General features: G+C 36.8%; 201 protein-coding genes, 1 tRNA gene and 1 other RNA gene (2 of these 203 only partly in view). 77 read left to right on the forward strand and 126 right to left on the reverse strand.

Annotated features, from left to right (window positions below):
- The 3 genes from OZX61_RS08055 to OZX61_RS08065 all read right to left on the reverse strand — a co-directional run.
- Nucleotides 1-1,019, reverse strand: the 5' portion of a protein-coding gene (locus OZX61_RS08055) for a cation:proton antiporter (RefSeq protein ID WP_277094482.1). Its footprint begins 481 nt before the window's first position; the window shows 1,019 of its 1,500 coding nt (coding positions 1-1,019); the start codon lies at nucleotides 1,017-1,019; its stop codon lies off the left edge, out of view.
- A gap of 91 nt (nucleotides 1,020-1,110) precedes the next feature.
- Nucleotides 1,111-2,013, reverse strand: a complete 903-nt coding sequence (locus tag OZX61_RS08060) for a neutral zinc metallopeptidase (RefSeq protein WP_195772202.1) — start codon at nucleotides 2,011-2,013, stop codon at nucleotides 1,111-1,113.
- A 22-nt stretch (nucleotides 2,014-2,035) separates the two neighbouring features.
- On the reverse strand, nucleotides 2,036-2,947 hold the full coding sequence (locus OZX61_RS08065; protein WP_195772203.1) for a DUF808 domain-containing protein: 912 nt from the start codon (nucleotides 2,945-2,947) through the stop codon (nucleotides 2,036-2,038).
- Between the two features lie 188 nt (nucleotides 2,948-3,135).
- On the opposite strand from OZX61_RS08065, the gene trpS reads away from it, so the two are divergent.
- On the forward strand, nucleotides 3,136-4,149 hold the full coding sequence (gene trpS, locus OZX61_RS08070; RefSeq protein WP_195772204.1) for a tryptophan--tRNA ligase: 1,014 nt from the start codon (nucleotides 3,136-3,138) through the stop codon (nucleotides 4,147-4,149).
- A 241-nt stretch (nucleotides 4,150-4,390) separates the two neighbouring features.
- Here the strand turns inward: trpS and lpdA are convergent, their stop codons facing one another.
- From lpdA to sdhC, 7 genes are all read right to left on the reverse strand, one after another.
- On the reverse strand, nucleotides 4,391-5,824 hold the full coding sequence (gene lpdA / locus OZX61_RS08075) for a dihydrolipoyl dehydrogenase (protein WP_277094483.1): 1,434 nt from the start codon (nucleotides 5,822-5,824) through the stop codon (nucleotides 4,391-4,393).
- Nucleotides 5,825-5,892: 68 nt separating this feature from the next.
- The gene (gene odhB, locus OZX61_RS08080; RefSeq protein ID WP_277094484.1) at nucleotides 5,893-7,116 is read right to left on the reverse strand and encodes a 2-oxoglutarate dehydrogenase complex dihydrolipoyllysine-residue succinyltransferase; all 1,224 of its coding nucleotides are present in this window, start codon (nucleotides 7,114-7,116) and stop codon (nucleotides 5,893-5,895) included.
- A gap of 18 nt (nucleotides 7,117-7,134) precedes the next feature.
- On the reverse strand, nucleotides 7,135-9,957 hold the full coding sequence (locus OZX61_RS08085) for a 2-oxoglutarate dehydrogenase E1 component (protein ID WP_277094485.1): 2,823 nt from the start codon (nucleotides 9,955-9,957) through the stop codon (nucleotides 7,135-7,137).
- Nucleotides 9,958-10,510: 553 nt separating this feature from the next.
- Nucleotides 10,511-11,224: a succinate dehydrogenase iron-sulfur subunit gene (locus tag OZX61_RS08090; RefSeq protein WP_277094486.1), complete on the reverse strand. Its 714-nt coding sequence runs from the start codon at nucleotides 11,222-11,224 to the stop codon at nucleotides 10,511-10,513.
- A gap of 13 nt (nucleotides 11,225-11,237) precedes the next feature.
- Complete coding sequence (locus OZX61_RS08095; protein ID WP_277094487.1) at nucleotides 11,238-13,133, reverse strand: FAD-dependent oxidoreductase; 1,896 nt, start codon at nucleotides 13,131-13,133, stop codon at nucleotides 11,238-11,240.
- Between the two features lie 16 nt (nucleotides 13,134-13,149).
- Complete coding sequence (sdhD, locus tag OZX61_RS08100) at nucleotides 13,150-13,518, reverse strand: succinate dehydrogenase, hydrophobic membrane anchor protein (RefSeq protein WP_195772210.1); 369 nt, start codon at nucleotides 13,516-13,518, stop codon at nucleotides 13,150-13,152.
- Complete coding sequence (gene sdhC / locus OZX61_RS08105) at nucleotides 13,518-13,919, reverse strand: succinate dehydrogenase, cytochrome b556 subunit (RefSeq protein ID WP_195772211.1); 402 nt, start codon at nucleotides 13,917-13,919, stop codon at nucleotides 13,518-13,520. Before sdhC ends, sdhD begins: the two co-directional genes overlap by 1 nt.
- Before the next feature lie 794 nt (nucleotides 13,920-14,713).
- Between sdhC and gltA the strand changes: the two genes are divergently transcribed.
- Complete coding sequence (gene gltA, locus OZX61_RS08110) at nucleotides 14,714-15,988, forward strand: citrate synthase (protein ID WP_277094488.1); 1,275 nt, start codon at nucleotides 14,714-14,716, stop codon at nucleotides 15,986-15,988.
- A 52-nt stretch (nucleotides 15,989-16,040) separates the two neighbouring features.
- Here the strand turns inward: gltA and bfr are convergent, their stop codons facing one another.
- From bfr to smc, 4 genes are all read right to left on the reverse strand, one after another.
- Nucleotides 16,041-16,505, reverse strand: a complete 465-nt coding sequence (gene bfr / locus OZX61_RS08115) for a bacterioferritin (RefSeq protein ID WP_195772213.1) — start codon at nucleotides 16,503-16,505, stop codon at nucleotides 16,041-16,043.
- A gap of 224 nt (nucleotides 16,506-16,729) precedes the next feature.
- A complete protein-coding gene (gene ligA / locus OZX61_RS08120) occupies nucleotides 16,730-18,778 on the reverse strand; it encodes an NAD-dependent DNA ligase LigA (RefSeq protein WP_277095643.1) in 2,049 nt (682 codons plus the stop codon).
- 61 nt (nucleotides 18,779-18,839) lie between these two features.
- Nucleotides 18,840-19,880 carry a cell division protein ZipA C-terminal FtsZ-binding domain-containing protein gene (locus tag OZX61_RS08125; protein ID WP_277094489.1) on the reverse strand — a complete coding sequence of 347 codons (1,041 nt, stop codon included), beginning with the start codon at nucleotides 19,878-19,880 and terminating at the stop codon, nucleotides 18,840-18,842.
- Between the two features lies 1 nt (nucleotide 19,881).
- Nucleotides 19,882-23,337 (reverse strand): chromosome segregation protein SMC, encoded by a 3,456-nt coding sequence (smc, locus tag OZX61_RS08130; RefSeq protein WP_277094490.1) that lies wholly within the window; start codon nucleotides 23,335-23,337, stop codon nucleotides 19,882-19,884.
- Between the two features lie 158 nt (nucleotides 23,338-23,495).
- Between smc and OZX61_RS08135 the strand changes: the two genes are divergently transcribed.
- Nucleotides 23,496-23,849 (forward strand): alpha/beta hydrolase, encoded by a 354-nt coding sequence (locus tag OZX61_RS08135; protein WP_277094491.1) that lies wholly within the window; start codon nucleotides 23,496-23,498, stop codon nucleotides 23,847-23,849.
- Between the two features lie 9 nt (nucleotides 23,850-23,858).
- Nucleotides 23,859-24,101, forward strand: a complete 243-nt coding sequence (locus OZX61_RS08140; protein ID WP_277094492.1) for an alpha/beta hydrolase — start codon at nucleotides 23,859-23,861, stop codon at nucleotides 24,099-24,101.
- On the opposite strand, the gene OZX61_RS08145 is transcribed toward OZX61_RS08140, so the two are convergent.
- From OZX61_RS08145 to OZX61_RS08160, 4 genes are all read right to left on the reverse strand, one after another.
- Nucleotides 24,098-25,129, reverse strand: a complete 1,032-nt coding sequence (locus OZX61_RS08145; RefSeq protein WP_195772217.1) for an omptin family outer membrane protease — start codon at nucleotides 25,127-25,129, stop codon at nucleotides 24,098-24,100. The genes OZX61_RS08140 and OZX61_RS08145 overlap by 4 nt on opposite strands.
- A gap of 170 nt (nucleotides 25,130-25,299) precedes the next feature.
- On the reverse strand, nucleotides 25,300-25,791 hold the full coding sequence (locus OZX61_RS08150; protein ID WP_277094493.1) for a BLUF domain-containing protein: 492 nt from the start codon (nucleotides 25,789-25,791) through the stop codon (nucleotides 25,300-25,302).
- 149 nt (nucleotides 25,792-25,940) lie between these two features.
- The gene (locus tag OZX61_RS08155) at nucleotides 25,941-26,468 is read right to left on the reverse strand and encodes a YecA family protein (protein WP_195772219.1); all 528 of its coding nucleotides are present in this window, start codon (nucleotides 26,466-26,468) and stop codon (nucleotides 25,941-25,943) included.
- Nucleotides 26,469-26,537: 69 nt separating this feature from the next.
- Nucleotides 26,538-26,741, reverse strand: coding sequence for a hypothetical protein (locus OZX61_RS08160; protein WP_195772220.1), 204 nt, complete (start codon nucleotides 26,739-26,741; stop codon nucleotides 26,538-26,540).
- Between the two features lie 328 nt (nucleotides 26,742-27,069).
- Between OZX61_RS08160 and rpoD the strand changes: the two genes are divergently transcribed.
- From rpoD to OZX61_RS08190, 6 genes are all read left to right on the forward strand, one after another.
- Nucleotides 27,070-28,971: an RNA polymerase sigma factor RpoD gene (gene rpoD, locus OZX61_RS08165; protein WP_196337639.1), complete on the forward strand. Its 1,902-nt coding sequence runs from the start codon at nucleotides 27,070-27,072 to the stop codon at nucleotides 28,969-28,971.
- A 101-nt stretch (nucleotides 28,972-29,072) separates the two neighbouring features.
- Nucleotides 29,073-29,360: a DUF493 domain-containing protein gene (locus OZX61_RS08170; RefSeq protein WP_195772222.1), complete on the forward strand. Its 288-nt coding sequence runs from the start codon at nucleotides 29,073-29,075 to the stop codon at nucleotides 29,358-29,360.
- Nucleotides 29,361-29,427: 67 nt separating this feature from the next.
- Nucleotides 29,428-30,096, forward strand: a complete 669-nt coding sequence (gene lipB, locus OZX61_RS08175) for a lipoyl(octanoyl) transferase LipB (protein WP_277094494.1) — start codon at nucleotides 29,428-29,430, stop codon at nucleotides 30,094-30,096.
- Nucleotides 30,097-30,105: 9 nt separating this feature from the next.
- Nucleotides 30,106-30,630, forward strand: a complete 525-nt coding sequence (locus tag OZX61_RS08180; RefSeq protein ID WP_195772224.1) for a hypothetical protein — start codon at nucleotides 30,106-30,108, stop codon at nucleotides 30,628-30,630.
- Between the two features lie 4 nt (nucleotides 30,631-30,634).
- A complete protein-coding gene (locus tag OZX61_RS08185) occupies nucleotides 30,635-31,819 on the forward strand; it encodes an iron-containing alcohol dehydrogenase (RefSeq protein ID WP_277094495.1) in 1,185 nt (394 codons plus the stop codon).
- 247 nt (nucleotides 31,820-32,066) lie between these two features.
- Nucleotides 32,067-33,458, forward strand: a complete 1,392-nt coding sequence (locus tag OZX61_RS08190; protein ID WP_277094496.1) for an APC family permease — start codon at nucleotides 32,067-32,069, stop codon at nucleotides 33,456-33,458.
- Between the two features lie 45 nt (nucleotides 33,459-33,503).
- Here the strand turns inward: OZX61_RS08190 and OZX61_RS08195 are convergent, their stop codons facing one another.
- Nucleotides 33,504-34,061 (reverse strand): flavodoxin family protein, encoded by a 558-nt coding sequence (locus OZX61_RS08195; RefSeq protein WP_277094497.1) that lies wholly within the window; start codon nucleotides 34,059-34,061, stop codon nucleotides 33,504-33,506.
- Nucleotides 34,062-34,149: 88 nt separating this feature from the next.
- On the opposite strand from OZX61_RS08195, the gene OZX61_RS08200 reads away from it, so the two are divergent.
- Nucleotides 34,150-34,518: a helix-turn-helix domain-containing protein gene (locus tag OZX61_RS08200; protein WP_195772228.1), complete on the forward strand. Its 369-nt coding sequence runs from the start codon at nucleotides 34,150-34,152 to the stop codon at nucleotides 34,516-34,518.
- On the opposite strand, the gene trmL is transcribed toward OZX61_RS08200, so the two are convergent.
- From trmL to lolA, 5 genes are all read right to left on the reverse strand, one after another.
- Complete coding sequence (trmL, locus tag OZX61_RS08205) at nucleotides 34,515-34,988, reverse strand: tRNA (uridine(34)/cytosine(34)/5-carboxymethylaminomethyluridine(34)-2'-O)-methyltransferase TrmL (RefSeq protein ID WP_277094498.1); 474 nt, start codon at nucleotides 34,986-34,988, stop codon at nucleotides 34,515-34,517. The genes OZX61_RS08200 and trmL overlap by 4 nt on opposite strands.
- A gap of 31 nt (nucleotides 34,989-35,019) precedes the next feature.
- Nucleotides 35,020-36,393, reverse strand: coding sequence for a siroheme synthase CysG (gene cysG, locus OZX61_RS08210; RefSeq protein ID WP_277094499.1), 1,374 nt, complete (start codon nucleotides 36,391-36,393; stop codon nucleotides 35,020-35,022).
- Between the two features lie 55 nt (nucleotides 36,394-36,448).
- Complete coding sequence (serS, locus tag OZX61_RS08215; RefSeq protein ID WP_195772231.1) at nucleotides 36,449-37,720, reverse strand: serine--tRNA ligase; 1,272 nt, start codon at nucleotides 37,718-37,720, stop codon at nucleotides 36,449-36,451.
- 122 nt (nucleotides 37,721-37,842) lie between these two features.
- On the reverse strand, nucleotides 37,843-38,631 hold the full coding sequence (locus OZX61_RS08220; protein WP_277094500.1) for an RsiV family protein: 789 nt from the start codon (nucleotides 38,629-38,631) through the stop codon (nucleotides 37,843-37,845).
- A 116-nt stretch (nucleotides 38,632-38,747) separates the two neighbouring features.
- Nucleotides 38,748-39,443, reverse strand: coding sequence for an outer membrane lipoprotein chaperone LolA (gene lolA / locus OZX61_RS08225; RefSeq protein WP_277094501.1), 696 nt, complete (start codon nucleotides 39,441-39,443; stop codon nucleotides 38,748-38,750).
- Nucleotides 39,444-39,753: 310 nt separating this feature from the next.
- Between lolA and pstS the strand changes: the two genes are divergently transcribed.
- Nucleotides 39,754-40,788, forward strand: a complete 1,035-nt coding sequence (gene pstS, locus OZX61_RS08230; protein WP_277094502.1) for a phosphate ABC transporter substrate-binding protein PstS — start codon at nucleotides 39,754-39,756, stop codon at nucleotides 40,786-40,788.
- Between the two features lie 51 nt (nucleotides 40,789-40,839).
- Here the strand turns inward: pstS and rpmA are convergent, their stop codons facing one another.
- A complete protein-coding gene (gene rpmA, locus OZX61_RS08235) occupies nucleotides 40,840-41,097 on the reverse strand; it encodes a 50S ribosomal protein L27 (protein ID WP_195772782.1) in 258 nt (85 codons plus the stop codon).
- 18 nt (nucleotides 41,098-41,115) lie between these two features.
- Entirely contained in the window at nucleotides 41,116-41,427 is a 312-nt protein-coding gene (gene rplU / locus OZX61_RS08240) for a 50S ribosomal protein L21 (protein ID WP_023272536.1), read from the reverse strand.
- 340 nt (nucleotides 41,428-41,767) lie between these two features.
- On the opposite strand from rplU, the gene sdsA reads away from it, so the two are divergent.
- The 5 genes from sdsA (at nucleotide 41,768) to adeC (ending at nucleotide 51,355) form a co-directional block, all read left to right on the forward strand.
- Nucleotides 41,768-42,745, forward strand: a complete 978-nt coding sequence (gene sdsA, locus OZX61_RS08245) for an All-trans-nonaprenyl-diphosphate synthase (protein ID WP_277094503.1) — start codon at nucleotides 41,768-41,770, stop codon at nucleotides 42,743-42,745.
- Between the two features lie 14 nt (nucleotides 42,746-42,759).
- Complete coding sequence (locus OZX61_RS08250; RefSeq protein ID WP_277094504.1) at nucleotides 42,760-44,817, forward strand: recombinase; 2,058 nt, start codon at nucleotides 42,760-42,762, stop codon at nucleotides 44,815-44,817.
- A 662-nt stretch (nucleotides 44,818-45,479) separates the two neighbouring features.
- Entirely contained in the window at nucleotides 45,480-46,706 is a 1,227-nt protein-coding gene (locus tag OZX61_RS08255) for an efflux RND transporter periplasmic adaptor subunit (RefSeq protein ID WP_195772779.1), read from the forward strand.
- A 6-nt stretch (nucleotides 46,707-46,712) separates the two neighbouring features.
- A complete protein-coding gene (locus OZX61_RS08260) occupies nucleotides 46,713-49,889 on the forward strand; it encodes an efflux RND transporter permease subunit (protein ID WP_277094505.1) in 3,177 nt (1,058 codons plus the stop codon).
- On the forward strand, nucleotides 49,889-51,355 hold the full coding sequence (adeC, locus tag OZX61_RS08265; protein WP_277095644.1) for an AdeC/AdeK/OprM family multidrug efflux complex outer membrane factor: 1,467 nt from the start codon (nucleotides 49,889-49,891) through the stop codon (nucleotides 51,353-51,355). Before OZX61_RS08260 ends, adeC begins: the two co-directional genes overlap by 1 nt.
- 41 nt (nucleotides 51,356-51,396) lie before the next feature.
- On the opposite strand, the gene OZX61_RS08270 is transcribed toward adeC, so the two are convergent.
- Nucleotides 51,397-52,080, reverse strand: a complete 684-nt coding sequence (locus OZX61_RS08270; RefSeq protein WP_195772777.1) for a hypothetical protein — start codon at nucleotides 52,078-52,080, stop codon at nucleotides 51,397-51,399.
- A 146-nt stretch (nucleotides 52,081-52,226) separates the two neighbouring features.
- Between OZX61_RS08270 and OZX61_RS08275 the strand changes: the two genes are divergently transcribed.
- Together OZX61_RS08275 and OZX61_RS08280 are read left to right on the forward strand one after the other, a co-directional pair.
- Entirely contained in the window at nucleotides 52,227-55,130 is a 2,904-nt protein-coding gene (locus OZX61_RS08275) for a valine--tRNA ligase (protein WP_277094506.1), read from the forward strand.
- Between the two features lie 194 nt (nucleotides 55,131-55,324).
- Nucleotides 55,325-56,107 carry a hypothetical protein gene (locus OZX61_RS08280; RefSeq protein WP_277094507.1) on the forward strand — a complete coding sequence of 261 codons (783 nt, stop codon included), beginning with the start codon at nucleotides 55,325-55,327 and terminating at the stop codon, nucleotides 56,105-56,107.
- Here OZX61_RS08280 and OZX61_RS08285 read toward each other — a convergent pair.
- The 4 genes from OZX61_RS08285 to OZX61_RS08300 form a co-directional block, all read right to left on the reverse strand.
- Nucleotides 56,104-57,441, reverse strand: coding sequence for an ATP-binding protein (locus tag OZX61_RS08285; RefSeq protein WP_195772774.1), 1,338 nt, complete (start codon nucleotides 57,439-57,441; stop codon nucleotides 56,104-56,106). The two genes, OZX61_RS08280 and OZX61_RS08285, sit on opposite strands and share 4 nt — an antisense overlap.
- A 5-nt stretch (nucleotides 57,442-57,446) precedes the next feature.
- A complete protein-coding gene (locus OZX61_RS08290) occupies nucleotides 57,447-58,124 on the reverse strand; it encodes a response regulator transcription factor (RefSeq protein WP_195772773.1) in 678 nt (225 codons plus the stop codon).
- Between the two features lie 17 nt (nucleotides 58,125-58,141).
- Nucleotides 58,142-59,788, reverse strand: a complete 1,647-nt coding sequence (locus tag OZX61_RS08295; protein WP_277094508.1) for a phosphoethanolamine--lipid A transferase — start codon at nucleotides 59,786-59,788, stop codon at nucleotides 58,142-58,144.
- Nucleotides 59,789-59,970: 182 nt separating this feature from the next.
- Nucleotides 59,971-61,386: a DcaP family trimeric outer membrane transporter gene (locus tag OZX61_RS08300; RefSeq protein ID WP_277094509.1), complete on the reverse strand. Its 1,416-nt coding sequence runs from the start codon at nucleotides 61,384-61,386 to the stop codon at nucleotides 59,971-59,973.
- Between the two features lie 978 nt (nucleotides 61,387-62,364).
- Between OZX61_RS08300 and OZX61_RS08305 the strand changes: the two genes are divergently transcribed.
- The 3 genes from OZX61_RS08305 to OZX61_RS08315 all read left to right on the forward strand — a co-directional run bounded on the left by OZX61_RS08305 (nucleotide 62,365) and on the right by OZX61_RS08315 (nucleotide 64,706).
- Nucleotides 62,365-63,276: a patatin-like phospholipase family protein gene (locus tag OZX61_RS08305; protein ID WP_277094510.1), complete on the forward strand. Its 912-nt coding sequence runs from the start codon at nucleotides 62,365-62,367 to the stop codon at nucleotides 63,274-63,276.
- 86 nt (nucleotides 63,277-63,362) lie between these two features.
- Nucleotides 63,363-63,845 carry an NfeD family protein gene (locus OZX61_RS08310; protein ID WP_195772641.1) on the forward strand — a complete coding sequence of 161 codons (483 nt, stop codon included), beginning with the start codon at nucleotides 63,363-63,365 and terminating at the stop codon, nucleotides 63,843-63,845.
- Between the two features lie 9 nt (nucleotides 63,846-63,854).
- Complete coding sequence (locus OZX61_RS08315; protein WP_195772640.1) at nucleotides 63,855-64,706, forward strand: SPFH domain-containing protein; 852 nt, start codon at nucleotides 63,855-63,857, stop codon at nucleotides 64,704-64,706.
- Here the strand turns inward: OZX61_RS08315 and OZX61_RS08320 are convergent.
- Nucleotides 64,703-65,617 carry a polyprenyl synthetase family protein gene (locus OZX61_RS08320; RefSeq protein WP_195772639.1) on the reverse strand — a complete coding sequence of 305 codons (915 nt, stop codon included), beginning with the start codon at nucleotides 65,615-65,617 and terminating at the stop codon, nucleotides 64,703-64,705. The two genes, OZX61_RS08315 and OZX61_RS08320, sit on opposite strands and share 4 nt — an antisense overlap.
- 21 nt (nucleotides 65,618-65,638) lie before the next feature.
- Entirely contained in the window at nucleotides 65,639-65,983 is a 345-nt protein-coding gene (locus OZX61_RS08325) for a zinc ribbon domain-containing protein YjdM (RefSeq protein ID WP_195772638.1), read from the reverse strand.
- Nucleotides 65,984-66,215: 232 nt separating this feature from the next.
- On the opposite strand from OZX61_RS08325, the gene OZX61_RS08330 reads away from it, so the two are divergent.
- Nucleotides 66,216-67,574 (forward strand): amino acid permease, encoded by a 1,359-nt coding sequence (locus tag OZX61_RS08330; RefSeq protein WP_195772637.1) that lies wholly within the window; start codon nucleotides 66,216-66,218, stop codon nucleotides 67,572-67,574.
- Nucleotides 67,575-67,609: 35 nt separating this feature from the next.
- A complete protein-coding gene (locus OZX61_RS08335; protein WP_277094511.1) occupies nucleotides 67,610-68,965 on the forward strand; it encodes an amino acid permease in 1,356 nt (451 codons plus the stop codon).
- A gap of 90 nt (nucleotides 68,966-69,055) precedes the next feature.
- Here OZX61_RS08335 and OZX61_RS08340 read toward each other — a convergent pair whose 3' ends face one another.
- Together OZX61_RS08340 and OZX61_RS08345 are read right to left on the reverse strand one after the other, a co-directional pair.
- On the reverse strand, nucleotides 69,056-70,240 hold the full coding sequence (locus OZX61_RS08340; RefSeq protein ID WP_277094512.1) for a sugar transporter: 1,185 nt from the start codon (nucleotides 70,238-70,240) through the stop codon (nucleotides 69,056-69,058).
- A gap of 141 nt (nucleotides 70,241-70,381) precedes the next feature.
- Nucleotides 70,382-70,879, reverse strand: a complete 498-nt coding sequence (locus OZX61_RS08345; RefSeq protein WP_277094513.1) for a GNAT family N-acetyltransferase — start codon at nucleotides 70,877-70,879, stop codon at nucleotides 70,382-70,384.
- A gap of 215 nt (nucleotides 70,880-71,094) precedes the next feature.
- On the opposite strand from OZX61_RS08345, the gene OZX61_RS08350 reads away from it, so the two are divergent.
- Nucleotides 71,095-71,826, forward strand: coding sequence for a phosphoadenylyl-sulfate reductase (locus OZX61_RS08350; protein ID WP_277094514.1), 732 nt, complete (start codon nucleotides 71,095-71,097; stop codon nucleotides 71,824-71,826).
- Between the two features lie 136 nt (nucleotides 71,827-71,962).
- On the forward strand, nucleotides 71,963-73,318 hold the full coding sequence (locus tag OZX61_RS08355; RefSeq protein WP_195772632.1) for a wax ester/triacylglycerol synthase family O-acyltransferase: 1,356 nt from the start codon (nucleotides 71,963-71,965) through the stop codon (nucleotides 73,316-73,318).
- Nucleotides 73,319-73,385: 67 nt separating this feature from the next.
- Here OZX61_RS08355 and OZX61_RS08360 read toward each other — a convergent pair whose 3' ends face one another.
- The 6 genes from OZX61_RS08360 to OZX61_RS08385 form a co-directional block, all read right to left on the reverse strand.
- A complete protein-coding gene (locus tag OZX61_RS08360; RefSeq protein WP_195772631.1) occupies nucleotides 73,386-73,562 on the reverse strand; it encodes a PA1571 family protein in 177 nt (58 codons plus the stop codon).
- A gap of 129 nt (nucleotides 73,563-73,691) precedes the next feature.
- Complete coding sequence (gene rng / locus OZX61_RS08365) at nucleotides 73,692-75,146, reverse strand: ribonuclease G (RefSeq protein WP_195772630.1); 1,455 nt, start codon at nucleotides 75,144-75,146, stop codon at nucleotides 73,692-73,694.
- 37 nt (nucleotides 75,147-75,183) lie between these two features.
- Nucleotides 75,184-75,750: a Maf family nucleotide pyrophosphatase gene (locus tag OZX61_RS08370; RefSeq protein WP_277094515.1), complete on the reverse strand. Its 567-nt coding sequence runs from the start codon at nucleotides 75,748-75,750 to the stop codon at nucleotides 75,184-75,186.
- Nucleotides 75,738-76,229, reverse strand: a complete 492-nt coding sequence (mreD, locus tag OZX61_RS08375) for a rod shape-determining protein MreD (RefSeq protein WP_195772628.1) — start codon at nucleotides 76,227-76,229, stop codon at nucleotides 75,738-75,740. Before mreD ends, OZX61_RS08370 begins: the two co-directional genes overlap by 13 nt.
- On the reverse strand, nucleotides 76,216-77,073 hold the full coding sequence (gene mreC / locus OZX61_RS08380; protein ID WP_195772627.1) for a rod shape-determining protein MreC: 858 nt from the start codon (nucleotides 77,071-77,073) through the stop codon (nucleotides 76,216-76,218). The genes mreD and mreC overlap by 14 nt, the downstream gene beginning before the upstream one ends.
- 22 nt (nucleotides 77,074-77,095) lie before the next feature.
- Nucleotides 77,096-78,142 (reverse strand): rod shape-determining protein, encoded by a 1,047-nt coding sequence (locus OZX61_RS08385; RefSeq protein ID WP_195772626.1) that lies wholly within the window; start codon nucleotides 78,140-78,142, stop codon nucleotides 77,096-77,098.
- A gap of 131 nt (nucleotides 78,143-78,273) precedes the next feature.
- On the opposite strand from OZX61_RS08385, the gene gatC reads away from it, so the two are divergent.
- The 5 genes from gatC (at nucleotide 78,274) to OZX61_RS08410 (ending at nucleotide 83,571) form a co-directional block, all read left to right on the forward strand.
- Nucleotides 78,274-78,585 (forward strand): Asp-tRNA(Asn)/Glu-tRNA(Gln) amidotransferase subunit GatC, encoded by a 312-nt coding sequence (gene gatC / locus OZX61_RS08390; RefSeq protein WP_277094516.1) that lies wholly within the window; start codon nucleotides 78,274-78,276, stop codon nucleotides 78,583-78,585.
- Between the two features lie 35 nt (nucleotides 78,586-78,620).
- Nucleotides 78,621-80,099, forward strand: a complete 1,479-nt coding sequence (gene gatA / locus OZX61_RS08395) for an Asp-tRNA(Asn)/Glu-tRNA(Gln) amidotransferase subunit GatA (RefSeq protein ID WP_277094517.1) — start codon at nucleotides 78,621-78,623, stop codon at nucleotides 80,097-80,099.
- Nucleotides 80,099-81,553 (forward strand): Asp-tRNA(Asn)/Glu-tRNA(Gln) amidotransferase subunit GatB, encoded by a 1,455-nt coding sequence (gatB, locus tag OZX61_RS08400; protein ID WP_277094518.1) that lies wholly within the window; start codon nucleotides 80,099-80,101, stop codon nucleotides 81,551-81,553. The genes gatA and gatB overlap by 1 nt, the downstream gene beginning before the upstream one ends.
- A gap of 589 nt (nucleotides 81,554-82,142) precedes the next feature.
- On the forward strand, nucleotides 82,143-82,640 hold the full coding sequence (locus OZX61_RS08405) for a DUF4334 domain-containing protein (protein ID WP_277094519.1): 498 nt from the start codon (nucleotides 82,143-82,145) through the stop codon (nucleotides 82,638-82,640).
- Between the two features lie 574 nt (nucleotides 82,641-83,214).
- Nucleotides 83,215-83,571 carry a roadblock/LC7 domain-containing protein gene (locus OZX61_RS08410; protein WP_277094520.1) on the forward strand — a complete coding sequence of 119 codons (357 nt, stop codon included), beginning with the start codon at nucleotides 83,215-83,217 and terminating at the stop codon, nucleotides 83,569-83,571.
- Nucleotides 83,572-83,643: 72 nt separating this feature from the next.
- On the opposite strand, the gene OZX61_RS08415 is transcribed toward OZX61_RS08410, so the two are convergent.
- Nucleotides 83,644-83,793, reverse strand: a complete 150-nt coding sequence (locus OZX61_RS08415; protein WP_277094521.1) for a hypothetical protein — start codon at nucleotides 83,791-83,793, stop codon at nucleotides 83,644-83,646.
- 163 nt (nucleotides 83,794-83,956) lie between these two features.
- Between OZX61_RS08415 and OZX61_RS08420 the strand changes: the two genes are divergently transcribed.
- The gene (locus OZX61_RS08420; RefSeq protein WP_277094522.1) at nucleotides 83,957-85,372 is read left to right on the forward strand and encodes a PLP-dependent aminotransferase family protein; all 1,416 of its coding nucleotides are present in this window, start codon (nucleotides 83,957-83,959) and stop codon (nucleotides 85,370-85,372) included.
- A 9-nt stretch (nucleotides 85,373-85,381) separates the two neighbouring features.
- On the opposite strand, the gene sbmA is transcribed toward OZX61_RS08420, so the two are convergent.
- Together sbmA and OZX61_RS08430 are read right to left on the reverse strand one after the other, a co-directional pair.
- Entirely contained in the window at nucleotides 85,382-86,575 is a 1,194-nt protein-coding gene (gene sbmA / locus OZX61_RS08425; protein WP_277094523.1) for a peptide antibiotic transporter SbmA, read from the reverse strand.
- Nucleotides 86,576-86,733: 158 nt separating this feature from the next.
- Nucleotides 86,734-87,522: a DUF3050 domain-containing protein gene (locus OZX61_RS08430; protein ID WP_277094524.1), complete on the reverse strand. Its 789-nt coding sequence runs from the start codon at nucleotides 87,520-87,522 to the stop codon at nucleotides 86,734-86,736.
- A 448-nt stretch (nucleotides 87,523-87,970) separates the two neighbouring features.
- On the opposite strand from OZX61_RS08430, the gene lpxO reads away from it, so the two are divergent.
- The 5 genes from lpxO (at nucleotide 87,971) to OZX61_RS08455 (ending at nucleotide 92,366) form a co-directional block, all read left to right on the forward strand.
- Complete coding sequence (gene lpxO, locus OZX61_RS08435) at nucleotides 87,971-88,876, forward strand: lipid A hydroxylase LpxO (RefSeq protein WP_277094525.1); 906 nt, start codon at nucleotides 87,971-87,973, stop codon at nucleotides 88,874-88,876.
- A 196-nt stretch (nucleotides 88,877-89,072) separates the two neighbouring features.
- The gene (argG, locus tag OZX61_RS08440) at nucleotides 89,073-90,431 is read left to right on the forward strand and encodes an argininosuccinate synthase (RefSeq protein ID WP_195771517.1); all 1,359 of its coding nucleotides are present in this window, start codon (nucleotides 89,073-89,075) and stop codon (nucleotides 90,429-90,431) included.
- A 158-nt stretch (nucleotides 90,432-90,589) separates the two neighbouring features.
- A complete protein-coding gene (gene pyrC / locus OZX61_RS08445; RefSeq protein ID WP_195771509.1) occupies nucleotides 90,590-91,624 on the forward strand; it encodes a dihydroorotase in 1,035 nt (344 codons plus the stop codon).
- Nucleotides 91,609-92,271 (forward strand): ribonuclease T, encoded by a 663-nt coding sequence (gene rnt, locus OZX61_RS08450; RefSeq protein ID WP_195771508.1) that lies wholly within the window; start codon nucleotides 91,609-91,611, stop codon nucleotides 92,269-92,271. The genes pyrC and rnt overlap by 16 nt, the downstream gene beginning before the upstream one ends.
- Before the next feature lie 19 nt (nucleotides 92,272-92,290).
- Nucleotides 92,291-92,366, forward strand: a tRNA-Glu gene (locus OZX61_RS08455).
- A gap of 91 nt (nucleotides 92,367-92,457) precedes the next feature.
- On the opposite strand, the gene OZX61_RS08460 is transcribed toward OZX61_RS08455, so the two are convergent.
- Entirely contained in the window at nucleotides 92,458-95,400 is a 2,943-nt protein-coding gene (locus OZX61_RS08460; RefSeq protein ID WP_277094526.1) for a LysM peptidoglycan-binding domain-containing protein, read from the reverse strand.
- 200 nt (nucleotides 95,401-95,600) lie between these two features.
- Here OZX61_RS08460 and dnaQ point away from each other — a divergent pair, with 200 nt between their 5' ends.
- The 3 genes from dnaQ (at nucleotide 95,601) to nudC (ending at nucleotide 99,437) form a co-directional block, all read left to right on the forward strand.
- Nucleotides 95,601-96,911: a DNA polymerase III subunit epsilon gene (gene dnaQ, locus OZX61_RS08465; protein WP_277094527.1), complete on the forward strand. Its 1,311-nt coding sequence runs from the start codon at nucleotides 95,601-95,603 to the stop codon at nucleotides 96,909-96,911.
- A 145-nt stretch (nucleotides 96,912-97,056) separates the two neighbouring features.
- Nucleotides 97,057-98,685, forward strand: a complete 1,629-nt coding sequence (locus OZX61_RS08470; protein WP_277094528.1) for a chemotaxis protein — start codon at nucleotides 97,057-97,059, stop codon at nucleotides 98,683-98,685.
- 2 nt (nucleotides 98,686-98,687) lie between these two features.
- Nucleotides 98,688-99,437 (forward strand): NAD(+) diphosphatase, encoded by a 750-nt coding sequence (gene nudC / locus OZX61_RS08475; RefSeq protein WP_277094529.1) that lies wholly within the window; start codon nucleotides 98,688-98,690, stop codon nucleotides 99,435-99,437.
- A 25-nt stretch (nucleotides 99,438-99,462) separates the two neighbouring features.
- Here nudC and OZX61_RS08480 read toward each other — a convergent pair whose 3' ends face one another.
- From OZX61_RS08480 to OZX61_RS08490, 3 genes are read right to left on the reverse strand one after another with little or no spacing between them, the layout of a single operon-like run.
- On the reverse strand, nucleotides 99,463-100,311 hold the full coding sequence (locus tag OZX61_RS08480; RefSeq protein WP_277094530.1) for an alpha/beta hydrolase: 849 nt from the start codon (nucleotides 100,309-100,311) through the stop codon (nucleotides 99,463-99,465).
- 40 nt (nucleotides 100,312-100,351) lie between these two features.
- Nucleotides 100,352-101,026 (reverse strand): BON domain-containing protein, encoded by a 675-nt coding sequence (locus OZX61_RS08485; RefSeq protein ID WP_195771502.1) that lies wholly within the window; start codon nucleotides 101,024-101,026, stop codon nucleotides 100,352-100,354.
- Nucleotides 101,027-101,083: 57 nt separating this feature from the next.
- Entirely contained in the window at nucleotides 101,084-101,494 is a 411-nt protein-coding gene (locus OZX61_RS08490) for a YraN family protein (protein WP_277094531.1), read from the reverse strand.
- A 106-nt stretch (nucleotides 101,495-101,600) separates the two neighbouring features.
- On the opposite strand from OZX61_RS08490, the gene rsmI reads away from it, so the two are divergent.
- Both rsmI and OZX61_RS08500 read left to right on the forward strand, forming a co-directional pair.
- Nucleotides 101,601-102,434, forward strand: a complete 834-nt coding sequence (gene rsmI, locus OZX61_RS08495) for a 16S rRNA (cytidine(1402)-2'-O)-methyltransferase (protein ID WP_277095645.1) — start codon at nucleotides 101,601-101,603, stop codon at nucleotides 102,432-102,434.
- 109 nt (nucleotides 102,435-102,543) lie between these two features.
- Nucleotides 102,544-103,065 carry a GspH/FimT family pseudopilin gene (locus OZX61_RS08500; RefSeq protein ID WP_277094532.1) on the forward strand — a complete coding sequence of 174 codons (522 nt, stop codon included), beginning with the start codon at nucleotides 102,544-102,546 and terminating at the stop codon, nucleotides 103,063-103,065.
- Here OZX61_RS08500 and apbC read toward each other — a convergent pair whose 3' ends face one another.
- Both apbC and OZX61_RS08510 read right to left on the reverse strand, forming a co-directional pair.
- Complete coding sequence (gene apbC / locus OZX61_RS08505; protein ID WP_277094533.1) at nucleotides 103,066-104,217, reverse strand: iron-sulfur cluster carrier protein ApbC; 1,152 nt, start codon at nucleotides 104,215-104,217, stop codon at nucleotides 103,066-103,068.
- Between the two features lie 110 nt (nucleotides 104,218-104,327).
- Nucleotides 104,328-104,660: a hypothetical protein gene (locus OZX61_RS08510; RefSeq protein ID WP_277094534.1), complete on the reverse strand. Its 333-nt coding sequence runs from the start codon at nucleotides 104,658-104,660 to the stop codon at nucleotides 104,328-104,330.
- 412 nt (nucleotides 104,661-105,072) lie between these two features.
- Between OZX61_RS08510 and metG the strand changes: the two genes are divergently transcribed.
- The 3 genes from metG (at nucleotide 105,073) to OZX61_RS08525 (ending at nucleotide 111,958) form a co-directional block, all read left to right on the forward strand.
- Nucleotides 105,073-107,118 (forward strand): methionine--tRNA ligase, encoded by a 2,046-nt coding sequence (gene metG, locus OZX61_RS08515; RefSeq protein ID WP_277094535.1) that lies wholly within the window; start codon nucleotides 105,073-105,075, stop codon nucleotides 107,116-107,118.
- A 455-nt stretch (nucleotides 107,119-107,573) separates the two neighbouring features.
- A complete protein-coding gene (locus OZX61_RS08520) occupies nucleotides 107,574-110,384 on the forward strand; it encodes a ribonucleoside-diphosphate reductase subunit alpha (RefSeq protein ID WP_195771496.1) in 2,811 nt (936 codons plus the stop codon).
- A 293-nt stretch (nucleotides 110,385-110,677) separates the two neighbouring features.
- Nucleotides 110,678-111,958, forward strand: a complete 1,281-nt coding sequence (locus OZX61_RS08525) for a ribonucleotide-diphosphate reductase subunit beta (protein ID WP_277094536.1) — start codon at nucleotides 110,678-110,680, stop codon at nucleotides 111,956-111,958.
- 45 nt (nucleotides 111,959-112,003) lie between these two features.
- Here OZX61_RS08525 and OZX61_RS08530 read toward each other — a convergent pair whose 3' ends face one another.
- The 5 genes from OZX61_RS08530 to OZX61_RS08550 form a co-directional block, all read right to left on the reverse strand.
- Nucleotides 112,004-112,660: a M15 family metallopeptidase gene (locus OZX61_RS08530; RefSeq protein WP_277094537.1), complete on the reverse strand. Its 657-nt coding sequence runs from the start codon at nucleotides 112,658-112,660 to the stop codon at nucleotides 112,004-112,006.
- A 171-nt stretch (nucleotides 112,661-112,831) separates the two neighbouring features.
- Nucleotides 112,832-113,323, reverse strand: a complete 492-nt coding sequence (locus OZX61_RS08535) for a DUF934 domain-containing protein (protein WP_277094538.1) — start codon at nucleotides 113,321-113,323, stop codon at nucleotides 112,832-112,834.
- Entirely contained in the window at nucleotides 113,316-114,959 is a 1,644-nt protein-coding gene (locus OZX61_RS08540; RefSeq protein WP_196337845.1) for a nitrite/sulfite reductase, read from the reverse strand. Before OZX61_RS08540 ends, OZX61_RS08535 begins: the two co-directional genes overlap by 8 nt.
- Before the next feature lie 161 nt (nucleotides 114,960-115,120).
- Nucleotides 115,121-117,529 (reverse strand): glucose/quinate/shikimate family membrane-bound PQQ-dependent dehydrogenase, encoded by a 2,409-nt coding sequence (locus OZX61_RS08545; RefSeq protein ID WP_277094539.1) that lies wholly within the window; start codon nucleotides 117,527-117,529, stop codon nucleotides 115,121-115,123.
- A 180-nt stretch (nucleotides 117,530-117,709) separates the two neighbouring features.
- A complete protein-coding gene (locus OZX61_RS08550) occupies nucleotides 117,710-118,915 on the reverse strand; it encodes a carbohydrate porin (protein WP_277095646.1) in 1,206 nt (401 codons plus the stop codon).
- A gap of 425 nt (nucleotides 118,916-119,340) precedes the next feature.
- Here OZX61_RS08550 and OZX61_RS08555 point away from each other — a divergent pair, with 425 nt between their 5' ends.
- From OZX61_RS08555 to OZX61_RS08565, 3 genes are all read left to right on the forward strand, one after another.
- Nucleotides 119,341-120,351, forward strand: a complete 1,011-nt coding sequence (locus OZX61_RS08555) for an AraC family transcriptional regulator (RefSeq protein WP_277095647.1) — start codon at nucleotides 119,341-119,343, stop codon at nucleotides 120,349-120,351.
- Nucleotides 120,352-120,546: 195 nt separating this feature from the next.
- Nucleotides 120,547-122,361 (forward strand): alpha-glucosidase, encoded by a 1,815-nt coding sequence (locus OZX61_RS08560; RefSeq protein ID WP_277094540.1) that lies wholly within the window; start codon nucleotides 120,547-120,549, stop codon nucleotides 122,359-122,361.
- A 202-nt stretch (nucleotides 122,362-122,563) separates the two neighbouring features.
- Nucleotides 122,564-124,246, forward strand: a complete 1,683-nt coding sequence (locus OZX61_RS08565) for an alpha-glucosidase (RefSeq protein WP_277094541.1) — start codon at nucleotides 122,564-122,566, stop codon at nucleotides 124,244-124,246.
- Nucleotides 124,247-124,285: 39 nt separating this feature from the next.
- Here the strand turns inward: OZX61_RS08565 and OZX61_RS08570 are convergent, their stop codons facing one another.
- Nucleotides 124,286-125,506, reverse strand: a complete 1,221-nt coding sequence (locus OZX61_RS08570; protein ID WP_277094542.1) for an SAM-dependent methyltransferase — start codon at nucleotides 125,504-125,506, stop codon at nucleotides 124,286-124,288.
- 100 nt (nucleotides 125,507-125,606) lie between these two features.
- Between OZX61_RS08570 and OZX61_RS08575 the strand changes: the two genes are divergently transcribed.
- The gene (locus OZX61_RS08575; protein ID WP_195771475.1) at nucleotides 125,607-126,260 is read left to right on the forward strand and encodes a hemolysin III family protein; all 654 of its coding nucleotides are present in this window, start codon (nucleotides 125,607-125,609) and stop codon (nucleotides 126,258-126,260) included.
- A gap of 45 nt (nucleotides 126,261-126,305) precedes the next feature.
- On the opposite strand, the gene OZX61_RS08580 is transcribed toward OZX61_RS08575, so the two are convergent.
- From OZX61_RS08580 to ppx, 5 genes are read right to left on the reverse strand one after another with little or no spacing between them, the layout of a single operon-like run.
- The gene (locus OZX61_RS08580) at nucleotides 126,306-126,875 is read right to left on the reverse strand and encodes a YggT family protein (protein WP_277094543.1); all 570 of its coding nucleotides are present in this window, start codon (nucleotides 126,873-126,875) and stop codon (nucleotides 126,306-126,308) included.
- A gap of 12 nt (nucleotides 126,876-126,887) precedes the next feature.
- The gene (gene proC, locus OZX61_RS08585) at nucleotides 126,888-127,727 is read right to left on the reverse strand and encodes a pyrroline-5-carboxylate reductase (RefSeq protein ID WP_277095648.1); all 840 of its coding nucleotides are present in this window, start codon (nucleotides 127,725-127,727) and stop codon (nucleotides 126,888-126,890) included.
- A gap of 22 nt (nucleotides 127,728-127,749) precedes the next feature.
- Nucleotides 127,750-129,105, reverse strand: a complete 1,356-nt coding sequence (tilS, locus tag OZX61_RS08590) for a tRNA lysidine(34) synthetase TilS (protein WP_277094544.1) — start codon at nucleotides 129,103-129,105, stop codon at nucleotides 127,750-127,752.
- Nucleotides 129,042-129,866, reverse strand: a complete 825-nt coding sequence (locus OZX61_RS08595) for an acetyl-CoA carboxylase carboxyltransferase subunit alpha (RefSeq protein WP_195771472.1) — start codon at nucleotides 129,864-129,866, stop codon at nucleotides 129,042-129,044. The genes tilS and OZX61_RS08595 overlap by 64 nt, the downstream gene beginning before the upstream one ends.
- 35 nt (nucleotides 129,867-129,901) lie before the next feature.
- The gene (gene ppx, locus OZX61_RS08600) at nucleotides 129,902-131,422 is read right to left on the reverse strand and encodes an exopolyphosphatase (RefSeq protein WP_277094545.1); all 1,521 of its coding nucleotides are present in this window, start codon (nucleotides 131,420-131,422) and stop codon (nucleotides 129,902-129,904) included.
- Nucleotides 131,423-131,674: 252 nt separating this feature from the next.
- Here ppx and trxA point away from each other — a divergent pair, with 252 nt between their 5' ends.
- The 4 genes from trxA (at nucleotide 131,675) to OZX61_RS08620 (ending at nucleotide 134,994) form a co-directional block, all read left to right on the forward strand.
- On the forward strand, nucleotides 131,675-131,998 hold the full coding sequence (gene trxA / locus OZX61_RS08605) for a thioredoxin (protein WP_277094546.1): 324 nt from the start codon (nucleotides 131,675-131,677) through the stop codon (nucleotides 131,996-131,998).
- 312 nt (nucleotides 131,999-132,310) lie between these two features.
- Nucleotides 132,311-133,573 carry a transcription termination factor Rho gene (rho, locus tag OZX61_RS08610; protein WP_195771469.1) on the forward strand — a complete coding sequence of 421 codons (1,263 nt, stop codon included), beginning with the start codon at nucleotides 132,311-132,313 and terminating at the stop codon, nucleotides 133,571-133,573.
- Between the two features lie 491 nt (nucleotides 133,574-134,064).
- Nucleotides 134,065-134,334: a hypothetical protein gene (locus OZX61_RS08615; protein WP_195771468.1), complete on the forward strand. Its 270-nt coding sequence runs from the start codon at nucleotides 134,065-134,067 to the stop codon at nucleotides 134,332-134,334.
- A gap of 69 nt (nucleotides 134,335-134,403) precedes the next feature.
- Nucleotides 134,404-134,994 carry an HAD-IB family hydrolase gene (locus OZX61_RS08620; protein WP_277094547.1) on the forward strand — a complete coding sequence of 197 codons (591 nt, stop codon included), beginning with the start codon at nucleotides 134,404-134,406 and terminating at the stop codon, nucleotides 134,992-134,994.
- A 34-nt stretch (nucleotides 134,995-135,028) separates the two neighbouring features.
- On the opposite strand, the gene OZX61_RS08625 is transcribed toward OZX61_RS08620, so the two are convergent.
- Genes OZX61_RS08625 through pheS form a run of 3 tightly spaced genes read right to left on the reverse strand, consistent with a single transcriptional unit; the run spans nucleotide 135,029 to nucleotide 138,731 of the window.
- Nucleotides 135,029-135,322 (reverse strand): integration host factor subunit alpha, encoded by a 294-nt coding sequence (locus tag OZX61_RS08625; RefSeq protein WP_195771466.1) that lies wholly within the window; start codon nucleotides 135,320-135,322, stop codon nucleotides 135,029-135,031.
- Nucleotides 135,319-137,700, reverse strand: coding sequence for a phenylalanine--tRNA ligase subunit beta (pheT, locus tag OZX61_RS08630; protein WP_277094548.1), 2,382 nt, complete (start codon nucleotides 137,698-137,700; stop codon nucleotides 135,319-135,321). The genes OZX61_RS08625 and pheT overlap by 4 nt, the downstream gene beginning before the upstream one ends.
- Before the next feature lie 50 nt (nucleotides 137,701-137,750).
- Nucleotides 137,751-138,731 carry a phenylalanine--tRNA ligase subunit alpha gene (gene pheS / locus OZX61_RS08635; protein ID WP_195771464.1) on the reverse strand — a complete coding sequence of 327 codons (981 nt, stop codon included), beginning with the start codon at nucleotides 138,729-138,731 and terminating at the stop codon, nucleotides 137,751-137,753.
- Nucleotides 138,732-138,937: 206 nt separating this feature from the next.
- On the opposite strand from pheS, the gene OZX61_RS08640 reads away from it, so the two are divergent.
- Entirely contained in the window at nucleotides 138,938-139,885 is a 948-nt protein-coding gene (locus OZX61_RS08640; RefSeq protein ID WP_277094549.1) for a hypothetical protein, read from the forward strand.
- A gap of 44 nt (nucleotides 139,886-139,929) precedes the next feature.
- Here OZX61_RS08640 and rplT read toward each other — a convergent pair whose 3' ends face one another.
- The 4 genes from rplT to OZX61_RS08660 form a co-directional block, all read right to left on the reverse strand.
- Nucleotides 139,930-140,289 carry a 50S ribosomal protein L20 gene (gene rplT, locus OZX61_RS08645; protein ID WP_195771462.1) on the reverse strand — a complete coding sequence of 120 codons (360 nt, stop codon included), beginning with the start codon at nucleotides 140,287-140,289 and terminating at the stop codon, nucleotides 139,930-139,932.
- A gap of 11 nt (nucleotides 140,290-140,300) precedes the next feature.
- Nucleotides 140,301-140,495 carry a 50S ribosomal protein L35 gene (gene rpmI, locus OZX61_RS08650; protein ID WP_001096359.1) on the reverse strand — a complete coding sequence of 65 codons (195 nt, stop codon included), beginning with the start codon at nucleotides 140,493-140,495 and terminating at the stop codon, nucleotides 140,301-140,303.
- Nucleotides 140,496-140,624: 129 nt separating this feature from the next.
- Entirely contained in the window at nucleotides 140,625-141,410 is a 786-nt protein-coding gene (locus OZX61_RS08655) for an SDR family NAD(P)-dependent oxidoreductase (RefSeq protein WP_277094550.1), read from the reverse strand.
- Between the two features lie 9 nt (nucleotides 141,411-141,419).
- The gene (locus tag OZX61_RS08660; RefSeq protein WP_277094551.1) at nucleotides 141,420-142,208 is read right to left on the reverse strand and encodes a TSUP family transporter; all 789 of its coding nucleotides are present in this window, start codon (nucleotides 142,206-142,208) and stop codon (nucleotides 141,420-141,422) included.
- Nucleotides 142,209-142,317: 109 nt separating this feature from the next.
- On the opposite strand from OZX61_RS08660, the gene OZX61_RS08665 reads away from it, so the two are divergent.
- Nucleotides 142,318-143,700, forward strand: a complete 1,383-nt coding sequence (locus tag OZX61_RS08665) for a PLP-dependent aminotransferase family protein (protein WP_277094552.1) — start codon at nucleotides 142,318-142,320, stop codon at nucleotides 143,698-143,700.
- A gap of 105 nt (nucleotides 143,701-143,805) precedes the next feature.
- On the forward strand, nucleotides 143,806-144,753 hold the full coding sequence (locus OZX61_RS08670; protein WP_277094553.1) for an SMP-30/gluconolactonase/LRE family protein: 948 nt from the start codon (nucleotides 143,806-143,808) through the stop codon (nucleotides 144,751-144,753).
- 73 nt (nucleotides 144,754-144,826) lie between these two features.
- Here OZX61_RS08670 and OZX61_RS08675 read toward each other — a convergent pair whose 3' ends face one another.
- From OZX61_RS08675 to OZX61_RS08800, 26 genes are all read right to left on the reverse strand, one after another.
- The gene (locus tag OZX61_RS08675; RefSeq protein ID WP_277094554.1) at nucleotides 144,827-145,741 is read right to left on the reverse strand and encodes a TPM domain-containing protein; all 915 of its coding nucleotides are present in this window, start codon (nucleotides 145,739-145,741) and stop codon (nucleotides 144,827-144,829) included.
- A 74-nt stretch (nucleotides 145,742-145,815) separates the two neighbouring features.
- Nucleotides 145,816-146,418, reverse strand: a complete 603-nt coding sequence (locus OZX61_RS08680; protein WP_195771513.1) for a LemA family protein — start codon at nucleotides 146,416-146,418, stop codon at nucleotides 145,816-145,818.
- Nucleotides 146,419-146,593: 175 nt separating this feature from the next.
- Nucleotides 146,594-147,283 carry a response regulator transcription factor gene (locus OZX61_RS08685; protein ID WP_277095649.1) on the reverse strand — a complete coding sequence of 230 codons (690 nt, stop codon included), beginning with the start codon at nucleotides 147,281-147,283 and terminating at the stop codon, nucleotides 146,594-146,596.
- A gap of 5 nt (nucleotides 147,284-147,288) precedes the next feature.
- Nucleotides 147,289-149,925, reverse strand: coding sequence for a sensor histidine kinase KdpD (locus OZX61_RS08690; protein ID WP_277094555.1), 2,637 nt, complete (start codon nucleotides 149,923-149,925; stop codon nucleotides 147,289-147,291).
- 23 nt (nucleotides 149,926-149,948) lie between these two features.
- On the reverse strand, nucleotides 149,949-150,560 hold the full coding sequence (kdpC, locus tag OZX61_RS08695) for a potassium-transporting ATPase subunit KdpC (RefSeq protein WP_277094556.1): 612 nt from the start codon (nucleotides 150,558-150,560) through the stop codon (nucleotides 149,949-149,951).
- Nucleotides 150,561-150,575: 15 nt separating this feature from the next.
- Entirely contained in the window at nucleotides 150,576-152,585 is a 2,010-nt protein-coding gene (gene kdpB, locus OZX61_RS08700; RefSeq protein WP_277094557.1) for a potassium-transporting ATPase subunit KdpB, read from the reverse strand.
- A gap of 11 nt (nucleotides 152,586-152,596) precedes the next feature.
- Nucleotides 152,597-154,276, reverse strand: coding sequence for a potassium-transporting ATPase subunit KdpA (kdpA, locus tag OZX61_RS08705; RefSeq protein WP_277094558.1), 1,680 nt, complete (start codon nucleotides 154,274-154,276; stop codon nucleotides 152,597-152,599).
- Nucleotides 154,277-154,556: 280 nt separating this feature from the next.
- Nucleotides 154,557-155,561, reverse strand: coding sequence for a cytochrome d ubiquinol oxidase subunit II (gene cydB, locus OZX61_RS08710; protein WP_277094559.1), 1,005 nt, complete (start codon nucleotides 155,559-155,561; stop codon nucleotides 154,557-154,559).
- A gap of 2 nt (nucleotides 155,562-155,563) precedes the next feature.
- A complete protein-coding gene (locus OZX61_RS08715; RefSeq protein WP_277094560.1) occupies nucleotides 155,564-156,994 on the reverse strand; it encodes a cytochrome ubiquinol oxidase subunit I in 1,431 nt (476 codons plus the stop codon).
- 217 nt (nucleotides 156,995-157,211) lie between these two features.
- Nucleotides 157,212-157,772 carry an NAD(P)H-dependent oxidoreductase gene (locus tag OZX61_RS08720; RefSeq protein ID WP_277094561.1) on the reverse strand — a complete coding sequence of 187 codons (561 nt, stop codon included), beginning with the start codon at nucleotides 157,770-157,772 and terminating at the stop codon, nucleotides 157,212-157,214.
- Between the two features lie 186 nt (nucleotides 157,773-157,958).
- Entirely contained in the window at nucleotides 157,959-158,195 is a 237-nt protein-coding gene (locus tag OZX61_RS08725) for a DUF2171 domain-containing protein (RefSeq protein ID WP_195774030.1), read from the reverse strand.
- Nucleotides 158,196-158,453: 258 nt separating this feature from the next.
- Nucleotides 158,454-158,666 (reverse strand): cold-shock protein, encoded by a 213-nt coding sequence (locus OZX61_RS08730; RefSeq protein ID WP_195771170.1) that lies wholly within the window; start codon nucleotides 158,664-158,666, stop codon nucleotides 158,454-158,456.
- A 149-nt stretch (nucleotides 158,667-158,815) separates the two neighbouring features.
- Nucleotides 158,816-159,046 (reverse strand): transposase, encoded by a 231-nt coding sequence (locus tag OZX61_RS08735; RefSeq protein WP_195771169.1) that lies wholly within the window; start codon nucleotides 159,044-159,046, stop codon nucleotides 158,816-158,818.
- Between the two features lie 241 nt (nucleotides 159,047-159,287).
- Nucleotides 159,288-161,714 carry a glucose/quinate/shikimate family membrane-bound PQQ-dependent dehydrogenase gene (locus tag OZX61_RS08740; protein WP_277094562.1) on the reverse strand — a complete coding sequence of 809 codons (2,427 nt, stop codon included), beginning with the start codon at nucleotides 161,712-161,714 and terminating at the stop codon, nucleotides 159,288-159,290.
- A gap of 80 nt (nucleotides 161,715-161,794) precedes the next feature.
- Entirely contained in the window at nucleotides 161,795-163,102 is a 1,308-nt protein-coding gene (locus OZX61_RS08745; RefSeq protein WP_277094563.1) for a carbohydrate porin, read from the reverse strand.
- 49 nt (nucleotides 163,103-163,151) lie between these two features.
- Nucleotides 163,152-164,606 carry a right-handed parallel beta-helix repeat-containing protein gene (locus tag OZX61_RS08750; protein WP_277094564.1) on the reverse strand — a complete coding sequence of 485 codons (1,455 nt, stop codon included), beginning with the start codon at nucleotides 164,604-164,606 and terminating at the stop codon, nucleotides 163,152-163,154.
- Nucleotides 164,607-164,628: 22 nt separating this feature from the next.
- A complete protein-coding gene (gene aroD / locus OZX61_RS08755) occupies nucleotides 164,629-165,495 on the reverse strand; it encodes a type I 3-dehydroquinate dehydratase (protein ID WP_277094565.1) in 867 nt (288 codons plus the stop codon).
- Between the two features lie 66 nt (nucleotides 165,496-165,561).
- Nucleotides 165,562-166,191 carry a protocatechuate 3,4-dioxygenase subunit alpha gene (gene pcaG, locus OZX61_RS08760; protein ID WP_277094566.1) on the reverse strand — a complete coding sequence of 210 codons (630 nt, stop codon included), beginning with the start codon at nucleotides 166,189-166,191 and terminating at the stop codon, nucleotides 165,562-165,564.
- An 18-nt stretch (nucleotides 166,192-166,209) separates the two neighbouring features.
- The gene (pcaH, locus tag OZX61_RS08765) at nucleotides 166,210-166,935 is read right to left on the reverse strand and encodes a protocatechuate 3,4-dioxygenase subunit beta (RefSeq protein ID WP_277094567.1); all 726 of its coding nucleotides are present in this window, start codon (nucleotides 166,933-166,935) and stop codon (nucleotides 166,210-166,212) included.
- Nucleotides 166,936-166,948: 13 nt separating this feature from the next.
- A complete protein-coding gene (gene pcaC / locus OZX61_RS08770) occupies nucleotides 166,949-167,356 on the reverse strand; it encodes a 4-carboxymuconolactone decarboxylase (RefSeq protein ID WP_277094568.1) in 408 nt (135 codons plus the stop codon).
- 15 nt (nucleotides 167,357-167,371) lie between these two features.
- Nucleotides 167,372-168,724 carry an MFS transporter gene (locus tag OZX61_RS08775; RefSeq protein WP_195771161.1) on the reverse strand — a complete coding sequence of 451 codons (1,353 nt, stop codon included), beginning with the start codon at nucleotides 168,722-168,724 and terminating at the stop codon, nucleotides 167,372-167,374.
- 39 nt (nucleotides 168,725-168,763) lie between these two features.
- Nucleotides 168,764-169,567, reverse strand: coding sequence for an alpha/beta fold hydrolase (locus tag OZX61_RS08780; RefSeq protein ID WP_277094569.1), 804 nt, complete (start codon nucleotides 169,565-169,567; stop codon nucleotides 168,764-168,766).
- Nucleotide 169,568: 1 nt separating this feature from the next.
- The gene (gene pcaB / locus OZX61_RS08785) at nucleotides 169,569-170,918 is read right to left on the reverse strand and encodes a 3-carboxy-cis,cis-muconate cycloisomerase (protein ID WP_277094570.1); all 1,350 of its coding nucleotides are present in this window, start codon (nucleotides 170,916-170,918) and stop codon (nucleotides 169,569-169,571) included.
- Nucleotides 170,919-170,934: 16 nt separating this feature from the next.
- Nucleotides 170,935-172,146, reverse strand: a complete 1,212-nt coding sequence (gene pcaF, locus OZX61_RS08790) for a 3-oxoadipyl-CoA thiolase (RefSeq protein ID WP_277094571.1) — start codon at nucleotides 172,144-172,146, stop codon at nucleotides 170,935-170,937.
- Nucleotides 172,143-172,811 carry a 3-oxoacid CoA-transferase subunit B gene (locus OZX61_RS08795; protein WP_277094572.1) on the reverse strand — a complete coding sequence of 223 codons (669 nt, stop codon included), beginning with the start codon at nucleotides 172,809-172,811 and terminating at the stop codon, nucleotides 172,143-172,145. Before OZX61_RS08795 ends, pcaF begins: the two co-directional genes overlap by 4 nt.
- A 17-nt stretch (nucleotides 172,812-172,828) precedes the next feature.
- Nucleotides 172,829-173,488 (reverse strand): 3-oxoacid CoA-transferase subunit A, encoded by a 660-nt coding sequence (locus tag OZX61_RS08800; RefSeq protein WP_277094573.1) that lies wholly within the window; start codon nucleotides 173,486-173,488, stop codon nucleotides 172,829-172,831.
- 288 nt (nucleotides 173,489-173,776) lie between these two features.
- On the opposite strand from OZX61_RS08800, the gene pcaU reads away from it, so the two are divergent.
- The 3 genes from pcaU (at nucleotide 173,777) to OZX61_RS08815 (ending at nucleotide 177,538) form a co-directional block, all read left to right on the forward strand.
- Entirely contained in the window at nucleotides 173,777-174,601 is an 825-nt protein-coding gene (pcaU, locus tag OZX61_RS08805) for an IclR family transcriptional regulator PcaU (RefSeq protein ID WP_277094574.1), read from the forward strand.
- A gap of 1,173 nt (nucleotides 174,602-175,774) precedes the next feature.
- The gene (locus tag OZX61_RS08810) at nucleotides 175,775-176,506 is read left to right on the forward strand and encodes a Fic family protein (protein WP_277094575.1); all 732 of its coding nucleotides are present in this window, start codon (nucleotides 175,775-175,777) and stop codon (nucleotides 176,504-176,506) included.
- A 195-nt stretch (nucleotides 176,507-176,701) separates the two neighbouring features.
- Nucleotides 176,702-177,538, forward strand: coding sequence for a TIGR02391 family protein (locus tag OZX61_RS08815; RefSeq protein ID WP_277094576.1), 837 nt, complete (start codon nucleotides 176,702-176,704; stop codon nucleotides 177,536-177,538).
- A 194-nt stretch (nucleotides 177,539-177,732) separates the two neighbouring features.
- Here OZX61_RS08815 and OZX61_RS08820 read toward each other — a convergent pair whose 3' ends face one another.
- The 4 genes from OZX61_RS08820 to OZX61_RS08835 form a co-directional block, all read right to left on the reverse strand.
- Entirely contained in the window at nucleotides 177,733-178,728 is a 996-nt protein-coding gene (locus OZX61_RS08820; protein ID WP_277094577.1) for a Fic family protein, read from the reverse strand.
- Between the two features lie 22 nt (nucleotides 178,729-178,750).
- Entirely contained in the window at nucleotides 178,751-181,936 is a 3,186-nt protein-coding gene (locus tag OZX61_RS08825; protein WP_277094578.1) for an HsdR family type I site-specific deoxyribonuclease, read from the reverse strand.
- 77 nt (nucleotides 181,937-182,013) lie between these two features.
- The gene (locus OZX61_RS08830) at nucleotides 182,014-183,276 is read right to left on the reverse strand and encodes a restriction endonuclease subunit S (protein ID WP_277094579.1); all 1,263 of its coding nucleotides are present in this window, start codon (nucleotides 183,274-183,276) and stop codon (nucleotides 182,014-182,016) included.
- A gap of 1 nt (nucleotide 183,277) precedes the next feature.
- Nucleotides 183,278-186,034: a type I restriction-modification system subunit M gene (locus tag OZX61_RS08835; protein ID WP_277094580.1), complete on the reverse strand. Its 2,757-nt coding sequence runs from the start codon at nucleotides 186,032-186,034 to the stop codon at nucleotides 183,278-183,280.
- A 276-nt stretch (nucleotides 186,035-186,310) separates the two neighbouring features.
- Between OZX61_RS08835 and OZX61_RS08840 the strand changes: the two genes are divergently transcribed.
- Nucleotides 186,311-187,318: a hypothetical protein gene (locus OZX61_RS08840; RefSeq protein ID WP_277094581.1), complete on the forward strand. Its 1,008-nt coding sequence runs from the start codon at nucleotides 186,311-186,313 to the stop codon at nucleotides 187,316-187,318.
- Nucleotides 187,319-187,950: 632 nt separating this feature from the next.
- Here the strand turns inward: OZX61_RS08840 and OZX61_RS08845 are convergent.
- From OZX61_RS08845 to OZX61_RS08865, 5 genes are all read right to left on the reverse strand, one after another.
- Nucleotides 187,951-188,178: an AlpA family phage regulatory protein gene (locus OZX61_RS08845; protein ID WP_277094582.1), complete on the reverse strand. Its 228-nt coding sequence runs from the start codon at nucleotides 188,176-188,178 to the stop codon at nucleotides 187,951-187,953.
- A gap of 94 nt (nucleotides 188,179-188,272) precedes the next feature.
- Nucleotides 188,273-189,148 carry a hydrolase or metal-binding protein gene (locus tag OZX61_RS08850; protein WP_277094583.1) on the reverse strand — a complete coding sequence of 292 codons (876 nt, stop codon included), beginning with the start codon at nucleotides 189,146-189,148 and terminating at the stop codon, nucleotides 188,273-188,275.
- Between the two features lie 140 nt (nucleotides 189,149-189,288).
- On the reverse strand, nucleotides 189,289-190,329 hold the full coding sequence (locus OZX61_RS08855; protein ID WP_277094584.1) for a lambda-exonuclease family protein: 1,041 nt from the start codon (nucleotides 190,327-190,329) through the stop codon (nucleotides 189,289-189,291).
- A gap of 94 nt (nucleotides 190,330-190,423) precedes the next feature.
- Nucleotides 190,424-191,458: a DUF932 domain-containing protein gene (locus tag OZX61_RS08860; RefSeq protein WP_277094585.1), complete on the reverse strand. Its 1,035-nt coding sequence runs from the start codon at nucleotides 191,456-191,458 to the stop codon at nucleotides 190,424-190,426.
- Between the two features lie 12 nt (nucleotides 191,459-191,470).
- Complete coding sequence (locus tag OZX61_RS08865; protein WP_277094586.1) at nucleotides 191,471-191,761, reverse strand: hypothetical protein; 291 nt, start codon at nucleotides 191,759-191,761, stop codon at nucleotides 191,471-191,473.
- Nucleotides 191,762-192,314: 553 nt separating this feature from the next.
- Here OZX61_RS08865 and OZX61_RS08870 point away from each other — a divergent pair.
- Together OZX61_RS08870 and OZX61_RS08875 are read left to right on the forward strand one after the other, a co-directional pair.
- Nucleotides 192,315-192,686 carry a hypothetical protein gene (locus OZX61_RS08870; protein ID WP_196337760.1) on the forward strand — a complete coding sequence of 124 codons (372 nt, stop codon included), beginning with the start codon at nucleotides 192,315-192,317 and terminating at the stop codon, nucleotides 192,684-192,686.
- 22 nt (nucleotides 192,687-192,708) lie between these two features.
- Nucleotides 192,709-193,326, forward strand: coding sequence for a DUF805 domain-containing protein (locus OZX61_RS08875; RefSeq protein ID WP_277094587.1), 618 nt, complete (start codon nucleotides 192,709-192,711; stop codon nucleotides 193,324-193,326).
- A 62-nt stretch (nucleotides 193,327-193,388) separates the two neighbouring features.
- Here the strand turns inward: OZX61_RS08875 and OZX61_RS08880 are convergent, their stop codons facing one another.
- Nucleotides 193,389-194,261: an inovirus-type Gp2 protein gene (locus OZX61_RS08880; RefSeq protein ID WP_277094588.1), complete on the reverse strand. Its 873-nt coding sequence runs from the start codon at nucleotides 194,259-194,261 to the stop codon at nucleotides 193,389-193,391.
- 465 nt (nucleotides 194,262-194,726) lie between these two features.
- On the opposite strand from OZX61_RS08880, the gene OZX61_RS08885 reads away from it, so the two are divergent.
- Nucleotides 194,727-195,626 (forward strand): hypothetical protein, encoded by a 900-nt coding sequence (locus tag OZX61_RS08885; protein WP_277094589.1) that lies wholly within the window; start codon nucleotides 194,727-194,729, stop codon nucleotides 195,624-195,626.
- A 9-nt stretch (nucleotides 195,627-195,635) separates the two neighbouring features.
- Here the strand turns inward: OZX61_RS08885 and OZX61_RS08890 are convergent, their stop codons facing one another.
- From OZX61_RS08890 to OZX61_RS08905, 4 genes are all read right to left on the reverse strand, one after another.
- A complete protein-coding gene (locus OZX61_RS08890; RefSeq protein ID WP_277094590.1) occupies nucleotides 195,636-196,781 on the reverse strand; it encodes a tyrosine-type recombinase/integrase in 1,146 nt (381 codons plus the stop codon).
- Between the two features lie 173 nt (nucleotides 196,782-196,954).
- Nucleotides 196,955-197,314, reverse strand: a transfer-messenger RNA (tmRNA) gene (ssrA, locus tag OZX61_RS08895).
- 54 nt (nucleotides 197,315-197,368) lie between these two features.
- A complete protein-coding gene (locus tag OZX61_RS08900) occupies nucleotides 197,369-198,892 on the reverse strand; it encodes a DHA2 family efflux MFS transporter permease subunit (protein WP_195771119.1) in 1,524 nt (507 codons plus the stop codon).
- A 6-nt stretch (nucleotides 198,893-198,898) separates the two neighbouring features.
- Nucleotides 198,899-200,047, reverse strand: a complete 1,149-nt coding sequence (locus OZX61_RS08905) for an HlyD family efflux transporter periplasmic adaptor subunit (protein WP_195771118.1) — start codon at nucleotides 200,045-200,047, stop codon at nucleotides 198,899-198,901.
- A 460-nt stretch (nucleotides 200,048-200,507) separates the two neighbouring features.
- Here OZX61_RS08905 and hemB point away from each other — a divergent pair, with 460 nt between their 5' ends.
- On the forward strand, nucleotides 200,508-201,521 hold the full coding sequence (hemB, locus tag OZX61_RS08910) for a porphobilinogen synthase (protein WP_277095650.1): 1,014 nt from the start codon (nucleotides 200,508-200,510) through the stop codon (nucleotides 201,519-201,521).
- Between the two features lie 9 nt (nucleotides 201,522-201,530).
- Entirely contained in the window at nucleotides 201,531-202,649 is a 1,119-nt protein-coding gene (gene thiO, locus OZX61_RS08915) for a glycine oxidase ThiO (RefSeq protein ID WP_277094591.1), read from the forward strand.
- On the opposite strand, the gene OZX61_RS08920 is transcribed toward thiO, so the two are convergent.
- Nucleotides 202,623-203,027, reverse strand: a complete 405-nt coding sequence (locus tag OZX61_RS08920; RefSeq protein WP_277094592.1) for an ABZJ_00895 family protein — start codon at nucleotides 203,025-203,027, stop codon at nucleotides 202,623-202,625. The two genes, thiO and OZX61_RS08920, sit on opposite strands and share 27 nt — an antisense overlap.
- A 558-nt stretch (nucleotides 203,028-203,585) precedes the next feature.
- Here OZX61_RS08920 and OZX61_RS08925 point away from each other — a divergent pair.
- The gene (locus OZX61_RS08925) at nucleotides 203,586-203,765 is read left to right on the forward strand and encodes a hypothetical protein (RefSeq protein WP_195771115.1); all 180 of its coding nucleotides are present in this window, start codon (nucleotides 203,586-203,588) and stop codon (nucleotides 203,763-203,765) included.
- A gap of 140 nt (nucleotides 203,766-203,905) precedes the next feature.
- On the opposite strand, the gene OZX61_RS08930 is transcribed toward OZX61_RS08925, so the two are convergent.
- On the reverse strand, nucleotides 203,906-204,379 hold the full coding sequence (locus OZX61_RS08930) for an OsmC family protein (RefSeq protein ID WP_277094593.1): 474 nt from the start codon (nucleotides 204,377-204,379) through the stop codon (nucleotides 203,906-203,908).
- A gap of 120 nt (nucleotides 204,380-204,499) precedes the next feature.
- Here OZX61_RS08930 and sbcD point away from each other — a divergent pair, with 120 nt between their 5' ends.
- Nucleotides 204,500-205,765, forward strand: coding sequence for an exonuclease subunit SbcD (gene sbcD, locus OZX61_RS08935; protein WP_277094594.1), 1,266 nt, complete (start codon nucleotides 204,500-204,502; stop codon nucleotides 205,763-205,765).
- Between the two features lie 3 nt (nucleotides 205,766-205,768).
- The gene (locus OZX61_RS08940; protein WP_277094595.1) at nucleotides 205,769-209,362 is read left to right on the forward strand and encodes an AAA family ATPase; all 3,594 of its coding nucleotides are present in this window, start codon (nucleotides 205,769-205,771) and stop codon (nucleotides 209,360-209,362) included.
- On the opposite strand, the gene OZX61_RS08945 is transcribed toward OZX61_RS08940, so the two are convergent.
- A complete protein-coding gene (locus OZX61_RS08945) occupies nucleotides 209,359-210,756 on the reverse strand; it encodes a DHA2 family efflux MFS transporter permease subunit (protein WP_277094596.1) in 1,398 nt (465 codons plus the stop codon). The two genes, OZX61_RS08940 and OZX61_RS08945, sit on opposite strands and share 4 nt — an antisense overlap.
- A 13-nt stretch (nucleotides 210,757-210,769) precedes the next feature.
- Nucleotides 210,770-211,453, reverse strand: a complete 684-nt coding sequence (locus OZX61_RS08950) for a YggS family pyridoxal phosphate-dependent enzyme (protein ID WP_277094597.1) — start codon at nucleotides 211,451-211,453, stop codon at nucleotides 210,770-210,772.
- A gap of 105 nt (nucleotides 211,454-211,558) precedes the next feature.
- Between OZX61_RS08950 and OZX61_RS08955 the strand changes: the two genes are divergently transcribed.
- Nucleotides 211,559-212,596: a type IV pilus twitching motility protein PilT gene (locus OZX61_RS08955; RefSeq protein WP_277094598.1), complete on the forward strand. Its 1,038-nt coding sequence runs from the start codon at nucleotides 211,559-211,561 to the stop codon at nucleotides 212,594-212,596.
- 25 nt (nucleotides 212,597-212,621) lie between these two features.
- Entirely contained in the window at nucleotides 212,622-213,734 is a 1,113-nt protein-coding gene (locus tag OZX61_RS08960) for a PilT/PilU family type 4a pilus ATPase (protein WP_277095651.1), read from the forward strand.
- Between the two features lie 61 nt (nucleotides 213,735-213,795).
- Here the strand turns inward: OZX61_RS08960 and fur are convergent, their stop codons facing one another.
- On the reverse strand, nucleotides 213,796-214,233 hold the full coding sequence (fur, locus tag OZX61_RS08965) for a ferric iron uptake transcriptional regulator (RefSeq protein WP_195771109.1): 438 nt from the start codon (nucleotides 214,231-214,233) through the stop codon (nucleotides 213,796-213,798).
- Between the two features lie 108 nt (nucleotides 214,234-214,341).
- Here fur and OZX61_RS08970 point away from each other — a divergent pair, with 108 nt between their 5' ends.
- Nucleotides 214,342-214,725: an outer membrane protein assembly factor BamE gene (locus tag OZX61_RS08970; RefSeq protein ID WP_195771108.1), complete on the forward strand. Its 384-nt coding sequence runs from the start codon at nucleotides 214,342-214,344 to the stop codon at nucleotides 214,723-214,725.
- A gap of 63 nt (nucleotides 214,726-214,788) precedes the next feature.
- Here the strand turns inward: OZX61_RS08970 and OZX61_RS08975 are convergent, their stop codons facing one another.
- From OZX61_RS08975 to OZX61_RS09015, 9 genes are all read right to left on the reverse strand, one after another.
- Nucleotides 214,789-215,103 carry an RnfH family protein gene (locus tag OZX61_RS08975; protein ID WP_195771107.1) on the reverse strand — a complete coding sequence of 105 codons (315 nt, stop codon included), beginning with the start codon at nucleotides 215,101-215,103 and terminating at the stop codon, nucleotides 214,789-214,791.
- Nucleotides 215,104-216,186: a hypothetical protein gene (locus OZX61_RS08980; RefSeq protein WP_277095652.1), complete on the reverse strand. Its 1,083-nt coding sequence runs from the start codon at nucleotides 216,184-216,186 to the stop codon at nucleotides 215,104-215,106.
- Nucleotides 216,187-216,304: 118 nt separating this feature from the next.
- On the reverse strand, nucleotides 216,305-216,760 hold the full coding sequence (locus OZX61_RS08985) for a bacteriohemerythrin (RefSeq protein WP_195771106.1): 456 nt from the start codon (nucleotides 216,758-216,760) through the stop codon (nucleotides 216,305-216,307).
- 192 nt (nucleotides 216,761-216,952) lie between these two features.
- Nucleotides 216,953-217,801 carry a class II glutamine amidotransferase gene (locus OZX61_RS08990; RefSeq protein ID WP_195771105.1) on the reverse strand — a complete coding sequence of 283 codons (849 nt, stop codon included), beginning with the start codon at nucleotides 217,799-217,801 and terminating at the stop codon, nucleotides 216,953-216,955.
- A 194-nt stretch (nucleotides 217,802-217,995) separates the two neighbouring features.
- Nucleotides 217,996-218,895 carry an acetylglutamate kinase gene (argB, locus tag OZX61_RS08995; RefSeq protein ID WP_195771104.1) on the reverse strand — a complete coding sequence of 300 codons (900 nt, stop codon included), beginning with the start codon at nucleotides 218,893-218,895 and terminating at the stop codon, nucleotides 217,996-217,998.
- A 39-nt stretch (nucleotides 218,896-218,934) separates the two neighbouring features.
- Entirely contained in the window at nucleotides 218,935-220,377 is a 1,443-nt protein-coding gene (locus tag OZX61_RS09000) for a phosphomannomutase/phosphoglucomutase (protein ID WP_195771103.1), read from the reverse strand.
- Nucleotides 220,378-220,510: 133 nt separating this feature from the next.
- Nucleotides 220,511-220,963 carry a dUTP diphosphatase gene (gene dut / locus OZX61_RS09005; RefSeq protein WP_196337750.1) on the reverse strand — a complete coding sequence of 151 codons (453 nt, stop codon included), beginning with the start codon at nucleotides 220,961-220,963 and terminating at the stop codon, nucleotides 220,511-220,513.
- A gap of 18 nt (nucleotides 220,964-220,981) precedes the next feature.
- A complete protein-coding gene (locus OZX61_RS09010) occupies nucleotides 220,982-223,027 on the reverse strand; it encodes a UvrD-helicase domain-containing protein (protein ID WP_277094599.1) in 2,046 nt (681 codons plus the stop codon).
- Between the two features lie 157 nt (nucleotides 223,028-223,184).
- Nucleotides 223,185-223,847, reverse strand: coding sequence for an OmpA family protein (locus OZX61_RS09015; RefSeq protein WP_195771100.1), 663 nt, complete (start codon nucleotides 223,845-223,847; stop codon nucleotides 223,185-223,187).
- A gap of 242 nt (nucleotides 223,848-224,089) precedes the next feature.
- Between OZX61_RS09015 and OZX61_RS09020 the strand changes: the two genes are divergently transcribed.
- The 6 genes from OZX61_RS09020 (at nucleotide 224,090) to OZX61_RS09045 (ending at nucleotide 228,385) form a co-directional block, all read left to right on the forward strand.
- Nucleotides 224,090-225,016, forward strand: a complete 927-nt coding sequence (locus tag OZX61_RS09020; RefSeq protein ID WP_195771099.1) for an acyltransferase — start codon at nucleotides 224,090-224,092, stop codon at nucleotides 225,014-225,016.
- Nucleotides 225,017-225,035: 19 nt separating this feature from the next.
- Nucleotides 225,036-226,082, forward strand: coding sequence for a preprotein translocase subunit SecA (locus OZX61_RS09025; protein ID WP_277094600.1), 1,047 nt, complete (start codon nucleotides 225,036-225,038; stop codon nucleotides 226,080-226,082).
- A 54-nt stretch (nucleotides 226,083-226,136) separates the two neighbouring features.
- Entirely contained in the window at nucleotides 226,137-226,850 is a 714-nt protein-coding gene (gene minC, locus OZX61_RS09030) for a septum site-determining protein MinC (RefSeq protein WP_195771097.1), read from the forward strand.
- A 78-nt stretch (nucleotides 226,851-226,928) separates the two neighbouring features.
- Complete coding sequence (gene minD / locus OZX61_RS09035; RefSeq protein ID WP_195771096.1) at nucleotides 226,929-227,741, forward strand: septum site-determining protein MinD; 813 nt, start codon at nucleotides 226,929-226,931, stop codon at nucleotides 227,739-227,741.
- Between the two features lie 2 nt (nucleotides 227,742-227,743).
- Nucleotides 227,744-228,016, forward strand: coding sequence for a cell division topological specificity factor MinE (gene minE, locus OZX61_RS09040; protein WP_195771095.1), 273 nt, complete (start codon nucleotides 227,744-227,746; stop codon nucleotides 228,014-228,016).
- An 81-nt stretch (nucleotides 228,017-228,097) separates the two neighbouring features.
- Nucleotides 228,098-228,385 (forward strand): PA4642 family protein, encoded by a 288-nt coding sequence (locus OZX61_RS09045; protein ID WP_277094601.1) that lies wholly within the window; start codon nucleotides 228,098-228,100, stop codon nucleotides 228,383-228,385.
- Nucleotides 228,386-228,419: 34 nt separating this feature from the next.
- Here the strand turns inward: OZX61_RS09045 and OZX61_RS09050 are convergent, their stop codons facing one another.
- The 4 genes from OZX61_RS09050 to OZX61_RS09065 all read right to left on the reverse strand — a co-directional run.
- Entirely contained in the window at nucleotides 228,420-229,046 is a 627-nt protein-coding gene (locus OZX61_RS09050) for a hypothetical protein (RefSeq protein ID WP_277094602.1), read from the reverse strand.
- Between the two features lie 10 nt (nucleotides 229,047-229,056).
- Nucleotides 229,057-229,575, reverse strand: a complete 519-nt coding sequence (locus tag OZX61_RS09055) for a hypothetical protein (RefSeq protein WP_277094603.1) — start codon at nucleotides 229,573-229,575, stop codon at nucleotides 229,057-229,059.
- Nucleotides 229,576-229,857: 282 nt separating this feature from the next.
- A complete protein-coding gene (locus OZX61_RS09060) occupies nucleotides 229,858-230,484 on the reverse strand; it encodes a hypothetical protein (protein WP_277094604.1) in 627 nt (208 codons plus the stop codon).
- 11 nt (nucleotides 230,485-230,495) lie between these two features.
- On the reverse strand, nucleotides 230,496-230,686 hold the end of the coding sequence (locus OZX61_RS09065; RefSeq protein WP_277094605.1) for a hypothetical protein. The gene runs 310 nt beyond the window's last position; only the last 191 of its 501 coding nucleotides appear in the window; its start codon lies off the right edge, out of view; it ends in the stop codon at nucleotides 230,496-230,498.

Raw genomic sequence — 230,686 nt, forward strand, 5'->3', positions numbered from 1 at the left:
GCAAATCGAGAGATATGTAGAATAATAAATGCAACCATTCCGCCTAAAATCATATCTGCATTTAAGTCTAAAATGAAAAGCTCTAAGCCAATGAGCGTAAATAGAAATGAGTTAATAATACCTTCAACTGTATGCCAAAAGTGATTAATCTCAGTCGTTTCCCGCTCGCCTAAAATTTCTTCCCATTTATTACCTACAATTAAACCACCAATCACACAAGCAATAGGCGCTGAAGCATGTGCAAACAATGCAACTAAGTAAGAACCACAAGCCAATAATGCCGTCGTTAAAATTAATGATTCGTGCTCATGCTTACCACGTAAAAGTCTTAAAATTCCTGTACCAAATGCCCAACCAATTAAGACAGCAACAACAATTTCGTACAGTAGTGTTTCTAATGTGCCCGCCAGCGTAAAATGATTACCCTGAATTACATTTAACAATGTCATAAATACGGCAATACACATTGCATCATTAAATAATGATTCACCTTCTAATTTAACAATAAGATGGTGTGGTGCTCTTACAGAACTTAGAACACCTTTTACCCCAATTGGATCTGTTGCACCAAGTGCCGAGCCTAAAAGTAACAACACCAATAAAGGGACAGGACTACCAATTAAAAATTGAAATCCGTATAACATACCACCAAATAATACTGCACAAAGCACTAAAGAAATGGTTGCTAAAATACCAATAGGCTTCCAATGATTTCTTAAATCAGATATTTTAAATTTCAATGCAGAAGATGTTAAAATAAAACAGATCACACCATTAATTAAAAAATCATAAAAATCAATATGCCTGACTGCATTTTCAATATTATGAATATTAATAGTAATAAATTGATTTCCGCTGAGTAAACTTGCACCCCACTGCAAAATAAAAACCAATAGTGCAGAAACAATCGGAACACCAATCGCTTGAGGAAAACCCAAAATACGCTTATTAAATATCGTCGTTGCAATAGATAAGGCAAAAATTACAGTAAACACCTGTAATATAAAATAACTTCCCATACGTACACGTACCTTTTACTTACAACTTACATCATCATCAAAATATATTCAGCTGAATATAGAAAGGGATATATTAAATATCCCTTTAAGCTTAAATCGTTGTATTAAATGTATCACAATCTTGGATACTGCCAGATTTAAATCCTCGATCGAACCAATGCATTCGCTGTTCACTGGTTCCATGAGTAAAGCTATCTGGCACAACTTGACCTGTCGCACGTTTTTGCAAGTAGTCATCACCAATTTTTTCAGCAGCATCCATTGCTTGATGAATATCACCTTCATCAAGAAATTTTACGCGATCATTTGTACGTTTTGCCCATACACCAGCAAAACAATCTGCTTGTAATTCTTGCTTTACTGAAAGCTGATTCCCTACTTTTTCACTTGATTGACGGCGCAAATTATACACTTGATCAGAAACACCCAATAAATTTTGGACATGATGACCCACTTCATGCGCAATCACATAAGCCAAGGCAAAATCACCCGCCTGATCCTTTCTTGAAAATTCAGTTTGGTTACTACTTGCTGTAATTCCCATTTTATTTTTCATTTCTTGGAAAAATGAAGTGTCTAAATAAACTTTCTGATCTGTTGGGCAATAAAATGGTCCCATTGCAGCACGTCCCGCACCACAAGCAGTCGTTGTTGAACCACTATATAAAACTAATTTTGGATCGGTATAACGTTTTCCATTTTCCTGAAAAATCTGTGTCCATGTTTTTTCAGTATCTGCCAATACCGTTGCAGAAAATTGTTTTGCTTCAGCCTGATCTACAGTTTGATGTTCTAAAGGTTTACTTTCACTTTGTCCCTGTTGCTGCGTCACTTGTTTAGTTACCTGATACGCCTGCTGAGGATTTACACCAAAAAACTTCCATGCCACAAATGCAACGACTAAGCCAATAATACTAATGCCACCTGCTTTTAAACCACCACCACCTCGACGGTCTTCAACGTTGGTACTCTCTTCTCGGTCTTTCCAGCGCATTTTATTCCCTTTCTTTAAAATATTAAGATTTGTTAAATACTTTTTTTGCTGTTCCCACGACAATAAATACTATAAGTCCGGCAACCAGTCCAAGCGCCAAATTAATAAACATAGGCGTCGTACTGCTTAATATTGTGCCCACATTTGGAATAGAACCCACATAATCTGCAGAGTCTTCTGTAAAATGATGTGCAGCAGGAATAGCATGGCTAATGATTCCACCACCTACCAAGAACATTGCAATAGTTCCTACAATAGAAAGCAATTTCATTAATTTTGGTGCAAAGCTGAGTAATAGGCCACCTACTGTTTTTTGCCATGCTTGTGTTTTATTTTTTAAATACAAACCAAAATCGTCAATTTTTACGATTAAAGCGACAAAACCATAGACACCAATCGTCATTGCAATAGAAATTAAACTCATGACAATAACTTTATCTAATAATGTCGCTTCTGCTACAGTGCCTAAGGTAATTACAATAATCTCGGCTGATAAAATAAAATCCGTTTTAATCGCACCTTTTATTTTGTCTTTTTCGTAAGCCTCTGCATTTTTTTCCGAAAGCTCAGCCTCTGTATCATCATGCGCGTGCCCTTTCTTTTTCTGAAAAGCATGTATGACTTTCTCTATCCCTTCATAACAAAGGAATAAACCACCCACTACAAGTAGAGGATTAATTAACCATGGGGCAAAAACACTAATTAAAAGGGCAAGAGGAACTAAAATACATTTATTAAGGAAGGAGCCTTTTGCAACGCCCCATACCACTGACAATTCTCTGTCGGCTTTTACGCCTGTGACTTGCTGAGCATTGAGTGCTAAATCATCGCCCAATACACCTGCTGTTTTTTTTGCTGCGACTTTGCTCATTACAGCAACATCGTCTAGCGTAGATGCAATATCATCTAGCAAAAGAAGTAAGCTACCAGCCATTTTCATCTCTTTTTTGGTTTTTATACTTTATTTTAATCTGTTTTCTTGCTATTTAAATAGTAAATATCGCAATATCAATACAAAGCCTGTATATCAACACATAACCGTTATATCTATGATACAGCGGGTCAATTTATGACGTACAATATCGTAACTTAAAATTTAAATCGCTCATTTAGGATTATAGTATGACAGTAGAAAATCAACGTCCAATTATTTTAACTGGGGATCGTCCAACAGGACAGTTACATTTAGGACACTTTGTTGGTTCTTTACGCTCACGTGTAGGTTTACAAGATTCTCACCATCAACACATCTTACTTGCTGATGCCCAAGCACTCACAGACAATGCTGATAATTTTGAAAAAGTAAGAAAAAATATTATAGAAGTTGCAACAGATTACCTAGCTGTCGGCATTGATCCAACGAAAACAACGATCTGTGTACAGTCACACTTGTCTGCTTTAAATGAATTGACCATGCTTTATTTAAACTTCGTGACTGTTGCTCGTCTAGAACGCAATCCAACCATTAAATCAGAAATACAGATGCGTGGTTTTGAGCGTGATATTCCTGCTGGCTTTCTTTGCTACCCTGTAGCACAAGCGGCAGACATTACTGCATTTAAAGCCACTGTTGTACCTGTTGGTGAAGATCAGATACCAATGATTGAACAAACCAATGAAATTATACGTCGTGTTAATAGACAAATAGGCAATGATATTCTGCCAGAGTGTAAAGCACTATTATCAAACGTCGGGCGTCTTCCAGGCTTCGATGGTAAAGCAAAAATGTCTAAATCTTTAGGCAATACGATTGTGTTAAACGCAACTGATAAAGACATTAAAAAAGCAGTGAATGCCATGTATACAGACCCAAATCATCTTCGTATTGAAGATCCCGGTCAAGTTGAAGGCAATGTTGTATTTACATATTTAGATGCTTTTGATCCAAATAAAGAAGAGTTAGAAGACTTAAAAGCGCACTACCGTCGTGGTGGCTTAGGCGATGGCACTGTTAAAAAGCGTTTGGAAGGTATTTTAAAAGAACTTATTACACCAATTCGCGAACGCAGAAATGAGCTTTCAAAAGATCCTGACTACATTATGGATGTTCTACAAGAAGGTACAAAGAAGTGTCAGATCTTAACTCAAAGCACTCTAGATGAAATTAAATCAGGTTTAGGGATGTTTAAGTTTTAATAGTACAAGTGAGAAACGTGGGGACGTCATGTCTCGCATTTTTACTCATGAAACTACATACGCTGACATTTTATCACAAACAGTGACTTAACTATTTGCATAAATTTTATATAATCATTTATGCAAAGAACATAAAGTTTCGTTGTTATACGCAATGTGTCCCCAACCATTGCGTATTTTTTTGTCTGTAGATTCATAAAAAAAGCGGCCTCTTTAAGACCGCTTTGAGGTTCTAATAACTTTACTTACGCTTACGCTGAATGGCATGAATCGCACGACCATCTACAGCCAATGCAGCTTCATGAACGACTTCTGAAAACGTCGGGTGACCAAAAGTCATCAATTGCAAATCTTCTACCGAAGAAACAAACTCAAGTGCAATCATACCTTGGTGAACAATATCAGATGCTGCTGGACCAACAACATGCATACCCAATAAACGATCTGTTTTTGCATCTGCCACAAATTTGACAAAACCAGCACTTTCGCCTGCTGCAAGTGCACGACCATTTACAGCAAATGGGAATTGCCCTGCTTTCACTTCGTAGCCTTGTTCTTTCGCTGCTTCTTCAGATAAACCCACCCAAGCAGCTTCAGGATGCGTATAGATCACACTGATAATGGTATCATAATTCACTTGAGCCGCATGACCATGCATACGCTCAACAGCCATTACGCCTTCTTCCATCGCTTTATGTGCAAGCATTGGTCCGCGTACAAGATCACCAATCGCATAGACACCATCTACAGATGTTGCACAGTGATCATTCACTTCTACGAAACCACGTTCTGTGATTTTAACGCCCGAGTCTTCAGCAAGAAGACCAGCTGCATAAGGTTTACGTCCGACACAAACAATAAGCTTATCAAAAGTTTCTGTTTGTTCCTGACCATTTTGCGTATATTTAACCAATACTTCGTTATTATTAACTTCTGTACCTGCCACCTTAGCGCCAATACGAATATCTAGACCCTGTTTTTTCAGAATTTTTTGATATTCTTTTGCAAGTGCTTTGTCAGCCATTGGTAAGAATGTATCCATCGCTTCAAACACAACGACTTCTGCACCCAAACGACGCCATACAGAACCAAGCTCTAAGCCAATAACACCCGCACCAATAACCCCTAAGCGTTTTGGTACTTCAGGAAAGCTTAATGCGCCTGTCGAGTCGACAATAAGCTCTTGATCTACAGGTGCAACAGGAATGTTTACAGGCACAGAACCTGATGCCAGAATTACATACTTCGGTGATAAAACTTGTGTTTCACCTTCATGCGGTACAAATTCTACTTTTTTACCTGCAAGGAGTTTCCCCGTACCTTGCAACCACTCAATATCATTGCCTTTAAGAAGTTGAGCGACACCACCTGTCAGTTGCTCTACAACTTTATCTTTTCTAGCAAGTAATTTTGCAAGATCAACAGATACTTCACCTGTTGTAATACCATGATCTGCAAGCTCATGTTGCGTAGATTCAAAGCGATGAGATGAATCGAGTAATGCTTTTGATGGAATACAACCCACATTTAGACAAGTACCGCCTAAAGATGGTTTTCCATTGTGAATACGCTTTTCAATACATGCAACTTTAAAGCCTAACTGTGCCGCACGAATTGCAGCTTCATAACCACCTGGCCCACCGCCAATCACAACAAGATCAAACTGTTGAGACATATTTATCTCCATAGACCACAATAAGTGGTTTAACTTATTGTGGTTTTTATAGCTGTTCGTTTAAAAAATTAAAGATCGAGAATTAGTTTTGCTGGCTCTTCTAAAAGCTCTTTCACTGTTACTAAGAATCCAACAGCCTCTTTACCATCGATCATACGATGATCGTAAGACAAAGCAAGATACATCATCGGTAAAATAACCACTTCACCATTGACAGCCATTGGGCGCTCTTGAATCTTGTGCATACCTAAAATACCAGTTTGTGGCTGGTTCAAAATAGGTGTAGAAAGCAATGAACCAAATGTTCCACCATTCGTAATCGTAAATGTTCCACCGCTCATTTCTTCAATAGACAATTTACCATCACGTGCTTTTTCAGCGTATCCACGAATGCCCGCTTCAACTTCTGCATAACTCAATCTATCTGTATCACGTAAGACTGGCACAACCAAGCCACGCTCAGATGAAACTGCAACACCAATATCGTAATAACCATGATAGACAATATCATCGCCATCTATAGATGCATTCACTGCAGGATAGCGTTTTAATGCTTCAGTTACCGCTTTTACAAAGAACGACATAAAGCCTAGACGTGCACCATGACGTTTTTCGAAAAGATCTTTATATTGCTGACGCATATCCATAATTGGCTTCATGTTGACTTCATTAAATGTCGTCAACATCGCAGTTTCTTGTGTTGCAGAAAGTAATCTTTCAGCCACACGTTTTCTTAAACGTGTCATTGGTACACGTTTTTCAATACGCTCACCTACAGCCATGCTTAATGGAGCGACTTGAGGAGATACTGGTGCAGATGTTGGCTTACTTTGATGATTAACAACATCTTCTTTTGTAATACGACCACCACGACCAGTACCCTGTACTTCTTCAGCCGAAATACCTGTTTCTGTTAAAGCCTTACGCACAGAGGGTGCCTGATGCTGTACTTGTTCACGCTCAACAATAGCAGATGCACCTGCTTCTGTTTTTGAAGAAGCAACTTCTACACTTTCTTTAACTTCAGAAGACTGTGTCGATACAGCGGGTACAGAACCCTCCTCAAACTGTGCAATCACTTCATTTGAAAGTACTGTATCACCTTCATTTTTAGCAATTGAGACCAAACTACCATCTGCAGGAGCAACAACTTCTAGCACCACTTTATCTGTTTCAATATCACAAATCACTTCATCACGTGATACTGTTTCACCTACTTGCTTGTGCCAAGTAGCAATTGTTCCATCTGCTACTGACTCTGGAAATACGGGTGCCTTAATTTCGGTTGCCATTTCTATCATTTCTCCTGATTATTCAGCTTCAATCGCCAACGCGTCAGAAATAAGCTGAGCTTGTTGTTTTGCATGCAAATACGGTGAACCACACGCAGGCGCTGCCGAAGCTTCGCGTCCTGCGAAATGAACTTTAATTTGTTTTCCTGCACTCATAAATCCGTCAAATAGACGTGGTGCAATAAAGTGCCAAGCACCTTGGTTTTGTGGTTCTTCTTGACACCACACCACATCTTTTACATTCGGATAAGCGTCAAGTACTTCAGCTAAACGTTGTGCTGGATATGGATACAATTGTTCTACACGTACAACTGCAACATTTTCCAGATTGACTTCACGGCGTTTTTCTAAAATATCGTAGTAAACCTTACCACCACACAGTACGACGCGATTTACATTCGCTTTATTTAATGGGTCTACATCATCAATAACTGTTTGGAATTGACCATGTGCAAGTTCTTCTAAACTTGAAACAGCCAACTTATGGCGTAATAACGACTTAGGTGACATTACAATAAGTGGTTTACGTAACGGACGAACAACTTGGCGACGTAAAAGATGGAAAATTTGTGCTGGTGTAGTTGGTGTTACCACTTGCATATTGTCTTCAGCACACAATTGTAAGAAACGCTCTAAACGTGCAGACGAATGTTCAGGTCCCTGACCTTCGAATCCATGCGGTAAAAGCATTGCTAAACCACATACACGCTCCCACTTCGTTTCACCAGATGCGATAAACTGGTCAATGACGACCTGTGCACAGTTTGCAAAGTCACCAAATTGTGCTTCCCAAACGACCAAGGCATGTGGTTGTGTTGTTGCATAACCATATTCAAATGCAAGCACAGCTTCTTCAGAAAGTAATGAATCCCAAAGTGCAAAACGTGGCTGATTTTGTTTAATGTGACAAAGTGGTAGATATTCTGAACCATCTTTTTGATTGTGAAGTTTTGCATGACGATGTGAAAATGTCCCACGTCCAACATCTTCACCACTAATACGAACTAAATAACCATCATCTAAAATTGTGGCATATGCTAAGGTTTCAGCAGCTCCCCAATTTAATGGCGTTTCACCTGTTTGCATTTTCAAGCGTTCGTCAATCACTTTAGATACCTGACGTTGCATTTCAAAACCTTCAGGTAATGTATGCATTCTACGACCAAGCTCTTTCAAACGCTCAATATCGAATGAAGTATCCCAATTATCGGTATAATCTAGACCAAGATACGGCTTCCAGTCGACAAACATTTTCTTGTTTGGTTCAAGCACCAAGGCATTTGCAACGTGCTTACCTGCTTCCAAGTCTGAGCGGTAATGCTCAATCATTTTGTCAGCTTCACCACGGTCTAAAACTTGTTCTTGTACCAATTTATCTGCATATAGTGTACGTGTAGTTGGCTTCTTGCTAATCACTTTATACATCATCGGCTGAGTTGCAGAAGGCTCATCAGCTTCATTGTGACCACGACGACGATAACAGAATAAATCGATCACAACATCTTTACGGAATGTATGACGGAAATCATGTGCAAGCTGAGAAATAAATACAACAGCTTCAGGATCATCACCATTTACATGGAAAATTGGTGACTGAACCATTTTTGCAATATCTGTGCAGTATTCAGTTGAACGCGCATCTTTAGGATTTGATGTTGTGAAACCAACTTGGTTGTTCACCACAATATGAACTGTACCACCTACCGTATAGCCACGAGTTTGTGACATTTGGAAGGTTTCCATATTCACACCCTGACCAGCAAATGCAGCATCGCCATGTACAATAATTGGTAGAACATCATCACCACCAATATCTTTACGACGAACTTGGCGTGCTCTTACCGAACCTTCTACAACAGGGCCAACAATCTCTAAATGCGACGGGTTAAATGCAAGTGCCAAATGCACCTCACCACCAGGTGTGACCACATTTGAAGAAAAACCTTGGTGATACTTCACATCACCAGAACCTTTTTTAGTCAGCGACTTTCCTTCAAACTCACCGAAAAGATCTGCTGGGTTTTTACCCATAATATTAACAAGTAAATTTAAACGACCACGGTGAGGCATCCCAATAACGACTTCTTTACAGCCGACTGCACCTGCACGTTGGATCAATTCATTTACCATAGGAATAAAAGATTCACCACCTTCCACACCAAAGCGTTTTGCACCAACGTATTTATTGCCTAAATATTTTTCTAAACCTTCAGCAGCAGTTAGACGTTCCAAGACGTGCTTTTTTTGACCTGCTGAGAAATTAAATTGACCACGTGCACCTTCTAGACGCTGTTGAATCCAACGCTTCTCTACAGTATTTACGATGTGCATGTATTCAGCACCAATAGACTGACAGTAGGTTGCTTCCATTGCATCTACCATTTCGCCTAGCGTTGCTTCACTTTTGCCAATCGCTAAATTACCTGTATTAAAGATCGTATCTAAATCAGATTTAGTTAAACCATGTGCGCCTAACTCTAAATCTGGTACTTCTTCACGATCTGCAATACCTAAAGGATCAAGATGTGCTTTTTGATGACCACGGTTACGATACGCTGCGATGAGTTGTAATACACCCACTTGGCGGCGTTCATGCTCTGTACTTACTGTACTTTGTACAATTGGTTGTCCACGATTTGAATTACGACCGAGTAATAGAAATTGTTCACGCACAGATCCGTGTGGTTGATCGCCCTTAGGGTATTTATCGAAATATTTACGCCAGTCTTCACTGACTGTAGATGGAGAAGTTAAGTACTGCTCATATAGTTGTTCAATATATGCTGCACTATCAGCTGAAAGTTCAGTATCGAGACGCAGTGCGTCAGCAACTTCTTGCATTTTTGGACCCATTTCCTTGTTGCAAAAACATTTACAGGCTACTCGTGAAGCAACCCATGATCGATCATGTCAATAGTTAAAAATACGATTAACATTATGCCCGACTAGAATAATATTTGTTGAATATAGGCCTCGTATTAGATCAAATACTCACCTAACACTTATAATGAGACATCAATCTCACTCAACATCACTCATTTATATACCCAGTTTTACACTGTGCAATTTTTACTAATCGACTTAGAAAAAATAAACCACTATTTAGCTTTTCTAAAGCGACTCAATCCTTGTGTACACTTTACTGTTTTTTCATACTATCTAGCATGGCTAAGCTGGCTTTTTTCAATGTTCTTGCCTAGAAATTCTATCACAGGTATTTTCGCTTTTTATGCCTTTTGTCATCAGGATTTCATGAATAAAAGGTGTATGTTTATCACTATTTCTAATGTTGAGCTTAGTACACATTTTTTTCAAGAAAAACAAACGCATTACAGGCTTTCATTTACATAAATAAAATAAAAGCGCACCCAAGTGCGCTCTTATTTACAACTCGTTACCCTGCTTGATCTAAAAGCATATTACGAATGTGACCAATTGCCTTGGTTGGGTTTAAACCTTTAGGGCAAACAGATACACAATTCATAATACCTTTACAACGGAATAAGCTAAACGGATCATCTAAACGTGAAAGACGATCTGCTGTTGCTGTATCACGAGAATCGATAATAAAACGATATGCATTTAACAATGCAGATGGGCCGAGGAATTTATCTGGGTTCCACCAAAATGAAGGACAAGATGTCGAACAACATGCACATAAGATACATTCATACAGACCATTTAAATGATCACGCTCTTCTGGTGTCTGTAAGCGCTCTTTTGGCGGTGCAGGCTGATTATTAATTAAGAAAGGTTGAATCTTGTCATATTGATCATAGAACTGATTCATATCTACAACAAGGTCTTTAATTACAGGTAGACCTGGCAGTGGACGAATGACTATTTTCTCTGGTAAATCATTTAGATTTTGCAAACAAGCCAAACCATTTTTACCATTAATATTGACACCATCCGAACCACAAATACCTTCACGACAAGAACGTCTAAACGTTAACGTTTCATCTTGAATTTTCAGTGCCAACAATGCATCTAATAACATACGATGCTTCTCAGTCAGCTCTAACTTAAATGTCTGCATGTATGGCGCTTTATCCTTATCAGGATCATAGCGGTAGATTTCGAAAGTACGTGTTCCTCTACTACTCATTTCTATCTCCCAATTAGAATGTACGTGGCTTCGGTTGAATAGGATCAACAGTTAACGGGCTATACCGCACTGGCTTGTACTCTAAATGGTTATCTGCAGCATACCAAAGTGTATGTTTCATCCATTCATCATCACGGCGACCGTAAGAATATGTTGGATGATCAGCAGGTAATTCATAGTCTACAACTGTATGTGCACCGCGACACTCTTTTCGTGCTGCTGCCGAAATAAGGGTTGCTTTCGCAACTTCATACAGATTTTCTACTTCTAGTGCTTCAATACGTGCAGTATTAAATACTTTAGATTTATCTTTTAAATGAATATTACGCACACGTGGCTCAAGTGCAAGAATCTCTTTCACACCCTTGTCTAGTAACGCTTGAGTACGGAATACACCTGCATGGTCTTGTACAATATCACGTATCGCATCTGCAACATCTTGGGCATTTTCACCAGATACGGAGTTATCTAGTTTATTTACACGCGCTAACGTCTGTTCAAGAACATTTGTTGGCAGTGGTGCATAATCATCGCCATGATGCTTAGTCACATAATCAATAATATGCTCGCCTGCTGCTTTTCCAAATACTACGAGGTCAAGTAGAGAGTTTGTACCCAAACGATTTGCACCATGAACAGATACACATGAGCATTCACCAATCGCATACAAGCCTTTTACAGGTTGAGTAAAGTTGCGCTGACTATTGCTTTCGTACTTATCTTCAGCAACATCATAACCTGCTTCTAAAGATGTATCTTTTTCACCTACTGGAACAACAACTTGACCATGAATATTGGTCGGAATACCACCCATTTGATAATGAATAGTAGGCACAACAGGAATTGGTTCTTTTGTAATATCTACGTTTGCGAACTTTTTACCAATTTCAAAAACTGATGGTAAGCGCTTCATAATCGTATCTGCACCCAAATGTGTCATATCTAACAAGATATAATCACCTTTTGGCCCACACCCGCGACCTTCTTTAATTTCTTGATCCATAGAGCGAGATACAAAATCACGCGGTGCAAGGTCTTTTAATGTTGGTGCATAACGTTCCATAAATGGTTCGCCATCTTTATTTCTTAAGATTGCACCTTCACCACGACAACCTTCAGTCAGAAGTACGCCTGCGCCAGCAACGCCTGTTGGATGGAACTGCCAAAACTCCATATCTTGCAACGGAATACCAGCACGTGCAGCCATACCTAAGCCATCACCAGTGTTGATATAGGCATTGGTTGATGCACGATACACACGGCCTGCACCACCTGTTGCAAATAATGTTGCCTTAGCTTGGAATACTGCAATGTCACCAGTTTCTTGATCATATGCAGTTACACCAAGTACATCACCCTCTTCGTTACGAATAAGGTCAAGGGCAATCCACTCTACAAAGAACTGTGTACCCATTTTTACATTGCTTTGATATAGCGTATGTAAAAGCGCATGGCCTGTACGGTCAGCTGCCGCACATGCACGTGGTACGGCTTTTTCACCATAGTTTGCAGAATGACCGCCAAATGGACGCTGATAAATCGTACCATCATTGTTACGGTCGAAAGGCATACCCATGTGTTCAAGTTCATAAACTACTTTAGGTGCTTCACGACACATAAATTCAATTGCATCTTGGTCACCTAACCAATCTGAACCTTTTACTGTGTCATAGAAGTGATAGTGCCAATTATCTTCTTGCATGTTCCCAAGCGATGCACCAATACCACCTTGAGCAGCCACTGTATGTGAACGTGTTGGAAACACTTTGGTAAGAACAGCAACTTTTAAACCTGCTTGAGCAAGTTGATACGCAGCTCTCATACCTGAACCACCACCACCTACGATGACAGCATCAAATGTTAAATTTTGAATATTTGAATAATTTTCTTTGGGAGTAATTGCGCCCATGATGATGTCTTCCTATCTATCGGTTTGCCCAAAAAATCTGGATACCCCAGATTGCATAAACGAATACAGCAATAATTACTGCTGTCGTCAGAACCAAGCGCAAACCCGATGCAGATGGCCCCATGTGACGTGTCGTAACATAGTCCGTAAAGACCTGCCACATACCAATCCATCCATGAGCAACTAAAGAAAGAATCGCAAGCAATGAGAAAATCTTCATTGGAAGCGTCATCATAAAACCAGACCATTGCTCATAGCTAAAACCGCTATGACACAAAATCCATCCAAAAACAATTACAGTATATGCTGCTAAAACGATAGCACTCACACGTTGAATAAACCAATCACGTGAGCCGGAGCCTGTTAAACCTGTAGCACTTTTCATTAGATTACGATCCATATAAACGCTGCGATTATCCCAATCGCAGACAAGCCCAATGAAACTGTAGCTGCCACTCGACCACTCTGTAGTTCCTCATTAAATCCGAGATCTGCAAGCAAGTGTTTAATTCCCATAATGAAATGGTAAATTAATCCTGCAACAAAAGCCCAAACAATAAGGCGTACGAAGAAACTTCCAAAAATTTGTTCTTTCACATAAGTAAAGCCTTCAGGAGAAGACAATGACTTATCCAATATCCATAAAAGTACTGGAACCAACAAGAATACGATTACACCAGACAAACGGTGTAGGATTGATGCAATAGCCACGGGAGAGCGTAAATTAACCGCTAACACCTGTCCCATGGACAAATTGACAGGTCTGTTGCTTTTCACAGCGGGCATCCTGTAAGTAAAAACTCCCTCTGGAGTTTGTTAGATTAATTCAAAGGAAAGCTAGCATATTATTTAGGCATCATGCCTAAATTCTTTTCTATGTCCGAGAATTATAGAACGCCTATTGACAAATTTCAAACAAGGTTCTTGCCCTAAAATGACTCAATTTTAGTTAAATAATAATCATTTATAAAAACCAAATGTGTCCCTAAACCGTATTTAAATCGTCCAAAATCAATCATCTATTTTTATTTTTAAATACTTATATTTTCTCATATATTGATATATTGCATATTTTTAGTGACTTTTTTTATCTTTATTTTTTTTTGATTCAAAATTGTTTTTTTGCGTTTCAGAAGAATTAATGCTTGTTTTATTTAAGCTTATCTCATAAATATGATGTTTTTATGAAAATAAGCGATCTTTTTTTAATCTTTTTTTTGACAAAAAATACCAGCGTTACAAAAATGTTTTACTAAATATTTCTGTGTTCCAAACCTTTATTTTTATATAGGTTCAGACCTCTACTGTCTAAAAAAAATACATAATTTGGTCAGTTTTACTCTGTATTTTCTCACTTATAAAAAATAAATTACTATATTTTCTCCCCTATCTTGCTGTACATTGAGAACTATAAGGACGTGATATGTTCATTTTGCATACAAGATAAAAAGGGAAATTCATTAAAAACTCCCATGCAGAGTGCAAACACAGGCAGTGACAAGAGGCTGCTTTATCCAGCTTATGCCAGATAAAGCGACTAAACATATCGGATTACATTCACCAGGACAGGAGATCTATGAATGTCTGAAGCAAATACTAAGAAAGCCACACTCAAACTTAATGGACAAGAAATAGAGTTACCCATTTACAGTGGTACATTAGGCCCAGACGTTATTGATGTTAAGGATGTCCTTGCGTCAGGACACTTCACTTTTGATCCTGGCTTCATGGCAACAGCATCTTGCGAATCAAAAATTACTTATATTGATGGCAATGCAGGAATTTTACTGCATCGTGGCTACCCAATTGATCAACTGGCAACAAAAACAGACTATTTAGAAACATGCTATTTATTATTAAATGGCGAATTACCGACACCTGAACAGAAAAAAGAATTTGATAGTCAGGTTCGTAACCATACTATGGTACACGATCAAGTCAGCCGTTTCTTTAATGGTTTCCGTCGCGATGCACACCCTATGGCAATTATGGTAGGTGTTGTTGGCGCGCTTTCTGCGTTTTATCACAACAATCTCGACTTAGATGATGTAAACCATCGTGAAATTACAGCTATTCGCCTAATTGCAAAAGTACCTACGCTTGCAGCATGGAGCTACAAGTATACTGTAGGGCAACCATTTATTTATCCTAGAAATGACTTAGATTATGCAGAAAACTTTTTGCATATGATGTTTGCAACACCTGCCGATCGTGACTATAAGGTAAATCCAATTCTTGCAAAAGCTATGGATCGTATCTTTACATTACATGCAGACCATGAGCAAAATGCGTCTACTTCTACAGTACGTTTAGCAGGTTCTACTGGTGCTAACCCTTACGCATGTATTTCAGCAGGAATTGCAGCACTTTGGGGGCCTGCACATGGTGGTGCAAACGAAGCTGTTTTAAAAATGCTTGATGAAATTGGTTCAGTTGAAAACGTTGCACCGTTCATGGAGAAAGTTAAAACCAAAGAAGTTAAACTGATGGGCTTTGGCCACCGTGTTTATAAAAACTTCGACCCTCGTGCTAAAGTCATGAAAGAAACTTGTGATGAAGTACTGGGTGCATTAGGTATTAATGATCCGCAACTTGAACTTGCTATGGAACTTGAACGAATTGCTCTTTCAGATGAATACTTTATCAAACGCAATTTATATCCAAATGTAGACTTTTATTCAGGAATTATCTTAAAAGCAATTGGTATTCCTACCTCTATGTTTACTGTTATTTTTGCGCTTGCACGTACTATTGGGTGGATTACACACTGGTTAGAAATGCAATCGACAGCTCATAAAATTGGTCGTCCACGTCAACTCTATACTGGCGAAACACAACGAGATATTCAACGCTAATTATAGTGAAAAAAAAGCTGCCTTATTGGCAGCTTTTTTATTCAAATAAAAATTACATTTGTGATTGGATGTAATTTTGTTCACCGATTAATTCAACAAGACGGATTTGTTTTTCTAACCAGTAAGTATGATCTTCTTCTGTATCAGATAGCTGACGACGCAACATATCTCTACTTACATAATCTTTATGTTCTTCACAAAGTTTGATTCCTTGAACCAATTTTTCACGAACATGATACTCCAATGCTAAGTCAGCTTTTAAGCAAGAGATCACATCTGTACCAACATCAATGTCATCACGGCCCATATCAGGCGTACCACCAAGGAAGAGCACACGGCGAATAATATCATCTGCGTGTGATGCTTCTTCTTCCATCTCGTGATTAATACGCTCATAGATTTTACCTAGACCCCAATCTTCATACATACGAGAATGAATAAGATATTGGTCTCTAGCTGCCAATTCGCCGCCAATTAGCATATTAAGGTAATCTATAACTTCTGGATTGCCACGCATCTGAGTTCTCCTAATTCAATAAAGACATTATGCTTTTTTTTCAATCTAGTTGCAAAACAAATATAAGCATAAGTTACTGATTTTTATATAATTAAAATGAGAAGCATACGCATTTACAATTATAAAAATAATTTCCTATTAAAAAATAGATGTTTAACATCAGCTAAATTTTAAAAAGACCATATTTACAATATGATCTTTTTTGTAACTAAAAAGAATGAATCTTATTCATCAGCCTCATTGGGTGTTTGTCCATAATCTTTCATAAGTATAAGAAATTCAGATTCAGATAAAACTTGAATACCTAACTTTTGCGCCTTATCAAGTTTAGAACCCGCTTTTTCACCAGCAACCAGACATTTTGTTTTACTTGAAACACTTCCGCTTACACGTGCGCCTAACGCTTGTAACATTTGTGTTGCTTGATCTCGATTTAGTTCTGAAAGTGTTCCAGTCAGCACCCAACTTTCACCGTTTAAAGGCTGTGATGTAGAAGCACTTGGCGCGTCCCAATGTATACCACTTTCTAAAAGTTTATCTATCACTTCAATATTATGTTCAGCCTGAAAAAAATCAGCAATCCATTCTGCTGTAATTTCTCCAACATCTGGTGTTTTTTTCAGGGATTCAGTATCTGCTTTACGCAAAGCTTCCAACGTTTTAAATGTGGTCGCTAACATACGTGCTGTTGTTTCACCTACCCCTCGAATTCCTAAGGCATAAATAAAACGTGCCAGTGTGGTTTTTTTACTAACTTCAATTGCATTAAAGAGATTCTGTACAGATTTTTCACCCATTTTTTCTATATTTAGAAGTGTCTCTTTATGTTTATTCAAATGATAAATATCAGAAACATCTTTTAATAACTCTAAATGTAAAAGAGACTCAACCCAGCGATCACCAAGCCCCTCTATATCCATCGCTTTTCTAGAGACAAAATGGCGTATTGCTTCTATGCGTTGTGCTGCACAATATAACCCACCTGAACAGCGTGCAAGGGCTTCTCCTTCAGGCATAACCACAGGAGATGCACAAACAGGACAGCTTTCAGGAAGCATCGTTTCTTGCAGATCTTCTACTCGTAGATCGTGCCAAACTTTTTCAACCTTTGGAATCACATCTCCAGTCCGATATACACTAATCGTATCGCCAATGCGTACATCTAAACGGTGTACTTCTCCAATATTATGTAAGGTTACATTAGATACAGTTACACCACCGACAAGTACAGGGGTTAAACGTGCAACAGGCGTTAAAGCTCCTGTTCTGCCAACTTGCCAATCAATACCTTCCACTTTAGTGATTGCAGCCACAGCAGGAAATTTATAGGCGGTTGCCCAACGTGGTTCTCGGCTCAGAAAACCCAACTGTTTTTGTTGTTTTAGGCTATCTACCTTAATAACCATACCATCAATTTCGACAGCTAAATGATCGCGCTCCTCTTGTATTTGTTCATATTTTTCCTGAACCTCTTGAATAGATTTACAAAGGAACTGACGCTCTGCAATTTCAAAACCTAATTCTGTAAGCCACTGTAAACTCTCATGCATTGTTTCTAAAGTATTTGCAGGTTCACACTGCGCAATTCCATAGGCATAAAAAGCAAGAGGTCTAGATGCAGCAATGTTTGGATCAAGTTGTCTTAAGCTTCCTGCTGCTGCATTACGTGGATTAGCAAATGTTTTTTCACCCTTTTCTTCATTGGTTTTATTTAACTTTTCAAATCCAGACTTGGGCATGAGTACTTCACCACGTACCTCTAATAAACTTGGTAACTCAACATTGCCTGTATGAAGTATCTTCGGTAAATTACGAATAGTTTTCACATTTTGTGTGATTTCTTCTCCAGTTTCACCATCCCCACGTGTTACTCCTTTTACGAAGACTCCATGCTCATACCATAAGGAAATTGCCAAACCATCTAACTTTAGCTCAACGTCATAGTTCACATGCTGGTTTGGTAATCTTTCTTCAACACGGCGAGCAAATGCAAATAGATCTTCTTGATTAAATACATTTCCTAACGACAGCATAGGTACTGCATGAACAACTGTATTAAACTTACTTAATGCTTCTCCACCTACACGTTGCGTGGGTGTATCGTGCTGTATATAGGCAGGATATGCTGTCTCTAAATCTTTCAACTGGTGAAATAGCTGATCATATTCATGATCAGAAATTGTTGGTTCATCCATCACATAATACGCATGATTATGTTTCGCTAACAATTGAATGAGTTGTCGCATACGACTCACAATTTGTGTTTTATCTATATTCACCATAAAAACCACCGTAAAAAAGGCGGAACAATCCGCCTTTTATTTTTAAAATTGATCAGGCCGATGCTGTTGGTTTAAAATCAATGACCTGACGACGCCAATACTCTTTCAATTGGACAGATAACTCATCGTTATTTTCGTCAAATACTTTGCCATCAATTTCCCTTGCAATAAGCCCTGCAGTACTAGCCATGGTATCGAAGCCTTCTTGTGCATATGTATTTGGCAATGCTAAAAAGAAGGCTAAACCGTGCACTTGTTCTGTAGAAAGTGTTTCTAAGTCAAAGCCAACTGGGCCTTCATCAGAAATTTTTAGTACGGAAAACATTAAAGGTGCTTGTGATTGATCATCTTTTGTATCATCTATATTTTTATAGCGATGAAAACAAGATAACTCCCCAAAACGTAATCCATATTTAAGTAATATTTTTAGTGTTTTATCACCAGACAAAATACAGCGTGGCCCAGGATAAACATTTAAGCTAATAATATGCTGTGCATTTGCCAATGAGCATTCATCATCATATCGCTGTTGCTCATTTAAATGCATATCCAAAATAGAGCTTTCTTCATCAAACTCTTTAATTTCAGCTTTTTCTATATCCTTATTTAAATGATATACGGGTTCTTTCTTAGGTTTATCTTCTACAACCTGAACTGCTTGAGCTTGAGTCATTGCTGCTTGTTCTTTTTTTTCAGGTACAACCTTTGCTACTTCCGGCTCAGCTAAAGATATTTTTTCAACTTTCTCAGTTTGAATCTTTTCTTCAGATACTTTAGACACATCATCAATCGTTTTGGCTTCTTGAGATTCTATCGCTACTTCAGATTCTTTCTCAGCCGAATTTTCTTTATTTTCTTGAGTTTCAGGTACAGCTTGCTTATCAATACTCTTTTTAGTTTTTTGACCAAACTCAATCATATTCAATTGCTGTCGAACAAATCGTGGTAAAACAGGTTGATTTGTTTCCGGATTAATATGTAGCTCAGCATCGAGTGACGGTACAAATTCTTTTGGTTTTCTTAACAGTATATACAATGCAAAGATAATAATACCTACTGCAATGACAATACCAATAATTGTAGTTGTTTCCATGTCAAGACTCCGCAACTAAGCCGTATTCTTTCGCTTCTTCTAAATTCACAGTAACTAGTTTTGATGTTCCTGGCTCAGGCATTGTAACACCAAGCAGATCTGTCGCCATCGTCATTGCTAGTTTATTATGGGTAATGTAAATAAATTGTACTTGTTCTGAAAGTTCTTTCACCAGATTGCAAAATCTGGCGACATTTGCATCATCTAATGGTGCATCAACTTCATCTAGTACACAAAATGGTGCTGGGTTTAATCTAAAAATTGCAAAAACCAGTGATAATGCTGTTAAAGCTTTTTCACCACCAGACAAAAGCGCCAATGAACTATTACGCTTACCTGGAGGTCTTGCCATCAATTTAACACCAGACTGCCAATCGTCTTCTAAACTTAAACTTGCTTCTCCACCACTAAATACTTTTGGAAACAAAACTTTTAATTCGGCATTGATCTTATCAAATGTTTGCATAAAAAGCTTTTTTGTTTCTTGATCGATGCTTTTCATCGCTGCATGTAATTGTTGTGTCGTATTTTCCAAATCTGACATTTGATGTACTAGTGCTTCATGGCGTTGTTTTACATCTTCATACTCAGCAGAAGCCACCAAATTTACAGCACCTAATTTAGAAAATTGCGCTTGTAATTTTGTTAGCTTTTCCTGATGTGCTGAGACATCAATATGTATATTTTTCAGATAATCTACATTTAAATCTTTTCGTTGCTCATGATAATGATCTAAATCAGATTTCACCGTATGCCAAGCTAAGCGTTTTTCTTCTAATAAGTCACGAATCTGCTGATCATCCACTTCAAGTTGATGTCTTTTTTCTGTAAGAGCTTGCTGTTTTTCTTGAATTGAATTTAATTCATTTTGCCATGTGCTTAGTTGTTTTTGTAGCTGCTCTACAATAATTGTTTGAGCTTCATATTGTTGCTGTAACACAGGAATTTCTTCCTCTAAAGGTGCTATCAGTGTATCTAGATGCACAATTTGTGTTTGCAATTGCTGTAATTGTAATTTAAAAAAAGAATCATCTTTTTCTAATAGGCTAATGTCTTGTTGGCAACGATTGAACTGATTGTTCACCTCACGATGCTTATCTTCCAATAATTTGATCTGACTAATTAAAGTTTCTGCATCATTTTCTGATGTTAAAAAGAGATTTTGTGCCTGATTGTATTCAGATTGCAAATCGTCTAATTTTATTTGTACAGCATGCAAATCAATATCTATATCATCTTTTTGCATTTCATCTTCTTCAAGCTGAAAATCTAGTTGTTTCAGTTGCGATTCTAATTGTTGACAGTGTGAAATATAGGCTTGCTTCTGACTTTGTGTCTTAATTATAGCAATATTAGCGTCTTGTGCTTGATGATGTTGTTGTTTTAATTGGACTTGCTGTGCTTCGATAATATGTTTTTGTTGTATACATTGGTCTTTGAATTCACTGAGTAACAACTCGTGGGTTTGATGCGTTTTTTCAAGTTGTTCTAGCGCAATTGTGATTTCCTCTAGACGAACCTGATGACTTAAAACACCCTCTATTTTACTACCATCATCATAAAACAACGCTACGATCCAATCTGAGCCAATCCAATAACCATCAAGTGTCAGTATAGATTGACCTTGTTGTAATTGATGCTGTAATTGTAATCCATTTTTTAGCGTATCTATTAATCCCACATCTCGATATAGGGATAACACTGGTACTTTAATCCATGAAGATAATGTAGGTAAATTTAAAACTAGATCGGAAACCACTTCTCTTTCATTTGGAATAAGTTGCCTAGCAACATCTGTACACAATTCATGGCCATCTACTAAGATATCAGCCATCAACCATTGAGCTAAGAATTTTTCAATAAGATTTGCATATGGCTTCGCTTGGGCAGTTAGTTGCAGAACATGCATTAACTGTTGATTCTTACCCTTACTTTGAGAAGATGTTTTTTTAACTTGTAATTTTTCTAAATTCTGTTTCTCTTGACATAAAGCACTTATTTGCGAATAAGTATGATCATAATTAATTTTCGCTTCATCGTATTTTTGCTCAAACTGTTTCAGTTTATATTGATCATCTGTTAAGATTTTTTCAGTAAGTTCAATACTTGCCAACAAATCTTGATACTCTTGCTGTAAATCTTGTAATACTCCATCATCATTTTCTTTCTTTAATTTGTCAGACTGAGCTAACAAAATCTCTTTTTGTTGTTGTCCTCTTTGAATATTCTTTATTAACTGCTCAAGTTGAGACTTAAGTGTTTCATTTTTTTGTTTTTGCTTCTCAAAAGATTGATACAATGTTTCTGATATTTTTCTCTTTTCCTTATAAGCAATATTGACATGCTCTACAGAAGCTCTTTTTTGCGCCAATTCATTTTCAGCTTCAATTACCTTTTGTTGTAAATCCTCTTTTTGGGTATATAAATCATCAAGTTGAATATCAATTAGTTTTACTTTCTGTTTTAGATCATCTTTTTGTTGTGTTAACAGCGAGAGTTGTTGTTGATTTTGATCTAATAGTTGAGTTTTTTGCTGCAACAACATATGTATAGACTGTTTTTTATTATCAGCAATTTGCCATTCTTGCTGTAAAGGTGAAGCATTTCTTACCAATTGCTGGAATATTTGTCCAACATCATTTAAGTTATGTTCAACGGTACTTAACTCAGAACGTATTTGCTTAAAACGCTCCCCAAGTTCATCCATTTGTAGACTATATTCTTGCTGTAACTTCGTACTTTTTTCATATTGAAAAGACAATATTTCTACTTTTATTGTAAGTATTTCTTTTTCTAACTGTTGATACCGTATAGCACTTTCAGATTGACGCTTTAAGGTTTTAAGCTGTGCTTTTAATTCACTCTCAATATCTTCTAAACGCGACAAATTTTGTGTGGTTTGTTCTAAATGTTGTAAGGTTTCCTTACGACGAGATTGATAACGAGAGATTCCAGCAGCTTCCTCAATAAAGACACGCATATCGTCAGGTTTTGCATCAATCAACCGGTTAATCATACCTTGTTCAATCACTGCATAAGAGCGAGGACCTAAACCCGTCCCTAGAAAAATATCTGTAATATCTCTACGGCGGCAGCGTGTTCCATTTAAAAAATATTCAGACTTTCCTTCGCGCGTTACCTGCCGACGTACAGCTAGCTCCGTATATGCATTATATTCACCACCCAGTTTTCCATATGTATTGTCGAAACGTAATTCAACACTTGCAACACCTACGGGCTTACGCTTTGCTGTTCCTGTAAAAATGACATCTTGCATGCTCCCACCGCGTAATTGACGAGCACTAGACTCCCCCATTACCCAACGTACAGCATCAATCACATTTGACTTTCCACAACCATTTGGTCCCACAATCGCGCTACGATTTGCCTTAAATTTTAGTGTAGTCTGATCTGCAAATGACTTAAATCCAGAAAGCTTTAAACTGCTTAAACGCATACGATACCAATTTTCTAAAAACCATGTCTTTGCCTTGCTATAAATTATTCATAGCACGCACTCAGGGTGCTATTCTTCTTGAAAAACACATATAAATAAAGTGCTTTTTTGAACTTCTTCGCTTAAAGTTAAGGCAAAAGTCACAATTAATTCACTATATGTCTCATTTTTATTTTCTTCCAGGCGCTTCAGGAAATACCCATTTTTGGCAACCCCTCCTTACAAAGTACTTAAATACGCCTCACACCTGTAAAATTATTTCCTACCCTGGATTTTATAACGAACCGCCTGTACCACATATTCAGTCTTTTGAACAACTCAGCGATCATGTGCTCTTACAAATTCAGTGTCCGAGTATTGTAGTTGCTCAATCGATGGGAGGGTTATTCGCTATACGAGCAGCTTTAGAAGCCAAGAGCTTCATGAAAGGCCTAGTACTCGTTGCTACGTCAGGCGGTATAAGTCTAGATGAGTTTGATATAGACGATTGGAGAGCGGACATTCAGAAATAAAATGCTCAGATGCCAGACTGGTTTATAGAAACTCAAGCCAATTATGAAAAAGAACTGATATCAATAAAAATACCAGTTCTTCTTATTTGGGCAGATGAAGATCCGATTAGCCCACTCGCAATTGCGCTTAAGCTCAAATCCTATTTACCTCAGGCGGAACTCAAAGTTATTCCTTCAACTAGCCATCATTTCGCCTCATTACATAGCGAAGAAATTAAAGGCTACATCGATGAACACTTTGACTTATTTTAAAATTGGTATTGTGCACCAATGCCTAAGTTATAATACTTAGAAGAAATTCCTGCATTTCCTTTATAGCTGCTATTGCCTTTAATGGTGGTGGTTGCAGGTGCAAACTTATAATCATTCCAAGTCGCTTCACCAAATAGTTTTACTTTAGGAGAAATATAGTAACCTCCATTCAGTGTCACAGAATAATAATCTGACATTTCACCTTTTTCATAAAAGGTGATATTTCTTGCATAATGCTCGTCTTGATCACGTGCCCGTACCCACTGGCTCATTTTCGCAATCGCATTAAACTCATATTTATTATTGGTATAACGACCAACTAATCCAATATAAGGTGCTTTAAATTTTTGTTGATAACCGATTAAAACCCTATCATCAGCAAACTTTCCTTCGAACAGCATTGCTGTTCCTTGTATGTAGTTTCCAGAAGAGTCCGTTACACCATAATGATATTCACCACCTTTTGCTGTCCAACTAAAGCGACTTTGCTCGTAACCTGCCAATATACCTACTTTATAATTCGGTTTCTGTACAAACCAAGAAGTAAAATTAATATCAACTTTGTTTGCAGAATTTAATGATGTATTTGGATGATGTGACCAATCTGTATTTAAAGATCTTGCTTGAGGATCTTTCCAGTCATAGTCATTCATTGTAACTGTATTAGAAGAAAGCGTAGTCCAACCATTAATATTCATAGTCAGCCAAGATCTTAACTCCCAAGTAAAATCTGCTTTAATCGTTGGTGCATTTTTTATTTCCCAGTTTAGTAAACTGATCATATCTCTAGTATTACCATTAAAGACATACTCTTTCGCTTCACCACCTGTAAGGATAGACGGTGTTAGGCTGAAATACATCGGCCCAGTAGAGCTTTTCTCTTTTTGTGATACTTGCTGTTCTTGTTGTATAACAACTTGCGACTGTTCTTCTTGTATAGGTTGAGTTTGTATTTCAGATTCGCTTTCAACTTCTACAGGTTCCAAAGCATCCCATGAAACTGCATATGCTGATTGTACTGAAAACACCCCAAAAAACAAAAATAACGAATGCAAAGGCTTTAACTTAAAAGACATATCTGCGATTCAGCTTTGACAATTAATATACAAATATATTAACAAAAAACAAACAGAATAAACATATTTCAAGCACAAAAAAATCAGGATAAATTTTAACCTGATTTTTTTAAAGTATATATTTAAATATAGCTAATATAACCGCGCTTATAACCTTTATTATTATTAAATGACTCAGCATCTGCACTTACTTTGCTTAAAGTCACTTCTTCAGCCTCTAACAGATGCTGGATAAATTCTCCGACTTGAATATCATTTAACTTCGTTGGTTGAAAATATTCATAGTTTTTTGCTTTAAAAAAGAGATCTACACCTCTATTACTTTGAACATACTTCATAGACCAATCAGAGAAAGCCACTTGATCGACTTCTTTTTTGCTAAGTACGGTCACATTTTGATGTCTTTGGTCTTTTTTAATACTTTCAAAAATTTTTTCGACGGTTTCTTTCTCCCCTTCTAAACACTGGAAAAAAGAATTGTGTGCATAATACAAAACACCATAAACATTATGTAGGCGGTTAAAGCGAATAGATACAGTTAAAATATCACTTAGATCTTGTAAGAGTTCTTGATGATCTTTACGCGTGCTTGCATAGCATAATTGTATTAACACAAGTTACCCCTGTTAAACTTTTATGTAGAATTTAGGTATTAACCGCTCGGGATTACACTTAATATACCGAAAACAATAGTTATTAACAATTTATTTTTTGAAGTATTTAACAAAAAAATGCCTCTTAAATTAGAGGCATTTTTTAATATTTATGCATTTGGCGTATGATACATTAAATATAACTCATTCAAATTATTTGGAATTTCTTCAGCAATCTCATCCATTAACTGACCATTTCTACGAAAGGATTCCATTTGGGCATCTTCTTCGTCAATACCACTAAATACCATCATTGGTAGAGTCAGATCAATTAACTGCTCTTCAAACTCAGGAGCAAACCAAGCTTCTTCATTTAAGAACATCGCATCGACAAAACCAACTGACCAGTCACCTAAACTTGAGTCAACATCAGCTTCTTCAACCTCAAATGGGAAAACAATACCTTCCTCATTTGAAAGGTCTTGTCTAAGATCATCTAACCACAGTTTAATTTGTTCAATAATATTTTGAGGCACAGCCTTTTGCTTATGATCAAATAATTCTTCCAACCATGGCTTGAACACAGGTCCTACCGCAATTGCGCTAAGAAAACCATGAGTTGCAGCAAAATCTAGACCATGTTCATTTTGGTCACCATCTAAATATTCAGCCAAGAGATCTAAATCTAAAGCACTCATATTTTCTTCCATCACCCTGTTTAAACTTCCCAAGAGAATAACATTGATTTATGACAACGGTAAAAAGGTTTACTCGTCTTCATCATCAAAATCATCATCGTCAAAGTCAAAATCAAATTCTTTTAACTCTTTTTCAAGACGACGTTGTGCAAGTAAATCATCAATTAGACGACGCTTCTCTAATGATTCTTTTGCAGTGATTTTACTTGATGACTCATCGAAACCATTATCATCATCATAACTTTCATCTAATTCAAAATCTGTAGAAGACACTCAACTACACCTCAGTAAACAATACCTTTCAATCCGCTATTTATCTCTCTTCTAGCACTTTGTCAAGAAGAAAGTCGCTATATACTGATATTCCCATTAAAACTGCTTTTTTTATAGTAGAATTTACCAATATCATTTAATCCTAATGACGATCATGACAAGGCATAACCTTGAAAAAAATAGATATGCCCCGATATAAAAAACAATAACCCACTAGATTTGATATAATGTCAAATAGCAAATATCATTTCTTAAAAAAATATTGGTAAATTGTGCTATAATGCACGGTTTTTCACTGCCACAGATTCAACTAAAGAGTAAGCATAAGATGAGCGATATGAATTCCCCTACTTCTCAAGTAGCGGCTCTGATTAGCCGAGGCAAAGAACAAGGTTACTTAACTTACGCTGAGGTTAACGATCATCTCCCAGACTCGATTACCGAAAGCGAACAAATAGAAGACATTATTCAAATGCTTCAAGATGTTGGTATTCCTGTTCATGAACGTGCTCCTGAAACTGATGACACTGTGTTTGGTGAGTCCGCAGATGCTGGTGATGAAGTTGCAGAAGAAGAAGCTGCGGCTGTTTTAGCATCGGTAGAAAGTGAACCTGGTCGAACCACTGATCCAGTGCGTATGTATATGCGTGAGATGGGTACGGTAGAGCTTCTTACTCGAGAAGGTGAAATTAGTATTGCAAAACGCATCGAAGAAGGTATTCGTGACGTATTACATGCTATTGCTTACTGGCCAAATGCTGTCGAAGTCGTACTTAAAGAATATGAAGATTACAACAACGGTGAACGTCGTTTAGCAGACATTCTTTCAGGTTATTTAGATCCTGAATCAGATGAAGAAATTCCTGAAGTATTAGAAGATGAAACACATTTAGATGATGATGAAGAATCGACTAGTACTTCAAATAAATCTAAAAAAGACAACAAATTAGACGAAGATGATGAAGATGACGAAGAGTCAGATTCGGAGTCAGATGATTCAGAAGGTGATTCTGGACCAGATCCTGAAATTGCACGTGTTCGCTTTTCAGAGTTGCAACAAGCATGGACTTCAACAAAAGAAGTTGTGGCAAAATATGGCCGTGAATCAAAAGAAGCGAATGAGTCTCTACAAAACTTAGCAACTGTCTTTATGATGTTTAAGTTTACTCCTCGTCTATTTGAAATCATTTCTGAAATGATTCGTGGTACACACGAACAAATCCGCCAATCTGAACGCGAAATTATGCGCTATGCATTACGTCGTGGTCGTATGGATCGTAACCAATTTAGAAAAACTTTCCCAGGGCAAGAATCTAATTTGGCATGGTTAGATGAGCAAATTCAAGTAACGCCAACTGAAATGCGCGCTTATTTAGAAAAAGTACGTCCAGATATTATTGCATTTCAACAAAAGATTGCAGACACAGAAAAAGACCTCGGTCTATCTGTAGCAGAAATTAAAGATATTTCTAAACGCATGACCGTTGGCGAAGCAAAAGCTCATCGTGCGAAAAAAGAAATGGTGGAAGCAAACTTACGTCTTGTAATTTCTATTGCAAAGAAATATACAAACCGAGGCCTACAATTCTTGGATCTTATTCAAGAAGGTAACATTGGTCTGATGAAAGCTGTAGATAAGTTTGAATATCGCCGTGGTTATAAATTCTCAACTTATGCAACATGGTGGATTCGCCAAGCAATTACACGTTCAATTGCAGACCAAGCGAGAACTATCCGTATTCCTGTACATATGATCGAAACGATTAATAAAATTAATCGTGTATCACGTCAGTTATTACAAGAAATGGGACGAGAACCAACTCCAGAAGAACTTGGTGAACGTTTAGAAATGGATGAAGTTCGTGTTCGTAAAGTTTTAAAAATTGCAAAAGAACCAATTTCAATGGAAACGCCAATTGGTGATGATGAAGATTCGCACCTAGGTGATTTTATTGAAGATGCAAATATTACATCTCCTGTAGATGCTGCAACTTCTGAAGGTTTAAAAGAAGCAACACGTGATGTTCTTGAAAACTTAACAGAACGTGAAGCACGTGTATTAAAAATGCGCTTTGGTATTGATATGCCAACAGATCATACACTTGAAGAAGTAGGTAAACAATTTGACGTTACTCGTGAGCGTATTCGTCAAATTGAAGCAAAAGCTTTACGCAAACTACGTCACCCTTCTCGCTCTGAACACTTACGCTCATTCTTAGAAAATGACTAAGTCCTTTAGGTTGAAAAAATAAGATATATCCTTATATAAGGATATATCTGATATAAAAAACGTCTGCGTATTTGCAGACGTTTCTACATAAAGAGGCGCATATGTTAGACCGTACCCCATCAAGAGAATTACGTGAAGATCTTTGGGTTTTCCCTATGGATTATCCAATTAAACTCATTGGTGAAGCTGGTGATGACCTACATCATGCTGTTGTTGATATTTTACTCAAGCATTTCCCAGATTTCAAAAAGGAAACGCTTACTGTACAACCTTCACGTACTGGAAAGTATCATTCAATTACAGCTAATTTACGTTTTGATGAACTCGAGCAAGTCCATGCGCTGTATGCAGATCTCGCTGCTTGTCCGCTGATTAAAACCGCATTATAAAATAAAGTAACCAGTACATCAGTGACTGGTTTCTTTTTATTTGAAGATCAAACCAAGGTTATATCACATGTGTGAGTCTAACATTGCTACCTCACCTCTCCTGAAAATTCGTTGCTTTAATGAACCAAAAGATTACAAACACATGTTTGAATCGATGAAGAACTTCACGAATGAGAGAGATGAAATAACACCTGATGAAATATGGCTATTGCAGCATCAAGAAGTATTAACTCAAGGTCAGGCAGGCAAAGCCGAACATATTCTTGTTAAAAGTGACGTTCCCATTGTACAAACAGACCGTGGAGGACAAGTTACTTGGCATGGCCCAGGTCAACTCGTTGCCTACTTTTTGCTAGATTTAAATCGTTTATCTTGGAATGTAAGAACATTAGTAAGTTTTGCTGAAAATATGATGATTGAGCTACTCTCAGCCTATCAGATTAAAGCTTATGCCAAACCAGATGCACCTGGTGTTTATGTCGACGAAAAAAAAATTGGCTCTTTAGGATTTAAAATACGTAAAGGTCGTAGTTATCATGGATTTGCACTCAATATCGATTGTCAACTTGAACGTTTTTTAACAATTAATCCATGTGGCTATGCTGGTTTAGAAATGACTCGTGTTCATAATCTAGTATCTTCTTCACCGCCATCAATAGACATCCTCTACCAAGATATTATTTCTTACTTATCGAATAAGGTATACTTTCAAAATATTCACATTAGCCATGAATAGGGATATCGCATGCAAATAAGTCAAATCAAACCCAACATACAGCATATGTATGTCAAGTTAATGATGGAAGTCATTGGGAGAGGATTGGTTACAGCAAGCCAAATAGACCACGAAATTCAAAAAGAAATTCAAGGATTTCCTACTGGATTTATTTTTGCAATGAAAGTATTCCCTCATGGCCCATCATTTAAAATTAAAGTATTAGATAATAAACAACTTCAATTAATAGATGACACCACCAAGCCTCATCTTAGTATTATCTTTAAACATATTTACCATGCATACCTCGTATTTTCTTTCCAAGAAAGTACTGCACGTGCATTTGCAAACGATCGAATGGTTGCAGATGGAGATTTATCTTATGCCATTCGTCTCGTACGCTGCCTAAATAAAATGGAAGCGTTAATTTTGCCTAAACCTATTGCAACCTTGGCTGTAAAAAACTATCCAGAGCAATTAAAACTTAAAGAAAAGATAAATCATGCTAGTCGTATCTATATCAAAATTGCACAATCTTTTCTAAAACGGAGTTAATTCTATGAGCAAGCCATATTACGAGTTCTTCTGCCCAGTCAAAATTATTGCTGGTCATGCCGCATTAGAAAATATTCCTTTTGAACTAAATGCGTTGGGTTCAAAAAAACCAATGATTATTACAGATAAAGGAATAAAAAATAATGGCTTACTTTCTCCTATAGAAGATATTTTCTTAGCTGCTGAACAGCAAATCGGTTATATTTTCGATGATGTTCCTGCAGATTCAAGTTTAGAAACGGTACAAACTGCTGCAAAAGCATATAGAGACCATGAATGTGATGCAATTTTAGCAATTGGTGGTGGTTCAGTAATAGATACTGCTAAGACCACTAATATTTTAGTATCCGAAGGTGGAGACGATCTTTTAAAATATTCAGGTGCCCATAATCTACCTAAACCTTTAAAACCTTTCTTTGTTATTCCAACAACTTCAGGTACAGGTTCAGAAGCTACGATGGTTGCAGTAGTCGCAGATCAAAAGAATAATGTGAAGTTAGCCTTTGCATCAAATTATTTAATGCCAAATGCAGCAATTCTAGATTCTAGAATGACCTTAACCCTACCTAATCATATTACTGCTATGACAGGCATGGACGCACTTACACATGCCATTGAAGCATATACCTGTATGGCTGCTAATCCGCTAAGTGACGCATATGCAACGGCTGCCATAAAAAAGATTTCAGAAAATTTATTCGTTGTTTTAGCAAATCCTAAAAATGAGCAAGCACGCCTTGAATTATCACAAGCGTCCACAATGGCAGGCATTGCATTCTCAAACTCAATGGTTGGTCTTGTTCACTCTTTAGGTCATGCACTTGGTGCAGTTGCACATTTACCACATGGCATTTGTATGAATTTATTTCTACCTTACGTTTTAGAATATAATTTTTCTATGAATGCCAATAAAGTCGCAGATCTTCTCCTCCCATTAGCAGGTGCAGAAATATATGCAAACACACCTGAAGAACATCGTGCAGAGCATGTTATTAATATGATTCTAGCAATGCGAGATCGTTTGTTTGAGCAAGTTCAACTACCAAGAACCTTAAGAGAAACTCATAAGGTCTCACTTGAGCAACTTGATGAAATTGCAGAGAAAGCACTTGATGATGGTTCAATTATTTATAACCCTAAAGAAGTTACTCTAACCGATTTAAAAAACATATTACAGAAAGCATGGTAATAGGAAAAATAAATAGTATTTAAAAAAGCTCGAAAGCGTTTGTATTTTGAGCTTTTTTTATTATATAAATAAGAAAGTGCAGTGTAAGAAAAAACAAATCTTGTTAAAAAAACTATTTTTCCTTACAAAATTAAGAATCTTACTATAGAATTGCGCGCTTCACTTAAAAAAGCAGGTGGGATCGTTCGTCCTACACGATCCTTAAATTTCTAGTTGATCGTTGATCAAAAATATGAGGATATCGCCGTTGAATAATACTTCTGGGACTCAACCGGCAGCTTCACTGCAAAAATCTCTTCTTCTTGGCCATATTATTGTTATTGGGCTTGCATATATCCAACCCATGACTTTATTCGATACTTTTGGAATGGTATCTGAGGCCAGTGCTCAACATGTTCCAACATCCTACTTTTTTGCACTCTTAGCTGTACTCTTTACAGCCGTAAGCTATGGCCATATGATTAAGCGCTATCCATCATCTGGATCAGCCTACACTTATGTCCAACGATCAATTCATCCAAATGCTGGATTTATGGTAGGTTGGTCATCACTTCTTGATTATATCTTAAGTCCAATGGTCAATATTTTGTTGGCTGTCATTTACCTTACCAGCATGTTCCCGGATGTAAATCATTGGGTTTGGGTTGTAGGCTTAACGTTATTCATGACATGGGTCAATTTAAGGGGCATCAAGTTTGTTGCAAACCTAAATGGTCTAATCGTACTATTTCAGATTTTAGTCATTGTTATTTTTACATTTTTAATTATTAAACAATTACTTGTAGGAAACACTGCGCTAAACACGCTAGGCTTGTCTCAATCACACGATGCACATATTTGGTCAACTACGCCTTTTTTTAGCGAGCATGCACAAATTGGAACACTCATCGGTGGTGCAACCATTTTATGCTTCTCATTCACAGGATTCGATGCTCTTAGCTCTCTCGCAGAAGAAACGCATGATACCGATAAAGTTCTGCCACGTGCAATTTTTCTTACTGCACTTATTTCTGGCTTAATTTTTATCGCAGCAACATATTTCATGCAACTGTACTTTCCAGGTAATCCTAGTCAATACTTTGCTGATGTAAATGCAACCCAACCCGATATTTTACGTATTGTAGGTGGTGAGCTTTTTAAATCAGTTATTCTTGGTTTTGCAATCATTACCGTAATGGCATCAGGGATTTCTGCACATGCAGGTGTATCGCGTCTAATGTATGTTATGGGACGTGATGGTGTATTTAATAAAAAATATTTTGGTCAAATTAGTACCAAAACAGCCGTACCAAAATTTAATATTATTTTGGTAGGAATAATTGCACTATCTGCAGGATTTACAGATTTAGACCACGTTGTTTCTTTAATTAGTTTTGGTGCGTTAACAGCATTTAGTTTTGTAAATCTTTCTGTACTTTCCCAGTATGCATTACGCGAAGGTCGTGTCAAAACGCCTAAAGAAATTTTTAACTACGTTGTTATACCTAGTCTAGGTTTTATTGCAGTAGGTCTGCTGTGGCTGCAAATCGATCACACTGCATTAAAATGGGGAATTGTATGGGCCGTTATTGGGGTCTTATTCCTAGGTTATAAAACAAAAGGATTTAAAATTCCACCTCCACAATATAAGAACGATTAAATAAAAAAACCAGCGACTAGATCGCTGGTTTTTTTATATTAGATGCTACAGTCCTGTTATTTTTTCAGTAATTTCTTTAACTCTTTTTGCAAATACTCTTGCCGTTTCTAAGTCACCTTGAGGAATCTCATCTACACTTGCATCAGATGGCGACTGCACCAATAATCCGATTGAACCGCCTAAATTATTAACATCATTACGTGTTGAGTTTTTTGTATTTGCAGGTAATAAGCCTAAACTTACCCATATTCCACCATGCTGTGATGCCAGTGTTTGAAGTTCAATCAGTGTATTTTGTTTGTCACCATTTAAGCTTGCACTATTGGTAAACCCTGCAAATACTTTATCTTGCCAACCTCGTACAAACCAAATTTTAGATGAGGCGTCTGCAAACTTTTTAAACTGCCATGGTGCTGCACCCATATATGTTGGTGCACCAAATACAATTGCATTTGCTTGCTCTAAAACATCCCAACCTTCTTGTGCAACTTCACCTTCTAAATTAATTTCAACCAATGTTGCATCTGAAGCCTTTGCAAAGGTTTCTGCAATAACTTTCGTGTGTCCATACCCTGAAAAATAAACAACTGCAATTTTAGCCATGATCTCACCTCTATGTTTTATGTCATATTGATAATATACTTTAGAAACTAAGTGTCAATAAGTTACCTAGATGTAACTGGGAGGAAAAATGAGTCAACTTAATGCCTACAATGTATGTAGCATGGATTGTCCAGCACGTTTATTTTTTGAGACTTTGGCAGATAAGTGGGTATTATTAATTATTACTACACTAGAAGAAAATGCTCAACATTTTAATTTACTGAAAAAAACAATAGAAGGAATTTCACCAAAAGTACTTTCTCAGAAATTAAAACATTTAGAGCGATACGGATTTATACAGCGAACAGTTTTAGATACATCACCTATTCGTGTTGAATATACACTCACAACGTTCGGAAAGGATTTTGCCCAAACTGCATATCAAATGAAATTATGGGCAGAAAAGAATATCGATAAAGTTCTATTTGCACAAAAAGAGTATGACAATTGTCATTAAATAAGTGGTTTAAACCCTTGCTGACGCCAAGCCTCATACACAATTACTGCTGTTGCATTCGACAAGTTTAAACTCCGTGAGTTCTCAGCCATAGGTAAACAAATCCATTGTTGCTGAGGAAACATTTTGCGCACATCCTCAGGTAACCCGCGAGTTTCAGGGCCCATAAGTAACGCAATTGGTTGATTTAAATTTACCGTGTGAGGTGTTGCCTTGCCTTTGGTGGTCAGTGGAAATACATGCAATACTCCCTGTGCCTCTAAATGCTTAAGACATTCATCAAAACTATCCCAAATTTTCATGCGCGCATATTCATGATAGTCTAAACCTGCACGTCGTAATTTCTTATCATCCAACTCAAAACCAAGTGGCTTAACTAAGTGTAACTGTGCACCTGTATTTGCACATAGACGAATAATATTACCAGTATTACTTGGAATTTCAGGTTCAAACAAAACAACATGTATCACAACATTTTCTCTACTTTTCAGATGGCTTTAGTTATTGCCATTGCAGTTGCTCTCGCAACTTCACAACTTCACCAATAATTGTTAATGTTGGTGCTTGTACTTCATGTTGCACCACTTTCTTTGCAATATTTTCTAGATTACCAACAATCACTTTTTGCTCTGGTGTGGTTCCCTTCGAAATTAAAGCAACAGGCATATCTGGTCTTTGACCATGCTCAATCAAACGATTACATATTGTCTCTAAACCAACGAGCCCCATATAAAGTACTAAAGTTTGATTTTCATATATAAGTTCGGGCCAAGGTAACTCTGGGGAACCCTCTTTTAAATGGCCAGTTAAGAACCTAACACTCTGAGCATAATCTCTATGGGTCAAAGGAATACCAGCATAAGCAGAACAACCCGATGCAGCTGTAATTCCAGGTACAACTTGGAAAGGAATATTTGCTGTCACCAGTTCTTGGATTTCTTCACCACCTCGCCCAAAAATGAAAGGATCACCACCTTTCAAACGACATACACGCTTCCCTTCTAACGCATACTGAATTAAAAGTTGATTAATACCTTCTTGGGGTACAGCATGGTTCGAACGTGATTTACCCACATAAATTTTATCTGCATCTCGTCGACATAAATCTAAAATTGGTGGAGAAACCAATCGATCATAGATAACAACATCGGACTGTTGCATGAGTCTAAGTGCTTTTAAAGTAAGCAGTTCAGGATCACCCGGTCCTGCACCAACCAAATATACCTCTCCTTTTGGTGTGGTCCATTTGGCAAGTGCATCCTCCATCATTTGTTTTGCAACAATTAAGTTGTCATTAAAGACTTGTTCTTTGAAAGGACTTGCATACAAATCTTCCCAAAAAATACGTCTTTCGTCTGGGTTAGAAATTTTCTCTTTCACAGCCTTACGCCACTCACCAGAAAACTGAGCGAGTTTCCCCATACCATGCGGAATTAATGTCTCGAGTTGTGTGCGTAACTGTCTCGACAATACAGGTGATGTTCCATTAGATGCAATCGAGATTACTAACGGAGATCGATCAATCAATGCAGGTACCATAAATCGGCAGTTTGGAATATCATCTACACTATTCACCAATAAATTTTTCTGCTCACATACCACGAAAACATGATGGTTTACATCTGGTTGATCTGTTGCAGCAATCACAAGCTTATACGGTTTATTTAAATCTGCTTCATCAAATGGTTTATATACCAATTCACCATGAGATGCTTGTACAAGCATTTTTAGATTTTCATCAATTTCTGGTGCAATTACATGCAATATTGCACCAGCTTTTGCCAATAACGATGCTTTACGAAAAGCAATACTTCCACCACCTACGATAAGACATAACTGCTGTTTCAATTTCAATGAAATTGGAAAGATATCCACAAAAACCCCTTAATGACAAATTACCTTAAATGGTGAAAGTTTGCTTGACTCGCAGTTAATCGATGAACGTAAGACCGCCTAAATATGGACGTAATACCTCTGGTATTTCTATAGAACCATCAGCACGTTGATAGTTTTCCATCAAAGCCAACAATGTGCGTCCAACAGCTAAACCTGAACCATTTAAAGTATGTACAAGCTCAGTTTTTTTCTGTTCATTACGATAACGTGCTTTCATACGGCGAGCTTGGAAGTCTCCCATATTTGAACAGCTAGAGATTTCACGATATGTATTTTGACTTGGCACCCATACTTCTAAGTCATATGTTTTTACAGCACCAAACCCCATATCACCACCACAAAGCAAGACTTTACGGTATGGTAAACCAAGCGCTTGTAAAATACCTTCTGCATGTGAAGTCAATTCTTCTAATGCTTCCATTGAAGATTCAGGTTTTACAATATGAACCATTTCAACTTTATCAAATTGATGCTGACGAATTAGACCACGTGTATCTCGACCATAAGAACCAGCTTCACTACGGAAACATGGCGTATGGGCTGTATATTTTAATGGAAGACGATCTGCATCAATAATTTCGTCACGGACAAAGTTTGTAATAGGTACTTCTGCTGTCGGGATAAGGTAATACTCTTTCTCACCTTGTAGTTTAAATAAATCTTCTTCAAACTTAGGGAGTTGACTTGTTCCTCTTAGGCTATCAGCATTTACCAAGTAAGGGACGTATGCTTCAGTGTAGCCATTTTTGAGTGTATGTGTATCCAGCATAAATTGTGTAAGTGCACGTTGTAAACGTGCCAGTGGCCCTTTAAGTACACTAAAGCGAGAACCTGTCAGCTTAGTTGCGGTTTCGAACTCGAGTCCACCCATCCACTCACCTAAATCTGTATGATCTTTGATCTCAAAGTCGAATTGTCTTGGGGTTCCCCATGTCATCACTTCAAGATTATCTGCCTCATCTTTACCTTCTGGTACAGACTCATCTGGTAAATTTGGAATTGATAACAGTTTCTGCTCAATTTCATTTTGTAATTCTGAAAGCTCTACTTCTGCAGCTTTAATTTCATCCCCAATAGCTTGCATACGTGACATAATTTCAGATGCATCGCCACCAGATTTTTTTATTTGACCCACTTGCTTTGCACCAGCATTACGCTCTGCTTGCAAATTTTCTGTTCTAGATTGTAATTCTTTGCGGCGTGATTCTAAAGATGCCCATTCATCGACATTAAGTTGAACACCACGTTTCGCGAGTGCTAAATTTACAGCTTCAATATTATTTCTAAGTAGTTTAGGGTCGATCATAGCTCGTCTGATTGAATGAAAAAACTAGATATAGTGTAATCTGTTCATTCATAAAAATAAACGTACTTCGCGACAATCCCCTACAGCACATCTAACTTCGTAGATGACTGTAGGTATAATCATCATTTTGGTAAATATTCAGGATTAATCAACCCTTTTGTAGCATGATATGGCAAGACCAATTCAGTCATTCCTTCGGAGTAAGGTGCCAATTCATACAATGGATAAACAAATACAAGACCTTTATCATTATAGTAAAAATTATCGGTAGGCTCTAATCGACCAGATTGAATACCATGTGCTTCTAACCAAGATTGATTTGCATCAAATACAGCCTGATAAACTGCTACTTGTTTATCTGAACTAAATAAATCAGACATTCCAATACGTTTATGGGTATTTATATCAAATATAATATATTCATGATGATACATACCATGTGCAGCACCGGCAGCATAGGTTGTCGTATCTAAAACAAAAGTTGCCAAATGCCCTTTCTGCCCTAAGAAACCAACACGATAAGTACTTTGATTAATTTGGGATGGTGTTAAAGTTGATGCAGGTAAATTTGCTGTTTTTTGAAAAGCCAATGGGGCATCTTTTTGTAGACGATGCACAAAATAATCATTGATCCAATCTACATTGGTCTCAATTGTATCTACTTTATATTCAGTACACTCATCTGCTTCACAAGAAACTTTCTGAGGCAATGACATCGACATAGTTTCAGCATGAATTTTTGTAGGTGTACTTGCTAAGTCTGGAACAGGTTCAGACACGCTCGCTGGAGGATTGGTCTCCCCTTTATTATTATTTGATGGTGCTTGCTTATTTTCACATCCTACAAACATAAGACTACATAAACAACTAGACAATAGTACAGCCAATCTCATTTTTTGCTGTAAATACATAGAAAACAACCTAAAACTGATTTACCTATACTATACAAACTTTGCATTCAATAAAAAAATACTAAATATGTATCCTTAAACAAAAAAAATGCTATTTACATAGCATTTTTTCATTTTTATTGATCAATAATATCTGTACCTTTGGGTGGTACAAAGTTAAATACGCTAGCAGGAATACTTACATTTTTTGCAACATGGTTAAAACGAACCGTTGTTACCTGACCTAGTGAATCATTTAAGATCATCAAGGCAGGTGCTCCTTGTGCGCCAAAACTAATGGTTAAATCTTGAAAAGCTGTATCTTTGGCTTTTGGTGTAAGCGTATAGTACGTTTTTGTTTGATCGGGCTGTGTCACTTTATATGCCTGCATAATACTGTTTGTATTACCTGACAATAATAGTGCTGGGGTATTTGCGACCTGATCGCTCATACTTTGACGTACGACTTGTTGTAAGTCTGGATCATAGATCCAAATTGTTTTACCACTAGTAACAATAGTTTGCTTAGAGGGCTGTGTAGTTTCCCAAAAGAATTTTCCTGGTCGTTCGACTTTAATTGTACCTGTAAATGTCTGGTTTAAATGCTGAGCGGTTAAACCTTTCTTTTGGCTCACAACTTTACCTGTAGCCTTCGTACTCTGTTCAAAATTAGCCGTGAAGCTATGTAATCCTGTTAATTGCTTAACTAGACTTTGAGTCGCTTGTTGTTCTGAGGCAGCAATAGGTGCGGCAACGGCTGTTACACTTAAAATAGGTGCAAACGTCGACATAGTTATAACGGCTACACTCAATGTTTTACGGAACATCTTCATTTTTCACCTTTGATTAGACACAAAGTTATATTCGAAACGATTTATACGCTAAGCTTATCAAATCTAACAATATAAAAAATAAAGATTTTTGTATTATTGTGCCTCATATTTGTGTATGAACTAACGGACTAATGTAAATTAATCAAACTTTTTTAATCAAAGCAAAGAATAAGATTAAACCTTAACCCTTAAATTAAATATTTTTTAATATTATATATTATTGTAATAATTGAATTATAAAATTCCATGCCTTGATTTAACCTTAAATCATTCAAAGTTAAATATAAATTATCAAAATCAAGGACAATTTATGCGCTTTTCCTCTAAAAATATTTTAAGAAAATCTGTTATAGGTATCATCTCACCACTATTTTTTTCATTCATCACTCAAGTGCAAGCATCTGAAATTAAAGGTGCTGGGGCAACTTTCGTTTATCCTGTACTATCAAAATGGTCAGAAACTTATCAGGCAAAAACTGGAAACCAATTAAATTACCAACCTATCGGGTCTGGAGGAGGTATCGCACAAATTAAAGCAGGCGCAGTAACGTTTGGTGCATCAGATATGCCTCTAAACTCTGAAGAGCTAAGTAGAGCTGGTTTAAAACAATTTCCTATTGTTATTGGCGGTGTTGTACCCGTAGTAAATATTGAAGGTGTTTCACCCGGGAGCTTACAACTCACAGGACCTATTTTAGCCAATATCTATATGGGTAAAATTACTCAATGGAATGATCCACAAATTCAAAAATTAAACCCTCAGTTAAATCTTCCCAACCAACGTATTTCAGTTATACGTCGCTCTGATGGTTCAGGGACTACATTTAATTGGACCAATTATCTTTCAAAAGTTAGTCCGACTTGGAAATCTCAAGTTGGTGAAGGTACATCTGTTGCATGGCCTGTGGGTATAGGAAGTAAAGGAAATGATGGTGTCGCACGCTCAATTAAACAAATTAAAGGCTCTATTGGTTACGCAGACCTGACTTATAGTTTAAAAAATAATTTAAGCTATACAGCCCTACAAAATAAAGCAGGTAAATTTGTACAACCTGATCAGAAGTCTTTTCAGGCTGCCACAACAGATACTCATTGGAGTCCAAGCACAGATTTTTATAATATTATGACGGATGCTTCAGGTGAGCAATCTTGGCCAATTACAGCAACGACCTTCATTATTATGCGCAAACCAAATCCAAAAATAGAAGTTGATAATAGTGAAGCATTAAAATTTTTTAAATGGTCTTTAGAAAATGGGCAAAAAGATGCTCAAACATTAAATTATGTTCCACTTCCACCCTCTTTAATTAAAAGCATACAAGATTACTGGTCTAAAACACTCTAAAATAAAAAAAGCTCGCAAATATGCGAGCTTTTTTTACGTAATGATTAAATCTTAAACAGATTCAACAGTTACATAACGACGGCCAAACTGACCTTTCACTTCAAATTTAACTACGCCATCAGATGTAGCAAATAAAGTGTGGTCACGACCCATACCAACGTTTGCACCAGCGTGAAACTCAGTACCGCGTTGACGAACAATGATGCTACCAGCTGCGATAGATTGACCACCGTAAACTTTAACACCTAGCATTTTTGGGTTTGAATCACGACCGTTACGTGTCGAACCACCAGCTTTTTTATGAGCCATGTCTCTTACTCCTCGTGATTAGCCTGAAATACCAGTAATTTTCAACTCAGTGAACCATTGACGGTGACCTTGTTGTTTACGGTAGTGTTTACGACGACGCATTTTAACAATACGAATTTTGTCGTGACGACCATGACTAACCACTTCTGCAGTTACTTTAGCGCCAGCTACAACTGGAGCACCGATTTGAACGCTGTCACCGTTTACAACCATTAATACATCATCAAATGTAAGAGTTGTGCCAGTTTCAGCTTTCAATAATTCAACTTTAAGGGTTTCGCCTTCAACCACACGGTGCTGTTTACCACCGCTTTGGATTACTGCGTACATAGGTGTACTCCAACTTGCCCGTGTCGCCGTGCCAGTAAAGGAATATACTGATCTTAAAACGAACGCCACTGGGGGTATATAAAGGGGGATTATTTTAAGTAAAAAATGGGAAAACAACAAGTCCTATCAGTTGTTTTTTTCTTATACAATCATTTCATCAATACAACTGCCTAATTTTAGAAAGAATAGGCACCAAAGAGGCAGAAGTTTTATAAAGAATGTTCGTTTTTGTGGTATAAAACGGAGGTTTTATCGCTAACTCTAAAGTATTACACTCAATCACGAGTATCACTTTAGTCTTGAAAAAAACGTTTCTACATCCTTAAAGGTTTTTAATTTTATGGCCATCGACTTCAAGCACGATATTCTTGCACCTGTTGCTGCTGATTTTACTGCAATGGATAAATTTATTAACGAAGGGATCAGCTCAAAAGTTGCACTAGTTATGTCTGTCAGCAAACATGTGGTAGAAGCTGGTGGTAAAAGAATGCGGCCTATTATGTGCTTACTTGCTGCCCAAGCTTGTGGTGAAACAGATCTACTACGCACCCAGCGCCTTGCCGCAGTCATAGAAATGCTACATACCGCAACGCTTGTGCACGATGATGTTGTTGACGATTCTAATTTACGCCGTGGCAGACCAACAGCAAATGCAACTTGGAACAATCAAACAGCAGTTTTAGTCGGAGATTTTCTGATTGCAAGATCTTTTGATCTTCTTGTTGATCTTGACAATATGCCACTTTTAAAAGAGTTCTCTACAGGGACATGTGAGATTGCTGAGGGTGAAGTATTACAGCTTCAAGCACAACACCAACCCGATACATCAGAAGAAACTTACTTAAATATTATTTATGGTAAAACCTCCCGTTTGTTTCAGTTAGCAACCGAAGGGGCAGCTATGCTGGCAGGAACACCAGAATACAGAGATGGTCTAAAACGTTATGCTGGGCACTTTGGAAATGCTTTTCAAATTATTGACGATATTTTAGACTATACATCCGATGCAGAGGTATTAGGTAAAAATATTGGTGATGATCTTATGGAAGGTAAACCAACTCTTCCGCTCATTGCTGCTTTAAAAAACACAACTGGACCTGAACACGATATTATTTATAAGAGCATTGCCACTGGTGGTCTTAGCGATTTAGATCAGGTAATTTCAATTGTACAAAATAGTGGTGCTTTAGAATATTGCAGACGCCGTGCTCATGAAGAAACTCAAAATGCCATTAATGGTTTAAATGTACTTCCTGAAAGCCCTGCTAAACAAGCACTCTACAATTTGGCAATGATGGCGCTTAACCGTATTCAATAATAAAAGTTTAAACTATGAATAAAAAATCATTTAATGTGGTTTATAACGAAATAAAACAACAGCTTGGACAAACTCAAGCTGTTTTAAACGAACAACCACTCGTTCATCTCATAGCTATAATTAGACCTAAAAATCCTAAGAACACACAAGAAGTAAAAAAAAATATTCAAATATTTATTCAGACATTGGAGGAAACTCCTCATTTTAAATATGTACTTAGTCAATACATTCTAAAACTTATTACACAGTACAAACAATCTAACCTATATGCAGACAGTGGTATTTTGGCACTCGATGGTTTTTGGAATCAGCTTAATCAGCGCATGATGTACCATCTTCTTCCACCCATTATTGACCACGCTCAAATTAAAGAACTTATTGGAAAAGTTTTTTATTTGTCTAGCGATAAGTATTGGTTGGAAGGCATAGAAGTTTCAGACTGGAAATTAATTTTCGAGCAACTCACTATTGAGCAAGATTTACTTGTAGAAAAAAGTCAGATTAAAGAGAATATTCTTAAAGCAATTAATATATTAAGTTATCGAATTAGTGGGATCGGTTTATTTCCTGAACTACTTTATGCCGAACCAAAACTGAATGAACATGAGTCACCATTTCTTGCACAAAATCGTGAAATTACAGACTTCATTGCAAAATATAAAAACTCTATAGAGAGTGCCCAACAAGTTGGAGTATATATTCCACCCGATGCTGCACAAGCATTTGTAATGATTGAACAGTGCTTAGGTGTAGTCAATGGTATTCGTCGCTCCACAAAGCGGATTGGCGTAAGCTTAACACTTACTTATTTACTAACTGTTCTAGAACAAAGTTTAGAACGATTAGAAATTCTTCTACAGATTGTCAGTGATCATACACAAACACAAGGCAAAGCTGTACATGATTTGCTTTACGATTTAGTCAAAGCGAATCATAGTGAAAAACGTGTTGGTGCGCTGCTTTCGGCGAATAGTGAATTACTTGCGCTTCAAGTGACAGAGAATGCCAGTAAAACTGGTGAGCACTATGTCAGCACAGATAAAAATGGCTTTTTTGCAATGTACAAGGCAGCGGCAGGCGCAGGTACAATTATTGCTACGATGTCTGTAATTAAAATTCTTCTCGCAAGACTTTCTCTTGCACCTATTTTACATGCACTTACTTACAGCATGAACTATAGTTTAGGGTTTGTTCTCATTCATGTTTTACATTTTACAGTTGCAACCAAACAGCCCGCAATGACGGCTGCTGCACTTGCAGCGACTGTACAACAAAGAAAAGGGTCTAGAACTACTCAACTGGCAGAACTTACAGAACTTATTGTTAATATTATTCGCACTCAGTTTATTGCTATATTGGGTAATATTTCAATTGCGATCCCTGTTGCGGCAATCATTACACTTTCATGGCCAGCATTATTTGGGGAAAAATTACTTAACAATATTAAAGCCACCAATCTTTTACATACTTTAGACCCGTTTACTTCCCTTGCCGTCCCACATGCAGCAATTGCAGGTGTATGTTTATTCTTATCAGGCTTAATTGCAGGCTATTTTGATAACATGGCAATTTATAGAAAAATAGGACCTCGTCTTAAAATGCATCGTGGCCTGCGTAAATTGCTTGGAGAGAAACGTCAAAACAAATTTGCCGACTATATTGAAAGAAACTTAGGCGCAATTTCTGGGAATTTTCTCTTTGGTATTATGCTTGGCAGTATGGGAACGCTGGGCTTTATCTTAGGCCTACCTTTAGATATACGTCATATTGCTTTTGCTTCTGCAAACTTAATACAGGGTTTACTTTCTGTGAGTGGGAGCCCTGATCTTGGTTTAATTTTAATCTCTTGTTTAGGAGTAGCTCTAATTGGTTTAACAAACTTGTTTGTAAGCTTTAGTTTAACCATTATTGTGGCCTTACGTGCCAGAAGAGTAAAATTCGAACAATGGAAACCTCTTGCTAAACTTGTTCTCACACACTTTTTTACCCGACCTAGTGATTTCTTCTGGCCACCTAAGGAGAAAGTATCAATAACCAATGACGTAAAACAAACACAAAAAAAAGATAACTAAATTTATTTTCAGTTATATTTCTACAGTATCTGTATATAAATTATGTAGAGCCGATTTGTATCTTGAAAAAAAGTGTACTGGCGAGTACACTTTGACTCATTAACCCTAACAATCTGCTAACTTTAATAGGTGTAATACATGGTGTATTACTTATTTTTCATAGGTAGTATTCTCTTAATGTGTAAGCACACTGTGCCCTACACTCATGTTTTTCAACCTAAATATTGGATATATTCTCCCCTTCTATACATTAGAAATACGAGCAATTTTCCATATAGCTTCATCCTAAACTGGAATATAAAACAGATAAGCCGTACATCATTTTTTCTGAAATATGTTCTTTCCATATACTGCTTTTATTTAACTCTAAAACAATATGGCAAAACTTATTTTTTAAAATATTGTGTAGTTGACCTTATTTTTTACATATATCCCAAAGTACAGATTGTTAAGAACCCTACACGATATTTCACGGTATCGAATGTATTTTTGCTTTTTCTTGGGTTAAAAAATCATGCGCCTTCCTATAATTTCGGAAGGTAAAAATTATGCAAACTAAAGAATTGGCCATATTTGGGTTTCTTTACTTATTGGTTCTACTTATCATCATAAGTAAACAAAATCTAACAATGAAATTTAAAATTCAAAAAGAGGTGAAAAGAATGAGGTCAGCTAAACTTTGGGCACCAACATTCAGTGCTTGTGCTTTGGCTGTAAGTTTAGCCCTTACAGGGTGTGGAAAAGACGCTTCGTCAGACGGTCAAAGTGCAGGTCAACAACAGGCACCTACTCCAGAAGTTAGCGTTCTGACTGCACAGCCACAAAGTGTAGAGCAATCTATCGAACTGTCGGGGCGTACTACAGCTTACCAAGTATCAGAAGTGAGACCACAAACCAGTGGTATTATTTTACGTCGCCTGTTCACAGAGGGGAGTTTTGTTCATGAAGGGCAAGCGCTTTATCAACTTGACTCTCGTACAAATAAAGCAAGCGTAGAAAATTATAAGGCAACGCTATTACAACAAGAAGCGAACCTGAAATCACTGCAAATTAAATTAAACCGCTATAAGGAATTGGTATCTAGTCATGCAGTTGCAAGACAAGATTATGATGACCTTGTTGGACAAGTAAATGTAGCCAAAGCACAAGTAGATGCTGCACGTGCACAAGTAAGCAATGCTGAAGTTGACTTAGGCTACTCAACGATTCGTTCACCAATTTCAGGTCAATCAGGGCCTTCCTCTGTTACAGCTGGTGCTCTTGTGACTGCGAATCAAACCAATTCTTTGGTAACTATTCGTCAGCTCGATCCAATCTATGTTGATATCAATCAATCTAGTACCGAGCTTTTGCGTTTACGTCAAAACTTAAGCCAAGGTAGTATCGATCGTAGTAACAACACTAAAGTTAAGCTCAAACTTGAAGATGGAACCTACTACAATACTGAGGGTACTCTTGCCTTCTCAGATGCCAATGTAAATGAGCAAACAGGTACCGTTACTGTACGTGCAGTATTTCCAAATACTAAACACTTACTGCTACCAGGAATGTATGCAACTGCTGAAATTTCACAAGGCGTTATTCCTAATGCATACTTAATTCCACAAATTGCTTTAACACGCACGCCTTCAAATGATGCGGTTGTATCGATTGTAAACGAAAAAGGTGCGGTAGAATCTCGTGTTGTACAAACGTCTGGCACACAAAATCAAAACTGGATCGTTACTAAGGGGCTAAACCCTGGTGATAAAGTAATCGTAGATGGTGTTGCTAAAGTAAAAGCTGGTCAGCAAGTGAAGATTAAACCATATCAACCTGCAACAGAAGAAAAGCCAGTAAATACCAATCAAGCTCAATCTCCATCCAACCAAAACACAGCAAAAGGGTAGGATAAGATGGCTAGATTTTTTATACACCGCCCCATTTTTGCATGGGTAATTGCCTTAGTGATTATGCTCGCAGGGATTATCTCTCTGTTTAGTATGCCTATCGCACAATATCCAACAATTGCTCCACCTAAAATTTCTATTGCAGCGACTTACCCAGGTGCATCTGCCCAAACCATTGAAAATACAGTAACACAAGTTATTGAACAGCAAATGAATGGGTTAGATGGTTTACGTTATATTACCTCAACCAGTTCTGCGACAGGTTCAGTAGAAGTTGACGTCAACTTTAAGCAAGGGATTGATCCAAATATTGCACAAGTACAAGTGCAAAATAAGATGCAGACTGCTCTTGCCTCTTTACCTGAATCTGTTCAACGTCAAGGCGTAACAATTAAGAAGTCTGGTGCAAGCTTTTTACAAGTTATTTCTTTTTATTCGCCAGACAATAGTCTAAACGGCGCGTACATTAAAGATTACGTAAACAGTCATATTTCAGACCCTCTTAGTCGTGTTGCTGGCGTAGGTGAAGTACAAGTCTTTGGTGGTTCTTACGCTATGCGTATTTGGTTAGATCCAGCAAAACTGACCAGTTACCAACTAACACCTGCAGATATTTCAGCGGCAATACAAGCACAAAACACACAAGTTGCTGGCGGCCAATTAGGTGGTGCTCCTGCAGTATCGGGTCAAGTAATTAACGCAACCGTTAATGCTCAAAGCCTATTACAAACACCTGAACAATTTCAAAACATTATTTTGAAAAATAATGCAGGTGCAATTGTACGTTTAAAAGATGTAGCTAAAGTTGAGTTAGGTTCATCGAATTATGCATTTGACTCGAAATTTAATGGTAAACCTGCTGCAGGTATTGCTATTCGACTATCAACAGGTGCAAACGCACTTGAAACTGCAAAAAATATTGAATCTGCTTTGGCAAGCTTAAGACCAAACTATCCAGATGGTTTAAAAGATACAATTGCATTTGACAGCACACCATTTATCAAAATTTCTATTGAAAATGTAGCGCACACCCTTGTTGAAGCGGTTATTCTTGTATTCATCGTCATGTTCTTGTTCCTACAAAACTGGCGTGCAACAATTATTCCGACACTTGCGGTACCTGTTGTTGTTCTTGGAACATTTACAGTTATCAATATTTTAGGTTTCTCTATCAATACACTCACGATGTTTGCAATGGTACTTGCAATTGGTCTTTTAGTAGACGATGCCATTGTTGTTGTAGAGAACGTTGAACGTATTATGACAGAGGAACACTTAGACCCTGTTACAGCTACTGAAAACTCAATGACGCAGATTTCTGGTGCGTTGGTGGGTATTACCACAGTTTTAACGGCTGTATTTGTACCTATGTCCTTTTTCACAGGAACAACAGGTGTAATTTATAGACAGTTCTCTATTACACTTGTCACTGCAATGATTCTCTCATTAATTGTTGCACTGACATTTACACCTGCACTTTGTGCCACTATTTTGAAAAAGCACGATGAGAATAAACCAGAAAGCAACTCAATCTTTGCGCGTTTCTTCAGATGGTTTAACCATAGCTTTGATCGTATAGCACATCGCTATCAAAACGGTGTGAATCGAATGACTCACCACCGCTTAATTTCTGGTGTGTTTTATATCTTACTCGTGGTTGTTTTAGGTTTCCTTGTAAAAACACTTCCAACTTCATTCTTACCAGATGAAGACCAAGGGGTTGTTTTAACACTTGTACAGCTTCCAACCAATGCAAGTTTGGAACGTACAGACAAGACGTTAGATCAGATTACCGACTACTATCTTCATAAAGAAAAAGATACTGTCGAGTCTGTATTTAGTGTTTCTGGTTTCTCGTTTACAGGACAAGGTCAAAACCAAGGTATTGCATTCGTACGCTTAAAAGATTGGAGTGAGCGCAAAACACCAGAAACTCAAATTGGTGCTTTAACTGGGCGTGCGCTTGCACTAAATGCGATCGTAAAAGATGCAACTTTAATCTATCCACTTCAGCTCCCAGCAATGCCTGAACTTGGTACAAGCCAAGGCTTTGACTTCATGTTAAAAGATGTGAATGGTCAAGGGCATGAAAAATTACTGGCTGCACGTAATGCAATTTTAGGTCTAGCATCTAAAGATAAACGTATTGGCATGATCCGTCCAAATGGTATGGAAGATGAACCACAGTACCAAGTAAAAATTGATCAAGCCAAAGCTGGTAGTCTAGGTGTGAGTATCGCAGATATTAACACGACTATGGGCGTTGCATGGGGTGGTAGCTATGTAAATGACTTCTTAGATCACGGACGTGTGAAAAAAGTTTATTTACAAGGTCAGTCGGATTCACGCATGATGCCAGATGACTTAAACAAATGGTACGTTCGTAGTTCTGCAGGAAGCATGGTTCCATTCTCTGCATTTACATCTGGAAACTGGACATATGGTTCTCCAAGCCTAATACGTTATAACGGTGTTTCAGCAATGGAGCTTCAAGGCTCTCCAGCAAACGGCGTTAGCTCTGGTGAAACAATGCTTGCAATGGAACAGATTATGCAGAAACTTCCTTCTATGGGTTTATCTGGCTTCTCGTATGAGTGGACAGGTCTTTCTCTAGAAGAACAAGATTCTGGTTCTCAAGGGGTATACTTGTATGCGCTTTCATTGCTTATTGTATTCCTTTGTCTTGCAGCACTTTATGAAAGTTGGTCAATTCCATTTTCAGTACTATTAGTTATTCCACTTGGTATTATTGGTGCTGTAGCCCTAACCTACTTCGGTTTCTTCGTTCTAAAAAATCCAAATCTGGTCAACAATATTTACTTCCAAGTCGCCATGATCTCTGTCATTGGTCTTTCGTCTAAAAACGCAATTTTAATTGTAGAATTTGCGAAAGAACTTCAAGAACAAGGGCAAGAGCTTTTTGAAGCAACTTTACATGCTGCAAAAATGCGTTTACGTCCAATCATTATGACAACACTCGCATTTGGTTTTGGTGTACTTCCATTAGCACTTTCTACTGGTGCTGGTGCTGGTAGCCAACACTCGGTAGGTTACGGTGTACTTGGTGGTGTAATCAGCTCATGTTTATTAGGTATTTTCTTTATTCCAGTATTCTTTGTCTGGATTCGTAGTATCTTTAAATATAAACCAAAAACTGCAAATACTCAGGAGCATAAATCGTGATGCAAAATATATGGTCGATTACAGGTCGTAGTATTGCAGTCTCCTCTCTTGCGTTTGCTTTGGCTGCCTGCCAAAGCATGCGCGGGCCAGAGCCTGTTGTAAAATCAGATATTCCTACAGACTATGCGACTCAGCATAGTTCTGGGGTATCGATTGCAGAACAAGGGTATAAAGATTTTTTCTCTAACCCTCAACTGGTCAAAGTTATAGACCTTGCATTGCAAAATAATAGAGATATGCGTACAGCAATCTTAAATATTCAAAAAGCACAAGCACAATATAACATCACAGAAAACAATCGCTTACCAACACTTGGTACAAGCGCAGAATTTGACCGCTCACGTTCTAAAAGCGTACTGACTGGCCAACCTGTAACTGGAAATGTTTACTCAGCAGGTCTTGCCGTAACATCGTATGAATTAGATTTTTGGGGAAGACTCAAGAGTCTAAAAGATGCTGCATTAGATAGTTATCTTGCAATGCAAAGTACACGTGATGCAACGCAAATTAGCCTGATTAGTCAAGTTGCAGAAGCTTGGTTACAATATTCTTATGCAAATGCCAACTTGAAACTCGCTGAAGACACGCTGAAAACTCAGATGCAAGCATATAATCTGAATAAAAAGCGCTTTGATGTAGGTATAGATAGCGAAGTACCTCTACGTCAAGCACAAATTTCAGTAGAAACGGCTCGTGCAGATGTAGGGACATATCGTACACAAGCAGCACAAGCACAAAACGCATTAAACCTATTGGTAGGACAGTCTGTACCAACAGAGCTTCTACCAAATAGTACAATTCGTAGTGTGACAAATGAAAAAACTTTTGCAACTGGACTAAGTAGTGATTTACTGAATAATCGACCTGATATCCAACAATCTGCATATAGTTTAAGTGCAGCTGGTGCAAATATTGGTGCTGCAAAAGCACAACTTTTCCCAACGATTAGCTTAACTAGCTCTGCGGGATTGGCTTCATCTGAACTTTCTGATCTATTTAAATCAGGTTCATTCATTTGGTCAGTTGCACCTTCTCTAAATCTACCAATTTTTGATTGGGGCACACGTAAAGCAAATGTTAAGATCTCTAAGGTAAACCAAGAGCTTGCATTGGCTTCATACGAAAAAACCATTCAAACTGCATTTAAAGAAGTAAGTGATGCATTGGCAACACGTGCAAATATTGGCGAACGTCTAGATGCCCAACGTAGTCTTGTATCTGCAACCAATCGTACTTACCAACTCTCTAATGCACGCTATCGTGCAGGTGTGGATGGCTATTTAAATGTACTTACAGCTCAAAAAGATGCTTATACTGCTCAGCAAGCATTACTTAGCTTAGAATTAAGTAATCTAAATAACCAAATTGAGTTGTATAAAACGTTAGGTGGTGGTGTCAAAGCGTACAGCACAGATCAAACCTATCATCAACCGTCTAGTGCTGAAGTACAATCTAACAATAAATAATCATTTAAAAAAACCCACATAATATATGTGGGTTTTTTATTTTATGCTTCATGATGCAAAAATTGAATAAAATGATCGATATAATAAGGTGCAGAGCCAATTTCTACTTCTTTACCCAATGAAGATAAACGCTTATATGCCATATTTGTACTCACCTGAATAACGCCATTCAGTGTTTTATCTACAACTAAATTAAACTTCAATAAAGCTTTGGGTTGCCGAATTAACTGATCAACACCTGCATCAATGATCTGATTCAAACAATCAAATGCTGGTGCAATTTCACTTGCATCCCCTCCACGAATCACTTCAACCTTATCTAAAGTATTTTTAATCACAGCAGGGTCTACGTCATATCTAACATATACTTGATCACCTTCACGCCTTACCATATTTGCAAAATAATTTACCAATGGTGTTAAGCGCTCATTACTAAACAATGCGATTGCCCAAGGTAAATATTTTTTAAACGCAGATAATACATGTTCAATCACTTTCTCAGAATCTGCTGCAATCTGATGACCTTCTGGTCGAGTTAAACGGCGTTTTTGTTGCTCAAGCAGGTTTATAAATGCTTGTTGAATCACTTGTACTGACACATCTGCTAAAACATCACCTAATTCATGCGCTAACTTCTTTTTTTCCCCAGCTTGAAGGCGCTGCTGAATAGAAATAAATTTTTCATAGGTTTGTGTTTCTACTCGTAAATATACCGCATACGACATAAATCAAAAATCCCAAATTATTTTGCTATAAGTTACCACGTTATTCACTTTGTTGTTATATCGCACAGAGTGATACATGTCCGCTCAAGTATTATTTTTTTTGCTACAATACCTCTAATTATTCATTCACTTTTGATCTGTTTACTATGACTGACTCACAAGCTACTTCAGCTCAGAATATTGCAACAACTTACGATCCAACTGAGATCGAAAAAAAATGGTATAAAACTTGGGAAGAAAATGGTTATTTTAAACCATCAGGACAAGGCGATTCATTTTGTGTCATGATTCCACCACCAAATGTAACAGGTACATTACATATGGGGCATGGCTTCAATAGCACCATTATTGATGCATTTACACGCTATAACCGTATGATGGGCAAAAATACCCTTTGGCAACCTGGTACAGACCATGCAGGTATTGCAACGCAAATGGTTGTAGAACGTCAGTTAGCCGCTGAAAATATCAGCCGTCATGATCTAGGCCGTGAAAAATTTATTGAAAAAGTTTGGCAGTGGAAAGAAAAATCTGGTGGTCAGATTACACAACAAATCCGTAGACTTGGCTCATCTGTAGATTGGTCTCGTGAACGTTTTACTATGGATGATGGTTTATCTCATGCTGTCAAAGAAGTCTTTGTTCAACTTCATGAACAAGGTTTAATTTACCGCGGTAAACGCTTAGTTAACTGGGATCCAAAATTCCAAACTGCACTTTCTGATTTAGAAGTAGAAAACCATGAAGAAAAAGGTTCTTTATGGCATTTCAGATACTTTTTTGAAGACCAATCACTTAAAACCCAAAATGGTGACAATTACCTTATTGTTGCAACAACACGCCCTGAAACATTACTAGGTGACAGTGCTGTTGCAGTACACCCTGAAGATGAACGTTATCAGCATCTTATTGGTAAAAACATCGTTCTTCCAATTAGTGGCCGTCTCATTCCTGTTGTTGCAGATGAATATGTAGAAAAAGATTTTGGAACAGGCTGTGTAAAAATCACACCAGCACATGATTTTAATGACTATGAAGTAGGTAAACGTTGTAACCTACCAATTATTAACATTTTTAATAAGAATGCAGAAGTACTTGCCGAGCTTGAATATATCGCAAAAGCAGGTGAACAAATTTCAAAAACCATTCCTGCGCCAAGTGATTATGTTGGCTTAGAGCGCTTTGAAGCACGTAAGAAAATGATTGCTCAAGCTGAAGCTGAAGGTTGGTTAGAAAAAATTGAACCTTATGACTTAAAAGCTCCACGTGGTGACCGTTCAGGTGTAATTGTAGAACCACTACTTACCGATCAATGGTATGTAAAAATTGCGCCTCTTGCTGAGCCTGCTGTAGAAGCTGTAAAAGATGGTCGTATTAAGTTTGTTCCAGAACAATACACCAACATGTATATGGCTTGGATGAACAACATTCAAGACTGGTGTATTTCTAGACAACTTTGGTGGGGACACCGAATTCCTGCATGGTATGACGCTGAAGGCAACGTATATGTCGGACGTAACGAAGAAGAGGTTCGTCAAAAACATAACATTGCAGACCACATCGAACTCAACCAAGATGAAGATGTCTTAGATACATGGTTCTCCTCTGGGCTTTGGACATTCTCAACATTAGGTTGGACAGGTGATGTTGCAAAAGATGCACTCAACGATGCTTTAAAAACATTCCATCCTACAGATCTTCTCGTAACAGGATTTGACATCATTTTCTTCTGGGTTGCCCGTATGATTATGATGACTATGCACTTTATGAAAAATGAAGATGGTACGCCTCAAGTCCCATTCAAAACAGTCTATGTGCATGGACTTGTACGTGATGGCGAAGGTCAAAAAATGTCAAAATCTAAAGGAAATGTATTAGATCCTTTAGACCTTATTGATGGTATTGATCTTGAAAGTCTTGTGAAGAAGCGTACTTTTGGTTTAATGAATCCAAAACAAGCAGAAAAAATCGAGAAATCTACCCGTAAAGAGTTCCCAGAAGGTATTAGCTCATATGGTACAGATGCCGTACGTTTTACATTCTGCGCACTTGCAAATACAGGTCGTGACATCAAATTCGATTTAAAACGTGTCGAAGGTTACCGTAATTTCTGTAATAAAATTTGGAATGCAACTCGTTTTGTTTTAATGAACATTGAAGGTCAAGACGTTGCTCAGACTGCCAATCCAGACCTATGGGAACTTCCTGAAAAGTGGATTATCAGCCGTCTACAAAAAGCCGAAGCAAATGTACATCAGGCTTTTAAAACTTACCGTTTAGACATTGCTGCACAAAATATTTATGACTTTATTTGGAACGAATATTGTGACTGGTATGTCGAGCTGACAAAACCAGTTTTAAACGATGTAAATGTGTCTGCTGAACGTAAAGCCGAAGTTCGACGTGTACTTCTTAGTGTTATGGAAACCTCTTTACGTCTTGCTCACCCACTCATGCCATATCTTACAGAAGAAATTTGGCAAACTTTAGCTCCAATGGTTGGTCGTGAAGGTGACACTATCATGACAGCAAACTATCCTGTTGCTGAAGAAGAGAAAATAAATGAGCAGGCTGAAACCGATATGAGTTGGTTACAAAGTCTAATTGGTGCAGTTCGTAATATCCGCGGTGAAATGGGTCTAGGGAATGCGCGTCTATTACCCGTATTACTAAAAAATATTACAGATGCTGAGCAAACCCGTATTGAACGTATTGAACCTCTATTTAAAGCACTTGCAAAAGTTGAAAGTATCGAGTTCCTTACCGACTCACAAGAGCCACCTCTTTCTTCATCAAGTGTGATTGGTCATGCATCTGTATTTGTACCAATGAAAGGTCTTATTGATCCTAAAGCAGAACTTGCCCGTCTCCAAAAAGATTTAGACAAGGTTCAAAAGCAACATGATCAAATTGCAAACAAACTTGCCAATGAAGGTTTTGTGAAAAAAGCACCGCCGGCTGTCGTAGAAGGTGAAAAAGCAAAACTTGCTGAGTTTGTCGCACAGCTTGAAAAGGTAAAACATAATATGGAACAGATTGCGAATTTGTAATCTCTTCTTTTCTTAAAAGGGGCTGAAAAATCAGCCCCTTTTTTTATATTTTAGAAAGGAAAATTTCATTTCATCCTCATAAAAACCTAATAAAAGCATGGTATAATCTGTATAGGACATATTTATCTATAAAAAATATAAAATATAAATAGTCTGGATGACTCCCTAATCAAATCGCTGCACCAAGATCATATATGCAAAAATATCAAACGTTCCTTACTGAACATATTAGTAAACAAACGTCGTCAATTGAATCTTATATTGTCGATGGCATAAAAGTGTGGTTAAAAAAAGCAAGTATCCGTCATCCTTGGTGGATTTACCTTCCATTACTTTGGCTTTCTAAATTTCTCAACTTGCAGATTTTGACACCTGTTCCAAACTATGGTGGAAGAAAATCTATTCTTTGTGAGATGAAACGCATTCGAGAGTTACATCATATTGGTATATCTGTACCTGAAATACTGGCTGAAACCCATGATGGTGTTCTCATTCAGGATATCTCATATACAGATCAAGGATTAATGCAATTAGATGAAGCCTTAGGTCGTCAAGAATCTCTGAATGATCGGATTATTCTTTTAAGAAAAGCCATTATTGAAATTAAAAAGATTCATGCAAAAGAGAGTTATTTGAGTGAGGCATTTGCAAGAAATATTCTGGTCGACAGTCAGTTTAATATTTCATTTATAGATTTTGAAACAGATCCAGGTTACTTTTTAGATTTACAAACGTGCCAAGCGAGAGACTGGTTATGTTTAATCTTTTCTACTGCATTTCGTTTTAACCACAATGAATCAGAAGCGATTAAAAACTTATTAAAAACTGAATTAGCAAGTGAATCCAAAGTCATTAAACAACTGAGTACAGTTGGTATTCGCTTTAAATGGCTCAATAAAATAGGTATCGACAAATTAGGAAGGGATGGTAAAAGAATGAAGTCTGCATTAGACCTCTTAGAGGCATTATCTCATTAAGTGGTTTCTGAGGCGTGAATTTTTAAAGGGATTTGTACGGATACTTTTAGTCCACCAAGTTCCTCGCTTTTACCTAAAAATAAATTCCCCCCTGCCCGTTGTGTTGCCTTCTGTACAATAGATAACCCTAAGCCACTACCGACTTCTAAATGATGATGCACACGATAAAAACGTTTTAATACTTCTTCATACTTTTCTTTTGGAATACCCGGACCACTATCTTCAATACATACGTAACCTAACTTTTGATCTTTTTCTTCATATACAGAAATATTAATCACCCCTGAATGTGGCGTATATTTAATTGCATTATCAATGAGGTTATAAATAATAGAATGGATTGTTGGCTCAAAATTTTGTACTAATACCTCATCATTACGTTCAAAACCTAAATCTATCTCTTTCTCCATTGCAAGATTCATTAACTGTTCTACGCAATTCAACGCAATATCATTAAGTAAAAACTTTTTGGGCTGTTCAGATACATGTAATGCTGTATCTTGTTTTGCTAATGCCAACAACTGACTAACTAAATGCTGTATACGTGCCAACCCTTTACTTAAATTTAAGAGTGCAGGATTTTCAGGAAAATCTCTAAGTAAGATTTTAGTTTGTAGATTTAAAGCCGTAATTGGTGTTCTTAACTCGTGGGCTGCATCTGCAATAAATTGCTTCTGTTCTTGTTGAGTTGTAGAAATTCTATCAAATAAATAATTAATTTCTTTTACAGCAGGCAACAATTCAATCGGGTACTGTGTATTGGTCAAATGAGTTAGTTCATTCGAATCACGTTGCGCTAGTTCGCTTTTTAAATCATCTAGAGGTTTAAGACTTCGTTTAATAATCCAAACGATAATTAACATAGCCAATGGCATAATCAGCAAAAATGGCAGAACCATACTGCCTGCTAACTCTAGTGCAAGCACTTGTCTCACACGTTGATGCTGACTCACCTGAACTTGATAATCCTTCGTAGGTAGAACATAGGTATACCACGTACCAGAATCTGTTTCATGCTGATAAAAACCCGCTTTTTTTACTTGTGGTACGAGTAATTGATTCTTTTCTAATTCATCAATGTCATCATAAGACCAAATATCAACAAATAATTCTTCTTGCTGTTTGTCTGGATCTAAATTTAATTGGCTATGCGTATTTTTCAGATCAAGTCTTGTTGCCCGACTTGCTAAAAACTGCATTTGTGCATCTAAAATACGTGTTAACTCTTTTAGTGCAATATGGTAGGTAGAAAACATAAGGACACACGCCATTACCACACTCAAAAGTGAAGTAAGTACAACAAGGCGAGTATTAAGTGAACTATGCTTTTCCATCGACTTTAAGAATTGTGTCCTAAACGGTAACCTAAACCACGAATGGTACGAATAAAATCTTTACCTAATTTAGTACGTAAGTGATGAATATATACTTCAATCGTATTACTCGAAACTTCACTGTCAAAATCGTATAACTTATCTTCTAAATTCGCTTTAGAAAAGATTTTATTCGGATACATCATTAAAGGAATTAAAATAGCCCATTCACGATTAGATAACTCAATCATTTGACCTTTATAACGTGCAATATGTTGTTCAATATCTAAAACAAGTTCGCCATTATTTAAAATTTTATCTGCTGGGGTATTTTGTGCATCTAACCCTGCACGTCTTAGCAAGGCATGAATTCGCGCAAGCAACTCTTCAAACTCGTAAGGTTTAACGAGATAATCATCTGCTCCTTGATTGAGCCCATCTACTCTATTTTCAAGTTGATCACGTGCTGAAATAATAAGTACAGGTGTCTGAGTTTTCTGACGAATCTGTTTAAGCACTTGCATACCATCCATCATAGGTAAACCAAGATCGAGTAAAATCATGTCATATTGGTTTTTTCCTAGATGAGACAAGCCGTCTAAACCATTATTAAACCACTCTACCTCAAAACCATGGTATTTCAGCAAAGTAATCGTAGACTCTGCAATCATGAAGTCATCTTCAATTATTAATATTTTCGTCATAGTATTTACTGCTCTATTTATTCACTGTGACAATACGACAGCATGTTTAAATCTGGATTAATCACATGCGTTTTTATATCAAGTAAACTTAACATTGTTGGAAATAAATTATCTTGACCAACAGTACGTGTTTGTTGAGATTGTAAACACTTCGATTGAGCCATGTTATTTTTATGCCATGCCTGTGAAAACCACATCATCATTGGTATATGTGTTTGTTGAGAAGGTGCAAATGCATACGGTGCACCATGCAAATACAAACCATTCTCTCCTGTAGATTCACCATGGTCAGATAAATACCAAAAACCTGTTTGATATTTTTCATTTTTCTCAAGATTTTTAATGACCTGACTCAAAATGTAATCTGTGTAAACAATACTATTATCATAAGTATTGATCAATGCTTGATGTTCACAATTTTGAATGGTATTTGTATTACAAATAGGCTTAAAGTGCTCAAATTGCGGTTGAGTACGCTCATAATATGCTGGGCCATGGCTTCCCACTTGGTGCAAGACAACTAATTGAGGTCTTTTATCCTCTTTAGGAATTGTAGATATATACGATTCTAGACTGTCGACAAGAATTTCATCATCACACTCACCTGTAGGCTTACAATATTTAGCTTTCAGGTTTTCAGGAATCTGATACTGATGAACACGGTCACAAGCACCTTTACAGCCTGAGTTATTATCAATCCAAGTGACGTTATAACCCGCACGTTGTGCAATATCTAGCAATCCTTCCCTATGTGAAGCTAACCGACTATCGTAACTCGTTCTTGGCATACCTGAGAACATACACGGTACAGAAACTGCTGTTGCCGTGCCACAAGAATGGGCATCTTTAAAATTAATCAAATCATTAATTTTAGAAAGCTCTGGATTAGTATTTCGCTGATAACCATTTAATGAAAAACTTTCTGCACGCGCAGTTTCACCTACGACCAGAACCATTAATTTTGGTTGTTCAGGTATTTTTGTAAATTGAGCATCTTCACCATAGTGTATTAGAGGTAAAGGTTTATAAGATAATTTTTTGTAATAGCTTAAACCTGAATTAAATACATTATTTGGAGAAATTAAGTCTCGAATATCTCGATGCCCACGAAATAATGAACTGAAATCAATATAACTCATATAAATAACAGCGCCAGCAACTGCTAAAGTCACAATAATACTGGTCAATTTCTTCAACAAGACTTTGAAAAAAATTTCTTTTTTGGCTGGCAAAAAGCATAGAACAAGACTAGGCAATATAACAAACAAGAAAACCCAAAATGCTAGATCGCTTGAGATGAGTGCAAATGCCTCACGAGAGTCAGTCTGCATCATATTTTGGATTTGTTCTGGGGTAATCATAATACCCAAAGTATTTACAAAATAAGAACTAAGACCCCCAATAATAAGCAATAAAACAGCTACAATTTTTTTGGACCATTGCCATGAAATTAACTGAATTACAATAAAATAGTATGAAACAAGAACAATTACTAAAGAAGCAACCCAAAGCACTGCTTCCATACCATGCAGTTCAGAATACATCAGTGCTTTTTTAAAGAAGTTTAAATTAAGTGCACAAGCCAACCAAACTGCAAGAATGAAGTTAAACCTCCCTAAACTCAAAACGGGCATTTTACTTCTGATGAATTGAAACAAAGGCATGAATAACTACTTCCGCTAGAATGATTGCAATTTAAGTTTTTGAACTTAAGAAAGACTTAAACTATTTTTTATACATTCAAAATAAACAAAATGTACGCGCGCACTTTAGCAGATTTAAAGAAAAAAACCGCAACAGATAGATCTATTGCGGTTTTTTTAAACTAAAACTGACTTGCTATAGCTTAGAAACTATATTTAGCCATTAAGTTTAAGCGAGAGTAATCACCTTTATCCGATGTTGTTGCAGTACTTGCAGCAAACGTTTGACGTTGACCATAAGTATATTCTGCACCAATATCAACATTCTTCACTGGCGTGTAGAATGTGTTCAAAATAATATTGTACTGGGTCTTATTTGCACTTCCAGAGCTCTTAGCATAAACATTCGTATCATTATACCAAATACCACCTGCAGCTAAACCAGAGCGCCATTCTGAATTCCACTTATGACCATAACCTACTAAAGCAGAGTTAAATTCAGATGGGTTGATGTTATAAGAAGTACCATTTGCAGTCGCTACATACGCACTATTGCTGTAAAGCATATAACGGCTATCACCTTTTACATGATAGTAGTTTGCAAATAATGTGTCGCTTGGTGTCAGGTTGTATTTTGCACCAACACCTACGCCCCAACCTAAACCTTCTTTGTCATTGCTATCATTAGTAGCTACACGATTTTCATGAAGCAAACCATGAACTTGTAATAAGCCTTTTTTATCTGCAGTTGCAATATCATATCTTGCAGTTAAAGCAGGTAAACGACCACCGCCCGATGTTTGGCTTGTGCCACTAAAGTTATCTACATCACCGCCTTCAACAGCAACTAACACTTTTTGGTTTTTAGTGATCGGTTGTGTATAGCGTACTTGAACATTACGACGACTGCCTGAACCCATAGGGCCATTCGGATCGACAACATCTGGTACTGTATCTCCATTTACAAATGGTGAAGTTGTTTGACCAATCAACCATTTATCTAAAGATGCATATGCATGTCTTACGCGGAAAGATCCATAACCATTGGTATAACTACCACCCATAAAGTCAGTTTCAATTTTCGCAGTTAAGTCACCATAACTTGTTGGTCTAAGAATATCTAAACCAATACGTGAGTTTGCTGCCGACACGTTCAATGCGCCTTTAGGTGCATTTGCAGAGTTTAATGGGACCTTATTAGTTATATTATATATATCAGTTGTTGAGGCATTACCACCTGCAAAGTCATATGTAGAGTCTACACGTGCACTACCGTATATTTTTAACTGAGTTTGACCGTCTGCTAAAGCAATCCAACCTGGCTTAGCACTTGCTTCTTTAGGTGCAATTGCTGGTTTTTCCAAAGATTGAATCGCTTGTTGCTGTAATTGAACAGCTTGTTGCTGTTGTTGTCCAGACAACTGGCTTTGCTGACCTGCAAGTTGTTGCTGTTGGCTAGAAAGCTGTTGTACAAGTTGTTGTAGTTGAGCAACCTGTGCCTGTAAATCTGCTACTTGTTGTTGCTGCGTGTTTGATTTTGTTGCAGCTTGAGCAGACCCTACAGTCCCCAAAATTAAAGCTGCACTAATAGAAAGTGCTAGTTTATTCACCTTAACCACAGAGTTCTCCATCCTAAAAAAGAATCATCGCTATCGAAATTACCATTCAATATTGCAAATGAAAGTAACAAAATTATGACAGTCGTTACAATTTTTTAATAATATTTCTATTATTTTCATTTTTACATACGCCAAAAGTCGTATTTTTAAACAAAAAACCACTTATTGCGTATCAAAAGGTATAGAAATATAAATTTTATTGTAACAAACTGCCTTATCAGTTAAAGACAAGGCTTTTACGTGACAAATAAAACAATAAATTATTACAAAAATATGAAAAAAACAAATTATATTCTCAATAAAGTTACCATTTTTTGATTATATGATAAAAAAATATATTGATTTTTAATAAATAATTGTAATAAAAACATCATACTATATCTAATAAAGATGAAATATATTTTAATTTTAGATATAAATCTAAAATGAGAATAAATCCATCAATTTAATATGCAATATATGTGCCATAATTTAAAATAAAAAATAATCTAATGAGATATTGGAATCTAAAAAATATACTTAAGGCGATGTTTTTTATAAAATTAATCTATGCTATGGAGATATAACGTACATAAATAGAAGACATGGCGTATATGTATTACAGATTTGTCATATACAAATGATGGTTAAGCTGGTCTTTTATTTTTAAATAATGACAAAAATAAAAGCTTTATTGGCGTTGTTAGCAACTTTTTTCAATGCAATTGTTACCATTCTATGACTACATATTTTAAATTTAAGCAACATAAATGATTGCTTACAACTGTACTTAGGTTTTGTCTTAAAACAAAAATGATGCTACCACTCTGATATATCAGTACGTTTTTTTAGATAAAATTTTCTTCTTTCATGCCCATCAGATAAAATAAAATTACCAACTCATATGAAATCCGATAAAACAACTAAAATGGGCTAGTAAATTTTTTAAAAATCTGATGATATGTGCCCATTTATTGTGAATACTTGATCTATCCGACCATGACAAACACTCGTCATTTTTTACTTCTGTTTATTATATTTAGCACCCTTTTCGGATGTACAACCACAGAAAAAGTTCGCCCAAAACCAAGAGATCCTGTCATCGCTCTTGCTCTTGGCGGTGGTGGAGCTAAAGGTTTTGCACACATTGGGGTCATCAAGGTCCTAGAATCGCATGGAATTAAACCTAAAATTGTAACAGGCACAAGTGCGGGAAGCTTCGTAGGAAGCATCTATGCAAGTGGAAAGACACCTTATCAAATGCAACAAATTGCTTATCAACTCAAAGAGTCAGACCTTAGAGATCTCACCATTAGTAGACAGGGCTTTTTAATTGGTCAAAAGCTTCAAGACTATATCAACAAACAGGTTGACAATAAACCAATACAGCAACTGCCGATACGTTTTGCAGCAGTTGCTACACGCTTAGATAATGGGCAAAAAGTAGACTTTATTCGTGGTAATACAGGACAGGCTGTACGTGCATCTTGTAGCATACCTAATGTATTTATTCCGGCTAGAATTGCAGGCGTAGATTATGTAGATGGTGGACTAGTGAGTCCTATTCCTGTAAAAACTGCAAAAGAAATGGGGGCAGATATTGTCATTGCAGTAGATATTTCAGCACGTCCAGCGGGCACAAAAACGACAGCCAGTAATATGTGGGGACTACTTGATCAAACCATTAATATTATGGGCCAACAAAGTATTCAAGATGAATTGCGCTATGCTAGTGTAATTATACGCCCTAAAGTCGATCACATTGGTGTAATGGATCTTAATGTTGCAAATCAGGCAATTATAGAAGGAGAAAAGGCAGCACAAGCTCAGTTAAAACAAATTGATACGGCCATTGCTCAATTTAAAAATTCTGCTGCTGCATACGCTCCTGCACCACAAGCAAAATTTTAATTTATTCTTTCCTTACATGTATGTTTTTCAGGCATCCTTTGCTAAAGTAAGCAAAGTGATGCTGATTTTATATATAAGGATATTTCATGAATATTGTACTTGAACCGTGGCATTGGTTCGTGCTTGGCATTGCTCTCATTTTGCTAGAACTTTTTTTAAGTACATTTGCAATTTTGTGGTTTGGCATTGCAGCAGTTATGGTGAGCTTACTTTTTTGGCTCTCTCCATGGATGAGTACAGCATTACAAATTCTTATTTGGGCTATTTTTTCAATTGCAAATACAATTCTTTGGTTCAAATTTATTAGGCCAATAACAAAACGTCATCAGAAAAATGCTTCAGACTTCAAAGAGCTAATTGGACAAACGGGTATTGTTATACAAGTTTTTTCAAAAGAAAAACATGAAATCAAAGTACGTTTTTCCATTCCCCTTCTTGGTCATGAAGAGTGGACAAGCCAAGCAGATCAACCTGTAAATGTCGGTGATCGAATTGAAATTATTGGGTTCAAAGAAAATAAGTTTATTGTTACTCCCCACCTCAGCATTGAAGCACGTACCTCACATTAAAGGGCCAATATGTCTATTACAACAATTATCAGTCTTGCATTCTTAGTTTTTGTAGTTGTTACTATTCTAAAAGGAGTCCGTATTGTTCCTCAAGGATATAAATGGATTGTGCAACGTCTCGGAAAATATCACACCACTTTAAATCCAGGTTTAAGTATTATTATTCCTTATGTCGATGAAGTGGCATATAAAATAACAACGAAAGATATCGTGCTAGATATTCCCTCACAAGAAGTAATTACTAAAGATAATGCTGTTTTATTAATGAATGCTGTTGCTTATATTAATTTAACCACTCCTGAAAAAGCAGTATACGGAATAGAAAACTTTAACTGGGCAATTCAAAATCTCGTACAAACATCTTTAAGATCGATTGTAGGTGAAATGGATTTAGATGATGCTCTTTCATCGCGTGATCATATAAAAGCCAAACTCAAAGTTGCTATTTCTGATGATATTTCCGACTGGGGAATTACCTTAAAGACTGTAGAAATACAAGATATTAAGCCATCGACAACCATGCAAACTGCAATGGAAGAACAAGCAGCAGCAGAAAGACAAAGACGTGCTGCTGTAACTAAAGCAGATGGCGAAAAACAAGCTGCGATTTTAGAAGCTGAAGGACGTCTTGAAGCATCTAAACGCGATGCCGAAGCACAAGTAGTATTGGCCGAAGCATCACAGAAATCTATTGAACTTGTAACATCGGCAGTTGGTGAGAAAGAAACGCCCGTTGCTTACCTACTCGGTGAACAATATATTAAAGCTATGCAAGATATGGCAAAATCAAACAATTCAAAAACGGTCGTACTTCCAGCCGATGTCCTTAATACAATTCGGGGAATTATGGGGAAAAGTTAACTTTTCCGCTTAAGTAAGAACTGGGTAATTTGATGCAACTCATCTGCATCATTTCCAAAATATGCAAGTGCATCTAATGCCTCTTGATGCAAACGACTGGCATAATGTTGTGCTTGCTCAAGCCCCATTAATGCAGGGTACGTCGATTTTTCAACTTGTAAATCTTTCCCTGCAGTCTTACCCAAAACTTCAGTCTCTGCAATAATGTCCAGAATATCATCTTGCACTTGGAATGCTAGTCCAATTGCACGACCAAATTCTTTTAGTTTTTGCATTTCATTGGATGCAGTATCAAAAGTAGTAACAGCCGACATGGTAATTGCTGCCAATATGAGTGCGCCTGTTTTATTATGATGAATTGCTTCCAACGTATTTTGGTCAATCGCAATCCCTTCAGACTGCAAATCGAGTGTTTGCCCACCCACCATTTTAGAGCTTGCAGTTGCCAAAATTTGTACTTGTTTTAATATAATTGTACTGTCTATCGACTGAACAGATTCATCAAACAATCGACTAGTAATCACTTCATAAGCCATCGATTGTAAAATATCACCTGCTAATAAAGCCGTATCTTCACCAAATTTAACATGACACGTAGGCTGGCCACGTCGCAAGGAATCATTGTCCATACAAGGCAAGTCATCATGTACTAATGAATAACAGTGAATAAGTTCCACCGCAACAGCAGCACGGCGAATTGCTGCCCACCCCGCTACATTTTCCTTTAACCCACCAACGGCATAAGCTAAAGCAGGACGAATACGCTTGCCACCCAACATAACGGCATGGTAAACCGCTTGATGAAGTGACTCGGGCATAGAAAAGGAGTCCAACGCCACTTTTAAATCTTGTTGAATTTGTTGCTGTGCAGATTTTAAGAAATCTGAAGATATCTCAGCTAATGATGACACTGTTGCCTCGTATGTGTTCAATTATGCTTTTTTCACAAATTCTGATTTCAATTTCATGGCACCAATACCAGAAATTTTACAGTCAATGTTGTGCCCATCTGTTGCGTCAGGAACTAAACGAATTCCTTTTACTTTGGTTCCTACTTTTACCACAGATGAAGAACCTTTAATTTTTAGGTCTTTAATGACCGTCACATTATCACCATCTTCCAATGTTTGACCATGTGCATCAACAATTACAGATTGATTTTCATCAGTGCTCTGCTCTCCTTCCTTCCATTCATGTGCACATTCTGGACATATAATTAAATCGCCATCATAGTAGGTATAAACTGACTGACATTGAGTACAAGCAGGAATTGTCATTTAAAAAATCTCAAAACAAAGTCCTATTATCGCGTTAAATCTATTTTTTTTCAAAAACTATCTTAAATTCTTTGAACCAAGTTATTTTTTTCTCGTAATAAGTTGTTTAAAACACATATATTTTAGATAGATCATCTTTTTTCTTTTTGTTGTTGTGTGAATATTTATCACTGCTATGCGATTGACTTACAATCATTTACAATATGTCAAATTTCAACTTGAGCAGATTTTGGTGAGTCAAACATCATCTAACCTAAAACGTGGTCTCAAAAATAGACATATTCAATTAATTGGTATGGGCGGTGCAATTGGTACAGGCTTATTTCTAGGCTCTGCTCACATTATTCAATCGGCTGGGCCATCTATTATTCTGGGTTACGCAATTGCTGGGTTAATTGCTTTCCTCATTATGCGTCAACTAGGTGAAATGATTGTCGAAGAACCTGTAGCAGGTTCATTTAGTCATCTTGCGTATAAATATTGGAGCCCTTTTGCAGGCTTTTTTACAGGTTGGAATTATTGGATTGTTTACCTTCTTGTTGCCATGACAGAACTCACGGCTGTGGCTCAATATATCCAGTATTGGTGGCCTCAAATACCTGCATGGATTTCAGTACTCTTTTTCTTTGTCGTCATCACAGGATTAAATTTAACCAGTGTCCGAATTTTTGGAGAATCTGAGTTTTGGCTTGCACTCATTAAAGTGGTTGCTGTGATCTCTATGATCCTTTTTGGTCTTTATTTACTTTTTACTGCACCTGCACACAGTACCGAATCTTTTAGTAACCTTTGGACGCATGGTGGATTTTTCCCACATGGCTTTGAAGGTCTCTTCTATATGCTTGCATTTATATTGTTTGCTTTTGGAGGAATTGAACTCATTGGTATGACAGCAGCAGAAGCAGATAATCCTAAAAAATCAATTCCTCAAGCCATTAATCAAGTGGTTTTTAGAGTGCTTATTTTCTATGTCTGCTCGCTCGCTATTTTATTATCTCTAGTACCTTGGAATCAGCTACAATTAGGTGGATTGGAAAAGAGTCCATTTGTACTTATTTTTAGTAAACTTGGTTTTCAATGGGCAGCACATCTGCTTAATTTTATTATTCTCACAGCTGCTTTATCTGTATATAACAGTGGTATGTTTGCAAATAGTCGTATGCTTTTTGGTTTGGCCGAACAAGGAAGTGCTCCTAAATTTTTATTAAAAACCAATCAGCAAGGCATTCCCTATTATTGTGTTTTACTCTCTGCAGCTCTGATATTTTTATGTGTTTTACTCAACTATTTTGCACCAGAGAAAGCATTAAGTCATTTAATGTATATTTCAGTCGCGGGATTAGTTCTTAATTGGGCAATGATTACAATTACGCATTTAAAGTTTAAAAAACAAATAAAGATACATCAAACAAAGACAAGTTTTCCTGCACTTTGGTCTCCTGTTAGCAACTATCTTGTCTTAACTTTTATTGCTTTAGTTCTCTATATTATGTGCCAAGAAGGGTTTGCTGAATCAGTTATCTTTATGCCAATTTGGACAGCAATCCTGTATGTCATTTATCGCATAAATGCATCTAAAACAATTCGATAAACCTTTTATTTAAAATATTAACGAGTTACCTTTTTGTGAGTAATACAACACCTGAATTACAGCGTGGTCTAAAAAGTAGACACATTCAACTTATTGCAATGGGCGGTGCCATTGGAACTGGTTTATTTTTAGGTTCTGCAAAAGTTATTCAATCTGCCGGTCCTTCCATCATTTTAGGCTATGCTATTGGTGGGTTTATGGTCTTTCTTATCTTAAGACATCTTGGAGAAATGATTGCCCATGAACCCGTTGCAGGTTCATTTAGCCACTTTGCCTATAAATATTGGGGTAAATTCCCTGGATTTCTCACAGGGTGGAATTATTGGATCTTAAATATTTTGGTTGCCATGACTGAACTCACAGCCATTGCCAAATATATACACTATTGGTGGCCACATATACCGGCTTGGATTTCAACTCTGTTTTTCTTCGTCATTGTGACTGCGTTAAATACGCTTAATGTGAAATTCTATGGTGAGTCTGAGTTTTGGCTGTCCATTATTAAAGTCATTGCAGTCATTTCAATGATTGTCTTTGGTATATATTTAATTATTACTGCACCAGCGCTTTCTTCTGTAAGCATCACTAATTTATGGACACATGGCGGATTTTTTCCGCATGGTTTTGAAGGGCTTTTTTATATGCTTGCATTTATTATGTTTGCATTCGGAGGGATTGATCTTATTGGAACAGCCGCCGCCGAAGCTGAAAACCCTAAAGAAACCATTCCAAAGGCCATTAATCAGGTAATTTTTAGAATTTTTATTTTTTATGTTGGTACATTGGCCATTCTACTCTCACTCATTCCATGGAATCAGTTAGAACTGGGTGGCTTAGATAAAAGCCCTTTTGTTATTATTTTTAGCCAACTGGGCATTGGTTGGGCAGCTCACTTACTCAATTTCATTATTTTGACATCTGCTCTTTCTGTCTACAATAGTAGTATGTTTGCCAACAGCCGTATGCTTTTCAGTCTTGCAGAACAGGGCGATGCACCTCGTTTGTTCTCACGTATTAACCATAATGGCACACCAATCTTTGCAACTTTATTTGCTTCGGGCATTATTTTTGGTTGTGTTATTCTTAACTATCTATTTCCTGAACAAGCACTCGGACACCTAATGTATATTGTGGTGGGCGCTTTAGTATTAAACTGGGCTGTTATTAGTTTAATTCATTTAAAATTCCGAAAAACTATGCAAAAGCACCAAATTAAAACTCATTTTCCTGCTTTATTTTCACCATTTAGCAACTATTTGGCGCTTGGATTCATTTCGTTAATACTCTGCATTATGTGGTCTCAAGGTTTTCAAGAATCTGTATTAATGATTCCTATCTGGATTATCTTAATGTTTATTTGTTTTAAATACTTTAAACGGCGCTCTATTTAACCGTATTAAAGAATATCTTCTTCTATTTATTCTATCCCCGCGCATTGGATAAGTACTCCTTCCAATACGTGGGGAAATCATCAAATAATATTAACCCTGAGGCATAAAGTCTTTTCGACTCACCATGAAAAGTGCTAAAACTAATCCTACTATTGCAAGTACTCCACCCACAATACCAATGTATTTCATTCCTAAACTTAGCCCAACAATACTACCTAATAAGGCACCGCCCCCAATACCAACATTATATAAACCTGAATACAAAGACATAGCAACATCCGTTGCATCTGATGCCAACTGTAAAACTTTAGATTGCATGACCAATCCAAAGATCATAATAAATATGCCCCAAGCAACTGACACCGCCATAATGCCCCAAACACTTACAGCCAATGGCAACAGTAACAGCATACATACTGCAAGCCCTGCAATTGAGATAATAGGAAAACCTTTTGGCAACTTTCGACTTAATCGACTAAAAAGAATAGAGCCTAAAATACCAGACCCACCATAAACCAATAATAAAGTAGTCGTTTGATCCGAAGTAAAATGAGCAATTTCATTTGTAAACGGTTCGATATAACTGTAAGCAGTAAATTGAGCGACAACCACAATTACCGTAGTAACAAATAAAAGCATTAATGCAGGACGTTTCATTAAAATTGGAAGGCTTTCAATGGAACCTGTATTTTGACTTGGCAATAACGGTAGTGTCTTCCATAAAATACCTACAGCAAATACCGCAACCACAGCTACGATACTAAATGTAATACGCCAACCAAATAACTCACCGATCACACGTCCAAAGGGAATACCTAAAACCAATGCAAGCACTGTTCCCGTAGACAATAGGCCTAAGGCTTGTACCCCCTTCCCTAAAGGTGCAACACGTACAGCCAATGACGCTGTGATTGACCAAAACACAGCATGTGCAAGTGCAATTCCAATACGACTAATCAATAAAATTGTAAAATTTGATGCAATACTAGAAATGAGATGGCTAAAGATAAATAGTAAAAAAATAGAAAGTAGTAATTTTTTACGCTCCATGTGTCTAGTAACGAGCATCATCGGTAATGCTGTTAATGCCACGACCCATGCATAGATAGTAATCATTAAACCAACATGCGCAGCTTCCATATCAAAACTTTTAGCAATATCAGTTAATAATGCAACAGGTACAAACTCTGTTGTATTAAAAATAAATGCGGCGAGTGCTAAGGCAATAACACTCACCCAGCTACCGTTTTGAGCTGGTTGAGGAGGTATATTCATAGGGCTTTACAAATTTTATTGAGAGTAAATTTTAGTGCGTATTTGTTATACGACTTATATATTTATAATTATACAATCCTATTTGTAAGAAAATAAGACAATCACATCATATTTTTACATTTCCTTTTTCTCATTAGATTTCTATAATTGGCGTGTCATTGTGTACATACCTATTTCACACAGATCTGTAGAATAGGGCTTTGCCTCTTCAATCACAAAGTCTTGTTTTTTATAAAAAGAGATGGCTCGCACATTATTTTGAAGAACTTCTAAGGTAAGGCTAATTTGTTTCTCTGATTTTAAAAATGTAATCAGGAACTGAATAAGTTTCTGTGCATAGCCTTTTCCTTTAACCTCCTCTAGAAAGTAAATTTTCTCTAACACTGCTTTTGATTCATCAATGGCATTTAAGATAATTTTCGCAATACCAATACAGTTGCCCATATTGTCTAAACATAAAAACCAATATATCTCTTTATCTTTTAAATCACTTCGTAATTTTGGCAATGAATACGCCTTTTCTATAAATTTTTTTATACCATCTTTTGTCCATAAGTCTAAAAAAGACTCGTAATAACTTTGTGTTCCTACCTGCTGAATCGTTTTTATATCTGTTAAAGTTGCTTGGATAATTGTCATTATTTAAATTGAGTATTGTATAGTGTCTCTATTATAGCCAAACTTTGAAATATTTAGATAAACATACTGAGTTAACCAATTCACGAATATCTAAATCTTATTTAAGAATAAGCTTTTATTTTTTAATGCTAAATATTTTCTCACATTTACTTTAGAATACTTGCGATTCTACCCTGTCTCTTTTTTTTGCTCCAAGCCGACAGCCAGGAATAATTATGACTTCTCAAATCCCTTCTATCGACATCATTGATGCGCTTTCTGAAGAATATCTCGATAAATCACCCAGTGAGATTATGGAGCTTGCTCTAAATCAAACAGGTGAAATCGCAATTTCTTTTTCAGGTGCAGAGGATGTAGTACTCATTGATCTTGCTTACCGTCTACGCAAACCTTTTCGGGTATTTAGTTTAGATACAGGTCGTCTGCATCCAGAAACTTACCAGTTTATTGAAAAAGTGCGTAAATTTTATAATATCGACATCGAAATCTGTTCACCAGAAGCAGAACCTCTACAAGCGTTCGTTACAAAAAAAGGCTTTTTTAGCTTTTTTGAAGATGGACATACAGAGTGTTGTGGTATTCGAAAAGTACAACCTTTAAGAAAAAAACTTGCAACACTCGATGGTTGGATTACTGGCCAACGTAAAGATCAAAGTCCTACACGTAATGATATTCCCGTAATTCAGTTTGATGCAGGATTTTCTGGTCCCAATAAACAGTTGATTAAATATAATCCTTTAGCAAACTGGACTAGTGCTGAAGTATGGAGCTACATTCGTATGATGGAAATTCCATACAATTCACTTCATGAGAAAGGTTTTATTTCAATTGGATGTGAACCATGTACACGTCCTGTTTTACCTAACCAACATGAACGTGAAGGTCGTTGGTGGTGGGAAGAAGCAACACATAAAGAGTGTGGTTTGCACGCAGGAAATTTAAAATAAAATATGTTATCTGCCACTGTTTACAGTGGCTTTTTTCTTTTTAGCCAAACAAAAACAAATTAAAGATTTAAACTCGGTCTCATTCATTTTAAACTTACGCTTTATAAATCATTGACATGACCAAGAGATTCATAACATGCGTCCATTACATCCGATAGATCTGATATTTTTATCATTGGAAAGAAGACAGCAACCGATGCATGTTGGCGGGCTATTTCTCTTTAAAATACCAGAAAATGCACAGGATAATTTTATTCAAAATCTCGTTGCAGATATTCGAAAATCTAAATCAATTCCTGTTTCTCCTTTTAACCATAAACTGAATGGATTATTTTGGGATAAAGACTCTGAATTCGACTTAGACCACCATTTTCGTCATATTTCTCTGCCTCATCCTGGTCGTATACGTGAATTACTTGTTCATATTTCACAAGAACATAGCGCATTATTAGATAGAGCGAAACCACTTTGGACATGTACACTCATTGAGGGTATCGAAGACAATCGGTTCGCACTTTATTTTAAAATTCATCATGCGCTTGTCGATGGTATTGGTAGTATGCGTCTGATGGAAAAATCTTTTGCAAAAGATCCTTATACGCATCATATTACTCCTCCTTGGAGTATCGATACAATTTCAAAGAAAAATTCGAAAAATAAATTTAAAGCTGCCTTTCATACTGTAAAAAATATTAAAGAGCAGATTACAACAACACCTCAAGTGGTATATCAGGAACTTAAACAGGCAATGTTACATGATCGTAGATTTGATCCGCATTATGTTACTAGCTTTCAAGCACCAAAAAGTATATTTAACCAACGTGTGAGTGCATCTAGACGATTTGCAGCCCAGTCATTTGATTTAGCAAGAATTCGTCACATTTCTAATGCTTTAAATGTGACATTAAATGATGCGATTCTAGCAATCTGTTCAGGTGCTCTTAGACAGTATCTAATTAATCTTAACCAGCTTCCAGAAAAACCACTGATTGCGATGGTACCCGCTTCCATTCGTACAGATGATTCTGCTGTTAGTAATCGTATTACAATGATATTGGCAAATTTAGCAACACATACATCTGATCATCTAGAGCGCATTTATACCATTTCAAATAGTGTACGCACTGCAAAAATGCGCTTTAAACGCATGACACAAAATCAAATTCTCAGTTATAGTGCTTTTGTATATGCAGCAGCGGGGTTAAATATTATCTCTGGTGTTATGCCTAAAAAACAGGCTTTTAATATTGTTATTTCGAATGTTCCAGGCCCTAAAGAAACACTTTACTGGAATGGTGCTCCATTAGAAGCAATTTATCCTGCATCAGTCGTATTCGATGGTCAAGCTTTAAATATTACGCTTACAAGTTATCAGGATAAATTAGAAGTCGGATTAGTCGCTTGTAGAAATGCCGTTCCAAGAATACAAACATTAATCACTTTCTTAGAAGATGAAATTAGACACTATGAAAAGTTAATTGATCATCAATAAAAAGCCCTCAAGATGATGCAAGAGGGCTCCAAGTCGGGGGACTTTAAAAACTAGAGAAACGAATTCTCTAGTTTTTTACTGTACGGCATTGTTTTAACAACTCGATACACATGTCTTGTACCATGGTTGTTGTAATCTGGATCTCTTTACCCTGATCATCTACCATATAGCAGTCATTTTTAACAGTTTGAGTCTCATTTAAGTTCTGTGTATTAGTTTGCATATAATTCTCTTCTAATTGCATTCTTGCCCCCTGGATTGGCTAAGATGATATTTTTCATCTTTGGCTAGCTTAGATTTATAGTATTGAGAAATCACACAAAAAAGTAAACAGTCAGTTGTAACAAGTCATAATATATATGTTGTTACAATTCTACCCAAAAATGATATCATATTGCTCTTGTGTATAGAGTGTTTCCACCTGCAACTTAATTGTTCTGTCGAGCAAATGACTTAAATCTTCAACAGCAGTTGCTTCTTCTGTAAGCAAACGATCAATAACCACGGGGCTTGCAACCACAACAAAACCCGTTTGATGTGGATACGTACGTGTAAATCGCATCATCTCCCGAAAGATCTCATAGCATACTGTTTCGGCAGTTTTTACAAATCCACGGCCATGGCAAGTTGGACACGAATCGCACAATAAATGTTCTAATGATTCTCGCGTACGCTTTCGTGTCATCTCAATTAGCCCAAGCTCAGAAACTTGAGTAATTTTTGTTTTTGCATGATCTTTTTCTAAAACTGCTTCAAAATACTTTAAAACTTCTGCACGGTGTATTTCTTCTTGCATATCGATAAAGTCGATAATAATAATGCCACCTAAATTTCTTAACCGTAGCTGTCTTCCAATAACTTCAGTGGCTTCCATGTTTGTACGGTAAACCGTATCTTCTAAGCTCCGTCCACCCACATATGATCCAGTATTCACATCTATAGTCGTCATTGCTTCTGTTTGATCTATCATCAAATAGCCACCAGATTTCAAAGCAATCCGAATTTGTAATGCTTTTTGAATATCTTCTTCAATATGGTGTAAATCGAACAGTGGTTTATCTTCTACATAATGAACCAGACGACTCTTCATTTCTGGCATAAACTCGGCAATAAACTCTTCAAGTTTTAAAAATACATCTTCTGAATCTACATAAATTTTTTCTGTTTTATCTAATGATAGGTCTCGTACTATACGTTGAGGTAATGGCAACTCTTCAAAAACTAAAGATGGAACAAGCAAACTTTGCTTTTTACGTTGAATGTAATTCCAAAGCTTACTTAAATATGCCATATCTTGATCGATAGCTAGCTCATCAATTCCTTCAGCAGCAGTACGTACAATAACACTACCTGGAAGTAAATATTTTGTTTTTATATTTTCAATAATATGACGTAGACGCTCTCGCTCTTCATCAGATTCAATTCGCTGAGAAATCCCTACATGATTCCCAAATGGCATCAACACCAAATAGCGTGATGGTAATGAAATATCTGTTGTGAGGCGTGCACCTTTTGTACCCAGCATATCCTTCATCACTTGCACAGTAATGATTTGTCCTTGCTGTAATAACTCAAATACGTTCGGAGCAGTTTTTCCTTTTGGCCAAACCATATCATTAATGTGCAAGAAAGCAGTTCTAGATAAACCAATATCAACAAATGCGGCCTGCATTCCGGGCAAAACCCGAACCACCTTCCCTTTGTAAATATTGCCTACCAACCCTCTTTTTAAAGTTCGCTCGACAAAGACCTCTTTTACAACTCGATCCTCCGTTAATGCCACACGACACTCCATCGGCGTGACATTAATGAATAGCTCATCAGACATAATTAACTCAAAATGTTATAAGAATTTTTTTAAGCAATTAATTTAGTGCCTTAACTGCTTTTAGTAATTTAACCGTCTCATGTAAAGGTAGTCCAACCACATTGGTATAGCTTCCATGTATTTCTGGAATATATTTTGCAGCAATGCCTTGAATCGCATAAGCACCTGCTTTATCTATAGGTTCACCAGTTGACCAATAGCTTTGCATTTCATCATAACTTAGTTTCTGAAATAAAACTTGTGTATTTACCACACAATCGTATTTTTGTGTTGCTGTCATCACACAAACCCCAGATAACACCTCATGTTGCCGTCCCGAAAGTGCCTGCCAAATTTCAAAAGCATGTGTTTTTGATCTGGGTTTACCGATGATGTTTCCATCTAAAGAAATACAGGTATCGGCTGCTAAAATGACATGATCTGGAAATAGTTGTAAAGCATGTGTTGCTTTTTCACAAGCAAGCCGAGCAACATAGTCCTGTGCAGATTCATTTTCTAACAATGATTCATTAATATTTGGACTATAAGTTTCAAAAGCGATACCTAAACGTTGCAATAACTCAGAACGTCTAGGAGATCCAGATGCTAAAATTAAGCTCGCCATTTTTTCAAACTATAATACAAAATTGGCCAAAGTATAATGCTACTCATCACTGGGGGCCAGCGTCTCATTAATGGATAGTCTACATCTGCCATGGTCTGTCCAACCCATATAAATAAAACATAAGCTACAATAGCAATAATGGCGATAATCCATAAATTTAAGAAAGTTAAAACCCTTCTTTCTCTGACAAAGTATCTCGCAGCAAATGAAATAAGTACATAAGCCAAAGCATTTTGTCCAAGTGGTGCATCAATGAGTAAATCTGTAAAAATTCCCATTGCAAATGCAAACCACACGCCACACCAACTGGGTTGGCAAAGTACCCAAAAAAGCGTCACCATCATCATCATTATAGGTCGCCATGCAGCAACTTCATAAGAAAATGGATAAACAGTGACAATAGATGCAAAAATCGCTGATAAGATGATAAATATTAATGGGTCTTTTCTTTTTGCAGGCTTATAGTTAGCGGTTAACATAGGGTTGCTCCTTCGCTAACGAGTCAGAAAATAAAACGACCACATAATGTCCACCAGCCAATTGCGCAGATGGTGTAACGTCAATTTGAGCAAACTCACCCGAATTTTGTCGCTGAATTTTAGAGACTGTTCCAACCAGATAACCCGCTGGAAAATGTTCACCTAAACCAGAGCTATAAACATTATCACCTACTTTTAGATCTGCACTTGTAGGTACATATTGCATTTTTAGTTTACTTAAATCGCCTGTACCAGAGACAATTGCACGCATTCCCGTACGTTCTATACGTACAGACAATGAGCTTTCCTTATCTGACAACAGTAAAACACGTGCATTATGAGAAGATACGTTAATAACCTGCCCCATAATCCCTTTATCATCAAGCACGACTTGTCCTTGACGTAAATGATCTGCAATACCTCTATTAATGACAATAATGTGCCTTAGAGGGTCTGTATCTGTACCAATGACCTCAGCAATTTCCATACGCCCATCAATAATGAGTGGTGTATCTAATAGACCGCGTAACCGAGTATTTTCGGCTGAAAGTTCGGACAGTTTTTGCAAACGGACTTGTGCCTGTAGTAACTCAGCTTGCATCGCCGTATTTTCACGGCGTAACTGTTCTTCAGATTTTGTTTGCTGACTCAGCCACTCTCGCGACATTATTGGATAACTTGCAACGGTATAAATTGGATTATACAGCGAATACATGACATCCCTTGCAGGTTGTATCACATGTGGCATGCGCCAATCGAAAAAAAGCACAACTAAACATGTGATGACTGCAATAATGAATGAGCGAAAAGATGGCGGTTGTCTTGAAAAAATATTCGGTTGCACCGCCTCACCCTATACTGATGACTTATCCAACAAAAAGCATGTCGTGATTTGGATTATCAAAGAACTCTAAAACTTTACCACCGCCACGTGTTACACATGTCAGAGGATCTTCAGCAGCAACTACAGGTAAGCCAGTTTCTCTTGCAAGGAGCTTATCTAAGTTACGTAATAATGCACCACCACCTGTGAGCACAATGCCACGCTCTGCGATGTCAGAAGAAAGTTCTGGTGGAGTTTGCTCTAAAGCTGACTTCACAGCACTCACAATACTTTGCAAAGGATCTGTAATCGCTTGCATTACTTCATCTGAGGTCACTGTAATTGAACGTGGTACACCTTCGGCTAAATTACGGCCGCGTACTTCTATTTCTAATTTTTGATTATTTTCATCGGCAACCGCCATGCCAACTTCTTTTTTAATCAATTCAGCTGTTGTTTCACCAATCACACAACCATGTGCTTTACGTACATAATTTATAATTTGTTCATCAAATACATCTCCACCTATTCGTAGAGAATCTGCATATACACAGCCTTGTAATGAAATAATAGCAATTTCTGTTGTACCACCGCCAACATCAACCACCATCGAACCACATGCTTGTTCTACAGGGAGTCCTGCACCAATTGCAGCAGCCATTGGTTCTTCGATCAGACGTACATCACGAGCACCTGCATTATATACAGCTTCACGAATTGCACGACGTTCAACAAGTGTCGATTTACACGGTACACACACTACAACGCGGGGTGCTGGCGGGAAAAGACGCTTTTCATGCACTTTACCAATAAACTGATTTAACATAGTTTCAGTTACTTCAAAGTCAGCAATAACGCCATCTTTCATTGGTCGAATTGCAGAAATATTAGCCGGCGTACGACCAAGCATCTGTTTCGCATCTAAACCAACAGCAGCCACAATTTTTTGTGAGCCACTATGGCGAATTGCCACAACAGTCGGTTCATTTAATATAATGCCTCGTCCAGGCGCATAAATAAGTGTGTTCGCTGTACCTAAATCAATAGCGAGATCTGGCGAAAACAAGCCAATTAGTCGTTTTAAAATCACGGGTCGTTCCCAGTTTCTACAAATATGGACGCAAGTTGGCAACTTTAACTAAATGTGATGATTTGAACAAGTCAATCGCTTATCATATAACACGATATTTCAATTTTTTTTGATACTGACTAGGTGATGTTATGTCTACACCAGATGCACAGCATTCAGATTTTAATGCTCAAACCATTACGAGCATTGCCAATCTTGCTCGATTATCGCTCAATGATACGCAATCTAATGCATACGCACAAAGTCTAAATAAAATTTTAGACATGATGGATACATTAAAAGAGATTAATACAGATGGTGTTGAACCACTAAAAAGTCCGTTTAACAGCCCACAACCATTACGTAAAGATACTATCTCTGAGAGCAATCATCGTGAGGAATATCAAAAGGTTGCACCATCAATACAAGATGGCTTGTACCTTGTTCCTCGTGTTATTGAATAATACTTTCCGCTCACTTTAATGATACAGAATATACTATGACAGATTTACATCGCTTATCTATTCGCGAACTTTCTCAGGGATTGCAACAGCGCCAATTCTCATCACGCGAATTGACAGAACATTATTTAAAACGTATTGACAAACTCGATACACAAATTAACAGCTATATTACAGTTACAGCTGAGCAAGCTTTAAATGCTGCAGACGCTGCAGATGCTGCACTAAAAACTGGCCATGCATCTGCACTTGCAGGTATTCCAATCGCACATAAAGATATTTTTTGTACTCAAGGAGTTCGTACTTCTGCAGGTTCAAAAATGCTTGATAACTTTATTTCGCCTTATGATGCGACTATCGTTACAAAAACTCAACAATCTCATTTAGTTACTTTAGGAAAAGTAAACATGGATGAGTTTGCTATGGGTTCAACGTGTGAAAATTCATATTATGGTGCAACGAAAAATCCGTGGAATTTAGATTATGTTCCAGGTGGCTCCTCTGGTGGTTCATCAGCTGTAATTGCCGCAGGTCTAGCACCTTTTGCAACAGGTACAGATACTGGTGGTTCTATTCGTCAACCTGCGTCATTTTGTGGTCTTACAGGTTTAAAACCAACATATGGTCGTGTTTCACGTTATGGCATGATCGCATTTGCATCATCACTCGACCAAGCAGGTCCTATGGGACACTCTGCTGAAGACTGTGCTTATCTCATGAACGTGATTGCAGGTCATGATGAAAAAGATTCTACTTCTGTAGAAACGCCTGTAGACGACTATGTGAGCAATCTAACCCAAACTTCATTAAAAGGTTTGCGTATTGGTATACCTAAACAATACTTTGAAGTTGAAGGCTTAAATACCGAAGTAAAAGCACGTGTTGAAGAGGCACTCAAGAAATTTGAAGAACTCGGTGCGATTCTTGTCGATGTCGATTTAACTATGGTTGAATCGTATGTACCGACGTATTACCTAATTGCGCCTGCTGAAGCTTCTTCAAACCTATCTCGCTATGATGGTGTTCGTTTTGGACATCGCTGTGAGAATCCTCAAGATTTAGATGACCTTTACAGACGCTCACGCTCTGAAGGATTTGGCGAAGAGGTACAACGCCGTATTCTTATTGGTACTTATGCACTTTCTGCAGGTTTTTACGATGCATACTATGTAAAAGCACAAAAAGTACGTCGCCTCATTCAAGAAGATTTCTTAAAAGCATTTGAACACGTCGATGTAATTGCCGCTCCATCTGCACCAACAACGGCTTACAAAATTGGTGCATCACTTTCTCCTGTAGAAATGTATTTAGGCGACTTATATACACTTGCTGCTAACCTCTCAGGACACCCAGCAATCAATGCTCCTGTTGGTTTCGATCAAAATAATCTTCCTGTAGGCTTACAGCTTATTGGTAACTATTGGTCTGAATCTCAATTGCTTTCCGTGGTACATCAATACCAACAAGCAACTGAATGGCATAACAAAAGAGCTGCAATTGCTGAGGAGAATGTATAATGGCGAAGCTAATTGATGGATGGGAAGTTGTGATTGGATTAGAAATCCATACACAGCTTAATACCAATACAAAAATCTTTTCTGGCTCAAGTGTCGCATTTGGTGCAGAACCAAACACACAAGCAAGTCTTGTCGATTTAGCAATGCCTGGTGTCTTGCCTGTACTAAACAAAGAAGTCGTAGACAAAGCAATTCGCTTTGGTTTAGGGATTGACGCAGAAATCGATCGTGCTTCTGTTTTTGCACGTAAAAACTATTTTTATCCAGACCTTCCAAAAGGCTACCAAATTAGCCAAATGGACAATCCAATCGTTGGAAAGGGACACATCGACATTCACCTTGAAGATGGTACAACAAAACGTATTGGTGTAACACGTGCGCATCTTGAAGAAGATGCAGGTAAATCTTTACATGAAGATTTCGAAGGCATGACCGGTATTGACTTAAACCGTGCAGGCACACCACTACTTGAAATTGTTTCTGAGCCAGATATGCGCTCAAAAGAAGAAGCAGTTGCTTACGTACGTGCTATTCATACGCTTGTACGTTGGTTAGGTATTTCTGACGGCAATATGGCTGAAGGTTCTTTCCGTTGCGACTGTAACGTATCTATTCGCCAACCGGGCGATGAGTTTGGCACCCGTTGTGAACTCAAAAACATTAACTCATTCCGTTTTATCGAAAAAGCGATTGAAGTTGAAATTGAACGTCAAATTGATGTTCTAGAAAGCGGTGGAAAGATCATTCAGCAAACGCGTCTTTTTGATCCGAACAAATTAGAAACACGTGCTATGCGTACAAAAGAAGAAGCGAATGACTATCGCTACTTCCCTGACCCAGACTTACTACCTGTACGTATTTCTGAAGAGCAAATTCAAGCAATTCAAGCCGATATGCCTGAGTTACCACAAGCACGCCGTGAAAGATTCATCGAGGCATACCAACTTACTGAATATGATGCTCGTGTACTTACACTCAGCCGCGAATTGTCAGACTTTTTTGAAGAAACAGTCCAAGCTGCTGGTGGGGCTAAAAATGCGAAACTTGCAGCAAACTGGGTCATGGGTGAACTTTCAGGTGCACTGAATAAAGCAGATTTAAATATTGACCAATCGCCTGTATCAGCAGTGCAGTTGGGTGGCATGATTGCTCGTATTGTCGACAATACAATTAGTGGAAAAATTGCAAAGCAAGTCTTTGGCTTTATGTGGGAAAGCAATGGTTTATCTGCTGACCAAATTATTGAAGACAAAGGCTTAAAGCAAGAAACAGATACAGGTGCAATTGAAGCCATTATTAAAGAAGTACTTGCTGCCAATGAAAAAATGGTAGAAGAGTACAAATCTGGTAAAGAGAAAGCATTTAATGGCTTAGTTGGTCAAGTGATGAAAGCATCACGTGGTAAAGCCAACCCTGCGCAAGTAAATCAGCTTATGAAACAGCTACTAGGTTAAAGTTACTATTTTTATTAAATAAACCTCGCTCGTGCGAGGTTTATTTGCTTTTACATGTATCATTTTTCACTTTGTTACCTTTTCATTAAATAACTTATCAGACTGTAAAAAACGTTTATTTTTATTCACGCTTATCTTATAAAAAGTATGAAATATCGATAAATACTAGAAGATGAGTTAACCTCATCAATAAAACACAACTGATTGAATATAAATAATTGTTTTATTCTTATTTAGACCTATTGTCATAAAGTTATTTTAATAGGCATAACTCTAAGTACAGAATTTTATCTAAACGAATAATCAAATTAACATAGTACATATACAGAAAATAATAGTTTTGAATAAAAAGTATAAAGTAAAGTAGTAATAGCGAAGCCTACTCATAGGCTTAGTATAAAAATAAATGAGTTATTTCAATAAATAGAGTTGAGGTACCTACTCACCAAAAAAGAAAATAGTCATTACTACACGGATGTTCTAGAAATATAGATATGGAGTTTAAAAAATGTGATTACTTCTTTTTATGGCTTAAACCTCTAAAAGAAAACTCATGAGACATCTATTAACTAATATAGAAGGTATACACATGAATAATTACTTAGATCAATTCCAAAAACTTAAAGAAAAAAAATTTACTTCATCTGATGAGTTGCTAAACTTTTTTGATAGCTTACCCTCTATCTCTTTAGAAGAAGTTTGGGGTAAATGGAAAGGTGATGTTTTCGATGGTCCATGGAATGTTGAATCGCTACAACAAATCAATTGGTTTGGAAAATGGTTCAAAAGCAATTTAAATGCTATACCTGCAATATGCTTTAATGAGCATAATGAACTTTTCTCTAATCAACTAATGAAAGGAGAAGCAACAATGTGGGATGTTACATTTAGAGCAAAAACATCTGCAACCATGATTTATGACCATTTACCACTTTTTGATCACTTTCGAAAAATAGATAAAAATACAGTTATGGGTATTATGAGTGGTAAACCATTTGAAGGTGCGCCTAACTTTATTCTAGAGGGTGGGTATAATTTCTTTTATTTAGAAAGAATTTCTGAATTTCCAACAAAATATATCGATTAAATAGTTTCTCATTCATAGTTTTATTAAAAAAACATGAAAATAGTTATATTTAATTCATCTTAATGATTAAAAACAATACACTATATAAAAACATATATATTGTGTTGTTTTTTTAATAAATTAAAGCACTCTCTTTCGAATAAAATATACATTTAAACCCATTAAAAGAATATCTTTTTTAATTACAAAGACTTATATTTAAGATTAAAAAACATGCTATACAACCCATTAAAATGTGAATATAATCACAATTACAATTTGTAACCTAAACAAATTATCATTTTAATCAATAAGCTTAAATGTTTTTTTCATTTAAACATTAAAGTTTTTTTCATGTTAAAAGTGATAATTAACTGATCATAAAAAGTACTATCTTAATACATTAATTTACGAAATAGATATATTAAGATAATACCTAGTAAATATGATAATCATATAAAGAGATTATCAGTAATAGATGGTTTTATAAGATTTTTGGGAAGTTTCGACTATTCGGGACATTATTTTAAGCGAATATAAAGCTTAATGAAGAAACTATTTATATCAATAGTTTCTATTTTTGGAGAACCTGGTTATGGCTATCAAATTAGAAGTTCTAAGTGATGAACTAGATGGATTCATTGCAGCTTCACTTGTCGACAGTGAAAGTGGCTTACCTCTAGCAACAGAAGGCACAGGTATAGATTTAGATCTTGCTTCTGCAGGTAATACTGAAGTCATCCGTGCAAAAAGAAAAGTGGCTCAATCTTTAGGTCTAGATGATACTATTGAAGATATTTTAATCACGTTGACTGAGCAATATCACTTAATCCGCCCTTTAAAAGGCAATAAAGATTTATTTTTATATGTTGCACTTGACCGTAAAAAGGCAAATCTTGCAATGGCACGTCATGTACTTAAAAAGTTTGAAAATCAGCTCGACTTTTCTTAAGTATTATAGGCACAAAAAAAGCGAATACTGGTTATTCGCTTTTTTTATCTGACTTTTATCTTATACCTCAAACTAAGGCATATCTGCACCTACTGCAATCACTACCCCAATACAAAATAATAAAGCATACAATGCAAACCAAAAAATTAAGCGATTAAAGGCTTTTTTTGAAATAGTACTGTCTGCATATTGAGGTGCTTTTTTTGAAATATCATCTTTCATCATTGCTCTCATATAGTAGAAGAGTACTATCATTATCTAAGTAATACAGATAAACGTGTAGATACAGTTTTCTTCTAAAAAACTATAACAGATGAGCGTCATATACCATATTTTTCTTCAATCTGTTATAAATAGATGAATACGATTTTCTTTTGCAAATCACATGTATAAATCTGAAAAGCTTGTCCACCAAATAAAACAATTGATTGAGAATGGCAGCTACTCCCCTCATACCAAATTACCTTCTATCCGCGTCCAAGCTGAAATTAGTGGCTATAGCTTAATGACTGTACTCAATGCTTACCAGTTATTAGTTGCTGAAGGACGTGTTTATTCAAAAGAAAAATCTGGTTTCTTTGTAGCCGAATCTTATACACCAAAAACGGTCAATGATAGTTATACCTCTGGACCACAGACTGTTAAAATAAATTCAAAAGTTTTTTCTTATTTAAAAGCAACACAAAGATTAGATCAATTATATTTTAGCTCAGCGTTTCCCGACGAGAAATGCCTCTATAACGCTAAAATCATGCGAATTCTTGCTACCTATGCACAGAAAAAACCAATAGATGGCATTAATAAGAACATGCCTCCTGGTAATGCAAAACTGAGGCAACAAATTGCGAATAGATATAACATTCAAGGTGTTCCTACCCATGCAAACGATATTATTATTACCTCTGGTGCATTAGATGCACTCAACCTTTCGTTGCAAACCTTAACCACCCCTGGTGACTATATTTTGTTGCAAGACACAATCTTTTATGGTGCTTGGCAAGCTGCTGAACGTCTGGGGTTACATGTCATTACGCTTCCTACAGATATGCAATATGGATTTGACCTTGAAGCATTTAAAAACATTCTCTCTACATATCCAATTAAAGTATGTTGGTTTATGCTCAATAGCCATAACCCTATTGGTTTTACAGTACAAGATGAAATTAAGAAAAAAATTGCCGAGTTATTGCAACAGCATGACGTTTATTTAATTGAAGATGATACTTACCACGAACTGTACTATGCAGGGCATAGACCCTTACCTATGTGTTATTTTTTAAATAATGAAAAAGTTTTACACTGTTCTTCTTTTTCCAAAGTATTGGGTGCAAACATCCGTATTGGGTGGGTCAGAACCACTCATTTCTCTGAAAAAATTCAACACTTACAGTTTATGAGTACATTGTCTGCCAATACACTCATTCAAAGCACCTTAGCCGATTTTATTGCTACACCGTATTATGACAAGCATTTACAACAGTTAAGAAAGCAATTGTATCAACGTAAAAACAATCTATATCGTTTGCTTTCCAAACATATTCCTAAGGAGTGTCATATACATTATTATTCAAGTGGATATTTTTTATGGATTGAACTACCACAGAATATAAATAGTATTGACCTGTTTAATATACTCATTGAGAAAAATATTGGTATTACGCCAAGCCATTTATTTAATATAGACCAATCGCCACAGAACTATTTACGTATCAATAGTTCGTTTGAGCTCACACCAAGACATGAGCAAGCTCTATATATTCTTTGTAATACCATCAGTCAACTTATAAATAAAAGGGACTAAGCCCTTTTATTATTTTAATACCGACTCAAATGCTTTTAAACGTTTATGAATTGAGAGTAATTCAATAATTGTTTTCCAAGAGCTAATAAGATATTGGAATGAGCCTCGTACTTTATCAAAGACATTACCTATCTGTGTGAGTAAGCCTAATGTTAAGACTCCAGATGCAATAGATGGGAACAATACAACCAAACTAAATAAAATATCAAGTTGTAAATACCATGTACTAATTAAATTAAAATAAGCATAATGAAAATAAAGCCTAAAGTAATTTGTACGCACATTAGAAAATAGTTCTTTAAGTTTTAATGGTTGAGCATATTCTTCTCTATCTTCTCCATAAACAAGCTCTTTACGATAGGCTGCTTCAACTTTTTGGTTATTAAACTCAAGTCCTGGCAATTTAATACCAATCACCATCATTAAGAGTGTTCCAAAAACAGACCAAACAATTGCAGCCCATACTAAAGCATGCGGGATTTCACCCACCAAAGGTAAGACTTTTACATGTTCAGAAAGTTTAAATAACACTGGTAAAAATGCAATTAGAACCATAATTGCATTAATCAAACTTACGCCTAACCCTTCCATAATAGAGGCAAATCGCATCGTGTCTTCCTGCACACGCTGAGAAGCACCTTCTACGTGGCGAAGCTTAGGCCATTGCTGAATATAATATTCATTCATTGCCATACGCCAACGGAATATATAATGGCTCGTAAAGAACGAATTAATAATTGCTATTGTCACATAGACCATTGCAATATTTAAGAAATCTAATGTTCCCATATAAAGATCGTGGACATTTCCACCCTTATTCGAAAGCATATTTTGAATAAGATCGTAAAAAGGGTTATACCACTCGTTCAGCGTTACATTCACTTGAACGCTGAACCAAATATTAAAAAGAATAAATGCAGATCCCCAAATAGACCAAGTATGCCATTTATGGTTTGCTATAACCTTCCAAAAGGTAGCAAAAATTAATATCGAAATAAAAAACCAAATATAGAACCAAATAAATACAGGGTATACAAAACGACTAATGCCTATAGGTAGAACTGCCTTTGCATAATCTTGATTAAACCCAAGATAAACACCCCAATGTTTTCCCCCAAGATACCAAAGACCAACGCTAACTACAGTCCAAATAATCGCAGATAAAAAAAAGCGACGTGGCGTCGGAAAAAAAGACTCAAACATAAATATATATTCTTCCCAATCTTTTAAAATCCTATAAACATATGAAATACTTACAGGATTTTTTCTTTATGCAAAATATGATTCGTACACTATTCTGACATTGAACTGAGTATATGTTACATTTTTTTTGTAACTAGCCACGCTACTTTACTTAAAATTTAGACTATTTCACGTAATTGTGCATATAGGCCATCCCACAAATAAATTCTTCGCTCAATGGCATCAGCACCTGCTAAGAAAAAACCTTGTAATTTGCTAGGGTCGTGCCCTATTTCTGAGTCTATAATCTTTTTAATTGCGGGGCCATGATCTTCACTGTCTAACTCAATATGACGCGCTAGATAACTTCTTAATATTGGTGCAGTTTCATTAGGAATTCCCCAAGAATCTAACAAAGAAGTAAACATCTGAGGAATTGAATCTTCTCTACCATAAAAGAAACTTCCAAGAACCTCTTCAGTTGTACCATGAATTGCTAATTCCAATGTACTGGTAACAAATTCACGAATTTTAGGATGGGCTTCAACAATATCTAAAGCATCATAAAAACTTACCTTACTATTTAAAAGCGATATAAACTTTTCGATCTGCGATGTATTTGCACCAATCTCTTTCATTGCAGCAAGATAAATATCGAAATGACTTCCTATATACTTCCCTACAATATCATCACTTTCTTCACCCAGAACAATATGATTAATTAACCTTGCAGCCATTACATTACGTGGAGGAACCCAAGGAATAGAAGTACATGTAAAATCTTGCTGTAGTCGTTTTACAAGCGTCATAAAATCCCAAACAGCAAATACATGCCATTGCATAAACAAGGTTAGATCATCTAATGAATGAATTTCTTTAAAAACTGGATGCCGTTTCATTCTAATAAGCTTTTTATTATGCTCCTCTAAAAAAACCAATTCACCTTCATTAAAATTATTAATATTCATATCTTCTTCTTTAAAACCAAATAAAATAAAAAATGTATTTTTATAAAATACCCATAAAATTGTATATTAAAAAAAATAATTAAATAAATACCATTATATATTATTTAGGTTTTTATTTAAAAAACAAAAAACATATTTACTATAATCATATATATTTCATATTATTATTCATCAAATTAATATTTGTTTTTATTTTGTAGAGTGAAGCCTTAAAAGACAATAAAATAGCTAAACTTAATAATATATAAAAATATAAATAATAAACAGTTTGTTTATCCTAAAAATATGAAATAAAATACTCAAGCACTTAATTTCTTACTAAAAAATCTATGAATTAAGTCAAATTTTTAAAAAAATATGTTTTACCGTTTTCACCTGTACTAATACTAAGCGTACACATAGCGTATAGCTTAGAACCTGTGTGCCCTGTTTCTAAAGTGAAGTATCTATGTATGCACTCATCATCGTTGGAATTTTTTTCGCGAGTCTAGCCTATACTTATTATAGAGGTCAGGTTCGTTTAAAATTTTCTAGACAGCTTTTCGACCACTCGACTTTTTTAGGCCCAGTCAATATGTTTATGACTGGCTTTTCTAAGTTACCAAATCGACCTTTCTTCGATCTAAAAGACTTTCCCGAATTAAAACCTTTACAAGATAATTGGGAAATTATCAGAGAAGAAGCACTTCAGTTAAACCATCAAATTAAAGCAGCTGAAAGTAATAATGATGCAGGCTTTAACACATTTTTTAAACGTGGTTGGAAAAGATTTTATTTAAAGTGGTATAAAGACTCTCATCCATCTGCACAACAACTATGCCCTAAAACCGTAGCAATACTCGAAAAAATTCCTTCGGTAAAAGCGGCAATGTTTGCAGAACTACCTTCTGGAAGCTATCTCGGAAAACATAGAGACCCTTATGCAGGCTCTATTAGATATCATTTAGGACTTTCCACCCCAAATCATCAAGATTGTTTTATTGAGGTTGATACCGAACGTCATAGCTGGAGAGATGGCGAAGCCACTTTATTTGATGAAACCTATGTACATTGGGCACAAAATAAAACAGAACAAACCCGTATCATTCTATTTTGTGATATTGAGCGTCCAATGAAATGGAATTGGGCACAGCGATTTAACCATTGGTTTGGTCGAAACGTTATGGCTGCAGCAAGCTCACCCAATGACGACCAAGACCAAACAGGTGGAATTAATAAGGCGTTTAAATATCTATATGCCATTCACACCAAAGGAAGAGAACTCAAGGCAAGAAATCGTTCGATGTACTATGTAACAAAATGGACGCTATTCTCTACCATTATTTTACTCATTCTATTACCAAGTTTTATTTAAAATATAACGAAAAGCGGATGCAATACTTTGTATCTGCTCTTTTTTAAGTAATAATATATATATAGATACACTGATCATTTTAAGTCAGCAATCGTCTTATCATTTTATTGATGTTATTTTTTACCATAAAATTTGGTGAATGAAATCTATAAAATAAAACGCTTTCGGTGATACTCTTTACGATATCGAGTTCATAATATTAGGATCCACAATGACTGATAATGCAACAATCTTGCAAAATATACCTGTAGGGCAAAAAGTTGGTATTGCCTTCTCTGGTGGTTTAGATACATCTGCAGCATTACTTTGGATGAAGCAAAAAGGCGCTCAACCTTACGCTTACACTGCAGACTTAGGTCAACCAGATGAAGATGACTACAATGCCATTCCAAAAAAAGCAGAACTATATGGTGCAGATAAAGCCCGATTGGTTGATTGCCGACTTCAACTTGCTTTAGAAGGTATTGCTGCAATTCAATGTGGCGCATTTCACATCAGTACAGGTGGTGTCCCTTATTTCAATACAACACCTTTAGGTCGTGCTGTAACAGGAACTATGCTTGTTACAGCCATGAAAGAAGATGATGTAAATATTTGGGGTGATGGCTCTACTTACAAAGGAAACGATATTGAACGTTTCTATCGTTATGGTCTGCTTACCAATCCAGCACTAAAAATCTATAAGCCATGGTTAGACCAACAATTCATTGATGAATTAGGTGGCCGTGCTGAAATGTCACAGTTCCTGATTGACAATGGCTTTGATTATAAAATGTCAAAAGAAAAAGCATATTCAACAGATTCAAATATGCTAGGTGCAACACACGAAGCAAAAGATCTCGAATATCTTGATGCTGGTGTAAAAATTGTTGAACCAATCATGGGCGTTGCCTTCTGGCGTGATGATGTTGAAATTAAACCTGAAGTAGTAACTGTGACTTTTGAAGAAGGCATGCCTGTTGCACTTAATGGTACTCGCTTTGACAACCCTGTAGACCTTATTTTAGAAGCCAATAAAATTGGTGGTCGTCATGGTTTAGGTATGTCTGACCAAATCGAAAACCGTATTATTGAAGCAAAATCTCGCGGTATTTATGAAGCTCCAGGTATGGCACTACTTCATGCTGCTTATGACCGCCTTGTTACAGGTATACACAATGAAGACACCATTGAACAATACCGTATTAATGGTCTACGCCTAGGTCGCTTGCTTTACCAAGGTCGTTGGTTTGATTCACAAGCACTCATGCTACGTGAAACAGCTCAGCGTTGGGTTGCAAAAGCAATCACTGGTCAAGTGACTTTAGAACTGCGTCGTGGGAATGACTATAGTATTTTAAATACAGAATCTCCAAACCTAACTTATGAAGCTGAACGCTTAACCATGGAAAAAGGTGATTCAACATTCACACCAATGGACCGTATTGGTCAATTGACTATGCGTAACTTAGATATTATCGACACGCGCGCAAAACTTGGAATCTATAGCCAAACTGGTTTGCTTTCCATTGCTCAAGGTTCTGCTGTGCCTCAGCTTGAAACCAAAAAGAAATAAAACCTAAAAAACTGCTCTTCACGAGCAGTTTTTTTTAAGTATTATTTTCTGATCTCTAGCTTGCTTCTTTAAACATAAGCATTGCTGTAATCACACAGCATTATGATTTTTGAGCTTTATGCATTATCATTTACTTTATTTTTTAGCTTGAAATGACCTTGAATACAATAACATTGACTCAGCCAGACGATTGGCACGCGCATCTTAGAGATGGTCTTGCACTTGAACGTACAGTACCTGATCTTGCTCAACAATTTGCTCGTGCGATTTGCATGCCAAACCTTGTTCCACCTGTAAAAACAGTAGATGAGGCCATCGCATACCGCAATCGCATTATGCAACATGTTCCAGAAGGTAATCCTTTTGATCCACGTATGGTTTTATACTTTACAGATCAAACATTGCCCAGTGAAATTGCTAAAATTAAAGCATCTGATTGTGTAAACGCAATTAAGCTATATCCTGCAGGTGCAACAACCAATTCAGATAATGGTGTTAGCGATATTCGCAAAGTCTATGCGGTCATTGAAGAAATGGAAAAACATCAAATTCCATTATTACTTCATGGTGAAGTTACACATAAGCATGTCGACATCTTTGATCGGGAAAAACGCTTTTTAGATGAAGTACTCTCTCCGCTTATTCAACAATTTCCTGATTTAAAAATTGTTCTAGAACATATTACGACCAGCGATGCCGCGAATTTTGTATTAGAGCAAAGCAAGAAAGTAGCAGCGACAATTACACCTCAGCATCTCTTATTTAATCGTAACGATATGCTTGTAGGTGGAATAAAACCACATTTCTATTGTCTACCTATTTTAAAGCGTCAAACACACCAATCGACCTTATTAGATGTCGCAACAAGTGGAAGTCCTAAATTTTTCTTAGGTACAGACAGTGCACCACACGCTCAAGATGCTAAAGAAAATGCATGTGGATGTGCAGGTTGTTATAGTGCCCCAACTGCAATTGAACTTTATGCTCAGGCCTTCGATCAGGTAGGTAAAATAGATCGCTTAGAAGGTTTTGCTAGCCATTTTGGCGCAGATTTCTATGGACTACCAAGAAATACATCGACCATTACACTTAAAAAAGAAGATCAAGTTATTCCAGCAAGTTTAAGCTATTTGGAAGACCAACAAATTATTCCACTGTATGCAGGACAAACAATTCAATGGAGAAAAATGTGACAGAAGCAGTCAATACACCGTTGATTGGCCAACGTTTCCGTGGCTTTTTGCCTGTTGTTGTGGATGTGGAAACAGCAGGCTTCAACCCTCAAACAGATGCTCTACTAGAAATTGCATGTATACCAATTGTCTATAATGATGAGGGTATCTTTGTACCAGGGCCATCTATACATGCTCATATTAATCCCTTTGAAGGTGCGAATTTAGATCGTCGTTCATTAGAGTTTATTGGTATAGACCCTTACAGCCCTCTAAGAATTGCAATGGCTGAAGATGAAAAGAGTGCTTTAAAACGTATTTTTAAATCACTAAATGAAACTAGACGTCAACAAAGATGCTCGCATGCCGTTTTAGTTGGGCACAATGCTCATTTTGACTTAAGTTTTTTACGTGCAGCAGTAGATCGTACTGGTACAAAAAACCAAAGCCCTTTTCATAGCTTCTCAGTATTCGATACAGTTACACTAAGTGCAGTGATGTTTGGACAAACGGTGTTGGCTAAATCGTGCATCCAAGCGGGTATCGAATTTGATGGTAAAGAAGCACATTCAGCACTGTATGATACAGAGAAAACTGCCGAACTATTTTGCTATATTTTAAACAAACTTGCTCCACATACACTTGACACACTGATTCCTGCAGAATAGAATAAGCCCACTTCTATACGTCCCTATCGTCTAGAGGCCTAGGACATCGCCCTTTCACGGCGGTAACCGGGGTTCGAATCCCCGTAGGGACGCCATATATTTAAAAGCTCACATTTATGTTGGGCTTTTTTATTGTCTAACATTTAATAAAAAAGGAGGAATTTTAAAATCCCTCCTTTAAGTGATCTACTTGTTTGGAACCTGAATAACCGTACCTAAACGTAACTGTGCATTCGGTTTCAAATCATTCATTTCTGCCAATACTTTAGGTTCAATCCCATATTTGTTGGCTAAACGAATCAAATTATCGCCAGATTTCACCTTATAATCGACTGTTTTCTTTGGTACCTGAATAACCTGACCTTTACGTAAATTCGCCTTCATTTTAAGATCATTCATTTCAGCAAGATCTTTCACACTGAGATCATAACGTGCTGCAATCGCATGTAATGATTCACCTGCCTGAACTGTATAACTTTCAGTTTCCTTACCACTTTGCAAATTTGATACAGATTTCTCTTTCACCTTTTCAGTTTGCACTGTCGGCTTCACCACAGATGTAGCTGTATCCGTATTGTCATCATCATCCAATTTCAGCTTTTGGCCTACACGTACACCAGAATTTCTCGACAGACCATTCAGCTGTGCTAAATACTCTATTTGTAAATTATAGTGCGATGCGATACTTGATAGCGTATCACCGCTTTTAACGGTATATTCTGTCGGTGTTTGAGTACCCTCCGGTACTTTAATTGTTTGACCAACACGAACTTGGTAATTGCTCTTCACATGATTGAGTTTTGCCAATTCATTTAAAGACAAATAAGACTTAGCTGCAATAGAATTAAGTGTTTCACCACGTTTCACTTTATAAGCTTCCGTGACAACTTCACTACTACGAGTTGCTTTATCTTTTTCTTTATCGTCCACCTGCGTTACAGGAACATTAATTTTTTGTCCTACTTGCAAGCTATCGTTTGCAGACAAATCAGGTGTTAAATCTGCAAGCTCTTGATTAGATAAACCATATCGATCTGCAATTAACTTCAGGTATTCACCACGCTTTACGCTATAAACCTGTGTTTTCACCTTAGGTGATTTTCTTACTTCAGGTACATCTTTCGGTGCTTTAAGTACTAACTTTTGACCGATTAGCAAATTACTGGTTGGCGATAAACCATTCCAATCTGCCAAATCTTTCACGGAGATATTAAATTGACTTGCCAGAGTTGTTAAATTGTCATTCGCTTTAACGATATAACTCTCAGGGCGCTCTGGTGCAGACTTTTGTATTTTTGCATCATATAAATATAAAGTATTCCCTACATATAACGGCGCATTTGGATCAATCTGATTCCACTTTGCAATATCTCTCCAATTCACACCATTTTTCATCGCAATTGTAGCTAAGGTATCTCCAGCAACAACAGTATAAGTACTACGCTCACCTTTTGGTGTCACTGCAACAATATCTGTATCTGTCTTTATATAGTCTCTATCTTTATTTCTTTTTGCTTCATCTGAGTCTTTTGTAACCGTATCCACAACATTTTTTGGATAAGAGAAGCTTTTAGTAACCTCTTTACCTTCACTATCAGCAACAGACTGACTGGTTTGAATAGCAGTTAACTTAATTTTACCATCTAAAGGATCGACAACCTGTGTACCAGAAGGCGCAATAGCTTTAATTTCATTAATCACTTGTTGCTGTTCAGATGTGTCCGCTATAGGCTGTACAACATTTTTAACTGTTTCTTTGGCATCATCTGCTTTAATTTCAGATAAAATACGATCTCTTTCACGAATTGAAATTGGTGGCTCGGTATTGACCGGCTTTTTTAAATTACTTGCATTGGTTACTGCAACAGGAATACGAGGTGCGCTCGGTACATCTGCATTATTTGCAAAGGCTGCAAGAGCATCTGGATTGACTGGGGTATTTGCACGACTACGATCAGGAATAGGTTTAGCACTACCCACAATAACAGGTTGTGTTGTCACTGTACTTTTCACAGATGAAGATGCAGTATTTACCCAAGTGTTATTGCCTGTATATCCTGTACCTTTTAAAGCAAGTAATTTACGATCTATTGCTGGACTAACATCTGAAGGAATTAAAATCCTTCCTGGACTATCCGTATCAATATAGTCACCACGATAACCTGGATTCAGTGCATATAACTCTGTGCGAGAAAGCCCAGATAAATCAGCAATCTGTGCCATAGATACACCAGGCTGTATTTTTATTTCTCTAAAGTGAGGTCTATTTGCAATAGGTGGCAATGTTACGCCATAGGCACGAGGGTTCTTAATAATCTGTGCAACTGCCAAAAACCGTGGAACATAGTTCATGGTTTCCGCAGGCAATTTTAAAGACCAATAATCTGTTGGCAATCCTAAAGACGCATTACGATTAATTGCTTGCTGAACACGCCCTGGCCCTGCATTATAAGCTGCAAGTGCCAATTCCCAAGATCCGAACTGATTATATAAACTACCTAAGAACTCATAAGCAGCACGCGTAGATTCCACGACATCACGGCGTCCATCATATGAACTGGTTTGTTGCAAACCATAAATTTTCCCCGTACTTGGAATAAATTGCCATAACCCTGTTGCAGAAGCCGAGCTTGTTGCTGCTGGGTCATAAGAACTTTCAATCACTGGTAATAATGCCAATTCAGTTGGCATACCACGACGTTCAGCTTCTTTCACCGTATGATATAAATAACGACTGGCACGTGCACTTAAACGATCTAAATACGGCTGGCGCGAAATAAACCAACTCCGTTGAGCCTCAATACGCGGGTCCCAATGTGTCTCATCCATTTTAAAACCAACAGTCATGCGTTTCCAAACATCACCATGTTTTAAAATCAGAAGTCGATCTCCCTCTACTGCACGCATATCTGTTGCGGACAATAAATCTTCTAAAGAATCTAAAGAACTCACATCCAAATAATCAGATGAACCGACTTGCTTCGACTTAATTGCTGTTGTTTGTGTTCTTGTTGGTGTAGAGCTACACCCCGTACTTAAGATTAACGCTGCAACGGTTGAACCTAATAATGATACTTTAAAAATTTGCGGTGCAGAAATTTGCCACAATACCGTGGTAGGTCTAAACATATACAATCCCAAACAAGCCGTGAGGTACTAATTCTTTGTTCCATTTTATTAAAGCTGACCTAAGGTACAACACTCTAATTTATGCTAGTCTACATTAAGTGTTACAAGAAATTAAAAAATCTTGTAAAACTACTGAAAACAAGCATTTTGCACGGTAGAATAAAACGTTTCACCACAACTTTTAGTTTGGATTTTGTATCATGTCACAAACAATTACACTTTATGTTGACGGCGCTTGTCGTGGGAATCCTGGATTAGGTGGTTGGGGTGCTTATATCATTATGCCAGAAGGGGAACATAAACTGTCTGGTGGTGCAAAACTAACAACAAATAATCGTATGGAGCTAACTGCAGCAATCGAGGGAGTTCAGTTTTGCCCAGTCGATGCAAAACTCATTATTTGGACAGATTCCAATTATGTTAAACAAGGTATTACCGAGTGGATTCATGGTTGGAAGAAAAAAAACTGGAAAGATGTTAAAAACCCAGATTTATGGCAAAAACTTGACGAAGTTTGCCAACAGAGAAATATAGAGTGGAATTGGATTAAAGGCCATGCAGGTCATGAAGGAAACGAAATGGCTGATCAACTTGCAAACAAAGGTGCAGATGACTTCTTAAAAGATCCAAATGCGGGGCCAGCACACGAGTTTAAGAAAAAAAAAATTGAAGATGATTGGATTTTAGATGACCCTTTTGGATTTGATTTACATGAAAAAGAAGAGGATACAGATCATATTGAACATCAGGTAGACAATTCAATACAGCACCCCCATATTAAAATTACGCCTCAAGAAAAAAATATCCATGGTCCAAGACAACTTATTTTAGATACAGAAACGACTGGCTTTTATTTTCAAGATGGTGACCGCATTATTGAGGTTGGTGCCGTGGAAATGATTAACCGAAAGCTAACTGGTAGCTCCATTCATATTTATATTAATCCTGAAAAACCTGTTGGTGACTCTGTTGAAGTCCATGGTATTACAGATGAATTTTTAGCAGACAAACCGAAATATCAAGAAATCTCTCAGACTTTATTTGAGTACCTAAAAGGTGCCGAAATTATTGCCCACAATGCATCTTTCGATATGAACTTCCTTAATATGGAATTTGAAAGAGCTGGGTTTCAAAAGCTCTCAGATGTGTGTCAAGTCACTGATACACTTGCAATGGCGAAAAATAAACATCCTGGCCAAAAGAACTCACTTGATGCCTTGGTAAGAAGATACGAAATTCCTGCAAGAGACAGGACATACCACGGTGCCCTACTCGATGCCGAGATTTTAGCAGACGTCTATTTAGCAATGACAGGTGGCCAAGTTGCATTTGATATGGATACTTTGTCACAAGATTCACAAAATTCAGATCAAATACAGCATAAAGCACATATAAATGTTGCTTTACCTGTGATTTATGCCCTAGACTCAGAGTTAGAAGCACACGAAGCATGGCTAGAAGAAATTGCTCAAAAAAATGGTGAACCAAGCATTTTTGCAAAACTGGGGTAAATACACACATTCGTTTCATTGAAACAAAGGTGGCGTATGATATAGAAATTGGTTCTCTTTTTATTTTACTATTCATGCTTTCACTGTATTATCTTAATAAGTAAAGGCACGCTCACTGCTGCGGATTAATAGATAGGTATATTTCATGTCGGATCAAATCTCTACATCTTTCAACCCAACAGCACTACTGATGGTCAAATCCGAAATAGATAATTCGATCCAACAAATAGAAACGCTCATCTCTAGTTTGGTCGAAGATCAAAAACTACCTTTTGGACTCGATGATGCTGTGGTACAGCTTAGTCAGTGTGCAAAGGTACTTTATCTGATTGATCAGCCTACACTCGGTAAAATTATTGATTACAGCGCTGAAATTACTCAGCAAGTGATGCAAACGCCTGAAAAAGTTGATGTCAAAGATATACACATCATTAGTAAGTCATTGCTTGGTGTAAAACGCTATATCGAATTTAGCTGTCTAGAAGAAAAGAATGTACCTGCTTTTTTACTTGAACATCTCAATGAGTTAGAAGCAAGACTAAACCACCCAGTTACTCAAGAAGGTGCTGGACTCGAACACCACTTTTCTGAACAACCTACACTAAACATTCAGATAGAAAAAGCTGAGAAATCTCTATATACGCACCAGCTCTATAAAATATGTTTAAAGCAACTTTTAACACAGCATCTGACAGGTTTAGATAAAGCAGCACTTATTGCTGTAGGTCAACAACTTGTACACCAATCTGAAAACACACCAAGTTCGAATTATTGGAAGTTTGTATATCAAACATTTAATAACATTGATCAAACATTCTTTAGCACACCTCGCCTAAGAACATTCATTCAGATTGAAAAAAATATCGAACACTTTTTTGTTTCGACAGCAACATTTGAACCTACAAAATCAGAATTTGCCAATGTCCTTCGAATTTGCTTGGGTCAAGATTCTAAAATCGTAGAAGACTTAAAAACGCAACTCTCCTTAAAACAGGATATTATTTCCGATCAAGCACTTGTGGAGCTACAACAAAAACTACGTGCACCAGATTATGAAACGATTAATGCCGTTGTAGAGCTCCTTAGTCAGGAAATTACGTCTGTTCACCAAGAAGTTGAGTTTAACTATAAAACAATGAATGCGGAGCGCTTCCAAAGCCTTCATAAACAACTTTTGGAAATTCGTAATACACTCACAATACTGAACCTCAATCATATTTCAGCAAACTTGACTCACCATTTAGATACACTCACTAGCGTAGAGCAACTACAGCAAGACCAAACAACACAAGAGCTCATGCAAAATTTACTGCAAGCGCTAAATGAGTTAGGTTTGTTTATCCGTAAAAATACGCCTGATTTATTACAAAGACCTGTGAATAACCCTAATATTGCACTTGACCGCTTAGATAATGCCTATACTGCACTTGCACAAGAGTTACATGAGTTGGTTGAAGAAAATGCAAACTTATTGACTGGTTATCATGAGTCGGAAGATAAATCTTCATTTGAAGAACTTCCACACGCACTTGAAGAAATGGCTGGTGCTTCTCTATTCTTATTTAATAGTGAAGTGATTTACCATGCATTTTTAAACTGTGCTAAGTTTGTAAAATCTAAAGAAGTTCTTGAAGAAAATGACATCAAAATTATTTTAAGCGTATGCGCAAGTATTGCAGTAAGTTTAGAAGAAATTGCAAATAAACAGCCTGTCATGTTTGGAATGTTTGATGTTGCTCTAGAGAATAGCCAAAAACTCCAACATGCCGCATAATTATGTCACAAGAAAAAATAGCATATATTTATGAAAATCAGCAGTTGCTTGTTGACCATAACTGGCAACTGCCCAAAGTTAGTTCTTGTTTAGCCGATATTAGACTAGATGAACCTTGTACTGCCATTGCAAGACAATGGAATGAAAACGATGAAATTCCAAATGGATTTCAATTTGTATCTTTACGCCAACTAATTCCTGTCTGGGATCATCAAACTTTTGAACAAGCCAGTCGTGCTGTTCAATTGTTAGAGTGGAAAAAGAAACATCGTTTTTGTAGCCAATGCGGAACAAAAACCAGAATGCACCATACAGAACATTGTATGGTCTGTCCAAATTGTCATTATCGTCAGTATCCTAGAATTAGCCCATGTATCATCACCATTATTACACGTGGTGATAACGAAGTACTTTTAGCAAAATCGATTCATCGTAAAGATAATGTATACGGTTTAATTGCAGGATTTGTTGAAGTTGGCGAAACATTAGAACAGGCGGTTGCGCGTGAGACACTGGAAGAAGTCGGCGTTCATATAAAAAATATTCGCTACTTAGCAAGTCAACCTTGGCCGTTCCCAAGTAATTTAATGCTCGCATTTCATGCAGAATATGCAGACGGCGACATTAAAATTCAAGAAGATGAAATTGCTGATGCGCAATTTTTTAAACAAACTGCATTACCCGAAGTCCCTCATGCTGGTAGCATCGCGCATCGATTAATCATGCACATTACCCAAGGTATACCGCTTTAAAACCTCTAATCATCATCCTAGTCTATTAGGATGATGATTGATTTAAACAACGCTCAATTTCACGAAGAATCACAGTTTTTGTTTTAAAGAACTGACTTAAGTGGCTTGATAAACTACCAATTAAGCTAATATGCCCCGTTCTAGGAATCACTTCTACTTTACTTTTATTCTTTTGAGCCTTCAATGCAGCATGCATGTCCATTGTATTGCTACGCGCAACTAAAAAATCTTTAGAAGCAAGTAATAGGATGTGTTCAATATTGTTATTCTGCACAAAATAATAAGGCATTGTTTCTTCTTTAGTCCGCTTCACATCAAAAGCTTGCTCTAAATTTGAATCTCCCATGTAATTAAAATGATATGGGCCTGCTAATCCAATGATCATTTTAATTTTACTATAAGCATGAAATGCATATTTTTGAGGATGATAGACTGCAGACATAATATTAAATGCACCCGCTGAATGTCCCATCAATACCATTTGGTGTGAAGGCAATTGTTTTTCTAAATGATTTAAAGCAAGTACAAAATCATCCACATAGGCAGGAAATTTAAACTCAGGTGCTAATCGATAGTTGATAATCGCAACATCAAAACCCTCTCTAGCGAAGCTTTCACCAACAAATAAGTAGTCTTCCTTCTTACCATGAGACCACGTACCACCATGCACAAAAATAATAAGTACAGGTTCTTGCCTTGGTTTTTTTGTACGATATAAGTCAAATGTTTGACGAGCATGTTCACCATACGAAACATTAGAAACAAGGTCAAAGTGTTCACGCGGAGTCCAACGATTTAGACGTGTACTCACAACGTCGTACAATCTAAACTCTTCAACTCTATTTTTAATTTGAACCCAATGTGGATAAAACATTGAGTTCAAATTTTCTTTAATTTTTATTTTTCGCATAGAATTAATAATTATATGGTGTTGTTGAAGCGGTACCAGTTGTATCAGGTGATCCTGCAACAGCTACAGGCGTTTGAACTGTAGGCTGAGGTGTTTGCGCTCCTGTACTTTGAATATTATCAATTAAGGTTACAATTCTTGTAATATCACCGACTTGTCCAAGCACATTATTTAAATCTGCAATTTCAGCATTATTTAAGCGCCCCATCACATATAAAACACCATCTTCTGTATGTACAAGTACTTTACTGTCTGAAATAACAGGAGCTCTTGCAATAAGACCACGTGTATTTGCAGTCACTGTAGCATCTTGCATGATCGTGCCATAACTAATTTGACTTCCCACAGTCATATAGTCATGTACAGATTTCACATCACTCATTGCTTTTAAATTATCTTCGGCCAATTTTTTAAGGCTTTCATCAGGAACTTGTCCTGTAATCAGCACACTTCCAAAAAAACTCTTAATATTTACACGTGACTGCTTAAAACGAGAATCTAATTTATAAAGATTAATATAAGCCGTGCGTTCAATAGACTTATCAATCAGTACTTGCCCCAATGAACGCACACCACTTTCCGTACCAACTGGTGTAGAACCTGTACCACCAGAAATAAAACTCGCACAACCCGACAAACTTGCTGCACATATAAGAGCAAGAAAAATACGCTTAGACACCCAAATAAACTCCTTTATCACCGTTTAACTTTAGATAAGTTACAATTCAGTATACGCTTATACCTCATCCAAATTAAATGCATCTTGAATCCACTCTAAATCATAATTGAGTAACGAAAAATCTTGCAGTATAGGTTTTGCAACTTGTTGTTTAATTTGAATACAAATAGCATCGAATCTTAGATCATAACTTTCATAAACAGGATATTCTTGTAAAAAAACATATGCCGTTTTAATAATCTTTCTTTGCTTAGTGATCGTAATAGATTCACTTGCATTTCCATAACGTAGCGATCTTCTTACCTTTACCTCAACAAATAAAATCGTACCATTTCCTTCAACAATTAAGTCAATTTCTCCATAACGAGAACAATAACGTGTTTGAAGTCGTTTAAATCCATTTTGCTCTAGATAAGATAAAGCCGTTGCTTCACCCCAAAGCCCAATTTTTTTCGTGTCCCACATCATAATTTATAAAAAACAATAATATTAACATGACTATCAGTTCCCACGTCTTTTTTTAAATCGGGTACACTATTGAGTTATTGATTGATTAGGAAAGAAGTACATGAGTATGAATGCACAATTATTTGTCGTTGCAACCCCAATTGGGCATTTAGATGATATGACTTTCCGCGCGATCGAAGTCCTCAAACAGGTTAAATTAATCGCAGCTGAAGATACACGCCAATCTATTCAACTTCTTAAACATTTTAATATTAATACTCCATTAACAGCATGTCATGATCATAATGAGTCTCATAAGATTGACCAACTACTTGAAACCTTAAAATCTGGTGAGAGTATTGCATTGATTAGTGATGCAGGCACACCACTGATTAGTGACCCTGGTTTTAAACTTGTGCGTGCTGCACAAGAGCATCATATACGAGTGACTCCCGTTCCTGGTGCATGTGCTGCCATCGCTGCGTTAAGTGCTGTTGGTTTACCGAGTGATCGCTTTAGTTTTGAAGGGTTCTTACCTTCTCGCTCTTCACAACGTATTTCTCAACTCGAACAATTAAAAAATGAAACACAAACCATGATTTTCTACGAAGCACCTCATCGTATTTTAGAGTGTGTGAAAGACATGTCTGAAGTATTTGGCTCTGAACGAAAAGTAGGTTTTGCACGAGAAATTACAAAGACATTTGAAACCATTAAGCAGTTTACTTTTGCAGAGTTGGTTTCTTTTATTGAGCATGATAAAAATCAGCAAAAGGGTGAAATCGTTTTAGTAGTCGCAGGGTCTACACAACAAAAAGATTTACAGCAAGAAAAACTAGATGAAATCCTTACACGCATGTTAAAAGACTTGTCCGTAAAAGCAGCTTCTCAGCTTGCTGCAGACCTCTTTGGTATTAAAAAGAAAGTTGCTTATCAACGTGCTTTAGAACTTACACAATAAATTTTAAAGGAAGGGGTTAAGATGACGAAGCCCCTTCTTAAAAAATGGAACATTTTATCTGGCTTAAAATATACTTTTTTATATAATAAAGCTTTTGAAATAGCTTCTCGTGTACCACTCGCATTCTGGCCTTACGGTTCTTGAACTTTTAATTTCAATATCTATATTAGCCACTATCTTATGTATTGCCCTACCCAATTTTTCTGGCTTATACGCATCTCAAGAAAGTCAAAGTACAATTCATTACCTTAAAACACTAGTTCAAAATGCAAAAGTAGAAGCGAGACTTCGCCAGCAAGATGTAACGATTTGTCCAAGTATCAACGGCGTGACTTGTACAAACCATAATGATTGGAGCAAAGGGGCCTTGCTATATATTGATAAAAATAGAGATAAACAATTTAATCAGAATGATCAAAAAATAGAGTTTACGCCTTTCGTACTTAAGCACGGAAAACTCACATGGCATGGAAGTCTAAGGAAAAATTTTATTATTTTTAAATCTAGTACAGGCCTACCTCAAGGTTATATTGGGCACTTTGCCTACTGTAGTTCAAATAAAGAAGTTTTCTATCGAGTTACGCTGAATATGATGGGACATACTCAGCATAAACCCATTAACTCTTGTTAGTTAAAAAATACGGTTTGTATCTCTCGATCTTTGAGGAGCTTTGGCTAAAGCAGACAATGTGTTTTTAGCAATTGTTAGATAGTGAGGTGCGACTGCATCTTTTGCAAGCACACTTGGAAAACCACGATCTGTATTTTCACGAATTGTTTTTTCAAGTGGTAGACGACCCAATAGCGGAATATTATATTGTTTTACCAATTCTTCTCCACCGCCTACTCCAAAAATTTCTTCTTCATGACCACACTGAGAGCAAATATGTGTGGACATATTTTCAATTACACCTAATACAGGGATAGATACACGATTGAATAGCTCGATTCCTTTAACAGCATCAAGTAGTGCTATATTTTGTGGTGTCGTTACAATAACAGCGCCAGTCACAGGTATGCGCTGTGCAAGTGTCAATTGAATATCCCCTGTACCCGGTGGCATATCTATCACCAAAACATCTAACTCTGGCCATAATGTTTGGTTAAACAACTGCATGAGTGCACCTGTTGCTTTTGGACCACGCCAAACGACAGGGGTATTATTGTCCCCGGTTAGATGACCGATAGATAGTACAGCCATTCCATGAGCCTCTAATGGAATAAACTTTTCATCTTCTATTAATGGTGTTTTACCTGCATTTCCTAACATCGTTGGAATACTTGGGCCATAAATATCTGCATCCAAAATACCAACTTTTTTTCCTTGCTGTTGTAACGCCAATGCTAGATTTACAGTCGTTGTCGATTTACCTACACCACCTTTACCAGACGAGACTAAAATGACATCTTTAATTCGAGGATGAGCAGGAATTTCAGTTTGTTTAGGCACACTTTTTTTCGTGCTCTGTGCAGCATCGACAGTGGGAGGAATTTTAGCTTTTTGCTCTTTTTGTTGAACAATATGGAGGTTCAACGTTTGAATGCCACACTGTTGTAAGGCGGCAGAGAGATCATCATGAATTTTTTGCAAATCGTTTGCTTCGGATGGAAAGCAATTCATAGTCAACTGCAAAGTATAATCTTGAAGTTGTAAGGCAGTAATACGGCTTTTTAAGCTGTCATCATTAGGAAGTTTATAGTTTTGTAAGACAGTTTGGATGTCATCTTCACTGACTCCTTTAGCAGGTGAAAAAACCGACTTTAGTGAAGAAAACCATGACATATTCATGCTCCAGAACAGCAAATAAGATCACCTAGTTTAACAGTATTTTTCTCTTATCGGCTATGCCTGAATACGGCCACCTCATCACAAAATGAGGTGGCTTAGTTGTATTATTTAGTTAAGTCATCAAACTTTTTTTGCGCTGCTTCTTTCAGTTCGTCAAACTTATTACCTACAGTTTCCTTAATGTCATGCGCTTTTTGCTTTGCTTCATCAACTTTTTCGTCTAATGATTCTTTCAAAGACTCATGCTTGTCATGTGCTTCTTGTTTCCAATCATCAATTTTTTCTTGGCCTTCTTCTTTTTTCTCAGAAGCTTGTTGCTTTAGCTCGTCTAATTTGTCTTCACCTTTTGACTGAGCTTCTTGCGCTTTTTGCTTTGCTTCTTCTGAAAGTTCGTTTGCTTTATCTTTTAGGTTGTCAAAAGTATTATTGTCAGTCATTACATTATCCTTATATAAATTACATCGTTGTTTAACTGTATAAATTAATCTTATATTTGCTTTTTATTAAGCATATTTTACCAATATAAGCACTTTGAAACAAAACAATTACATATGTCACAATCTGCGTCAATATTTTGAAATACGTTTTTTCTTTTTATTTTTTATATCCAATTACATACAAATCATTCGATCTGGACTGAAATGACTAGCTGTATCAAAAACTTAAATATATTTAAAGTCGCTCATTCATTATGAGCATAGGTTTTATAAAAGTTATAAGAGTAAGAAAACTTTATTTTATCGACTATCTATTCAGCTTTTGAAAAGATTTCAGGGATTCCATTATACAAGAGCGGTATAAGTCAGGTAAAATCATTCGCTTGTGAATACGAATGAGAGAATAACATCCGTGCGTAAAATACTCGTCACCAACGCTTTACCTTATGCTAATGGCCCAATCCATATGGGACACCTACTCGGCTACATTCAAGCAGATATTTGGGTTCGTGCCATGCGAGCGATGGGACATGATGTAACTTATGTTTGTGCGGATGATGCGCATGGTACAGCGATTATGCTACGCGCAGAGGCAAATGGCATTTCTCCAGAAGAACAAATTGCAGGCGTACAAAAAGAACATGAGCGTGACTTTGCAGGTTTTGGTATTAGCTTCGATCATTATGACTCTACCCATAGCAAAACAAACCAAGCTCGTGCTTCTGAAATTTATTTAAAAAATAGAGAAGCTGGAAACATTGCTATTCGTCCTGTGAGTCAATTATTTGACCCAGAAAAACAAATGTTTTTGTCTGACAGATTTATTAAAGGCACATGCCCAAAATGTAAGTCTGAAGACCAATATGGCGACTCATGTGAAGTATGTGGCACCACATACAATGCGACTGAGCTATTAGATCCCCGCTCAACTTTAAGTGGCGCAACGCCTATTGAAAAGTCATCAGACCATTACTTTTTCAAATTACCGAATTATGAAAAATACTTACAGCAGTGGACTCGTGACGAAGGCCGACTCCCCGTTTCTATTGCCAACAAATTAGATGAATGGTTTGAGGCAGGATTAGCTGATTGGGATATTTCACGCGATGCGCCTTATTTTGGCTTTGAAATTCCAGATGCAAAAGATAAATACTTTTATGTATGGGTAGATGCACCAATTGGCTACATGGCAAGTTTTGAAAACTATATTCAAACAAAACGTCCTGATCTCAATTTTAATGACTACTGGCAAAAAGATAGCCAAAATGAAGTTTATCACTTCATTGGTAAAGACATCGTCTATTTCCACGCGCTCTTTTGGCCAGCAATGCTTGAAGGTGCAGGTTACCGTACTCCAACAGGATTATTTGTTAATGGTTTCTTGACTGTAAACGGACAGAAAATGTCTAAGTCACGTGGCACATTCATTAAAGCTGAAACCTATTTATCGCATTTAAATCCTGAATATTTACGCTATTACTTTGCCTCTAAACTTTCAGATAAGGTTGAAGATTCTGACTTAAACTTAGATGACTTCATTCAGAAGGTAAACTCTGATTTAGTCGGTAAAGTCGTCAATATCGCGAGTCGTTGTGCCAAGTTTATTAACAAAAACTTTAATGACACTCTCTCTAGTACCTGCTCAGAACCTGAATTGGTTCAAAGCTTTATAGATGCAGGCGATAAAATTGCGAAGTCTTATGAAGCGCGTGAGTTCAGTACAGCGATTCGTCAAATTATGGCACTTGCAGATAAAGCAAACCAATATATTGATGAGAAAAAACCATGGGCACTTGTAAAAGTAGAAGGAAATGAACAGCAAGTTCATGACATTTGCTCAGTAGGAATAAACCTTTTCCGTCAGTTGGCTATTTATCTTGCTCCTGTACTGCCAAGCCTCGCTGAAGAAGTTCAAAGCTTCTTAAAACTCGATCGTTTTGATTTCGCATCTCGTACTCAAGTACTCACTGAGTATAAAATTGCGACGTTTAAACCGCTCATGCAACGTGTAGATAAAAAAGCAGTTGATGCAATGGTAGATGAATCTAAAGACTCTTTAGCAACTCCTGCCCCTGCACCGCAAAAAACGGCAAAAAAAGTGAAACCAACACCACCGCCTGCAACCGCAGATGAAACCATTCATATTGATGATTTCACCAAGGTAGACTTACGTGTTGCGAAGGTACTTGCTGTAAATACGGTCGATGGTTCAGATAAACTTCTTCAGTTTACAGTTGATGTTGGAGAATCCGAACCTCGCAATATTTTTAGTGGTATTCGTAGCTATTACGCACCTGAGGATTTACAAGATAAGCTAGTTATCGTCGTTGCAAATCTTGCACCACGTAAAATGCGCTTTGGTATTTCAAACGGTATGATCCTTTCTGCTGGTAGTGAAAAAGGTGTCTTTATTCTTTCTCCAGATTCAGGTGCACAGCCAGGCGATAAAGTTTCTTAAACTTCTCTTTAAAAGCCTTACTTAAAGTAAGGCTTTTATTTTCTAAAAGTGTATTCACTGAATTTATACATAAATATTTATTGCAGGATTCTGGCAGAAATTCTTCATGAAAATTTAGCTCGATTTGCTCTTTTTATTTTCACTTGAACTTTTTTTTCAAATATTTCTTAGTTATCCACATACTTATCCCACACTCATTTTTTTGAAATTTGTTATGCTATTCCTCTTGCTTTTTTTATGAAACTTTTAACTAAAAACACACCTACAAAAGCAAAACCAAAGAAAATCTAAATATAAAAAAGTCAATATTGATATTCAATTTTTTTTACCGTATCTTGTGGCTTACTTTAATTTAAACCACTAAGTCTTGTGTTTATTCCTCAAACATCGTGGTTAGAACACCCGATTCAAATGGTCCATAAACATAACAATGAAGACAATGGAGCTAAGCTAACATGAGCGTAATCTCATCAACCCCAGGTCAACTGCAAGTGATCAAACGCACTGGTGATGTTGCCCCTTTTGACGCTGAAAAAATTTCTGTTGCAATTGGGAAAGCTTTTTTAGCCGTTGAAGGTCAGCAAAGTTCTGACTCTAGCCGTATCCATGACCGTATTACAGAACTTACAGAGATGGTAACGAATACGTTTACACGTCGTTTACCGTCAGGCGGCACAATTCACATCGAAGAGATTCAAGACCAAGTTGAGCTTGCGCTTATGCGTACAGGCGAGCAAAAAGTTGCACGTGCTTATGTAATTTACCGTGAACAACGTACAAGTGCTCGTCAACAAGTCAGCGAAAACCATCACCCAACATTACAAATTACAGATAAAAATGGACAACTCCAACCCTTAAACCTTGCAGAACTTCATGCAGAAATTAGTAAAGCTGCTGAAGATTTAGAGGGTGTAGATGTTGAAGCCATTGTAGAAGAAACAGTTAAGAATCTTTATAACGGCGTAAAAGAAAGCGATATTGCCACAACGATGATTATGGCAACACGTACACGCATCGAACAAGAACCAAATTATACTTACGTGACTGCTCGCTTACTACGTAACGAATTAGTAAAAACAGGCTTAGCATTTTTAGACTTAGATGTAACAACATCTGAAGCAGATGCACTTGAAGCATTCTTGAAAAAAGGGATCGAGTTAGATTTACTTTCTCCTGAACTTCTGAAATTTGATCTTGCAAAACTTTCAGCAGCAATTCAGCCTGAACGCTCAAACCAGTTTACCTACCTCGGTTTACAAACTCTATTTGACCGTTACTTCATTCACTCTAAAGGTGTACGTTTCGAGCTTCCGCAATTATTCTTCATGCGTGTTGCTATGGGTCTATCACTCAATGAAGATGACCGTGAAGCGCGTGCTATCGAGTTCTATAACCTATTATCTAGCTTTGACTACATGGCTTCTACGCCAACGTTATTCAACTCTGGAACACTACGCCCACAGCTATCTAGTTGCTACTTAACCACAATTGATGACGATCTATATGACATCTATGGTGCAATGCGTGACAATGCGATGCTTTCAAAGTGGGCTGGCGGTTTAGGCAATGACTGGACACCAGTTCGTGCATTAAACTCATACATCAAAGGCACAAATGGTAAATCACAAGGTGTTGTACCATTCCTTAAAGTTGCCAACGATACAGCTGTTGCGGTAAACCAAGGTGGTAAGCGTAAAGGTGCAGTATGTGCATACTTAGAAACTTGGCACTTAGACATCGAAGAATTCCTAGAGCTACGTAAGAATACAGGTGATGACCGTCGTCGTACACATGACATGAACACTGCAAACTGGGTACCTGACCTATTTATGCAACGTGTGATTGAAGATGGTGAATGGACGCTATTTACTCCATCAGAAACGCCAGACCTACACGACCTTACAGGCCTTGAATTTGCTGAGCGCTACGCACACTACGAAAGCATTGCAAAATCTGCAGATATGCTTCACAAGAAAGTGCGTGCAAAAGACTTATGGCGCAAAATGTTATCTATGCTGTTTGAAACAGGTCACCCATGGATTACATTCAAAGATGTGTGTAACTTACGTTCACCTCAACAGCATGTTGGCGTGGTTCATTCATCTAACTTATGTACAGAAATTACATTAAACACCAGCAAAGATGAAATTGCGGTATGTAACTTAGGTTCAATCAACCTTGTTCGTCACATTGAAAATGGTCAACTCAATCAAGCAAAACTTGAACGTACCATTAAGACCGCTGTACGTATGCTTGATAACGTTATTGACATCAACTACTACGCTGTACCTCAAGCAAAAAATTCAAACATGAAGCACCGCCCTGTGGGTATGGGTATCATGGGCTTCCAAGATGCACTTTATGAAATGGGCATGGCATACGGTTCAGACCAAGCAGTTTCATTTGCAGATGAATCTATGGAAGTAATTAGCTACCATGCAATTCAAGCATCTAGCGACCTTGCTGTAGAACGCGGTACGTATTCAACATTTAAAGGGTCTCTGTGGGATCAAGGTATTTTACCAATTGATTCGCTTGAGCTTGTTGCAAAATCACGTCCTGAAAAAATGTTTGAAGTAGATCGTTCACAGCGTTTAGATTGGGATACGTTACGTCAGAAAGTTCAAAAAGATGGTATGCGTAACTCAAATGTGATGGCAATTGCACCAACTGCGACTATTTCGAATATTTGTGGTGTTTCTCAATCAATTGAGCCAACGTTCCAAAACCTATATGTAAAATCTAACCTTTCAGGTGAGTTTACAATCATCAACCCATACCTTGTTCGTGCACTAAAAGAACGTGGATTATGGGATGTGGTTATGGTTAACGATCTTAAGCATTATGAAGGTTCTGTAGAAAAGATTGCTCGTATTCCTGAGGACTTAAAGGCAATGTTTGCAACCGCTTTTGAAGTTGAACCTCGTTGGATTGTAGATGCTGCATCACGTCGCCAAAAATGGATTGACCAAGCACAATCATTGAACCTCTATATTGGTGGTGCAAATGGTAAGAAACTTGATATTACCTATAAAATGGCTTGGTTACGTGGTTTAAAAACAACGTATTACCTTCGAGCATTAGGCGCGACATCTACTGAGAAATCAACGATTAATACAGGTGCATTAAATGCAGTGAAAACAACAACTGTTTCTTCACCTGCACCTCAAGCAGCAGCACCTGCTTCTGAAGAAGGTTTTTCACAAGCAGCGCCAGTGCCACAAGCATGTTCAATTGACAATCCTGATTGCGAAGCTTGCCAATAAATAAAACTTAGAAGCACATTCTATATGTGCTTCTAGACATACCTTATATTTTACGGATCAAAAATGTTTGCACACTTATCGAGTAATTATGAAATTGGTTTGATCCTTTATGTATTAACCTACATCATATTCTGCATTCCAATTGTTTACGTGATCTATAAGGTTTATCAAGAAAAGCGTAAGCAAAAATAAATTACTTAAATTTATTTTCGCTTATTCAGAAGAAACGTATAGTAGAGACATCTTCGTCGTAAGATGTCTAATATAAGATACACAACGAAGAGAGAACTATTATGTCTATCCTAAGTTGGGACGATTTTGAAGATGATTCGAAAAAACAGACTCCAGAGTCCAAATCTACGCCCGTCGAACAGAAAAAAGCGCCTGAGTCACAAGTGGTATCTGATCCGCAACCATCGCAGACGGACACTCACAATTCTAACGCCGATGCAACAAGAGGAAGAACCTCAGAACATACAACCGATTCAATGGTTCGAGCAACTGAATCCTTAAAGAATCTAGATATTGCACCGGGCTTAGAAGAGCTTGAAATGGGTGCAGGTCGTGTACAAGTTGACGATAAGGCCATGATTAACTGTCGTGCCGACTTAAATCAGCTTGTTCCATTCAAGTATGAATGGGCATGGCAGAAATATCTTGATGGCTGTGCAAACCACTGGATGCCTCAAGAAGTTAACATGAACCATGACATTGCGCTTTGGAAATCTGAAAATGGATTAACTGAAGATGAACGTACAATTATTATGCGTTCACTTGGTTTCTTCTCTACAGCAGATTCTTTAGTTGCAAATAACCTTGTATTAGCAATTTATCGTTTAATTACGAACCCTGAATGCCGTCAGTATATTTTGCGTCAAGGTTTTGAAGAAGCAATTCACACGCATGCCTACCAATACTGTATCGAATCTTTAGGTATGGATGAAGGTGAAGTCTTTAACATGTATCGTGAAGTTCCATCTGTGGCACGTAAAGCAGCATGGGGACTGAAATATACGCAAGCGCTTGGTGATCCAACATTTAAAACAGGTACACCAGAAACTGACCAACAGCTTCTTCGTAACCTTATTGCATTCTACTGCGTGTTAGAAGGTATATTCTTCTACTGTGGCTTTACTCAAATTTTGAGTATGGGTCGTCGTAACAAAATGAATGGTGTTGCAGAACAGTTCCAATATATCTTGCGTGATGAGTCGATGCATGTGAACTTCGGTATCGACATGATTAACCAAATCAAGATCGAAAACCCACATCTATGGACAGCTGAGTTCCAACAAGAAGTTATTCAAATGATTCTTGAAGGTACAATGTTAGAAATCGAATATGCACGCGATACTATGCCACGTGGTGTATTGGGCATGAACGCTGCGATGATGGAAGAATACTTAAAATTCATTTGTAACCGTCGCCTTGTACAGTTAGGTTTACCTGAACAATATAAAGGCGTGAACAATCCATTCCAATGGATGTCAGAAATGATGGATTTACGTAAAGAGAAAAACTTCTTTGAAACACGCGTAACTGATTACCAAACAGGTGGTGCGCTTAGTTGGTAGAAGCTTGATTATTACCTTAAAAAAGAAGCCTCTATGGCTTCTTTTTTATTTGCTAGATAAAGAGGCTATTCCATAATGCGCACTCTGCTGTTTGGTCGTATATGCCCACAACTGATTACCATAGTCAAAATGCCACCACTCAGAAGGCAAATTCGTAAATCCTGCTGAAGTCATTGCCCAGTAAAGAATACGGCGATGCTTACAAGCCATTTGATATTCTTGCATACCTTCCAAAGCGTCTGTAAAACTCAAAGCATGAATTTCATCAAAAGCTGTTCCCATATCCAAAATATTTCCATCCTTATCACATAACGTGACATCTACAGATCCTCCTGTTAAATGAGGGCTTGGTCGATTAGGATTTTCATTTGGTAATGCCACAAACTGATTTAATATTTCTTGTTGTTCGGAGATACTTAGATGCTTATATTTTTCCTGAATTTTCAGATAAAAACTTTCTCTTAAACGTGTTTGAACTTCTACAGGCCTCCAACCATCTAAGATCATTAAATATATGTTTGGAGGTAAAGATTTACCAACCTGTATTAACTTTTCTATTAAAGACGCTCTTACATAACAGGTAGGTAAAGCACCTCTAATACCAGCTAAGAAATATGCTGAATGTGTTAAAATACGATGTGACCTTAGAATATCTGTACTCACAAGTCGTTCATTACAGCTATTAATATTTGTTTGAAACATATCATCCCAATGGATATGTGGATGTTTTGGAATACTTTTATAGTACATTTTTAAATAACATTCTTATTCGTTTTAGAAGACAAGCATAGAACTGAATATGACAGATGTAAACCACATAAAAAAGAGTTTCCTAGGAACTAAGAAACTCTTTTTATTAAACCATATCTTCTATTACACAATAGAACCTGTTTGGTAATGTGCACTAGTGACCGCCGTAGACTGTTGATATGGCGCTTTGAAATCATTTAAGCCAGATGCTGCTTCATGAACATCTTTACCCTCTTTGATGACAAAACTATCAAACCCTGAGCGCTTTAAATAGTTCAGCACATCTTTAAAGATATCTCCAATTGCTCTTAGCTCACCTTTAAAACCTTGACGGCGTAAAAGTGCTGCAAAAGAATAACCACGTCCATCATTAAAACCTGCAAACTCAATAAAAATCGTATCTAGTTTGCTTAGTGGTAACTCTGTGGTTTCAGGAGAACTGTCTACAGTTATAAGAAGTGCTTTCTTACCAGAAATACTCTCCAGTAACTCCAATTGTTCAACAGTCAGCAATACATCGCCTTCAGGAACAATCAGATCGTCCTCTATAAGCCGATAAGTATTTTCAACAATCTCACCATTTTTTAAAAGCACAGGTAATTCAATATTAGGCATATGCTCTCTCCTTAAATGGTGCAATTCCTACACGACGATAAGTATCAATAAATTCCTCTTCAGGCTCACGTAAGTCTAAATAGGTATTTAATATTTCTTCAACCACATCAGGTACAGCCTCTGCTGCAAACGATGGGCCAAGAATATTACCAATTGACGCATCATGATTCGAATTACCACCTAGAGTAATTTGATAGAACTCTGCACCTTTTTTATCTACACCCAAAATGCCAATATGACCAACATGATGATGACCACATGCATTCATACACCCAGAGATATTTAAGTCAAGTTTACCAATATTATAAATGGTATCTAGGTCATCAAAGCGACGTGTAATTGCCTCTGAGATTGGAATAGACTTCGCATTCGCAAGCGAGCAGTAGTCCCCTCCTGGGCAACAAATAATATCTGTTAAGAATCCAATATGTGCACGTGCCATATTTGCATTTTCAAGCGTTTGCCACAATTCAAAAAGCTCAGTTTGTGCAACATCTACAAGCGAAATATTTTGCTCATGTGTTGTTCTTAACTCACCAAATGTATATTTATCTGCTAGATCTGCAATAAAATGCATTTCTTCAGTCGTCATATCACCCGGTGCAATACCTGCTCGTTTCAAGTTAATATTTACAATACGGTAACCTGAAACTTTATGGGCGTGGGTATTTACATTAAACCATTGCTTAAATTTTGGATACTGTGCAAATAGCTCAGCAAAGTCTTCATCCTGACGTACTTCATACTCAAATGGTGTAAATACTGCATCCATTTTTTGTAGTAAAGCTGGATCAACGGTTAAGTTTTCTTTTGTATATAAGAACTCAGCTTCTACTTTTTCAGCAAACACTTCTGGTGTCATTGCTTTTACAAGTATTTTAATACGTGCTTTATATTTATTATCACGACGACCATGCAAGTTATATACACGTAACACTGCATCTAAATAGGCGATAAGCTCTTCACGAGGTAAAAACTCACGAATGACGCTACCTATCATCGGAGTACGGCCAAGACCTCCCCCAACTTTCACTTTATAGCCTATTTCACCTTGCTCATTCTTAACAATGTATACACCAATATCATGAAAAGACGCAGCTGCACGGTCTGTCTCTGCTACAGCAGATACTGCAATTTTAAATTTACGTGGTAAGAACGCAAATTCTGGATGGAATGTACTCCACTGACGGATAAGCTCACACGTAGGACGCGGATCTGCAATTTCTTCTGCAACCACACCTGCATATTGGTCTGTTGTTGTATTACGAATACAGTTTCCACTGGTTTGAATTGCATGCATCTGAACCGTCGCAAGTTCAGCTAAAATATCTGGCACATCTTCAAGCTCAGGCCAGTTTAACTGAATATTTTGACGTGTAGAAATATGTGCATATCCACGGTCATATTGTTTTGAAATATCAGCAATTTTTCTTAATTGCTTGGTATTCATTAGACCATATGGCACAGCAATACGTAACATAGGTGCATACCGTTGAACATATAGTCCATTTTGCAAACGCAAAGGACGATATTCGTCTTCTGTAAGCGTACCTTTTAAATAACGTTGTGTTTGGTCACGAAATTGTGCAACTCGTTCATCTACCAGTTGCTGATCGAAATCAGTATATAAATACATGGCGTTTAGCTAGTAAGTTCAAGTTCTATGTTCATAGCATAGAATGATTTAACGTATCAACGAAATGCTTTTTTTGCATATTTAATAGCGGTTTTACTGATAACGCGAAAATTAAGCATAAAAAAGCCCAGTCTAAACTGGGCTTTTTTATTTAAGGTCTATTATTTGGCATCTGGTAATGCATAAGCAACTAAGTAGTCACCCATTTTCGTACCAAATGAACCATGACCACCAGCCATAATCACAACATACTGCTTACCATCAATTTCATAAGTTAATGGAGTAGCTTGTCCACCAGCAGGTAAACGTGCTTCCCACAACTTATCACCGTTCGTAATATTGTATGCGCGAATATAGTTATCTTGCGTACCAGCAACAAACATAACGTTTCCTGCTGTTGAAATTGAACCACCTAGACCAGGAACACCAATTTTAAGTGCTGGTAATTGGAATAATTTCGGCAAGCTATCACGAATCGTACCAATACGTTTTTTCCAAGCAATCTCATTCGTTTTCAAATCGACAGCTGCAACATAACCCCAACCTGGTTGTTTACAAGGTAAACCGAGTGGAGATAAGAATGCAGAGATTTCAACACCATAAGGCACACCGTACATTGGTTGAACACCATGTTCAGTCCCTGCACCTTTTGTTTCAATCTTACGATTTGGATCTTGTGGAATCAAACGTGTTACAAATGGCAATGCAAGTGGATTTGTCAATGCAACCTGACGATCAGGATTGACAGAAATACCACCCCACTCGAACACACCTAAGTTACCAGGGAATACCAACGTACCATTTTCAGATGGTGGTGTATAAATTCCTTGATAGTTCAATGTCTTGAAGTAAACACGGCAGTATAACTGATCAAGCATTGTGGCACCCCACATATCTTTATCAGTTAATTTATCTTTTGGTGCTAAATTCAAATCAGAGAAAGGTTGCGTTGGAGAGTAACGTTCACCCTTAGTTTCAGGACCAATTAATGTTTTTTGAGGTACAGGACGCTCAGTAATTGGAACAATTGCACGGCCATCGCGACGATCTAGAACAAAGACACTACCTGTTTTTGTAGTCACATAAACCGCAGGGACAACACTACCGTCCTTATCTTTCACATCAGCCAATGTTGGTTGAGACGGAACATCCATATCCCATAAATCATGATGGGTTGTTTGGAAGTGCCATACCAACTTACCTGTAGTTGCATTTAGTGCAAGTACAGAGTTTGCATAACGTTCTTTAAGATCATTACGATCTCCACCCCAAATGTCAGGCGTACCCACACCAGTTGGAATATAAACGATATCTAATTTTTCATCGTAAGATAATGGCGCCCACGCATTCGGTGAGTTATTTACGAATGTTTGACCTGGCGCAGGAATCGCATTTGGATCTTGTGCACCTGTATCAAATACCCATAAAAGTTTACCAGTATTTACATCATAACCACGAATTACACCAGACGGCTCTTCTGTAGAGAAGTTATCTGTTGTTGCACCACCAATAATGATTGTTGTACCAGTTACAACAGGTGGAGATGTTGGGTTATAACCGCCCGGATAAGGGAAAGGCATATCTTTTTGTAAGTCAACTTCGCCATCATGTCCAAAGTCTGTACATGGCTTACCATTGTCTGCATTTACTGCAACTAAACGGCCATCATTTACAGGTAAAATAATTTTACGAGGACATTGAGTAGAAGAAGATTGTTTGAATTTCAAGCTTGTTGCAAATTCTTGAGTGTTGTTCTCATCGTAATAAGACACACCACGGCAAGTTAAATGCTGGAAAGTTACATCAGATTTAAGCTTTGGATCAAAACGCCATTTTTCTTGACCAGTTTTTGGATCTAAAGCAATCAAGAATTGGTGTGCTGTACACATGTACATATTATTGCCAATTTTGATTGGTGTAACCTGATTAGTAATCTCGCCTGGATCATTTGCAGTTTTGAAATCACCAGTACGGAATACCCAAGCTTCTTTTAGATTTTGAACGTTTTTATCATTAATTTGTGTTAATGGAGAATAACGTTGACCATCTTGTGTACGTCCATATGCAGGCCAATCACTATCTGCAACCCCAGGTGTTGTCGTTGCTTGCGCAGGCTGACTTGTTTTAATTTCACCGTTAATTTCTTGCGGATCATTAAAAATAGAGTACACCATGACAATAATTGCAAACGCAAGGGTTGCAGCCAATGTCATACGGCTTGGTGTTTTTGGCTGTTGTATTCCATTCGTTACAGCAGGAATAAGCATCCAAACGCCAATAACGCCTAAAATATCAAGACGCGGTACGAGTGCCCAAAAATCTGAACCGACTTCCCAAAGCCCCCAGATGGTTGTGCCCAACATTAACACAGCGTATACAAGATAAGACGCGATTGAACGACGGAATAACAAAATACCTGATGCCAACAACATCAGACCAGCAATAATATAGTAAAGAGAGCCGCCTAGTACCGCAAGATAAGCACCACCGCCTAGAACGACAAGGCCTAATACCACCAATATAAAGGCAGTAAAGTTCCTCATTCCTGAACTCTTTGAGGGTTGATCCATAATCACCTCTAATTTCCGGCTTGAGCTAATTCAACAGGCACCAACGCCCATTTTAGTCCGAAGCCAACCATTTTATACAAATAAAACAAACCTGAATCACCCGAAGTCTTTACGAAAAAGAATGATTTAGGTTTGTATAAATAAGTACCCTTAACTTATTTTAAGGGTACTGACTCAAAATTAAAATACTGTGATGAATTTAATACCACCCACCCAAGCATTATTCCCATCTTTTAATGCACCAACATGATGAACATATTGTACATTTGGACGAATTTTTAACCAATTCGTAGCATGGATACCATAGTAAAACTCGGCATTATATTCGTCATCATATTGCTCACCTGCCTTATGAATGCGACCTAAACCTAAAGCCAGTTCATCAAGCGGGCGTGCATCAAACAAGCCTGTATATTCTAACCCAATATTTTGCATATTGGAGACTTGACTATCATCTATATCATTTACGTCATGATCAAAAAATGATGTGCTTACAAATCCTGTAAGTCCACGGTTTTTATCACCATGATGCGCTGTAAGCTGTTGCTTCGCAGAGAACCAGCTTCCCTGTTTATTTTTAATCTTCTGATTTGCTGTATTTGTATCTACTGTACTGTAGTAATACCCTAAACGATATTCACCAGGAAGTGCTTCATTTAAAAGCTTAGGCTGCCATACAACTTCTACAGGAATAATTGCACCATTTGAACCGTCTGTACTTAGGTTAAATCCTTTTCCACGTTTTAGATTCTCAGGGTTATGCTCATATGCTCCAACTTGTACATACACATCTGGAGATAGATTATATTTAACGCGCATTGCCCATTGGCTTACAGGCCAATTGTACCATTGATCGCCAGCCCAGTTACCGACTTGACCACCACACAATGTTAAATTTTGGAAGTTACATTCAAAACTATTAAAATCTTCAGCTTCACCAAAACGCCCTACTTTAACATCAAGCGCTTTATCTAAAAATTGTTTTTTAATCCATAAATCTGTTAAACGCCAAGTCTGACCGCGACCCCAAACTTCTTGAACAGAACTCAGTTGCCCACGAAGTGCATCTGAAGTGTTTGTTAAATTCTGGCCGCTACGATGTGTAATCGTAATCTGTGCTTGAGTATCACTCCATCCTAAAATCTTACTTAAATCAAGATTTGCACCTAAAGCAATTTGATCTGAATATTCTGTACCATGATTTGATGCTGTTTTTGAATCCATCAAATTGGCAAGCTCACCTGCGTATTCTAGTGAAAAATCGTATCCCTGCTCTTTTAATGCCGTCCGTTCGCCATTCCAGTCACCTAACATATAAGGGCTTTGTGCATTAAAAGCATTTTCTGCATGTACTTGGGTCAATCCTGATACCACAAATACAGACATAGATAAACGAAAGATTAATGAAGACATATCCACTTGTACATAACCTTTGTTGTTTTGTTGAATGATATAGAATACTATTATTCTTGTAACAAAGGTTAAATAATTTGTTACCAAATTAAAAAATAAAAACTTAATAATCAATTAGATAGAAACTTATAGAAAATAAGAATAATTGTTTAAATAAATATTTTTTGTTACTAAGTAAAAAATAACCGACATAATAAAGTATTTACTCTATTTTAAGCTTTTATGCTACAATAAGCATGCTATGATTTTAAATACATTGAAGTATTCTCTTGTAGATATTTTCAATAACTCAAGTGACATATTTTATCTTGCATAACGCAATATAATTTGTCTTATTATTCATCAACAATCATCTAGGTTTATTATTTGTGAATATAAAAGCTATTGAAGGACTCAACGTGAGTCGTGATACAATTAGCATTTACTTTGTCAATGCGGCGCTTAAAGGCGTTAAAAAACTCGGTATGGATGTTGAAACGCTTCTCTCCCATGTAGGCATTGAAGCAGAGTTATTGAAACAATCCAAAGCACGTATTTCTCCTGAGCAATATACCCGATTTATTAAAATGCTCTGGATGGTTACGCAGGACGAACATGCAGGCTTTTCTGCACAACCAAGACGCCTAGGTACATTTGCAATGATGTGCCAACTCATTATTCATGCCAAAACTCTTCGAGAAGCACTAGAACTTTCTACACAGTTCTATCGTTTATTTGGCGATGATTGGTTTATTAGTTTAGAACACGATAAACATGAAGCACGTTTTGTACCTTTTGTCCCCAAAACAGAAGACCCTGATCACTTCATGACAGAAAGCATGCTTATGATTTGGCATGGCCTCGCATCATGGCTCATTGATCGAAGAATCCCTCTAGAGCGTGTTCATTTTAACTATAGTCGCCCCGAACAAGCAGATGAATATGATGCCTTATTCTTTGCACCTGTGATTCAATTCGATATGGCAAGAACAGAAGTCACTTTTGCTGCTGACTATTTAGATCTTCCAATCCGTCAGAATGCAGATACACTAGAAGACTTTTTAAAGTATGCACCTGCACAACTACTTGTAAAATTTAAAAATACTAACTCTCTAACCTCTCGTATTCGTGATGTGCTTAAAAGCCATATTGGCGAAGAAATGCCAACATTAAATGATGTTGCTTCCATGCTCTATCTTTCACCACAAACCCTACGTAGACGACTTGCTTCGGAAGGTAGAAGTTATCAAGGCGTGAAAGATGCTCTACGTCGTGATGCTGCGATTCATTTATTACTACAGCCCAAGCTTACATTAGAAGATGTTGCTCAACAGGTTGGATTTAGTGAAACCAGTACCTTCCACCGTGCATTTAAAAAGTGGACAGGCGTAACCCCAGGTCTCTATAGACAATTACACGGATCTTTATAAAAACTTCTCTTTTACCCTCACATTTCGTGAGGGTTTTCACATTTTTTAATATAAATTTCCTTAAATAAAAATAACTTAAGCCTTCCTTAAAGAGAAAGATTAATTTTTAGCCATATTTTTATTTTACATAATATATACTATAAATATATAAGGATCATTCGACAGTTTAAATATAACGACCATGGAGCGTACGTAATGCTTAATTGCAGATTTAATTCTGCTATTGCGCCTTTTTTTGCAATAGCAATGGCTTTTTCTGGGGTTCAAACCGCAACTGCAGCGGAGCCTGCGTCAGTCACATCAGTTTCCGAAGACAATATTCAAAAGTCAGAACAACTGCCAGCTTGGTGGAAACAAGCCGTATTTTATCAAATTTATCCACGTTCATTTAAAAACACCAATGGAAGCGGTGTTGGAGACATTAACGGAATTATAGAGAAATTAGATTACTTAAAGAATTTAGGGATCGATGCAATTTGGATTAATCCGCATTATGCATCACCAAATAAAGACAACGGCTACGATGTCAGCGATTACCAAGACATCATGAAAGAATATGGCACCATGGAAGACTTCGATCGCCTTATTTCTGAAATGAAAAAACGAAATATGCGTCTAATGGTCGATGTTGTTATTAACCACACAAGTGACCAACACCCATGGTTTATTCAAAGTAGTAGCAGTAAAGATAATCCATATCGCGACTATTATTTCTGGCAAGATGGAAAAAATGGACAAGAACCAAATAATTATCCATCTTTCTTTGGTGGATCAGCTTGGTCGAGAGATGAGAAAACAGATCAGTACTATTTACATTACTTCGCAAAACAACAGCCAGATTTAAATTGGGACAACCCAAAAGTTAGACAAGACCTTTATAAAATGCTGCGTTTCTGGCTGGATAAAGGTGTATCTGGAATGCGTATAGATACCGTTGCAACTATCTCAAAAATACCTGAATTTCCAGATCTTTCTGAAAATCAGAAAAAAGATTTCGATGAGGCATATACCAAAGGCCCTAATCTGCACAAATACATTCATGAAATGAATCAAGAAGTTTTCTCTCATTACAGCGATGCAGTCACTGCAGGTGAAATTTTTGGTGTTCCAGCAACAGACTCTATCCGATTTACAGACCGTCGTCGTGAAGAGCTAAACATGGCATTTACGTTCGATCTTATTCGTATCGATGTTGATCCAAAAGCAAAATGGCGTCGTACGGACTGGACTCTTTCTAAGTTCCGTCAAACAGTAAATACAGCAGATACAACGGCAGGCCAATATGGTTGGAATGCTTTCTTCTTGGATAACCATGATAATCCACGTGTTGTTTCTCACTTTGGTGACGATCGTCCAAAATGGCGTGTACCTTCTGCAAAAGCATTAGCTACAGTCATTCTAACTCAACGTGCAACACCATTTATTTATCAGGGTACCGAAATAGGTATGACCAACTACCCATTTAAAGGTATAGAAGATTTTGATGATATTGGTGTCAAAGGTTCTTGGAAAGATCTTGTAGAAACAGGTCAAGTGTCTAAAGAAGAATTCTTAAAAGCTGCTCGTTTTACAAGTCGCGATAACGCACGTACACCATTTCAGTGGGATGCAAATGAAAATGCAGGCTTTACAACGGGTACACCATGGTTAAAAATCAATCCAAATTACAAAGAAGTAAATGCTGCAAGTCAAATTAATGATCCAGATTCGGTGTATAACTACTACCGTAAGCTGATTCAACTTAGACATGCAATTCCTGCTTTAACTTATGGCGAGTATAAAGATCTAGACTTAAATAATGATAATGTGTACGCATATACACGTATCGATGGTAATGAAAAGTATTTAGTGGTTGTAAACTTTAAGGAAAAAGCGATTAACTACAAATTACCGGAAGGAATTTCTATCCAGTCTATTGTCGTTGAAAGCAATGCCAAATCAACTGTAAAAGCAAATGCAACTTCAATTAAGCTTGCACCATGGCAGTCAGGAATCTACAAAATTAACTAATCTTTAAATCCTAATCATAAAAAGCCTTATCATTTGATAGGGCTTTTTTATCATATTCTTCATATTTTGTTAAATAAATAACCAAACTCCATCATACAATCATTATTAATTCAAATAGAATGTTCTATATAGAATAACTTTAGTTATCGCAAATTCTTTTAATACAAATTGATTTAATATTCAAAAATATAGTGGGAAAATTATGACTCAAATTCAAAAATCGTCACAGCTTCCAACATGGTGGAAACAAGCCGTTTTCTATCAGGTTTATCCACGTTCATTTAAAAACACAAATGGTAGTGGCGTTGGAGACATTAACGGTATTATTGAAAAATTAGACTATTTAAAAAACTTGGGTATTGATGCAATTTGGATTAATCCTCATTATGACTCACCAAACAAAGACAATGGTTATGATATTCGTCACTATGAAAAAATCATGGAAGAATATGGAACCATGGAAGACTTCGACCGTCTGATTGCTGAAATGCAAAAACGTAGTATGCGTTTAATGGTTGATGTTGTGATTAACCACTCTAGTGATCAACACGAATGGTTTGTGCAAAGTAGAAGCAGTAAAGATAATCCTTATCGTGATTACTACTTTTGGAGAGATGAACCCAATAACTACCCATCTTTCTTCGGTGGGTCTGCTTGGACAAAAGATGATACAACTGGCCAATATTACCTACACTACTTTGCCAAAGAACAGCCTGATTTAAATTGGGACAACCCAAAAGTACGTGAAGATTTATACGAAATGCTTCGCTTTTGGCTAAATAAAGGTGTATCAGGATTTAGATTAGATACTGTTGCCACTTTTTCAAAGATTCCAGATTTTCCTGAGTTTACCCATGAACAAGTCCTTAACTTTGATGAAGAATATACCAAAGGGCCTCGTCTTCATGAATATATTCGTGAAATTAATGAAAAAGTCTTTTCAGAGTATGATGTAGTTACTGCAGGTGAAATTTTTGGTGTTCCCACAGAAGAGTCAATTAAGTTTACCGATCACCGTCGCAAAGAGTTAAACATGGCATTTACATTCGATCTCGTACGATTAGATGTAGACCATGCCGAAAAGTGGCGTCGTAAAGACTGGACACTTCCTCATTTTAGAAAAATTATTCATGACTTACACCAAACAGCGGGTGAGCATGGATGGAATGCGTTTTTCCTAGATAACCATGATAACCCACGCGTTGTTTCTCACTTTGGCGATGACCGTCCAGAATGGCGTGCTGCGTCTGCAAAAGCATTAGCAACCGTAATTTTAACCCAACCTGCTACGCCATTTATTTATCAAGGTACAGAGTTAGGTATGACCAATTATCCATTCGAAACCATTGAAGATTTTGATGATATTGGGGTTACAGGTTTTTGGGATGACCTCGTAAAAACAGGTAAAGTTCCTGCAGATGAATTTCTTAAAGCTTCCAAATATACTTCTCGCGATAATGCACGTACGCCTTTCCAATGGGACGATACAGAAAATGCAGGTTTTACTACTGGCACACCATGGTTAAAAGTGAATCCAAACTACAAAGAAATTAATGCAGCTCGCCAAATTAACGATCCCGATTCAGTATTTAGCTACTATAAATCACTCATTCAACTCAGACATGAAATACCAACCCTCACCTATGGCAGTTATCATGATTTAGATTTAAGTCATGATACAGTATATGCATATACACGGATTGATGGCGATTATAAATATTTAATCCTTGTGAACTTCTCAGAACATGACGTTCACTATTCATTACCAGATCATCTTTCAATTACATCTACTGTTATTGAAAGTAGTGCAAAATCTCCTATTCAAGAGCATGCAACTGAGGTTCAATTAGCACCTTGGCAATCTGGTATCTATAGATTGAGCTAATGATTAAAGGCAGTCGTTTAGACTGCCTTTTTTAATCCATCAACAACGACATCCTTCTCTTTGTCGATCTACCTGCTCATCTGCCAATAAACGTTCTAGACTATGGTTTTGAATACCATACATTTCTTTTAACTCTTGAATTTGCTTAATAATTTCTTGATTAGGCACGGCATCATCAGATTGCTTTTTCACAGCTAAAATCATTTTGTTTTTACTGGTATGTTCTAAGGCAACAAACTCGAAAACTTTGGTCTCATATCCATATGCATTTAACAAAAGTGCACGAATAGTATCTGTTAACATTTCTGCCTGCTGACCTTGATGAATACCATATTGTAACATTGGCTGTAATACTTCAGGCGCACGCAATTGGGGGCGTAACTCTTTATGACAACATGGTGCACACATAATCATAGAAGCATTTAAACGTATTCCACAGTGAATAGCAAAATCTGTAGCAATATCACATGCATGTAGTGCAATCATGACATCTAAATGCTCGGGTGAATAACTACGCACATCGCCTTGGAAAAAATCGAGTGAATTAAACGCATTTTTATCTGCAACTTTTTGGCAAAAATTGACTAAATTCTCTCGTAACTCAACACCCGTCAAATGCGGATTCCATCCATTTTTATTTAAATAATCATACATTGCAAAAGTTAAATAGCCTTTACCTGAACCAAAGTCCACAACATGTAACTGCTCATCTTTCATATTAATATGATCTAAAGCACCAGAAAAAATTTCAATAAATTTATTAATTTGCTTCCATTTTCTGGCCATACTTGGAATAACTTTATGCTGTTGATCTGTAACGCCTAAATCGATTAAATAATCTTGTTGTTGATCTATATATCGCTGCTTTTCACGATCATGATTTGTATTCGATAATACACGTCCTTGTTGTGTCTTTGCTTGTGTCAAAATAACTTTTTTCTTGGCTCTTTTGAGTTGCCATTCATTTTTGTTACTCCACAAATTTGCTTGTTTAGCATGAGGAAGCAATTGTTTTATCTGAAAAATAGCTTCATCTACCGTGTAATTTTTTGTCACATCTTGGGTTTGGTAACGATATACCGATGAAATCATTATACGTTGTTGAATTTCTATAATTCTAAAACTTATTTTTTCAAGGTGCTCCTCTTCACCTTGATACTTACTCAACACAAGACGTTCAAAAGCGTTTGTATTCAATAATGCTTCAATCTCGTAAAAAAACTGATTTTCCTGCTCAGAAGCAAAATGTTGAACTACCATGACCAATATCCAAATAAAGTTACAATTCCATTTTAAATCTTCTTACTTTAAAATCAAAACTGAATTAATATACAAGTGTATTTTTAATAATGTGAATATGATGACAACAGATCAAATCTTAAACTATGACATACAAGAGGAACGCTTAAATGTTTTAACACATGGATTAGGTGCTGTAATTGCAATCATTGCAAGCATTCAACTCATTTATAAAACACAATTTCTTGCAGGACTTAGTTGGTTAAGCATTTGGGTATATTGCTTTGGTTTAATTTTCGTACTCTCAAGCTCTACACTTTATCATTGGTCAAAGACTGCTAAAGCAAGACGTTGGTATAAAAAGCTGGATCATACTGCTATTTATTACCTTATTGCAGGTACATACACTCCATTGCTATATCTAAATATTCCAACACCCAAAGCACACTATATTTTAATTGCACTTTGGACAATGACCGCCATAGGTACAATCTTTAAAATATTCTTTGCTCATCGTTTTGGTAAAGTATCACTCATTGCATATATCACTATGGGATGGTTTGCTGTACTCATGTTTGATGATATGAAGAAATATCTCTCTCCAGATTGCCTAAATTTATTGGTTATTGGGGGCTTAGCTTATACCATTGGTGCTATTTTTTATGCTTTAAAGAAAATTCGTTATACTCACGCAATTTGGCATATTTTTGTATTAATTGGTGCAGGCTCGCATTTTCTTGCAATTTATAAATATTCAATTCCTTATTCTATATAAGAAAAGGCTATCGCAATGATAGCCTTTTTTTATATATAAATATGTTTAGAGCCCACTTAATAGTACTCTCGCCACCTCATTCATTAAAATTTCTGCCATATATAGTGCTAAGAATGCAACCATCGGTGACAGGTCAATCATACCCATATTCGGCATAATACGACGGAATGGAGCTAATAATGGCTCTGCAAGCTCTTGAATAACTTCAATATATGGAGATCTAGATTGAGTAAACAATACGACCCAACTTAGTATAATCGTTGCAAAAATAAGATAACGACAAATACTAATCAGTGCTTGAATCATGGTCACAAAAGTATAGACAATCAAATACCATGCACTATACGGTGGTGTGCCAGATAAATACATTTCACCAAAATTTTTAAATAGACATAGCACGATTAAAAGTGCAATAGCAGCTAAATTTACTCTGCCTTTTGCAACTGTTGGAAAAATTCGGCTAAACGTATCTACAAACTTTGTTGCCTTCATTGTTGCAAGTACAACTGGATTATATGGACTTACCATAGCCAACTGTATCAAGAACCTTCCAAATATCAATAAAATAACAGCATTCAATAAGATGCTAAAAATTTGCGCACTATTTGCACCCATAAATATTATGTCCTAACTTGATGATTTGGTACTTTCGCTAAGTCCTTGAGTTAGCGTTTGACTACGTTTTTGAGCAGCTGCGAGTGCTGTTTGTATACTTTGAGAAATAGACTCTCGGTCAAATACTTGCAAAGCTGCCTCCGTTACTCCATGAGGCACTACAACTTGTTTACGTAGTTCTGCTGGAGAAAAGCCACTACTAATTGCCATTTGGGCAGCACCTAAAGCGGTTTGTAAGGTAAGTGCTGAAGCTGTTTTTTCATCAAGCCCCATATTTTTACCAGCTCGAATCATACTTTCCATCATATAAAAGAAATATGCTGGCCCCGAACCAGAAATTGCAGTTACTGCATCGAGCTCCTCTTCAGATTTCACCCAAATACACAATCCTGTCACTGCAAAAATTTTAGAGCTTAACTGCTGATCAGCCTCACTGACCGTATCTAATGCAAATACGCCATGCGCACCAGTTTGAACCAATGCAGGTATATTCGGCATAACCCTTACAATATTATATGTATTTGTAAGTTGTGCAAGTATTGAAATTGTTGCGCTTGGAACAACTGAAATAAGTAATTTCTCTTTAAATAGATTTTTTAATGGTTTTAATGTATCTACTAATTCGCTCGCTTCTACACAAAGAATAACAACATCTACCCAATACAACATATCTGCACTGTTGGTAAAAAGGCTAATATCTTTTTCTTGTAAAACTTTGCGTATGCTCTCAGTAGATTCAGTCACACAAATTTGCTCTCGCGGAAAGCCTTGAATGATCAAACCATTCATAATTGCTTGAGCAATATTGCCACCACCAATGAAACCAATTTTACGATTTAATAGTACATTTATATCCATACCGCGCAATTCTTCCTCAATGCTTTTTTATCAGCTTTGGTTGCCAGCCATTTTTTTTGCAATATTTAGACTGTGCCAACCAAAAACCTTGTGGAGTAAACACACCTAAAATAACATTCTTAAATTGCAGAATTTGGACTCTGTGCCTTAGCCAAGGCAAAATTTTAGCCGATTGAATCGCTTTTTTTAGAGGCCAATGCCCGACTCTTCCATATAAATGCACTTTTTCGCCATCTATTCGTGGTCTTATTTGAAGTTCTACATGCAGTAGCTCTTCACTTAAACCGATTTGGTTTTCTATCTGACAACGAAACAAACCACTGCTTAACTGTAATGTTTCATCTCCAATGATATACACGCTTTCAGATTGAACAACATCATACCGCTGTGCTAAATATTCAGACTCAACCAGTTTATACAACTTTTCCTGAAAGCGAGTATACCAAAATGGCGAACAAAATAATGCAGCTTTTGCATCTGGACGTGCATGTATTACCTCATTTTGAACACGCTCAATCATTGCCAAGCTTGGCCTATAGCCATCGGTGTCTTTCATCCAAAATGAAAGAAGATTCCTTTGCCTCGGTAAAGAGAGTTTAAGAAATTTTTCTAAGTCTAATTTATCGTTTAAAATACATGCATCAATATCTTGTTGAACAACTTCCTGTAAAATTTCATCTGCATCTTGCATAAGATATGCAGTACGTGCAATTGAATTTTGCATCTTTGGGAATCTTTGTTCTAGTACTGGCCACAGTATTGCTCTTGCCCAAGCACGATCATAATGTTCATCAAAGTTTGTGGGATCATCTACAAACTTAAGTTGAAACTGTGTTACCCAGTGTAGAAGCTGCTGTCTAGACAAACCAAGTAATGGACGCCAAATTGTTAAATCTGCACGACGGTCAATTTCTCTCATAGCAGAAAGCCCAGTGACACCTGCACCCGAGAATAGCCTTAGAAGAAGTGTTTCTGCCTGATCTTGCTGATGATGTGCAAGAACTAATATTTCATTCGATTGAAGATTTTTCTTAAATGCATCGTAACGAGCCCGACGTGCTTGTAATTCCAAGTTTCCAGACTGAACCACCACTCGCTCAATAACACATGGTATATTCATCTTTTGACAAAATTGGAAAACAAACTGAGCCCAGTCTTTACTTAAAGATTGTAATTGATGATCTACATAAATCGCGCGAACGCGCTGAGGAAATAAAGTAGAAAAAAGATGAAGCAGCAGCATGGAATCCATGCCACCGCTACACCCAATCAAGAAGTCATATTCTGAGAAATCAGAATCTGCTCTTGCTAAGATACAATCCCTGGATTGTCGCTGCCAAACTTCATCAAACGTTGGTAACGTGCTTCGCATCTCTCATCAGCATCCATTGGTTCTAGCTCTGCTAAAGCTTCTTTTAAAACTTCTCTTAAACGCTGCATCACTTGCTCAGTATTTAAGTGGGCACCCTCGCCTTCATCAACAACATGCTCAACAATACCCATTTTTACAAGTTTGTCTGCCGTTAATGCCAATGCTTCACTGGCTTGTTCTGCTTTTTCTGCTGTTTTCCACAAAATAGATGCACATCCCTCTGGAGAGATCACAGAATAAATACTATGTGACAGCATAATTACACGGTCGGCAACACCAATACCAAGTGCACCACCAGATCCACCTTCACCCAACACTGTTGCAATAACAGGAACCTTTAGACTTGCAAGCTGTGCAAGACTTGTTGCAATTGCTTCTGCTTGCCCACGTTCCTCTGCACCAATACCTGGGTATGCACCCATTGTATCAATGAATGTAAGTACAGGTAAGTTAAAACGTTCTGCTAAATCTAAAAGACGCTGTGACTTACGATATCCTTCTGGATTACACATTCCAAAGTTATGCTGTAAACGCTCGCGAGTAGAACGCCCTCTATGTTGGCCAACTACCATCACAGGTTTACCGTCAAAACGAGCTAGGCCACCGATCATTGCACCATCATCACCAAATAAGCGATCACCGTGTAAGGTATCAAAGTCTTCAAAAAGCTCATTGGCATAGTCTAAAAACTGTGGACGTTCAGGATGACGTGCAATTTGCACTGTTTTCCATGCTTTCGTTTGAGCCGATTTATTTTTCATAGGTCGAATATTATCCTTAAATTAACTAAATCGAGTTAATCGATAAATTTTTCCGACTGAATGATCAAATCAATGTCCCAATGCTTAAATTGCGTTTGCTCATCATGCAGATCTGCAACCAGTAATGGCCATTGTTTCGCATCGCCAGAAACAGTCAGTTGCCATTGTTGCTCATTCAGTACCTTTAATTCAATGGCAGGAAGCATCTCATCACTACGACTATGATTTAATAAAACCGCCAACCTTAGGAGCAAACAAAGGTAAACGAGTGACATTCCACCATGTCTAAGCGTTTCATTTTTTGCTTCACTTTTAATCTTACGTCGATGATGTGCTACCAACTCAGACAGATGGTTTTGATCAATTTGTGAGAACCCTGGGATATCTGAATGTTGCAGTAAATATGCACCATGTCGATGATAGCCACCATGACTGATTGCTAACCCAATTTCATGCAAATAAGCCGCTCTTCTTAGTAAGTCACTGTCTTCATTCGTTAATTTCAGATCATCCGCAACATTTTCAAACAAATACTGTGCTGTTTTTACCACACGATCTGCTTGTTTAACGTCGGCACCATAGCGCCCAACCAACGCTTGTACGCTACGATCTCTTATATCTTCATGTTTGAATCGGCCCAACAAATCATACATGACGCCTTCTCGTAATGCACCATCAGAGAACATAAGACGATCAATTTCCATCACTTCAAAAATAGCGTATAAAATTGCAAGGCCAGCTGGCAAAACTGCTCGTCTATCTTCTTTTAGTCCATCAAAATCTAAATCTGAAACATGCTTATATTTTAAAAGTTTATCTTTTAATTTTTCTAGGCCTTCACGTGTGATGCTTTCTTGTTCATCACTTAAACCCATGTTAATCATAATTTGACGACATGCTTTAATCGTACCACTTGAGCCTACCGCAGTGTCCCATCCTTCAGCACGATAAGTATTTGCAATCGCTGTTAATTCTTTACAAGCTGCTACAAATGCTTTTTGAAAATTTTTATGAGAAATATCGCCATTTGGGAAAAAACGATTTGTAAATACAACACATCCCATTTGCAATGATTCTGTATGAATGGGTTCAAACTCTTCACCGATAATAAATTCAGTTGACCCGCCACCAATATCAACCACCAAACGACGCCCACCATTTGCCATAGTATGCGACACACCCAAATAAATGAGTCTGGCTTCTTCACGTCCAGCAATAATCTCAATTGGTTTTGGTAATATTTCAGCAGCCTTTTGCATAAACTCGTGGCCATTCTTTGCTTGACGCAAAGCATTCGTTGCAACTATACGCAACCGATTGGTTTGTACAGAGCTTAAACGCCCAACAAAACGTGCAAGACATGCCAGTCCACGTTGCTGTGCCGCTTCTGTTAAATTTTCGTCTTCATCTAAACCCGCAGCCAGTTGTACCTTTTCCGACATTGAAACAACTTTTTTCACCTCACCATGATCAACTTTTGCAATGGCTAAGTGAAAACTATTTGACCCCATATCAATTGCTGCAAGCAATTCTTCATCTATCAGAAAATCGGACATCGTGCAAAAAAACTCAAAATGAATTGTTACTTAGAGTAATCCACTCTCTTTAGATTGAAAAGTGCTTTTACGATTCAAAATCGTGTTTTTTATGATTTATTCAATTGTTGGGAACAATAAAAGATATCGTTAATCTCTGTTAGACAATCTGTATAGACATGATTAAAGTTCTTTTAAATAGCTATACGCTTGAAAATTGCTGTGCAATACTTATATACAACCACAGTAATAAAACTAATTTGGAGTCATTCAATGTCAAACCTTGTAAACACAACAGATGCAGACTTTAAAGTAGACGTCTTAGAATCTGAAACACCTGTACTGGTCGACTTCTGGGCAGCATGGTGTGGTCCATGTAAAGCAATTGCACCTGTTTTAGAAGATTTGTCTCGCGAGTATGATGGTAAAGTTAAAATTGTAAAAGTTGATGTCACTAACTGTGAAGAGACTGCAGTGAACTACAACATCCGCAATATTCCTGCCCTTCTTTTATTCAAAGATGGTGAAGTTGTGGCTCAACAAGTCGGTGCTGTACCACGCTCTAAACTTGTTTCATTTATTGATGAAAACGTTTAAAACCTCATAATAAGAAGATACGTCATAAATTTGGCGTATTTTCTTTCTAAAAAATTGACAATTAACCGTCAGTCACTTATATTTTAAAACCAAGAAATATGCAGCAAAACTCAGCTACACTTTTTCTGAAAAGATACAACACATAAGATCGCCGTTCGGCAAAGCAATTGTTTACTTTTATCTTCAAAACAATTAACCAGATTTCTGCGTTTGTATTGTGCAAAAGAAACTGCTCAATGCTTTGTACATTTGGTCGAATCTTAAATCTATTCTCTTTTTGACTCCGATGTTCTTATCTATATTGAACCACATATGAATTTAACTGAACTCAAGAAAAAACCGATTGGCGAACTCATTAAAATTGCAGAGTTCATGGGCCTTGAGGGGATGGCACGTAACCGTAAACAAGATATTATTTTTGCTATTTTAAAACGCCATGCAATGAATGGCGAAGAGATTTTTGGCGATGGTGTTTTAGAGATCCTTTCTGACGGCTTCGGCTTTTTGCGTTCAGCAGCAGGATCATACCTTGCCGGACCTGATGATATTTATGTCAGTCCATCTCAAATTCGTCGCTTTAACTTACGCACAGGCGATACCATTGCGGGAACCATTCGTCCACCAAAAGAAGGTGAACGCTACTTTGCATTATTAAAAGTTAACCAAATTAATTACGACACACCAGAAAACTCACGTAACAAAATTTTATTTGAGAACCTAACGCCACTGTTCCCTACAGAACAACTCATTATGGAATTAGGTAATGGTTCAAGTGAAGATCTCACAGCACGTGTTGTCGATCTCATTGCGCCAATTGGTAAAGGCCAACGTTCTATCATTGTTGCACCGCCAAAAGCTGGTAAAACAATGCTCTTACAAAACATGGCACAGTCTATTGTTCGCAATAACCCTGAAGTTTTCCTCATTGTCCTTCTTATTGATGAACGTCCTGAAGAAGTAACAGAAATGGAACGTACTGTTCGTGGTGAAGTTGTTGCATCAACATTTGATGAATCACCTGCACGTCATGTTCAAGTTGCCGAAATGGTTATCGAGAAAGCTAAACGTCTTGTAGAACATAAAAAAGATGTTGTTATTTTGCTTGACTCTATTACTCGTCTTGCACGTGCATATAACACAGTTATTCCGTCATCAGGTAAAGTACTTACAGGTGGTGTAGATGCACATGCACTAGAACGACCAAAACGTTTCTTTGGTGCTGCACGTAATATTGAAGAAGGTGGCTCACTGACAATTATTTCTACTGCTCTTATTGAAACTGGCAGTAAAATGGATGAAGTCATTTACGAAGAATTTAAAGGTACAGGTAACCAAGAGATTACTCTAGACCGTCGTATAGCTGAAAAACGTGTATTCCCTGCAATGAATATGAAAAAATCAGGTACTCGTCGTGAAGAGCGTCTTATGGGTGAAGATAGCTTACGTAAAGTTTGGATCTTACGTAAACTTTTACATCCTATGGATGAACTCAATGCAATTGAGTTCTTACTTGACCGAATGAAAGAAACCAAAACAAATGATGACTTCTTTGAACAAATGAAGAGAAAACAGTAGAAATTTGTTTAAATTCACACATATAAAATTAAAATGAAAATTGCCTCACAAACTTGTGGGGCTTTTTTTATATTTCTTTAATAAATGTCTCAAGTGCTTGTAATTACTTAATTAAAATTTATAGATCAAGATTTGTTTTTACATAAAATAACAAAGTATATTCTGCGATTGTGATGCACTTATCAGATATAAATATATACTTTTTTAATAATCGAAAAACCACCTATTTTTAAGTAACTTAATCGACAATTACTCCAATATACTCTTCATTATTGATTGTTATTTTCTGTTAAAAAACAAACAAAAAATGATCATTTTTTCGTTTTTTTTAAATATACCTAGTAGTAATTCCATAAACTCAGTGATAGCATACACGCATGCCAGTTAACTTGCTCCGTGCGTTGTTACCTATCGAAAACGTATAGGGATAATAAAAGCTTAAACAAGTTAGCGTTGGTTTTTTTTCTCTATTATTTTATGAGAGTGATGCCATGTTATTCAAAAAATTCGCTATCGTAGCTGCTGTAGCTACAACTTTAGCTTTCGTTGGTTGTGCTAAGAAAGAAGCTCCTGCTGCTGACGCATCTGCTGCTGCTTCTGAAGCTGCTTCTGCTGCATCTGAAGCTACTGCTGCTGCATCTGATGCTGCTGCTCAAGCAACTACTGCTGCTTCTGAAGCTACTGTTGCTGCGTCTGACGCTGCTGCTTCTGTTGCTCAAGCAACTGATGCTGCTCCTGCTGCGTCTCAAGCTGCTCAATAATTCAAATTACTTTGAATTATACAAAAAGAGAGCATTTGCTCTCTTTTTTATTATATAAAAAATAAAATAATGAATTTAGCCTTATTTGACTTCGATGAAACCATTACACATAAAGACAGTTTTGGTCCCTTTCTAACTTTGACAGTAAATCCTATTCAAAAATACTTTTACATCGTCAAACTTAGTCCTTACTTTATTGGATATAAGCTTAAATATATTACAGATCGTATATTTCGTACGAAACTCTGTCATACAGCTTTTAAAAACTATCCAAAAGATAAATTAATAAAGATTGGAAATGATTTTGCAATTCACTATTTAAACAAGATTATACGCTCAAATGCATTAGAACAGATTCAATGGCATCTATCACAAGGCGACCGTGTCGTTGTTGTTTCTTCCTCTTTAGATATTTATTTAAAACCATGGTGTCAACAGTATGGTTTAGATCTCATCTGCAATGAGTTAGAAAGTACTCATGATTTGTATACAGGTCATCTCCGTCATGGAGATTGCGGTGGAATTGAAAAGGCAAATCGTATTCAACAGCAGTATGAGTTGACCGATTATAATAAAATCTATGCTTATGGTGATTCGCCAAATGATCATGCAATGCTAGCACTTGCAGATATCAAATTTTACCAATGGCAACAGATATAAAAAAAGCCTTCATTATATGAAGGCTTTTTTACAATTAATCTTGCTCTGTACCAACACGCTGTCTAAATTTCTGACCTGCTCTAAAAGTCACTACACGGCGTGCAGAAATTGGAATTTCTTCGCCTGTTTTTGGGTTGCGGCCAGGACGTTGGCGCTTATCACGCAACTCAAAGTTTCCAAAACCAGATAATTTTACCTGTTCCCCTGCAATGAGTGATTGACTAATTTCTTCAAAAAATAATTCAACCATTTGCTTAGCTTCACGGCGGTTTAGTGCTGTAAGCTCGCTTAAATGATCAGCCATTTCTGCTTTTGTTAATGCTGTCATGAGGCCCTCAATGTTGCTTGATATGTGCTTTCCAGCACTTCGATTATTTGATCCATACCTGCTTTAATTTCAGCATCCTCTAAAGTACGTGATGGATGCTGCCACAATAGTGCAAACGCAAGTGAACGTTTACCATCCTCAACACCTTGTCCAGTATATACATCAAACAACCATGTTGAGTCGAGAAGCTCTCCACCAGTTTTCTCAATCAACTGCTGAATTTCTTTTACACTTATCTTATCATCAATTAAAAGCGCAATATCACGTCTAACCGACGGAAAACGTGATAATTCTGTAAAATTAGATACATAAGATTGCAAAATGACATTTTGATCAAGTTCTGCTACCCAAGTTACACCTAAATCTAGTGAAGATTCAAGAGATGGATGTAAACGTCCCAAATAACCAATCGATTGACCGTTTACAATAACTTCAGCAGACTGACCAGGATGCAACCATTCACGCTCTGAACGAATGTATTCAACATTTAAACGACTTGCAGCAATAACCTCTTCAATCTCACCTTTAAAGTCAAAGAAGTCCATGTCTTGTGTTTTTGCATGCCATTGTTCAGGCACACGAGAACCGACAGCAATCATTGCAACTGTTGGAATCTGCTTTAATTCATCTAAGTTCGATGCTGTTTGATAATCGAAACGCAAACCCAACTCGAAGAAACGTACACGGCTTTGCTGACGATTTAAATTATATTGAACACACGGAATTAAACTCGACAGTAAAGTACTACGCATCGCTGCCAAATCACTTGATATTGGGTTGGCCAACATGAGTGGTTTCACAGCAGAATTTAATTGTTTTTCTAATTTAGCATCTGAGAAACTAAAACTAATAGCTTCTTGATATCCCAAAGTTGCAATCGTTTGACGTAATTGAGAAACTTCAAACTGATCTTTATAGTGAGATAAAGCGACATCTATTTGCGGTAATTTGATTTGAATATTATCGTAACCATGAATACGTACGATTTCTTCAATAAGATCCTGATAAATGACCATATCAAAACGATGCGATGGTGGTACTACTGACCATTCATCTTTAGCCGTCTCTGTGACTTTGCAACCTAGACGCTCTAGAGCATCAGCAATAAATGATGATTCAATACCATAACCTAGTAAACGCTCGACTTGACCTTTGTTCAACTGAATTGTATTTCTTTGTGGAAGGTATTCACGTTGTTCAGTTTGAACGATAGGACCGAACTCACCACCAGCAATGTCTGCAATTAAAGCAGAAACACGTTGAAGTGCTTTTAGTGGAAGTTCAAAATCTACACCGCGTTCAAAACGCTGAGAAGAGTCAGTATGTAGACCATAGCGACGTGCACGTCCTGCTACAGCCAACGGTGCAAAGAAAGCACTTTCTAAGAAAATATCAGTAGTTTCATCTGTTACACTCGATGCAAGACCACCCATAATTCCTGCAATTGCAAGTGCTTTGGCATCATCTGCAACGACCATGATATCGTCCGTTAATACCACTTCCTGTTCATTTAAGAGCTTAAGTTTTTCATCTTTTGTTGCTTGACGAACCTGAATGTCACCTTCTAGTTTTGCCAAGTCAAAGGCATGCATAGGTTGACCTAATTCAAGTAATACATAATTCGTCACATCAACCAAAAAACTATGTAAACGAATACCTGAACGAGATAAGGCTTTTTCCATCCATACTGGTGTTTTCGCTTGCGTATTTACATTACGCACGACACGCCCTAAATAGCGTGGCACACCTTCAGTTTTTAAATGGACTTGCTTTGTTTCTTGAAGAGTACTGTGAACATCTTCTATTTGAGGCTCATGAATACTTAACTGATTAATTACAGCAATTTCGCGAGCAATACCTCGAACGCTAAAACAATCACCACGGTTCGGTGTAATAGAGATATCAATCACTTGATCATCAAGTTCTAGATACTCACGAATATTTACACCAATCGGTGCATCATTCGGCAACTCTAATAAACCATCTATCTGATCTTCTAAATCAATTTCCGAAGCACCACATAGCATGCCATGTGAGGCAACCCCACGTAGCTTACCCTTTTTAATTTTAAAATCGCCTGGTAATACAGCGCCAACAGTTGCAACAGGCACACGCAATCCAACACGCACATTCGGTGCACCACAAACAATTTGTAAGGGCTCACCTTCACCTATATTAACCGTCGTTACACGCAGGCGATCTGCATCAGGATGCTGCTCAACTGTAAGCACTTCACCAATAACAACACCTGTAAATAGTTTTGCTACAGGTGCAATTTCATCGACCTCTAGACCAAGCATAGTCAATTGATTTGCAAGTGTTGCGCTATCAATTGCAGGGTTAACCCACGTACGCAACCAATTTTCACTAATTTTCATTTGATATATAACCTTAAAACTTTTTGGATCTATTTTGAATATCGATTGAACTAAGCAAATTGGCGCAAGAAACGCACGTCATTTTGATAGAACATACGTAAATCATTAATGCCATAACGCAACATTGCGAAGCGCTCTACACCTAGACCAAAAGCAAAACCTGTATATTTCTCAGGATCAATACCAGCAGCACTCAATACATTTGGATGTACCATGCCACAACCGAGTACTTCAAGCCATTTACCACGCTCATCCATAATATCCACTTCTGCACTTGGCTCTGTAAATGGGAAATATGATGGACGAAATCTTACTTTTAATTCTTTTTCAAAGAAGGCCTGAAGTAAATTTACCAATAAACCCTTTAACTCAGCAAAACTCGTCTTCTCTGCAACATACAAACCTTCGATTTGATGAAACATCGGTGAGTGTGTTTGGTCTGAGTCACAACGATAAACACGCCCTGGACATACAATACGAATCGGTGGTTGACGTTTTTCCATTGTACGAATTTGCACACCTGAAGTATGCGTACGTAACAAATGGTTGGCATCGAAATAAAATGTATCGTGCATTGCACGTGCAGGATGGTGTCCCGGAATATTCAGTGCTTCAAAGTTATGGTAATCGTCTTCAACTTCAGGGCCTGTTTCCACAGTAAACCCAGCTTTAGTAAAGAATTGGCAAATACGCTCTTGTACCTGAGTCACAGGGTGAATACTACCCATTTGCTGGCCACGACCCGGCAATGTAATATCAATTGTTTCACTCGCTAGTTTTGCTTCTAGCGCTTGTTGTTGTAATACTTGCTGTCTTTCGGTGAGTGCCTTATTAATTGCTTCACGCACAGCATGAATTTTTGCACCCTCAACTTTACGTTGTTCAGGATCCATTTTACCCAAAGATTTTGACTGCTCAGCAAGCTGACTCTTTTTCCCAGTAAATTGCACTCGGGCTTGGTCTAAGGTTGCAAGGTCTTGAGCGGCTGCGATTGCGCTCAGTGCTTCATTGGTCAAAGCTTCCAGTGACATAATTACTCTCAAAGCATCTATAAAAATTAGAAAAATTATTTTGCCATTCTAACAGCTTTTCATAGACTTAATGAAGTTTTCACAGTAAGTAAAATTTCCCTACACCCGTACCTATGAAAAATGTTAAAATCGTAGTTATAAAAGATCGTATTTCATCTAAAAATCAAAACTATTTATCCCCTACTTGCACACTATAGAGAATAATTATGGCTTTAGATCCAATTTGGAAACAACAGCTCGTACTTGTGACTTATGGAAATGAGTTTCTGAAAAATCAATTGAGCTTTAATACTTGGGTAAACCATGACATTTTTCAAAATGTTCTACTGCAATTTCGTAGCTTACAAACACAACATTTACTTGCGCAGCATTTTCAAATTTGGCTAGAAAATTTAAAAGCTCAAGGCGTTACACAGCTGAGTTTACATGAAGCCAGTTTATTAAAAGAGGGTACTAACCCAAATCCAAACATTGAGCTATTGCAATTTTCACATTTTATTGTTGCTCACAGTGCCCAAAAGAAAGTAGCTTGGCTTTTTGGTCAAGAGCTTGCCGAATGGTATACCGCAGATAACGAATATGAGGTCCCAACAGCACAGCAATTAAAAAGTAAACTTATGACAATGTGGGATTTTGAGTTACCACAACAAGTTATTAAACAGGTTAATTTAGACTTAAACCGTCCAAATTGGGACAATATTAGCGACTACCTTGAAAAAGAGATTTTCAATCAGTCCTATATTACAAACTTTACGGTAAATGAACTAAATACCGCTTATTACACGGGAACATCTAATCCCGAAAGTCAGTCTCTTTTACCTCAAGATTACCACGCAGAAATTTCACATGAGTTTCTTTTTAAACTTGAGCAATTAGATCAACAGATTGAAAAACACAGAAAAGAATCAAATAGCTTAACAGCGGAAATGCAATCCTTCTCGCAAAAAGTAGATGAATTGTTTTCAAAACTTATTGTGAAAACAGCAAATCATTACAAGGAAGCAAAACGTAAAGTTATTTTAGGTAACTCACCTTTTGATCATAACGAGAACTCAAGCCCAGAGTACAAACCAAGTGCTTCTACTAAAAGTGTGATAGCACTTATTTTCATTACAATTATTATTGGTGCACTGGTTTATTATTTTGGATTTTAAATAAAAAAAGACCGCAAAAAGCGGTCTTTTTAGAATCTCTAAACTTATGCAGCTAGAGCAGTTTTAGCCTTTTCAGCTAAAGCAGCGAATGCAACTGAATCATGCATAGCGATGTCAGCTAATACACGACGGTCAACAATCACTTGTGCTTTTTTCAAGCCAGCAATCATACGGCTGTATGATAAACCGTTTTGACGTGCACCAGCGTTAATACGCGCAATCCATAAAGCACGGAATTGACGTTTTTTCTGACGACGGTCACGGTAAGCATATTGTCCTGCTTTGATTACTGCTTGGAACGCTACGCGATAAACGCGTGAACGAGCACCATAGTAACCTTTAGCACGAGCAAGAATTTTCTTGTGACGACGATGCGCCACTACACCACGTTTTACACGAGCCATTTATAATCTCCTTAAATGTATGGGCACATACGACGAACTGAAGCAACGTCACTAACGTGAACCATTACACAGCCGCGTAATTGACGGATACGCTTAGCAGATTTTTTGGTCAAAATGTGGCGTTTGAACGCTTGTTTACGCTTGAAACCGTTTGCAGTCGCTTTAAAACGTTTAGCTGCACCACGGCGAGTTTTTAGCTTAGCCATAGTAACCTCTTTTGGACACCTGTTTAGCTTGCTTACACCATGTAAGTAGCCTGCAGGTAAGGAAGGGCGTATTTTATATTATCTTTGCTTAAAACGAAAGCAAATTTGTTATTCGTTTGAATACATTCATCAAGGACTCACAAATTTATCTGCATATACAGAACCTTTTACTACATCTAACGCAGAAGATGACTGTGAAATTGGCATGATCTCAATACGATTAATATTTATATGTTTGGGCTGTGAAATTAACCACAATACAGTATTTGCAATATCTTCAGGTTGAATAGCATCTACTTCTTCATATAGGGCTTTTACTCGCTCTGTATCCCCACGAAAACGCACATACGAAAATTCTGTTCCAGCTGACAAACCTGGCTCTACATTCGATACACGAATACCCATTCCAGCCAGATCTGCTCTTAAATTAAGACTAAACTGCTTAATAAATGCTTTGGTTGCACCATATACATGTCCTCCAGGATAGGGATAACTTCCTGCGATAGAACCCATATTAATGATATAGCCAGATTTCTTTTTTACCATAAATGGAAGTACCAGTTTGGTCATGGCCAATACGCCTTTAATATTTACATCGACCATCTGATTCCAATCGTCTATTTGTGCGTTATCGGCACGCTCTAAACCGAGTGCTAAACCCGCATTATTAATTAAAACATCGACATTTTCCAAAACAAAGCGCTCAGGAATAGACTTAAATTTCTCTTCAAGATATACATATGGCTGCGAAAGGTCTAAAGCCAATGGAAAAAAATCACGTCCTAACTCTTGTTGCAAATGCTGAAGGTGCTCTGCTCTTCTTGCAATTCCTATTACACGATGTCCGTGCTGAATAAGTTGTTTTGAAATATGATAACCAAATCCTGATGACGCACCTGTAACAATAATTAACATGGCTATTCCTTATCTTATTTGAAAAATTAAATTAGTTATCATGAACATAACTGTAATAATGAGAACTTTTTTAACAGCTTGTCCTTGTGTCTTTATTGCATATTTACTTCCCAGATGATTTCCTAAGAAACTGGCAAAAATCATCGGTATTCCAATCATAATCCACATTTTCCCAGCGATAAAAAAACTAATAAAAGCACCAATATTGGAAGTAAAATTAAATATTTTTGATGTTGCGGTTGCCTGTAGTAGTGGAAGCTTATTTATTAAAAATAGCGCAATTATAAAGAGGCTACCCGTACCTGGACCGAAAAAACCATCATAGAAACCGACGAAGAAACAAACCGTCATTAATAATAATTTAGAGATCGATATATTCTGATGTTGATTATCCATACGAGCTAAACGACTTTTTAATAAAGTCATGATTAACCCGATTGGTAAAAGACAGATAATAAGATAGGTTAAAATTTCTAAAGGAAGTCTAATAATTAACTTTGCACCAATATATGCACCTACAAGTGCAGTTACTGCTCCAAGGGGTATAATTCTCCATATAATGGAATCACTTTTAGCAAAATTTTTAATGGCTGCAAGTGTACCTACAGTGCTGACAAGTTTTTCCTGACCAAGTGCGACATGTGGCGGAATACCACTCACTATAAAAGCAGGAATAAGTACAAGCCCCGCTCCGCCTGCAATGGAGTCAATATATCCTGCTAAAAAAGAAATAAATGTTAAAAATAATATACCCAATATAAGGCTTTGTGCCAGCAAGCTATCTTCAATAAATACCACATCACTACCCTAAACTATTTTCTTCTTTTATCTCAAAATATCTCTAGTAAAAGGAGTATCAGCCCAATACAATCAAAAAGAACTGTTTGGGTGTTAAGTTGCAACTGTTATGGTAAAAAAACAAACTACAAAGATTCAGCAAGTTATTCAACTTATTGAAGCACGTATCGAAAGCCATGAAATACTCCCCGGTGGCCAACTTCCCTCATTAAGAAAGTTAGCAAAATCACTTAATTTTTCTGTATCTACAGTACTTGAGGCTTATGAGAGATTGGTTGTAGAAAATAAAATTGAAGTTCGACATGGCTCTGGATACTTTGTTAAGCAAATGCCATATACCAACCATAAAATAGACCTTTCATCACAATATAAAATGCAAACAGATCCCTTCTGGATCGCACATCAATCTTTAATTGCGTCTGATGATCACTTAAAACCTGGGTGTGGTTGGTTGCCTACCAGTTGGATGCCTGAATCAATTGTAAGAAAGTCGCTTAAAGAACTGAGCAATAAACCCGCCAAAGAGTTACTTACCTACAGCACTGTACTTGGCTATGAGCCTTTAAGAGAAGTGATAGCTCAACGCATCAATTATTATGGTACGTCTATTCATCATGACCAGATTTTACTTACAGAAAGTAGCACCCAAGCATTAGATATTATTTGTAGAGCACATCTAAATGTAGGCGATACGATTCTTGTAGATGATCCATGCTATTTTAATTTTTTTACATTATTTAATTTATTAAAGCTTCAAATTATTGCTATTCCTTTTACCCCTCAGGGGCCTGACTTAAATTATTTCAAAGAAGCCTTAAAACACTCGCCTAAAATGTACATTACCAATTCTGGGATACACAATCCAACAGGCACATCACTTAACATTAGTACAGCCTACAAAGTATTAAAAATGGCAGAAGAAGCAAATGTAATTATTATTGAAGATGATATTTATAGTGATTTCGAAATAATTCCATCTCCACGATATGCTTCTTTATCTAATTTTGAGAATGTAATTCAAATTAGTAGTTTTTCTAAATCCCTTTCATCCTCTTTTAGATGTGGTTATATTGCAGCAGAGACTCAATATATAAAACGTCTGACACAAGTTAAAATCGCAACTAATTTTAATTGCAATCAACTTAGTAGTGTTTTGGTACATCAAGCTTTGAAAGATACTCAATACAGACGCCATTTTGAATATATCAATCAAAGACTCAGCCATGCACGTGCTTTTGTCATTCAAGAATTAAAACAACTTGAAATTGTTCCGTGGACGATTCCTAAAAATGGAATGTTTCTATGGTGTCAGCTTCCTGAAAATGTAAGTGCGACTGCATTAACTGAAAACTGCCGTAAAGATCATTTAATTCTTGCAGCAGGTACAGCCTTTAGCCACTCAAAACATGCCGATCAATTCATGCGGTTTAATGTCGCACAATCTTTAGAACCTCATATTTTTAAAACACTTAAAAAACATATACAAATATGAACCACGAACATGGTGATTACACTATAGATTTACAACAAAAAATAACCCTAACCTCAAAAAGCAAATTGATAAAATTGCTCTCTATAATAAGCCAATAGGTCTACTATGTATCAGTTTAAAAAGTTATTTATTTTATCAGCACTTTGCTCTGTCAGTTTTCTTACACAAGCGACACTTCCTATTCCATCAAATGCGAAAATTGAGCGTATTACAGACCAAGCAAAATGGAGTGAAGGCCCTATCGTATTAAAAGATGGTACGGTACTTTGGAGTGATATTGTGAATAACCGTGTTCTAGAATGGAATGAAAAGACAGGGGTTCGCACTTGGCTCTCGCCTGCTCAATTTCAAAACGGTCATGCCATAGATACTGAAGGAAGAATCATTGCTGCCTCACATGGAAAACGTGCTATTGAACGTTTAGAAGCAGATGGTTCTTGGAGAGTTTTAGTCGATCTATACGGAAAAAATAAACTCAATAGCCCTAATGATGTCATTGTCGATAAAGACGGTGATATTTGGTTTACAGATCCTATTTTTGGGATTAAAAAAGCAGATGAAGGCTATGGTGGAAACCCTGTGCAAGGTGGTGAGTTTAGTTATCGTTTTTCGCCAAAAACAAACAAAATTGTACGATTAAATACACCTGAAGTAAAAACACCTAATGGTATTGCATTTAGTCCAGATCAGAAGAAATTATATTTAACTGACTCTCAAATTGCACACGACCAAAAAGATAAGAAGCTACATAGACATTTATTTGTTTATGACATTGATTCAAATAAACAAACAACCCATGGAAAAATGCTTGCACAAATTGACACAGGCGTACCCGATGGAATTGCTGTAGATGATAAAGGAAACATCTGGGTGACAGGTGGAAAGTATATCCATGTATTTTCAGAAAATGGAACAGCTTTAGGTAGCCTTAAATTCCCAACCACTGTTGCAAACATGGTATTTACGACGTTGCCAGATGGCAAGAAAATTATGTATGTCGCAGGTGGAAGCTCATTATATAAAATTGCCGTTAACGTCAGCGGTGCAAAGTAAATCTATCTATTTAAGAGGCGCCTCATGCGCCTCTTGCAAGCGTTCTATTAATTATAAAGTGGACGAATTTTTTTTATTTTTTATCATTTTCTGATGATTCAAAGCTATTCGAACTTCCCCCGCCACTAAAATCTCCTCCAAAATTAGACTCATTACTTCCATCACTTTTTGTATTATGATTACGTGCAGAAGATAAAATACTAATCACTCCCAGTACGATATCTATGGCTGACTTTTTTTCTTTTTTACGTTGGAACAATTCTGTTTTGCGATCTATTTTTATGCCGTTACGGGTAAATCTAAAGCTATAGCTAACTCTTGAATATTTAATTTTATTAGAAATAAATATAATTAATATTAAGAAAATAAACAGTAAAAAGTCTTTTATAGAATACGAACTCTTTGGCTCACTTTCATCGCTCATTTTGTGGTTTGAGTTTGAAGCATGCGCTTGCTCTAGCATCACCGTAGAGTTTTTATCTATTACTAAACTAATTTTTTCTAGAACAAGGGATAATCCATTGAAATACGCTTTATTCTTAAACTCGCTTGATGTTTCTCCTAATATTCTATGAATTTTGGCATCAGGTAAATCCCCCTCTAGCCCATTACCCGTTAAAATCTGGATTTTTTTATCTTGAGTACTTAATACAATTAATAAACCATTGTCTGTCTTTGCATTACCTAATTTCCACCTTTCAGCAACTCCTATTGAAAAGTCAAAAATAGATTCTTCTCCCGTACTTGGTACGACAATGATACCCACATTTAAAGATATTTTTCTTAATGCGTCTATCTTGTACTGTAAGCTTATTACTTCTTGTGGAGATAAAACTTTAGAAAAGTCATATACCCTAGATTGAGTACCACTTTTCTGAATTTCATTCAGTGCAAGCGTTTTATAATCTACACTTTCTTCTGCTCTGACATGAGAAAAAACAAATAAAAAGCATGTTAAAAAACATGCTAACAATAATCTATACTTCATAGAAACCTTTCAGCCATCAATCTCTATTAGATAAAAAGTCTTGCGTAAAAGCAGAGACTTTCTTTATATACTCATTAGTGCTTATCAAATGAGATCTGAGGTGCACGATCTGAATTTGGTGTAATCGTACTAAAATTAGGCTTTACTTCAGCATGAATAATTTTGGCTGTAATGACAGTTGGAAATTGGCGAATAAAAGTATTGTAAGACTGAACACTTTTGATATAGCGGTTTCTTGCAACAGTAATCCGATTTTCTGTGCCTTCTAATTGTGCTTGTAAGTCTCTAAAACCTTCATTGGCTTTTAAGTTTGGATAACTTTCAGTAATCATCATTAAACGAGACAATGAGCCTGAAAGTTGATCTTGTGCTTCTTGATAACGCTTAAACTGTTCAGGATTATCCAACAATCCCTTATCTACCTTAATGCCTGCAACCTTCGATCTTGCCTCAATCACAGATTGTAGCGTTTCACGTTCATGCGTTGCATAACCCTTTACAACGCTTACCAGATTCGGAATTAAATCTGCTCTACGTTGATATTGATTATTTACTTCTGATAAAGCGGCATTTACATCTTCATCTTGTTTTTGAATAGTATTGTATCCACAAGATGTCACTGAAATAGCCATGGCTAAGATGCTAAAGAGTTTCAATGATTTTGATTTCACGTTCAGGCCAATTATGCAACTAAGATTTACGCGATTCTATTGTATGAAATTTGTAAAATCAATCTTATTTTATAATTATATAAGACACCCAAATTAATGATTTTATTAATTTTAATTTAAATTTCAATATTTATTTACCGTGAAAATTAAAGTGATATTTATGAATAAAACCACCCCTTTTCTAAAGTTTTTCAAACCTGAGTCCAACCCCCGAGATGGTAGTAATGTATTTTGGTGTTGATGCATGATCACCTATCTTATCTCTAAGTTTCTTGGTAAGAATTCTTAAATAGTGCGTATCTTCTGTATGTGTATTTCCCCATAGTTCACGAATAATATCTGCTTGTTCTACAATTTGGCCTTCAGACTTCAATAGAAAAGCCAATAATTGGAATTCTTTTTTAGTAAGACTGATAACAATGTTATTAATTTTAACAATATGCTCTGCAACATTAATATATAGATAGCCATCGTTAAAGACTTGAGGTATATCGATAGTAATAGGTCTATTTCTTATTGCTACACGAATGCGTGCAAATAGTTCCTGAATATTAAATGGTTTCGTTACGTAATCATTTGCCCCCGCATCTAGCAATAATACTTTTTGATTTTCATCTGGTCGTGCCGATAAGACAATGATGGGTATAACTGACCATTTCCGAATTTCTTTTAATACTTCATAGCCATCCATATCTGGTAAACCAAGATCTAAAATCACTAAATCGGGTGTTTTCTCAATCATAATTTGAATGCCTTTCAAACCAGTTTCAGCTAAGAACACATCATAACTTTGAGTATTTAATGCAATTTCTATGAAACGTCTAATTTTAGGCTCATCATCTATGACTAAAATTTTATGATTACTCAAAATATTTCCTAATGGTTCGTTTCTAAATGAAAAGGAAGTTGTATTCTTACAAGCGTCCCATACGTTTCAAATGCAGATAAGGCCTCAATTTTTCCCATATGCGCACCTACAATTCCCTTAACAATGGTTAATCCTAAGCCCGTCCCTGTCGGATTACGATCTCCTCGTTGCATGGTATAAAACATACTAAAAATTTCGTCTCTTTCTACTTCAGGTATACCTGGCCCTTCATCAATTATATCTATTTGTAGTATTCGATCTTCCAAGTTAATGGCTTTGACTACAATAGGAACATTTACAGGTGAAAACTTTGCAGCATTCTCTAAAACATTAAAAATTGCTTGTTCAATTAAAGCAGGATGAATACTCATTGGAGGTAAAGAAGCAGGAATATAGCATTTGATTTTTAAATCATCTTGATAAGAAATTAAGCGTTTGACTGCAGAATCAATCACATCTTCAATGGACACTTCTGTTCTTGCAAGCGTTAACCCCTCATGCCCTAATCGCGTCATATCTAATAAATTTTTTATATAACGATCTAAACGCCCCCCTTCACTATGAATCATATCAAGCAGTTCCATATACTCAGATTCTGGTATATCTTTCCCAAAATAACGAAGCGTATCTGCAGCACCAATCATCGCTGCCAACGGCGAACGTAAATCATGTGATACAGATGATAATAATGCTGAGCGTAATTTTTCTGTTTCATTGGTTACCCGAGCATCTTCTAACTGTAACGACAACTGTATTCGTGAAGCAGTTTGAATAATATCTTCGATCATTAAATCGATCAGGCGATGCTCCTCAAAACTCAGTTTTTTCTTTAGGGAATGATATCTTATACCAATTACACCGCTCTCCTTTTGTAAAGGAAGAGGTATAAACCACCAATCAGATTGGTTTAATGTTTTTGTAAAACGACCACACGGCTGAAGATTTCTTTGTGTCCAATCGGCTGCAATAATTTCTTTTTCAGATAAAACATCTATTGTTTGAGAGAAATCTCCGAAACGTATCCAAATATCGACGTGTAAATTTCTTTCTAGATGATCTTTTGCAATACTCATCACATCATTTAGACTCAAACAGTTTGAAAGTTTACGTTCTAAATCTTGAAGTTGCATCGCAATCGAGTTTGCAGTTTTTAGACTACTTATTTTTTCTTTTAGTTGACTCGCCAACCTAGCGACAATAAGAGCACAGCCTAAAAATAAAAATATGGTAATAACACCTTCGTGAGCGCTAATCTGTAAGGTATATCGTGGTTCAATGAATAAATAGTTATAAAGAATAAAACATAAAAATACACTCAAGATCGTCATAAGCATCTGTGTACGTACAGCAATCATCATTACTGTTAAAATAAAAATAATTGCTAAATCATTGTAACCCACATAATGATCTAAAATACTTGCACACAGTACCCCTAAAGCAATAATAATGACACTTTCAATACTTTCTTTTAAAGTTATTTTTGAAGTAAAGATCATCTTTTTTATAGACTGTTGAGTATTTTTTGTAGAGTGCTTATTTTGCACTAAAGTAACTTCAAAAGGGTGTGATTTCGATAAAATCTGTTGCACTATCCTTCGATATTTCCATGAAGCTAAAGACCATGATACTGGATATTCAAGAAGTATTTGAGAAATACCATGGTGATATGCTGTATTGAGAATACTAGAAGGAACATCATCAGAATAAATATAATGTGTTTGTGCGCCAAGCTGTCTTGCTAGACTTAAAACTTTTGTTACTAATAAAGATTGAGCACCTTTTACTTTGGTTCTCCCAATATAAACCACACTCCACAGAGTATTAGAATGTTGCACTAGCCGATGTGCCCTTCTTACCAAGTCTTCAGATGCATGACCATCATACATGATTAACATCAGATGACTTTGAATAGGAACCGTTTTTCCTAAGATTTGCCCATTTTCTCTATAATGAACATCGACATTTTCAGCAACAAACTGTAAAGCAAGGTCACGCAATGCTGTTAAATGATTGGCTTTAAAAAAGCCATTTAATGCATATTGTGCTTGCTCTGGAATGTAAACCTTGCCTTGTTTTAAACGTTCTAATAATTCAGAAATTGGTAAGTCAACTAAGCGGATGTCTTTTAATCGTTGAAAGAAACCGTCAGGTACTGTCTCTGTCACACGTATACCCGTTATTTTATATATGACATCATTTAAACTTTCCAGATGCTGAATATTTAACGTACTATAAACGTCAATTCCAGCATCTAAAAGTTCATTTACATCCTGCCAGCGATGTTCATGTCGACTTGTTTTTACATTAGTATGTGCAAGCTCATCGACCAAAACAATCCGTGGTTTTACCCGTAAAATCTCATCTAAATCCATTTCCTCTAGGAAATAATCATTGTATGAAATTCTTTTTCTGGGTATCACATTTAATCCTGCCACAAGTGCTTCTGTTTCCACACGTCCATGTGTTTCCACAATTCCTACAGCAATATGAATTTGTTGAGCCATTAACTCATGAGCACGACTTAACATTGTATAAGTCTTACCAACACCCGGAGCAGCGCCAAGAAATAATGTAAGGCGACCTTGCTCATCACGTTGACTATGAGATAGCCATGCATCTGCTCTTACATTACGATCAATGTCCATGACACTACATCCTTGTCTGCTCTTTATGAATGATTATGTTGCAAGGCATCAAGTGCAAGATTTAACTGTAAAACATTAACACGAGGCATGCCTAAAAAACCAAATTGCTTGTCATAGGTATAGGCATTCACCAGTTTCTGTATTTCATCAATAGCGATATGTCTTTGTTTTGCTACTCGACTTATTTGCAACGCTGCACTTTCAGGAGAGATTTCAGGATCAATTCCACTTCCTGAAGCAGTTAACATATCTAAAGGTACACTCTGTAAATCGGCATCATTGAATTTTGCAAACTGCTGTCTACGTTCAGAAATATGTTTAAGTAAATCGGGATTACTTATTGCTAAATTACTTCCTCCCATTGCCATTGGGTCATAATTAATTGCACTCGGTCGTGCTTGAAAATAACGAGGGTTATGAAAGTTTTGAGCAACTAACAACGAACCAACTGCTTTACTCTGCTGTTGTATAACACTCCCATTGGCCTGAAATGGAAAAATCAGTTGTGCAATATTTGTTTGTAAAACACAATAAATTAGACCCGTTCCAATAAACCCTAAAACCATTAACCCAATACTTTGTCTTATTACAGGCTGTTTCTCTTCAGAGATTAAAGCCGTATCATGTGTATTCATTTTTCTCTCCAAACTCTATAAGAAACAACTTACAATTAAGTCAATCATTTTTATGACAATAAAAGGTAAAATTACGCCACCTACGCCATAAATCAGCATATTACGGCGTAATAAACTTAGTGCGCTCGCAGGTTTAAATTTAACACCACGTAATGCAAGTGGAATTAGTGCAGGAATAATCAAGGCATTAAAAATAAGTGCTGATAACACTGCGCTTGTTGGGCTAGAAAGCTTGAGAAAATTAAGTACATTTAATTGAGGTACAGCCACAGCAAATAAGGCAGGTAAAATAACAAAATATTTTGAAACGTCATTTGCAAGTGAGAACGTGGTTAGAGCACCTCGTGTAATCAATTGCTGTTTACCAATTTCAACAATATCTAATAATTTAGTAGGGTCTGAGTCAAGATCAACCATATTTCCTGCTTCTTTTGCAGCTTGTGTTCCTGAGTTCATTGCCAAGCCAATATCTGCTTGTGCTAATGCAGGGGCATCATTTGTTCCATCTCCAACCATTGCAACCAAATGCCCCTTTTTTTGCTCTGCTCGAATACATGCCAATTTATCTTCAGGTCTAGCCTCTGCAATATAGTCATCTACACCAGCCGTTGCTGCAATTGCTGCTGCTGTAAGTGGGTTATCACCAGTAACCATTATGGTTTTTATACCCATTTCTCTAAAGAGATCAAACCTTGCCTTGATGCCTTCTTTAATCACATCAGACAATTCGATAACACCCAATATTCTCTGATTTAATGCCACGACCAATGGAGTTGCACCTTTGGATGCAACTTCATCTACTTTGATTTTTAATTCACTCAGTTGCGTAATATCCATTGCTGTAAATTTTAAAATTGCGTCAAGTGAACCTTTACGAATATTTGTACCATCTTTCAAATCGACACCCGACATACGTGTAGCTGCACTAAATGGAATAAATACAGCATCTGAGGCAGACTCAAGCGTTTCTCCCAAAGATTGGGCAAGTTTCACAATTGACTTTCCTTCAGGTGTTGGGTCGGCAAAAGAACTACTCATCGCTGCTTGTCTTAAAAGCGATGAGGTCACTCCAGTCAGTGGATAAAATGCAGTTGCTTGACGATCACCATAGGTAATTGTTCCCGTTTTATCTAACAGTAGTACATCTACATCGCCTGCTACTTCTACAGCCTTACCCGATTTGGCTAAAACATTTACTTTGAGTGCCCTATTCATCCCTGCAATACCAATTGCAGGAAGTAAACCACCAATTGTAGTTGGAATGAGACAGACAAGAAGCGCAACCAAAAGTACAATATTTATTTGAATATGAACGATTGATCCAATAAAAGGGAGTGTGACCACAACCGCAATAAACGTTATTGTCATGACATTAAGTAAGATACCCAAAGCAATTTCATTGGGTGTTTTCTGACGGCTTGAACCCTCTACAAGTGCAATCATTCGGTCTAAAAAGCTATTGCCAGCCTCATTACTCACTTTGACAATAATTTGGTCCGTTAAAACTTTTGTTCCACCAATCACACCCGTTTTATCTGTACCAGCTTCACGCAGCACAGGCGCAGACTCACCTGTCACTGCTGACTCATTAATCGTCGCAAAACCTTCTATAATTTCACCATCGGCAGGAATGAGTTCGCCAGCTTTTACAATTACAACATCATCTTTTTTAAGAAGATGAGCTGCAATTTTTTCAGTTTTACTTTGATCATCGATAAGACGATAGGCAAATAAATTTTCACGTGCCTGTCTTAAAGAAGATGCTTGTCCACGACCTTTTGCCTCTGCAATTGCTTCTGCAAAATTTGCAAACCAAATCGTAATGAATAAAATAAAGCTTAAACTAATACCTAACCCAAGTTGGCTATAACCAAATATTGTTGCCCCAATAGTAAGAATTGTACCTAGCCATACACATGCCATCACAGGGTTTTTAAATGCGTACTGCGGTAAAAATTTAATAAATGTATGTTGAACAATCTCTTTATTCAAAAAATTTGCTTTAGAACTGATCGCATGTTTCATATCTTTGCCTCTTAAACTTGAATAGATAGGAAATCTGCAATTGGGCCTAGTACTAAAACAGGCATAAATTGCAACAATGTAAGAATAAGGACAATACCTATAAGCATGAGCGCAAAGGTCACTGACTCTATATTTAATGTGCCTTTGCCCTGAGCCACTTTTTGCTTAGATGCAAGGCTTACAGCAATCAGTAAAGGAACAATTAAGGTACTATAACGGCCTGCAAGCAAAGCAATACTGGCAGATACATTCCACCATACGGTATTATTTCCTAGTCCCGCAAAACCCGAACCATTGTTTGCATAAGCAGAGGTATACTCATAAAAAACTTGTGAAATTGCATGAAAAGCAGGGTTTGAATTCCCTGTAAGTGCTGGGTTCGCCAAGGCAATTGCTGTTAACATAAGAATGACGATAGGCTGTAGTAAAATAACCACAGATAACAACTTAATTTCTGTCGTTTCAATTTTATAGCCAAATATTTCAGGTGTTCTGCCTGTCATTAAGCCTGCAATAAATACAGCCAAGAACAGGTAAATAAGAAACTGTAATAAGCCACATCCAATGCCACCCCAAATGGCATTAATCAGCATATTACACATCTCGATCAATCCTGTTAAAGGTGACTGCGAATCGTGCATCATATTTACAGAGCCATTATTTACTTGTGTGGTTAATGCACTCCACAATGCAGAAGATTCAGCACCAAATCGAACTTCCTTTCCTTCTAATAAAGCATCATTGGGTTGTAATGAATATTGTTCTGTCCATAAACTCAAACTTGTAGAAATAATCGACATAAACAACATACTGCCAAAAATCATCCACATCAGTTTTTTACGCTGTACGAACCTTGCCACCATAAAAATAACAGCTAGTGGAATAAGTAAAATTGCGACCATTTCGAGCCAATTAGAAAATGGCGTTGGGTTCTCCAAAGGCGCTGCGCTGTTTGGACCATACCAACCACCACCATTACTCCCCAATTGTTTGATTGCCACCATCGCAGCGACAGGACCAAGAGGAATATGTTGTGAATTATTTTCTATAGTTTGAACAGTAGGCCCTGCAGACAATGTCGAAGGCACACCTTGGCTATTAAGTAAAAGTGAAAAAGCAAAAGTTATGGGTAATAAAAACCTAAATAGCACTCTAACAATATCGCGCCAATAATTTCCTAAATTAATTGAAGCCCATGTTTTTTCATTTTTGTTATGATTAGGTTGCAAAAATAAAGCGCGTAAGACGGCAACAACAAGGGTTAGACCAATTAAGGGAGAAAGAAATTGCAAGCCCGTAATCATCGTCATTTGTGAAAAATATGATAATTGTGCTTGGCCTGAATAATGCTGTTGATCTGTATTGGTTAAAAAAGAGATAGAAGTATGAAGTGCTAAGTCCCAACTCATATTTGGAACATGGTCTGGATTTAATGGTAACCATGCTTGAGTCATTAAAATAATAATACTAAAAATAAGCAGACATACATTGCTTAAGAGAAAAGCAGATAGGTATTGCCTCCAATTCATTCCATTATTTTTAACACCCATCAGCGCATAAATAGGTTTCTCAATCCATTTAAATACACTGTCACTTTTCATTGGTCGATCTTGCAAAATCGTTGCAAGATATCCGCCTAGAGGATATGCCAACAATAATGAAACAACAAATACGGAAAGAACTTCCCACATGTCAGATACCATTTACAAAAATGTGATCTGAATTATCTAAAGTCTTCCCGTAAATTCTCTATAAAGGAAAATAATTTCGCGTAAAATTTACGTAAATTTTTGATCAACCCTGACAATATTGGCCAAGATTGATCAATTTCTTATAGGCTAGTACGCAAAATATAAAAGTAATTTAAACATACCCGCAATTAAAGCTAAGGCAAAGAATCCCAAGAGCCATAATAGAATAAACCATTGTGTCGATGAAAAATGTTTAAAAGACTTCTTCATATAAACCTCCTTAATGGTATCCCTCATCTCCTACTCTCACTTTATCTTTAAACACCCAATAAGACATTGCGGTATAGATCATAATAATAGGAATAAGGATGACTGCCCCAACCAAAGCAAATAACTGACTAGAACGTGGAGAAGCTGCTTCCCAAATTGTAATTGACGGCGGAATAATATATGGATATAAGCTCACCATAAATCCAATAAAAGCAAGAAAGACTAAACCTAAGGTATAAATAAATGGTTTTTTATCATGCTCGCCTTTACATGCTTTAAGAATTAAATAGCTACAAAGCAGTACCAAAATTGGTATAGGACTTAAATACCAAATATTAGGTATCGCAAACCAACGTGCGGCTATTGCGGCATGTTGTAATGGCGTATATACACTAACTGCCAAAAATATAAACAGTAATGCCCATGTTAGTTTAGGCATAAGCGAATACATCATCTGCTGTAAACTGGCTTCAGTCTTTAAAATTAACCAAGCACAGCCTAAAGCAGCATACATGACGACAACCCCAACACCGGTAAATAAAGAAAATGGTGTAACCCAATCTAAAGCATTTCCAGCAAACACACCATGTTCAGTTCGAATACCTTGTATATATGCTCCTAAAATTACCCCTTGAAGGAAACTAGCAAAAATTGAACCCCAAATAAATGCAATATCCCACAAGTATTTAGTTCTATGTGCTTTAAAGCGGAATTCAAATGCAACGCCTCTAAAAATCAGTGCAATGACCATAAGAATAATAGGCATATATAGTGCAGATAATACTGTGGAGTACACCAATGGAAATGCAGCATATAACCCCGCACCACCTAAAACCATCCATGTCTCATTACCATCCCATACTGGAGCAACAGTATTCATCATGACATCACGTTCTTGATGATCTTTAATAAAAGGAAATAAAATGCCTATTCCCAAATCAAAACCATCAAGTACAACATAAGTAAATACACCAAAGGCAATAATGACAACCCAAATTAAAGAAAGATCAAGCATCATTATTCTCCTTTCTTCGTTGTATCTAAATCATCATCCACTGCACTCAATGGTCGCATTGGTGTTTTAAAATGCCCATGACCCACTGGCTCAGATAAGTCTGAATATACAATCTCAGGACCTTTTCTAATGACTTTCAACATATAGTAAATACCACTACCAAAAACTACGGCATAGACCAGAACAAAAATAATAAGTGTAATTCCAACCTGATCGGCAGACACTGTATGAGACAAACCATCTTGAGTACGTATAACGCCATAGACAACCCACGGTTGACGACCCACTTCGGTCGTAACCCAACCTGCAAGTAAAGCGATATATCCCGTTGGCCCCATTACTGTAGCGAATCGATGAAACCAATGTGATGTATACAGTCTTTGTTTTTTTCTAAGCCAAAGTGCTATGAGTGACAATGCAACCATAAGCATTCCTAAGCCTACCATCACCCTAAAGCTCCAAAATACAATAAGTGCATTTGGACGATCTTGTGGTTGATATTCTTTTAAGCCTTTGACAGTACCATCTAGGCTATGTGTCAAAATCAAGCTACCTAAATTCGGAATACCTACTTCAAACTTATTTGATTCACTTTGCATATCTGGAATTGCAAACAGAAGTAAAGGCATACCTTCGTCATGATTTGTGTGCCAATGCCCCTCAACTGCTGCAATTTTTGCAGGTTGATATTTAAGGGTATTTAAACCATGCTGATCGCCAATAAATACTTGACCTATAGAGGTGACTAACACCATCCATAGTCCTAGTGAAAAAGACTTCTTAACCAATTCATCTCGACGCCCTTTAAGCAAATGCCATGCAGCTACGCCAACAACAAGTAAAGAAGACACTAAAAATGCAGCCGTTGCCATATGTGCAAAGCGATAAGGAAATGATGGATTAAAAACAATCGCAAACCAGTCTGTAGGCACAATAATGCCATTTTCTATAGCAAAACCTTGTGGCGTTTGCATCCAACTATTTGATGACAAAATCCAAAACATGGAAATACATGTTCCAATTGCCACCATTAAGGTAGCAAAGAAGTGTGCTTTTTTACTTACACGCCCCCAACCAAATAGCATAATTCCTAAGAATCCTGCTTCTAAGAAAAATGCACTAAGTACTTCATAGGTTAATAAAGGGCCTGTAACACTGCCTGCTATTCTAGAGAATTCACTCCAGTTTGTTCCAAACTGATAGCTCATGACGACACCAGAGACCACTCCCATGCCGAATGCAATCGCAAAGATTTTAATCCAAAACTTAAATAAGTCTTTATACACTGGATCATCTGTTTTTAACCAACGCCACTCGAGTAATGCTAAAAAACAGGCAAGACCAATAGACGTAGCTGGAAATATAATATGAAAGGATACGGTAAAGGCAAACTGAATCCTCGCCAGCTCTAGCGCTGTTAGACCTAAATCCATTATCTCTCCTAGAAATCTAAAAAATCTGGGTTTATAAATAACCAACCATAGCACTTAGATATTTATATTCTAGATACAGATATAGAAAAAAAACCATAACAGATTATAAAAAAGTATTTTTTATCTAATTATATGTATTTAATAAACAAATATTTCAAATATATGGTGTTTATTTAAATATTATTACTCTTTTTCCAATTATAAAAAAATAAATAATTTATAAGGTTTTATTTTTAATAAATTCAAATGATTCAAATAATAAATTATTTAATTTTTTCTCGTAAGGATATAAACTGATAATAGGTTGATTTAACTGTCCTTCACTATCAAAACTCATATCTTTTAAACTGATTTCTAACCGATCACTTAAATTATGCATATGCAACCCCTCAGCAACTTGCTGAAGCTGGTTTGCTGCTTTGCCCCCACCTCTATTTGCATATGAAACCATCAATACGGGTTTCTCACTCCACTCATGATACAAGTGATCAATTGCATTTTTTAGTGCAGCAGGATATCCCCAGTTGTACTGCGGAAAAACAAAAATAAATAAATCTCCACTTTCTATTTTTTTACTCCATTTTTGTGTATGTAATTGAATATAGTGACCAGTCGCTGGTAAATATAGCTCATCATCACCGGGAAGATTCCATTTTTTTAAATCAATAATTTCTACATCATGCTGCATATTTTTTTGAATATATTCGAAAATCCAATTCGATATTTGTGGCCCAATACGACCTTTACGAATACTTGCCGTAATAATTTTAATATTCATTAATTAACACCCTAAAAAAATAATTTGTTTTTATTTTCCGCAATATATATTTAATGATATAAAACCAAAAAATTAATATCAAAAAGTGTATTATTTTAAATCCAAATAAAATATGACTGGTAAAAATAAAAAGGACATAAATATAATTTATGTCCTTTTAACTTTAGCAGATGCGCTTTAAATACATTATAGCGCTTTCCAACTGTCTTCAACTTCTTGTGCATTTTTACTTAAAATGACATCACCATCTTTGACTTCAGCAACCCACGCTACTGGAATTAAATGATGATGACCATCGCTAGAATCATTTTTGGTTAATTTAATCTGATCAGTGCCTTCTAAGTGGTCTACAGTGCCAATGTGCTTTCCACAAGAAGCGATAACGTTTGCATGTTCTTTAATTTCTTGAGTATTAATTGTCATTTTATTTTCCTATTATTTTTTCACGCCGCAATTAGCGTGTTTATAAGCTAATCCAATTCATACAGAATTACTAGTACATAGGTGCAATATAAACATTCATTGCATACAACATTACACTCAACATTTAAATCTACACAAATACTTTTCTATTTGAACAATATTGTATTTAGCGTAAAGCTATGTAAGTTTCTCAAGTTTAATGTATAAAAAAAGCCTACTAATATTAAATTAATAGGCTGATATCACGTTTGCTAAAAATTATAGCGCGCGGATGTTTTCTGCTTGTAGACCTTTTTGGCCTTGAGTTACGATGAACTCTACGCGTTGGCCTTCAGTTAAGCTTTTAAAACCTTCAGATTGAATGTTTTTAAAATGAGCAAATACGTCTTGACCATCTTGTGTTTGAATAAAGCCGAAACCTTTTGTATCGTTAAACCATTTAACAACGCCAGTTTGTACATTTGTTGACATAGAGATGTCCTCTTTTCTAGTAAAAAACTAGAAGATTGAAATTTCAAATTAAAAACGTAGGACTTTTGAAATAAATACTGCGTCATTATTATAATGAAGAACCAAAATTCTAGTGGGTGGAAATACAGCGGAGTCGCTATATTTTTGAATTACGCTAATCTATACATTTGATTGATCGAAGTATAAAAACTTTTCCCATCTAAGTTTAAACTTACTTCTTGACCAGACTCTAAAAGAATCTTTTTCCCAACTTCTACATTCATAAACCCCGTAGAAGTGTTTTGTCTCATTTCATTCGGGATAATTTTTACATGAATTTCATCGCCATTTATTGCAATGGCTATACGTTTTACAATCTTTTCCAATTTGTACCATTTCATGCACATTTCAATAGATGTGCTATTTTAAAAACTAAATATATGTTTTGAAGTACGCGAGTACATTCAAGATGATTTATCCTATACATTTAGTGCGCTAAAAGCAATTGGTTTGAATAATTAATTTTCTAAAAAATGATCTTTAGGTCATCGTTTTTTTCTCTAAAAGAGATATGACAACTGTACTGACTTAATAAAAAAGAGGAAATCTTTTATTCCCTCTTTTAAATTTATATCTCGCTGTCTATTTATCTAACGCATACGCGATCACATAATCCCCATGATCTGGTGATTGACGTGCTCCACCTGCTGAAATAACAATGTATTGTTTTCCTGTCTTTGGTGAAACATAACTGATTGGTGTTCCTTGACTTCCTACAGGTAATCTCGCTTTCCATAGCTCCTGACCATTTGATGAGTTAAATGCTCTTAAATAATAGTCTTGCGTTGCTGCAAAGAAAACAAGTCCTCCTTGCGTTGCCATTGCCCCCCCAATCGTTGGCATACCAATAGGTACTTTCAAGCCCATTTTTATTCCTAGTGGCCCTGTATCTTCCACAGTACCCAAAGGAATTTGCCATGCTATTTCCCGTGTTTTTAAATCAATTGCAGTAAGTGTTCCAAATGGTGGTTTTTGGCATGGGATTCCCAGCACAGACATAAATCGATTTTTATTTACCTTATAAGGCGTGCCCTTCATTGGAACAGCACCCATACCAGTATTTACTTTTTCACCCCCATTTGCCTTAACTTTTATATCTTCAGGAGTTTGCTTAATGAGCTGAATCCATAAACCTAGACGCATATCATTCACAAACATATAACGATGAGTTGGATCAAATGCTATTGAGCCCCAATTCATGCCACCGAGTGACCCTGGAAAGCTTAAGGAAACATCTGTACCAGGTGCAGTGTATAACCCATCATAACGCATTGATTTAAAGCTGATTCGACAAAGTAGCTGGTCGAACGGCGTTGCTCCCCACATGTCTGATTCTTTAAGTGTCTGATTCCCAATCTGAGGCATTTCTACAGAGCGAGGCTGTACTTTGCTGTACTGCTCATTTGGAATATCTGCAACCTTTACTTCCTGATCCACGACTTTAGTAAGCGGAAGGCCTGTAACCCGATCTAATACATAAAACTGACCTGACTTTGTTCCAATGACTACAGCTGGTTTCAATGTTCCATCTTTCATTGGAAAGTCGATTAAACTCGGTTGCATTGGTAAATCAAAATCCCATAAATCATTATTTACAGTACGATAAACCCATTTTTCTTTTCCTGTTGTCGCATCTAGTGCCAATACAGAGGTATTGTATTTATGATCAGCTTCAGTACGATTTCCTCCCCATACATCTACAGATGAGCTACCCATAGGTAAGAAGACAGTATTCATCTTTGGATCGTACGACATTGCTGCCCAAGCATTTGCACCACTACGCTTATAAATCTCTCCAGATTTTAGTGTTTCATTCGTATTTGGATTACGTGGATCAAATGCCCAACGCAATCTACCTGTAATCACATCATACCCACGAATGACCCCACTTGGCATATCTGCTGCAACATTGTCGGCAATTCGACTTCCCACTACAATGGTAGTCCCTGCTATAGTCGGTGCTGAAGTCACTTCAAAACGTGGTGCTTTGGTGCCATCACCCAGACCTTCATGTAAATTGACCGTACCATTTACACCAAAATCTTTACAGCGTTCACCCGTATCTGCATTCACTGCGATTAATCGCCCATCTACTGTATTGGTATACACTCGTTTTGGGCAAAATGAATTCGTTGATACCGTCGGTATAGGTGTCGCACCTGCTAAAGTAGGTTGCATTAAAGGTTCAGTCGAATCGAAGTAAGCCACACCTCGACAACGCTCCCAAGCATCCGCAGTTGAATTTACCTCGGCTTTCCAAAGTGCTTTCCCGGTATCTGCGTCTACGGCAATTATATTATTGTGTGGCGTGCATAAAAATACTTTATTTCCAACTTGCAGAGGGGTCATTTGATCTTCAGCCCCATTTCCTGTACCCGTAGTAAAATCACCAGTACGGAACCGCCATACTTCTTTAAGATTTTTCACATTGGTACGATTGATCTGATCTAACGCAACGAAGCGACTCCCTCCAGCATCGTTACCATAATTTTGCCAATTCACTTGTTTATTGTCAGGGTTTACAGGAATTAAATTTTGATCTTGACCTGAAGCCTTCACTGTAGGATGAGGGACAAACATACCGTATAGACCTACTATCATTCCTAAAACAGTAAGTCCACCCAAAGCATATGAAGTTTTTTTATATCCAGTTGCTTTATGCTCACTCAGATAAGGAAGAGTAAACAGCAATGCAGCAAATAAACCCGCAGGAAACATTAAACGAGAATGTAATGCCCAAAAATCAAAACCTGCATCGTAAAGTGCCCAAATTACGGTCACGACAAATGCAAATATATAAACTAGAACACCAAGTGACTTTCTTTTAAATATAAAGAAAGATGAAGCAAGAATAATGAGACCTGTAAGCAAGAAATACCATGAGCCACCGAGGCTTACGAGCTTACCACCACCAATAATGTAAAATAGACTTGTTAGTAATAATACAAGACCCAATATTACACACCATATCTTGAATAAAATATTGGCTTTTCTTTGAGAATGAGACATCCATCTCTCCATATATCACAATGACTATTACGTCCAAAACTCTGTAAATCGTAGTCATAAAGGGTTAATACATTTTCAAGTTAAAAATTTAAACGCATACTCAGCCCTGCAACCCATGCATTTTGAATATCTTTAATTCCACCTGGCTGATAAATATATTGAACATTTGGGCGTATCATCACAGCAGGAGACCACTGGTATGTATAGTTCAACTCAACATTTAATTCATCAGATTGAATAGGCACATAATCCACAGCAAACATGTCATATTCCGTATAATTACGACTATTATTCAGCGCTATTTGATGATCACGTAACCATTTATTAACAACATAATTCGCAAGTCCAAACCCTATTGAGTCATTGGGACGATAGTCAAAAAAACCCTTATACCAAAATGCGAGTTGCTGAGTACTTTGTACAGCGGTGGTTGCTTTGTCATTGACAACCATATTTAAGCTAGCAAAAAGACCTCTTTTTTCATCACCCTGATGGCTCGTCAATTGCTGTTGGGTGTTTAACCAAAAACTGTGTTTATTATTATGTAGCTTTGCTGTATTCACGACATCATTGGCATCTGCTGTAGAGTACAAAGCACCGATTTTATATTCACCAGGTAAGCCATTAAACAGACTTAGCTTGGGTTTCCATACCAACTCAACGGGTAAGGTTGCACCTTTAACATGGTTCATGTCTAGGTTAAAGCCATCTCGATTCGATATCGTTTTCACGTTATCAGGATTTACTTCATAAATACCTAAACCAATGTTCCAGTCAGGGGCAAACTGATATTTGATATTTACACCCCATAAACCAACAGGAAAGTTATACCAAATCGAACCAATTGATTTACCTAATTGTCCACCACACAAAAGAAGATTTTGAAATTCACATTGTGAACTATTAAAATCTTCAGACATTCCCATACGTCCTATTTTTAACTGAACAGTATTGTCATTAAATCCTTTTTTGACCCATGCCTGTGTAAGTCGCCAAATTTTTCCACGCCCATAAACTTCCTGCGTATTTCCTAATGTGATCGACCGAGGGTCTTTAATACGTTCTAGGGTTAAAGCATTTCCGTCTCGCTTTGTAATTAAAACTGTAGCCGTCGTATCTTTCCAACCTACAATCTTAGTTAAATCTAGATTTGCACCTAAACTTAGCTGTGCCGCATTTTCAAATGTACGGTTGGTATTATACCCACCGTCTAAATTCGTTGCTGCTTGGCTCATAATAGATGCTGTAAATCTATAGCCTTGTTTTTCAAGTTGTTGGCGCTGTCCATCCCAATCGCCAAATAACCATTGCCGATCATCTTGTGCCAGTAGAATTTGATTACTCAAAAGTGTTACCAACACTGCACCTAGTTTTAGTACATGTTGCATCTCATATTCCTCATTCCTAGACTGAAACAATATCCTTATTCAAATATTGTTATTTGGTCTGAACAGCTTGACTTAGTTCGGAGGTTGCACCCAAATCATCTGTAACTGTTGCAGTCAGTGAAGGCATAATTACACTTGGTCGCCAATTTGCTTTGGCAAGACCCTCGGAGTTTGTGACTACTATTTTTGACCCTAAATATTGTTCAGCTTCATGTAAATAAGCATGAGAACTTCCAAAAAATTCAACCTTATAGCGATGATTAGGCATGCCCTTTACCTGTACAGTCACTTCCTTATTTTTAAAACTTAATGTAGGTGGTTGAATATTTTGATTAGGTATCGGATTACAGTTTTCTTGATTTTTTTGGCTACATGTTTTTTGTAATTTATTCGGTTCAATGACGACACCACCTCCACGTGAGCCAACAAAACCCTCATGCTCAAGTGCAGGCACGGAAAATATAATGGCTCCAAGACGCTGATTCTTTATGCAAGAGCCACCTGCTTCACATCGTTTAATGTCCTTACTATTATTCCAAATCTGATTTTTTGTCAGTGTGATATGTGCATTGATATCTTTTTCTGAACGAATAGCCACACCAATACGATTATTATGAATTCGGTTACTATCAAATATATTTCCATCACCTGTAAGATTTAAACCCAGTGAGTTTTGACTAATCTCGTTATAAGCAACATAGTTACGCTTTCCCCAATTAATCTGTAAACCATCTGAATAGTTTTCAAATTTATTGCCAATAATCGTATTGTCATTCCCCCATAAAATTTCAATTCCTTGCGATGGTTCTGGATTTGCATTGCTGTTTGTAAATAAATTATTTGCAACAAGGTTAAAAGCAGCCCCACGTGTGAGTTCTAACCCATCACCATTGTCTTGAAATATATTATCAAGCACCTTGTTATTATTCGTTGTGGTCGATGTTGGATTACCCTTCCCATCATCTCCAGTAATCATAATGCCTGAGCCACCATAATTATTACTAATTCGGTTATGCTGAATAAGATTATTGCTCGAACGATTAACTAATATACCTATACAGAACCGATGGATATCAAGACCTTTAATTGTAATACCATTTACATCCTGTAAAACCAGACCTGGTAGGGTCATTGTTCGCACATTAGTTCCATACTGCCCTGACACTGCACCAGGACAGGCTTTTACACCTTCATCAGGAATATAGTTCGAACCATCAAGCGTAATAAACTCGCCTGTCTTTTCCCATTGTGTCCCAATAATTTTTAAAGAGGAACGAATCGGTGGTAATGGCTTATTTATTTTTATCACATAAGGTGATTGCCCCACGGCTTCAATCAGAATTTGATTTTCTTGCGTTGTATTGGCATTAGACTGTTCAATAGCCCATCTTAATGAGCCCTTTTCGCCATCATCTTCATAGCGATTGACATGATATGTTTCTGCCATCGTCAAACATGACGTAGCTAGACTTAAAATGAAAAGAGAGAGAGATTTAGATTTCATGACATATTCCTTTGTCAATCATTTATTGGATAGGCTGGACAGTTTTAAGAAATTTCTTCAGCTCTGTCACATCAATTTGACCAGGTGCTGAGGCTTTATCAATCATTCCAAAACTTAGATTTCCACCCATGTTTGCTGTAGCAACTCGAGAGATTTGACCTAAATGTCCCATGGATATCGTTAATAACGTTTTTGGAGTACGTTCGCTTACTTCAAGCGTTGCATTCATCAAAGTAAAAACATCTTGTTTAGACTTTGGCATAACAGCTATTTTTAAAATATCCGCACCCATGTGATCTTGTTTTAATAAACGGCGAACAATCTCTTTTTCACTAGGTGTTTGATTAAATTCGTGATTCGACATTACAACCAAAATATTTTTTTGGTGTGCCAAAGTGGTCAATTCAGATACGATATTTTCATGACGAAACATTTCAATATCAATTAATTGAAAAAATGGAGCTTCGAGATAGGCTTTATAAATGTTCTCGTATATTTCATCACTTACGTTAAGCTTCCCACCTTCATTGGCAGTGCGAATGGTCACCAATAAAGGCTTAACTTTTAGAATGTCATTTATTTCTTTTCCTAAAGCAATGACTTGCTTGGTATCACTGGCAAAATCGAGTAAATCTACTCTAAACTCAGCAATATCAGCATCTTTATTCATTGCAATTTGCTTTGCCTGAGCAATTGCCTGCACTCTAGTTGTGGCTGCAATAGGTACAATCGTTTTAACGGGTAACTCACTCAAATTCAAATGTTTAACGACATAGTTGTTCTTTGCTATTGGAGATATATTTTCTGAAGTATATCCAGTTGAAATAATGGATAATGACATCAACACACCACAATATATTTTTTTCAAAACACTTTGAAAATTCATCATTTACATATCCTTGTAAAATGAATAAGCGATATACTTCATGTATAAAGCTTGCTCTCATGCCATCAGCTAAATATCAAAAAATACAGTTTCATGTTCTCCTTGAATATAAATATCGAATCGATAAACAATCTCGTTTTCATGGTTTTCTCGCTTGGCAATTAAAGTTTGTCGGCGAGTCGCCCATTCAATGCTATTTAAAACAGGATCTTCTTGATTGGCTTGAATTTCATCATCAAAATAAATACGGGTATTCAAACCAAGATTGATTCCTCTGGCGAAAATAATAAGTGCAATATGTGGTGCTTGTAGCGCACCTTTTCGTCCTTTCACCTGACCGGGTTTAATCGTATTAAAATGCCAAAAACCAGTTTTAAAATCTGCGCCGGTTCTTCCCCAACCAGCAAAGTAAGGATCTGCTTGCTTGCCCTGTATATCTGCTGTACTTGGGTAAGCTCCATTTGCATCGGCTTGCCAAATTTCTAGTAATACATCGCGCATAGGTAAACCTAAGCCATCAAATACTTGACCCTCTATACGAATAGGCTGACCTTCTGTTTTGTCCTGCACAAGATTGTTGTCATAGTTATATGCAAATACATCAATATTGGCCTGTTTCGGCAATAGACCAATATGTACATAAGGGCCGCCTGTTTGAGAGGGTGTTTCTTTCATTTCTTGAATATTCCAATTATTCATTCTGTAAACTCCATCTTTTTAAGTCAGGTGATTTTCAAAATAAGTGGCCCGACGACCACGTAAGGTAATATCAAATCGATAACAACGACTGTCTGCTTCAATAAAATTACTTTTATCTTCAAGTGCAATAAGTGCCTTACGTTGCTGTTCAGATGGAATCGTTTTTATAATCGGGCAAGTATCAATTAAAGGATCACCCTCAAAATAGAATTGTGAAATTAGGCGTTGTGCCCAACCATCTGCAATTAATGAGAAATGAATATGTGCAGGACGCCATTCATTTATACGGTTACGCCAAGGATATGGACCCGGTTTAATCGTACGAAATATAAAATAACCATGAGCGTCTGTTAACATACGACCACAGCCACCAAAATTTGGATCCATCGCACCAATATATTGATCATTCGGATGTCGGTAACGTCCAGAAGCATTTGCTTGCCAAACTTCAAGCAATGCATTTTTAACAGGCTGTCCAAATTGATCACGTACATAGCCATGAATAATGACACGCTCACCAATTGGTAAACCGTCTTTTGCATGATTCAGAATAAGATCATTGTCTTTTTCACCAAATAAACTGGGTGAAAAATGAGGTGCAGTGACCTCTGTTAAAGTTTCAGCAATTGAAATAAGTGCATTCTTAGGCGAACGCAGTACACTGGTCTTATAACCTGGTGCGTAAGCAGGCGGATGGTCATCACTATTACGCTGTGCATAAGTACCTAATATCAGCTTTGACATATGATTTCTTTCCTTATAAATCTTGATTCACTTTTTCAGGTTGGATATCCAATGCTTCAAATACCTCTTCCGCCATATGCATAGCAGCATTGGCAGCAGGTAAACCTGCGTATAGTGAACAATGCAGAATTAATTCCTTTAACTCTTCTTTAGTTACCCCGTTGTTAAAACAGGCTCTTAAGTGCATTTTTAACTCAGCTTCCCGACCAAGTCCAAGTAAAATAGCAATTGTGACTAAACTACGTGTATGCCTTGTCAGACCTGGACGTGACCATATCTCTCCCCATGCAAAACGAGTAATAAAATTCTGAAAGTCATCATTAAAATCATTTAATTTATGAATAGAACGACTCACATGTTCCTCACCTAGAACTTCACTGCGAACCGCTATACCTTGCTTGTAACGCTCATTGTCATTCATTAGATGTACCTCTCACTAACTTGCATCGGTATGTGCAACAAATGATTTAATAAAGATTGCTATTGCTGCTGTAGATGCTGGGATAATCAACATGCTTAAAATCATGGTAAATGACCAATGGTTGCCTAAAAGTACTGCACCAATCCAAGCACCAAAGACTGCACCAAAACGCCCTATACCTGACATCCATGCCACCCCTGTCGCACGACATTGCGTTGGATAAAATCGTGCACTTAAAACAGGCATTGCCGATTGTGCGCCATTGACTGCAATACCCGCACACAAGATAAATAGAGCCAGTAAAGTGGGACTCCCTAAGCTTTGGCCAACCACAATTGCGAAAAGACCTGCTGCCAAATAAAAGCCTGCAATAATACGATTTGGATTAAAGCGATCCATTGCCCAACCAATGAATAAAGCACTTATTACGCCACCAAATTGAAATAACCCGCCTAAAAATGCTGCACGCTCAAGCGATGCTCCTGTTTCATGCATAAGCGTTGGTAACCAACTCGTGAGCAAATAAATCATGACCAACCCCATAAAATAAGTCAGCCAAAGCAATAATGTGCCTTTGATGTATTTAGATGAAAACAACATACCAAAAACATTATGTTTATTTGCTAATTCAATGTTTTCTTGGGGAATATGAAAATTTCTAACGTCACGCACTTGATCAGGCACAATACGTTGTAAAATATGTTTAATTTTTTCTACAGGATAATTCTTAACAATTAAAAAACGATAAGATTCAGGCAATACAAAGACTACCAACAACATTAAAAATAGTGGGGCCCAACCTCCAAGTAGAAATAAACTATGCCATCCAAAAGTTGGAATAAGCCAACTACTTAAAAAGCCACCGATTGCCATTCCTAAGTTATAACCACAAAACATACAGGTAACTAAAAATGAACGCATACGTGTTGGGCAATATTCAGAAAAAAGTGTAGTGGTATTCGGCATTGCTGCACCTAAACCAATACCAGTTAAAAAACGAAAAATAACCAAGCTCTCTAAATTCGAAGCATATGCACATGCCAAGGTAAAACCACCAAACATGAGCATCGACAAAGCTAGGATAATTTTACGCCCAAAACGATCAGCCATTGGGCCTGAAACCAATGCACCTACAATCATTCCACCCAATGCAGCACTCATTACAGGGCCAAGCTCAGAACGGTCTATTCCCCAATCTTGTGCCAATGCAGGTGCGATAAATCCCATTGCCGCAGTATCAATACCGTCAACAAATACAATAGAGAAACAAATTATTGCGATGAGCCACTGATATCTACTAAATGGAGCATTATTAATAAGTGCTTGAGCATCTAAACTATGACCTTGCGCATTATAATCCTTGGACATCCTTGCCTCCTTGGCTTAAAGTCCTTTTCATTTGAGAAGTTACTGAATAGATTTAATAAAACTATCTAAGGCGCGAGTAAAACATTCAGGTTGCTCAACATTAGAAAGGTGAGATGCATCTATCAAATACAACTGACTTCCTACAATATGTTCGTGCATGAATGTTGCATCGTTAATCGTTGTTACAGGATCCGTTTTGCCAGCAATAATCAGTGTTGGAATAGAAATAACAGAAATATTATCTTGAAGATTTGCTCTTGCTAAGACACGGCATGCATCGGCATACCCTTGAGGATTTGTATCTTTTAAACTTTGAATTGCGAGCTGTGCGACATCATCGTGTTTATAGTCAAAACTATCACTAAACCAACGTTGATGTGTCGATGCAACTAAACCATCTAAACCATGACGTTCAACATCATCTGCACGTGTATTCCATCCCTCTTCATTCCAGATTTTAGCTGCCGAGTTAGCGATGGTAATGCTATGGAAACGTTCAGCCTGATAGATACCTAACCACAGTGCAGTTAATCCTCCCATCGAAATACCACAAAAGTGTACCTTCTTAATCTCAAGTGCATTAAGAATATCAATGACATCTTCAGCTAAGTCTTTTAACTGATTGCTTTTAGCAACCTCACTTTTCCCATGTCCACGTGTATCGTAAGTAATGATCTGATAGGTTTGTTTCAATTGCGCAACTTGTGATTGCCACATTGCATGATCTGTACCCAATGAATTTGAAAACATAATTGTAGGCGCTGTACTTTTTCCAACCATTTGTACTGCAAGTATTTTTCCTGCCCGACTTACCACTTGAATATGCTCATTTTTATAATTCATTTTATTCTTCCTTTGCTTCTTGCAAGACGGCATCAATTTGGTCTTGAATATTGCCTAAATAAGATGTCGGATCGAATATTTCATTAATCTGATGATCACTAAAGTGCGCTTTGACTGCGTCCATCTGAGAAATAATAGTTTTCAAATGAATACCCTCTGCAACTGCTTGCTGGCATGCTTTTTCAACAATATGATGCGCGTTTAAGCGGCCAAGTGAAGGTGCTAAAGCCATCATCACCGCTTCAGCCATCACTAAACCATTTGTACGCTCAAGATTTAAATGCATGTGTTCGACATCTACTTCCATATCTTTGAGAACAGCAAAGGTTTGTTCTAATGCACCTGCAGTTAGCTTAAATATTTCAGGTAAAGACAACCATTCTGCATGCCATCCACCTAAGCCACGCTCATGCTCATGTATCATACTTTGATAGAGACTCGACATTAACGCTGGAACAAGGTTTGCAGCAGCAAGTACTGATGCTGCAGCCACAGGGTTACGCTTATGTGGCATAGTTGAAGAGCCACCCCGACCTTGAGCTGAGGGCTCTAAAACTTCAGAAATTTCAGTTTGCATGAGTAACGACCAATCTCGGGCCATTTTGCCAAGATTGCCTGTAATCAATGCCAAAATGCTGCCAATTTCAACGATTCGATCTCGCTCACCGTGCCATGTACAGACAGGAGGAGACAACTGTAGTTTTTGCGCAAAAGTTTGAACAACGACTGTCCCATCTTTCCCTAAAGATGCCAATGAACCTACTGCACCGCCTAACTGCGCGACAAAAACCCTTTTTTCAATCTCTTCGATGCGATCTAAATTACGTTTAAATGCAGAAGCCCAACGTGCAAACTTATGTCCTAAAGTAATGGGAAGTGCTTGCTGTAACCATGTTCTTCCCATCATCACTTGACTACGATATTGATCCGCTTGGAAAAGAGAGGTTTGATAGCATTTTAAGAGAATTGATTTAATTATTTCGAGTGCATCTCGACATTGTAAAATGCAAGCCGTATCTAGAATATCTTGACTTGTTGCACCCCAATGCACATAACGAGATGCCTCTTCATCTACTTCTTTTACAAGCGCTGTAAATTGCTTAACAAAAGGAATAACGACATTACCTGCAAGCCCTGTAGCAACAGTTAAATCATCAAAACTTATTTTATCTAAAGCAGTTAAACCCACGTGTTGAATGGTATTACTCGCATTTATTGGAATAATATTAAGTTCAGCCTGTACCTCTGCTAAGGCAACTTCAACATCGATGAGATAAGATATCAAAGCACGATCGCTAAAAATATCAACGACCTTGTTCTGATAAAATAGGCTGGCATAGAGCTGGCGCATAATCACTTCCTTTTGTTTATTCAACTGTCCTTTCAATCATTAAGGCAATTCCCTGCCCTACACCAATACACATCGAACACAGTGCATAGCGCCCATTGCTTTGTTCAAGCTGATTTAATGCTGTTAGTACCAAACGTGCACCTGAAGCACCCAATGGATGACCTAAAGCGATTGCACCACCATTGGGATTCACACGTAAATCATCGTCTTTCAAACCTAAATCTCGAGTGCATGCTAAAGCTTGTGCTGCAAATGCCTCATTTAGTTCAATCACATCTATTTGATCAAGGGTCATATCCACTTGCTTGAGTAATTTTTTTATCGCAAGTGCTGGTGCAAATCCCATGATACTCGGCTCAATACCCACTGTAGTCGATGCAATAATTCTGGCACGCGGTTTAAAATGATATTTTTCAATAGCCTCTTCAGATACGATAAGCAAAGCCGCAGCACCATCATTAATTCCAGATGCATTCCCCGCAGTTATCGTACCCTCTGCTTTGACAATAGCTTTAAGTTTCGATAACCCTTCTAAGGTCGTTGTTGGACGGGGGTGCTCATCAGAATCAATTACAATCGTATTCCCCTTACGCGGTTGAATGTTTACTGGCACAATTTCTTTGACAAAATAGTTGCGAGCTTGTGCGTCTGCTGTACGTTTTTGACTTTGATAAGCGAAGCGGTCTTGATCTTCACGATTAATATTAAATTGAGTTGCAACATTCTCAGCAGTCTCAGGCATAGTTTCTGTTCCATACATTGCCTTAAACTTTGAGTTAATGAATCGCCATCCCATCGTGGTATCTTCAATTATTTGCGAACGTGCAAATGATGTCTCCGACTTACCCATCACATAAGGTGCACGAGTCATACTTTCTACGCCACCGGCAATTACGAGATGTGCTTCATTTGTTTTTATCATGCGTGAAGCAATTGCAATTGCATCTAGCGATGACCCACATAAGCGATTTATTGTAGTTGCAGGAACACAAGGAGGTAAACCTGCCAATAATGCAGACATACGTCCTACATTCCGATTATCTTCACCTGCCTGATTGGCACATCCGTAGATCACATCATCTACTTGTGACCAATCTACATTCTTATGTCGCTCCATTAATGCAGAAATAGGGATTGCACCTAAATCATCTGCACGTATAGACGCAAGTCCCCCACCATAACGTCCAAATGGCGTACGTATAGCATCGACAATATATGCATTTTTCATGTAGTCGATCCTTCCGATTCAGTTGCATCAATTAATGGCGCATCTGTTAGACGCTGTAGCTCTTCGAAACTTAAACCGTCTACCTTTTCAATTACTTTTAATCCTTCTGACGTCACATCCATAACACAGAGGTCGGTATAAATACGATCTACACAATTTTTTCCTGTTGCTGGATAAGTCAAAGAGGTAACAATTTTAGACTCACCCTTCTTAGTGAGATGATCTGTGGTTACAAATACTTTTTTTGCTCCAACAGCCAAATCCATCGCCCCACCCACCGAAGGAATCGCATCAGGTGCACCAGTATGCCAGTTCGCAAGATCTCCATTTACAGCCACCTGAAATGCACCTAAAACACAAATATCTAAATGAGCACCACGCATCATTGCAAAAGAGTCTCCATGATGAAAAAAACTTCCTCCTTTAAGCATGGTTACAAACTCTTTACCTGCATTAATAAGCTCAGGATCTTCATCTCCACCCGCAGGTGGAGGGCCAAAGGCCAATAAACCATTTTCTGAATGTAAGAAAATATCTTTATCGCTAGGCAAATAACTAGATATTTTCGTTGGTAGTCCAATACCTAAATTGACGTATGAACCTTCAGGAATATCCTGTGCAACACGCTGTGCAATAGCATCACGGCTAAGTTTTTCATAACTCATATTAAAGCTCCCTGCTTTTATGCTTTCACCACGTATTGAACAAAAATCCCTGGTGTTACAATTACTTCTGGATCAATCTGGCCTAAATCGACAACTTCACTAACCTGCGCAATTGTTACATTTGCAGCCATTGCCATGATCGGTCCAAAATTACGTGCTGATTTTCTATAAATTAAGTTACCCCAACGATCCCCTTTATATGCTTTGATTAAGGCAAAATCTGCTTTAATTGGAGTCTCTAAAATATAGTCTTTATTTTCATAACTCAGTGTAGGTTTACCCTCTGCCAATAATGTGCCAAACCCAGTAGGGGTATAAATTGGCCCTAATCCCATACCCGCTGCTTGGATACGACATGCCAAATTACCTTGAGGAACAATCTCAAGTTCAATTTTCCCTGCTCTATAGAGTTCATCAAAAACATATGAATCAGACTGACGAGGAAACGAGCATATAATTTTCTTAACTGCTCCTGCTTTGAGTAGTTTTGCTAAACCATATTCCCCATTTCCTGCATTATTACTTACGATTGTCAGATCCTTTCGACCCAGCTCAATCAATCCATCAATAAGTTCTGCAGGTTGACCCGCCGTTCCAAAGCCACCTATCAGAATGGTTGAACCATCTTTGATTTGGGCAAGTGCGTCCTTTAAGTTCACTGCACTTTTATCTATCATTTAGATAACTCCAATGTGCAAATATGCATCTAGCAAATTTAAAATAAAAGAAAATACTTATATTTCAATAAGTAAAATTATATGAATCTTGCACTATGCTCTATGAAGAGTATTTGCGTCCTTATCTTTGAATATTTTTTATAATTTTGGAGTAAACTTCTAGAGGAGATATTTCTATTTTGTTCGATCTCAAAACATTATGTTCGATCATCGAACAAAACATGCTTAATTCTGTTCATTTAGGATTATTCTATATACCCCCTTCACTTTCATGGATTGAAAAAAGTTATGAATAAAAAATTAACTGAAGGAGATCACATACGTCTTAATCCAACAAATAAAAAAACCATTCGTCATGAAGATTTTATTGCTGGTCTAAGTAAAGGTTTATCAATTTTAGATAGTTTTGGGACTGATCGCCATCGTTTAAATATTACAATGGCAGCCGAAAAAACTGGCATGACACGAGCAGCAGCACGTCGTCATCTGCTGACATTAGAGTATTTAGGCTATCTAGAGTTTGATGGGCACTACTTTTATCTATCTCCCAAAGTTCTCAAGTTATCAGGATCATATCTTGGAGCAGCTCAACTTCCTAAAATATCACAGCCCTTACTTAATTTATTAACTAGACAGACTTCTCTTATCTATTCTGTAATGGTATTAGATAATTATGAAGCAATTACTATCGCTCGAAGTTCATCTCATCAACAAACCGATCGTGTTAATCCTTACGGATTACACTTAGGGAATCGGTTACCTGCCCATGCTACATCTGCAGGTAAAATTTTATTGGCAAACTTAACAGAGGAAGAACAACATGAATGGCTAAAACAATATCCTCTCAAACGATTAACTAAATACACTTATACAAACCATAATGATTTTTTAGCGTTATTATTTGAAATTAAAGAAAAAGGTTGGTGTTATTCGAGTGAAGAACATGAACTGGGTATACATGCTGTTGCCGTTCCAATTTGTGACCAATACTCCAAAGTAATTGCTGCTTTAAACATTGTTTCACCCACCACAAGAACCACTGAAGCATACTTAGTCAAAGAGATTCTGCCTTTACTTGAAGAAACATCAAGAGAGTTACGCAATATTCTTTAATAGATAATTTATTCTACAACAACATTTATATATGTAAAATTAATCACAATTATTACAAAAAATGTAAAGATAAATCTAAAAATCATATTAAGATTTTTGATGAGCTGTTTGAGTAATTTTTTTGGAATATTTCAAGTGCGGTTTATAATACTAAGTTCAAACCATAAAATCGATTTACATATTAAAAAAGTTGAAGAAAAATATCCTTACCATCATCAAGAGTTTTCTTATTTTTTATGGATAAATAAAAATACTAGCGAGATACTTGATCCTAAACTATATGATCAATTTGATGATGCAACTATTGGAAAAAATATTATTATAGACCACGTTAAATATTGTATTAAAGACATAGTATTCAATACCAGAAGAATAGAAACCTAGAAATATTATAATTCATTACAATAACACAAGTTAGTATTGTTAACTTTCATTATATTAGGATAAAAATCCTTGGTAAGGGTTTCATTTGCACTCTTGCCAATATCTGTAATGAAGTCTTGTACTTTCTTTCTTACAAGCTGTCCACCTATTTCAGGATAGCCACCAATACCTAGCTATGACCACTTACCACATGGTTTCTTATATTTGCTTTGCCATGACTTGTTACCGTTCTTTTAACCGTTGCCGTCTAGTTTCCGATAACTTTTATTCTCAGGCTCAAGGCTTGCCAATGTCGTATCTGTCATTCGTCGCTTCTTAATTTGGCTTCTTTTCATTTTTCTTGTATCCCTAAGGTTTCAATAAATATGAAAGGATACACGTATGGATACAAGCTAGGTAATACTATATAAAGCTATATTTGTGCATATAACACTATGCTTAGACGTAAAAAAAGCCTCAATCGGTTAAGAATTAAGGCTTTATAACTTACATTTTTCATATTAGAGCATATAAGTTTAAGTATATGGTGGAGATGGCGTCAGTTTAACCAAAAAACAAGTTATTGATATTAAATAATTTTACTCAAGATAAAGATATATTTTACCCAATTATTACCCAAAGCATTTTTATTGGGTATTTATGTCGCTTGTTAAACTCCTAAATACGGATTTGAACAAGCCATATTATAACATCCATCGAGCAATCCTAAAATGTAATGTTATATCATTTCATTTTTAACGCTTGATTTTTTCATGTATTATGAGTCATGTAATGTTTAGGGATAAGACCATGTTTGAAGCTATTGATGATTTAAAGAATAAATTAGATCAACGTCGTCCTCTCTCACCTACCATTGTAAAAAACTTGCAAGAAGATCTTATAATTCGTTGGACATATCATTCAAATGCAATTGAAGGAAATACGCTGACACTACTTGAAACTAAGGTCATTCTTGAAGGCATCACTGTTGGTGGCAAAGCGTTAAGAGAACATTTTGAAGCTATTAACCACAGAAATGCAATTTACTATGTTGAAGATATTATTCGCAAAGAGGAGCCTTTTTCAGAATGGCAGATTAGGAATATTCACCAACTTATTTTAAAAAACATTGATGATGAAAATGCGGGACGTTATCGCCAGCAAAATGTATTAATATCTGGTGCTACATCTACACCACCTGATTACACTTTATTGAACGATAAAATGAGTCAACTTATCAACTGGTACGAGACTGAAGCATATAAGCTTCATCCTATTGAACGTGCTGCCAAAGTACATGCAGATTTTGTTGGTATTCATCCATTTATTGATGGTAATGGGCGTACCTCTCGACTTCTGATGAATTTAGAACTTATGAAAGCGGGCTATCCACCCTGTGTCATTACTGTTGAAAATCGCTTAGCTTATTATGAGGCTCTAGATCAATGGATGGCACACGGAAAAACTGAAGCTTTTACTCAGTTAGTTTCTAATGCTGTTCGTGAGGGGTTTAAACCTTATCAGGCTGTTTTAGGACTGTAATTTAGATCTTGAGCATATTTCTCTTCCCCTGCTCTTATGAGCAAGGGGAAGTCTATTTTTAATACCAATGATAATTTTAGGTGAAGGCATCAAATTAACTCGCCAGATATCCCATCAAATTTGCTCTGTAAACTCTAGATTTCTAATCTCATTTACTTCATCATATTTCAAACAACTATTTATTAATTATTAAAAATGTTTAAAACTGAAAACTATTACCACATAGATTACTTAGCTCAAGCTGGAGTAACAGAAACATGTCTCTATAGCCTTTGCAATTTAATCCAGACAAATGTAGATTTCACTGATGCACGTTTGCTCACAAGCGACCAATTCCATGCGTTTATATTTAAAGATCAATTTGACAGCTACTACATTATTCGATCAGGTTTTTCATCGGGTTATGCAGGTGAAGGCCCAGAAGGACTAGCAAAAGCACTAGCAACCTTAAGAAGACATCAAATCGATATAGAAGAAGTACTCATCCCATCAAAGCTTATCAACAAGCTAAATAAATCATTATTGACTGATCAAGATATCGATTTCATTTTCCAACAAAAAATCATCCGTCCGATCCGTTTACATGACTATATCCACCCTTTCGAAGGCGAAGTTAATCAAGCATTAAAGCAAAAACGTTACTACCCATTAGAGCTACCGTATTCAATCATTGATGACAGAATTTTTGATCTTGCTCTACTCTTTAAACAAGATCCAGATTCAGCATTAAGCAAGGCATATAAACGCTTAGAAGATATCATTAGAGAACGTACAAATCTCAATGAATCTAGTAAAAAACTGTTTGAACAAGCTTTTCAAGGTAAAAATGCCTTATTAACTTGGGAAGTGCCTGATCATTCTGAGATAAATGGTAGAGCAGAGTTATTTAAAGGCACGTATATGGCATTCCGTAATGCCAGAGCTCACCGTGAAAAAGAGGAAACCTTAGTTCATCAGTATCGTGAGTTTTTATTAATTAACGAACTATATTTACTCGAAGAAGAAGCAATCTCAATTATTTCTGACAAATAAATCTAAAGCTCGAGTTAAACTTGAACAACTTTATACTTATACTTCTTTTAAATATAAATTTTCAAAAGGCCAACCATATCTACAAAAGATAAAACTCTAATTCTTATTGGTAACAAATTTGGGGCGGTGCCGGCCTAATAAAAGATATCGAATATAAGTACGATGGTATGATCCTATTAATATTCAACTAAATCTTATGCAATTAACCTATATTTTTGCTTTGGACTTTTCGGTTTATCAGGCACTGTTCTTTCTATTAAGTGACTTTCAATAGCAGGATTTAAATAGTTTTTTTGAAATGTCGCCCTATGTGAAAGGCGAACTAAGTCCATAAGCTCAACCAGACTATATTCTTTTCCTTTGTGCATTTTATTAATCAGTTGACTTACGTACTCGTTATCTTGAGCGGTATCTTGATCGCCAACTTGAGCGGTCATGTTTGAGTTTAAAATAGCGTCCAAAATCATTTGCAAGATAAATTCAATAAAAGGAGCTGAATCAGTCTGATTTGTACTTGCTTGTAAAGCATCGTAATAGGCTCTCTGATTTTGATAAATTAAGCTTTCAACAGGAATATTGATAAAAATTGGATGCCATTGACTCAGTATTAAGGTTTGCCAAAGCCTTCCCATTCGTCCATTGCCATCTGCAAAAGGATGTATAAACTCAAACTCGTAATGAAATACTGAACTTTGAATGAGTGGATGTTCTTGACTTTCTCCAAGCCACTGTAATAAATCACTCATTAAACGAGGGACTTGATTTGCTGGTGGTGCCATATGTATGACTTGGCTGCCAGACATTACACCGACTCTACCTTGACGGTATTGCCCAACCTCATCAATTAATCCTGCCATTAATACTTGATGTGCTTCAAGCAAATCGGATCCAAGACTAGGTTGCCATTTTTGAAATGCGTCATAAGCTTTAATGGCATTGCGAACCTCCTGAATTTCTTTAGGGGGCGCAATGATAGGCTTTCCATTTAAAATTGCTGTGATTTGCTCTGTACTTAATGTATTTCCTTCAATCGCTAATGAGCCTTGAATAGTGCGAATACGATTTGCTTTTCTCAGTTTTAAACTATCTTGGATTTCATCTAAAACAGTCAAACGCCCTATGTTTTCACTAATCTGAACAATCAGATGAATTATTTTAGATGTGATGGTATAAGGAGGTTGGTATTTCATATTTCCTCGAAAATCTAACCAGTCAAGACTGAGCATTTTTTAAAACAAATTCTTTTAAAAAGGCTGCAACTTTCATATTAACTTTGAAAGGTGGTATTACTTTACCTTCTTGTTTCTCAAAGTATTGCTTTGCCTTTGTCTTATCTACTGTATTCAACAATGTATCGAAACGTGCAAATTCATTGATATTATTTTCATTAACATGTGCATTAATCAGTTGTCTTAATTTAGCTTCATCTAAACCAAAAGAAGTCGCAATAGCATGTATTTCATCTTCTTTGGCTTTAAATTGATACTCTGTAATATAGTCCCTAAATGACTTATCTTCTTGTAGTTTCAGGTCACCACGTTGAACGTCATGTAAAAAGATATTTGCAACTCTTTGCTCATCATGGCTTAAAGTAGCAAAACTCTTATGCAGCTCATTTAATGCTTCTTCAACCGAAATGGTATTTTCACGATCATGCAATGCTTTTAAATATTTGGTAAAGCGACTGTTCATGTAATCTGAATCAATTTTATCGGTATCAATTTCAGTTAAATAACCATCTATCTCAAATGGAATACTACCTCCACCACCTCCACTTCCACCTTGAGAAAATAATTCTTTATAACGTAAGGCAAGAATAAGATATGTTTGTTCGTTTATTAGAACTTCAAATGGTGATTTACTCGCATCATTATCGTCAAAATGATAGATCAGTGTACTCCAATTAAACCCTTGGATTTTTGCTGCCTCTAGGTGCTCATTGAATTGTTTAAATAACTTTGCAAACCGACCACAAGCCTCTTTTTCTTTAGGTAACTTTTCAAAGTTTTTGATACCAGCATTTTTAAATAATCGTTCTATATCATCAAAAAAATAATTTAATTTAATTAGGTTATCTTGCAGTTTATCTACAAATAAAGCCAAAGGTTTATCGCCCGAATACAGCTTTACTGCTGCATCAATATTACGTTTCATGGTATGAGGGCGTCTATAATATCGAATAATACCAAATGGCTTATCTTTACCAAATAAACGGTTAGTACGTGAAAATGCCTGAATCAAATTTGCATACTCAAGCATTTTATCTAAGTACAAGGTATTCACCCATTTAGAGTCAAAGCCTGTGAGCATTTGATCGACTACAATCAATAGATCAAGCTGTTTTTCTGGGGTATGTTCTACACGCTTATACAACTCTTTATGGGCTAAACGGTCTGCAATATCACGCTTCATTTTTGCATGTGTTGCTAAACTAAAATCCATGCCATAACGTGTGTTATAGTCGCTAATAATTTCAACTAAGCCCTCTTCTTTGAACTTCGCCTTTCCATTATTATCAATATTCGGATCAAATAACGCCGTTATTTTTAGCTCAGGTTTAAGCGTCTTAAATAAACGATAATATTGAATAGCCTCAGCAATACTACTGGTCGAAAACATGCCATGAAATTTATTATTTTGGCTATATTGAATCCAGTTTTCTAAAATATCCTCAACCACTTTATTTTGATGTTCTGGACGACGATACTGCTCTGTGGGCAAGTAATCTTCAATGCCTTTAACATAGTTATTGACTTGATCCCAATGACCTGCCATATCGACCTGACTTTTATCCATAAAACGTAAATAAATTTCTTTCTTTTTAGGGTCAGCCATCACTTCTTGAACGGTATTCGCTTTTGCTTCATCCAAAGCCACAGCTTCACGTAATTTTGAATCTTTATAGGTTGATACTAAATAGGGATCAAAACCGAGTACATTTTTATCTCGAATACCATCTGCAATACTATAACGGTGCAACTCATTTCCAAATACAGTCGCTGTCGTATTCTTATTTTTTTCATTTTCTTCTTGAATCGGTGTGCCTGTAAAACCAAAGAAGACTGCTTTAGGAAAGGTGTGTTTAATCGTAATCAACATACCATTTGACTTGGCTGATTTTGGGTCTTGACCAGTTTGATTCGATGTTAAATTTGCCGCCATTGTTGATCGGTGTGCTTCATCAACAATAATCACAATACGTTTATTTTGAATTTGTGCTAAATCATCTGCATTGATTCCATCTTCTTCATCCCGAATATTGCTCATTTTTTGAATTGAGCTCACAATTAAGACTTCATTCGGGTTAGTACTTTTCAGTTTACTCATCAATGCATGGGTATTTTCGGTAGATTGTACAAAATCATCTGTATCTGCAAAGTTGTTGTATTGTTCTAATGACTGCGTACCCAGTTCGATACGATCCATCAGAAAAATTACTTTATCTGCATCTTTAGACGTGGCAATTAAATAAGCTGATTTAAAACTGGTCATGGTTTTACCTGAACCAGTGGTATGCCATATATAACCTCCTAAACGATCTCGTCCATCCCATTCAACACGAGCAACACGATCAGAAATGGCACGGACTGCAAAATACTGGTAACTGCGCATAACCTTTAACACGCCATCGGTTTTATCCGCTACGGTGTAAAACCCAATGAGCTGATGCGCCATCGGAATAGACAGCAATGTACCTGCAATGTCTTTCCAATAGTTGATTGGTTCATTATTAAAATCTGCCCAATGAAAATAGTAATCTGAATTAAATGATCCATCGGGCCCAGGATTGGCAAAGTATTTGGTTTCTTCGGGGTTCATCGCAACAAAAATTTGCACCAATGAAAATAGTCCTGAAAAGATACCTGAACGGGCATAGTTCTCAATTTGGTGTGTTGCCTGACTCACAGGAATGCCTGAGCGTTTCAATTCGATATGAAACAAGGGCATGCCATTGATTAGCAACATAATGTCGCCACGTCGGTCATTTAAAATTGGTGAAGATGTTGGGAATTTTGGTTGTTGTACGATTTGATAACGGCTTTCGCCTGCCGCAATTTGTTGGCGGTCATAAATACTGAGGCTAATTTCTTTACCTAAGTGTGCTGGATCATTGGGGTTATCTCGTTTGATCGAAACTGTTTTACCATTAATAAAGCCATTAAGTGCCAAAGGTGTACGCAAGTTTTTAATTTGTTCGAGTATTTGCGCCATTTCAGAGTCAGTCAATGGCTGACCATTGAGGCGATCTATACTACTGTTATTTTCAAATAGAATGTTTGCCCAATTGTTAATTAAGTCTTGTTCTGTTGGATTTTTTAAAACCGTACTTTCCCACCCTTTGTTAAATAGGGTTTCAATAAATGCTTGTTCAAATTCTTTTTCGCTTTTAAATGTCATGGTCTATGTGCTTTTATCAAGTAATATGCGTTTTAGAACTCAGTCGCATGAAGTTTCAAACGACTGATAGTACAAAGTTAAACAAACATCTTTTCTAAAAATGCCTTTTTTAGGTTTTTTAGGGTTTGAAGCTGTTGCTGTTGTAATGTGAGGGTTTCATCAAGCTGTTTAAAAAATTTACCTATTGCAATCTGCTCAGTTTTATCAGGAAACTTAAACTCCATTTGCTTAAACATTCCTGTAGTAATTTGATTAATTGTAGCCCCTAAATTTCGACTAACAGCCAAATCAAATAAATTTGTATTAAATAAAGCATTAATAAAATATGGATTTCTAGCCTTTACTCCTGTCATAAATGCACCAATGACAGTATTCTTCATTTGCTCATTTATGACAGCATGTTTTCCAATTAAATCTCTTGATCCATTTCGTACCACAACAATAATATCACCAACTTCTACGTTACAGACATTCACAGCATCATGAACGACATATACATTATCATCTATGCAAATTTGATTATTTTGAACATTTGAGGATCGTAAAACCAATGTTCCATTCTTGTTGGTGACATCATCTGGTGAATACGTTAATCCACTAAAGAATTCCACTTCATCTTCTAAAAGTTTCTTTTCCCAATCCCCGCTAAACCCCTTTAGCCGAATTTCAGGTTGTTTACTTCCTGCTTTTGGAAACATTTTTTCCAACATGGCTTTTTTAAGGTTTTGCGTTTGGGCAAGCTTCTTTTCATGCAAAGCAATGGATTGGTCTAGGTTTTGGAAAAAGTGACCGATTTGGGTTTGTTCTTGTTCTGATAAGGGATATCTTACTATAGTCTTAGCAAGATTAGTTCGACTAATAGATAGCACTTTAACACCTTGCATCAAGGGTAAAAGCTGATGATGGTACGCATTTGAGTTAAGATAATGACCCAAGTAAAAAGATGATAATTTTACTTTTGGACGGTATGCCATTGTATGCAAACCAGACACAATAGAAGTATCGGCAGGAACATTTATTTCAATAGCTTTGCCGACAGCTTCATCCTCTGCTGTATCCGCAAAAATGACATCACCATTTTGCAATAATTGGCTTTTGAAGTCAGAAATTTCACCATCTGTAATAACCGGTATTTTATCATTTTTATAATCGAGAACAGCAGCATATTTTACAAGGATATCACCATAGTGAATATTCTTTATCCGCCCATTATCATAGTTTAAATCAGCTCTTGAAAGCGTGTTATTCGATAATGGTATAAACATATCACCTAAAGTTTGTTGCTTCCAACGATTACTAAACCCTTTAAACCTCACCTCAGGACATTTTACTTTTTCCATCTCATGCCCCTTTTAACAAAGTCTGAAACTGTGCTAAACCTTGCATATCAAACTCATCACCTGTTAAATCATCAATCAGACTCGCAAGACTATGCTCTGCTTCTGTCAGGTTTTGCGTGGTTTCGGTATAAGTCACTGCATACTTATCTGCCAAAGCCTGCACTACATCGGTTAAATGCTCAATCACTTCATTAGGTAATGCCAAAATTGCAGAAACAATCGGTTGTACCCACTTCGCTTCCAACAGCTCTAAAACTTGAGCGTTCTCTAGGGCTTCAATCGTTGTTTTAGTCAACAAGTGTAAAGTATTGGTATCGGTTTTAATCTCAGCTTTTAATTCTTTTTCTTGTACAAGTAAGTCCTCCACTTGCAACAATTTTGCTTCCAAGGAGTCTTTCTCAAATGTAAAAGCTGCCTGTAAGGTTTTCAAATAGGCTTTTACTTTAGCCACCGCATAAGTACCATCTTTTTTAGCTTCAATTTTCGCCCACTGTACTTCAGGGTGCGCTCGTACAAACTGTTCTTGTTCAGGCTTTTTCGCTTTATTCGCAAGCAATTCTAATAGTTCATTGATCGCACGGATTTCAGGCGTTTCAATCTCTTCAAATGCTTGTTTCAACGCTTTTGTAATTTCTGCGGTTACAAAAGCATCATTGGCATCATTTAATAGGGTTTCTTTATCTTCTTCAGACAATGCTTCCATAATCGCTTCAATGTCGCTACTGGCTTCAGTTAAAGCACGTTCTTTGGCTTGCAAAGCGGTGAGCTCATCAATGAGTAAATGCTCTTGTACCAAATCAAATGGCAACACATACCCCTCCCAACCGTCTTGAACTTCCTGTTCTTTACCATCTTTCTTTTTAGTGATGATATGAGGATTCACAATTTTGGCAGCATTTAAACCTTCAGACTGAATAATCTCCAAGTCCCCTACAATGCTTTGCCATTGATCATCTAAGGCTTGGTAGGCTTGATATTTGTCAACGAGAGGAATATTTTCCAGACGCTTAAAAATATCCTGACTTAAAATATTTTCTTGCTGAGCAATATGTAAGGTCTTCATCTTGCCAATCAACTCAGCGTTTAAATAATCATGAAAATGAGCAAAAGCTGTATTAAATTGTGTTTTAAATGTTTGAACATTATCGTGCTCGTGAATGGCGTTATGTATTTCTGACGTTGCTAAATCAACATAAGGCGTATCACTGTGTGTAAATAAGTCTTTACGAAGTTCAGGAAATGCCTGCCAATACTCTGCATAAGCATCAATTTCCTTTTCTGGAATACCACCAAACATAGTCGCATAAATATCCCAAGTTTCCGCCTTTGCAGACGAATCTACGTAACGAGGAATATTTAAGTTATAACCTTGCTCACGAATTTCTTCCAAGCTAACCAATTTAGAAAATTGCTCAATATCTTTACGCTGTAGAACAGTATCAACAATCTTCTTAATATTAGATGCTTGTAGATGGTTATTTTTACCAACTTTTATAAAGCCTTTTGAGCCATCAACAATAAGTACATCACTTTCTTGACGACGCTGTTTTAAAATAATAATGACTGTTGGAATACCTGTACCAAAGAAAATGTTAGCAGGTAAACCAATGATTGCATCAATATGTTTATTTTCAAGCAGGTTTTTACGAATACGCTCCTCTTCACCACCACGGAACAATACACCATGTGGCAGAACAATCGCCATAATACCATCTGGTTTTAAATGATAAAGATCATGTAGTAAAAAAGCATAATCGGCTTTGGTTTTTGGTGCTAAACCAAAACGAGCATAACGTGGATCAGAGTCTTTATTTGAAGAATCCCACGCTTGTGAATACGGTGGATTCGATACCACTGCATCGACATACAACGGCTCGTAGGTATTAATCGGGTCATTGTCATCAAAATACGGCCAATCATCTTCTAAAGTATCGGCATTTCGAGCAACAATATTGGCGGGTAAAATGCCACGCATGATCAAGTTCATACGGGTTAAGTTGTAGGTATTTTCCTTTAACTCCTGTGCGTAATATTTGATTCTATTCGCATCATTCACATGTTTAGCAACTGAACTACCAATGTTAATCAACAATGAACCCGAACCACTCGTTGGATCGTAAATTTTTATTTCTTGTTGATCTTTTAAATGATGTGCAATAATTTCAGACATCAATACAGACACTTCATGCGGCGTATAAAACTCACCTGCTTTCTTACCTGCATTGGCTGCAAATGAGCCGATTAAGTATTCGTAAATAAAACCAAGAACATCATAGTCTTGCTTATTACTCATTGGAATAACTTTGATTAGTTGCAATAAATCACTAATTGCTTTGGTTTGACTGTTTGAGTTGTCGCCAAGTTTACTTAAACCTGTTTCCAGTGTTTTAAAAATGCCATCAAATACTTTTTTATGTGATGGGCTAATTAAGCGTGAAAAAGAGGAAAGTGCATCACGAACATTGGCAACGTTGAAGTCATTGCCTTTTTTTAGCCATGTGGAAAATAAATTTTCATAAGCAATAAAATAACCTAAACTGCCTTTAATATAATCAACGCTTTCCGTATCTTGTTCTGATAAGGCTTCAATATCCGCCTGAGTAAAGTCTTGTTCTTGTAAAAATTTTTGCTCTTTATCTGATAGAAACTTATAAAACATGAAACCTAAGATATAGTCTTTGTATTCATTTGCTTCAATTTTTGAGCGCATTTTATTTGCTGAATCCCAAATTTTTGAGGCGAGTTGTTGCTTGTTCATTCCTATCTATCACTGTTTAATATTCTCGATATATGATATCAACTCTACCGTTAAATTGAAATTTCAGTTACTGCCTAAATGGGTTTGTAATGATTTTTATAAAAAGTTTAAAACACCATATACTCGAAATCATGAAAAATAAAGATTTATGAAATAGCTAATTAATTTAAATAAAAGCAACTTAAAAAAATACTAATAATTTCTTTCAAAAATTCGATCTCAGATCAAATTTAGGATAGGCTGCTCATAAACCTAAAAACTATGACATTTAATATTATGGCCACTATAGAAAAAAATTTAGAAATCGCAAATTTAGTTTGTAAATTTGGTGAAAATAATTTATTAGATCTATACAAAGAGGTAATAGAGCCGTCTTTTTTCAAAGAAAAATTTCGTAAAGCTGGAAAAAGTACTTTTTATTTTGATCAAGTATCTTTGACTAATCTAGGTAAAGATACTTTAGGCGAAAAAGATATTATTGCTATCACAGGAAGATTCATCAAAAAAACTATTCTTGAACGTGAACAATATGTTGATAACTTTGGAAATATTTTAAGAGATAAACAAAACCTTCCTTCAGCACCATCTGCAATTTTCACTTTAATTCTAAACAATCATAGATTACTTTATGCCGCTGAAACAAAATATGCTCCTACTATAGATAACTTTAGAAGCACATTAATATATTTCTTACGAAATGAGCAAATGAATTATCACAAAAGCTTACCAAAAGAGGAAGGTGTAGATTTTTTAAAAAGATTTCCTATCGTTGAGTTAACTATAACGCCACTTACAAATCAACAAAGTCTCAAGGATAATATTTATCTATTTGATACATTAAAAAAAGTTTCTTTTATTCTGAATGATCGTAACTCTGAAATAGATGGAGAGGACATGTTTAGACAAATGCAGGAAACTTTGGATGATGCAAATGGTCAAGGAAAATTTGAAATTACCAACAAAAAAGGCTTAAATAAAGAAGTAATAGCCGATGAAGCTAGAAAAGCGACGATGCAAGGCAATCAAACAGTTGTTCTCGATGGTGTAGATATAAATGGAAATAAATTAAGAATTAAAAATGATGATATAAAAATCCGCAGATCAATACAAGTTATACAAAATAATATTAAGGCTACTGTTTCTAATATGTTTTTAGAGTTTAAAAATATTATTCTATCAAAAGAAATCAGAGTAAAGAAAACAGATGTTAAAACACAAAAATTAATAGATAATATTGAAAAACTTAATATTTCATCTATACAAAAGGAAGAGTATAAGGAATGACTAACCTTTTAAAAGAGAAGAATTTAAGAGATATTTATATTAAATCTAGAGCTATTCCAATCTCTAGATTTAATATTTTTTTCTCGTTAACTATAGGTTTGATTTTTTTCATTACTATATTTATTAGCAACTTAAGCATCTCAGATGGATTCAATAAAATCAATGACCTATCATCATTTTTATTTTCATCTCTATTGTCAATCCTAGGTTTTCTAATCGCTGGATACACTATTTTTTGTACAATAACACCTTTAGATTTACAAAAAAAAATGATAAATAGTATAGATTCTAAAACTAGGCTTCCATTTTTTAAAAAAGTGCATTTTATTTTTATTAGAGTATTTATTTATTTTTTAATATTCAGTTTCTTTCTATTTATTATTTTTACATTAAAAGACATTCCACTAGGTCTAAGTAGAACAGGACTATCAATAAAAACCACTAATATAATATACAAGTATACAAACTACTCTATTCTCACTATTATTGTTACGAGTACTACTTTTCTATTCTGTGAACTTAGTTCATTCATTTTTAATATTTACAATTCAATTGCAACAACATTACATTGGCTAATCACAAATCCTCCTCAAGATAAAAATAAATAAAAAGGGAGCTTTCGCTCCCTACTATTATCGGTTTGCCAATTTCTTTTCAATCCACTGATGAATCTCCCAAGCTGACCAACCAATACGTTTAGATGTAATCGTTACTTTTTTAGGAAATGTTGAATCATAATATTGAGAGTCTTCATCCATCATCTCATAAATCGTTGAACGACTTACACCAATGATTTCAACAACCTGTTTAATGTTGATTAACTGATTAATCTGAAAGGTTTGTCCTACAAATGTCGTCATGTCTTGATTCTCCATTTTACGGAGCGTCGGATTACGCTCAAATGATAGGGCAACGCCTTATTTTTCTACCCATTTGAGCCATAACCCTTCGACTTCAACTCACCGACTGAACCGATGATTTCAAACCATGCTGTAATTCCATGACATCCATCTTCTGTTCTTTTAACGGTTGAGCATCTTCGCTTCCATCTATGACCTCCTCTTCGGCTTCCTCTAAATCAAAACACACCGCTTGATAACCCAACTTCGCTACAGCATCGAGTTGGCTTTGGTCAAAGCCACTCTCTTTCGCTTTCTGATCTAACTCTTTCGCCTGTTGAATCGCATCTTGTAAAGACACCCCTTCAGGCAAAGTTAAATCGACATAATAAATTGGCGTACGATAACTCTGCGTTGTACTTTTGCCTCTCAGTACCAATTGTAATGGTAAACATGACAAACGGTCTTTTGAGGCTGCTTGATAATAAGCAAGCCGTGCTGCAAGTGTACGGATACTATTAAAACCTGTGGTTCTAAATACAAATGTTCCGAGTTCATCACTTTCATCTAAGTTCACATACAACCGACCATATGGTTTACATGCACCATTTTGTCCCATCGGGCATAAATGTGGTGTTGGACAGACTTGCTTTTCTATGCCTTGTTGCGTCATACGATGACAGACTTCGCCATTACCTACACAAATTGGGCGACCTGTTTGTCGGTCAAACAAGCTATATTCCGCACGTAAGTTCAGCTCAGGATCATTAAAGATCATCCGTACTGGAATCTGACGTAGCTTCCCATCACCATTATTTACTCTTAGCTTGTCATCTAAGGGGTGTTTAACCCACCCCTCCTTATTTTGGATTTGACTAGTAATAGTGAACTGATCATCTTTTTCAGGTTGACGTTTACCATTCTTTTCAACAACACGACCAATGCTGATTCTGCCTAACACTGGCGGTGTGATTAATAAACCTTTCACCATCTAAATCACCTTTATCTTTTCTTTAGTTATAAAAAAATCCCACTGCGTTGGCAGTGGGATGGATTTGTTTATGCTATGGATTGCCTTTTACTCTTGGGCTTACTCTACTTAGGCTTTTAGCATCTAGCATCTATATTGATCTAGTCAGTATAGATTTGAAAACGACGACTGCCTTCTTTCACTTCTCCATATTGCTCTAACAGCTCAGGCTGTGCTTTAAGCAGTTTCTTACTATCTAAGCTCACTCGATCTTTCGATGCTTTCCACGTCACCATACCTCGTTGAAAGATGGCTTTTTCTGCATGCTTCATACACATTTGAATTTGCTGTTTTAACAACTCAAATTTCTTTTGATGTGTTTCAACTTTTTCTTTCTCAAGCAAGAGATCATCGAACAAACGATTCGCTGAACCATCTTCTTTAAAGTCTTCACTCTCTAAAGGCTCATGTTTCGGATACAGTTGTTGAATGGCACTGGCTGCCGACTTTGATGCATCGGGTTCAGGCGGTCGATCATCTGTTACACACTGCCAGAAGTAACGCTCTGACTGAATTAGGACTTGAATGACTTGTTCATTACGTGTGACTTTAAAGATTTGTGTTTCATGGCCACATAGTAGTACACAGACATGGGCAGCTTGTTTACCTGTCACTGCCAATTGATGTTGTACTTGGCAAAGTACATACAGTGGCACACCATCCTTCCATAACCGACTACCATATTGCCCTGCGGTTTTACATTCTAAGATTTGAATGTCTTTTGCACCGATCACGGCATAATCTAGATTGGCTAACATAAACGACTTATCTTCATCAGGATGTTGTAAGACTGCATTGACTCGTCTGACTTTATATCCTGTATATTGTTGATAGAAATCTGCAATTAGTGGTTCAAGCTGATGCCCCCAATATAAAGGGTTATTGCCATTGCTTGCTTCCTGTTGTGGACTAGAAGGTGTTCTGCCTGTTTTCAACATCCAGAGTTCAAGCATACTCATATATGGATTAAGTCCACATGCAGCCGCAGCATCACTACTGCCAATGCCTTGGCGTCTAACTTCTAGCCATTTGCTATAATCCATGCCTTTGGTATTCGCAACACGTTTCGGAGTGACTGGTTTTGAAGATAGTGGTTTAGGCAGATATGGGCTTGGTTGTGGTGTAATCATAGGTTGATTCATATTGACCTCAGTAGAATAAAATGTGGCATAAAAAAAGCCATGTCCCGAAAGGGACATGGCTTTGTGTTTTAGTGCGATAGATAAATTTTGCTAACTAAGCAACAAATGCTCTTGCTTGTTCAAGCGCACGTTGCTTTAGATTCGCTCCTGCTCCAAACCATGCAGAATCTAAACGATGGTCATTACTCATGGCACGTCGTTCATGATCAACAAACTCCGTCATGGAACAGAGCAAACCATAAGCAGTATCTTTTGCTGAAGAGAGTGTTGCTCCTCGCCCCTGCCCATTAAACATCTCCATGGCTTTACTCATCGCACGACCATTGGGTTCTGCTTTGGTATCTTGGTTTGCTTGGTTTTGTTCAGCGACATGACGATAGAACTGAATCAGATTGTCTTCGGGAGAGACCATCGAAGTATTGTTAAACACCGCATTCAAGTAATTGGATGCTTCTTGCTGTGTAACTTTACGCTGAGACAGTTGTTTCATCTCATACATATGTTCATCCCATGCACGAACTGAAATCCCCAATTGCTGTTTCACTTTCTCCGCATCGAAATGCGTACTGTGAGGGACTTTAACCATCCCTGCACCAGCCGTTGCACCTTTAAGGGCAATTGCTAAAGTGTTATTACATACCACACGAATAGATGTAAATTGAGCCGTAGTCGCTAATGTCCCATCACATGCGGTTGCCAATAAGATATAGCCATTGCAGACATCTTTACCTTTTAAAGCGGTTGTTTGTCCTGTACGTGCCAATGCCCAAAACTTCTTACCGCCTTTAAGTACACCTGCGGTTTCTAGCTCAAAACCTGATTGCTCAGTGAGATCACGATAAAACTCAAGAATCTCTAATGGTTGAACTTCTTTATAACGCTGGCTCACAACTGACAAAGGTGCATGCGTGTCTGAACGATACAGTACTCGTTGCTCCTCATAAGGAAGAATGATTTGCTGTGCTTTATCATTCTCAGCAAAGTAACTGACATTGGATGATTCAATACGCCAATCCATTCCTGCTTGCTTTGCCCAAACTTCAATCGGTTGCTTAGGCATTAATTGCTCACCCAAACCATGCCAAGGTGTATCACCAACATACGCCATGCTTTCAACTTGATGTGCCATTTTCATTGCTCCTTAATAAAAATATTGACCACAATCATCACATTGAAAACATTGCACAGGTCTTGCTTGTCTTTTAGGTTGAGGGTCACTAAACACACCACCAAGTACACTTCCTACAACTGCACCTGCAATACCGCCAAATAAAGGAGTAATCCCTAATGGTACTGTTTTCGATAAAGATGCACCAATGGTGGCAAAAGAAGCTGCTGATGAAAGCGATGATGTATTGTGTTGCTCTGATGCTGTCGGTTGTACTGCACGACTCACACGGATGGAATCACAATAAGGACAATAAATACTCATAATAAAAAACCTCTAGATCATATATAGAATGGTCATCTCTCCAACAAAGAAAAGATGTTTCTCATCTAGATGATATATATCTAAAATATTTTTTAATTCGTCCAAAAGCAATACATAACCCAAAATAGCACAGATCTGAATTGACGATTAAAACTGCTCCGATTATCATTAGCTCGCTGGCCTACATTGCCAGACGGTTTTGACAGACCGATCATACAGCGCATCAGGTGAAAGTACTCCTGAGTATCACACTTGTGCGAACACCTTCTCGTCCCCCTTTGCGGTAGAACGGGAGGGGGACGCCTTCGTGCGTGCTGGTTTCTGTATGTCCAGTCTGTCAACCCTCTTTCGTTCTGCCACCATCTCAATTGACAGTGAGTGATCGGCAGAATTTGAACAACATACAGGATCAAATCTCATGCAAACATCTATCACGCTTATTCCCATACCCAACAACTTAAAACCCTTATCTCTGCCTTGAATCTGTACTGATTTCTCATCTCTAAAACATACAACAATCAAATACAACTGCCGTTTAAGGTAGGGATAAGCCATGACTAAAATAGTTTTAAGTCTATGTGTACTCTTTGCGCTGAGTGCATGCAGCAGTAACGATAACAATGATTCATCTGCTTCAGATAAAGCCCCCGTCGAACTCAGCTTTAGTACCGAAGAAGCACCCAATGAATACTACCCTTTTCCATACATTAGCTATCTCAACATTCAATCCGTCGTAGATCATGTTTCTATCTTTCATGTATCCATTAATCGCGGTAATTGTTCAGTCTCATCTTGGCTTGGAAACAATGGCAGTTCATATCTCAAATTCGGGCAATCAAGACAAGCGAGCCTACGTTGCCAAGACACACAAGTAAAAGAAGTCGTTGTAGATACAGATCAAGGTAGCTACACCTTTAATTTTTAACAATAAGAATGGATAAATGATCATGAAAGGTACAGTTTTAGATTTCTCGGTACAAAGCAACAAAGGGATCATTACCCTAGATGAAAAAAGATATCACTTCACAGGTGATCAATGGAAAGAACAACTCCACCCTAAACGTGGGCAACATGTTGATTTTGAGGTTGATGAAGAGACAGGCAACGCAATCAATATTTACTTTGTTGTGACGCCAAGTACAAGTACATCAATCAAAAACCCACAGACAGAATCAAACGGTCAAACAAAAGATACTGCACAGGCTGAGACAAATAAATTTCAAGCGATTCTTGATGAATATCAAAAGTCAGTCTGGACTTGTTTTAAAAAGTCTTTTGATATCAATGGTCGTGCTGCACGCCCTGAATATTGGTATTTCCAATTGTGTGCCACACTGATATTCATCTTTACAGACAGAATACATGAAATGCTTTTTAACATTGCTCTGATCGTTTTCATTGTTCCTTTAATTACCGTGACCGTCCGACGTTTACATGACATTAACCGCTCAGGATGGTGGGTACTGGTTTCTGCTGTTCCATTACTTGGAAGTGTAGTCATACTCTACTGGGCAGTTTCAAAAGGCTCAACTGAAGAAAACCTCTATGGGCCACCTCCACAATAAACCCTTAAGTAATAAGACATGGAATGGTAAGGATATCTTTCCATGTCCTCATCCAAGAACCACTAATTAAAAGTACGCATTCTCTTAGTGCATTTAACCCTTAAATACTGCTCTTCTTTCTCAGGACAAGTGAGATAACTTACTGCTTTCTCACAACGCTCACATGCCTCAATGTCATTTCGATAAATTCGTCCAATACCTAATATTCCTAGATCGGTATAACGTGCAACTTGCTTGGAGTCATGACAGTTAAAATAACTTCCCTGCTTAGAAGTAATATCTTCAATCCATACTTGACCAAGCTTGCTTGCAACGCCCCAACCACTTTGTACTTTATGCCCATTAAAGATCATTAGCACATGACAGTGATAGCCTTTATCCGACCCCTGCTCTAATGCCCATGCATAGTCTACCAAGTCTTTTAGAAACCCTTTACGCTGACTTAAGTGTTTTCGTAACTCACGAATATCCTCATAGAATGTCTCAATATCGATATGATTATTTTGTTTTGAATAAGCGAGATCTACACGAACGACTAGAGATTTAGAATATTGATTTAATGCATATCTTATTTTCTTAGCGAGAGACTTCTGATTTCTTGATTCATTCTCATAATGCCTTTTTAAATCATATTGATGTAAATCACGATAGGATGATAAATACCTTTCCCACTCACTTAAACTATATTCATCATAAATGTAATCAACCAACTCACTATAACTTAAGGTTCTAATATCATGATTTTCTATAAAGTCACACCATGCATTAATATAACCAAAGTAGCTATAAGATGGTTCATATATCTCATTAAAATCAAATAACAGTGATGCACATCTAGTATAAAAATGATGATTTCTTTTTATTCCATGTTTAACCCAACTCTCAGTAGTACTCTCAATTTCAATGAGTAAATCTGACTCTCTTTGATTATTCATGTTAAGTATCTCCTATGCTGAATACATAGAAGACCTGAATCAGGTATAAAGATATTTATAGCCTCTAATGAGGTATTCCATATCACTCATAATAAGATGAGTAAGTATGATGTATGAGATATTAATAATATTAATAACCTTCAATAAAACTTGGGTCTAACCTGTCTTAATCCTCCAACAATCATTACCAATAAAAAATGGTTTTCTCCATATACACTAAAAACAAGCTCAAGAATCACTTACCCTCCTTACATATAAGTGACCTATTTTTTCAGACAAAGTTATGCGTTAAAATAATAAATACTAAAAAATTCTTATATATATCATATTTAATGTAAAAAAATACTAAGAAAAACTCTATAAAAACCCTATATTTTTATCTAAAAAATCACTATAAAATGACTATAAATAGCCAAACTATGCTAGCCTATAAATTAGGATAATTTACAATTAAGAGTAAATGGAATGAATACTACAAAAGATGATGAATTGGTTGCACTATTAACAAAAGCACCTGATGATGAGCTTATTTTTCTTTTAACTTATATATGCGTGGAAATTCATCTATTAGAGTTAGGAGATGTTCCAAGTGAAGATGAATTTACTGAATTTATTATTAATAATAGCTTTAGTGAAGCTAGATTATTCTTAATTAGAAAACTAAGAAAAAATGATTTTATTTTTTCAAATCATAAGAATATTTTAAAATTTAAAATTAAAAAATATAAAACATACATACAAAAAATAAAATACAATGAAATACCAATATATAACTTAATACAGCGTATAAATAATAAAAACCCAAATCAAGAAGTGGTGAACAAGATTTTCCTCATATCTTTATCAAAGATGATAATCAGTGAAAAAGAGAGTATTATAATTAATAATATAAAAACAATTCATTCATTAAAAACCAGCATAAACAAGGATTTAAAATCATATATTAATAATAAAGAATTTATAAGTTGGATGGGCGAAAACACACTAAAATCAAGAAAATCCAATACCCATAAAATAATAGGTATTACACGACCTCTATTAGAAGGAGTTGATATAGATTTGATATCCATTAAATATAAATATATTGTTCATGATAGATCAAGTTTAATATCTTATTTATCAATAAAAAGACTAGAAGATTTTGATGAATATAATAAATATATTCATAGAGTCAAAAAAGCTTGGCAACAAAAAAATTACTTAGCAAGTAAGGCAAAAGACAATCACATTAAATTAAATAAAAAAACTATGGATAATTTGGAAAAATTGAGTAGCTTAAAAGGGACAAAGAAAGAGTTACTACTCTCTGAAATTATTAAACTAGAGCTAGAAAAGGTGGAAGAAGAGAATAAAGCGAAGGCTTAGGCCTTTGCTTTAAGATATCCACTCGATAACCTTAGCTTCGTACCAATCCATCATCTTAACCCTCTCTTCCCAATATTGAGCACGATTGTAAGCAGCACGAATACGGTTTTGTGGAACATGTGCTAGCTGTCTTTCTATAACATCATAATTAAACAAATTAGACTCATTCAAAACCGTACTAAACAATGATCTAAAACCATGAGTTGTCATCTTACCTGCGTAACCAGAACGCTTAATCACCTGTAAAATTGACTCACTACGCATAGATTCCTTGCTATTTAAACGATGAGGAAAAAGTAATTCTTCATTATGTGTCAACCTAAGTGCTTTCAACTCTTGAAGCATTAAATTTGTTAAAGGTACTCGATGAGGTAAACCATTTTTCATTCGTTCTTTTGGTATATCCCATACTCTATTTTCTATATCAAACTCACTCCAAGTTGCTTTGAGTAACTCATTTACCCTTACACCTGTAAGCATAATCAACATAATTGCATGGTGTGTTTGAGCATCACTTGGGTACATGCGTACCTTCTTTAGAAACTCAGGCATGTCTTGAGCTTGTAACGATGCTAAGTTTTTTACTTTCCTAGATTTCAATGCATATACCAAGTCTGATGCAGGGTTATCTAGTCTATAACTATGTGCAATCGCATACTTCATTACCATCCCACATCTTGATAATGTTCTCTTCGCAACTTCCAAAGATCCTCTATTCTCAATTTTTCTAATCGCTTCTAGAATAATAGGTGCTGTTAATTTATCTATCTCATGATTACCAAAACTTAGATACAACTCATCTAGAGACGCCCTAACATTGCTAATATGTTTATCTGACCATGTCCCCTTTTGATTTTCAAACCAATCTTCGGCAACTTCACTAAATTGAGGTTTTGGAGATTCCAGACTGCTATCCTCTGCATATTGGACTTTAAGTCTAGAAGCCATATCACGTGCTTTCTTTAAACTAATGTCTGGATATTTACCTATAGATTTAGACTTCCTGTCACCATTAATCGTTAAACGTAGATTCCAATATTTTGTGCCGTTTGTAGAAACCTGTAGCGATAGACCATTTACATCGGATAAACGATAAGGCTTGTCTTTCGGCTTTGCTTGTTTGCACTGACTATCTGTTAATTGTGTTGATGCCATCACCTAGAACCTTTCATTATTGATTGGGTAAATTTTCCCTTTTTTTACCCAATTAGGCAAAAACAAGGTCATATTCAATCGGATAACTTCGGATAAATAGGCAAATAAAAAAGCCTTTAAATATTGAATTTAAAGGCTTTTTATAATCAGTCTTGTGAGACTGGATAAAAATTTGGTGGAGATGGCGGGAGTTGAACCCGCGTCCGCCAGCATTACGCTCCAGAATACTACATGCTTAGATATCGTCTATTATTTTAGCACTTAAAGACCCGACGAACAGGGTTAAAAGCGCGATCCTTTAAGTTTGATATAGAACCCCAAGGCTTGATTCTATACGGACTTGTGTGCGTTCGCTTCTGTCGGGTTATCAGGCCACAAGTAATCTGATAAGCGGACTAGTAGCCCTTAGGCTACTTGAGCGTAAGATTCGTCGTTTGCGACTATAAAATTGCAAATTTTATTTACGAGAGAAAATGCGCTCTCGGCATGCATCTATGAGTTTCATCACCAGCGTCGAAGCCAATAACATCCCCATGTATGTCTAGCAATTATAACATACTCTAAGAAAAATACTATAGGTTAAGGTATTAATGTGAGGGTCCACCCTCAATTTTTCTTGGCTTAGGACAAAACCAAATAATAATTGCCCCTACTAGAAAAATCATAGAAAACACAAGAAATACATGATCCGCTGCCACAGTTAAGGCCTCCTTATTTACTAAGTTCGAAATCGTGCCTAATGCTGTATCATAACTAAACCCTTGATGTTGAAGAGTGTTTAAAGTCGGCTTTATATCCATATTAGATACAATTTCACTTCGTGCAATACTGGCATGATCATCCCAAACCGTTACAGCTAAAGAAGCGCCTATAGCTCCTCCCATTGTACGCATAAAGTTCATTAAACCTGCAGCCGCTGCAACTTCATTTGGAAGTACAGAACCTAAAGCAATATTAGTTAATGGAATAAAGAAAAATGGGACTCCAAAACCTTGTAAAATTTGTGGCACAGCCAAAGTCATAAAATCTGCTTCATTGTTCCAAAAGGCACGCATTAACGTGACACCACCTAAAATACACAAGCCGAAGCAAGCCAAACCACGCTGATCAAATTTTGTGGAAAGCTTTGCCACGACAGGAGACATTGTCACACTTCCCAATCCCATGGTTGCCGTCAAATAGCCTGCCCATGTCGCGGTATACCCCATATTTGTTTGTAACCACTGTGGTATTAATACGATGCTTCCAAAAAAGGCGCCGAAAGCAAATCCCATGGTTAAAACTGCAAGTGAGAAACCGGAATGCCGAAAAATAGAAATATCTACAATAGGATTTTTTTCAGTCAGTTCCCAAATAACAAAGATAATAAAGCCAATAAATGATGTTACAGCCAATGTACAAATTAGGTTACTTGAAAACCAATCATGGTCATGACCAAGATCTAAAAGAAGTTGTAGAGCACCAATCGCTATAATAAGCAAAGACAATCCAATTGCATCAATTTTAACAAGTTGAGTCTCAGTTTCAGCAGGCTTTAAGAGTTTAAATGCACCAAAAACACAAATAATTCCGATAGGTAAATTAATAAAGAAAATCCAGTGCCATGAAAAACTATCACTAAACCATCCACCTAGAATTGGGCCAACAATTGGACCAACAACCGTCGTCATTGCCCATATTCCCATCGCCTGTGCATGTTTTTCAGGAGGGTAAATACGGCGCAATAAGGTTTGACTTAATGGCATTAAGGGTCCACCAAATAGACCCTGTCCAATTCGGCAAAATACCAAAAGCCCTAAAGAATTAGATAATCCGCATAAGACTGAAAATAATGTAAAACCAATTAAACAAGATACAAATACGCGAACTGCACCAAACCGACCTGCCAGCCACCCAGTTAAAGGTACACAAATTGCTTCAGCCACTGCATAGGAAGTAATAACCCAAGTACCTTGTGTTGTCGAAACAGCCAAACTTCCCGTAATGTGTGCAACAGAAACGTTTGCGATGGTTGTATCTACAACAACCATGAAATTGGCCAATGCCAAGACAAGTGTTGCTAATAATAATTTATTCCCAGTGAGATCACCTAGAGGCACAAATTTACTCATGATGAATTACTTCGACTTTAAATCGACTTTTGCAGTCATAGATAAACCGACACGCAAAGGATGTTTTTCAAGCTCTTTTTCATCTAATGCCACGCGTACAGGTAATCGCTGTACAACCTTAATCCAGTTTCCTGTTGCATTCTGTGCTGGAATCAAAGCGAATGCTGCGCCTGTACCACCAGAAAAACCAACGACTTTGCCATGATATACAACATCATCACCATACAAATCAGACGTAAGCGTAACAGACTGTCCTGGTTTTACATCGGCAAGTTGGTTTTCTTTAAAATTCGCATCGACATATAGCTTATTCACAGGAACAACGAGCATTAACGAAGATCCTACTGAGACAGTCTGACCGATTTGTACATTTCGATTGGTGACGATGCCATCAACAGGTGCTTTAATCACTGTACGATCTAAATTAAGTTGCGCTTGGTCAACTTTAGCTTGTGCTGCAAGTACATCAGGTGTAGTTTCCTGATCTAAACCTTTAATTAAAGCATTGTTTGCATCTAAATTACTTTGAGCAACTTTTTGATTTGAAACAGCTTGCGATAAGCCAGCCTGAGCAACACCATAATTGGCTTTTGCTGTATTTAAAGCATTTTGTGACGTTGCATATTCTTCTTTAGAAATTGCACCAGAAGCACTAAGTTCTTGACGGCGTTTAAAATCAGCTGTTGCTTTTTCCAAGTCTGCTTTCGCTTTTTCCACTTGTGCTTTCTGACTTTGTATTGCATCGTGAGTCGATTGAATCTGAGAAGATAAAGAACCACTATTGGCCTGCGTCTGCGTATATTGACGCTTAACTTTTGCTAAATCTGCTTCTGCCTGTGCTAAAGAAATTTTTGCATCTCTATCATCAATCACAACCAATACATCACCTGCTTTGACACGTTGCGTGTCTTCAACCGACACACTTTTCACCTGTCCACCAACCATAGAGCTTACTTGAGCAGTATCTGCACCCACATAGGCATTGTCTGTATCTTCAACATGACTAAAGAACACGGTCCATACAATATAAATAATTGCACAAATGATAAATAAGATTGCAACGATAGATAACCATTTTTTACGTGTTGATTTTGCTTGAGAAGCTGGCGCTTTTTGTACTGTTTGCTGAGAAGCGGGAGTCTGTTCTTCAGTCATATTTAACCCTATAAATCACTCTTATTTTGGCGATACTGCATCATGTGTGTGCATGTACTGAAAACACGATTTGCTTCGTATCTTACATAGATATTAGACTGCAAATATTAAACTAAAAAATCAAAATATGAGAATATTAATATTTTATTGATCAATAATTGAATAGTTAATTCTTATAATTTTCATATTTATAATACTTTACAAATATACCTATAGCTCAATATAAGCTATTCATTTTATATATAAAATTCATATTAATTAAAACAATACTTCGATTTAATTAATAATATAATACATTAAAATTAAATTATTTTTCAGAACTTAACTGCATGATTTTAATATTATTATCTGAGAAAACAGCTTATTTATAACAAATATATGAAAATTGAGATTTTTTCCCAATTTTTTTTCTAAAGGTCTACAATAACAGTCAATTTAAACCTTGATGATCGAGATTGTGATGACATATACGTTCAATCGTCCTGCTTTTCCTGCAACACGCATGCGTAGAATTCGAAAAAATGACAAATTAAGATCCATGGTAACAGAAACACACCTGACGAGTGATCATTTAATTTATCCTGTCTTTGTGCTTCCTGGTGAAAAACAATCACAAGATATACCGAGTATGCCAAATATTCAGCGCCTATCTGCAGACCTCCTCTTAAAAAAAGCAGAAACATTATTAGAACTAGGTGTTTCAAAACTAGCTCTCTTCCCCGTAACACCACAGGAAGACAAAAGCCTGACTGCCGAAGCAGCTTGGCGAGAAGATGGTTTAGTACAGCAAACTTGCCGCTTACTCAAAAAAGAACTACCAGAAATGGTACTCATTACAGATGGGGCTTTAGATCCATATACAACGCATGGCCAAGATGGTATTACAGACGAAACAGGTTACGTACTTAATGATGAAACTGTTGAATGCTTAGTAAAACAAGCTTTAAGTCATGCAGAAGCTGGGGCTGATGTCATTGCACCGAGCGATATGATGGATGGAAGAATTGGTGCCATTCGACACGCACTAGAAGCAAATGGACATATCTATACAAACATTATGGCCTATTCGGCAAAATATGCCTCTAGTTTTTATGGCCCTTTCCGTGATGCTGTAGGCTCATCAGGGAACCTAAAAGGTGCCAATAAAAATAACTATCAAATGGATTTTGGAAATCGCGCAGAAGCACTTCATGAAATTGCATTAGATATCCAAGAAGGCGCAGACATGGTTATTGTTAAACCAGGTATGCCGTATCTAGATGTTGTTCGTGAAGTAAAAGATACTTTTGGTATTCCTACATTCATATATCAAGTGAGTGGTGAATATGCAATGCTTGCAGGTGCTATTCAAAATGGTTGGCTTTCAGAAAGTGTTATTTTAGAGTCTTTATTGGGCTGTCGCCGTGCAGGTGCAGACGGTATCTGGACCTATTTTGCAGAAGATGCTGCACGCAAACTAAAAGAAATGAAATAACTTCAATTCATGAATGTTGCAATTATTGGTGCAGGCATTAATGGACTCATGTCTGCACTAGAGCTATCGGAACAAGGTATTGAAGTTCACATCTATGACCAACAACAAGCAGGTCGCGAAGCTTCTTGGGCTGGTGGTGGAATTTTATCGCCCATGTATCCTTGGAGATACCCTCAACCCGTAAATGCACTAGCAAAACACGCAAAAGCACTCTATACCGAATGGAATCAGAAACTTCTTCCTACTACAGGAATTGATTTCCAAATACAACAAACTGGTATGCTTATTTTTGACCAAAAGGATTTTGATATTGGGCTAAATTATGCAAACACTCACCAAGAACCTATGCAAATATGTCAGCACTTAACGCAAAAAGACATACAAAAACTTAACCCTAAAGTTTCAAAACAATTTCAAGAAGCACTCTTTTTTCCTGAATTATCCAATGTTCGAAATCCTCGTCTTTTACAGTCTTTAATTAATTATTTAAAGCACCAATCAAACGTTACATTTCACGAGAATATTAAGATTTCTAAATTCTATATTCAAGACAGTTACGTGACTGGTATTGAAGATGAGCAAAAAGTGATTTACTCCCATGATCATACTATTATTGCTACAGGTGCATGGAGTGCGAATTGGTCCGCTCAGCTTAATCTACAAATTCCTGTCTATCCCATTCAAGGACAAATGGTTTTATTTAAAACACCCAAGAACTGGTTAACTACCATGTGCATGAATGAGGTAATGTATCTTATTCCACGTAAAGATGGTCATATTGTTTGTGGTTCTAGCATGAAAGATATTGGGTTTGATAAAGCTCTTTGCATGCACACACAACAAAATATATTAAATGCTTGTTTCGAAATGATTCCTGAGCTACAAAAGTTTCCCATTATTAAACAATGGACGGGTCTACGTCCTAGCTCTCCAACTGGTATTCCATATATTGGCACCTACCCACAACTAAGTAATCTTTGGCTTAATACAGGACACTTTCGTAACGGTCTGTGTATGGGAGCAGCATCTGCACGACTTCTTAGACAACTTATATTAAAGCAGCCCTGTATTGAAGACCCAACCCCCTACCAACCCAGTCAACTAGTATCTATGACCAAACATTTTTAAAGCCATACGTTCAGCCTGTTTTCCATAAAACCAAAATGTCACAGCAATTAAAGGCAATGCAATTACAATAAAAAATAAGCCGATAATCATTAACGTTGCAGGCTGAAAAAGCATCTTGATTGTATATTGCCAAATTTCAGGCTCAGAAAAAGAAGTCCAAAGTAGTCCTAAAAAGAAACCACTTAAATTAAATAGCCAAAAAAGAAGATTTAAACTTAGCGTAAATCTTTTTCTCTCTTCAACTGTTGGTGCACGGCGGTGTTGCTTCAAAAATAAATATAGAACAGCAATCATCGAGACCAAATAAGGAAGAACCATGAAAACAAGTGATAATTCACGTGGTAAAACAGTCGCCAACACACCACTTATGCAAGTCATAAGAAAACAAAACAATAAAAACCATGCATAATATTTTTTAAGAGAGATTTTCAAAATGAACCAACTTTAAAATTTATTTATTTTTTTAATTTTTTTTGATTTCTTTGTCAACCTATTTAAAAATTCTAACGTTATATAGGGTACAAAGCCTCAAAACTAGATAAGAAAGTGATTATCTAGTGGCTTTAGTCAGAGATAAAAACTCGACTTGTCTTGGGTATTCTAAAAATAACCCACTCGAAAAGACTTTTTTGAGCCAATGATTCTTCATCACTCGGATCATTGGCTTTTATTTTTCTATATCTACCATTTTGGCTAAGTTTTTAGATAAAATCTATCGATGTCGTCTTACTTAGATATTCAAAAAAGATGAATATTAATTCTTTATTAATTTTTTCATAATATAAAAATCTCTTAACTTAAGTTCTGTCGAACCACTATGATATGTATCTTAGACAATATAAGTTGATATATTTCGTCCATAAATAATCCACATCTTTCGTTCATTATAGGTTTATCGAGATTTAAACCCAACTTTACTCACGAGAGATTTAATTTATGAAAAAAATATTATCTGTATTAGCACTTGGTCTTACTGCAACTGCATTCACAGCAACAGCAATGGCTGCGCCTGCTGCACCACAACCAGCACCACATCACAAACACCATGCAAAAAAAGTGCACCATAAGAAGCATGCACACAAAAAACATCATCACGCACCTAAAAAAGTAGGTTAAGCCGTGAAAGAAAAAAAGAGCCAATTTTGGCTCTTTTTTTATTGTCATTTATATTTAACAATCAAAGTATATGATTTCTAATATAATAATTATTGCGCAAAATCTTAAATAAAACCGACATATAATACGTCGGTTATTTTTTAAGTATTAAAAGAAAATATAGGTTTGCAGTAAATGGGAAAATTCACCGAGTTTGCAACCATACATTCATGATGAGCCAAATCATGTAATTTCTTTGCAAGCTCTAAGTTTGCACCTTGTTTTAAAGTGATACGTGGATTCAAACAGATTTGTGTAATATGCCCCCTTTTTATAGGGTGATAATCTTCCATTTCTGCTTCTGCATCATCAGTATAAGCAACAATATGAATCCCATTGATTGCGCAAAGATGTAAATACCATAGTTTGTGACATGCTGAAGCGGCCGAAAGCATCAGGTCTTCTGGATTCCATCTGCTTTTATCGCCTAAATATGCAGGATCGGCAGAGCCTAAAATAGTAGGTTTATGAGGATGTGTAATTTTAAAATCTCTTTGATATGCTTTATAAGAGGTTGTTCCTTCACCTAAGTTTCCTTCCCAAGTTATAGAAACATTATAATAATGTATGGTCATTGCATGCCTATATTCTTCTATTTTCTACAGTTATAGCATACCTCTTGTAAGAAATATTCAATATTTAAAAAAACTCTGTTAAATTACCTCTGCTAGCTTTCTTTCAGACAAGAGTAACTCATGACTGTACATTTTTTTCATACTTCAGACTGGCATTTAGGGCAACTTTTTCATAACTACTCCCGCCATTTTGAACATGAAAAATTTTTAACTTGGTTACTTAAACAAATATTAGAAAAACAACCACATGCACTACTTATTGCTGGCGATATTTTTGACATTGTTAATCCATCCTCGGCCTCACAAAAACAACTTTATCAGTTTCTAGCACGTGCTCATAAAATTGCCCCCCATATGCAAACCCTCATGATTGCAGGGAACCATGACTCAGGCTATCGTATCGAGCAAGTTGACCCTTTACTTGAAAAATATAATGCAAAAGCTGTTGGTATTATTCAATGGACAGAAGATAAACAACTTAACTTAGATCATCTCATTTTACCTATCTACGATAAAAACCGAACTATTGTTGCTTGGTGTGTGGCTCTTCCCTTTCTAAGACCTGCTGAAATTACAGGCTTCAATGAGCATACGCAGGACAATGAATCTGCTATCTGCTATCTCCATAAAACACTTATCGAAGAAGCCAAACGGCGTAAAACACACGAACAAGCACTCATTGTCATGTCTCATGCCCATATGCAAGGTGGACAGGAATCAGATTCTGAGCGTTGTATTGTCATTGGAAACCAAGATGCTCTTTCGACAGACCTTTTTCATAAAGATGTAGATTATGTTGCACTTGGACATCTACATAAGCCTCAAAAAGTAGGTCATACACACATCCGTTATAGTGGTTCGCCCATTCCACTATCCTTTAGTGAACTTCATTACAAACATCAAGTACTAGATATTCATATTGATCCCAATCAAGTCACACAAGATCAAATAACGTATGAAAAATTAGTTATCCCTAGATCAATAGCGTTACACGCACTTAAAGGTGAGTTAAAAGAAATCTTTCATCAGTTAGAAAATCTACCCAGTGAAGGCTCTCTTCCTGTAGATGAACGTGAATTTGTAGATATTGAATATTACAGCTATACACCGCCTCCCCTCAATTTACGTCAACAAATCGAAGAACTTTTACCTAAGCAACGCTATCGACTTACAAGGATTATGCGTAAACCTGTCATTAAATCAGAGGATGAAAACCAACCAATTTCAAAAATCGATTTAGAGCCACCTACACCAGAAAGCTTATTTGAGCAAATATGGGAAAACATGGGCTACGATACAGACAACCAAGTCAAACAAGACTTTTTAACTCTGCTCCATGAAGCTGAAGAAATGCAGCATAAAAACACAACATCGAATGAAGGATAGCTCATGAAAATATTGTGCTTACGCTTAAGTAATCTTGCTTCTATTGCAGGCGAACACTGTATAGATTTTGAATCACAGCCCTTAGCAAATGCAGGATTGATAGCAATTACAGGTAAAACAGGTGCAGGAAAATCGACGCTTTTAGATGCAATGTGCCTAGCACTTTTTGATCAAATTCCACGTTTAAATGGTGCATTAGGTAGCCTAACAGATGTAAGTGGTCAAGATATTTCCATTAAAGACACTAAACATATCTTACGCCGTGGTGCAATTAGTGGGTTTTCAGAAGTCGAATTTATTGCACTTGATCAAAAAAGGTATCGGGCACGATGGGATATACGTCGCTCTTATAAAAAACTCAATGGCAACCTAAAAGTCGACCGCGCTGTAACCTGTTTAGAAGACAATCGTGTACTGACACAGAAGATTTCAGAATGTAATCCGTGTATCCAATCCTTAATTGGATTAAGCTTTGAACAATTTACACGTGCTGTATTACTTGCACAATCTGAGGTGGGTGCTTTTCTAAAAGCAAAAGATCATGAGCGGGCTGCCTTACTCGAATATTTAACAAATTCAAATATTTTTAGCTTAATTAGCCAGCGTGCTTTTGAAAAAACCAAAGAAATTAAAGTCGAACTTGATAAAAAACAAGAATTTTCACAGCATATCCAATTGTTATCTATAGAAGAAGTACAGATTTTTGAAAAGAATAAATACGAATTGGATTATGAGATTAAAGCTATACAGCTCAAGCAACAACAGCTTGAATATGCAAAACAATGGTACATAGAGCAAACTCGCTTAGAAAATAAAATAAATGAGCAAGAACAAAATTTAGAGAAAGTAAAAGTAGAAAAGTCCCAATTAGCGCAGTATAAAAAGCAACTTCAACATCTCAGTGAATTTTCTGAAATACAAAATACTTATCAAGAAGTGATTAAAGCCAAACAACAACAAGAGCAATCTAGACAACACTATACTGACTATAAACAACAGTTTCAGCAGACTCAACAGCGCTTTTTAGAACAAGAAACGCTTGTACGAAAATATGAAGAAGATATTTCAAATTATGAAAATCAATTACAACAACTTCAACCTGAACTACAAAAAGGCTTTGAACTCGATGCAAAGCGTGAACATTATCTAATACAATACCAAAACATCAAAAATGAGCTTCATGAAAAAACAAAATTACGAACACAACATGAAGAAGCACTCAATCATATAAGTATTCAAGAAAATAATTTAATTTCACAACAAAAACAATTCGAGTTAGATATTGAAAAATATCAGTTTCTTTTAAAACTTGCCGAAGAGCCTAAAGCAAATATCGATAAGCTCTACGAAATTGAACGTCTTGGGCAAGATATCTATCGACAGCAATCCGAGTCGTTTGACATAGTACAATTCAAACAAAGTTACGAGACCCGTCAAAGAAACATCGAACAAACGATCAAAACATATGGCAACTTAGATCAATTAGAAACCAATTATCAGCAACACCAAGCAGTCTATGACACACAAAAATCGCAAAAACAACTGGCTGAACAACTCTATCAACATTTAAAACATTATAATGAAAAGAAACAGCAAATTAAGCAGCAAGAAGATGATATTAAACAACAAGAAAATATACTGTTAGCTGAACAAGAAATCGTTCAGAAAAGTCACGAAACCTTTACAAATGCTGAGCAGGAACTGACGACGCTGCAAAAAATAATTAATGAACAAAAGCTAATTCAGTCAGAACATATCACTCGCCTACGTGCTGCATTAACCACAGATAATCCTTGCCCCGTATGTGGAAGTAAAGCACATCCTTACATTGAACAAAAATCACTATTAGAGGATGCGATAAATAGCATTCATCAACAGCAAGAAGAAGAAGCGAGACAACGTAAGGATTATGCTTTTACGCAATGGCAGACCAGTCAGCAATATTATTTACGCTTAGAAAATACCGTTCATCATCTAAGAAATGACATGATCAAAGCAAATAATGATCAAATTGAACATTGGAATCAAATTGAAGAACTCTTTAAAAAATTAACATTAGAGTTCTCCTTAGAGCAGTCATATACTGTACTTGAGTATGAAATTAATATATTGGAATCTACACTTTCGCACCTGAGTATCACCCTTCAGGCAGAAGAAGAAATTTTAATATCGTTTAAACAGGAACTTAAGCAACAAAATCAAGAAGCAAATATTATCTATCAAATTGAGCAGTTCGAAAAATTAGTTCAATTTATAGATAGACATCTGTTAACAGACAATGAAAAAAATCAATGGAAACAAGCTCCGTTAGATTGTATAAATCGTTATATTTTAAGTGTTCAACAACTTCATCATACTCAACAAAGTTATCAACAATGTATGCAGTCAATTGATACATTAGTGCATAAAAAACAATTACTCACGCATCAACAAACAACCACCGATACAGAATGTACAGCGTTAGAGCAAAAACTACTGGGTACAAAACAACAAGGTTTAGATATTAGAGATCAGATTAATCAACTCATTCAAAGGCATTCAACTATTACATTTGCAACCATAAAAGATTGGCAAACGTACTTATACGATCATAAAAATCAGCTCAATGCACAATATCGTAATATTAAAAATCAATTTTCAGAAATTGAGCACTTATACCACACCCAACAGCATGAACTCACATCACTTAAACAAAATCTAGAAATGTGGCAAACCTATGAACAAGAACAGCGAGAAAAACAAATACGATGGCAACAAGCGCATCCTGTCTTTGATGATGCTTTAATTGATTACTGCCTAAAAACTACGCCTACTGAGATTCAAGAGCTTAGACAGCATATTCAAGATATTCAGCAACAACATATTCGTTATGAAACTGAATATGATCAAACCAAACAAAGTTACCTGATTCATCAGCAAAAGAAGCCTAGTAACGAATTCCATCGTCTTGATGAGTATCTGAGAGAAAATGAAGAAATAATTCGAACACTGAGCCATTCACGCGATGAAATAAATGCCAAATTAATGAGTAATGCACAAGCAATCGCACAACAAAAACATTATGCAAAAGACATAGAAGAACTTCAGCAACAGGTCAATCGATGGGGTAAAATTTCTGAGCTAATTGGCAGTAAAGATGGAGCTAAATTTAGAAGAATTGCACAAGAACATCATTTAGATATTCTAATTGAATATGCAAATCAACAATTACAACCATTATCTGCACGCTATGAGCTTAAACGTATTGAACACAGCTTAGGACTTGCAATTATCGACCATGAGATGAATAGTGAAGTTCGTCCTGTACTCTCCCTTTCAGGCGGAGAAACTTTCTTAGTATCTTTAGCACTTGCACTAGCAATTGCAAATATGGCCTCTGGCGCCATGCGTTTAGAGTCTTTATTTATTGATGAGGGGTTTGGCACCTTAGATCCCTCGTCCTTGCACATTGTGATGGATGCTTTAGATCGTTTGCAAAGCCAAGGACGTAAAGTCATTCTAATTTCTCATGTACAAGAAATGCATGAACGTATTCCTGTACAAGTTCAAGTAAAATCAGTGGGCTCAGGCACCAGTCAGATTGAAATTATTGGTTAATTTAAACGATGTTGATATCCACTTACGCTATCACCTGCATCTTTTGCTAAAAGAAAAGCATCGATTAAAGCAAATAGCGACACGAAAGCAATCATCAAGAATGTAATTTGAAAGTCGATGAGTTCTGCCTGTGCATGTCCATGCACATACATGGTTGCACGCAAAATTAATGCAGCAAGTGCAACCCCAATACCTAAACTAATTTGAAAAAACAAACTAAATTGGGTCGTGGCATATCTTTTATCTTTAGGCAATACATCTGCAAAACTTAGACTGTTGTAACACGTAAATTGTAAAGAACGACTTAAACCACTCATAAACATGAGTATAATCATAATTATCCATGGTGTTTGAGGAGTAAATAGCGCTGAACTGGCTATCGTACATGCTCCAATTATTCCATTTACAATCAAAATTTTCCTAAATCCAAAATGTTTCATAAGTCTTGTAGTAAAGGGTTTCATGACTAAGTTTCCAACAAAAACAGTCAAAATGAGTAATCCTGCTTGGAATGCACTTAACCCAAAAGAAAGCTGAAACAAAAGTGGAAGTAGAAAAGGAATCGCACTCATCGAGATTCTGAAAATTGAACCTCCAATAATACTGACAGAGAATGTTTCTTGCTGAAATGCATCAAATTTCAGTAATGGATACTGAATACGCTTCATATAAGCAATAGCAACCATAAAAATGGCAACCCCAAATACTGCTAATAGCAAATATGGCATCATCTGATCTAGCTGTTGTCCTAATTTTTCCATGGCATACATCACGCTTAAGCACGCCGTTGCCAATAAAGTAAATCCAATAAAGTCAAATTGACCAACATCATTATTTTTTACATTTTCAATTAATTGATAGCTCGCATAAATCGCTGCTGCTCCTAAAGGAATATTAATGTAAAAAATCCATTGCCATGAGACATGCGTAACAATTAAACCACCTAAGGCGGGCCCAATAATAGGTGCTACAAGACCCGGCCAAGTAATATAAGCAATTGCTCGAACCAACTCATTTTTTGGTGCTTTACGAATAACTACCAAGCGCCCAACAGGAACCATCATTGCCCCCCCAATGCCTTGGAGTACGCGAGCAAAAACAAACATCTCTAAACTGTTACTTAAACCACATAAGACAGAGGCGATTGTAAAAAGGACAATTGCACTTATAAATATTGTTCTTGCGCCAAAACGATCTGCAAGCCAACCGCTAATAGGAATAAAAGTTGCAACGGCCAATAGATATGCACTAATTCCAATATTTAAATCGATTGGCATCACATTAAATGTCTTTGCCATGGTTGGTAAAGCAGTTACGATAATAGTGGCATCTAAATTTTCCATAAAAAATGTCAGTGCCACTAAAAGTGCAATATATTTGGTTTGAGGTTGCAACGCTTATATTCCTTTACTGATAATCACGCTGTCCGAAAAGTGCTGTACCAATACGCACCATAGTTGATCCCGCTTGAATTGCATCCAACAAATCACCAGACATTCCCATACTCAGTGTATCCCAAGTCGTTAAACTTGGATAATTTTCACGTACTTTTTCAAATAATTGCTTTGCATCTGTAAATGCTTGAGTATGATTTGGTGCAGGTATGACCATTAGCCCACGTAAGTGAATATTGGGCAGTTGTATAATGTCGTTCACTAATGCCAATACTTCATCTGGGTGGCAACCATCTTTACTGTCTTGATGATCGATATTAACTTGTATACAAATATTGATCGGTGCTAACTGCTCAGGACGCTGTTGCGATAACCTTTGTGCAATAATAAGTCTATCTACACCATGAACCCATGCAAAGTTTTCAGCCAGCAGTTTGGTTTTATTTCTTTGCACATGACCTATAAAATGCCATTCAATATCGAGTGCTTTTAAATCTGAAATTTTTTGCAATGCTTCTTGTAGGTAATTTTCTCCAAATGCACGTTGTCCAGATTCATACATTGCGTTTAAAGCAGAACTTGGATGTGTCTTTGAAACAGCCAATAGCTGTACCTCACTCACATTTCGTTGTGCTTGCTGACAAGCCTGTTCAATCTGTGCAAGAACACCTTGCCTTGCTTTTAAAAATTGATACATGAAATTTTTCCTATTTATAACAGAAAAGCATTGGTCTGATTCTCAGAAAATCGCTATCATTCTATAAGAATTATACGTTTGATAACATTGTATTGGGGATAATCTATGGACATTACAGAATTACTGGCGTTTGGTGTACAGCATAAAGCTTCTGACTTACACCTATCTGCAGGGTTGCCGCCAATGATTCGTGTAGATGGGGACGTAAGACGCATTAATTTACCTGCCCTTTCACACAAAGAAGTACATCGTCTTGTTTATGACATCATGAATGACCAACAACGACATGACTTTGAAGAACGTTTAGAAATTGATTTTTCGTTTGAAGTTCCAAACCTTTCTCGTTTTCGTGTGAATGCTTTTAATCAAAATCGTGGTGCTGGGGCTGTATTTCGTACCATTCCTTCTAAAGTACTCACACTTGACGACTTAGGCATGGGAGAGATTTTTAAAAAGCTCTGCGATACTCCTCGTGGAATCATTTTAGTGACAGGACAAACAGGTTCTGGTAAATCGACAACACTTGCAGCAATGCTCGACTATATTAATGAAAACCGCTACGAGCATATTTTAACTATTGAAGATCCAATCGAATTTGTACATGAATCAAAAAAATGCCTAATTAACCAACGTGAAGTACACCGCGACACACATGGGTTTACACCTGCTCTACGTTCTGCATTGCGTGAAGATCCAGATATTATTCTTGTAGGTGAGATGCGTGATTTAGAAACAATCCGCTTAGCACTAAGTGCTGCAGAGACGGGGCACCTTGTATTAGGTACACTCCATACGACCTCTGCTGCAAAAACGATTGACCGTATTGTAGATGTCTTCCCAGCAGAAGAAAAAGATATGATTCGTTCAATGCTTTCTGAGTCATTACAAGCTGTTATTTCACAAACATTACTGAAAAAAACAGGCGGTGGTCGTGTAGCTGCCCACGAAATTATGCTTGGTGTTCCATCAATTCGTAACCTTATTCGTGAAAATAAAGTTGCTCAAATGTATTCGGCAATACAAACAGGCTCAGCACAAGGCATGATTACACTTGATCAGAGTCTAAAAAAACTCGTTGCCCAAGGTCTGATTACTAAACAGGCAGCACAATCCGCTGCTAAAACTCCTGAATCATTCTATTAAGCGATAGGTGTGAAAAACAATGAGTATGGATTTTAATGATTTGCTCAATTTAATGAGTGAAAGAAAGGGATCTGATATGTTTATCACAGCAGATCGCGAACCCTCTATGAAGATCAATGGTCAACTGATTCCTATCTCTAGTACGAAATTAAATGGAGATATGATCAAGCAGTTGATTCATTCAATTATGAGTGACACACAAAAGGAAGAGTTCAACAAAACCAAAGAATGTAATTTTGCCATTACGAACCGTGAGAAAGATCGTCGTTTCCGTGTAAGTGCTTTTTATCAAAGAGATTTACCGGGTATGGTGATCCGTCGTATCGAACATAAAATTCCATCTGTAGACAGTCTAAAGCTTCCCGGTGTACTGAAAGAACTCATTATGAGTAAAAGAGGTATTATTTTATTTGTAGGTGGCACAGGTACAGGTAAATCGACATCTTTGGCATCGCTTATTGGATACCGTAATGAACATTCAACAGGTCATATTATTACTGTAGAAGATCCTATTGAATTTATTCATAATCATGCAGGTTGTATCGTTACTCAACGAGAAGTCGGAATTGATACGGCATCATTTGAAGTCGCATTAAAAAACACACTGCGCCAAGCACCTGATGTGATTCTTATCGGTGAAATTCGTACAAAAGAAGTTATGGACTATGCCCTTGCGTTTGCGGAAACAGGTCACCTTGTTTTAGCAACATTGCATGCAAACAATGCAAACCAAGCACTAGATCGTATTACTCACTTTTTTGAAACTGAAAAGCAAAATCAAATTTATATGGATTTGTCTTTAAACTTAAGGGCAATCGTTGCACAACAGCTTGTTCCAACAGTAGATAAAAAGTCTAGACGTGCAGCAATTGAAATTATGATTAATAGTCCACTCATTTCAGATTACATCCGCAAAGGTCAAATTAATGACATTAAAACGGTTATGAGTAAATCTAGAGAGTTAGGAATGCAAACGTTTGATCATGCACTTTTTGACCTATATAAAGAAGATGTGATCAGTTATGAAGAAGCTTTAAAACATGCAGATACACCAAACGATCTAAGGTTAAAAATTAAACTATCTTCCGATGAGGGTTCTTCCTCAACTCAAAGACTTACCTTCGATGGTCAGTCATAAATATAAAAAGGCAGCTTAGGCTGCCTTTTTACTTATTGAATTGTTTGACTTATGTAGCAAACTATTTTTTACGTGCAACTTCCTGACATTCAGGCTCATCACAAAAACCATATAGGTTTAAAGAGTGACCTGTAAGCGTGAAACCAAACTTTTTGGCAACTTCATGCTGTTCGTGCTCAATAATATCATTGGTAAATTCAAGTACTTTATTACAGTTTTGGCATACAAGGTGATCGTGATGACTGTCTTGCATAATTTCAAATACAGAATGATTGTTTTCAAAATTAAGACGTTGCACGATTCCTGCAGACTCAAACTGAGTAAGTACACGATATACAGTCGCTAATCCTACATCCTCACCTTGGTCGAGCAAAGTTTTATAAATGTCTTCAGCACTTAAATGGTGAGGTTTAGAATTTTCAAGAAGCTCTAATATTTTAATTCTTGGAAGGGTTACCTTCAGTCCTGCTTTACGTAAGTCTTGATTCGAAATAGCCATGAAAAGTCTCTCAACAATTTTTAAGTAGGAATATGCAATAGAGTTTAGATGCAGTATGATCTATCCTTAGACTAAATGCATCAAAATTGATTTGGATAGTGTAGCAAAATGCAAAAAATTATTTTGACGACGTTACTCGTCAGTTCATTGCTCGCAGGTTGTGTCTATAAAATTGACATTCCTCAAGGAACGCCTTTAACCAAAGCACAAGCATCTCAAGTGCAGCCTGGTATGAGTTACCAACAAGTACGCTTCTTGTTAGGTAGCCCAACAATTGCTGATCCACTAAATCCATTGCGTTGGGATTATATTTACAATTATATCCCAGGAACATATGCTAAAAAAGCAAAGATTCCTGAGGCAAAAGGACAACACCTTAGTGTTTACTTCGATGATACAGGTAACGTAAGTAAAGTTGAGGGATTAGACAGTATTCCAAATGCACAACCTGGCTTACCACCAACCAAAGAAGGTATCGTAAACATGCCATAATTGTAATGACATTTAGTGATTACAGTCAAAGAAAAACCCCAATTCATGGGGTTTTTCTTTCGTTCAAGATAATTGCTTAAACCGATTACCCTTCGTAATACATCCTACGGGATTTTTTGCAGCACGATTACGCCGTATATCTTTTGGATTTATCTTTAAAGGTCTATAAATCTCTATTCTGTCACCGCGATGAACATATCGATCTAAATCAGAAATTTGTTGACCAAATATACCCACATGCAAGGGATCTGGTAAAGTGACTTGGTCTAATAAACCGCTTTGTGAAATGGCTTGCTGTATGGTCATGCCCTCTTGGAAATCTAATTGCAGATGAAATTGCTTCGACTCCCCTGCATAGACAACCCAAATATAATCCATTTAAAATCTACCTAAAACAACACCTACAATTGCCAATATAATGGACAATGGCGCAATCACTCGTATAGCAATACGCCACACGTTATAAACCATTTCATTGCTAAAGTTTAATGCTTTTCGTAAATGGCTAATTTTCATAATCCAGCCCACGAAAATAGCATAAATTAAACAAGTGACTAAGCCCCATAGCATCATCACCATATTAAGTACAGGCAATGCAACTGTCATAGTCCATATACACAATGGGGCAAGCAAAATAGCATATTGCACAATAATGGAAACTTGGCGCTCTTGTAACTGCTGTTTAGCAAACTGTAAAAGTAATGCAGCACCAAAGACCATAGTTGTTAATAAAGTTAATTCAGATATTTCAGTTTGAGCTGAGAAAAATCCGAATACAACAACTGCTAATATCTGTGCTACCCAAATAGGTAAAACTAAAGGTGTTGTATTTTCTGTTACTTTTGCAGCCTGAGCATTGGACTGGGCATAAACACCCAATCCTAGTCCACTTGCAACCAATGTAAGTAATACCGCACTTCCCCACTCACTCAGTGTTACTGGTGTCATGTGCCATGCAGTCAATGGTGTACCAAACATTTTACCCATGACTATGGCTGCAACGACAGCAATTGCACTTAGAATAATAAGAATTTGACGTGGCAAGAATGAAAGTACAAAAGCAATGCCTGCAAGAATTAGACATGAAATACTTTCAGACCAAGAAAAATGCAAAAAGGACAATCCTATATGCGCTGTATTTGCAATCATTCCTCCTGCAAGAAAAGGCATAAATATTACAGATAACCAACCTACAATTCGCCATTGCATCGAAGCATCTGCTTCTCTGGTTAAACTCATAAGTGCATTTAAAGCTGTTGTTTTTGCGCGTTTTATGAGTGCAAATTCTCCATATGCAAAAGGCAATGCGAGAATAAATACAGTAATTAGCCACAATGCCCAGAAATCTAATTGTCTATCTAATGATAGTCCAACCATCGGTGCAAACGTACTAATTAGCATAAATGACAAACAGAACGCCATAAGTGGCGATAACCATCGAGACATAGGTCTATCCTGTATCCGAAGCTTTATAAAAATGATGGGTTATTTTGCCTTTCTCAGCGCTGAAAATCAAAGATTACCGAAGATTAAATTTTAAAATCACAAGAGAAATTGTGCTCTTGTGATTTTAAATAGATTATGCAAAAAAGCGAGCAAACCATCCTTTTCCTTTTTTTCTTTCTTTTTCTTTAATAATGCCTTTCATATTTTCTTTAACGGCATCTACATAATCTGCGTCATCATGCTTAATATGATTAATTAACCACTTGGTTAAAGCTTGATATAAATCTTCTTCGATATTCTCGCCTTTTAAAAACAACTCACGATAATTCTCAATTTTTTTTATAAATAAATCATGGACTTTTTTATGAGGGATACAGAAGCTATATCCTGCTTCTTCTTGTAAACTTTCCTCAAAAGTAAAATGTGATTGTGTATAATCGATAATATTATCTAAAATTTCTTTTATTTTTTCACGGTCGTGAGTAAAACACACTTCGTCTAAATCATTAATATAATCTAAAATACGTTTGTGCTGTTCATCAATGACCTCAATTCCAGTTTCAAAATCTTTATTCCAAAATACTTTCATTTTTACACCTATTATCTTTCCCCTCATATTATATAAATATGATATACAACTATTTCTTATTGAAAAATAAGGAAAAATTCCGAGCATTTTAAAAGGAATTAATAAGTGATTGAATTTTCTATTAATGTAAAAATAACCAATTAAAAGAATCAAGTATTTTATGTACAAATGTATTATTTATTAAACCAATTGTTAATACACATCTGCCTTTGTAACACGACGTAAACTCGGATCTAAAGCTTCTCGTAATAATCGCTCAATATGTGTTTTAGCTTGTTTAATCAGATGCCCTTCTCTAAACAGCATTAATTGACCAGGTTGAAAAGCTTTCCAGTCTTCATTATGTGTGAGTGGTTCAGTTGTAATCACTGCAACACGATCTTCAGGAGAAGTAACTTCTCTAAAATCAATTTCTACATCTAGATCAATTAAATGTGCAGGTCTAAATGGATATGAGCGAGAAACCCAATGTAATTTAGTCACCGCATAACTAAAGAGCGCCTGACCATTTGATAAGCAAAAATTGAACGTACCATACTCAGCAATTTCAGGTGATATTTCTTCTAAAACCTCAAACACATCTTCTAAACTCGGCTCATGATATCCGAATCGTTCAACTAGATGGTCAAGCAAATAGCAAAATGCGTATTCACTGTCTGTATTCCCTACAGGAACAAAACGTCCACTTAGTCTTGGTTTAAAACCATGTAAATCGCCATTATGTGCAAAAACCCACTGTCTACCCCATAATTCACGAACAAATGGATGAGCATTTTCTAAGGTAATTTTTCCTTGAGTTGCTTTTCGAATATGAGCAATCACATTACGCGATTTAATTGGATAATTACGGATTAACTCAGCAATTGGAGATTCAATTGCTGATTTATTATCGATAAAAAGTCGGCATGTTTTATCTTCAAAAAATGCTATTCCAAAGCCATCACAGTGGTCTGATGTCACACCTGCACGCTGAGAAAACCCTCTAAATGAGAAGGTAATATCTGTTGGTGTCGCACAATTCATTCCAAGTAACTGGCACATAGCAAAATCTTTTCGTAACTATTTCATTAAAATTAAAAGTTACAATATGACAGCATAGATGTAAAAGTGTTTTTTGATAGATAGTTATTCAAATAATGAATATAGAATTAGATTTTATGTTTATTTAAAGATAAAGTAACGTGATATGAGTCACAAACCCACCTTGGGTAATAAGGCGGGTACAGAAAATATAATTATTTTGTGGCTTTATTTGAGATTAATGTACCCACACCATGGTCGGTAAACACCTCAAGTAATGTTGCATGAGGCACACGTCCATCAACAATATGTGCACTAATAACCCCACCCTTTACTGCATCTAAAGCACAACCTACTTTAGGAATCATGCCACCGTAGATCACACCTGTTTCAATTAAACGATCAACCTCTTTTGTCGAAAGACCCGTAAGTAAGTTTTTATTCTCGTCTAAGACACCTGTAATATTGGTAAGTAAAATTAGTTTTTCCGCGCTAAGCGCTTCTGCGACTTTGCCTGCAACAAGGTCGGCATTAATATTATAAGTGTCACCGTGCTCATCTACACCTAAAGGTGCAATTACAGGAATAAAGTCACTTTGTGTAAACATCTCTAATACGTCAGTTTTTACACCTGCAACCTCTCCAACCATACCTAAATCAATTTTAGTGGTTGTACCATCTTCGTTTTGCTTATCCATCAAAAGTTTCTTTGCATGAATAAGATTTGCATCTTTACCTGTTAAACCAATTGCACGACCACCATGTTTATTAATTAAATTTACAATCGATTTATTAACACTACCGCCTAATACCATTTCAACCACTTCCATGGTTTCTTTGTCAGTAACACGCATACCATCTATACGATCAGAAACTTGTCCTAAACGCTTTAGTAATGCATCAACTTGAGGGCCACCACCATGTACTACGACTGGATTAAGTCCAACAGTTTTGAGTAAAACAATATCTCTTGCAAATGAGCTTTCTAACTCAGGATCTGTCATGGCATTACCACCATATTTCACAACCAGTGTCTTTCCTGCAAAGCGCTGAATGTACGGTAAAGCTTCCGTTAATACATGAGCTTTGTCTAAACCAGTGTGTTGATGTGCCATACACTTTTCCTTCTTTTCAATAACAATAATGAGTGCGTATTAAGATAATACAATTTGTGTAATCGAATCAGCAACTTCAGGATATTTTTCCGATAAAATAACAGCAAATTGATTACGAATTTGAATAAATGCATCAAGGCTTTGTGCATCAAACCTTACTGTTAAATACTCTCCTGTATTCGATGCTCTTAAAATACCTGAGCCATAAGGAAAATCGACACGTACACCATCTACACGCGTTATCTTTACAGGCATATCTTGAATATTTTGATCAAAGTAATGCAAAATTTCTGATGCTTTATAATGAATAGTATGAATGTAAGTATCTTCCGAAAAATATCGCTCAGGATAATCTAAAAACAGTTGTGAAAAAGTATAACAAGAAGTTTTTGTAAAATATTCAATCGCACGTAAAGCAGCATATATGCCATCGTCGTAACCTAAACCACGGCCATCATTAAATACATAATGCCCTGCATACTCACCACCAAAAATTGCTTTGTGTTTAGATTGCATTAAATATTTACGTAAAAAGGTACTTCCTGTTCTTAACATCACAGGAATACCCTCTAGTTGTTGAACCGTGGTTGAAACTAAATTCGAACATTTCACATCAAACACAATTTCGTGATTGGGATGTGTTTCTAAGCAAATTTTTGCAAATAAACAGATGAGACGATCTGGACTAATTACTTGTGCATGTTCATCTAGAAGTACTAATCGATCCCCATCCCCATCTAATGCTATACCTAAATCAGCTTCGTTCTCTCGAATTGCATGCTTTAATAAACTTAAATTTGCCTCTTTAGAAGGATCTGGTGCATGCTCTGGAAAATGTCCATTGGCATCGCATCTTAAATCAATAACTTCACAACCGAGTTCATTTAAAACATATTTTGCGTACTTTCCAGCAGACCCATACAGTCCATCTAAGGCAATTTTTAATGGTTGATTCAAAACTGTATCTTTAATTAAATAATCTACGTAAGGTTTTGAAATATGGCCATAAATACAATGAGGCTCATTAGAAAGGTCTATATCAAACTTAACATTCTGATTTAAATAAGCCTCTGCTTGTTGGGAAATATGCTGAATATTTTCAGGAGATGGTGGTTCGTGACACCACAACCATTTTATACCGTTATCTTCTTTCGCATTATGACTTGCAGTAATCATGATTCCTGTACCTTCTGCATATTTTTTTGCCGAAAAGTACATTACAGGCGTAGAGCAACACCCTAAAGCAACCACCTCAATCTCATGATTTTTGAATATTTTTTCGATGATCTTGGCATACACAGGACTGCTTAGTCGAGCATCATAACCTACTACAATTTTATTTATTTTTGATTTTTTTAATTGGTCTAAAAAAGCATAAGCAATAGCAATAACAACATCTTGGGTTAAATCTGATAAATTTCCGCGTATATCGTAGGCACGAAAAATATGTTTAGGAAACTGACTTGGGTTTAAATATGTCATTCAATTTAACTGTTATATGTATATGCTTAGCAAGAATTGTCTTCATTTCTCGTTTGTTTGTAAATACAGTTATAGATAGCATTTTGTACTTTTTAAGAGACCTTATGCGGGTTATCGCACAAGGTCATGTAAATTATTGCTTTCCTGTGTGGCCAAAACCACCTGCACCACGCTCAGTTGCAACAAATTCTTCTACTTGCTCAAATTCGGCTTGAACAACAGGAACAAGAACATATTGAGCCAGACGCTCACCTGGTTCTAAAGCAAATGCTTTTTCACTACGGTTCCATACCGAAACCATTAACTCACCCTGATAATCTGAGTCAATTAAACCTACTAAATTACCCAATACAATACCGTGCTTATGACCTAGTCCTGAACGAGGCAGAATTAAACCTGCAAAATTTGTATCTTGAATATAAATAGAAAGGCCTGTTTTCACTAAAACAGTTTGACCGGGTTCAATTGTAATGGTCTCATCTAAACATGCACGTAAATCAAGACCCGCCGAACCTGACGTTGCATAAGTTGGTAAAGGCCACTCTTGCCCTAAACGCTTATCTAAAACTTTAACTTGAACTTTCATATCGTTTCCTTTTACCAATTAATTTTTGTGCTTTAACATCGCACGTAAATTCTCTAAATAGACTTTTGCTTGTTCTTTTGGATCGACATGTGTTTGTGTTTTTTTCTTACGCCCCATCCAATCAATATCATCTTGTGGCAACTCGTCTAAAAAGCGACTCGCTGTCATTTGTTTCATTTGACCACCTGCTTTACGTTGCTCGGCAAGTGTAAGTGTGAGGCCTTGGCGCGCGCGCGTAATTCCCACATACATCAAACGGCGCTCTTCCTCTATGGTATCGGCTACAATAGAATTTTTGTGAGGTAAGAGTTCTTCCTCAAGTCCCATAATATAAACAAATGGAAACTCTAAACCTTTTGCCGCATGCAAAGTAAGAAGATTAACTTTATCTGTGTCCTCTTCTTCTTGTTGTTGCTCTAATAAATCCAACAGCACCATTTTACGAATCACACTTTCGATGTTCTTTTCATCAACATCTTCAGCACGATTAATTAAGCTTTGAATACTGGTATACAGCGTTTCAATATTGTCGAGTTTAGTTTTCTCTTGGGCAGGCGTCGCTGCTTGTTCGCGCACGTAGTCGATATACCCTGTTTCGGTAATCATTTGGCGAACAATAGGTACAGGATTATCGTCTTCCAAAAGTTCTCGCGTATAGTCCTGTAGGAATTGTGCAAACTCAAATAAATGTGAGCTAATTTTTTTAGATAAGACCATCGTTAAACGTTGATCACCTGCCGCAGCAAGTAGTGAAAGGTTATTTTCTTGTGCAAATAACCCGAGTTTTTCAAGCGTCACAGGCCCAATCGAACGCTTAGGTGTATTAATAATTCTTAAAAATGCACTGTCATCTTCAGGGTTAATGATTAAGCGCAAATAACTCATGATGTCTTTAATTTCGCTACGTGCAAAGAAAGATGTTCCACCTGAAAGCTTATAAGGAATCTGCATTTGGCGAAGCTGTGTTTCAAGTACACGCGCTTGAAAATTTCCGCGGTAAAGTACTGCATAATCTTTCCAGTTCTTACCATTCATGAGCTTATGTGTCATCAGATCTTTGACAACACGTTCAGCCTCATCATCATCATTACGACATGTAATAATACGAATCGCTTCTCCGTGCCCTTTATCACTCCATAATTTCTTCTCAAAAATATGCGGATTATTACCAATAACGTGGTTGGCTGCTTTAAGAATACGACTGGTAGAGCGATAGTTTTGCTCAAGCTTAATCACTTTTAAATTTGGAAAATCATCTTTAAGAAGTGCCATATTTTCAGGTTTTGCACCACGCCATGCATAAATAGATTGGTCATCATCCCCTACAGCAGTGAACTGTCCCATCACACCTACAAGTAACTTCACCAATATGTATTGTGCAGTATTGGTATCTTGATACTCATCGACCAATAAATAGCGTATACGATTTTGCCACTTGTCTCGCACTTCTGCATTTTCTTGTAAGAGTCGAGTCGGCAAAACAATTAAATCATCAAAATCAACTGCATTATATGCTCTTAAATTACGCTCATACAGCTGATACAAATGCGCAAATCGAACATCTTCTTCAGTTTCACATGTACTATGAGCCTGCTCAGGCAAAATAAGGTCATTCTTCCAATCGGAAATCTTTTTCATGACCTTTGCAATCAGTTCACGACTCTCCGCTCCAGATAAATTATCTTGATGCATTAAATCCATGAGTACACGTTTACAATCATCTGCATCTAAAATTGAAAAATTACCTTTTAAGGGTAAATGCTTCAATTCTAAACGCAATAAATTTAAGCCAAATGTATGAAAGGTAGAAACTGATAATCCTTTTGCTTCTTCACGACTGAGCAATGCAGTAACACGCTCTTTCATTTCACGTGCCGCTTTATTTGTAAATGTCATTGCAGTAATACGATGTGCAGGAATACGACAGTTTTGAACCAAATGTGCAATTTTTCTTGTAATCACCGATGTTTTACCAGAACCAGCGCCAGCAAGTACTAACAATGGCCCCTGCGTATACTTCATGGCCTCTTGTTGCTTGTCATTTAATTGGCTTGCCGATGACATAGTTCTTCCTCTCGATGATTAGAGGGTGATTATAACGATGTCATCTTCATATTCCTAACCTCCTTTTGGGTGTTTGACCAAAATATCGCTTGCTTTTATACAATCCTAAAAATAAAAAAAGCCACTCAGGGTGGCTTTTTTTTATTTTCTAAATACTTTATTTAGATTCATAAATACTAATTTCTACACGGCGGTTTTGCTCACGACCAGATGGCGTAGCATTAGAAGCGATTGGATTCGCTGCACCATGACCTTGTGCATTAATTTTGTTGCTTGAAACGCCTTGAGCAACTAAATAATTTGCAACAGCCTGAGCACGTGCTTGAGACAATGGCATATTAATACTGTCATTACCTGTATTGTCTGTATAACCAGTCACTAAAATTGCACTCTTATTGTCTTCAGTTAAGGTTTGTGCAACCTTATTTAAAGTTGTATAGAAGTTCGATTTGATTGTTGACTGATTCGTATCAAATGTAATGTTACCTGGCATAACAAGGCCAACTGAACCATCTGAATTACGATTTACTTCAACACCTGTACCAGCCATTTGCTGACGTAAGCGTTGTTCTTTTTTATCTAAATAAAGACCACTTGCTGCCCCAACCAATGCACCAATTGCTAAAGCACGGTTATTTTGTGCAGATGAGTTTGCGTTTGAACGAGAAATACCATAACCCGCTGCTGCACCAATTAGTGAGCCAATCGCGGTTTTGTTGTATTGGCTCAAGCCACTTCCGCTACCTGTTCCGTTGTCCATAGATTGACAACCAGAAAGTGTTAATGCCCCAACTAGGCCTGTAATAACGAGTGCACGCATTGTGTAGACTCCCTTTGTTATGTTTATGTCTTGTATAGAATTATGGAAGATTCATCCAATGATTCACATGTATTTTTTGTTAAAAAAATCAATTCTATTAACAATTAGGAAACACCTTTTAAAAATAAATACCTTCTTTCACGAAAAAAAATATGATTGATATTCTAGCTTCTTAAGTTTTTTCGACTAAAATTATACAATTCAGATTATTATCTTGTTTAAAGCAGATTTTAGGATATTCCATGTCATCAACACAGAAAAAATCAAGTGTATTTAAAAAAATTACACGTGGGCTTACCGTTGGCTCTGTTATTACCGGTAATACATTAATTCATGGATCTCCTATTTTAGCTTTAGGTTTAACCAAGCTATTTAAACAATCAAAAAAAGTTGATGAAACTAACGTTCAAATTACAAACAATTGGCTTACTGTCAATAACTGGCTCATCGACAATGTATTGTCAGAAACTCAATGGGATATACGAATCGACCCATCGCTAGATTTGCGCTTAGATGGTAGATACATCATGACCTCTAACCATCAAAGCTGGGTAGATACGACAGTCAACCAATATTTTGGTCGTACACGTATGCCACTCACTCGATTTTTTACAAAATGGGAACTCATCTTTATTCCTTTTGTTGGCCAAGCATTTAAAATTCTCGGCTTCCCAATGATGAAACGCCATACAAAATCACAGATCGCTAAGAACCCTGAGTTAAAACATCGTGACATGATGGAAGCTAGAAAGTCATGTGAGCAACTTCTAAGCCAACCATTTACTCTATTAAACTATGTAGAAGGAACACGCCTCACTCCTGAAAAGCATAAACAACAAAAATCACCTTATGCACATTTACTTAAACCCAAAGCAGGTGGTTTAGCACTTGCTTTAAATATCTTAGGAAATAAAATTGATGCATTGGTCGATATGACTATTGTTTATCCAGATGGTGTACCGGGCTATGGTGAATTCTGGCTTGGTGAAGTACCACGAATTGTTGTACATATGCGTAAAATTGAAATTCCAGATTGGATATTGGCTGGAAATTATGAGGAAGATCGTGAATTTCGTGCAAAATTCTATCAGTGGTTAAGTAAATGCTGGAAAGAAAAAGATGAGCTTATTGATGAAATTAAAAAAGAGTATCAAAATTCTGCTGACTGATTCATTGAGCTAAGATCGCATGCCCAAAGCATCTAAAAATAAGTTTCATCACATAGACCATAATTCCCTGACATGGAAAGCTTATTTGGTCTATGACATTTTTATGATGTTAATCATCATATTTAATTTATTTTGTATTACAAGCGATGCCATTCTTATGAGTAATTTTGCACATTGGTTTGCAAAACTCATTCATCTGCCAGAATGGTTATCGCATTATCAAATACATATTCATCCTTGGGTAGAACGTACAGATGGATGGTTTATTTGCTTTTTAGTGATCGAACTTCTGATTCGATGGGGTATTGCTATCTTAAATCGACATCATCAAAAGTGGTTCTTCTTTCCATTTATACATTGGTATGAAGTCCTTGCAATTTTTCCTCAACTTCGATTCTTAAGATTATTACGCGCAGGCCTTATTGCTTATAGACTCCATGAAATTGGTTATCAAGTCATTCCGAAATCTTGGCAAGACTCTGGACGTTTTTATTACAGTGTCGTGATGGAAGAGCTTTCAGATCGCGTAGTTATTACCCTACTGGATGGCGTTAAACAAGAACTCGATACCAGTTCCACACATAAAGCAATTATTCATGACATGGTTGATCGCCATAGAACACTATTTGCTGAGGCTTTTGCAGAAATTCTTCAAGATACCCTCGCCAAAACATTAGAAGAACAACGCATTGCTATTTCAAAAAACATGGGGGAAATTATTGAAAATGCAATCACAGAAACCCCTGAAATACATCATTTATTGCGCCTTTTTCCAATAGTCGGCGGTCGTATAGAAGACCAGCTTAAAACCATTGCCAGAAAACTAACTGAAAACATGACACAAGGTATTATTTCTCCACTGACCGAAGGAAATCGCCATCAACCCAACGAGACCTATCGTTTAATTGCCAATAAACTTAGTGAAGTCAATATTCATAATAGATCTTTGGAACAATTGGTTGAATCTGTGGTCTATGACAGTTTAAAATCTATACGTAAACAAGTGAAAGTAAAACAATGGCAACAAGTTTTACAAATGAAAGATCAACAAGATAATGACATTTAAATTTTAAACAACATATGTACTTTATTAAACTTTTTAACTTATTTGAGATCAATTATGGCTGATATACGCATTACCGGCAGGATGGTTAATTTTTCAAGATTAACCTTCGATACGAATAATCATGATGCTATTCGCCAACAACTTACCCAAATGCTTGATGATACATCATCTCATGGTGCTTCTATCATTATTGATAGTACAGTGGAACAAGAGCTCATTGAGCTCATTCAACTTTTACTCAGCTTAGATTTACAGCCTATGGCGGTAATCGATGGACTACTTACTGATCAAGCGCGTAGTATTCAGTTCCCTGTTTTACCTGCAGATCGACCATTACAACGTATAAAACCAACTACAGAGCAAATCCTTGAGCAAACGACTGAAAATGATCAAGATTCAGCCAATAATACACAAAAAACAAACGCGACTGCACATATAACTTCTTATCATAATGACATGCTACGTACAGGTCAGTGTTTAATCCAAGAAAATGGAGACGTTATTCTCAACGCAAGTATGAACAGCGGCTCAGAAATCATTTCAAGTGGAAATGTTCATATCTATGGTTCAGCACAAGGTCGTATTATTGCAGGTGCAAGTGGAAACCCTTCTGCCCGTATATTTTGTTATAAGTTAAATGCAGAACTTATTTCCATTGCAGGAACCTATTGTGTAGCAGATGATATTCCATCACATGTACAGAAAAAGGCTGTTCATATTTACTTAAATGAACATCAAGAACTTGTATTTGAAGCATTGGATATTTAGGGTATAACTTACCTATTAATTAAATTTTAGAATACGCGTTGTCGCGTAAAACACAGTGACATAACAGGAGTGGATTAGGTGGCCAAAATTGTTGTCGTAACATCAGGCAAAGGCGGTGTGGGAAAAACCACAACGAGCGCATCATTTGCAACAGGTCTAGCCTTACGTGGCCACAAAACCGTAGTTGTCGATTTTGACGTTGGTCTACGTAATTTAGACCTTATTATGGGTTGTGAACGTCGTGTCGTATATGACTTTGTAAATGTCATTAATAATGAGGCTCGCTTACCACAAGCGCTTATCCGCGATAAAGATATTGAAAATCTTTATATTCTTCCTGCATCACAAACAAGAGACAAAGACGCACTTTCAGATGAGGGTGTTGCACGTGTCATTGAAGAGCTTTCTCAAGAGTTTGACTATATTATTTGTGACTCACCAGCAGGTATTGAGCGCGGTGCAATTTTAGCAATGTACCATGCTGACGAAGCGATTATTGTCACAAATCCTGAAATCTCATCAGTTCGAGATTCTGATCGAATTATTGGAATGCTTGACAGTAAGACCAAAAAAATTGAGCAAAACGAAGGACGTATTCGTAAACACTTATGTATTACACGTTTCAACCCTGAACGTGCAGACCGTCAAGAAATGTTAACTATCGATGATATTTCCAAAGATATTTTACGTGTTCCAACTTTAGGCGTTATTCCTGAATGTACGAGTGTTTTACAGGCCTCTAACGAAGGAAAACCTGTTATCCTATACACAGAGACACAATCTGGCCAAGCATATGATGATCTTGTTGCACGCTTCTTAGGAGAAGATCGCCCGTATCGTCATATTACATCAAAGCCTAAAGGCTGGTTGGCACGTTTATTTGGAGCATAACAATGGCAGGATTCTGGAGTAAAATATTCGGCAACGATGAGCGCCAGAGTAGCGCTCAGACGGCAAAAGATCGTTTAAAAGTTATTGTTGCTTCTGAGCAAGGTTTAGGCCGTCGTCTAAGCCAAGACAAAATAGATCAAATGAAAAAAGAGATCATGCAAGTGGTTAATCGGTATGTACGTGGCGTCGATGAGCAACACATACAGATGCAAGTTCGTTCTGAAGCAAATTTAGAAATGCTTGAAATGAATATCAATTTACCTGAAGATCGTTAATTTCAATACTGATTAGCTTATTACTAAATTTCAAGGCAAAATAACTCACGTTATTTTGCTTTTTTTATTTGAGGATAAGTCATGGCTGTCTCACAACCCGCAACGTTCAATGAAGAATGGTCAGACGAACGTGTATATGCTTACTTAAATCATCTACCTCCTGCAGGTGTAGATGCAGACTATCATGTACTTTATAATGCTTTTAAGCATATGCGTGCACATGACTTCGAAAGACTCATTCAGAAATTTATCGAAGATGGTCGTAACCTTCAGGCAACCAATCCAAAAGGTCAAAATATAGAAGAAGTCATTGCAGAGTTTCCAAAGCAAAGGGCTCCTTTTTTAGAAATATTAAAAAAACACGCATAAAAAAAAGCCTCACGAATGAGGCTTTTTTTATCTATTAATACTTGTAAATATGGTACGTTGCGAACTTGCCAACTTCAATATTTGAAGTCCAGCTACCGGCTATGCGGTTTGCATCCCAACGGTACATACTGTGACGTTTAGGCCAAATTTTCACAGCCCAATCTGGTGCACCAGAACACATACCACCTGTCTGTACAAATGCACCTTTGTACACACCACGCATCCAACGACGTTGAATTACTTGGATTGGTTCAGCAGAATAACCAGGTAGAACGGTCACGTTCCAACCAAATGTTGTGGTTATACTTTTATTCTTGCTGTAGTTACCATTGATGCTTCCTGGAAGCAATGCTCCAATTACAGGAATTTTATCAGCATTAAATGTACCGCCAACAGCCCAGCTATAACCTGTGGTTTGTGCTTTGCCCCACATATACATACAACTTTGTGTACCTACACGTGGACATCTAAATGGTTGACCATCACCTTGTCGCCCACGCCAAACCCAGTCTTCCCATGTATTACGTGCTTGTTGTCTGATAATACGTTGAGAACCATCACCTAAAAGTGCAGGCTCATTATGTGGATATTCACATTGATCTGCAAAAAGTGGTGTAGAAATTAGTGTTAAAAGAGATACCGCAATATGTTTCATGTTCATGTGTTATCTCCTATAACCCAAATACATCATCAATCGTGTTAGATACATGCTCTGCTGTACTTGTGCTATCTGTTGCTGCAGCTTTCGAACCATAAGCATTCGATGCAATTGGTGTTACATCATAACCACCAAGGCTATCAGCACTTTTCTTAATCATGATCGCTTCTGAGTTAATTGTGAATCCAGCAATTTTTTGTGCAACTGCTTGCGCTGTCCCCATACCTGCTTTCGCATCAATAATAATAGTGATGCCTTGCTCCAAATATTTCTGGATTTCAGTAATTTGAGCAGCTGAAAGAGCTGTCGAACTGTCAACAATGATGGTATTATAACCTTGTGTACTCGACTTAAAGACTTGGCTTAATTTGTTAAAAACAAAACCAGTTTGTCCATTTACTGGATAAATTACTTTTTGTGCAGGTTTAGCATCATAATCGATAATATCTTTAGGTGTATCATCAGCAAAAGCAACTGCATTGCCTAATACAAGCGCAATAGCGAGCATTGCTACTCTATTGAGTTTGATCATTTAATTATTCCTAATAACCGTCTATAAATAAAAAAAATTTAAAGAAAACTAATAAACTCGTTAAACCTATTTAAAATACAAATTTAACGTGTGGTCAGAATATAGAGATTATTCGTTTTTATTATTATCTTTTTGTGCCAAATTAATCACACATTTGTTTATTTTTTTGATTGGATTTGATATTTAATAAGATTAATAATTCAACATATAATATAATAGCCGAATATATTATATTCTTACAATAATAAAGAAAACCTCATTTTTGAGGCTTTCTTTTATCTATTAATATTTATAAATATGGTAGGTTGCGAACTTACCAACTTCAATATTTGAAGTCCAACCGCTTGCAATACGGTTAGGATCCCAACGATACATACTGTGACGTTTAGGCCATGCAAAATGTGCCCAATCTGGTGCACCAGAACACATACCACCTGTTTGTACGTAAGCACCTTTATATACACCACGCATCCAACGACGTTGAATCACTTGGATTGGCTCAGCAGAATAGCCAGGTTGAACTGTCACGTTCCACCCAAAAGTTGTTGTTATACTCTTATTTCTCGTATAATCAGCTTTAATGCTACCAGGTAAAATTTTACCAACAACTGGTAGTTTATCTAGATTTAAAGTACCACCTACAGCCCAGCTATAACCTGTAGTTTGTGCTTTGCTCCACATATACATACAACTTTGTGTACCCACACGTGGACATCTAAAAGGTTGACCATCTGATTGACGACCGCGCCAAACCCAGTCTTCCCATGTATTACGTGCTTGTTGTCTGATAATACGTTGAGAACCATCACCTAAAAGTGTTGGTTCATTACGTGGGTATTTACACTCATCTGCGAAAAGTGGTGTAGAAATCAATGTTAAAAGAGATACCGCAATATGTTTCATGTTCATGTGTTTATCTCCTATAACCCAAATACGTCATTTACTGTATTTGATACTCGTGTACCACTGTCATCTAGAGATGCTGTTTTCATACCATACACATTTGATGAGACTGGCGTTACATCGTAACCACCTTTACTGTCAGTACTTTTCTTAATCATGATTGCTTCTGCATTGATTGAAAATCCAGCAATTTTCTGTGCAACAGCCT

It is taken from the genome of Acinetobacter sp. ESL0695, assembly GCF_029392135.1.
Taxonomy (GTDB): Bacteria; Pseudomonadota; Gammaproteobacteria; order Pseudomonadales; family Moraxellaceae; genus Acinetobacter; species Acinetobacter pollinis.

Bases quoted from the DNA above. Each gene is read 5' to 3' on its own strand.
- OZX61_RS08060 (WP_195772202.1), bottom strand. From the start codon at position 2,013: ATGCGCTGGAAAGACCGAGAAGAGAGTACCAACGTTGAAGACCGTCGA.
- OZX61_RS08065 (WP_195772203.1), bottom strand. From the start codon at position 2,947: ATGGCTGGTAGCTTACTTCTTTTGCTAGATGATATTGCATCTACGCTA.
- trpS (WP_195772204.1), top strand. From the start codon at position 3,136: ATGACAGTAGAAAATCAACGTCCAATTATTTTAACTGGGGATCGTCCA.
- lpdA (WP_277094483.1), bottom strand. From the start codon at position 5,824: ATGTCTCAACAGTTTGATCTTGTTGTGATTGGCGGTGGGCCAGGTGGT.
- odhB (WP_277094484.1), bottom strand. From the start codon at position 7,116: ATGGCAACCGAAATTAAGGCACCCGTATTTCCAGAGTCAGTAGCAGAT.
- OZX61_RS08085 (WP_277094485.1), bottom strand. From the start codon at position 9,957: ATGCAAGAAGTTGCTGACGCACTGCGTCTCGATACTGAACTTTCAGCT.
- OZX61_RS08090 (WP_277094486.1), bottom strand. From the start codon at position 11,224: ATGAGTAGTAGAGGAACACGTACTTTCGAAATCTACCGCTATGATCCT.
- OZX61_RS08095 (WP_277094487.1), bottom strand. From the start codon at position 13,133: ATGGGCGCAATTACTCCCAAAGAAAATTATTCAAATATTCAAAATTTA.
- sdhD (WP_195772210.1), bottom strand. From the start codon at position 13,518: ATGAAAAGTGCTACAGGTTTAACAGGCTCCGGCTCACGTGATTGGTTT.
- sdhC (WP_195772211.1), bottom strand. From the start codon at position 13,919: ATGCCCGCTGTGAAAAGCAACAGACCTGTCAATTTGTCCATGGGACAG.
- gltA (WP_277094488.1), top strand. From the start codon at position 14,714: ATGTCTGAAGCAAATACTAAGAAAGCCACACTCAAACTTAATGGACAA.
- bfr (WP_195772213.1), bottom strand. From the start codon at position 16,505: ATGCGTGGCAATCCAGAAGTTATAGATTACCTTAATATGCTAATTGGC.
- OZX61_RS08125 (WP_277094489.1), bottom strand. From the start codon at position 19,880: ATGGAAACAACTACAATTATTGGTATTGTCATTGCAGTAGGTATTATT.
- smc (WP_277094490.1), bottom strand. From the start codon at position 23,337: ATGCGTTTAAGCAGTTTAAAGCTTTCTGGATTTAAGTCATTTGCAGAT.
- OZX61_RS08135 (WP_277094491.1), top strand. From the start codon at position 23,496: ATGTCTCATTTTTATTTTCTTCCAGGCGCTTCAGGAAATACCCATTTT.
- OZX61_RS08140 (WP_277094492.1), top strand. From the start codon at position 23,859: ATGCCAGACTGGTTTATAGAAACTCAAGCCAATTATGAAAAAGAACTG.
- OZX61_RS08155 (WP_195772219.1), bottom strand. From the start codon at position 26,468: ATGAGTGCTTTAGATTTAGATCTCTTGGCTGAATATTTAGATGGTGAC.
- rpoD (WP_196337639.1), top strand. From the start codon at position 27,070: ATGAGCGATATGAATTCCCCTACTTCTCAAGTAGCGGCTCTGATTAGC.
- OZX61_RS08170 (WP_195772222.1), top strand. From the start codon at position 29,073: ATGTTAGACCGTACCCCATCAAGAGAATTACGTGAAGATCTTTGGGTT.
- lipB (WP_277094494.1), top strand. From the start codon at position 29,428: ATGTGTGAGTCTAACATTGCTACCTCACCTCTCCTGAAAATTCGTTGC.
- OZX61_RS08180 (WP_195772224.1), top strand. From the start codon at position 30,106: ATGCAAATAAGTCAAATCAAACCCAACATACAGCATATGTATGTCAAG.
- OZX61_RS08185 (WP_277094495.1), top strand. From the start codon at position 30,635: ATGAGCAAGCCATATTACGAGTTCTTCTGCCCAGTCAAAATTATTGCT.
- OZX61_RS08195 (WP_277094497.1), bottom strand. From the start codon at position 34,061: ATGGCTAAAATTGCAGTTGTTTATTTTTCAGGGTATGGACACACGAAA.
- OZX61_RS08200 (WP_195772228.1), top strand. From the start codon at position 34,150: ATGAGTCAACTTAATGCCTACAATGTATGTAGCATGGATTGTCCAGCA.
- serS (WP_195772231.1), bottom strand. From the start codon at position 37,720: ATGATCGACCCTAAACTACTTAGAAATAATATTGAAGCTGTAAATTTA.
- OZX61_RS08220 (WP_277094500.1), bottom strand. From the start codon at position 38,631: ATGTATTTACAGCAAAAAATGAGATTGGCTGTACTATTGTCTAGTTGT.
- lolA (WP_277094501.1), bottom strand. From the start codon at position 39,443: ATGAAGATGTTCCGTAAAACATTGAGTGTAGCCGTTATAACTATGTCG.
- pstS (WP_277094502.1), top strand. From the start codon at position 39,754: ATGCGCTTTTCCTCTAAAAATATTTTAAGAAAATCTGTTATAGGTATC.
- rpmA (WP_195772782.1), bottom strand. From the start codon at position 41,097: ATGGCTCATAAAAAAGCTGGTGGTTCGACACGTAACGGTCGTGATTCA.
- rplU (WP_023272536.1), bottom strand. From the start codon at position 41,427: ATGTACGCAGTAATCCAAAGCGGTGGTAAACAGCACCGTGTGGTTGAA.
- sdsA (WP_277094503.1), top strand. From the start codon at position 41,768: ATGGCCATCGACTTCAAGCACGATATTCTTGCACCTGTTGCTGCTGAT.
- OZX61_RS08250 (WP_277094504.1), top strand. From the start codon at position 42,760: ATGAATAAAAAATCATTTAATGTGGTTTATAACGAAATAAAACAACAG.
- OZX61_RS08255 (WP_195772779.1), top strand. From the start codon at position 45,480: ATGAGGTCAGCTAAACTTTGGGCACCAACATTCAGTGCTTGTGCTTTG.
- OZX61_RS08260 (WP_277094505.1), top strand. From the start codon at position 46,713: ATGGCTAGATTTTTTATACACCGCCCCATTTTTGCATGGGTAATTGCC.
- adeC (WP_277095644.1), top strand. From the start codon at position 49,889: ATGCAAAATATATGGTCGATTACAGGTCGTAGTATTGCAGTCTCCTCT.
- OZX61_RS08270 (WP_195772777.1), bottom strand. From the start codon at position 52,080: ATGTCGTATGCGGTATATTTACGAGTAGAAACACAAACCTATGAAAAA.
- OZX61_RS08275 (WP_277094506.1), top strand. From the start codon at position 52,227: ATGACTGACTCACAAGCTACTTCAGCTCAGAATATTGCAACAACTTAC.
- OZX61_RS08280 (WP_277094507.1), top strand. From the start codon at position 55,325: ATGCAAAAATATCAAACGTTCCTTACTGAACATATTAGTAAACAAACG.
- OZX61_RS08285 (WP_195772774.1), bottom strand. From the start codon at position 57,441: ATGGAAAAGCATAGTTCACTTAATACTCGCCTTGTTGTACTTACTTCA.
- OZX61_RS08290 (WP_195772773.1), bottom strand. From the start codon at position 58,124: ATGACGAAAATATTAATAATTGAAGATGACTTCATGATTGCAGAGTCT.
- OZX61_RS08295 (WP_277094508.1), bottom strand. From the start codon at position 59,788: ATGCCTTTGTTTCAATTCATCAGAAGTAAAATGCCCGTTTTGAGTTTA.
- OZX61_RS08305 (WP_277094510.1), top strand. From the start codon at position 62,365: ATGACAAACACTCGTCATTTTTTACTTCTGTTTATTATATTTAGCACC.
- OZX61_RS08310 (WP_195772641.1), top strand. From the start codon at position 63,363: ATGAATATTGTACTTGAACCGTGGCATTGGTTCGTGCTTGGCATTGCT.
- OZX61_RS08315 (WP_195772640.1), top strand. From the start codon at position 63,855: ATGTCTATTACAACAATTATCAGTCTTGCATTCTTAGTTTTTGTAGTT.
- OZX61_RS08325 (WP_195772638.1), bottom strand. From the start codon at position 65,983: ATGACAATTCCTGCTTGTACTCAATGTCAGTCAGTTTATACCTACTAT.
- OZX61_RS08340 (WP_277094512.1), bottom strand. From the start codon at position 70,240: ATGAATATACCTCCTCAACCAGCTCAAAACGGTAGCTGGGTGAGTGTT.
- OZX61_RS08345 (WP_277094513.1), bottom strand. From the start codon at position 70,879: ATGACAATTATCCAAGCAACTTTAACAGATATAAAAACGATTCAGCAG.
- OZX61_RS08350 (WP_277094514.1), top strand. From the start codon at position 71,095: ATGACTTCTCAAATCCCTTCTATCGACATCATTGATGCGCTTTCTGAA.
- OZX61_RS08355 (WP_195772632.1), top strand. From the start codon at position 71,963: ATGCGTCCATTACATCCGATAGATCTGATATTTTTATCATTGGAAAGA.
- OZX61_RS08360 (WP_195772631.1), bottom strand. From the start codon at position 73,562: ATGCAATTAGAAGAGAATTATATGCAAACTAATACACAGAACTTAAAT.
- rng (WP_195772630.1), bottom strand. From the start codon at position 75,146: ATGTCTGATGAGCTATTCATTAATGTCACGCCGATGGAGTGTCGTGTG.
- OZX61_RS08370 (WP_277094515.1), bottom strand. From the start codon at position 75,750: ATGGCGAGCTTAATTTTAGCATCTGGATCTCCTAGACGTTCTGAGTTA.
- mreD (WP_195772628.1), bottom strand. From the start codon at position 76,229: ATGTTAACCGCTAACTATAAGCCTGCAAAAAGAAAAGACCCATTAATA.
- gatC (WP_277094516.1), top strand. From the start codon at position 78,274: ATGTCTACACCAGATGCACAGCATTCAGATTTTAATGCTCAAACCATT.
- gatA (WP_277094517.1), top strand. From the start codon at position 78,621: ATGACAGATTTACATCGCTTATCTATTCGCGAACTTTCTCAGGGATTG.
- gatB (WP_277094518.1), top strand. From the start codon at position 80,099: ATGGCGAAGCTAATTGATGGATGGGAAGTTGTGATTGGATTAGAAATC.
- OZX61_RS08405 (WP_277094519.1), top strand. From the start codon at position 82,143: ATGAATAATTACTTAGATCAATTCCAAAAACTTAAAGAAAAAAAATTT.
- OZX61_RS08410 (WP_277094520.1), top strand. From the start codon at position 83,215: ATGGCTATCAAATTAGAAGTTCTAAGTGATGAACTAGATGGATTCATT.
- OZX61_RS08415 (WP_277094521.1), bottom strand. From the start codon at position 83,793: ATGAAAGATGATATTTCAAAAAAAGCACCTCAATATGCAGACAGTACT.
- OZX61_RS08420 (WP_277094522.1), top strand. From the start codon at position 83,957: ATGTATAAATCTGAAAAGCTTGTCCACCAAATAAAACAATTGATTGAG.
- sbmA (WP_277094523.1), bottom strand. From the start codon at position 86,575: ATGTTTGAGTCTTTTTTTCCGACGCCACGTCGCTTTTTTTTATCTGCG.
- OZX61_RS08430 (WP_277094524.1), bottom strand. From the start codon at position 87,522: ATGAATATTAATAATTTTAATGAAGGTGAATTGGTTTTTTTAGAGGAG.
- lpxO (WP_277094525.1), top strand. From the start codon at position 87,971: ATGTATGCACTCATCATCGTTGGAATTTTTTTCGCGAGTCTAGCCTAT.
- rnt (WP_195771508.1), top strand. From the start codon at position 91,609: ATGGAGAAAAATGTGACAGAAGCAGTCAATACACCGTTGATTGGCCAA.
- OZX61_RS08460 (WP_277094526.1), bottom strand. From the start codon at position 95,400: ATGTTTAGACCTACCACGGTATTGTGGCAAATTTCTGCACCGCAAATT.
- dnaQ (WP_277094527.1), top strand. From the start codon at position 95,601: ATGTCACAAACAATTACACTTTATGTTGACGGCGCTTGTCGTGGGAAT.
- OZX61_RS08470 (WP_277094528.1), top strand. From the start codon at position 97,057: ATGTCGGATCAAATCTCTACATCTTTCAACCCAACAGCACTACTGATG.
- nudC (WP_277094529.1), top strand. From the start codon at position 98,688: ATGTCACAAGAAAAAATAGCATATATTTATGAAAATCAGCAGTTGCTT.
- OZX61_RS08480 (WP_277094530.1), bottom strand. From the start codon at position 100,311: ATGTTTTATCCACATTGGGTTCAAATTAAAAATAGAGTTGAAGAGTTT.
- OZX61_RS08490 (WP_277094531.1), bottom strand. From the start codon at position 101,494: ATGATGTGGGACACGAAAAAAATTGGGCTTTGGGGTGAAGCAACGGCT.
- rsmI (WP_277095645.1), top strand. From the start codon at position 101,601: ATGAATGCACAATTATTTGTCGTTGCAACCCCAATTGGGCATTTAGAT.
- apbC (WP_277094533.1), bottom strand. From the start codon at position 104,217: ATGTCATGGTTTTCTTCACTAAAGTCGGTTTTTTCACCTGCTAAAGGA.
- OZX61_RS08510 (WP_277094534.1), bottom strand. From the start codon at position 104,660: ATGACTGACAATAATACTTTTGACAACCTAAAAGATAAAGCAAACGAA.
- OZX61_RS08520 (WP_195771496.1), top strand. From the start codon at position 107,574: ATGAGCGTAATCTCATCAACCCCAGGTCAACTGCAAGTGATCAAACGC.
- OZX61_RS08525 (WP_277094536.1), top strand. From the start codon at position 110,678: ATGTCTATCCTAAGTTGGGACGATTTTGAAGATGATTCGAAAAAACAG.
- OZX61_RS08530 (WP_277094537.1), bottom strand. From the start codon at position 112,660: ATGTTTCAAACAAATATTAATAGCTGTAATGAACGACTTGTGAGTACA.
- OZX61_RS08535 (WP_277094538.1), bottom strand. From the start codon at position 113,323: ATGCCTAATATTGAATTACCTGTGCTTTTAAAAAATGGTGAGATTGTT.
- OZX61_RS08540 (WP_196337845.1), bottom strand. From the start codon at position 114,959: ATGTATTTATATACTGATTTCGATCAGCAACTGGTAGATGAACGAGTT.
- OZX61_RS08545 (WP_277094539.1), bottom strand. From the start codon at position 117,529: ATGGATCAACCCTCAAAGAGTTCAGGAATGAGGAACTTTACTGCCTTT.
- OZX61_RS08550 (WP_277095646.1), bottom strand. From the start codon at position 118,915: ATGTCTGTATTTGTGGTATCAGGATTGACCCAAGTACATGCAGAAAAT.
- OZX61_RS08560 (WP_277094540.1), top strand. From the start codon at position 120,547: ATGCTTAATTGCAGATTTAATTCTGCTATTGCGCCTTTTTTTGCAATA.
- OZX61_RS08565 (WP_277094541.1), top strand. From the start codon at position 122,564: ATGACTCAAATTCAAAAATCGTCACAGCTTCCAACATGGTGGAAACAA.
- OZX61_RS08570 (WP_277094542.1), bottom strand. From the start codon at position 125,506: ATGGTAGTTCAACATTTTGCTTCTGAGCAGGAAAATCAGTTTTTTTAC.
- OZX61_RS08575 (WP_195771475.1), top strand. From the start codon at position 125,607: ATGACAACAGATCAAATCTTAAACTATGACATACAAGAGGAACGCTTA.
- OZX61_RS08580 (WP_277094543.1), bottom strand. From the start codon at position 126,875: ATGGGTGCAAATAGTGCGCAAATTTTTAGCATCTTATTGAATGCTGTT.
- tilS (WP_277094544.1), bottom strand. From the start codon at position 129,105: ATGCGAAGCACGTTACCAACGTTTGATGAAGTTTGGCAGCGACAATCC.
- OZX61_RS08595 (WP_195771472.1), bottom strand. From the start codon at position 129,866: ATGAAAAATAAATCGGCTCAAACGAAAGCATGGAAAACAGTGCAAATT.
- ppx (WP_277094545.1), bottom strand. From the start codon at position 131,422: ATGTCCGATTTTCTGATAGATGAAGAATTGCTTGCAGCAATTGATATG.
- trxA (WP_277094546.1), top strand. From the start codon at position 131,675: ATGTCAAACCTTGTAAACACAACAGATGCAGACTTTAAAGTAGACGTC.
- rho (WP_195771469.1), top strand. From the start codon at position 132,311: ATGAATTTAACTGAACTCAAGAAAAAACCGATTGGCGAACTCATTAAA.
- OZX61_RS08615 (WP_195771468.1), top strand. From the start codon at position 134,065: ATGTTATTCAAAAAATTCGCTATCGTAGCTGCTGTAGCTACAACTTTA.
- OZX61_RS08620 (WP_277094547.1), top strand. From the start codon at position 134,404: ATGAATTTAGCCTTATTTGACTTCGATGAAACCATTACACATAAAGAC.
- OZX61_RS08625 (WP_195771466.1), bottom strand. From the start codon at position 135,322: ATGACAGCATTAACAAAAGCAGAAATGGCTGATCATTTAAGCGAGCTT.
- pheT (WP_277094548.1), bottom strand. From the start codon at position 137,700: ATGAAAATTAGTGAAAATTGGTTGCGTACGTGGGTTAACCCTGCAATT.
- pheS (WP_195771464.1), bottom strand. From the start codon at position 138,731: ATGTCACTGGAAGCTTTGACCAATGAAGCACTGAGCGCAATCGCAGCC.
- OZX61_RS08640 (WP_277094549.1), top strand. From the start codon at position 138,938: ATGGCTTTAGATCCAATTTGGAAACAACAGCTCGTACTTGTGACTTAT.
- rplT (WP_195771462.1), bottom strand. From the start codon at position 140,289: ATGGCTCGTGTAAAACGTGGTGTAGTGGCGCATCGTCGTCACAAGAAA.
- rpmI (WP_001096359.1), bottom strand. From the start codon at position 140,495: ATGGCTAAGCTAAAAACTCGCCGTGGTGCAGCTAAACGTTTTAAAGCG.
- OZX61_RS08655 (WP_277094550.1), bottom strand. From the start codon at position 141,410: ATGTTAATTATTGTTACAGGTGCGTCATCAGGATTTGGTTATCATATT.
- OZX61_RS08665 (WP_277094552.1), top strand. From the start codon at position 142,318: ATGGTAAAAAAACAAACTACAAAGATTCAGCAAGTTATTCAACTTATT.
- OZX61_RS08670 (WP_277094553.1), top strand. From the start codon at position 143,806: ATGTATCAGTTTAAAAAGTTATTTATTTTATCAGCACTTTGCTCTGTC.
- OZX61_RS08675 (WP_277094554.1), bottom strand. From the start codon at position 145,741: ATGAAGTATAGATTATTGTTAGCATGTTTTTTAACATGCTTTTTATTT.
- OZX61_RS08690 (WP_277094555.1), bottom strand. From the start codon at position 149,925: ATGGACATTGATCGTAATGTAAGAGCAGATGCATGGCTATCTCATAGT.
- kdpC (WP_277094556.1), bottom strand. From the start codon at position 150,560: ATGAATACACATGATACGGCTTTAATCTCTGAAGAGAAACAGCCTGTA.
- kdpB (WP_277094557.1), bottom strand. From the start codon at position 152,585: ATGAAACATGCGATCAGTTCTAAAGCAAATTTTTTGAATAAAGAGATT.
- kdpA (WP_277094558.1), bottom strand. From the start codon at position 154,276: ATGTGGGAAGTTCTTTCCGTATTTGTTGTTTCATTATTGTTGGCATAT.
- cydB (WP_277094559.1), bottom strand. From the start codon at position 155,561: ATGCTTGATCTTTCTTTAATTTGGGTTGTCATTATTGCCTTTGGTGTA.
- OZX61_RS08715 (WP_277094560.1), bottom strand. From the start codon at position 156,994: ATGGATTTAGGTCTAACAGCGCTAGAGCTGGCGAGGATTCAGTTTGCC.
- OZX61_RS08720 (WP_277094561.1), bottom strand. From the start codon at position 157,772: ATGAATATTAAAATTATTACGGCAAGTATTCGTAAAGGTCGTATTGGG.
- OZX61_RS08725 (WP_195774030.1), bottom strand. From the start codon at position 158,195: ATGACAATTAATACTCAAGAAATTAAAGAACATGCAAACGTTATCGCT.
- OZX61_RS08730 (WP_195771170.1), bottom strand. From the start codon at position 158,666: ATGTCAACAAATGTACAAACTGGCGTTGTTAAATGGTTTAACGATACA.
- OZX61_RS08735 (WP_195771169.1), bottom strand. From the start codon at position 159,046: ATGAAATGGTACAAATTGGAAAAGATTGTAAAACGTATAGCCATTGCA.
- OZX61_RS08740 (WP_277094562.1), bottom strand. From the start codon at position 161,714: ATGTCTCATTCTCAAAGAAAAGCCAATATTTTATTCAAGATATGGTGT.
- OZX61_RS08745 (WP_277094563.1), bottom strand. From the start codon at position 163,102: ATGCAACATGTACTAAAACTAGGTGCAGTGTTGGTAACACTTTTGAGT.
- OZX61_RS08750 (WP_277094564.1), bottom strand. From the start codon at position 164,606: ATGAAATCTAAATCTCTCTCTCTTTTCATTTTAAGTCTAGCTACGTCA.
- aroD (WP_277094565.1), bottom strand. From the start codon at position 165,495: ATGATGAATTTTCAAAGTGTTTTGAAAAAAATATATTGTGGTGTGTTG.
- pcaG (WP_277094566.1), bottom strand. From the start codon at position 166,191: ATGAATAATTGGAATATTCAAGAAATGAAAGAAACACCCTCTCAAACA.
- pcaH (WP_277094567.1), bottom strand. From the start codon at position 166,935: ATGTCAAAGCTGATATTAGGTACTTATGCACAGCGTAATAGTGATGAC.
- pcaC (WP_277094568.1), bottom strand. From the start codon at position 167,356: ATGAATGACAATGAGCGTTACAAGCAAGGTATAGCGGTTCGCAGTGAA.
- OZX61_RS08775 (WP_195771161.1), bottom strand. From the start codon at position 168,724: ATGTCCAAGGATTATAATGCGCAAGGTCATAGTTTAGATGCTCAAGCA.
- OZX61_RS08780 (WP_277094569.1), bottom strand. From the start codon at position 169,567: ATGAATTATAAAAATGAGCATATTCAAGTGGTAAGTCGGGCAGGAAAA.
- pcaB (WP_277094570.1), bottom strand. From the start codon at position 170,918: ATGCGCCAGCTCTATGCCAGCCTATTTTATCAGAACAAGGTCGTTGAT.
- pcaF (WP_277094571.1), bottom strand. From the start codon at position 172,146: ATGAAAAATGCATATATTGTCGATGCTATACGTACGCCATTTGGACGT.
- OZX61_RS08795 (WP_277094572.1), bottom strand. From the start codon at position 172,811: ATGAGTTATGAAAAACTTAGCCGTGATGCTATTGCACAGCGTGTTGCA.
- OZX61_RS08800 (WP_277094573.1), bottom strand. From the start codon at position 173,488: ATGATAGATAAAAGTGCAGTGAACTTAAAGGACGCACTTGCCCAAATC.
- pcaU (WP_277094574.1), top strand. From the start codon at position 173,777: ATGAATAAAAAATTAACTGAAGGAGATCACATACGTCTTAATCCAACA.
- OZX61_RS08810 (WP_277094575.1), top strand. From the start codon at position 175,775: ATGTTTGAAGCTATTGATGATTTAAAGAATAAATTAGATCAACGTCGT.
- OZX61_RS08815 (WP_277094576.1), top strand. From the start codon at position 176,702: ATGTTTAAAACTGAAAACTATTACCACATAGATTACTTAGCTCAAGCT.
- OZX61_RS08820 (WP_277094577.1), bottom strand. From the start codon at position 178,728: ATGAAATACCAACCTCCTTATACCATCACATCTAAAATAATTCATCTG.
- OZX61_RS08825 (WP_277094578.1), bottom strand. From the start codon at position 181,936: ATGACATTTAAAAGCGAAAAAGAATTTGAACAAGCATTTATTGAAACC.
- OZX61_RS08830 (WP_277094579.1), bottom strand. From the start codon at position 183,276: ATGGAAAAAGTAAAATGTCCTGAGGTGAGGTTTAAAGGGTTTAGTAAT.
- OZX61_RS08835 (WP_277094580.1), bottom strand. From the start codon at position 186,034: ATGAACAAGCAACAACTCGCCTCAAAAATTTGGGATTCAGCAAATAAA.
- OZX61_RS08840 (WP_277094581.1), top strand. From the start codon at position 186,311: ATGGCCACTATAGAAAAAAATTTAGAAATCGCAAATTTAGTTTGTAAA.
- OZX61_RS08845 (WP_277094582.1), bottom strand. From the start codon at position 188,178: ATGACGACATTTGTAGGACAAACCTTTCAGATTAATCAGTTAATCAAC.
- OZX61_RS08850 (WP_277094583.1), bottom strand. From the start codon at position 189,148: ATGGTGAAAGGTTTATTAATCACACCGCCAGTGTTAGGCAGAATCAGC.
- OZX61_RS08855 (WP_277094584.1), bottom strand. From the start codon at position 190,329: ATGAATCAACCTATGATTACACCACAACCAAGCCCATATCTGCCTAAA.
- OZX61_RS08860 (WP_277094585.1), bottom strand. From the start codon at position 191,458: ATGGCACATCAAGTTGAAAGCATGGCGTATGTTGGTGATACACCTTGG.
- OZX61_RS08865 (WP_277094586.1), bottom strand. From the start codon at position 191,761: ATGAGTATTTATTGTCCTTATTGTGATTCCATCCGTGTGAGTCGTGCA.
- OZX61_RS08870 (WP_196337760.1), top strand. From the start codon at position 192,315: ATGACTAAAATAGTTTTAAGTCTATGTGTACTCTTTGCGCTGAGTGCA.
- OZX61_RS08875 (WP_277094587.1), top strand. From the start codon at position 192,709: ATGAAAGGTACAGTTTTAGATTTCTCGGTACAAAGCAACAAAGGGATC.
- OZX61_RS08880 (WP_277094588.1), bottom strand. From the start codon at position 194,261: ATGAATAATCAAAGAGAGTCAGATTTACTCATTGAAATTGAGAGTACT.
- OZX61_RS08885 (WP_277094589.1), top strand. From the start codon at position 194,727: ATGAATACTACAAAAGATGATGAATTGGTTGCACTATTAACAAAAGCA.
- OZX61_RS08890 (WP_277094590.1), bottom strand. From the start codon at position 196,781: ATGGCATCAACACAATTAACAGATAGTCAGTGCAAACAAGCAAAGCCG.
- OZX61_RS08900 (WP_195771119.1), bottom strand. From the start codon at position 198,892: ATGAGTAAATTTGTGCCTCTAGGTGATCTCACTGGGAATAAATTATTA.
- OZX61_RS08905 (WP_195771118.1), bottom strand. From the start codon at position 200,047: ATGACTGAAGAACAGACTCCCGCTTCTCAGCAAACAGTACAAAAAGCG.
- hemB (WP_277095650.1), top strand. From the start codon at position 200,508: ATGACATATACGTTCAATCGTCCTGCTTTTCCTGCAACACGCATGCGT.
- thiO (WP_277094591.1), top strand. From the start codon at position 201,531: ATGAATGTTGCAATTATTGGTGCAGGCATTAATGGACTCATGTCTGCA.
- OZX61_RS08920 (WP_277094592.1), bottom strand. From the start codon at position 203,027: ATGACTTGCATAAGTGGTGTGTTGGCGACTGTTTTACCACGTGAATTA.
- OZX61_RS08925 (WP_195771115.1), top strand. From the start codon at position 203,586: ATGAAAAAAATATTATCTGTATTAGCACTTGGTCTTACTGCAACTGCA.
- OZX61_RS08930 (WP_277094593.1), bottom strand. From the start codon at position 204,379: ATGACCATACATTATTATAATGTTTCTATAACTTGGGAAGGAAACTTA.
- sbcD (WP_277094594.1), top strand. From the start codon at position 204,500: ATGACTGTACATTTTTTTCATACTTCAGACTGGCATTTAGGGCAACTT.
- OZX61_RS08940 (WP_277094595.1), top strand. From the start codon at position 205,769: ATGAAAATATTGTGCTTACGCTTAAGTAATCTTGCTTCTATTGCAGGC.
- OZX61_RS08950 (WP_277094597.1), bottom strand. From the start codon at position 211,453: ATGTATCAATTTTTAAAAGCAAGGCAAGGTGTTCTTGCACAGATTGAA.
- OZX61_RS08955 (WP_277094598.1), top strand. From the start codon at position 211,559: ATGGACATTACAGAATTACTGGCGTTTGGTGTACAGCATAAAGCTTCT.
- OZX61_RS08960 (WP_277095651.1), top strand. From the start codon at position 212,622: ATGGATTTTAATGATTTGCTCAATTTAATGAGTGAAAGAAAGGGATCT.
- fur (WP_195771109.1), bottom strand. From the start codon at position 214,233: ATGGCTATTTCGAATCAAGACTTACGTAAAGCAGGACTGAAGGTAACC.
- OZX61_RS08970 (WP_195771108.1), top strand. From the start codon at position 214,342: ATGCAAAAAATTATTTTGACGACGTTACTCGTCAGTTCATTGCTCGCA.
- OZX61_RS08975 (WP_195771107.1), bottom strand. From the start codon at position 215,103: ATGGATTATATTTGGGTTGTCTATGCAGGGGAGTCGAAGCAATTTCAT.
- OZX61_RS08985 (WP_195771106.1), bottom strand. From the start codon at position 216,760: ATGAAAGTATTTTGGAATAAAGATTTTGAAACTGGAATTGAGGTCATT.
- OZX61_RS08990 (WP_195771105.1), bottom strand. From the start codon at position 217,801: ATGTGCCAGTTACTTGGAATGAATTGTGCGACACCAACAGATATTACC.
- argB (WP_195771104.1), bottom strand. From the start codon at position 218,895: ATGGCACATCAACACACTGGTTTAGACAAAGCTCATGTATTAACGGAA.
- OZX61_RS09000 (WP_195771103.1), bottom strand. From the start codon at position 220,377: ATGACATATTTAAACCCAAGTCAGTTTCCTAAACATATTTTTCGTGCC.
- dut (WP_196337750.1), bottom strand. From the start codon at position 220,963: ATGAAAGTTCAAGTTAAAGTTTTAGATAAGCGTTTAGGGCAAGAGTGG.
- OZX61_RS09010 (WP_277094599.1), bottom strand. From the start codon at position 223,027: ATGTCATCGGCAAGCCAATTAAATGACAAGCAACAAGAGGCCATGAAG.
- OZX61_RS09015 (WP_195771100.1), bottom strand. From the start codon at position 223,847: ATGCGTGCACTCGTTATTACAGGCCTAGTTGGGGCATTAACACTTTCT.
- OZX61_RS09020 (WP_195771099.1), top strand. From the start codon at position 224,090: ATGTCATCAACACAGAAAAAATCAAGTGTATTTAAAAAAATTACACGT.
- OZX61_RS09025 (WP_277094600.1), top strand. From the start codon at position 225,036: ATGCCCAAAGCATCTAAAAATAAGTTTCATCACATAGACCATAATTCC.
- minC (WP_195771097.1), top strand. From the start codon at position 226,137: ATGGCTGATATACGCATTACCGGCAGGATGGTTAATTTTTCAAGATTA.
- minE (WP_195771095.1), top strand. From the start codon at position 227,744: ATGGCAGGATTCTGGAGTAAAATATTCGGCAACGATGAGCGCCAGAGT.
- OZX61_RS09045 (WP_277094601.1), top strand. From the start codon at position 228,098: ATGGCTGTCTCACAACCCGCAACGTTCAATGAAGAATGGTCAGACGAA.
- OZX61_RS09050 (WP_277094602.1), bottom strand. From the start codon at position 229,046: ATGAACATGAAACATATTGCGGTATCTCTTTTAACACTAATTTCTACA.
- OZX61_RS09055 (WP_277094603.1), bottom strand. From the start codon at position 229,575: ATGATCAAACTCAATAGAGTAGCAATGCTCGCTATTGCGCTTGTATTA.
- OZX61_RS09060 (WP_277094604.1), bottom strand. From the start codon at position 230,484: ATGAACATGAAACATATTGCGGTATCTCTTTTAACATTGATTTCTACA.